Here is a 228,336-nt window from a genome sequence, read left to right as displayed (position 1 = left end):
CACCCCCCGGATCAGCATCCCCGGGAGCCACTCCCCCGGTTCCCCGTCCGCCGTCAGGTCCGGGCAGCGCCGCAGGAGCGTGCTCAGCGCCACCTCGCCCTCCAGACGGGCGAGCGGGGCACCCAGGCAGAAGTGCATCCCGTGTCCGAAGGAGAGATGTGCCCGGGCGTCGTGCCGTCGTATGTCGAAGCGGTCCGGATCGGGGAAGCGCTCCGGGTCGCGGTCCGCGCCGGCCATGGTGATCAGCACGATGGCACCGCGCGGCACCCGTACGCCGCCGATCTCGGTCTCCTCCAGGGCGATGCGCGGCGTGGTGGTCTCCACCGGCCCGTCGTAGCGCAGCGTCTCCTCCACCACCCCCGTCGCCAGCCCCGCCGGGTCGGCCCGTACGGCCGCCAGCTGCTCGGGGTGGGCGAAGAGCGCGCGGACCGCGTTGCCGATCGTGTTGACCGTCGTCTCGTGCCCGGCGACGAGCAGCAGGAAGGCCAGCGAGACCAGCTCGTCCTCGGTGAGCCGGTCGCCGCCCTCGTCGACCGTGTGGACGAGGGCGCTGAGCAGGTCCTCCCCGGGGTTCTCGCGCTTGGCGGCGATGAGCCCGGTGAGATACGGCATGACGTGCTCGTACGCGTCCTTCTCCGCCTCGGGGCTGGTGGGCGCGAGGGTCTCGTTGGACCAGGCGTGGAAGGCGGCGCGGTCCAGGTTGGGGACGCCGAGCAGTTCGGAGATGACGATCATGGGGAGCGGGGAGGCGAAGGCGTCGATGAGGTCGGCTCGGCGCGCGCCGTCCGCCGTCATGCGGTCCAGCAGCCCGTCGGTGATCTCCTGGACGCGGCCCCGCATCCCCTCGACCCGCCGGGCCGTGAACTCCCGGGCGACCAGCTTGCGCAGCCGGGTGTGGTGGGGCGGATCGCTCATCAGCATGTTGGCGTTGCCGAGCATGTTCAGGGCGTACGGCGGGCTCCAGCCGCTCTGCCGCCACTCGCGCTGCCAGTCCCGGCTGAGCTGCGGGGCGGTGAAGGCCTCGCGCGCCGCCTCGTACCCGACCACGAGCCACACCCGGCCCCTGTCGGGGGTGACTACCTGGTGCACCGGCCCGCGCTCACGCAGTTGCGCGTAGGCGACGTACGGGTCGGCGGTGAAGTCGGGGCTGAGTGAGGCGAGCACCTCGATCCCGCCACTGCCGGGCCGGTCGGTCAAGTCGGGTGTCGAGGGATCTGCGGCGGGATTTCTCGGCCTCGGTCACGACGGAATTCCCTTCCCTCAGGCCCGGGGTTGCCGGCCCCCGGCCGACCACTCCGAACACGACCGCTCACACAGATAGTTTCTCTAGCCACAGATGGAACACCAAACCCCCGGATCACACAAGGTGTTGAAGGTTCTCGTATCCGCGTCCGTGGCGTGAATCATGCGCCGTGCAATGAATAAGTCCCTGGCCAGCGCGGCCTAATGATCAGGACTTGACCGGACGACGGTATGCCCAGCGGCTCAAATTCGCCTGACGGATAATGCGTCGCCGACGCATGAAAAAGGTCGCCCGGTTTCCGGAACTCCCCTGAATTCCGGCCACGCCAATGAGCCCGGCGGGATATTCCCACCGGGCTCACGGTGTGCGAAAGGGGGTGCGGCCGCCCCTCGGGACGGGGAGGGTCAGCTGACCCCGGCGACCGAACGCGGGGTCACCACCTGGTCGACGATCCCGTACTCCAGGGCCTGGTCCGCCGTGAGCACGCGGTCGCGCTCGATGTCCTCGTGGACCTTGGCGGTGTCACGGCCGGTGTGGCGGGCGAGGAACCCCTCGACCAGCTCCCGCTGACGCTGCACCTCACGGCCGTGGATCACCAGGTCGGAGACCTGGCCCTGGCTGCCGGGGCTGTGCGGCTGGCTGAGGACGACCCGCGCCCCCGGCAGCGCCAGGCGCTTGCCCGGCGTGCCCGCGGCCAGGATCAGGGCGGCCACCGAGGCGGCCTGCCCCAGGCACACCGTCTGGATCTCGGGCTGCACGAACTGCATCGTGTCGTACACCGCGGTGAGCGACGTGAGGTCGCCGCCGGGCGAGTTGATGTACATGGAGATGTCCCGCTGCGGATCCTGGGACTCCAGGCACAGTAACTGGGCCATGATGTCGTTCGCCACGACGTCGTCGAGCTCGTGGCCGAGGAAGATGACACGCTCCTCGAAGAGTTTCGCGTAGGGGTCGTACTCCCTGGTGCCCTGCGCGGTGCGCTCGACGAAGCGCGGCGTCACGTAGCGGCTTTCAGGACGCAGACGGCCGGAACCGGACGGACCCGCCGCCGGGCTGGACATGGACGTGCTCACTGGACTTGGCCCTTCTTGGGGATGGCCGAACGTGCCGGGTCGGGAAGGCGGCTAGGCCATCGATCCGAGGGCGGGGTGGCTGTCGCCCGCCGCCAGGACGTCGTCGATCAGGCCGTACTCCTTGGCCTCCTGGGCGGTGAACCAGCGGTCGCGGTCGGAGTCACGCGTGATCGTCTCGGTCTCCTGGCCGGAGTGGTAGCCGATGAGTTCGGCCATCTCCTGCTTGGTGCGGATCAACTGGTCCATGTAGACCTTGATGTCGGAGGCCGAGCCCCCGAGGCCCGCCGAGGGCTGGTGCATCAGGATCTTGGTGTGCGGCAGCGCGAAGCGCTTGCCCCGCGTACCGGCGGTGAGGAGGAACTGCCCCATGGAGGCGCAGAATCCCATCGCGATGGTCACGACGTCGTTCTTGATGTACTGCATCGTGTCGTACACGGCCATGCCCGCGGTGACCGAGCCACCCGGCGAATGGATGTACAGGTAGATGTCGCGGGTCGGATCCGAGGCGGAAAGCATCAGCATCTGCGCGGTGATGCGGTTGGCGATTTCGTCGTCGACTTCCTTGCCCAGAAAGATGATCCGGTCGTCGAGAAGGCGGTTGTAGACCGCATCCGCGCTCATGGCGTCACCGTTGGCGCGGGCATAGGGCATCGTCTGCTGCGCCCCGAAAGGCAACTGCCCATTGCTCATGTATTCCACTCCTCTGTTGCTTGTTCGCGCGCGGCACCTTCGGCGGGGCTGGGACTCTGTGCGTCAAACCGGCGCCCACCAGGCGTAGCGGCAGGTGCGTGCGCCCCCACCTCATCCACTGTGAAGCTAACACGTAATTCATCCCGGACCGTTGGGCATAGGCGAGCGGTTCGCTGACAGCAGATAACACGCATCATGTCCCAAGTGGCTGGAAAACAAGGGGGTATGTCTCCCCTCTCCCGGGCAAAGAAGGTTCGGCCGCGAACCCGTCCACTCATTCAGGACACAGGGGAATAGTCGGCGCCTGGATCAAGCCAGAACGAAATACCGGCTCGACCGTGGACACCAGACACGCCACCCCTGACTCTGCGTCAACACCGCTCCGTACAATGCGTCCACCGTCCGGTCGACCCGCAGACGGCGATCCGCGCGGGAAGACCGCACGTCAGACGCGTACGAAGCCCTCCTCTGCCGGTGGTGGCAGCCGCCCGGCACGCCGTCCCGGCGATTACCGTCTGTTCCCATGACGACGGTTACGACCCGCACGGTCACATATCCGGCCGACGGCCTGACCATGGTCAGCCACCTCGCGCTCCCGGCTGGCAGCGGCCGTCGGCCCGCGGTCCTGGTCGGCCCCGAGGGGCCGGGACTGAACGACTTCCAGCGGCGCCGCGCCGACGCCCTGGCCGAACTCGGCTACGTGGCCCTGGCCTTCGACATCAACGGCGGACGCTGGTTCACCGACCCCGAGGAGATGCTGGCACGCGCCACCCCCCTCCTCCGCGCCCCGGAGCGGATGCGGGACATCGGCCACGCGGCCCTCGACGTCCTGCGCGCCGAACCGCGCACCGACCCGGACCGGATCGCCGCCATCGGGTACGGCACCGGGGGTGCGATCGCGCTCGAACTCGGCCGCGACGGCGTCGACTTCGGGGTGATCGGCACGATCAACGCCGTCACCACCGGTCGGCCGGGTGAGGCGGCACGCATCCGGTGCCCGGTGTGGGCCGGGGTCGGGTCGGAGGACCCGATCATGCCTCCGCCGCAGCGCGAGGCGTTCGCCACGGAGATACAGGACGCGGGTGTCGACTGGCGCCTCGTGGTCTACGGCGGCGCCGTGCACGCCTTCCACCACCCTCCCGTCGACCAGCCGGTGGTCCCCGGCGTCGCCTACCACCCGCGGCACGCGGAGCGCGCCTGGCGTGACGTCGTGGGTCTGCTCAGCGAGTGCCTGCCCTTGGCGGAATGACGCGCGAAGGGCGCGGCACCGCTGGCACTTGCCTCTGGCATGAACAGCGCATAGTAACCGCGAGTGATCACACAGGAGGGTTATCTGGCCACCCCCGGCGGGAGTGCCCGCAGGGCCCGCGCCCCGGGAGTCCGCATTCACGCAGACCAGTCGCCCCACCGGGGGGACACACCCCCGGCGCGAGGCCCGATGGGCGTCGGGCCGGGCAGCGGCGGCCGGTCTTCTCGCGTCGCTGAGCGTGATCGGAGGTAGTTGACCGGGTGACTTTCCTGGTCCAGGGGGTGTAAGAAGCTGGCTCTTAATTTTCCCCTCACCCCACACAGTTGGCTGAATCTGATGACTAGCATGACGATCGCCTCATGCATTACACACTTAACCTTCACATGACGGGGGATGATCAACAGATATGACGGCGGACGGCGAGCGCGGCGAAAGATCTCTGGACATCTACGTACTGGGGCATTTGGACGTTTTCTCCGCCGGACGCGCGGTCCCGCTCGGGGGCACGCGTGAGCGGACCGTTCTGGCGTTGCTGCTGCTCGAAGCGGGCCACGTGGTGCCCATGGGACGGCTGATCGACGCGGTCTGGGACGACGAACCGCCCGTCACCGCCCGGGGTCAGATCCAGTTCTGCGTCTCCGCGCTGCGCCGTCGCCTCCACGAGATCGGCGCCGAGGACCTGATAGAGACCCGCCGCCCCGGCTACCTGCTCCGCGTCACCGGACACCGCTTCGACGCGCACGACTTCGCGGCACGGGCCCGCGAGGCACGGGCGGCGCGCGTCGAGGGCGACCTGGTGCGCGCCATGGACCTGTTCCGCTCGGCGCTGTCGCTGTGGCGGGGCCCGGCACTGGCCGACGTCGACAGCCCCCTGGTCCGTCAGGCCGTGAGCCACCTCGACGAGCGGAGGCTGTCGGTGACCGGAGAGGGCCTCGACTGCGCCCTGGAGGCCGGTGAACACCACGAGGTGATCGGCCAGTTGCGCGGTCTGGTCGCCGACCACCCCCTGCACGAGCGCTTCTGGGCCCTGCTGATGAGTGCCCTGCACGCCTCGGGACGGAAGGCGGAGGCGTTGGACGCCTACCGCACCGCGTACAAGGTCTTCCGCGAGGAACTGGGGATCGCTCCCGGCAGTGAACTGCGCGGCCTGCACGCGGCGTTACTGTCGGGCGACGACCCCGTCGGCCCGAGCGGGCACCCGGCGCCCGGCGCCGACGCCCCCCGCACCGACGCCTCCCGCACCGACGCCCCCCACGAGGTGGCCGCCGCCCCCACCGCGCTTCCCCCCGCCGCGCCGAGCGCCGACAAGGTCGCGGGCGACCCGGCGGGCACGCCGTCCCCGGGGCAGTACGCCGCCCCCCTCCCCTGGACGGTCCCGCCCTCCGGTCCTGCGTCGCGGACCCCGAACCTCCTGCCCGCGGCCATCCCGGACTTCACCGGACGGGAGTCGGCCGTCGAGACCGTGGTGACACGGCTGACCGCGCGCCGGGGCGGCGCGTCGGCCGCCGGCCCCGGCGCGGCCGTCAGCTGGGACGCCGCCGTACCGGTCTGCGTGGTGTTCGGGCCGGGTGGCGCGGGCAAGTCGACGCTCGCCGTGTACGTCGCCCACCGTCTCGCGGCCCAGTTCCCGGACGGCTGCCTCTACGCGGAACTGCGCTCCGGTGACCGGGCGGTGAGTCCCTCCGTCGTCCTGGAGCGGTTCCTGCGAGCACTGGGTGTGGTTGGCATGAGCCTGCCCAAAACGCTGGAGGAGCGAGCCGAACTGTTCCGCAACATGCTCAGCGGCCGTCGCATCCTGACCGTGCTGGACGACGCCATGTCCGTGCAGCAGGTGTCCGCCCTCCTTCCCGGTACGGCCGACTGCGCGGTCCTGGTGACCAGTCGGCGCCGTCTGACCGGATTGCCGTCGACCGGGCAGCTGGAGCTGGACACGCTGACCGAGGAGGGAGCGGTCGAACTGCTCTCCCGGTTCATCGGTCCGGAGCGGGTCACCGACCCGGAGAGCGTGGCGGAGCTGGCCCGGCTGTGCGGCAGGCTGCCGCTGGCCCTGCGGATCTGCGCGGCCCGGCTGGCGGCCCGGCCGCACTGGACGGTCGCCGCCCTGGTGCACCGGCTGACGGACGAGTCCCACCGCCTGGACGAGCTGAGCCACGGCGAGATGACGGTACGGTCCAGTACGTCGCTCACCTACGACAGCCTGCCCGACGACGCCCGGCTGCTGTTCCGCCGACTCGCCCTGCTCGACGTACCGGACTTCCCCTTCTGGGTCGGTTCCCCGCTGCTGGACGTCGACGCGCTCCGCGCGCAGGAGGCGCTGGAGATCCTCGCGGAGGCGTACCTCATCAGGGCGACCCTGGGCCCCAGCGGCCAGGTGCGGTACAGCTTCCACGACATCACCCGGCCGTTCGCCCAGGAGCAGTTGGTCGAGGAGAACGCGCAGGAGCGGGGCGCCGCGCTCGAACGCTGGCTGGGCGCGCTGCTCTCCCTCGCCGGGGAGGCACACCGGCGCGAGTACGCGGGCGACTTCCTGAAGCAGCGCGGCGAGGCCAGTCGCTGGCCGCTGCCGGAGCGGCTGGTGGAGCGGCTGATGTCCGACCCGCTGGAGTGGTTCGAGCAGGAGCGCTCCACGATCGTCGCGGCGGTGCGGCACGCGGCCGTGGCGGGGCTGGTGGACCACAGCTGGGACCTGGCGCTCAGCTCGGTCACGCTCTTCGAGGCCCGCTGCTACTTCGACGACTGGCGTGAGACGCACGAGGTCGCTCTGGAGGCCGTCTGCCAGGCGGGGAACACCCGCGGCGAGGCCGCGATGCGGTACTCGCTGGGCTCGCTGCACATGTTCGAGCAGTCCGCGGAGCCCGGGCGGCGCCAACTGGACCGGGCCTGCGAGCTGTACCGGGAGCTGGGCGACGAGTCCGGGGTGGCGATGTCACTGCGCAACCTCGCGTACGTGGACCGGCTCACCGGCGACCTGCGCTCCGCCCAGGACCGGTGGGAGACGGCGCTGGCCGTCTTCAGGGAGTCCGGCGACCGCGTCGCCGAGGCCCACGTCCTGAACAGCCTGGCGCAGACGCGACTGGACGCGGGCGAGCCGGAGGCGGCGCTCGCGCTGCTGAGCCGGGCGGACGCCATCTGCGTCGCCGTCGGCAACCGGCGGGTCGCCGCGCAGGTCCGCAACCGGTTGGGCGGGCTGCACCTGGCCATGGGACGGCTGCCGGAGGCCGCCGAGGCGTACGCGTTCGTGCTGTCGAGCGCGCGGGCGGCACGGGACCGGGTCGGGGAGTGCTACGCGCTCCTGGGCCTGGCCTCGGTGGAGGTCAGCCGGGGCTGTACGGGCAAGGCGCGGGCGCAGCTGGTGGAGGCGCGGGAGCTGGCGACGGTGTCCGGCGCCCGGATGGCGGAGTCCAGGATCGCGCTGGCGTTGAGTTCGGCGTCGCTGCCGGACGACGTCCAGGCCGCACGCGCCTACGCGGAGCGGGCGCTGGCCGACTTCGAGGCGATCGGGGCGCCGCTGCGGCGGGCGGAGGCCCTGGTGGCGCGGGGCAGGGCGCGGTCGGCGGCCGGAGAGTCCGCTCCGGCCCGGGCGGACTGGCTGGCCGCGCGGGACATCCTGGTGGAGCTGGAGGTGGGCACCGGGGGTCTGCGGCTGTCGGACGAGATCGGCCTCCTGCTGGGCGACCGGCCGGGGCCGTCCCCGGCCCTGGGCAACGCCGTCGCCGGACCGACGGGGCACTGAGACACGGTCTTCCGGACCACCCCTCCCCCGGCACACCGCTGCCCCCGGGCACCTGGTGTGCCGGGGGCGGCCGCGGTCGGGGCGGTCAGTCCCAGATGGTGTTGTCGGTACGGACGGTGGTGTGGCCCGGCGCGCTGACCACCGCCTGATCGGCGCCCGTGGTCACGGCGGCGCCGCTGACGAGGGAGACGAGGAGGACCAGCGTGCCCAGCGTGACGCGGCGGAGGGAGGAATGAGCCGTCATGGTGTCGTCTCCTTGGGGCCGTTCCGGTGCCGCCGCCCCGGATGGGCCGGCCGCCTTGACGACACCGATCCTGGGGCACACCGCTTCCGGGTCCTCACCTCCTCGGTGTCGGTCCGCTGTCGTCGCGTTCCCACCCGGGACAGCGGACTGACAGCGGAACGATGGCGCCCCTCCCTAGTCTCCCGGCGGGGGGCCCGACCGAGTCTTCCGGCAGGTGTCCCGTCCGAGCGACGACGATCACCCCGTACCGAAAGTGGTGAGCGCATGACTGTGCACGTCCGCATCACGGACACGTCGTTCGGCGTCCCGGCAGCCGACGTCGACGTCCTGCTGAGCCGTCGTGTGGAGGACGGCTGGCAGGAGGTGCTCCGGGGGCGCACCGACCCGGAGGGGGTGCTGGTGATGCCGCCCCCGGCCGACACGCAGTCCGGTTCGGCGCTCTACCGGATCGAGTGCGATCTCGACACCTACTACGCGGTGCTCGGTGTGGTTCCCCTCATCGCGCGGCTCACCGTGGAGGTGCGGGTGGAGCCGGACGCGCGGCTGTCGCTGCCGCTGGCGTTCTCCGCCCACTCCGTCCTCGCCTACCGGGGCGGCTGAGCGCGCCCAGTCAGCGGGGCAGGGCGACCAGGTCCCGTACGACAGGGCCGGCGGGCGGGCACAGGTCCGGCGTGGCGGGGAAGAGGTCAGGGCCCAGCCGCTCGCCCGCCACGGCGCGTACGAGCGCGCCCGGCGTCGTGTCCGGGTCGACGAGCAGGCGCCGTACGCCGACCACGACGGTACGCAGCAGGCGGACCACCGCCTGGGGCGGGACCAGGTCCGGGTCCGCGCGCAGCGTCAGTTCCGTGTACCGGGCCCCGTCGCTGTTGACCCGGAGGTAGAACGGGTGGCCGGTGTGCCGCGGCGGCGGCGACCACTCCAGCACGGCGTCGGGCACCGGCGCGTCGCCCGTGAGCGGCGGAGCCCCACCAGGTCCCCCCGGAGTGGCGCCCGGCTCCCCCGGGGCGACGCCCGGCTCCGCCGGTGTGGCGGCCGGCTCCCCCTCTGCGGAGGCCGGGGAGGTGACGTAGTTGAACCAGCAGTCGTGCCGGAAGAGCGTGCCGCCGTCCGCCGCCGCCTCGGCGGCCAGCCGGGTGGCGCTGTCCACGTCGTAGGAGCCGTGCCGGTAGGCCAGCAGGGCCGCCAGGTGGGCGCGTTTGACGAAGGCGGACATCGGGGTGGCGCGGTCCACGGCCAGGGTCAGCGGCACCAGCTGGTTCAGGGTGCTGACCAGGGAGAGCCACGCGGGGTCGAAGCGGTTGGCGCACATCACGCTCAGGGTGACCCGGTCGTGGTCGAGGTGGTCCGCCAGGGCGAGCGCCGTCAGCGCGGTCAGCAGGCTCTGGGGGGAGACCTTGTGCGTGCGGGACGCCTCCGCGACCAGGGCGGCCAGGCGGTGGGAGGAGAGGGTCGCCTGCACCCGGCGTTCGTCGACGCCACCGGACCGCGCCGGTGGCAGGTTGGACGGGAGCCCGGTGTCCAGCACCTTCCGCCAGTAGCGGTCCGCGCCCCGACGGCGGGAGGCCCACTTCTCCCCGTGCTGGAGCAGGGCCAGCTCCCGGGGGACGGGGGCGGGGGCGAGTCGCGCGCCCCCGGCCAGGGCGCGCAGCTCGGTCTCCAGGGCCCGGACCGCCCAGACGTCGACGACCATGTGGGACATCGACACGGCCAGCCAGGCGGGCCGTCCGGCGACGCGGAGCAGCGTGGCGTGGCGGCCGAAGTCGCCGCGGACCGGGAACGGCGTCGCGTACAGGTCCCGCAGGGCCCGCAGGGCGTCGGTGCCGTCCAGGCGGGGCAGGTCGACCCGGGCGAGCGGGAAGGGCGCTTCCTCGTGGACCCGTTGGAAGGGCCGGCCGGACGCGTCGGTGTGGAAGGTGGTCCGCAGTGCCTCATGACGGCCCGTCAGGGCGTGGAGGGCGCCTTCGACGGCGTCCTCGGTGAGGCCGCTGACGTCCCACAGGGCGGGGACGTTGACCTCCATCAGCCGGTCGGGGGAGAAGGTCTCGATCGAACGCCAGGTGGACAACTGTCCGAAGGTGAGGGGCGCTTCGGCGGCCATGAATGCTCCATGAGGTAAGACGGACCGGCGGTCAGGGGCGTGGTGCGGCCGCGCGTCCGGCCCGGCGTGCCGGGCGCACGGGCCGCTCCGTACCGCGTCTCCACGGTGGTCAGGTGCAGACGACCTTGCTCACGCGTCTCACCTCCCTTCCTTCGACATTCCCGCCGGGAATCCCGTCGGGATTCCTGTCGGATTCCCGGTGCGGTCCCGGTCCCGGGAATTCCCAGAACCGTTCGCCTCCCATTGACGAAGGGCGGGCTCACCACGTCAACGCACGCGCGTTGGCAGCAAGTGACGGCCATTCCCTGCCATCGCCTCCGGCACCGACACGTCTTGACCCAGCAGGGACGACGCGTGTCTTCTGGCGCTATCGAAATGCGGATCCCGGCTGGTGGTGAGCACCGGTCCGGTGAATTCACGCATTCCCTGGCTCCGTTCTCCCGAACCGAATCGGCGAGCAGTTCGCAGCGCCCGCAAAAGGAAGGTGGGTCATGTCCGTTCCACCCGCATGGTCCTCGGCCGCACGGCCTGCGGTCGGCGAGCCGATCGCCGTCGTCGGCATGGCTTGCCGACTGCCCGGCGCGGACACCCCCGACGCGTACTGGTCGTTGTTGTCCGAGGGCAGGGAAGCCGTGGGCGACCCCGTGCCGGGCCGGACGGAGCGTCGCCGCAGGGCCGCCTTCCTCCCGCAGGTGGACCGCTTCGACGCGGCGTTCTTCGGTATCTCGCCGGCCGAGGCCGCCGCCATGGACCCGCAGCAACGTCTGGTGCTGGAGCTGGCCTGGGAAGCGCTGGAACAGGCCCGGATCGTGCCCGCCGCGCTGGAGGGCAGCCAGGCCGGGGTGTTCGTCGGCGCCATCACCGGGGACTACGCCCTGCTGCACGACCGTGCCGGGGGCGGCGGCCGACACGACGTCACGGGCACGCACCGCAGCCTGATCGCCAACCGCGTCTCGCACCTGCTCGGCCTGCGGGGCCCGAGCCTGACCGTCGACTCCGGTCAGTCCTCGTCGCTGGTCGCGGTCCAGCTGGCCTGCGAGGAACTCCGGCGCGGCACCGTGTCCACGGCCCTGGCGGGCGGCGTCAACCTCAACCTCCTGCCGGAGACCGACGACGCGCTGGACCGGTTCGGCGCGCTCTCCCCCGACGGCCGCTGCCACACCTTCGACGACCGGGCCAACGGCTACGTGCGCGGCGAGGGCGGCGGCGTCGTCGTCCTCAAGCCGCTGTCGGCGGCGCTCGCCGACGGGGACAGCGTGCACTGCCTGATCCTGGGCGGCGCGGTCAACAGCGGCACCGGGGAGCACCTGACGGTCCCGGACGCGGACGCACAGCGGCAGGTGGTCGAGCAGGCGTGCGCCGGGGCGGGCGTACGCCCGGCCGACGTGGCGTACGTGGAGCTGCACGGCACCGGGACGGCGGTCGGCGACCCGGTGGAGGCCGCGGCGCTCGGCGCGGTCTTCGGACCCGGGGGGACGGCCGCGGGCGAGGGTGCGCCCGAGCCCCTGCTGGTCGGCTCGGTGAAGACCAACATCGGCCACCTGGAGGGCGCGGCCGGTATCGCAGGGCTGCTCAAGGTGGCGCTGTCGCTGCGCCACGGTGTGCTGCCCGCCAGCCTCAACTTCCGCTCGCCCAACCCCCGCGTCCCGCTCGCCGAGCTGGGCCTGGAGGTCGTGACCGGCGCCCGCCCCTGGCCCGCCGGGCGCGTCGCCGGGGTCAGCGCGTTCGGGATGGGCGGCACCAACGCCCATCTCGTCGTGGCGCCCCCTCCCGCGCCGGCCGCCCCGGTGCCTGACGGGTCGGCGGCAGGTTCCGAGGCTCCCTCGGTGTGGACGCTGTCGGCCCGCTCCGCGGTCGCGCTGCGCGGCCAGGCCGGTCGGCTGGCCGAACACCTCGACGCCCACCCCGGGCTGCGCGCCGAGGACGTGGCGGTGTCCCTGCTGCGTACCCGGTCCCGGTTCGAACACCGGGCGGTGGTCACCGGCTCGGGCCCCGACCGACGCACGGAACTGGGCTCGGCCCTGCGGGAGCTGGCCGACGGCCTGCCCGGGGCGGCGGTGACCGAGGGGCGGGTGCTCGGTGGCCGCCGGGTGTTCGTCTTCCCCGGCCAGGGCGCGCAGTGGGCCGGGATGGGCCGGGACCTGATGGACGTACCGGGTCCCTTCGCGGACCGGCTGGCCGAGTGCGCCCGCGCGCTCGCCCCCTACATCGACTTCGACCTGCGCGATGTCCTGCGTCAGGCCCCCGGGGCGCCCGGCCTGGACACGGACGACGTCGTGCAGCCCGCCCTGTGGGCGGTGACCGTGTCCCTGGCCGAGCTGTGGCGCGCACGCGGCGTGGAGCCGGACGCGGTGCTCGGCCACTCGCAGGGGGAGATCGCCGCCGCCACCGTGATCGGCGCCCTCAGCCTGGACGACGCGGCGCGGATCGTCGCGGTCCGCAGTCGGCTGCTGCGCACCCTGGACGGAGGGGGGATGCTCTCGACCGCCCTGCCCGTGGCGGAGGTGCGGGCGCGTCTCGACGGCTCCCCGCGCTACGGCGGCCTGTGTGTGAGCGTCGTCAACAGTCCCTCGGCGACCGTGGTGTCCGGGCCGGTGGACGAGCTGGACGCGTTCGCCGCCGCGCTGGACGCGGACGGGGTGCGGGTGCGGATGCTGCCCGTCACCTACGCCTCGCACTCCCCCGCCGTCGAGGTGATCCGCGACGAGCTCCTCGCCGCGCTCGCCCCGGTCCGCCCACGCCAGGTGTCCGTGCCGTTCTACTCCTCGCTGACCGGCGGCGCGCTGGACACCGCCGGGCTGGACGCCGACCACTGGTACCGCGGTCTGCGCTCGCCGGTGCGGTTCGTGGACGCCACCCGGGCCGCGCTGGACGACGGGTGCGCGCTCTTCGTGGAGTGCAGCCCGCACCCCGTCCTGTGCGGCGCGGTCGAACGGACGGCGGAGAGCGAGGGCAGAGAGGCCGCCGCCGTCGGCACGCTGCGCCGGGACACGGGCGGCCCCGACCAGGTCCTGCGCGCCCTCGCCGAGGCCCACGTCCGGGGAGCGGACGTCGACTGGACGCCGGAGGCCGCCCCGGCGGGCTCGGCTGTGGTGGACCTGCCGACCTACGCGTTCCAGCGGGACCGGCACTGGCTGGACGAGGCGGCCGGAGCCGCGCGGCACCCGGCCCGGCGGGAGCCCGCCCCGGAGGCGGCCGCCCCGGCGCCGGTCACGGTCCCCGCGGGACGGTCGGCCGCCGCCGTACACGAACTCGTGGTGAAGGCCACCGCCGTCGTCCTGGGCCACCCGGACCCCTCCGCCATCGAGACCGGCCGCAGCTTCAAGGACCTGGGCCTGGACTCCCAGGGCACCGTCGACCTGCGCAACCGGCTCCTCGCCGCGACGGGGCTGCCGCTGCCCAGCACCCTGGTCTTCGAGTACCCCACGCCCGCCCGGCTGGCCGCCCGGCTGGCCGTGCTCGCCGGGGGGCAGGCGGACGACGCCGCCACTTCGGCCGGGGACGGCGCGGCGGGCGACGCCGAGCCGATCGCGATCGTGGGGATGAGCTGCCGCTATCCGGGCGGGGCGGACACCCCGGAGAAACTGTGGCGGCTGGTCGCCGACGGCGCTCGGGCCACCGGCCCGCTGCCGGACGACCGCGGGTGGGACCTGGACGCCCTCACCGGAGACCGTCCCGGCCTGTCCGGTTCGTGCGCCACCACGGCGGGCGGGTTCCTGCGCGAGGCACCGCTCTTCGACGCCGCCTTCTTCGGGATCGGCCCGCGCGAGGCGCAGGCCATGGACCCGCAGCAGCGGCTGCTCCTGGAGACCTCCTGGGAGGCCCTGGAGCGGGCCGGGATCGACCCGGCCGCCCTGGCGGGACAGCCGGTCGGGGTGTTCGCCGGTGCCATGGCCTCGGACTACGGGCCCCGGCTGCACCAGCCCGTCGGCGGAGCCGAGGGGCACCTGCTCACCGGCACCGCCTCCAGTGTGGTCTCCGGCCGGATCGCCTACAGTCTGGGCCTGCGTGGCCCCGCCCTCACCGTGGACACCGCCTGCTCCTCCTCGCTCGTCGCCGTGCACCTGGCGGTACGGGCGCTGCGGGCCGGGGAGTGCCCGATGGCGCTGGCCGGCGGTGTCACCGTGATGTCCACGCCGGGCCTGCTGGTCGAGTTCAGCAAGCAGGGCGGTCTCGCCCCCGACGGGCAGGCCAAGCCGTTCTCGGAGGCGGCGGACGGCACCTCCTTCGGGGAGGGCGCGGGTGTCCTGGTGCTGGAGCGGCTCGCCGACGCCCGCCGCAACGGACACCCCGTGCTCGCGGTGATCCGGGGCACCGCCGTCAACCAGGACGGTGCCAGCAACGGCCTGACCGCACCCGACGGACAGGCCCAGCGCCACGTGGTCCTCGGCGCGCTCGCCGACGCCGGGCTCACCACCGACGACGTGGACGCCGTCGAGGCGCACGGCACCGGCACCCGGCTGGGCGACCCGGTCGAGGCCAACGCCCTGATCGACACCTACGGACGACCGGCCGCCGACGGGGCGTCACGGCCCGTGTGGCTGGGCTCGGTCAAGGCCACCATCGGCCACACCCAGGCCGCGGCCGGTGTGGCGGGCGTCATCAAGATGGTGCAGGCCCTGCGGCACGAGCTGCTGCCCGCCGGGCCGGACACCGGGCCGCCGACGTCCCGCGCCGACTGGGCCGGGGGCCGGGTCCGCCTGCTCACCGCGGACCGGCCGTGGCCGCGGGGCGAGCACCCGCGGCGGGCCTCGGTCTCCTCGTTCGGCATCAGCGGTACGAACGCGCACCTGGTCGTGGAGGAGCCCCCGGCAGAAGCCGGGCCGGTCCCCGCCTCCCCGGACGAGCCCGCCGAACGGCCCCTGGCCTGGCCGGTGAGCGCGCAGAGCCAGGACTCACTGCGCGCGCAGGCCCGACGCCTCGCCGGGGCCACCGCCGCGCCGCGCCCGGCGGACACCGCACGCGCGCTGTCCGGCCGTACCGTGTTCGCGCACCGCGCGGTGGTGATCGGCACCGGCCGGGACGAGCCGCGCGAGGCGCTCGCCGCGCTGGCGTCGGGGGGCACCGCACCCGGTCTGGTCACCGGCACGGCCCGCCGAGCCGCCCGTACGGCGCTGCTGTTCACCGGGCAGGGCTCCCAACAACCCGGCATGGGGCGGGCTTTGTACCGGAGCCACCCCGCCTTCGCGACGGCGCTGGACGAGGTCTGCGCCGCGCTGGACCCGTATCTCGGGCGCCCGCTGCGTGACCTGATGTGGGCGGAGCCGGGCAGCGACGAGGCCGCGCTGCTCGACCGGACCGGATACGCCCAACCGGCGCTGTTCGCCCACGAGGCGGCGTGCTGGCGGCTGCTGCGGGAGCTGGGCGTCTCCGTGGACGCCGTCGCCGGGCACTCCGTCGGCGAGTTCGCCGCCGCGTACGCGGCCGGGGTGTGGGAACTGGACGACGTGGCCCGGCTGGTGACGGCCCGGGCCCGCCTGATGGACGGACTCCCCCGGGGCGGGGCCATGGTCGCCGTCGCCGCGACAGCCGACGAGGTCCGCGCGACCCTCGCGGGCCGGGAGGGCGAGGCGTCCGTCGCCGCGGTCAACGGGCCGCGGTCGGTGGTCGTCTCCGGCACCGTCGACGCCTGCGAGGCGGTCGCGGCGCACTGGGCCGGTCTGGGGCGGCGCACCACACGGCTGACGGTCAGCCACGCCTTCCACTCCCCGCTGACGGAACCGGTGCTCGACGCCTTCCGGGAGGTGGCGGAGAGCGTCTCCTACGCCGAGCCGCGCCTCGACCACGAGCGGGCGGCGGACAGCGACCTCCCGTGGACCGACCCCGGGTACTGGGTGGAGCAGATCCGCGCGACCGTGCTCTTCGCCCCGCTGGCCGAGCGCCTGGCGCGGGCGGGCACCGACGTCTTCCTTGAGGTCGGTCCCCAGTCACAGCTCGCCGTGCCGGTGCGCGAGTGCCTCGCGGAGCGCCGCGGGAGCGAGCCGGAGGGCCGGACGCCGGTCGTCGTGGCCACCGCCCGGCGCGGACGCGGCGAGGACACCGCGCTCCTGCACGGCCTGGCCGGGGCGTTCGTCGCCGGTACGGACGTCGACTGGGCGGCGGCCCTCCCCGCAGGTCCCCGCGCGGACCTGCCCACCTACGCGTTCGACCGCCGCCGCTTCTGGCTCACCGACACCGGCGGAACCGGCACCGGGCTGCCGTACCGCACCACCGCGGTGGCCGACGGGGGGCTGCTGCTCGACGCCCGGCTGTCGCGGCGCTCCACGGCCTGGCTGGCCGACCACGTGATCGACGGGGTGACGGTGGTGCCGGGGACGGCACTGCTGGAACTCGCCCTGCGGGCCGCCGCCGCGGCCGGGGCCACCGAGGTCGCGTCGCTGACGCTCACCGCACCCGTCGTCCTGCCCGCCGAGGGCGCGCTGGACGCGCAGGTCACGGTCGGCGCCGCGGATCCGCTGGGGCAGCGCCCGCTGACCCTGCACACCCGCCCGGCCGACGACCCGGACGCCGCCTGGACCGCGCACGCCTCCGGGCGCACCGCCGCCGCGGAACGCGCACCCGACGCGGACACCGGTTGGGCGGTGGCCTGGCCGCCGCCCGGCGCGAGCCCGCTCGACCTGTCGGACGGGTACGGCCGGTTGGCCGCCGCCGGATACGGGTACGGCCCGGCGTTCCGGAATCTGCGCGCCGTGTGGCGGGCGGGAGCCGATCTCCACGCGGAGGTCCGCCTGCCGGACGCGGTGGCCGGGGAGGACTCGCTGCTGCACCCGGCCCTGCTGGACGCCGCGCTGCATCCGCTCGTCCTCGAAGCGCCGGCGTCCCGCCCCGTGCCGTTCGCGTTCAGCGCCGTGACGGTGGTCCGCGCGGGGACGCGCGTGCTCCGGGTGCGGCTGTCGCCGGACGGGGACCGGGCACGGCTGGCGCTGTGCGACGGCCACGGCCGCCCGGTGGGCGGACTCACCGTCGCCCTGCGCCACGCGGGGGCCGGTTTCGGCGTGGACCCGGCGACGGCCGCCGCGGCGGGGAGCCGTACCGCCGTACCGGTGCGCGAGGACCTGTCCGGGCCGGTACCCGGGGCCATGCCCGCCCCGACGCCCGTCCAGGTACCCGAGACCCCGTCCGGACCGGTTCCCGGGCCCGTTCCCGCCCAAGCGGCGGGTCACAGCCCGGAGTCCGTGCTGGAGCTGGTCCGTGAGAAGGCCGCCGGTGTGCTCGGGCACGGGGCGCCGGAGGACGTGGGCGTCGACGAGCCCTTCACCGACCTGGGCTTCGACTCCCTGGGCGCCGTGGAGCTCCAGGACCAGCTGGAGCTGGCGACGGGCCTGGCCCTCGCCGCCACCCTCGTCTTCGACCACCCGACCGTCGCCGACGTCGCCGCCCACCTGGCGGAGCTGCTCGGATCCCCGGCGCCGGTGCGGGCCGACGACGGCCCCGCGGCCCCCGACCCGGTGCTCACCCGGCTGCGCGGGGCCCTGGACGAGGTGGCCGTCCTGCTGGCGCCCGACCTCGTGACCGGACCCGACGACGGGACCGGGGACGGTCGGCGCGACGACGCCGAGGCGATGCTGCGGGACACCCTGCGGCGGTTGCGCGCCGACCGGCCCGGCGGAGGCCTGGCGGACGGGCTCGGCCTGGACAGCGACGACGCCCTCTTCGAGTTCATCGACACCCAGCTGTAGCCCGCGGACCGCCGCACCGATCCCGACATGAGCGACCAGACGGAGGAATGACCATGGCAAGCGAGGAGCGGCTCCGCGCCTACCTGAGACGCGTCACCGCGGACCTGGCCGAGGCCCGGCAGCAGATCGGCGAGGCCGACGAGCGGGCCCACGAGCCGATCGCGATCGTCGGCCTCGGCTGCCGCTACCCGGGCGGCGTGGAGAGCCCCGACGACCTGTGGCGGGTGGTGGCCGACGGTACGGACGCCACGGGCGAGTTCCCGGAGAACCGGGGCTGGGACGCGGCGAAGGTGTACGACCCGGATCCGGCCAAGCCCGGCACGACGTACACCACGCGCGGCGGGTTCGTCTACGACGCGGGCGAGTTCGACGCCGCGTTCTTCCGCCTCGGCCCCCGGCAGGCGCTCGGCATCGATCCGCAGCACCGCCTCTTCCTGACCACGGCGTGGGAGGCCTTCGAGCGGGCCGGGATCGACCCGGCGACGCTGCGGGGAAGCGACACCGGCGTCTGGGCCGGGATGATGTACGAGTACTACTCGGCTCGGTTCGCCGGAGCGACGCCGCCCGAGGTCGACGGGACCCTGATGGTGTCCAGCACCCCGAGTATGCTGTCCGGCCGCGTCTCCTACACCTTCGGTCTGGAGGGGCCGTCGGTCACCGTCGACACGGCCTGCTCCTCCTCGCTGGTGGCGGTGCACCAGGCGGTGCGGTCGCTGCGGTCCGGGGAGTGCTCGCTGGCGCTGGCCGGCGGGGTCACCGTGCTGGCGACGCCGGACGCCTTCGTGGAGTTCTCCCGGCAGCGCGGCCTGTCGCCGTCGGGCCGGTGCAAGCCCTTCTCCTCGGACGCCGACGGCACCGCGTGGGGCGAGGGGGCGGGCGTCGTCCTCCTGGAGCGGCTGAGCGACGCGCGCCGCAACGGCCGCCGTGTCCTCGGGATCGTCCGGGGCAGCGCCGTCAACCAGGACGGGGCGAGCAACGGGCAGACCGCGCCGAGCGGTCCCGCCCAGGAGCGGGTCATCGCGCGGGCGCTGGCCGACGCCCGGCTCACCGCCGCCGACGTGGACGCGGTGGAGGCGCACGGCACCGGGACCCCGCTGGGCGACCCCATCGAGGCGAACGCGGTTCTCGCCGCGTACGGCCGGGAACGCCCGAAGGAGCTGCCGCCGCTGCGGCTCGGCTCGGTGAAGGGCAACCTCGGGCACACCCAGGCCGCGTCGGGCATCGCCGGAATGATCAAGATGATGATGGCGATGCGCCACGGCCGGCTGCCGCGCACCATCAACGTCGTCGAGCCCACCCACCAGGTCGACTGGTCCTCGGGGCAGGTCAGTCTGCTGACCGAGGAACAGCCCTGGCCGGGCCGCCCGGACGCACCGCGGCGCGCCGCCGTCTCCTCCTTCGGCATCAGCGGCACCAACGCCCACGTCGTCCTGGAGGAGCCGGAGGCGCGGACGGAGTCCGGCGGCGCGGAGCCGGGCGCGGGTGACACCCCGTACGCCTGGGTGCTGAGCGCGGCCACCGAGGCCTCGCTGCGCGGGCAGGCGGAACGGCTGCACCGCCACCTCACGGAACGTCCCGCGCCGGACGCGCTGGACGTGGCGTACTCGCTGACCGCCCGCCGCGCCTTCGACCGCCGCGCGGTGGTCGTCGGGCGGAACCGGGAGGAACTGCTGGGGTCGCTGGCCGCGTTCGCCTCGCGCCAGGACAGCGCGCCGGTCACGCACGGGGTGGTGCCCCAGGGCGGTACGCGCACCGCGTTCCTGTTCACCGGGCAGGGCGGCCAGCGCGCCGGGATGGGACGCGACCTGTACCGCGCGTTCCCGGCGTTCGCGGCGGCGTTCGACGAGGTGTGCGCGGCCGTGGACCCGTACCTGGAACGACCGCTGCGCGAGGTGATGTGGGCGGAGCCGGGCACCGCCGAGGCCGCCGAGCTGGACCGCACGTCCTACACGCAGCCGGCGCTGTTCGCCTACCAGGTGGCCGTCTTCCGGCTCCTGGGCTCGCTGGGCGTGGCCCCGGACCGGGTCGCCGGGCACTCGGTGGGCGAGATCGCCGCCGCCCATGTGGCGGGGGTGTGGGACCTGCCCGACGCGGCCCGCATGGTGACCTCTCGGGCCCGGCTGATGCAGCGGCTGCCGGACGGCGGCGCGATGTTCGCCGTCTCGGCGGGCCCGCGGGAGGTCGCGGAGAGCCTGGAGGACCTGCACGGTCTGGAGGGGCGGGTCGGGATCGCCGCCGTCAACAGCCCGCACGACGTGGTCGTCTCCGGTGACGAGGAGTCCTGCGCGGCGGTCGCCGCGCTCTGGGCGGAACGCGGTCGGCGCACCACGCGGCTGACCGTGAGTCACGCCTTCCACTCCCCGCTGATGCGGCCGGTGCTCGCGGAGTTCGCCGCCGAGCTGGCCGGCCTCACCTTCCGCTCGCCCGTCCTCGACCGGGAGACCAACCTGGGGCCGGACCGGGACTGGACCGACCCCGACTACTGGCTGGACCAGGTCTGCGGCACGGTCGGCTTCGCCGGGACGGTCGGAAGGCTCGACGCGGCCGGGACGGGCCTGTACCTGGAGATCGGGCCGCGCCCCGTGCTGTCGGGCATGGTCAGGGCCTCGCTGCCGGACTCCGGCGCGGTGGTCGGCGCCGTGTCCCGCCGCGGCCTCGGGGAGCCGGAGGCGCTGCTCACCGCGCTCGCCGAGGCGTGGGCGGGCGGGGCGCCGGTCGACTGGGCGGCACACGCGGTCGGCGGTCGCTCCGTGGAGCTGCCCACGTACGCCTTCGAGACCCAGCAGTACTGGCTGCGCGGTCCGGAACCCCACCGGGACGCCGAGGCGTTCGGACTCACCGGCCTGTCCCACCCGATGCTGTCGGCGGCGGTGGAGCTGGACGGCGGCGGACTGGTCGCGACGGGCCGCTTCACCGCCGACGACCTGCCCTGGATGGCCGACCACACGGTGGCGGGCACGCCGATCGTCCCGGCCACGGCGCTGCTGGACGCCGTCGCCGAGACGGCCGCCCAGGCCGGACGGGGCCGGATCGAGGAACTCACCTTCGAGGCGCCGCTGCCGCTGCCGCGAAGCGGCCCCCTGGACCTGCGGGTCGTGGTCGGCGCGGACGGCTCCGTGCAGGTGCTGGCCCGGTCCGGCGGTGACGCCCCCTGGACGCGGTACGCCTCCGGCAGCGCCGCCGAGGACACCGGGAGCGCCGACGTGTGCGCCTGGGCGGCGGTGTGGCCCCCCACGGACGCCTCGCCGGTCGACCTCGCGGGCGGATACGAGAAGCTGGCGGCCCTCGGCTACGAGTACGGCCCGTCGTTCCGGGGTGTCCGGTCGGCGTGGCGGCGCGGCGAGGACCTGCTGGTCGAGGTGGCCGTCCCGGAGGCGGCCGAGCAGACCGGGTTCGCGCTGCACCCGGTGCTCCTGGACTCGGCGTTCCACCCGTACGTGCTGGAGAGCGGCTCGGACCTGCTGCGGCTGCCCTTCGCCTTCCGGGGGCTGCGGCTGGCCACGGCCGGGGCCACGACACTGCGGGTGCGGATGACCGTCGGCGCGGACGGGGACCAGCTGTCGCTGACCGCCGCGGACGAGCGGGGCACGCTCGTGGTCGCCGCCGAGAGCCTGCTGGTCCGCGCGGTCGACCCGGCCGTCCTGGCCGCCGCCGTCGGCCAGGGGGACGGCGGCCACCACGGTCTCGACTGGGTCCCGCTCCCCTCGGCCCCCGCGGCCGGGGACCGGCGGTGGGCCCGGCTCGGCGCCCCGGCCGGTGACGGCCTCCCCGCCCACGCCGGCCTGGACGCGCTCGCCGCGGCGGGTGACGTCCCCGAGTTCGTGCTGTTCGACTGCGACGCGCTCGCCGCCCCGTCCGCCGGAGCCGAACTCCCCGGCGCGGTGCGGGAGATCACCGGCCGGGTGCTGGAGACGGTACGGGAGTGGGCGGCGGACGAACGGTTCGGCGACTCCCGGCTGGTGGTGGCCGCCGCCCCGGACCGGCTGGACACCGCGGCCGTGTGGGGACTCGTGCGCACCGCGCAGGCGGAGCACCCGGACCGTTTCCTGCTCACCGGCGTCACCGGCGACCGGGTGGACGCCGCCGCGCGGGCGCTGCTGGCCGGTGCCTCCGACGCGGAGGAGTCCCAGCTGCTGATCCGGGACGGGCGGGCACTGGTCCCCCGTATCGCCCGGCGCACCGCGGGACCCGCGGCGCGGGACGCCGGTCTCGCCGAGGGCACGGTCCTGGTCACCGGTGGGCTCGGCGGCCTGGGCGCCATCGTCGCCCGCCACCTGGTGGAGCGGCACGGGGTACGGCACCTGCTGCTGACCTCCCGGCGCGGCGCGGACACCCCGGGGGCGGACGAACTCCTCGCGTCCCTGACCGGACTGGGCGCCTCGGTCCGGGTGGAGGCGTGCGACGCGGCCGACCGTGCGGCCCTCGCCGCGCTGCTCGGCTCGATCCCGGCGGACCGGCCGCTGACGGGTGTCCTGCACGCCGCGGGCGTCCTCGACGACGGCCTGCTCACCGGGCAGACCACCGACCGTCTGGAGCGTGTGCTGCGGCCGAAGACCGAGGCGGCGTGGGCGCTGCACGAGCTGACGGCCGGTCTGGAGTCGCTGCGCGCCTTCGTCCTCTTCTCCTCCCTGGCGGGTGTCCTCGGCAACGCGGGCCAGAGCACCTACGGCGCGGCCAACACCTTCCTCGACGCCCTGGCCGCGCACCGCAGGGCGCTGGGCCTGCCCGCGGTGTCGGTGGCCTGGGGGCTGTGGTCGACGTCCGGTATGGGCACCCATCTGACCGCCGCCGACGAGGCCCGGCTGGCCCGGACGGGGATCGCGGCGCTCAGCGAGCCGCAGGGCCTGCGGTTGCTGGACACCGTGCTCACCGATCCCGGAGGGGACGCGCTCGTGGTCGCCTCCCGGTGGCACGAGACCGGGCTGCGGACCGCCGTGGCGAACGGCGCGAGGGTGCCGGTGATGCTGCGCGGCCTGGTCAGGGGGGTACGGCGGTCCGCCGCCGGGAGCCCCGGTCAGGGGCCGGTCGGCGGGGCGCTGGCGGCCCGGGTGCGGGAACTCACCGGGCAGGAGGCCGTGGAGGCGGTCGTGGCGGCGGTCCGCGGCCACGTGGCGGTGGTGCTGGGACACGGCTCGCCGGAGTCGCTGGACCGCACGGCGCCCTTCCTCGACCTGGGTCTGGACTCGCTGACCTCGGTGGAGCTGCGCAACCGGCTCAAGGCGGACGCCGCGCTCGACCTCGACCCGACGCTGGTCTTCGACCACCCGACGATCGACGCGCTCTCCGTCCACCTGGCCGGTCTGCTGGTCCCCGAGGCACCCGACCCGGTGGCGGAACTGGACCGCACCCTGCGCCGCATCACCGGGGAGTTCGAGGCCGCCCTGCCGGAGCTGCGGGAACGGATGGTCGACTCCCTGAGCGCGGCGCTCCGCCACCTGGGCGTCGACACCGGCGCCCCGCGCACGGCGTCCGCCGTCCCGGACGAGGCGACCGACGAGGAACTCTTCGCCTTCATCGACGCCCAGTCGTGACCCGGCGCGGGGGGGGGGGGGGGGGCCCCCCCCCGGCCCCCCCCCCCCCCCCCCCCCCCCCCCCCCCCCCCCGCCGCCCCCCCCCCCCCGCCCGGCCCCCGCACCAGGCCCCCCGGCAGCGCCCCGGGCCGATCCGGACCCCACCCGAGGCAGAAAGCAGGAAGCAGGAAGATGGCAGGCGAGGACAGACTCCGGGAGTACCTGAAGAAGGCCACGGCCGACCTGGCCGCGGCGCGGCGCCGCGAGGCGGCGGCCGACGAACCGCTCGCCGTGGTCGGCATGGCGTGCCGCTTCCCCGGCGCGGACTCCGTCGACGCGTACTGGGACCTGCTGGCGAACGGCCGTACCGGCGTCGTCGACGACGTGCCGGACGGACGCTTCGACCTGGCCGCGCTGCGGGAGACGGACGGCGTCTACACCACCCGGGGCGGCTACCTCGACGACATCGCGGGATGGGACGCCTCGTTCTTCGGCGCCTCCCCGCGTGAGGCCCTGCGGATGGACCCGCAGCAGCGGCTGCTCATGGAGCTGACGTGGGAGTCGCTGGAGGACGCCGGTCTGCCGCCCGCCGAGCTGGCGGGCAGCCGTACCGCGGTGCTGGTCGGCCTGTCCGACACGCTGCAGTACGGACGGATCCAGCAGGAGCGCGAGGGCCTGTCCCTGGTCCGGGACCCGTACGGCGGCCAGGGGGCGTCGCTGAGCGTGGCCGCCGGGCGGATCGCCTACCACTTCGACCTGCGCGGCCCCACCATGACGGTGGACACCGCGTGTTCGTCCTCGCTGGTCTCCGTCCACCTCGCCGGGGCCGCCCTGCGCCGCGGCGAGTGCACGGCGGCCGTGGTGGGCGGGGCCTTCCTGATGATCCACCGCGACATGTACGTCAACGCCTGCGCCACGGGCATGTTGTCGCGGGACGGCCTGTGCCGCACGTTCGACGCCCGGGCCGACGGCTACGCGCTCGGCGAGGGCGCCGGGGTGGTCGTCCTGATGCGGCTGTCCGACGCGCTGGCCCAGCGGCGCACGGTACACGCCGTGATCCGGGGCACCGCCGTCAACCAGGACGGCCGCAGCAACGGTCTCACCGCGCCCAGCCGGGCCGCCCAGGTGGACGTGATCCGCCGCGCCCTGGCCGGTGCCGGGGTCGGGCCGCGGGAGGTGTCGTACGTCGAGGCGCACGGCTCCGCGACGCGGCTCGGCGACGCCATCGAACTCGCGGCGCTCGGCGACGTGTTCGGCCCGCGCCCGGCCGACGACCCGCTGCTCGTCGGGGCGGTCAAGACCAACATCGGGCACACCCAGTCGGCGGCCGGCATGGCCGGGCTGATCAAGACCGTCCTGGTCCTGAAGCACGGAACGGTGCCGCCGAACCTGAACATGGAGCAGCCCTCCCCGACGGCCCTGGCCCAGGAGGGGCTGCGGACCGTTACCGCCGTCCAGCCGCTCCCGGCGACCGCCGCCGGGGCGCCCCGTGTCGCCGGGGTGAGTTCCTTCGGCTGGTGCGGCACCAACGCCCACGTCGTCCTCGCCGCCGCCCCCGACGCCGGGGACGCGGCCGACTCCCCCACGGCGGACGACTCCGACGCGGCCGGACTCCTGCTGGTCTCCGCCGCCGACGAGGACGCCCTGCGGGCCCGGCTCGGCGACCTGGCCCGCGTCGCGGCGCACACGCCGCTCGCCGACCTGGCGCACACGCTGCGCGCCGGGCGGGGCACCCTGGAGTACCGGCGCGCGGTGACCGCCGAGGACGCGGAGCGGGCCGCCCCGCTGCTGGAGCGGGCCGGGCGCGAACCCGTCGTCCGCGCCGCCGGGCAGGCACCGAGGATCGCGTTCCTGCTGCCCGGCGTGGGCGACCAGTACCGCGGCCTGGGCCAGGACCTGTACGGCCGCGAGCCCGTCTTCGCCGCCGCCGTCGACCGGTGCGCGGACATCGTCGCCGCGCGCTGCGGCGTCGATCTGCGGGCCGTCTTCCACGCCGCTCCGGAACCGCCCGCGACCGGCGGGGACCTGCTGCGCCCGGTGGCGGCGGACGGTTCGGACCACCGGGCGGTCACCTCCCATTTGCTGCTGTTCACGGTGGAGTTCGCCCTCGCCGAGCTGCTGGGCAGCTGGGGCGTCCGCCCCGACGTGCTGGTCGGCTACAGCCTCGGCGAGTACGTCGCGGCCTGCCTGGCGGGCGTGTTCACCCTGGAGGACGCCCTGTGGGTGGTCTCCCGGCGCGCCCTGCTGATCGAGGCCGCGCCGCCGGGGGGAATGCTCGCCGTCGCCGCCCCCGCCGACCGCGTCGAGGCCGAACTCGCCGGTGCGGAACTCACGGTGGAGGTCGCGGCCCTCAACGGCCCGTATATGACGGTGCTCAGCGGGTCTCCCGAGGACGTGACGGCCGCCGCCGCGCACCTCACCGCGGCGGGCCTGCCCGCCCGCCCGCTGCGCTCGGCCCACCCCTTCCACTCCTCCCTGCTGGCGGGCGCGCGCGACGAACTGGCGCGCGCGGTGGCCTCGGTGGAGCGTCGGCCGCCCGGTGTCACCGTCGTCTCCAACGTCACCGGCGCCCCGCTCACCGCCGAGCAGGCCGTCGACCCCGCCTACTGGGCGGAGCACCTGACCAGCCCGGTGCGCTTCTTCGACGGCCTGGGCACCTGCGCGGGGCTCGACCTCGGCGCCTACGTCGAACTGGGCCCGGGACAGACCCTCGGCGGACTGCTCCGCCAGCACGCCCGGGCCGCCGACGGCCCGCTGATCACCGGCACCCTGCCCGCCCGCTGGTCGACCTCCGGCCGACCCGACGAGCGCGTCCACCTGCTGGAGACCTGCGGTCGGCTGTGGGAGCGCGGAACGGATCTCGACCGGGGGGCGCTCGGGCGCGGCACGGGCTGTCTGGTGCCGCTGCCCCCGTACCCGTTCCAGCGCACGCGCTACTGGCCGCAGGGAGCGGCCGTACCGTCGCAGCCCGCCGCGGACCTCACGGGCCTCGCGCCCGCCGACCACTGCTACGCCCCGGTCTGGCAGCCGGACGTGACGGCGGCCCCCGCCCTCGCCTCGCCCGGGCCGCTGGACGGCCCCCTGCTGGTCCTCGCGGACCCGGACGGCGTCGGCGCCCGCCTGGCCGACCTGGCCGAAGCCACCGGCACCCGGGTGCTGGAAGTCGTACCCGGCACACAGTGGTCGCGGGCCGGACGCCGGCTGACGATCGACCCGGAGAACCCGGACCACCACCGGGAGGCGCTGGCCGCCGCGCGCGCCCTGGGCGCGGGCCGGGTGCACGTCGCCCACCTGTGGAGCCTGTGCGAGCCGGTGCGCACGCCGCCGTTCGCCACCGACGCCGAACTGGCCACGGCGATCCGGTACGGCTTCGACGCGCTGCTGCTGACCCTGCAGGCCCTGGGACCGGCGGCCGGTCAGGACGGGGCCGTCCTGGTCACCGCCACGGCCGGTGCCGCCGAGGTCATCGGCCGGGACTGCGCGGCCCCGGAGCGCGCCCTCGCGCACGGCCTGGCCCGGGTGGCCCGCGCCGAGTACCCGGGGCTCGCCTGGCAGGGCGTCGACCTCGACCCGGAGGCGCCCGCCGACGCGTCCGCCGCCGCCCTCCTCGCCGAGCTGGCCCGGTCGGCCGACGCCGGGGACCGGACCACCGCCGACCACGCGCTGACCGCCTGGCGGCGCGGACGGCGGCTGCGCCAGGAGTGGGCGGCCGTCGACCTGCCCGCGCCCCCGGCCGGACCGGCGTTCCGCGCCGACGGCACCTACCTGATCACCGGCGGCACCCGCGGGCTGGGGCTGTCGCTCGCCCGGCACCTGGTGCGGTCCGGGGTACGCCGCCTCGCCCTCGTGGGCCGCACCGACCTGCGGGCCGCCGCGGCGGCCGAGCCGGAGGGCCGGGCCGCGCACAGCCTGCGGGACGTCGCCGAACTGGAGGCGGCCGGAGCCGAGGTGCTGCTCCTCACCGCGGACGTGGGGGTGCCGGGCGAACTGCGGCGGGCGCTGGCCGCGTGCCGGGAACGCCTCGGCGCGCCGCACGGCGTCCTGCACGCGGCGGGGCTGCCCGCGCGGGGCATGACGTTCCGGATGACACCGGACGGCTCCCGGCCGGTCCTCGCGCCCAAGGTGCTGGCGATGGGCCCGCTCGCGGAGCTGGTGGGGCCCGCCGTGCCGGAGGCGGACCGGCCGGAGCTGCTGGTGCTGTACTCGTCGGCCATCACGGTGTTCGGCGGGATCGGCGAGGGCGACTACTGCGCCGCCAACAGCGTCCTCGACGCCTACGCGTCGGCGCTGTCGGCCGCCGCGCCCGCCACCCGGGTACTGACCGTGGCCTGGGGGCCGTGGCAGCACGACGACTGGCGGGCGGAGGGCCCCGGCAGCGCCCTGGCCGCCCGGGTCCGCGAGCACCGCGAGACCTACGGCTTCACCGACGAGGGCGGCTGCGCGCTGCTGGACCGGCTGGCCGGGGCGGCGCACGGGCCGGTGCTCGCCGTCCGGCACGCGCTCGCGGAGGGGATGCGCGCCTGGGACGAGGTCACCGCGCTGGACGAGGTGACCGGCGCGGCCGTCACACCGGACGGGACCCGCTTCCCCCGCCCCGCGCTGCGCGCCGACTACGTCCCGCCGCGCACCCCCCTGGAGCGCACCCTGGCCGAGATCTGGGGCGCGCACCTGGGGATCGACCAGGTCGGAGTCCACGACCCGTTCTTCGACCTGGGCGGCAACTCCCTGGTGGGACTGGCCGTGATGACCGCGACCGAGAAGGAGACGGAGCGCAGCGTCCCGCCCGCCCTGCTCTTCGCGCACCCCACCGTCGCCGAACTGGCGGCGGCCCTGGAAGGCGCCACGACGGCGACCGCGGTGACCGCGGCCCAGGACCTCGGGTCCGCGCGGGGCCGACGCAGGCGCCGGGCCCGCGACGCCCAGAACCCCCTGACGCGGAACCGATGAGAACGAGGACGGACGACATGACCGAGCATCCGACGGAGGCCGCTCCGACCGACATCGCCCTGGTGGGCCTGTCGGGGCGCTTCCCCAAGGCCGCCGACGCGGCCGAACTGTGGGCCAATGTCAGGGCCGGGCGCTCCGGCATCACCCGCTTCACCGACGAACAGCTCCGCGCCGCAGGGGTGCCGCAGCACCTGCTGGACGACCCCGACTACGTCAAGGCGGGGGCGGTGGTCGACGGCGTCGACCTGTTCGACGCGGCCTTCTTCGGGATCAACCCGAAGGAGGCGCAGATCCTCGACCCGCAGCACCGGCTGTTCCTGGAGCACAGCTGGCACGCGCTGGAGGACGCCGCCTGCGACCCGGCCCGTTTCGACGGCTCGATCGGGGTGTTCGCGGGCTGTGCCATCAGCAGCTACATGAACCACAACCTGGTCCCGGCCGGGGTCGCCCAGCAGGTCGGCGAACTGGCCATGGGCCTGGCCAACGACAAGGACTCGCTGCCCCTGCGGGTGGCCCACGCCCTCGGTCTGTCGGGGCCCGCCTACGGCATCCAGAGCTACTGCTCCACCTCGCTGGTCGCGGTCTGCGCCGCCGCCACCAGTCTCGCCTCGTTCGAGTGCGACCTCGCCCTGGCCGGGGGCGTCGCCATCAGCGTGCCGGGCGACACCGGGTACCTGTACCAGGCCGGCGGCATCAGCTCCCCCGACGGGGAGTGCCGTGCCTTCGACGCCTCCGGGCAGGGCAGCCTGCTGGGCAACGGCGTCGGCGTGGTCGCGCTGCGCCGTCTGGAGGACGCGCTGGCGGCCGGGGACCGCGTCTACGCGGTGCTCCGGGGCTGGGCGGTCAACAACGACGCCGGCCGCAAGGTCGGCTTCACCGCGCCCGGCGTCAGCGGACAGGCGGAGGTGGTCGCCGAGGCGCTGGCCGCCGCCGGTCTCGAACCCGGCGACATCGGCTACGTGGAGGCCCACGGCACGGGCACCTCCCTGGGCGACGCGGCCGAACTCGCGGCGCTTCAGCAGGTGTTCGCGGGCGAGGAACTGCTGCTCGGCTCGGTGAAGAGCAACGTGGGCCACCTCGACCGGGCCGCGGGCGTCACCGGGCTGATCAAGGCGGTGCTCGCGCTGCACCACGAGGAGATCCCGGCCACCCTCCACCACTCCACGCCCAACCCGCAGCTCCTCTCCGGTGACGCCCGGCTGACCGTCGTCACGGAGAACCGGCCCTGGCCACGCGCCGAGAGCCCCCGACGGGCGGGCGTCAGCGCCTTCGGCATCGGCGGCACCAACGCCCACGTGGTCATCGAGGAGGCGCCCCGGCGCCCCCTGCCCGACACCGCGCCGCCCTCCGTCCGGCCCGAGCTGCTGGTGTGGTCGGCACGGACCGCCACGGCCGCCGACGAGACGGGCCGCCGCCTGGCCGCCCTGCTGGAGGATGAGCCCGTCCGACTGGCCGACGTGGCCCGCACCCTGCACACCGGGCGCGCCGTCTTCTCCCACCGCCGGGCCCTGGTGGCCCGCTCGGCGGAGGACGCCGCACGGGCGATCCACGCGAGCGACTACCTCGTCGGGCGGCAGGGCCGCACGGACCGGCCGGTCACCCTGTACGTGCCCGACGGGCCGATCCACCTCCCTGACGCCGACCGACTGGCCTTGAACGAACCCGCGTTCCGTGCCGCCCTGGACGGCGCGGACGCCCCGCTCCCGGTCGCCCACGCGCTGACGGCGCTGCTGCGTTCCTGGGGTGTCACGCCCACCGCGTACGCCGGACGGGGTACGGGACGGCTGGTCGCCGACGCCCTGTCCAAGGCGCTTCCGGCCGCGGACGGCTCGGGCGATCCGACGGCCACCGGACCCGGTGACGGCCTCGCCGAGCTGCTCGCCGACGAGGAGCGCGTCCTGCTGGTGCTGGGGACGGCCGACCTGTCCGGTCTGACGGCCGCACAGCGGGACCGGGTCGTCGAGGCGCTGCCGGAGACGGCCACCGACTCCGCGTCGGCCCTGGCCGAGGCCGTGGTCCGGCTCTGGCTCGCCGGGGCGCCCGTCGACTGGGAGGTCCACGCCGAGGGCCGGGGCGCCGCGCGGACTGGTCTGCCGGGCTACCCCTTCGAGCGCCAGCGCTACTGGATCGACCCGCCCGCCGTTCCCGCCCAGAGCGAGGAGACGCCCCGACCGGCCGCCGACGCCTCCACGTCACGGGACTCCGGCCACGTCACGCTGCTGACCCCGCGCTGGACACCCGCCGAGGCCGCCACGGACGCCGATCCCGCCGCCCGGTACGTTCTCAGCCGCGACGAGGAGGGCGTCGCCGACGCCCTGGCGGGCCTGCTGCGCGCCGCGGGCGCGACCGACGTCGTCCTGGTCGACGGGGACACGGCGGCCGAGACCGCGACGGTACCGGGCGAGGGCCCGCTGACCGTCGTGCACCTGGCCCCGCGCACCGCCGGGGAGCCCGCCGAGGCGGTGCTCACGGCCTCCCGGTTCCTGTCCTCCTGGGCGGGTCGGCCCGGCACGGACCGGATGGTGCTCGTCACCCGCGGCGCACGCGCCGTGGCCGGAGGGGAGCGCACCGATCCCACCCAGGCCGCCCTCGCGGCGCTGTCGGCCGTGGCCGGGCAGGAGTACCCCGGCCTCGACAGCCGCAGCGTGGACCTCGACCCGGCGGCGGCGCCCGGCCAGGCCGCCGCGGAGCTGCTCGCCGAGCTGCGGACGGCGGCCCGGGACCCGCTGACGGCCTACCGGTCCGGCCGCCGCCACCTCCCCTCCTACGTCCCCGCGGACTCCCCCGGCGCCGCGGCCGGTACGCCGGTGCGGCCCGGCGGGCGCTACCTGGTCACCGGCGGTCTGGGTGACGTCGGCCTCCTCGTGGCCGGGCACCTGGTGCGGGGCGGCGCCGGCTCGGTCGTCCTGGCCAGCCGTTCCGGGCTCCCGGACGACCCGCAGCACCCGCGGCGACAGGCGGTCGGGGAACTGTCCGCGCTCGGCGCCGAGGTGCGCGCGGTGCGGCTGGACATCACCGACGAGGACGCCGTACGCGCCCTGTTCACCGAGGGCGGCGAGGTGTTCGACGGTGTGGTGCACGCCGCCGCCGACACCGCTCAGGACACCTTCCTCCCCCTCGACACCCTGAGCGAGGAGACCGTACGGCGGCAGTTCGCGGCCAAGGTGGACGGCGCGCGCACCCTGCGGACGGTGCTGCGGGAGCTGCCCGCCGACAGCGTGCCGCGCTGGTGCGTGGCGTTCTCCTCCACCTCGGCCCACCTCGGCGGCCTGGCCTTCGGCGGCTACGCCGCGGCCAACGCGGCCCTCACCGCCCACGCCGAGGGCGCGGCCGACGACGCCACCCGCTGGATCTCCGCCGCCTGGGACACCTGGGCCCCCACGCTGGCCCGTCTGGAGGGGCCGTTCGGCGCCGCCATGACCGCGCACGCCATGACCGCCGACCAGGCACTCGCCGCGTTCGACGGGCTGTTCACCCGGGCCGCCGGGTCCGTGCTGGTGGTCGCGGGCGGGCTGGACGACCGGCTGCCCCGGCCACCGGCGCCACGGCCCACCGGGCCGACCGCCACCTTCCCGCGCCCGGAGCTTCCCCAGCCGTACGTCTCGCCCGTCACCGCGACCCAGCGCGCCCTGGCCGCGCTGTGGACCGAGGTCCTCGCGATCGAGCCGGTCGGTGTCCGGGACAACTTCTTCGACCTGGGCGGGAACTCGCTGCTCGCCCTCCAGATGCTGGCCACGGTCAAGGAACGCCTCGGGGTGACGGTCCCGACGGTCGCGCTGTTCGAGTCGCCCACCGTGCGCGGCCTGGCCGGTCTCCTCGACGGCGACTCCGCCCCCGTCGCCGCCGCCCCGGTCCCCGCCGTCCCGGTCCCCGCCGCCCCGGTCCCCGCCGTCCCGGCTCCGGCGGTCACGCCCGCGCCGGTGGTGGCCCCGGAGGGCGACGCTCCCGCCGCCGAGCTGCCCGACCCGGCGGAACTCGACCGCCGGATCGCCGTCATCGGCATGGCGGGCCGCTTCCCCGGCGCGGGCGACGTGGCGGAGTTCTGGCGCAACCTGTGCGACGAGGTCGAGTCGGTCACCTTCTTCAGCCCGGAGGAGCTGGTCGAGGCGGGGGTGGACCCGGAGCTGGCCGACGACCCGGACTACGTGCCCGCCCGCCCGGTCCTGGACGACATCGCCGGGTTCGACGCGGGGTTCTTCGGGATGAGCCCCCGTATGGCCGCGCTCACCGACCCGCAGCAGCGCCTCTTCCTGGAGGTCTGCTGGGAGGGGCTGGAGCACGCCGGTTACGCCCACGAGGGCTACCGCGGCCGGGTCGGCGTGTTCGGCGGCTCGAACCTGAGCACCTATCTGCTGGGCATGTTGCCGCAGCTCGTCGCGGACGGCGACGTCAACCCGTACGAGCTGATCATGAGCAACGACAAGGACGCGCTGACCACGTCGGTGTCGTACCTGTTCGACCTCGACGGACCGAGCGTGGCCGTGCAGACGTTCTGCTCCACCTCGCTGGTGGCCGTGCACTCGGCGGTGCGCAGCCTGCGGGCGGGCGAGTGCGAGGCGGCCCTGGCGGGCGGGGTGTCCGTGGCCGTACCGGACCGCAAGGGACACCTGCGGCAGACCGGCGGGATGGACTCCCACGACGGCCACGTCCACTCCTTCGACGCGGAGGCCACCGGCACCCTGTTCGGCGACGGCGCGACCGTGGTCGTCCTGAAGCGGCTCTCCGACGCGCTGCGCGACGGGGACACCGTGCACGCCGTCATCCGGGGATCGGCCCTGAACAACGACGGTGCCCGGAAGGCGGGTTACACCGCGCCGAGCGTCGCCGGACAGGCCGCGGCGGTCCGCGCGGCCCTGGCGGACGCCCGGGTCGGCGCCGACGAGATCGGCTACGTCGAGGCCCACGGCACGGCCACCGAGCTGGGCGACCCGATCGAGGTCGCCGCGCTGACCCAGGCGTTCGGCCCGGACGCCCTGCCGGGCACGATCCCCATCGGCGCGGTGAAGACGAACATCGGCCACCTCAACCACGCCGCCGGTACCGCCGGGCTGATCAAGACGGCGCTGACGGTCCGCGAGGGCGTGGTCCCCGCGTCCCTCAACTACACCCGCCCGAACCCCCAGATCGACTTCGCGAACAGCCCGTTCTACGTCAACACCGAGACCACCGCCTGGTCCGGGCCCGAGGACCGGCCGCGCATCGCCGGGCTCAACTCGCTCGGCATGGGCGGCACCAACGTGCACGTGGTGGTGGAGGAGCCGCCCACGCGTCCGGTCCGGGACCCGGAGATCCGGCGCCATCACCCGCTGGTGCTCTCGGCCCGCTCCGTGGCGGCGGCGGACCAGGCGGCACGGGAACTCGGCACGCACCTGGCCGGGCACCCCGCACTGCGGCCGTCCGACGTGTCGTTCACCCTGCAGACCGGGCGCAGGGTCTTCGAGCACCGCCGCGCGGCCGTGGTCGGCGGGACCGCCCACGCGGCGTCGGTGTTCTCCGGCGGGGACGAGGACACCCAGGTGGCGTCCCGGGTGGAGACGGTCTCCGGCCGCCCCGTCGCGTTCCTCCTCGCCGGGGTCGGCGAGCAGTACCCCGGTCTGGTCGACGACCTCTACCGGCACGAACCGGTGTTCCGCGCCGAACTCGACCGCTGCCTGGACCTGTTGGCGAAGGAGCTGCCGGACACCGAGCTGCTCGGACTGCTCACCGGCGACCGCCCCGACGCGGGTCCCGGCCTCGCCGCCCTGCTGGGCCGGGCCGCCGGTCCGGCCGACGGACGGCAGGCGGAGCTGGAGCGGACCGAGGTGGCGCAGCCGCTGATGTTCGCCGTGCACCACGCGCTGGCCCGCACGTTCCTCGCCTGGGGTGTGCGGCCGTCGATGATGCTGGGCTACAGCCTGGGCGAGTACGTCGCGGCCTGCCTGGCCGGTGTGCTGTCCCTCCAGGACGCGGTCGCCCTGGTCGCGTACCGGGCGCGGCTGATCGGGGAGGCGGAGCGCGGCGCCATGGCGGCCGTACCGCTCGACGCGGAGCAGCTTCGGAGCCGTTACGGGACGGCGGAGCGGGGCCTGGACATCGCCGCGGTGAACGGTCCGTCCACCGTGGTGGTGGCCGGGCCCGACGAGGCGCTGAAGTCGCTGGTCGACGACCTGGCCCGGGACGGTGTCCCGGCCCGGCCGCTGAGCACCACGCACGCCTTCCACTCCCGGATGCTCGCGCCGCTCGCCGGACGGCTCACCGCCTGGGTCGCCGAGAACGTGACCCTCAACCCGCCCACGCTGCCCTACCTGTCCAACGTCACCGGCGACTTCGCCGACGCCGCCCTCGTCTGCGACCCGGGCTACTGGGCCGCGCACATGTGCGGCACGGTGCGGTTCGCGGACGCGGTGGAGCGGTTGCTGGCCGAGCCCGAGACGGCGTTGGTGGAGATCGGGCCGGGCCCGTCGCTGGGCGCGATGGTGCGCGGCGCCGACTGCCCGCCGCAGCGCTGGCCGCTGATCACGGCGACCCTGCCCGCGCAGAGCGACCCCCGCCCCGCCGACCTGGTGCTCACCGAGTGCGTCACCCGGCTCTGGCTGACGGGCGTCGACCTCGACTGGGCCGCCTACCACGGGGCGACCGGCTCCACGACCGCGGCGCTCCACCGGGGTGCCGCCCCGGGGCGGGTGCCGCTGCCGACGTATCCCTTCCAGCGCCAGCGCTACTGGATCGACCCCGCGCCGCTGCCCGGTGGCCGGGCCGCGACCGACGCTGCGGGGCCGGCCGCCCAGGCGGTCGAGGAGCCGACCTCCTTCGCCGACCTGGAGCGCGTGCCGCTGCTCCCGGAGGAGCGGTGGCTGTGGCAGCCGGTGTGGCGGCAGACGGCCGCCCCCGCGCCCGCCGCGGAACAGCCGGGTCACTGGCTGGTCTACACCGACGGCACGGTCGCCGACCGGATCCTGGCGGAGCTGCGCCGCGCCGCCGAGCGGGACGGGGCGACGGTCACCGCGGTCCGGCCCGGCACCGGCCACGCCGAACTGCCCGACGGCGACCGCACGGTCCGCCCCGGCAGCCACGAGGACGCCCTGGCGCTGCTCAAGGACCTGCGGGGGCACGGGCTGGGGCTGGAACGGGTGGTCCACCTGTGGACCCTTGAAGACAGCACAGACGGCACCGACGGCACCGACGAGAACGCCGGCGGGAACGCCGACGACGAGACGGTGCGGCGCGGTCTGCACACCGTGGTCGCGCTGGCCCGCGCGGCTGACGAACTCGGCCGCATCGACTGGGAGCTGGACCTGGTCACCGCCGGTGCCCACCAGGTGCTGGACGGCGCGGAGGCGCGGCCCGCCGCGGCCACCCTGGTGGGACCCTCCCTCGTGGTGCCGCTGGAGTACCCGGGGATCAGCACCCGTCTGGTCGACGCGCTGCCCGGCGTCGGCGCCGCGGCGGTCACCGCCGAGCTGCGCCGCCCCCGCGCCGACCTGACGGTGGCGCTGCGCGGGGCCCGGCGCTGGGTGCCGCGGTACGAGTGCCTGCCCCCGGCCGACGCCGAGGCGGCGGCCACCGACCTGCTGCGCGAGGAGGGCGTCTACCTGATCACCGGCGGTCTGGGCGGTATCGGCCTGGCCATGGCGGAGCGGCTGGCCCGTTCCTGCCGGGCGCGGCTGGTGCTGATGGGCCGCCGGGGGCTCCCGCCCCGGGAGCGGTGGGAGGCCATCGCGTCCGGCGCCGAGCGGGCCGAGGACGCGGTGCGCGAGCGGGTCCGCCAGGTGCTGGGGATCCTCGCGCTGGGCGCCCAGGTGGAGATCGTCACCGGCGACGCGGCGGACCCCGCCGACACGCGCCGGGCGGTGGACGCCGCCCGGGAGCGGTACGGCGCCCTGCACGGCGTGCTGCACGCCGCCGGGGTGGCGGGCACCGGCCTGATCCAGGGCAAGGAACCGGAGGACTCCGAACTGGTGCTCGCCCCGAAGGTCGGCGGCCTGCGGGCCCTGACCGAGGCGCTCGGCACGGACCGGCCCGGCGGGGTGGAGCTGGACTTCCTGGTCCTGTTCTCGTCCATCACCTCGGCCACCGGCGGCGGCCCGGGCCAGGTCGACTACTGCGCCGCCAACGCCTATCTGGACGCGGCGGCGGCCCGGCTCGCCCAGGACGGCCACCGCGTGGTCTCCGTCAGCTGGGGCGAATGGACGTGGAACGCCTGGGACTTCGGCCTGGCGGGCTACGACGACGAACTCCAGTCGTTCTTCCGCCAGCACCGCGCGACCTTCGGCATCGGCTTCGACGAGGGCTGGCGGTGCCTGCTGCGGGCCCTGGCCGCCGGTGAGCCGCGCGTGGTGGTGTCCACCCAGGACCTGCCGACCATCGTCCGCTACAGCACCGGCTTCACCGTCGAGGCGGTCCTCACCCCCGCGGTGGCCGGCACCACGCCCGGCACCCGCCACCCGAGGCCCGACCTCCTGACCCCCTACCGGCAGCCGGACGGAGCGGCCGAGGTGACCGTCGCCGGGGTCTGGTGCGAGCACCTGAAGCTGGAGTCCGTCGGCTCGCTGGACAACTTCTTCGAGCTGGGCGGCAGTTCGCTCCTCGGGATCGCCGTACTGGCCCAGCTCCGCCGCTCCTTCCCCGACGCCGAGCTGCCGCCCCGCGTGCTCTACGAGGCCCCCACCGTCGAGGCGCTGGCCCGGGTCGTCCAGGGCGCGGGCGCGCCGGTCAGCCCGGCGACCACCTGATCCCGCACAGAACCCCACACAGAAACGGAGAACAGCGGCATGACCGTCGTAGGAGTTGTCGGCGCCGGTGTCATGGGCACAGGCGTCGCCCAGAACCTCGCGCAGTACGGTTTCGAGACCGTCCTGGTGGACGTCTCGGAGGAGGTCCTCACCGAGGCCCGGGCGGTGATCACCCGCAACGCCCGCCTCAGCGGCCTGATGGGCGGCCCGCGTCTGGACCCCGACGAGATCCTCGGCCGGATCACCACGGCCGTCGGTCTGGACTCCCTCGCCAAGGCCGACTTCGTCATCGAGAACGTCACCGAGGACTGGGACACCAAGAAGGCCGTCCACCAGGAGCTCGACCAGGTGCTCCAGCCGACGGCGATCGTCATCGTGAACACCTCGGCGATCCCGATCACCCGGGTGGCCTCCCTCGGTTCCCACCCCGAACGGGTGGTCGGCGTCCACTTCATGAACCCGGTCCCGGCCAAGCCGGTGGTGGAGCTGATCCCCGGCTTCCACACCAGCACCGAGACCGTGGAGAGCACCCGGACCTTCCTGGCCGGTTTCGGCAAGCGCGCCGTCGACGTCAAGGACGCGTCCGGCTTCGTCTCCAACCGGGTGCTGATGCTCACCGTGAACGAGGCGGCGTACCTGGTGTACGAGGGCGTCGCCACCGCCGAGTCCGTCGACGAGGTCTTCCGCGGCTGCTTCGGCCATCCGATGGGCCCGCTGGAGACCGCCGACCTGATCGGCGTCGACACGATCCTCTACAGCGTCGAGGTGCTCTACGAGCACTACGCCGACAGCAAGTACCGCCCCTGCCCGCTGCTGAAGCAGATGACGGACGCCGGGCTGCACGGCCGGAAGACCGGCCGCGGCTTCTACACCTACGCAACCCAGGAGTAAACGATCATGACCACTGTCGCCGCCACCGCCGCCGACCGCATCAACGCCTTCATCCTCGGCCGCTTCCCGCAGGCCGAACTCAGCGCGGAGCAGGACATCTTCGCGCTCGGCTACATCAACTCGCTCTTCGCGATGGAGCTGGTGATGTTCATCGAGAAGACCTTCGGCGTCACCCTCCCCAACGACGAGCTGAAGATCGACAACTTCCGCACCGTGGACGCGATGTCCGCGCTCGTCGACCGGCTGACCCCGTCCGCCTGACCGGCGTCGCACCCGAGAGAACCGAGGAGGTTCAGCATGACGACCATGGTCGCGCCGCCGTCTGCGGACGGCACGCGGGCCGGTGGCCCGGCGGTCGACCGGGCATCGGTACGCGCGTTCACCGACCAGTTCATCGCCCCGTACGCCGACGGCTGGGAGCGCGAGGGGCGGGTGCCCGAGGAGTTCCTGGAGCGTCTCGGCCCGCTGGGCCTGTGGGCCCCGTTCCTGCCCCGGCACCTGGGCGGCCAGGGGCTGGACCTGGTGACCCTGGGCGAGGTGCACGAGGAGGTGGGCCGCGGTTGCTCCTCGGTCCGCTCCCTGCTCACCGTGCACACCATGCTGACGTGGGCCCTGCTGCGCTGGGGCTCGCCGGAGCAGGTGGCGCGGTGGGCGCCCGCCCTCGCCGACGGCACTGTGCGCGGCGCGTTCTGCCTGTCCGAGCCGGGCGCGGGCAGTGACACGGCCGGGATCACCACCACCGCCGTCCCGCACCGGGGCGGCTGGCTCCTCGACGGCCGCAAGAAGTGGACCACCGGCGGGCAGATCGCCGGGCTCTTCCTGGTGTTCGCCCACACGGGGACCTCGATCGTGGCACTCCTCGTCCCCCGGGACACCCCGGGGGTACGGGTCACCCCGCTCGCCGAGATCTTCGGCACCCGGGCCTCCCTGCTCGCCGAGATCCACTTCGACCACGTGGAGCTGGGGCCGGACGCGCTGCTCGGCCCCAGCTCCTTCGCCTCCGGCATGGTGCTCAGCGGCACCCTGGACCTGGGGCGGTACAGCGTGGCCTGCGGCTCCGTCGGCATCGTCCAGGCGTGTCTGGACGCCTGCGCCGACTACGCCGACCGCCGGACGGTGGGCGGCACCGCGCTGCGCGAACTCCCGCTGATCCGGGCCAAGCTCTCCGACATGGTGACCGACGCGCGGGCGGCCCGGCTGCTGTGCCGTCAGGCCGGGGAGACCAAGGACGCCGGGGATCCGTCGACCATCATGGCCACCTGGATCGCGAAGTACTTCGCGTCGACGGCGGCGGCCCGGCACGCCACCGAGGCGGTGCAGGTCCACGGCGCCAACGGCATGACCCCCGACTACCCGGTGGCCCGTCTCATGCGGGACGCCAAGGTCACCGAGATCATCGAGGGCAGCACCGAGATCCAGCGGCTGACCATCGCCGACGAGGCGTTCCGTGACCGGACGCCCGCGACAGGAGGAACGCTGTGACCACAGCGATACAGCAGCCCGCCGACCGGGCGGAGGACCCGTACCGCAAGCCGGTGCGCGGGCGGATCAAGTGCGTGGTGTGGGACCTCGACAACACCCTGTGGGACGGGGTGCTGCTGGAGGACGGCGACGTCACCCTGCGCCCGGGGGTGGTGGAACACCTGCGCCGCCTGGACGCGATGGGCGTCCTGCACTCCGTGGCCAGCAAGAACGACCACGACACCGCGATGGCCAAACTCCGCGAACTGGGCCTGGAGGAGATGTTCCTCTGCCCCCGGATCGGCTGGAGCGCGAAGTCCGAGTCGGTGAAGGAGATCGCCGCCCGGCTCAACCTCGGGGTCGACGCGTTCGCGTTCGTCGACGACCAGGAGTTCGAGCTGGCCGAGATGGAGTTCTCGCTCCCCGAGGTGACCCGGATCAACGCCGCGGACCTCGACACCGAGCTGCTCCGCGACGAGTTCCGGCCGCGGTTCGTGTCCGACGAGTCGGCGCACCGCCGCGAGATGTACCGCAGCCAGCTCGCCCGGGACGAGGTGGAGAGCGGGTTCACCGGCACCAGCGAGGAGTTCCTGGCCAGCCTGGGGATGGCCTTCACCATCGCTCCGGCGGCCCGGGAGGACCTCCAGCGGGCCGAGGAACTCACCATCCGCACCAACCAGCTCAACGCAACCGGCCGCACCTACTCCTACGACGAACTGGACGCGCTGCGCGAGTCCCCCGACCACCTGCTGCTGGTCGCCGAACTCACCGACCGCTTCGGCTCCTACGGCAAGATCGGCCTGGCCCTGGTGGAGAAGGGCGACCCCGACTGGCGGCTGCGGATGCTGCTGATGTCCTGCCGGGTGATGTCCCGGGGCGTCGGCTCGGTGCTGCTCGGCCATCTGATGCGGCTGGCCCGTACCGCCGGAGCCGGTCTGACCGCCGACTTCGTGGAGACCGGCCGCAACCGGATGATGCAGATCACCTACGCGTTCGCCGGGTTCCGTGAGGTGAGCCGCGAGGGGGACCGGGTGGTGCTGGCCGCCGACCTGGACCGGACGCAGGACGCTCCGGACTACGTACGGCTGGAGGTCAGGCCGTGAGCACGGTCGTCGGCCCCGCCGAGACGTCGCGCGCCGGGAGCCGGGCCGCCGCCTGGCTCCCCTTCTCCGAGCACCCGGGAAGCGACGGCCCGCTGCTGTACTGCCTGCCGCACGCGGGGGGTTCCGCCTCCGCGTTCCGGTCCTGGTTCGGCCGGATCGGTCCCGTGTCCGTCCGGCCGGTCCAGCTGCCCGGCCGCGAGACCCGGCTGCGCGAGGTCCCGTACGACGCCATGGACCTGCTGGTCCCCGACCTCGCCAACGCGGTCCTGGCCGACCTGGCGGCGGGTCGGCCGGACCGGCCGTACGCCGTGTACGGGCACAGTCTGGGCGCGACGATCGCGTTCGAGCTGGTCCGGGAGATCCGCCGTCGGCAGGGCCCGGCGCCGGTCCATCTCGTGGTGTCCGGGTGTACGGCCCCGGGGGGCGACCGGGCCGCCGAGGGCGCGGACGACCCGCGGATGACGGGGGCGAGCGACGACGAGGTGGTGGCGCTGCTGCGGCGCATCGGCGGGACCCCGGAGTGGATGCTCACGGACCCCTCCGTGCTGCGGCTGATCCTGCCGCCGTTCCGCGCGGACTTCACGGTCAAGGAGTCCTACCGCTACCGTGCCGAGCCCCCGCTGGAGGTGCCGGTCACCGCGCTGGCGGCGGACGGCGACCCCCGCGGCCTGCCCTCCGGCATGGCCGACTGGGAGCGGGAGACGACCGGCCCGTTCACGCTGCACACCCTGTCCGGCGGGCACTTCGCGGTCCTCGAACAGGCCGCGACCACGCAGCAGCGGATCGGGCGCGCGCTGCGGGGTGCGGCATGACCGCCCTGTACGCCGCCCCGACCGCGGCGGTCCACCCGGCCGAGGGGACACTGACCGGCTGGTTCCTGCGGGGGCTCGCGCTCGGCCCGGACGCCGAGGCCCTCAGGGTCGGGGCGGACCGGCTGACCTACGGGGAGCTGCACGAACGGGCGCTCGCCCTGGCCGGTGGCGTCGTGGCCGCCGTGCCGGGCGGGCGGCCCCGCCGGGTCGGGCTGCTGGCCGCCCGGTCCCTGACGGCGTACGCGGGCCATCTCGCCGCCGGTTACGCGGGGGCGGCCGTGGTGCCCCTCAACCCGGCCTTCCCCGCCGAACGCACCGCCCAGATGATCAGCGCGGCCGAGGTGGACGTGCTGGTCGTGGCGGCGGAGGGCGAGGCCGTGCTGCCCGAGCTCGCCGGGGTGCTGGACGGCACCCCGGTGGTGCGGTGGCCGTCCCCGCACGCGCCGCTCGCCGAGTGGCGCCCGGCGGACCCGGACGACGTGGCGTACATCCTGTTCACCTCGGGATCGACGGGCCGCCCCAAGGGCGTGCCGGTCCTGCACCGCAACGTGGACGCCTATCTGCGGTTCGTCCACGACCGCTACCGCTTCCGGCGGAGCGACGTCTTCTCCCAGACGTTCGATCTCACCTTCGACCTGTCGGTGTTCGACCTGTACGGCGCCTGGGGCGCGGGCGGCACGCTGGTGAGCGTGGCGCCGACGGCGTACGCGTCGCTGGAGCGGTTCGTCGCCGACCACGGCATCACCGTGTGGTTCTCCGCGCCCAGCCTGATCTCCCAACTGTGCCGCAGGCCACGGGGGCTGGCGGCGGACTCGATGCCCACCCTGCGCTGGAGCCTGTTCTGCGGGGAGCCGCTGCTGGCCCACGACGCCGTGTGCTGGCAGGGCGCCGCCCCCGCCTCCACGGTGGAGAACCTGTACGGCCCGACCGAGCTGACCCTCTCCTGCACCGTCCACCGCTGGGACCCGGTGCGCTCCCCCGGGCGCTGCGTCAACGGCATGGTGCCCATCGGGGCGCTCCATCCCGGGCTGCGGCACCTGGTGCACGAGGGTGAGCTGTGTGTGACCGGTGACCAGATGTTCCCCGGCTACCTGGACCCGGCGGACGACGTGGGCCGGTTCCTGGACTCCGACGGCACCCGCTGGTACCGCACCGGGGACCTGGTACGCGAACAGGACGACGGTGAGCTGGCCTGCCTGGGACGGCTCGACCAGCAGGTCAAGGTCCACGGCATCCGGGTCGAGCTGGCCGAGGTCGAGTGCGCCCTGCGGCGGGTCGACGGGATCCGCGACGCGGTCGTGGTGGCCGCGGACGGCGAACTCACCGGCTATCTGCTGGGTACGGCGCGTCCGCCGGGCGAACTGGCGCGGGCCCTGGGCGCGTTCCTGCCCCGCCCCCTGGTACCGCGCCGCTTCGAGTTCCTGGACGCGTACCCCCTGAACGCCAACCGCAAGGTCGACCGCAACGCGCTGACGGCGCGGGCGGCCCGGCACGCGTGAGGCCCGTTCCGCACCGGCCACCGGGCGGAACGGGCCACCGGCCCCGTGTCACAGCAGGCGGCTGCGGCCCCAGCCACGGGACAGCCGGTAGGCGGCGAGCACCCCGAAGACCAGGGCGATGGCCAGGCACACCAGCACGGGCCGGACCATCCCCGCGCCGTCCTCGGACAGCGCGGCGCGCAGCAGGGACATCGCCCAGTAGCCGGGCGAGAAGGGCGCGACGTGCTGGGCCCAGCCCGGCATCAGGTCGACCGGCACCAGCGCCCCGCCGAGCGCGCTGATGGAGATGGCCCCCAGGTCGGTGACCATCCCCAGGTCGCTGCGGCTGCGGGCCACGGTGGCCAGGAACGCCCCCATGGACAGCAGCGCGAGCCCCCACACGGAGATCGCCAACGCCACCCAGCCGATCACGGCGGCGGGCACGTCCAGACCCAGGACCAGCGCGCCGTAGACCATCAGCACGCCCTGCTGGACCAGCAGGACCACGAAGCCGGGCACCATCTTGCCGAGCAGCAGCTCGCCCCGCCCGGCCCGGGTGCTGCGGAGCCGGTCCCAGGTGCGCCACTCCCTCTCCACCATGATCGAGTTGCCCACGACGGCCAGGGCGAAGACCGAGAACATCACCAGCGGACCGGTGACCGCCTGCACGGTGCCGCTGTCCAGGGCCTCCATGTAGAGGGGCTTGAGGACGAGCATCAGCACCATGGGGATCGCCACGTAGCTGATCAGCTGGCCGGGGTCACGCAGCCGCAGGACGAGGTTGTGCCGCACGAGCAGCCCGGTGCGCAGCAGGGTGTCAGTCGTCATCGAGCACCGCCAGGGATCGGTAGAGGTCGTCGAGATCGGGCTTGTGGACGTCGACCGACGCGACCGGCCGACCGGCCCCCGCGAGCATCTCGACCAGGGCGCCCGTGGGGTCGGCCGTGGAGCGTCGGTCCTCGGTTCCGTCTTCGAAGGTGAGCCGTACCTCGCCCGGCAGCCCGGTGAGCAGGTCGGCGGCGGTACCGCGGGCGACCACCCGGCCGCGCTTGGCCACCGCCAGGGTGGCGCCCAGTTCGGTGAGTTCGGCGAGGTAGTGCGTGGTGTAGACGACGGCCGCACCGGCCTCGGCCCGGCGGCGGACGGTGTCGAGGAGGGCCTGCCGGGTCTCCGGGTCGGCGCCCGCGGTGGGCTCGTCGAGGAGCAGCAGGGCGGGGCGGTGGATCAGCGCGGTGCCCGCCTGGGCGCGGCGCTGCTGGCCGCCGGAGAGGAACCCCGCGGGGCGGTCGAGGAACTCGGTCAGCCGGAGGTCCGCGGCCACCTCGTCGACCGCCTCGTGCAGCGCGCCGCGGCGCAGTCCGGAGAGACCGCCGAACAGCTTCAGGTGCTCGCGGACGGTGAACGACGGGTAGAGCGCCAGGTGTTGGGGGGCCACGCCGACCATGTGACGGGCGGAGTGCGGATCGTGGCCGACGACGCGGACGGTGCCGCCGTCGGCACGGACCAGGCCGGAGACGATCTCCACGAAGGTGGTCTTGCCCGCCCCGTTGTGGCCGACCAGGCCGACGATCTCACCGGGCGCGACACTGAGGGTGAAACCCCCGAGGGCCTCGACGTCGCCGTACCGCTTGGTCAGTCCGGTGACTTCGAGCACCGGTTCGGGGAGCCGCTCCGCGGGCGGTCCCGCGCTCCCGGCGGCTTCCTCGGGTGGGGTGGGGGGTGAGGGGGCCGCTGGGATCTTCATGCGCGCTCCTGTGTGAATGGCCCGCGGTGGCACGGGAGATGGTGTGGGTGGGGCGGCGGCGGACGGGGACCGGACGGATTCCCCTAGTGTGACGGTCGGCCTCGCCGTCACACCGGCTCGACGGAACATGCGGGCGGTTCCCCTCTAGACCAGCAGTTCACGGGGGGCCGGGTGGCCGAGGAACGCGGTCGGACTGGCGGTCAGTCCGTACGCGCCCGCCTGGAACACCGCGATCAGGTCGCCCGGTTCGGCCCTCGGCAGCGACACCGCCTTGCCGAGCAGGTCCAGAGGGGTGCACAGGCAGCCCACGACGTCGACGGTCTCCTCTCCCTCCGGCCCGGCCGCGACCCGGCTGGCGAGGGCGATGGGGTAGTTGCGGCGCAGCGCCCGCCCCAGGTTCCCGGTGGCGGCGAGCTGGTGGTGCAGACCGCCGTCGACGACCAGGTAGACGGTGCCCCGGGACTCCTTGCGGTCGACCACCCGGGTCAGGTAGACCCCGGCCTCGCCGACGAGGTACCGGCCGAGTTCGATCACCGGCCGGGCCAGCGGCAGCCGGTCCCGGACCACGGTCTCCAGCAGGTCGGCCAGGTGCTCCCCGACGGGACCGAGGTCCAGCGGCCGGTCCCTGGCGCTGTACGGGATTCCGAACCCGCCCCCGAGATTGAGGTACCGCACGGGCCCGGGGGCGTGTCCGGCCAGGTCGGCCAGGAGGTCCACCGTGGCCCGCTGTGCCGCGCGGATGCTGTCGGCGTCGAGGTTCTGGGACCCGGCGAAGACATGGAACCCCTCGAACCCGACCCCGCTGCGCCCGATCTCCGCGAGCAGCGCGGGTGCCTGTTCGGCGTCCACCCCGAACTGCTGGGGCCCACCGCCCATCTTCATGCCCGAACCGCGCACCGCGAACGGCGGGTTGACCCTCAGGGCCGCCCTGGGGCGCACCCCGAGGTCCTCGCCCGCCCGGGCCAGCCGGGCCAGTTCGGTGGCGGACTCCAGCTCGACCAGGACCCCGGCGGCGACCGCCTGCCGTAGCTCCGCGGCGGTCTTGCCCGGCCCGGCGAAGGCGATGCGGCCCGGGGGCACGCCGGTGTCCAGCGCCGCCAGCATCTCCCCCGCCGACGCCACGTCCAGGCCGTCGACCAGGGTGCTCAGGCAGTGCAGCACGGCGGGCATCGGGTTGGCCTTCACCGCGTAGCTCAGCTCCACCGCGGCGGGCAGCGCGTCGCGCACCTCGGCGACCCGGGCGGCGATCAGGCTCCGGTCGTAGGCGAAGAACGGTGTGCCGCCGGCCCGTTCGGCGAGCAGCCCGGCGGGGACGCCCCCGACGGTCAGCTCGCCGTCCGTGACGCCGTGCAGGGCGGATCCGTACGCCGGGGCGAGGGCGGTCCGCCCGTCGACGGCGCTCATGATCCGGCCTCCGCGAGGCGCCGTAGCTCGACCCGGTCGAACTTGCCGTTCACCGACCGCGGGAGCACGTCCCGGACCATGATGCGGCGCGGGAGCATGTACGGCGGCAGTTCCCGGGCCATGGCCTGGCGGAGGCGGCCGGTGTCGCAGGGGGCGCGGACGACCAGCACCACGTGCTGGCCGAGCTGGTCGTCGGCCGCGCCGAACGCCACCGCCTCGGCGACCAGTCCGGTGGCGTAGGCGGCCTCCTCGATCTCGGTGGGGCTGATCCGGTAGCCGGACGACTTGATCATCTCGTCGGCGCGGGCCACGAAGTAGAGGAACCCCTCCTCGTCCCGCCGCACGGTGTCCCCCGACCAGACGGCGGCTTCCTGGCGCACCCCGGGCACCCCGCCGGGCGCCGGGCGGAAGCGGAGGGCCGTGGCCTCCGGGTTGTTCCAGTAGCCGAGGGCCACCAGCGCGCCCCGGTGGACCAGTTCGCCCGGCTCGTCCGGCAGGCAGGGAGTGCCGTCCGGCCGGAGCACGAGCACCTCGGCGTTGGGCACGGCCTTGCCGATGGAGTCGGGGCGCCGGTCGACCTCGTCGGGGTCGAGGTAGGTGGAGCGGAACGCCTCGGTGAGCCCGTACATCAGGTAGGGACGGGCGTGTGGGAAGTGGCCGCGCAGCCGCTGGAGGGTGGCCCGCGGCATCCGGCCGCCGGTGTTGGCGAAGTAGCGCAGGCGCCGGGTGGCGTCCCGCGGCCATTCGAGCGCCGCGAGCTGCATCCACAGGGGAGGGACGCAGGTCAGCCCGGTGACGCCGTGCCGGGCGCAGAGCCGCATCACCTCGCGGGGCAGCAGGTAGTTGGTGAGGACGAGGTGGGCGCCGCGGGCGAGGGCGGTGGTCAGCTGGCTGAAGCCCGCGTCGAAGCTCAGCGGCAGGACGCCGAGCAGGACGTCGTCCGCGGTGTGGGCGAGGTAGGTCGCCACGCTCTCCGCCCCGGCCAGCAGGTTGCGGTGGGTCAGGACGACGCCCTTGGGTCCGCCGGTGCTGCCGGAGGTGTAGAAGACCGCGGCGACGTCCGCGTCGATGACCGCGTCGGCGCCGGGGACCGCGAGTCCGTCCGACTCCCGCAGCCGGGTCCAGGGGGTGACCTGCCAGCGGTCGTCGACCGGCGGCACGGCGCTGGTCTCGCCGATCACCACGAGGTGCCGTACCGAGGTGTTCGGGGTGAGCGCGCCGCGCACGGTCTCCGCCCGTTCGGCGGTGGTGATCAGGGCGACCGGCGAGCAGTCCTCGGTCAGTCCGGCCAGCTGGCGGGCCTTGAACATCGGGTTCACCGGGACGAACACGCCGCCGGCCGCGGCGACGGCCAGTACGGCCACCACGGTCTCGACGCGCTTCTCGGCGTAGACCGCGACCCGGTCGCCCCGCCGCACCCCCAGCCGGAACAGGCCGTACGCCACCGCCGCGACCTGCTCGGCGAGTTCGCGGTAGGTGAGGGTGTGCTCCTTGAAGGTGAGCGCCGGGCGATCCGGGGCGCCGCGGCCGACCAGGTGGTCGAGGCGTACGAGCGTCGCCGCGCCGCGCCGTGCTCCCCCGTCCGGGGCGCGTGCGGACATGTCACCGACGGTCTCGGCTTCGGTCAGCCGCTCACTCATGGCCGACAGGCTCGGTCGGCACGAACTCGGCCACGGCCTGCCACAGGGAGCCCACGGTGGCGAAGGTCTCCTCGGTGAGCGCCTCGTCGGGCAGCTCCACTCCGAAGGTGTCCTCCAGCTCCGCGAGCAGCTGGACCACTCCCATGGAGTCGAGGCCCAGTGCCGCCAGATCGTCCGTGGGGGCGAGTTCACTCGCCTCGGCATAGGGCAGGTGGCGCAGCAGCGCGTCCTGGAACGTGTGCGGGATCTGCGGATCGGCCATCGTGCTCGGTCCCCAATCTCTTCTTCCGCCGGAGCAGTGTGTGGGTGTACGTGCGAACGCGACCACTCGACCACCGGTCGCTCTCATCCCGCCATCAGGTCGCTGCCACTCGCTTTCCACCCCGCTCCGACCAGCGCGTACGTCCCGTGGGGGACGTACGGCGCGGGCGCGGCGAGGGCGGAGGAACAGCGAAACGGCAAGGAATCGGTGTCCGGACGGGACCCGGAGACGGCCGACGACAGAGGGACGGCGCCAGGGTGATGGCGCGTATGCCGACGATGCGCAGCAAGCGTGGCATCCGGTTCCGGCCAGTCGACCGGACGGCACGGTTCGCACTCTTGACAGTGGGAGGTCTCTGCATGTTCACGGGGATCACGGTCAAAAGCCCCACCACAGACGGTCCGTCGGGCGCCGCGGCGGCGCCGGGGCCGGTACCGGAACCGACGGACCGCGACAGCGTGGTGGAGGTCTACCGGTACGCGACGCGCCACGGGTCCTTGTCTTCCGCGGCGTTGGACCGGGTGGCCGACGACCTGGGGCTGTCGGCCGGTGAGGTGTTCGCCGCGGCCACTCGCCTCGTCGAGCTGCGCATGTTGCGCACCGACGAGGGGGCGGACGGCACGCTGGTACCGCTCGACCCGCAGACGGCCGCGACGCTGCTGGTGTCGCCGATGGAGCGGGCGATCTTCCAGCAACGGGACCGGGCCGACCAGTTGCGCGCCCATATCGACGCCATCGCGGGCGGGTCGGGAACGGTTTCCGGCCCTCTCGGGGTGATCGACCGCGTGGAGGGCGATCCGGAGATCCGTGGGCTGCTCCGCCTCGCCGGGGCCGACTGCCGACAGACGGCGGTGGCGCTCTGGCCCACCGTCGACGACCTCTTCGAGGCGTGCTGCGCCGCCCTGGGCTCGGGGGTCGCGCTGCGGGTGCTCGTCCCGCACCGGGAACGCGCCGACTTCGCGTCCCGGGCCCGGGTGACGGCGCTGGTGGCCCGGGGGGCGGAGCTGCGCACCGTGCGCGCGGTCCCCCAGGCGGCGGTGGTCTTCGACCGGGAGGTGGGTGTCGTGGTCGCGCCGGGCGAGGGCGGGCTGCCGCGCAGCGCGCGACCGGTCCGGGACGGGACCACGGTGGGCTGCCTGGTGGAGATGTTCGACCTGCTCTGGGAGTCGGCCAGCCCGTTCGCACCGCAGGAGCAGGGCTACGCGGAGGACGTGGTGGACGACTTCCAGCGCTCCATCGCCCTGTTGATGTCGCAGGGGCTCACCGACGAGGCCGTGGCGCGCAAGCTCGGCATGTCCGTACGCACCTGCCGCCGCCACATCGCCGCCCTGATGCACAGCCTCGGTTCCGTCAGCCGTTTCCAGGCGGGCGTCCGCCTCGCGCGGTGCCTGGCGGTCGACGCGGCGGCCTGACCCGTACGTGCGGCGGCCTGACCAGTGCGTACGGCCGGACCAGTGCGTACGGCCGGACCACCGAACGCGGCCCGGCGCCGGGCTCCGGACCCGCTCGGGCCGGAGCCCGGCGGGCGTGGTGGCGCACGCCTCCCGGCACCGCGTCACGTCCGCCGGCCCCGGTCCCCGGTCCCGGTCCCGGTCCGGACCGCCGCCCCCGCCGCGGCGGGCACCGCCGCGTTCCGGTGCCCGACCGCCGTCCCCTCCGGGGCGTCGGCCACCCGGACCAGGTCGCGGGCGAGGCCCGCCAGCGAGCGGATGCCGGACAGCCCGTCCAGGCCGAGTCCCGCCCAGCCACGGCGGCGCAGTTCGGCCACGACGAGGGGTCCCCGCAGCAGCCGTCCACCGGCGACCGTGTAGGGCAGACCGAGGTCGACCTCCGGCAGCTCGTTCACCTCCCCGACGACGGCGGCCAGTACGGCTCCCGCCCCGGTCCCGGTGGCCGTTTCGGGGCCGACCGGGTCACCGGCGGGCGGGGCGGTCCGGGGAGCCGTCGGCGGGGCGTACCCGAACAGCGCGGCGGCGTCGCTCAACCGCAGGTCGGCCTCCGGGTCCCGGTGGGCCTCCAGCAGTCTGACGTAGCCGTGCAGGAAGGCCTCGACGGCGGAGTCGTCCATCACCTCGGCCAGCGCGCTGAGGCTGAGCCGTACCCCGTCGCCCAGTTCGAGCACGGTGAAGTAGGAGTCGGTGCCGGAGCGCGCCCAGTCGACGGGCTCGGCACCGCGCAGGAAGCGGTCACGACGGCCGCCGCCGCGCTGCTCGGGCCTGCTGAGGAAGTTCACCTCCGAGGTCACCCGCAGCGGGCGGCCCCGGTGGTGCCCCTCCCGGGCCACCAGCTCCGCCAGCTCGTCCCAGGGGGTGCGGGCGTGGTCCTGGGCACTGGTCAGCGCCTCGGCGACCCGTGTCGCCACCTCGCTGAACACGGGGTCGCCGGACAGGTCCACACCGACCAGGGCCGGGCTGAACATGCAGGTCATCACGTTCATCATGGGGCCCTCGCGGTGGCTGGCCAGCCACCGGTAGGCGACGCCCGGCTGTCCCGTGTACGCCGCGCAGGCGACCGCGTAGGCGGCCAGGTGCACGGCGGCCGGCCACAGCCGCAGCCGTGCCGCCAGCTGCCGCACGGTGCCCAGCAGGGCGGGCGCGGTGTAGGTCGCGGCGTGCGCCACGGGGGCCGCCGTGCCGGTCGGCGCCCGCCGACGGCTGCCGAACATGTCGGCGGGCAGCCGCCCGACCGCCTCCCGCCAGTACGCCGCCGTCCGCTCCCGTTCGGCGGGCGCGAGGGCCGCCTCGGCGGCCGCCAGGGCCACCGGCTGGTGGGCGACCGGCGGGAGCTGGGCGCGTTGCCCTCGGGAGAGCGCGCCGACCACCTCCGCGAACTCCCCGCGGAACAGGGCGAGCGACCAGTCGTCGCAGCTCATGTGGTGGAGCACCAGGACCACCCGGGCGGGCATACCGCCGCTGGTGACCACACAGACCCGGATGGGCCAGTCGCGGGCCGGATCGAACTCGGTGCCGGTCATCTCGGCGATCACCTCGGCCGGGCCGGGCGTGCCGTCGTCCTCCGACGTGACGGTCCGCAGCCGCAACGGCCGCGGCGGGTGCACCACCTGACGCGGCCACGGGCGCGCCTCGGCGTCGATCACGGTGCGCAGCCCTTCGTGCCTGCGTACCAGGAAGTCCACCGCGGTGCGCACCGCGTTCAGCGGAACCCCCGCGGGTACCGGGCTGTTGACCACCACGTGGGCGTCGTGCCGGGTGCCGGGCGGCACCTGCTGGTACCTGAGCCAGTGGTACCGCTGCCCCCAGCACAGCTGTCCGCTCCGCGCTCCTGACCTGCTCGCGCCGTTCATCCGCCTCCTCCTCCAGCGTTCTTCCCGTCCTCCGGCCGCCGGACTTCCGGTCGTAGCCGCTTTCGAACCTTTACAGAATCCTCGTCCGGAGCGGGGATGCGGAGAATTCCACGATGGCCAACAGAGGCGGCAACTTGCTGTCACCGAATGGCGTCCGAAGCCGGGTCGGAAAGTATTGACGGGGTTGACCGGCGTGCCGGATTCTCGTCCTCGCCGGGCGAATTCGTCGCCCGGCGGACGTCCGGATTTCCGGGCGTCTTCCTCATCGGAAGGTGTGATCAATATGGCGAAGGCTGCCACCAAGGCCGCGTCGAAGGCCGCCACCAAGGCCGCGAGCAAGGCCGCGAGCAAGGCCGCGTCCAAGGCCGCCACCAAGGCCGCGAGCAAGGCCGCCACCAAGGCCGCGTCCAAGGCCGCCACCAAGGCCGCGAGCAAGGCCGCCACCAAGGCCGCGTCGAAGGCCGCCACCAAGGCCGCCTGACCAACTCAGTACCGCCCGGCTCGCAGTTGACGCCGAATGCGGGCTCGCGGGCACCGACCGCCATGAGACGGCCGGGGCCCGCGGGCCGACTGCGCGTCGTGCCACGGTTTTTCGCGCCGCTCTCCAGGAAAGGACCGCCCGATGGATCGCGCCGAGATCATCGAACACCTCCGCCAGTCCCTCACCGTTATTCTCGGCCGCCCGCTCCCGGAATTCGGCGAGGAAACCAGGATTCTCGAGGACCTGGAAATGGACTCGATGCGTTTCGTCGAGCTGCTGATGAGCCTTGAGGACACGCTCGGCCTGGAAGCGGACCCGGAGACCCTCGACCCGGAGGTGTTCCAGTCCGCCGGTTCCTTCGCCGCCTACATCAAGGACCGGCTGGACCTCACCCGCGCCTGACGACTCCCGGTACAGGAACCCCGTAGCGAACACAGGACCGATATGAGCGAGACGATCACGGCGTGCGAGGCCGCGGCCTACGACGCCGGTCCGGCCCGAGGTCTGGCCCTCGCCCTGGCCACCGCCGATCCCGGCCCGCCGCCGGGCGGCGTCGGCGCGCTGCCTTCCCGCGACGTGCCCCCGGACGCCGAGGTGGTGCCGCACCGGCTGGCCGCCTTGGAGGGCGTCAGTTTCGTCCGCCTGTCCACGCCCGGACCGGCGGCTGCGGCCGCTCGCCCGTGGGCGCTGGCGGCACACCTGGCGGCCGTCCGGGCGGGAGTGGTCCGCAGGCTGGTCGACGACGCGGTCACCCACCTCGCCCGGCGCTCCGCGGGAGGCGAACTGCTCAGCCAGAAGCAGCTCGTGCGCGGGGTCGTGGCCGACACGCACACCGAACTGGAGGCCGTACTGCGGCTGGTGCGCGTGGCGGGACACCTCCCGGCAGCCGTGGTCGACGCCCACGACCGGCTCACCGCCCTGGACTGGGAGGCGGCCAAGCTGCTCGGCGCGGCCGGCTTCCTCGCCGACGGCCCGGCCCGCGCCGGGTACGTGGCCTGGCTGGTCGGGGAGAGCTGGCTCGACCGGAACCACGTCACCGCGAAGGAGTCGGCACCATGCTGAACCTGTCCGACACCCCGCTGCGGGAACTGCGCGACGTCTGCCGCGAGGCCGGACGCGAGCTGCGGCGTCACGCCCTCGCGGTGGACGCCGACCCCGGCGGCTGCACCACCTACCTGGACTCCGCGGTCCTGGCCCTGATGCGGGCGGCCACCACGCCGAAGGAGTTCCGCACACCGGACATGCCGGACGACCGCGGGTTCGCCGACGGCTGTCTGTCCCGGGTGGTGGCCGGGGTGGAGATCGCCCGCGGTGACGCGGGGGTCGTCGCCGCCAACACCGGGGCCTCACTGGCCGGGGCGGCGGTCGACACCCTCGGCGACGACACCCAGCGCGCCCTGTTCTACTCGGCGATCGCGGACGGCCGCTCGTGGACGTGTTTCGGCATGACGGAACCCGACCACGGCAGCGACGCCACCGCCATGGAGACCCGGCTCGACGCACTGCCCGACCCGGCCGACGGCTACCTGCTCACCGGCGCGAAACGCTATGTCGGGAACGCCTCCCGCGCCTCGGTCGCCGTGGTCTTCGGCCGGACCGGGCGCAGTCCCCTGTCCATCAGGGCGGCCCTGATCCCGCTGCCCGCGCCCGGGTTCACCGCCGAGCCGCTCGACATGATCGGCCTGCGCGGGGCCCGGATCTGCCGACTCGCCCTGGACGGTGTGCACGTGCCGCGCGAGATGCTGCTCGGCGCGCACCTGCCCGCCTCACGGCGCGGTCTGTGGGGCGTCGGCCGGACCTTCAACGCCATGCGGTTGCAGGTCGCCGCCCTCGCGCTGGGCACCGCGCTGGGGACCCGTGACTACGTGGTGGAACAGCGTCCCGGCTGGGACGGGCACCTGACGGTCTCCGCCCGTCTCGACGCGGCCCGCCACCTGCTCTACGACGCCGCCGCCGCGGTCGACCAGGACCCGGACACGCGTCGGCCGCCCTCCGCCGCCAAGCTGCACGTCACGGACCTGGCCGTGCGCACCGCCCACTGGGCCGCCCGCTCGCTGGGCCCCGCGGCGCTCCTGGAGCACCCGCTGCTGGAGAAGTGGTGCCGGGACGTCCGCGCCTTCGAGTTCATGGACGGCACCAGCAACATGCAGCGCCTGCACATCACCAGCGACATCACCTCCCGAAGGGCCACACCATGACCGTCACCGCCGAAGCGGCCGTGCGGCCGGACCCGCAGACACCGACGCCGGTCTGGTCCGCGCGACGGGTGACCGAGGCGGACCACGCCGCGGTCCTGGGCTTCTTCACCGAGCCGGGGTTCCGCTTCCGTACCCCGCGCTCCGAGATCCTCGCCGAGTGGCAGGTCCTCGCCCTCCTCGACGACGCCCGCCTGCTGCTCGCCGACGGCGTACCGGCCGGGCTCTACGCCGTCGAGAACTCGGGCGCCGACCACGCCTGTCACCTGGTGCTCCAGCTCCGTCTCAGCGCGCGGCTGCCGCTCACCGCGTGGGCCTCGGCGTACCACGAGGTGGTCCGCGGCCTCCGGCACCACCGTGAACTGGTGCGGCTGGCGGTGCAGGTGGTCGACGACGACGAACGCGGTCTGGCGGCGGCCCGGGCGGCCGGTTTCACCGAGGAGGGCGTCCTGCCCGGCATGACCGTCGACGACGGACACCGCCGGGGACAGGTCTTCCTCTCCCGTCTCTGGGAGCCCGTGTCATGACGACCGCGACCACCGCGCCACGGCTGCGCGGCTACCGTTCGGCCGACCTGCCCCTGCTCTCCGGCGGCTGGCTGCCCGGCGAACTCCTCGGACTCCCCGACCCCGGCCGCCCGCCCCTGGCCGACCCGTCGTCCGTACCGGCGCCGACGGCCGACCGGCCCGACGACGAGCTGTGCGTCGTGGACGGCGTGGGCTTCGTCCGGTTCACCGAGCTGGACTGGGTGCACCGCCGGGCCCGGATCGAGACCGGGCTGCTGGCCGGGGCGTCACACCTCGCCGTCCCGCTCCTCGAAACGGCCCTCACCCACGCCTTCTCCTGGCTCAACCTGCGGCGCGTGTACGGCTGGCACACCCCGTCCGGCCCCGACGGCGCCCCGGCGCTCCGGGCGGCGGGGCTGGCGCGCGAGGCGGAGGTGCCGCAGGCGCTCTGGCTCGACGGCCGCCCGGTGAGCCGACAGCTCTGGGGGGTCTCCCGCCACGGTGCCGCCCCGGAAGAGGCGCCCGACACGGCGGCGGACCCGGCCGGAGAGCCGCCCACGGACGCCGCGACGCTGGAGCAGCTGTCCCCCGAGGACGGGGCACGCCTGCTGGGCGAGGCCCCCACGGGCACCGCGCGCGGCTTCCTGGACCTGGACCCGGTCACCCAGAACACCGCCCTGCTGACCCGTGAGATCGCGCGCCGGGACCTGACGGTGCTGCGCCACGGCACGACGCTCCTCGGCTACGCCGTCAACCCGGTGCAGCCCCGGCAGGCGGCCGTGGCCACCACCTCGTCCGACCCGGCGGCGCTGCGGGCCCTGCTGTCCTTCCTGCACACCTACCGCCGGTGCACCTCCTTCACCGCCGGGACCCCGGCGGGTTCGCCGGTCCTGCCCGCGCTGGACGCCTGCGGCTTCGTCCGGGCGGGTGTGCTGCCCGGCCACCTCTTCCTCACCGGCCGCCACCACGACGTCCTCGTCCACCACCTCACCCGCACCGCGCTGGAGGGATGACCCCATGGCCCTCGTCACCGTCCGCCACTTCACCGAGGCGGACATCCCGCTGCGCACCGCGCTGCTCCGCGAGTCCCGGTTCCAGGCCAACCTCACCGACTTCGCGGTGAGCAGTTCCGACACCGCCCTGACGGAGCGTCAGCGTCGCGCCCTCACCGAACAGCAGGCGGACTGGCGGTTCTTCACGATGTGCGGCCGGGGCGGGGAGCCGATCGGCTTCGCCTGGATCACCTCGATCGACTGGCGGAGCCAGACCTGTGAGCTGTCCTTCGGCGTACTGCCCAGCCACCGGGGCCCGTTCGGCGCGGCCGCGGTGGCCGCCGCGCACACGTATGTGCGGGCGGAGCTGAACATGCGGGTGGTGATCAACCAGGTCCTCGAACACAACACCATGCTGGTGCCCGCCCGACAGCTGGCGGCGGAACGGCAGGTCCGCTGCTCCTACGACTCCTACACGGTCGGCGAGTGGCGTACCGCCTGCTACTGGACCGAGGACGAGGAGGGGGTGCGGGCGCGCGCCGAGGAGGCCGCGCGTCGGCGTCGGGAGATCGCCGACCGCATCCGAAGCCGGACCCCCGCCAAGTGACCGTGCCCGCCGGACACCCGGCCGACGGATCCGGATATCTGCGTCAGCCCAGCCTCGCCGGTGGCCTGGTGGTCTTCGTGTGCGAGGACGACCTGTGGTCGGTGCCCGCCGCCGGAGGCGTCGCCCGTCGGCTCACGGCAGGCGGCACCGGCCCGTGCGCGGGGCCGCGCCTGTCCCCCGACGGACGCCTGGTCGCGTTCACGGCCGCCCCCGAGGGCGCGCCGGAGGTGTGCCTGGTCTCCGTGGACGGCGGCCCGGTCCGACGGCTCACCAGCCAGGCCGACGACTGCGCGGTCCTCGGCTGGTGTCCGCGCACCGGAGACGTGGTCTACGCGGCGGTCACCGGACTGCCCACGGGCTTCGGCCGCCGACTGTTCGCGGTCGCCCCGGGCGGCGGACCGCCCCGGCTGCTGGAGGCCGGTCCGGTGGCGTCCGTCGCCTACGGCCCGCACGGCCGGACGGTGATCGGCCGCTCCCTCGCCGACCCGGCCCGCCGCAAGCGGTACCGGGGCGGCGCGGCGGGCGAGCTGTGGGTGGACGCCGACGGGTCGGGCTCCTTCCGCCGACTCGCCCTCCCCGCGGGCAATCCGGCGTTCCCGTGCTGGGTAGGCGACCGGATCCACTTCGTCTCGGACCACGAGGGGACCGGCAACGTCCACTCCTGCCTCCCGGACGGTTCGGACCTGACCCGGCACACCCACCACTCCGACTACTACGTCCGCGCGCTGACCGGCGACGGCGAACGGCTGGTCTACCAGCACGGCGCGCGGCTCCGCCTGCTCGACCCGGCCCGGCCGGACGGCGGCGACCGCCCGGTCCCGGTCACCGTCACCCCCTCCGGCGCCCAGCACCGGCGCCGGACCACGTCCGCCGCCGAGGGCCTCGACCACGCCCGGCTCTCCCCCGACGCCTCCCGTCTCGTCGTCGCCTCCCGGGGCAAGGTCTTCACCCTCGCCCCCTTCGAGGGCCCGGTCCGCCGCCACGGCGCCCCGGACGGGGTGCGCTACCGGCTGCCGCACTGGCTCGCCGACGGCGACCGGCTGGTCGCCGCCGCCAGCGACGACTCCCCCGGCGAGAGGCTGGCCCTGCTGCCCGCGCTCGGCGGCGCCGAACTCGCCTCCGTACCGCTGGACGACATCGGCTACGTCACCGAACTGGCCGCCGCGCCCGTCGGCAGCCAGGTCGCGTTCGCCACCAACCGGCAGGAACTGTGGAGCGTCGACACCGACGCGCCCCGCCCGGAGCCCCGGCTGCTGGACCGCAGTCCGTACGACCGGATCGAGGACCTGGCCTGGTCGCCCGACGGCCGCTGGCTCGCGTACACCTTCCCGGGCACCCGGCGCACCACCGCCGTCAAGGTCGCCGAGCCCGCGACCGGCCGCACCGCGCACCTCACCTCGCCGGTCCTGCGCGACTTCGCCCCCGCCTTCGACCCGCGCGGCCGCTACCTCTACTTCCTCGGCCAGCGCGACCTGCTGCCCGACTACGACCAGGTCCAGTTCGACGTGGGCTTCCCGCTCGGCACCCGTCCCTACGCCGTCCTCCTCACCGCCGGGACCCCTGCGCCCTTCACCGGCGCCCCGCTCCCGGAGGCCGACACCGGGCAGCCGGTGCGGGTGCGCGTCGACCTGGAGGGGGTGGACGGCCGTGTCGTCGCGCTGCCGTTGCCGCACGGCCGGTACGCGGAGGTGCGCGGCCTGCCCGAGTCCGTGCTGGTGCTCGGTGTGCCGCCGGGCGTCCCGGCCGTGGACGGGGCCGAGGACCGCGGTCGTGGCCGCGAGGGCACGGTGACCATGGTCGACCTCGCCACCGGGGAGGCCACGGAGGACTACCTCTCCCCGGTCGACGAGCTGTGCACGGATCCCGCGGGCGCGTTCCTGCTGTACCGGCACGACCACCGGGTCCGGCTGGTGCCGGCCGGGGTGCCCAGGGCCGACGTCGAGGACTACGACGACCTGGTCTCCCCGCCCGGCCGCGAGACGGGCTGGATCGACCTGGCCCGGGTGGCCGTCCCCTTCCGGCAGGCCGCCGAGTGGCGGCAGCTGTACCGGGAGGCATGGCGGCTGCAGAAGGAGGGCTTCTGGCACCCCAAGATGTCCGGCGTCGACTGGGACGCGGTCCACGACCACTACCTCCCGCTGCTCGCGAGGGTCGCCACCCGCTCCGAACTCTCGGACCTGCTCTGGGAGTTGCAGGGTGAACTCGCCACCTCGCACGCCTACGAGCGCGGCGGCGACCACGGACGGCCAGCCGGTCCCGACGGCGGCCACGGCCGCCTCGGCGTCGACTGGGCCCCGGAGCCCGGGCCGCACGGCGGCTGGCGGATCGCCCGTGTCGTCCGCGGCGAGGCGTGGAACCCGGAGGGCGCCTCCCCCTGCGGCCTGCCCGGTGTGGACGTCCGTGGCGGCGACGAGGTGGTCGCGGTCGACGGTCACCCGGTCGGCCCGCTCGGCCCCGGCGAGCTGCTGGCCGGACTGGCCGGTCGCGAGGTGGAACTGACGGTGCTGCGCCCCGGTGCGGGGACCCACCGGGTCACCGTCCGCGCCGCCCGCGACGAGGGACGCGCCCGGTACCTGGAGTGGGTGGAGTCCCAGCGCCGCTGGGTCGACGAGGCGTCCGGCGGCAGGCTGGCCTACGTGCACATACCCGACATGTTCCGGACCGGCTACGCCGACTTCGTCCGGCAGTTCCTCACGGGGCTCGACCACGACGGGCTGATCCTGGACGTACGGCACAACGGCGGCGGCAGCGCCTCCCCGATGGTCCTGGACCGGCTCGCCCGGCGCCGCGCCGGGGTCGAGCACAGCCGCTGGAGCGGCGAGGTGCCGTACCCGCTGGAGGCGCCCCGGGGCCCGATGGCGGCGCTGGTCAACGAGCAGACCGGCTCCGACGGCGAGATCTTCGCCCACATGTTCCGCGTCGGCGGCCTCGGGCCACTGATCGGCACCCGTACCTGGGGAGGCACCATCGCGACCTGGCCCCGGCACCGCCTCGTCGACGGCACCCTCACCACCCAGCCGGAGTTCTGCTACGACCTCACCGGCGTCGGCACGGGCCTGGAGAACCACGGAGTCGAGCCGGACATCGCCGTCGATCTGCCCCCCTCAGGACCGGACCCGTCCCACCCCGACCCCCAGCTCACCACGGCAGTGGCCCACCTGCTCGCTTCCCTGCCACCACCCACGCCCCGCCCCGTCCGGGAGCTCCCGTGACCTCCGGACTCTCCCTCGCCCTCGCCGCCCCCGCCCCGGGCGTCTGCGACGTCTGGCTCATCCCCATCCGCCCTCGTACGGCCTGGATACCCCTGCTGTCACCCCCGGAACGCGACCGTCTGACCCTGCTCGGTGCCACCACCCCCTCGGGCGCTTCACTGGTCACCTCACGCGCGGCACAGCGCCTCGTCCTGGCCCGCTACCTCGGCGTCCCGCCGGAGACCGTCGAGGCGACCCGTTCCTGCGGACGCTGCGGCCACCCTTCCCACGGTCGGCCCCACGTTCCCGGCGCTCCCGTCGACTACTCGGTCTCCCACTCCGAGCAGTGGCTCCTGATCGCCGTGGTCGGCTCCGGGCGGGTCGGCGCGGACCTGGACACCGTCGGTCCGCACCGCGATGTGGAGGGCCTCGCCCGGGGCGCGCTCACCTCCGCCGAGCACCACGCCCACGCCCGGCTCCCCGCCGAGGGCCGCCGTGCCGCCTTCCTCACCGCGTGGGCCCGCAAGGAGGCCGCGATCAAACTCACCGGCCACGGACTCGCCGCCCCTCCCCTCCTGGTGGACGTCAGGGGCCCCCGGGCCACCGCCCCCGGCGTCCCCGACTGGCCCGCCTCCGCCCCCTACCTGACCGACCTCCCGGCCCCACCGGGCCACGCCGCGGCCGTCGCCACCTCCGCGCCTCTGACGGACCTCCACCACCGTCCGGAGGCCGGGACCCTCTGAGCCGACGGCACACCACCGCTCTGCACGGAGACGCGCGAGGCGGTTGGAGCGGCGAGAGACAGCGGCAGGGAGGAGAGGCGCGGCTCAGCCGACGTCCCGGACTACCGGGAGGCACTGGTCGTGGCGGTCCGCCAGGCCGAGTCGGCCCTCGCTCGCGGCCCGGCGTCCAGTCGCCGTGTCGGCGCGGGCGGAGACCGTCGCGACGATCACCCCGGCGCGCGGGTCGGCGGCGCCGCCCGGGCGGGCCTGGACGATCGGACGAGTGCGGTCTGACAGGGCAGCCGCTCCTCGACGGAGGCATGGTGGTACTCACGGCGCGACCGATGAGTTTCCGGGTCCCGGGCGGTCGTAGTTCGAGACAGCCTAGAAAGGACACCACCATGTCGGAGCTCCTCGTCGATTTCATCACCTCCCTCGACGGCTGCGCCTCGGGACAGGGATGGCCCGGGTTCTGGGGTCTCGAGGGTCCCGAGTACCTCGCGTGGCTCGGTGAGCAGCCCGCGACCACCTATCTGATGGGAGCGAACACCTACCGCCTGATGTCGGGCTTCGCCTCGGGCGAGGTCCCCGAGGGCCAGGACGAGTTCCGGCCCGAGGAGGAGGCGTCCGTCGACGGCCTGACGCAGGCCCCCAAGGTGGTGTTCTCCTCCTCGCTCAAGGAGCCGCTGACGTGGGCCAACTGCACGCTCGTCCGCGACGACGCCGTGGAGGCGGTCCGCACCATGAAGTCGAGTGGCTCGGGGCCGCTCAGCACGATCGGCAGCCTCAGCCTGTGCCGGTCCCTGCTGCGCGCCGGACTCGTCGACCGCTTCCGGGTCGTGATGTTCCCGGTGATCACCGGGGCCACGGGCGACGAACGCATCTACGACGGCTATCCGGACGTCGCCCTTGAGATGACCGACCACCGCACCTTCGACGGCCGCATCCAGCTGGTCGAGTACACGCCGCGCGTGCTGGAGCACCCGCCGCTCGGCACCCCCGCCTGACGTCACCCGGCGCGAGCTGGCGGATCTCCGGGGCTCACCGCGGCCGTCAGTCGCGTCGCGAGTGCCGTGACCGCGGCGCGCAGTTCCTCGCCGCCCTCGACACGGAAGGCGAACGGCAACCCCGCCAGCCACTCCTGCGCGTACATGGCGGGGTTGCGGGTGCTGCCGATGAGGACGCATCCGTGCCCCGAGGGTTCGAGGCGCCCCATGGGCGGCCGGATCCAGGGGGCCACCTCGGCCGGGGGGAGGTCGAAGACCACGCGGGTGGGGAACCGCCAGCCGAGACCCAGGTTCTCCTCCAGCACCGCCACGGGATCGAGGTCCTCGGGCGGTGTGCAGCCGTGCGTGGTCCGCCGGACCGCGCGGATCCGGTCGACCCGGTAGGTGCGGATCGCGTCCGCGCGGTGGGAGTGGCACAGCAGGTACCAGCGTCCGTAGCGGACGACGAGGGCCCAGGGGTCCACCTCCGCCTCCCACGCGTCGCCCGTCTCACCGCGGTACGTGACCGACACCCGCTGCCGGGCCGCGACGGCGCCGACGAGTTCGCCGGTGACGGCCGGGTCCGGGCGGACCGCGTACGGGTCCGGCGCGGCCGAGGCGTACTCCCGCAGCATGGCCGCGTGGTGGCCGACGCCCTCCGGCAGGGCCTTGACGACCTTGCCCAGGGCGGTGCCGACCAGGTCGTCCGCGTCGGCCGCGGTCGGCTGGCCGCTGAGCACGGCCATCACCAGGCCGAGCGCCTCGGCCTGCGTGAAGTGCACGGGGGGCAGCCTGGTCCCGCGTCCCAGCCGGTAGCCGCCGTGCGGCCCGCGGGCCGACGCCACGGGGATGTCGGCCTCGCGGAGTATCCCGACGTACCGGCGCGCGGCGCGCTCGGTGACGCCCAGCCGGGCGGCGAGTTCACCGGCCGTCGTCCCGGGGCGGGCCTGGATGATCTCCAGGGCGCGCAGGGCCCGCGCGGTGGGGCTGAGGTCGTTCGGCACGGAAGCAGGCTAGTCGGCCCCGCTGGGCCGGTGGCCACGGACTCCGCCCCGAGGGCTTGGACGGTCACCGGATGAACCGGCAGTGGATCGTCCGGATCTCCTCCTACGGTGGCGTCCGTGCGGCGGAAGAAGGAGAACTGATCATGAACATCCTGCTCATCGGCGGTCTGTGGCTGAACGGGTCCGTGTGGGACCGGGTCGCGTCCGAACTGGAGGCGCTCGGCCACCACCCCGTGCCGGTCACCCTCCCGGGCCAGGGGGACGGCTCACCGTCCGCCACGCTCGACGACCAGGTGGCGGCGGTGCTCGCCGCGGTGGACGCGGCGCGCGGCGAGGTCGTGGTGGTGGGGCACTCCGCCGCCTGCACGCTGGCCTGGCTGGCCGCCGACCGGCGGCCGGAGCGGCTGGCCAGGGTCGTCCTCATCGGCGGCGTCCCGTCCCCCGACGGTGAGCGGTACGCCGACTTCTTCGAGGTGCGGGACGGCGTCATGCCCTTCCCGGGCTGGGGCCCGTTCGACGGACCGGACGCCGCCGACCTGGACGACGCGGCCAGGCGGGAGGTGGCGGCTGCCGCGATCCCGGTGCCCGTGGGTGTGGCCAGGGGTGTGGTGCGGCTGACGGACCCCCGACGGTTCGACGTCCCGGTCGTGCTCGTGTGCCCGGAGTTCACGCCCGCGCAGGCTCGGGAGTGGATCGCCGCCGGAGAGGTGCCGGAACTCGCCCGGGCCCAGCACGTCGACTTCGCCGACATCGACTCCGGACACTGGCCCATGGTCACCCAGCCCGCCGAACTGGCCCGGATCCTGGCCACGGCGGCCAGCGGAACCCCGTGACGCAGCCGGCGGCCGATCCCTGAGCGGGGTCGGTGGAGCGCACCCGAGGGGGCCCTGGCGCGGCGCTGGCCGGTCCCTCGGCGGCCAGCCGGGGCCGGGCGGTTCACCGCGTGGGGACGCCGTTCTCCGTGATGACGTCCGCGTACCACCGGGCGCTGGACTTCAGGGTGCGGCGCTGGGTCGCGAAGTCGACGTGGACGATGCCGAAGCGCTTGCTGTAGCCGTAGGCCCATTCGAAGTTGTCCAGCAGGGACCACAGGAAGTAGCCCCGCACGTCGACGCCGTCCTCGATGGCCCGGTGTACGGCGGCGAGGTGGGACCGCAGGTAGGCCACCCGCTCCGGGTCCTTGACCTCCCCGGAGGGGTCGGCGTAGTCGTCGTAGGCGGCGCCGTTCTCCGTGACGAGCAGCGGCGTACCGGGCAGGTCCCTCCTGAGCCGCACGAGCAGTTCGTGCAGGCCGTCCGCGTCCACCGGCCAGTCCATCGCCGTGCGCGGCCCCGGTACGGGGACGAAGCGCACGTGCTGTTCCGCGCCCGCCCACGGGGACGGCGACTCGGAGGTCCCGGCGGCGACCATGGCGGGCGAGTAGTAGTTGACGCCCAGGGAGTCGAGGGGGGCGGCGGCCGTCCGCAGATCGCCGTCGGCCACGAAGGACCAGTCGGTGACCGGGGCGGTGTCGCGGACCAGGTCGTCCGGGAGCCGCCCGTGGAAGACGGGGTCGAGGAAGATCCGGTTGCCGACCGCGTCGATCCGGCGGGCCGCGTCCACGTCCTCGGGCGCGTCGGTGTGGGCGCGCGCCACGTGGAGGTTGAGGGTCAGCGACACCTCCGCCGGGGCGGACAGCTCGGCACGCAGGGCCCGGGTGGCCAGGCCGTGCGCCAGGTTGAAGTGGTGGGCGGCGCGCAGGGAGGCGAGCGCGCTGATGCGGCCGGGGGCGTGGACGCCGTTGCCGTAGCCGAGGAAGGCCGCGCACCAGGGCTCGTTGAGGGTGGTCCAGGTCGCCACCCGGTCGCCGAGCGCCTCGGCCATCAGGGCGGCGTAGTCGGCGAAGCGGTACGCCGTCTCGCGGTGCGGCCAGCCGCCCGCGTCCTCCAGTTCCTGCGGCAGGTCCCAGTGGTAGAGGGTGGCCACCGGCCGGATCCCGGCCTGCCGCAGCTCGTCGGTGAGCCGCCGGTAGAAGTCCAGGCCCTTCTGGACGGCGGGGCCGCGGCCGGTGGGCTGGACGCGGGGCCAGGAGACGGAGAAGCGGTAGTCGGTGACGCCGAGGCGGCGCAGGAGCGCGACGTCCTCGTCGACGCGGTGGTAGTGGTCGGCGGCGATGTCGCCGGTGTCGCCGTTGCGGACCTTGCCGGGGGTCCGGCTGAAGGTGTCCCAGATCGACGGGGTGCGGCCGTCCTCGGTGGCGGCACCCTCGATCTGGTACGCGGCGGTGGCGGTGCCCCAGCGGAAGTCGGCCGGGAAGCGGAGCGTCGCGGTGGTGTGGGGGCGTGCGTCGAGCGCGGTCATGGGGGAGGGCTCCAAGGAGGTGACGGGTCTCGGGTGGTGGGGTATGGCGGCCAGGGCCCCGTGCGACGCGGAGGGCGCCGGGGCGGAGCGGGCCGCGGCCTCTCGGGTCAGCCCTTGACGGCGCCCTGCATGATGCCACCGACGATCTGACGGCCCAGCAGGCCGAAGACCAGGAGCACCGGCAGCGTGCCGAGCAGGGTGCCGGCCATGATCACGGACTGGTCGTGCACATAGCCGCCGCCGAGCTGGCGCAGGGCGACCTGGACCGTCGGCTCGGAGGAGGAGAGGGCGACGATGGGCCAGAAGAAGTCGTTCCAGGCGGCCATGAAGGTGAGCAGGCCGAGGACGGCCATGCCGGGCCGGGCGATCGGGACCACGATCGACCAGAAGATCCGGGCGGTGGAGGCGCCGTCGACGCGGGCGGCCTCGATCAGCTCGTCCGGGAGCGACTGCACCAGGTACTGGCGCATGAAGAAGACGCCGAAGGCCGAGACCAGACCGGGCAGGATCACCGCCTGGAGCTGGTTGACCCACTGCAGTTCGGCGATCAGCATGAACAGCGGGATGACGCCCAGCTGGGGCGGGATCATCATGGTGCCCACGGTGATGGTGAGCAGGGCGCCCCGCCCGCGGAAGCGGAGTTTGGCGAAGGCGAACCCGGCGAGCGTGCAGCACAGCACGGTGCCCAGGGTGATCGAGCCGGACACGATCAGGGAGTTGAGCAGCGCCTTGCCGATGTCGGCCTCTTCGAGCACGGCGTCGAAGTTGCGCAGCAGGTTCGGGCCCGGCAGCAGCGAGGGCGGCACCCGTGCCATGTCGGCGTTGGAGCGGCTGGCGGCCACGATCGTCCAGTAGAACGGGAACGCGGAGACCAGCACGGCGACGATCAGGATGGCGTAGGCGAGCTTCCCGCCGTGCAGGGTGCGGCCCGCGCGGGAGCGGCGCGGGCGCTCTGGCCCGGTCCCGCGCTCGGGGGGTGCGGTCGGCGGGCTGGCCAGGGCGGTCATCGGACGGCCTCCTTGCGGGAGCGGTGGCGCGCGACGAGGGCGTTGAGGCCGACGAGCACCACGATGAGCAGGAACATCACCCACGCCACGGCGGCGGCGCGGCCGAGGTGGAAGAAGCCCCAGCCCTGTTCGTACATGTAGAGGCCGAGCGTCTGGTACTGGTGTGAGATGCCGCCGGAGATCGACCCCTCGAACAGCAGGGGTTCGCCGAACAGCTGGGTGGCGCCGATGGTGGACACGACGACCGTGAAGACGATGGTGGGGCGCAGTCCGGGCAGGGTGACGTGGAAGAACTGGCGCCACCGGGAGGCGCCGTCCATCTCGGCGGCCTCGTACAGCTCGGCGGGGATGGACTGCATCCCGGCGAGGTAGATGAGCGCGTTGTAGCCGGTCCAGCGCCAGATGACGATGGAGGAGACGGCGACCTGGGAGGCGACGGTGCCGGTCTGCCAGTCGATCGGGTCGATGCCGACGAGTCCGAGGACGTAGTTGACCAGTCCGAAGTCGTGGCCGAACAGCTGGGCGAAGACGAGCGTGGCCGCGGCGACGGACGTCGCGTACGGCAGCAGCATCGCGGTGCGCAGGAACGTGCGGCCGCGCAGCTTGTAGTTCAGCAGGTGCGCGAGGCCGAGCGCCATCACCAGCTGGGGCACGGTGGAGAGCACCCCGATGGTGAACGTGTTGCGCAGCGCGAGCCAGAAGTAGTCGTCCTGGAGCAGCGCGGTGTAGTTGTCCACGCCACGCCACTGCATGTCGCCGGGGGTCTGGAGTTCCACGCGGTACAGCGACACGAAGGCCGTGTAGATGAGCGGGAAGAGGCCGAAGGCGGCGAACAGGGTGAAGAAGGGGGCGATGTAGGCGTAGGGCGAGAACCTGCGCCAGGCCCGCCGGGCGGCACTGGGCCGGGGCGGCGCCACCTGCTTCGACGGGCCCGGCGGGGCGGAGGCGGAGGCGGTGAGGGTCACGGGGCGGCCCTTCGGGTGGTCGGAGCGGGGGGTGGAGGGTGCGGGAGGGAGGGGGTTCGAGGGTGCGGGGGCGCCCGGGGCGCGGAGCGCTCCAGCGCGGCGGTGGCCGCGCCGCCGGACCGGACGTGCACCGTCCGGCCGCGGCAGGCTAGGCAGCCGGACGGCCGTCACGCGCGGCCAGCGCGTACGCGGCACACGCGGTCAGCGCGTAAGCGGGCGGCGGACCCGGCACCGGCATCCGGCGCCCGGCCGAGCGGCGGCTCCCCGGGGCGGCCGACGCCCGGCCCGCGGCGGCGGCTTCCCGAGGGGACCGGCGCCCGGCCCGGCGGCGCCTTCCCGGGTCGGCCAACGGCCCCGCCTCTCGGCGGCCGGAGTGCCTCCGACCGCCGTCGGACGGCGGGCCCGGGTCAGCCGATGATGTTCGCGACACCCTTCTTGGCGTTCTCCCACGCCTTCTCCGGCGCCAGCCCCTTGCGCTCGACCTCGCTCAGGGCGTTGGTGATCTGCTGGCTCACGTTCTGGTCGTGGATGCCGAGGACCTGGACGGGCGCGTTCTCGGCGGCGTCGCCGAAGATCTGCCCGATCGGCGCGTCGGAGAAGTAGGCGTCCTTCGCGTCGGCGATCTTCTCGATGGCGCCGGTGGCGGACGGGAAGCTGCCGTGCTTCTGGAAGAGCTTGGCCTGCTGCTCGGGCGCGGTCAGCCAGGAGATGAGCTTGTACGCCGCCTCCTTGTTCTTCGCGGCCCGCGGTACGGCGAGGTAGGAGCCGCCCCAGTTGCCCGCGCCGCCGGGCAGCGCGGCGACGTCCCACTTGCCCTTGCCCGCGTCACCGGCCTGGCCCTTGATGTAGCCGAGCATCCAGGCCGGGCAGGGCAGCGTGGCGAACGACCCGGCGGCGAACGCCTGGTTCCACTGCGGCGACCACTGGTCCAGCTCCGCGCTCAGCCCGTTCTGCGCCGCCTTCACGGAGGTGTTCCACGCCTCCTTCAGGGCGGGGTTGGTCTCCCAGATCAGCTCGCCGGAGGCGTCGTAGTAACGCTCCTTCTCCTGACCGATCATGACGGAGTAGAGGCTGCCGACGCTGTCGATCCAGGCGCTCTTCTCCGGGGCCTTCTTCTTGTACTGCTCGCCGAGTGCCAGGTAGCCGTCCCACGTGGACCACTTCTGGGCGAGTTCCGTGCGGTCGGTGGGCAGACCGGCCTTCTCGAAGAGGTCCGTGCGGTAGCACATGGCCTCGGGGCCCACGTCGGTGCCCAGGCCGAGGACCTCCCCGTTGGCCCCCGTGGCGGCGGCCCACTTGGCCTCGGCGAACTCGCCCTTGAGCTTGTCCGCGCCGTAGGCGCGCAGGTCCTCGAACTTGTCGGCCTGCTGCTGGGCGACGGAGGCGATCCGGCCCACCTCGATGCCCTGGACGTCCGCGAGGCCACCGCCACCGGCGAGGCGGGTCTGGAGGGACTTCCAGTAGTCGGCCTCGTCCTCGGTGTCGGTCTGCTTGATGGTGACACCCGGGTTGAGCTTCTCGTACTCGGCGTAGAGCCCGGCTTCCTTGTAACCGAAGGAGCCGAAGAGGTCGATGGTGAGGGTGACCTTCCCGTCGGCGTTGGAGGCGCCGTCCGACGATCCTCCGCAGGCGGCGAGGAGCGCCCCCGCGAGCGCGACCGCCCCCAGGCGGACGGTGGCCCTCTTGGCGGCTCGGGCGTTGGGCATGGGAAGCCTCCTTGGCTCCGGGGTGGAACGAGCGCGCCATGTTCGTGAGAGCGCTCTCAAAACGTGGGCTGAGAGTGCCCGTCCAGCACGAGCCCCGTCAAGACTTGAAAAGGCAACGAAGCGGCCACGCACCGGAATATCCCGTTTACACGGATAACGCCGCCAGCGTGCGTGATCTATTGACAGCCGGTTTCAGGAGTCTTACGTTTCGGCCATCTGAGAGCGCTCTCACAACGGGATCTTGAACTCGCCCCACCTACGGTTTCGTCGCGGTTCCACCACTCCCCCGGGCGTCGACCGCGCCCACCGGTGGCCCCGTGACACCCCGCCGACGGGATCCCGTCCCTCCCCCACGATGACATGAGGTGTCCCCCATGCCAGCTCCCCGACCGAGGCCGGCCGCCGCGCTGCTCCTGACGGCCGCCCTGGCCGCCGTCGGCCTCGGCCCAGCCGCCGCGCCCGCGGCAGCCGCCACCATCACCGAAGGTGCCGGGAGTTACTCCGACACCCGGCCCGCCGGTACCTCCGGCCCCACCAACAACACGGGCGCTCCGGTCACCCCCAAGCTCACCCAGGCCGCTCGGAACAAGCCGGTGCCCACCAACGACTGGTGGTCCTCCCTGGCCTTCCAGCGCTACGGCGACAACCCGTACTCCACCCCCATGTACGGCCACCCCCTCACCTACCAGGCCGTCTCCGGCGGCCTTGAGGTCGGCTACCCGACCAGCCCCGCCGTGGTCGGCGACGGCCGCCAGTACGAGTACGCCCACAAACGGGACCTCACCCTCGGCCTGGGCGGGCTCAACTCGCCGGACACCAAGGCCGACGCCTGGTCCGACTGGACGGTCACCCCGTACTGGTCCGACGGCACCCGCACCCTGCGCACCACCATCGGCCACGGCCTGCCCTTCGTCTACGCCCAGGGCACCGGCGGCAACGCCCAGGTCACCACCGCGGCCACGCCGACCGTCTTCTCCGACCAGGGCAACGTCCTCGGCATCACGGTCGGCGGACACCACTACGCCCTCTTCGCGCCGAGCGGCACCGACTGGAACGTCTCCGGCACCACGATCAGCGCCGGGCTCGGCGGCAAGGACTACTTCTCCCTCGCCGTCCTGCCCTCCACCGACGCGCTCGCGACCTTCCGCACGTACGCGTTCAGCTTCGTCACCGGCTCCCAGGTCGACTGGAGCACCTCCGGCGGCACGGTCAGCGCCACGTACCGGCTCACCACCGAGGCCAAGGAGGGCACCGAACGCGGCACCCTCCAGGCCCTCTACCGGCACCAGTGGCTCCACACCACGGACGCCCTCACCTCGTACACCTACGTCTCCCCGCGCGGCACCATGAAGGTCCGGCAGGGCACCTCCTTCACGACCCGCCAGCGGACGGCGCCGGTCCTGCCGGGGCTGCCGAGGACCAGCGCGGTCGACACGGCCCGGCTGCGCGCCTACCTGACCGAGGTCGCGGGCTCCGCCGACCCGTTCAGCGGGGCCACGGACACGTACTGGACCGGCAAGGCGCTGGGCAAGCTCGCGCAGCTGGTGCCGCTCGCCGACCAGATCGGTGAGACCGCGGTCCGCGACAAGCTCATCGGCCTGCTCAAGGGCCGGATGCAGGAGTGGTTCACCGCGGGCGGGGCGAGCGAGTTCTCGTACGACCGCGACTGGAAGACCCTCATCGGCTACCCCGCCTCCTACGGCAGCGACACCGAGCTCAACGACCACCACTTCCACTACGGCTACTACGTCTACGCGGCGGCGATCGTCGCCCAGTACGACGCCGCCTGGGCCGCCGACTCCGCGTGGGGCGGCATGGTCAGGACGCTGATCCGGGACACCGCCAACGCCAGCCGCACGGACGGCGCCTTCCCGTTCCTGCGCGGCTTCGACGTGTACGCCGGGCACAGCTGGGCCTCCGGCCACCAGGGCTTCGCGGCGGGCAACAACCAGGAGTCGTCCTCGGAGTCCACCAACCTGAGCGCGGCGCTGGTGCTGTGGGGCTCGGCCACCGGGGACACCGCCACGCGCGACCTCGGCAGCTATCTGCTCGCCACCGAGGGCGAGGCGATCGCCCAGTACTGGTTCGACGCCGACCGGCAGGTCTTCCCCGGCTCGTTCGGGCACGACACGGTCGGCATGGTGTGGGGCAGCGGCGCGGCGTACTCCACCTGGTGGACCGCCAACCCCGAGGAGATCCACGGCATCAACGTCCTGCCGGTGACCGCGGGCGGGTCCCTGCACCTGGCCGGGGACAAGGCGGCGATCCGGCGCAACCTCGCGGAGCTGGAGCGGGAGAACGGCGGGCCCGCCGTCGAATGGCGCGACATCCTCTGGGAGTTCGAGTCACTGGCCGACCCGGGTGCCGCGAAGTCGAAGTGGGACGCCGGAAACGCCGGGTACACCCCGGAGGCGGGCGAGTCCAAGGCGCACACCTACCAGTGGATCACCACCCTGGACGCCCTCGGCGCCCCCGACACCTCGGTGACCGGCGACCTGCCGACGTCCGCGGTGTTCACCAGGAACGGCACCCGCACCTACGCCGCCCACAACTACGGTTCCACGTCCCGTACGGTGACCTTCTCCGACGGCAAGGCGCTCACCGTCCCGGCGCGGTCGACCGCGACCGGCACCGGCACCGCGACCGACCCCGGCGACCCGGACCCGGACCCTGAGCCGTCCACCGGCAACACCTTCCAGCTCCGCTCCGGCGGCACCCTCACCACGGCGACCGGCGCCACCGCGGGCAGCGACACCATCCCCTCCGCCGGGGGCCGCAACCACGACGGCACCCCCAACAGGCCGCTCGTCTACGAGGTCAGGGGCGTCAACGGCACGCTCAGGTCGGGCGCGTCCACCACGTTCCGCCTCCCGGTGGACGCCGGTACCGCGGTCGGCCTCGGGCAGCAGGCCCGCGTCAGCTACGACCTCACCGGTGACGGCACCTTCGACCGGGTCGAGACGTACCACTACTTCGCCACCGACCCGGTCACGGGCTGGGAGGAGTACAACCAGAACCGCGGCCTGAAGTCCGCTTCCGGCACCCTCGGGAACCTGCGCGGGGGAACGGTACGGCTGGAGGTCTGGAGCGCGATCGGCAACGCCGACGCCCGGCTGCGCACCGGCACGGACACGTCGGTGGTGGTCATTCCCTTCGGCTAGGGCACGCGCACACCCCCGAGGCACGTGACCACCCCGCACACCGACGGCGGGCACCGGACCCCCACCCGGCGCCCGCCGTCTCCGTGTCCCCCGGACCCCGGAGGCCGTTCAGGCGGAGGCCCGGCGGATCAGCGTGGTCGGCGTGATGACGGACGCGGGGGCGTCGTCGTCCGGGGCGTCCAGCAGCCGCCTCAGCAGTCTGACCATGATCCGGCCCATGCCCTCGATGTCCTGGCGGACGGTGGTGAGCGGCGGGTCGGCGGCCACGGCCACGCGCGCCATGTCGTCGAAGCCGACCACCGCCACGTCCTGCGGCACCCGTACCCCCCGCTCGCGCAGGGTGCGCAGCGCGCCCAGGGCCATCGTGTCGTTCGCGGCGAAGACGGCGTCCGTCGCGGGGCACCGCTCCAGCAGTTCGGCCATCGCGCGGGCGCCGCTCGCCTCGGTGAAGTCGCCCTGGCACAGCAACCGCGGATCGGCGTCCACCAGGACGTCGCGGTACCCGTGGATCCGGTCCACCGCCGAGGTCTGGTCGCGCGGGCCCGCGATGTGCGCGACGTGCTCGCGCCCCAGGGAGACCAGGTGCCGTACGGCCTCCCGGGCGCCGCCGCGGTTGTCGCAGTCCACGAACGGGACGGCCAGGCCCTCCCCCGCCGCCGGACGGCCGCCGAGGACCACCGGCACCCCGGTCCGGGCGATCAGCGCCAGGAGCCGGTCGTCGTGCAGGGAGAAGGCGAGCGCGCCGTCGACGTGCCCGCCTTCCAGATAGCGTCCGATCCGCTCGTGGTCGCCGGGCCCCTCGGCCCACAGCAGGACGAGTTGCGCGTCGTGCGCGGTCAGCTCCCTGCTGATCCCCCGTATCTGCTGCTCGAAGAACGGGTCGGAGAACACCCGGAACTCCGGCTCGGCGATGATCACGGCCACCGCGCCGGTGCGCCGGGTGACCAGGGTGCGGGCCGCGTGGTTGGGCACGTAGCCCAGTTCCTCGACCGCCAGGCGCACCTTCTCGGCCAGCGCGGGACGTACGCCCGCGCCCCCGTTGACGACCCGGGAGGCCGTCGCGCGGGACACTCCGGCGCGCGCCGCGACGGCCTCCAGCGTGGGACGGGGCCGCACGGTCTGCTCTGGCAAGGCGGGCGCTCCTCTTGTACGTCTGCGATCACTCTTCGAGGGATCTGCCGGGACCTGTACGGTCCACAATAGACGCAGCCATGGAAGCATGAGAGCGCTCCCAAGAGGCGGTGGCGGGCAGCAGTCCCAGCACCAGCACCGCCGCCACCAGCAGGTGCATCAGGGCGAGCGCCGCGCGAGTACCGCCGTCCATGCCGTCCCCCGTGAAGGGCAGGAAGGACACGGCCAGTACGACACCGGCCAGCCCGGTCCAGACGACCCGGGCGCGCCGGGCCGCGAACCGCTCCAGGGCGGCCACCAGCCCCCACCCGGAGAACGACGCGAGCAGCGCGACGAACACCACGGGACCGGCGCCGATGTCGAGCGTCCGCTCACCGTCGGCGATTAGCAGCCGGTGCCCCAGCAGGGGGTCCGCGACCAGCCACACCAGGACGGGGGCCAGGACGGCCAGGGCCACCGCCCCGAGACGCCGGGTCCGCACCCTCACCCGGCGTCTCCCGTGAGCGCTCCGTGCAGGAAGACCTCGACCAGCTCGCGCGGGGTCAGGTCGGGTTCGTCCGCCGTGCGCGGCTGGGTGAAGAGCAGCCCGAAGAAGAGCGCCGCGATCTGCTCCGGCGGTCGGCGCAGGGCGGCCCGGTCGGGTTCCAGCAGTTCGGCGAGGGCCTCGCGGACCCGGGCCGTCGACTCGGCCCGGCCCGCCCCGCGCACGGTGCCGGGGTGCTTGCCGCCGCGATGTCCGAGGGAGCCGAGGACGGCGCCCATCCGGGACAGGTGCGCCTGGAGCGCCTCGGCCGCCTCCGCCAGCCGGTGGGGCAGCGGCTGGGAGGCGTCGATCGCGTCGAGTTCGCGGATGGCGTGGTCCGGGGAGAGCGCCTCGGCGACACACGCCTGCATCAGTTCGTCCTTGTCGGTGAAGACCCGGAAGATCGTGCCCTCGCCGATGCCCGCGGCACGGGCGATCTTCGCCGTCGTCACCGTGGCCCCGTACTCGGCGATCAGCGGGATCGCGGTCTGGATGATCATCTGGCGGCGCTGCTCCGGCGACATGGCGGGGGCGCGGCGGCGGGTGGTGGTCTGGTTCTCCTGGGATGCGGTCATGACGGCAAGCGTACGGAGTGAGTCCTCACTCCGTCAATGAGTGAGGACTCACTCCGTGAATCGCGTACGGGACTCAGCGGGGCTTCAGACCATGGAGCAGGTGGTGGACCAGCGTGTCCACGCCCGCCAGGGCCGCCTCCGGCGTCAACATGCCGCCCGCGGCGAAGGCGGCCACGCCGTGCAGGGCGGCGCCCGCGACGAGGTTCAGGTCCTCGGGGTCGCCCGCGACGACCTCCCCGCGCCGCTGCGCGTCCGCGATGACCCGGGCGAGGGAGCCCACGGTCCGTTCGACGGCGGCGACCATCTGCTCCGAGGCACCCGGTTCGTGCTTGCGGGCGTACATCAGCTCCAGCAGCTCCGCGTTGTCGACGGCGAAGCCGAGGTAGGCACGGGCGAGGGCGGCGAGCCGGGGTTCGAGGGGCAGCTCCGCGTCGTCGGCGGCCTCCAGGAGCCGGCCCAGCCGGTCATAGCCCGCCAGCGCCAGGGCGTTGAGCAGGGCCTGCTTGTCCTTGAAGTGCCGACCGGGCGCGGCGTGGCTGACGCCGACCTCACGGGCGAGTTCACGCAGCGACAGCGATCCGACCCCCTTCTCCCGCAGGGTCTGCTCGGCGGCGGCGAGCAGCGAGGCGCGCAGGTCTCCGTGGTGGTACGGGCGACTCTTGGACAGGTGGGGCATGGGGGTCATCGTAGCTCCGTGTAGACACTGCCAGCATAGTTGTCAGCGCCCTCATTGTTGTCATTGACAGCATTGTTGGCGGCGCCTACATTGAGGGTATGGCTGAGAACACGAAGAACACGCCGTGGAACACGGACCGCCTCCCCGACCTCACCGGGCGCACGGCCGTCGTCACCGGCGCCAACAGCGGGATCGGCCTCACGGCCGCTCAGGCGCTGGCGCGTGCCGGGGCGCACGTGGTCCTCGCCGTGCGGGACCTGGAGCGCGGTCGTGGAGCGGCGGCCACGGTGGGCGGCAGCACGGAGGTGCGGCGCCTGGACCTGGCGGACCTGTCCTCCGTACGGGAGTTCGCGGACAGCTGGGGGGACAGGGCGCTGGACCTGCTGGTCAACAACGCCGGCGTGATGATGCTGCCGCGGCGGCGGACGGCGGACGGCTTCGAGACGCAGTTCGGCACCAACCACCTGGGCCACTTCGCACTGACCAACCTGCTCCTGCCGCATGTCACCGACCGCGTGGTGACGGTCTCCTCCGGCGCCCACCGCTGGCCCGACGGACGGATCCGCTTCGAGGACCTGAACTGGGCGACCGACTACGACCCGCGGCGCGCGTACGCCCAGTCGAAGCTGGCGAACCTCCTGTTCACCCTGGAACTCCAGCGCCGTCTGACGGAGTCCGGCTCTCCCGTGCGCGCCCTCGCCGCCCACCCCGGCTACGCGGCGACCAACCTGCAGAGCCACACCGCGAACCCGGTGCTGCGGGTCTTCCTGAAGTTCGGCAACCGGTTCCTCGCCCAGGACGACCGGGCGGGCGCCCTGCCGACGCTGTACGCCGCGACCCAGGACCTGCCCGGCGCGAGCTTCGTCGGCCCGGACGGGCTGGGCGAGCTGCGGGGCGCGCCGACGCTGGTCGGACGGTCGGCGGCGGCGAGCGACGCGGACGCGGCCCGACGGCTGTGGACGCTGTCGGAGGAGCTGACGGGCGTGAGCTGGCCGACGGGGCAGCCGGTCGCCGGGCGTCAGTCCGTCCCGTAGGTTGTGCAGCGCGGCGCGCGAGCGCAGGAACTCCCCGGCCCGGGCGAGGAAGGCGTCGACGTCGTGGGTGAGGTGCCAGTCATCCGAGATCACGCCCCGTCATCGCGGACGGCCGGCGCGGTCAGTGGCGTGTGGGGCGGTAGACGAGTTCCTGGATGTCGCCGTCCAGGGTCCGGGTTTCGAGGAGGCGCAGGTCGAAGTCGGCCGCGCCCTGGAAGACCGGGTCCTGGCCGGTCTGGCCGGTGATGACGGGGAAGAGCGTCACCTGGACGCGGTCGACCAGACCGGCGGCCATCAGGGCGCGGTTCATGGCGAGGCTGCCGTGGGAGCGCAGCGGGACGTCGGACTCCTTCTTGAGCCGGGCGACGACGTCGACGGCGTCGCCGTGAGCGAGGGTGGCGTCCGGCCAGTCGAGGGGGCCCCGCAGCGTGGTCGACACCACCGTGGCGGGCAGGTTCCGCATCCGGGTGACCCAGGGGTCGCGCACGTCGGACTCGTCGGTGCTCGCGGCCACCATCTGCGCGAACATGCGGTAGGTGGTGGCCCCGAAGACCATCCGTTGCTCCGCGCTGTAGAGGGCGAGGCGGTGGTCGAGCAGTTCGGGGCCCTGTTTGCCCCAGTAGCCGGTCCAGTCGCCGGTGGCGGCGGCGTAGCCGTCGAGGCTGGAGAACACGTCGAAGGTGTAGGTGGCGGTCATGTCGCTCTCCCGGGGTGTGGCCGTCGATCTCTTCGGTGGGCTTCGGTGCCCCTCGTACCCATAGACCCGGGCCGCCGCCGGAACTCATCGATCCACCGCCGCCTGTCGGCCCCCTTGCCGACGCGTCAGCCATCCCCAGGGGCCCGGCGCGCCCGGGAAGCCCGCGCTGCCGCGGGTCCTGGTGCCCGCGTCGTCGGCCTCTCCCTCCCGGTTCGGTAGCCGACCGAGAACGCTGGTCAGCCCGTAGAACTCGTCGGGTACGCGTCGCTCCTCCCGGCGCACCCCGGGACGGGTCCCCACCCAGGCGGGGCGGACTCCCCGGGTGCGGACGACCGTCAGGGCTGGAGCGGTGCCAGGGCGGCGACGACGCGGTCCAGGACCTCGTCGAGGATCCGCGCCGACGTGGCGAAGTTCAGCCGCAGGCACGTACTACCCGACGCGCCGAACCAGTCCCCGCCCTCCAGGCGCACGGCCCCACGCTCCAGCACCGTCTCCACCGGCGCCTTCGGCAGCGCCAGCCGGCCCGCGTCGAGCCAGGCCAGGTAGGTGCCCTCCGGCATGTGGTGGCGTACGGCGGGCAGCCGGGCGGCGACGGTGTCGCGGACGCGGTGGCGGTTGCGGTCCAGGACGGCGAGCAGCGTGCGCTGCCAGTCGTCGCCGTGCCGCCAGGCCGCCTCGGTGCCGACGACGCCGAGCACGGGCACGGCGCCGTACAGCTCGGGCGGCTGGGCGTCCCGCAGGGCGAGCAGCCGGTCGGGGCCGTAGTGCGTGACCATGCAGCGCAGCCCGGCGACGTTGAACGCCTTGCTGGCGGAGGTGAGGGTCACCGTGCGCGCGGCGGCGTCGGGTGACAGGGAGGCGAAGGGGATGTGCCGGTGGGGCGCGTGGGTCAGCTCCGCGTGGATCTCGTCGCTGACGACCAGCAGGTCGTGCCGTCGCGCTATGGCCGCTATCTCCTGGAGTTCGTCGCGGGTGAGGACGTGGCCGGTGGGGTTGTGCGGGTTGACCAGGAGCAGCGCCTTGCAGCCGTGCCGGGCCACGCCGTCCGCGAGGGCGGCCAGGTCCATCCGCCAGCCCGCGTCGGTGTCGGTCGTCGGGACGGCCACCGTCTTGCGGTCCATCGTGTCGAGGGTCGCGAGGAAGGGCGGGTAGTTCGGGGTCTGTACGGCTACCGCGTCGCCGGGCGCGGTGGCGAGGTGCAGCACGATCTGCACGGACTGGATGAGGTCGCTCTGCTCCCGCACCCGGGAGGCGGCGGCGTCCCAGCCGTGGCGGTCGGCCATGCGCCGGGCGAACAGGGGCCGCAGCGGGGTCCCGTCGGGCCAGTCGGGATACCCGAGGTCGCCCTGGTCGACGTAGGCGCGCAGGGCGTCCCGGACGACGGCCGGGGCGGGGAAGTCCATGTCGGCCACCCACGCGGGCAGCACGTCCGGGCCGACCCGCGCCCACTTCACGCCGGGCCGTTGCCTGAGCCGGTCGGGGTCGAGGTCGTCGAAGCCGGGCACCTCGCGGCCGACGACCGCCGTCGACGGGCCGGGACGGTCTGCTGCGTTCATGAGGCGGGGGTCCCCTCCAGGAGCGGGTGGTCTGGTCCTCGGCTGCACATGGTGCCGTGGGCACGGTCGTCCTCCGCAAGGGGCCCGGCCGCCGTTTCGGACGCGCGTGCCGAGGGCACCCGTGCCAGGCTCTTGAGGTGAGCGAGGAGGTCGACGTGACGGAAGACACCGCGGTAGGGGCGGCCGGGTACGCCGACGCGCCGCCGCGCATGGGGTTCTTCACGGACACCTCCGTGTGCATCGGCTGCAAGGCGTGCGAGGTGGCGTGCAAGGAGTGGAACGCCATCCCGGCGGACGGCCTGGAGCTGACCGGCATGTCCTACGACAACACCGTCGGCCTCGGCGCGGACACCTGGCGGCACGTCGCCTTCGTGGAGCAGCAGGTCCCCGCCGACGTGGACGTCTTCACCGCCGCCCGGGACCTGGAGGCGGCCGGTCCGGGCGCCACCCGGACGCGCTGGCTGATGTCCTCGGACGTGTGCAAGCACTGCACGCACGCCGCCTGTCTCGACGTGTGCCCGACCGGCTCCCTGTTCCGCACGGAGTTCGGGACGGTCGTCGTCCAGGAGGACATCTGCAACGGCTGCGGCTACTGCGTCCCCGCCTGCCCGTACGGCGTCATCGACCAGCGGAAGGACGACGGCCGGGCGTGGAAGTGCACGCTGTGCTACGACCGGCTCGGCGTCGGCATGGAACCGGCGTGCGCGAAGGCCTGCCCGACGGAGTCCATCCAGTTCGGCCCGCTGGAGGAGCTGCGGGAACGCGCGGCGGACCGGGTCGAGGCGCTGCACGCGGCCGGGGTCGCCGACGCCCGCCTCTACGGGGCCGACCCGGACGACGGTGTCGGCGGGGACGGGGCGTTCTTCCTGCTGCTGGACGAGCCGGAGGTGTACGGGCTGCCGCCCGACCCGGTCGTCACCACCCGTGACCTGCCCGCCATGTGGAAGCACGCGGCGACCGCCGCCGCGTCGCTCGCCGCGCTGGCCGTCGTCAGCTTCGCCAGGAGGCCGCGTTGACCGCCACCGGACAGCGGCGCCGACGCCGCGGTGAGCAGCCGATGGTCCCCGAGGCGACGTTCGCCTCGTACTACGGCGCCCCGGTCCTCAACAGCCCGACATGGCAGCCCCTGGACATCGCGGGCTACCTGTTCACCGGCGGTCTCGCCGGGGCGTCCTCGCTGCTGGCCGCCGGGGCCGAGGCCACCGCCCGGCCCGCGCTGGCCCGCACCGCGAAGCTGGGCGCGGCGGGTGCCGTCTCCGCGTCGCTGGCGCTGCTGGTGCACGACCTGGGCCGCCCGGCCCGGTTCCTGAACATGCTGCGGGTCTGCAAGCCCACCTCGCCGATGAGCGTCGGCTCCTGGCTGCTGGCGGGCTACGCGCCGTTCACCCTGGCCGCCGCCGCGACCGACGTGGCGGGCCGCTTCCGGATCGTCGGCCGCGCCGCCACCGCGTGCGCCGCCGCCCTCGGCCCGGCGGTGGCGACGTACACCGCGGTCCTCGTCTCCGACACCGCGGTGCCGTCGTGGCACGAGGCCCACCGCGAGCTTCCGTTCGTGTTCGCCGGTTCCGGCGCCGCGGCGGCGGCCGGGCTGGCGCTGGCGGGCGCACCGGCCGCGCAGACCGGCCCCGCGCGCCGGATGGCCGTCCTGGGCGCCGTACTCGAAGCGGGCGCGTTCCGGCTGATGAAGCGGCGCATGGGGCTGACGGCGGAGCCGTACGAGCGGGGCCTGCTGCACGCGGCCGAGGCGCTCACCGTCGGGGGCGCCGTCCTCGCGGGGCTGCGGGGCGGCCGGGTCGTCGGCGCCGCCGCGGGCGCGGCGCTGCTCGCCGGGTCGGCCGCGCTGCGGTTCGGGGTGTTCCACGCCGGGGTGGCCTCCGCCGAGGACCCGAAGTACACCGTCGTACCGCAGCGGGAGCGGCTCGCCGCCCGCGCGCGGGAAGGGGCGTGAGGAGATGGGCGTCCGCACCTGGATCGACTCCTGGCCGGTGTACCGGCAGCTGACGGGCACGGACCCGCTGGGCCGTGGCGCCGCCGCGAAGAGCCGCGCCAGCGAACGGCTCACGCCGCGGGTCGCGTCGGCGGACCGGGTGGTGAAGTCCGTCTGCCCGTACTGCGCGGTGGGCTGCGGGCAGAACGTGTACGTCGAGGACGGCCGCGTCACCCAGATCGAGGGCGACCCGGACTCCCCCGTCTCGCGCGGGCGGCTGTGCCCGAAGGGCTCGGCGAGCCTCCAGCTGACCACCGGTGACGCCCGCAAGCACCATGTGCTGTACCGCGGGCCGCACGGCACCGAGTGGGAGCGGCTCGACCTGGCCACCGCGATGGACATGATCGCGGACCGGGTGATCGCGGCCCGCCGGGCGGGCTGGCAGTGGGAGGTGGACGCCGCCCGCACCCGGCGCACGCTGGGCATCGCGAGCCTGGGCGGGGCGACCCTCGACAACGAGGAGAACTACCTGATCAAGAAGTTGTTCACCGCCCTGGGCGCCGTACAGATCGAGAACCAGGCGCGTATTTGACACTCCGCCACCGTTCCCGGTCTGGGAACCTCGTTCGGCCGCGGCGGCGCGACCACCTTCCAGCAGGACCTCCAGAACAGCGACTGCATCGTCATCCAGGGCTCGAACATGGCCGAGTGCCACCCGGTCGGGTTCCAGTGGGTGATGGAGGCGAAGGCGCGCGGCGCGAAGGTGGTCCACGTCGACCCGCGGTTCACCCGCACCAGCGCGATGGCGGACCTGCACGTTCCGCTGCGCGCGGGCTCGGACATCGCCTTCCTCGGCGGGCTGATCAACCACGTCCTGACGAACGAGGCGTACTTCCGGGACTACGTGGTCGCCTACACCAACGGGCCGGTGATCCTGCGGGAGGACTTCCGGGACACCGAGGACCTCGACGGGGTCTTCTCCGGCCTGGACGGGGACGGCCGCAGCTACGACAACGGCAGCTGGCAGTACGCGGGCGCGCAGGTGCAGGCGGCGTCGGGCCAGCGTGAGCAGTTGTACGAGGAGCGCGCGGCCGGCGGCGACCCGGTGGGCGAGGCGGCGCGCGGCGAGGCGCACGGCTCGGGCGGCGCCGACATCGGCGGCGCGGAGCCCGAGCGCGACGAGACGCTCACTCACCCGCGCTGTGTCTTCCAGGTCCTCAGGCGGCACTACGCCCGCTACACGCCCGAGGTGGTGGAGCGGATCTGCGGTGTGCCGCGGGACGTGTTCCGGCAGGTCTGCGAGCTGGTGACGGAGAACTCCGGGCGGGAGCGGACGACGGCGTTCGCGTACGCCGTCGGCTGGACCCAGCACACGGTGGGCGTGCAGTACATCCGCGCCGCGTCCGTGCTGCAGAGCCTGCTGGGCAACATCGGCAGGCCCGGCGGCGGCATCCTGGCGCTGCGCGGGCACGCCTCCATCCAGGGTTCGACGGACATCCCGACGCTGTTCAACCTGCTGCCCGGCTACATCCCGATGCCGCACGCGCACGAACGGCAGGACCTGGAGACGTTCGTGCGGGCGGACTCGGCCCGCAAGGGCTACTGGGGCGACATGCGCGCCTACCTGGTCAGCCTGCTCAAGGCGTACTGGGGTGACGCGGCGACCGCCGAGAACGACTTCCGCTTCGACTACCTGCCGCGGCTGACCGGCTCGCACTCGACCTACGAGACGGTCATGGCCCAGCTGGACGGCGTCTGCAAGGGCTACTTCCTGATGGGCGAGAACCCGGCCGTCGGATCCGCCAACGCCAAGCTCCAGCGGCTCGGCATGGCCAATCTGGACTGGCTCGTCGTACGGGACTTCTCCCTGATCGAGTCGGCGACCTGGTGGCGGGACGGCCCGGAGATCGAGACGGGTGAGATGCGCACCGAGGACATCGGCACGGAGGTGTTCTTCCTCCCGGCCGCCGCGCACACCGAGAAGGACGGCACCTTCACCAACACCCAGCGGCTGCTGCAGTGGCACCACCAGGCCGTCGAACCGCCCGGCGAGGCCCGCAGCGACCTGTGGTTCACCTACCACCTGGGGCGGCTGATCCGGCAGAAGCTCGCCGCGTCCACCGACCCCGTGGACGCGCCCGTCCTCGACCTCACCTGGGACTACCCGGTCAAGGGCGCGCACGCCGAGCCCGACGCCGCCGCCGTCCTCGCCGAGATCAACGGCCGGGACGCGGACGGCGACCCGCTCAGCTCCTACGAGCAGCTCGCCGCGGACGGCTCCACCGCCTGCGGGTGCTGGATCTACTGCGGGGTGTACGCCGACGGCGTCAACCAGTCGGCCCGCCGCACCCCGGGCGGGGAACAGGACTGGGTGGCGGCGAAGTGGGGCTGGGCGTGGCCCGCGAACCGCCGGGTGCTCTACAACCGCGCCTCCGCCGACCCCGAGGGCCGCCCGTGGAGCGAACGCAAGGCGCTGGTGTGGTGGGACGCCGAGCGGGGCGAGTGGACCGGCCACGACGTGCCCGACTTCAAGAAGGACAAGGCACCCGACCACCAGCCGCCGCCGGACGCCACCGGCCCCGAGGCCCTCGGCGGCACCGACGCCTTCATCATGCAGGCCGACGGCAAGGCGTGGCTGTACGCCCCGTCCGGCCTCACCGACGGCCCGCTGCCCACCCACTACGAGCCGCAGGACTCCCCGTTCCCGAACCTGCTCTACGGCCAGCGGCGCAACCCCGTACGGCATCTGTCGCGCCCGCACCCCGACAACCGCTACCAGCCCGGCCCCGGCGAGCCCGGCTCCCGCGTCTACCCGTACGTCGCCACCACCTACCGGCTGACCGAGCACCACACGGCGGGCGGCATGTCACGGTGGCAGCCGTACCTGGCGGAGCTGCAACCGGAGTTCTTCTGCGAGGTGTCACCGCGGCTGGCGGCCGAACGGGGCCTGGAGCACACCGGCTGGGCGACGATCGTCAGCGCGCGCGGGGTGATCGAGGCACGGGTCCTGGTCACCGAGCGCATGGCGACGCTGACCGTGCACGGGCGTCCACTGCACCAGGTGGGACTGCCCTACCACTGGGGCCCGAACGGCCTGTCCACCGGCGACGCGGCCAACGAGCTGCTGCACCTGTCCCTCGACCCCAACACCCACATCCAGGAGGCCAAGGCGTTCGCCGTCGACATCCGGCCCGGCCGCCGTCCCCGGGGCGAGGCCGCGACCCGGCTGGTGCGCGCCTACCGGGAGCGGGCGGGTGTCGACGAGGACACCGGCAGGGAACGGTGAGCGTCCTCGGGTAGCCTGGCCGGGCGTGGAGGCGTGTGGGTGCCTGGTGGCCCTCCCGGTCTTCAAAACCGCGGTGTCCGAGGATCTCGGACAGGCGAGTTCGATTCTCGTCCGCCTCCGCCATTCCCCCTGTGCAGGCAGCGTCGGCGCTGGTCGTCGACCCGTTCCGTATGGCCGTGGGCGTCCAGGTGCTCAAGCAGCGGTACGGCCACCCGGCGGGTGGTGTCCAGGGCGCGGCGTGCCTCGCTCGTCGTGAACGGCTGAGGCAGTTCGCGCAGGACGGCGGCGGCCCGTTCGTCCGCGCCGGGCAGCAGCACGATCCCGTCGCCGACCCGCAGCAGCGCGCCGGCCGTGACGGCGGCGGCCAGCGCCTTGCGGTGCAGGCCCAGTTCGGCCAGCCGGTTCGCGTCGGGCGCGCGGAAGGGCGTCTCGGCCAGTTCGGCGCGCAGGGTCTCCACGGCCGGAGGCAGGGCGGGTCCGGTGGCCGTGTCGCCGTACAGCCGCCCGTGGTCCCTGCGCAGGAGGCGCCTGCCCGGGGTGGTGGCGAGCGCGTCGACGAGGGCGCGGTCGGGCAGGCCGAGCAGGTGCCGGGCGGCCTCGGTGGGCAGGCCGGGGTCGAGGGGGTGCCGGGCGGCGTGGTCCGCCACCGCCTCGGACAGGCGCTCGCGCAGGTCGGCCCAGTGCGCCGGGTCGGCCAGCCAGTCACCGGCGACGGGTGCGGCGGGCGCGGGGACGCCCATGGCACGCAGGTCGGCGCGGCGGACCAGGCGGCGGCGCCGGAGTTCGGCGGGGCCGTCCGGGTCGCCGGTCATGGCGGCCAGTTCGGCGGCGCGGGAGCGGGCGGCGCCGCGCCGGGCCAGCTTCGGCGGGCGGACGTCGAGCACGGTCACGGCGGCGGGGGCGCGCCGTCCGCCGGGCTCCCGCAGGACGGCGCGGTCGCCGACGCGCAGGGGCAGCTCCCGGGTGAGGGTGAGCCGGGCGGTGTCGGTGCCGAGCGGGCGGACGGTCACCGGCACGGCGGCGGTGCCGAGGTGCAGGGTGGCCTGGCGGGGCAGGTCGGCGGCGGGGACGCCGGTGACGCGGACGTCGGTCAGGGCGGTCGGCAGCCAGCGGTCCGGGGTGAGCAGGACCTGACCCCGGGTCAGCAGGCCGTCGGGGGCGCCGTGCGTGTTGACCGCGACGCGCGCCACCGCGCCGACGGCGTCCCGGTCCTCACCCAGACACTGCAACCCCCGCACCCGCACCCCCGTCGTGCCGTCCCCGGCGGTCAGCCGGTCGCCGACGCGCAGGGTGCCCGCGGCGAGGGTGCCGGTGACGACGGTGCCGTGGCCGCGCACGGTGAAGGCGCGGTCCAGCCAGAGCCGGACGTCGGCGCCGGTGTCCGGCTCGGGCAGCGCGCGGGCCAGCCGGGCGAGTTCGGCGCGCAGGTCGTCGAGGCCCGCGCCGGTCACCGCGCTGACGGCGACGGACGGTACGGCGCCCAGGGAGGTCGCCGCGAGCCGTTCGGCGGCGTCCGCGCGTACCGGCGCCGGGTCGGCGAGGTCGCTGCGGGTGACGGCGAGGACGGCGTGCCGGACGCCGAGGGCGTGCAGGATCTCCAGGTGCTCCTGGGACTGCCGCTGCCAGCCCTGGTCGGCGGCGACCACGAACAGCACGGCGGGCACGGGTCCGGCACCGGCGAGCATGGTGGCGACGAACCGTTCGTGGCCGGGCACGTCGACGAAGGCGAGGGTCTCGCCGTCGGCGGGCAGGGTGGTCCAGACGAAGCCCAGGTCGAGGGTGAGGCCGCGGCGCCGTTCCTCGGCGAGCCGGTCGGGTTCCCTGCCGGTGAGCGCCCGTACCAGCGCGGACTTGCCGTGGTCGACGTGACCGGCGGTGGCCAGGACCCGCATGACGGCTACCGCCTCGACGCCTGCCGGACGGCGGCGGCGAGGCGCTCGTCGTCCGGTTCGGGCACGGTCCGCAGGTCCAGCAGGCACCGCCCGGCCGCGAGCCGTCCCACCACGGGGTCGGGGCCGGTGCGCAGGGCGGCGGCGTACCGCTCGGGCAGCGACAGCGCGGCGCTGGGCAGGGCGACGCCGGGCGCTCCCCCGCCGCCCACGGTGGCCTCGCTGTCGACGGCGTGGGCGTCGACGCCGTCGGCGGTGAGCGCGCGGGCGAGCCGTTCGGCGCGCTGCCGCAGCCGGGCCGGGTCGGCGGTGAGGGCCTCGCCGGTGGGGGTGGCGGGGCCGGTGAGGGTGGCCTCCAGGGCGGCGAGGGTGAGCTTGTCGACGCGCAGGGCGCGGGCGAGCGGGTGCCGGGACAGGGCGCGGACGGTGTCCTCCGAACCGAGGAGCAGGCCGCACTGGGGGCCGCCGAGGAGTTTGTCGCCGCTGGCGGTGACCAGGGCGGCCCCGGCGCGCAGCTGGGTCTCGGCGTCGGGTTCGTCGGGCAGCAGGGGGTGCGGGGCGAGCAGTCCGGAGCCGATGTCGACGACGACGGGGACGCCCAGCGGGGCGAGTTCGGCGGTGTCGGCGGCGCGGGTGAAGCCGGTGACGCGGAAGTTGGAGGGGTGCACCTTCAGGATGAACGCCGTCCGGTCGTCGAGGGCGGCGGCGTAGTCGTCGGGTGTGGTGCGGTTGGTGGTGCCGACCTCGCGGAGCCGGGCGCCGGTGGCGACCAGCAGGTCCGGCAGCCGGAAGCCGTCGCCGATCTCCACCATCTCGCCCCGGCTGACGACGATCTCCCGTCCGGCGGCGAGCGCGGTGGCGGCGAGGGCGAGGGCGGCGGCGCCGTTGTTGACGACGTGGGCCGCGGCGGCGGACGGGACGCGGTCGCGCAGGGCGGCCAGCGCGGTACGGCCGCGCCGGGCCCGGACGCCGGTGCGCAGGTCGAGTTCGACGTCGGTGGGTCCGGCGGCCTCCCGCACCGCCCGCCGGGCCGCCGCCGACAGGGGGGCGCGGCCGAGGTTGGTGTGCAGCAGGACGCCGGTGGCGTTGACGACCGCGCGCAGTCCGCCCGGCGTGCGCGGCAGCAGGGCGAGGGCGGTGTCGGCGACCTCGCCGGGCGGGACGGTGCCGTGCCGGGCCTGGTCCTGGGCCTGCCGGACCGCCGTCTTCACGGCCGCCTCACCCAGCCGGGCCGCCGCCTCGCGCAGCCGGGGGTCGCGCAGGACGGCGTCGGTGCGGGGGACGGCGCGGCGCGGGTCGAGCCGCGGTGGGTCGGTCACCTGTGGGTCCACGTGCCCCTCCGGAGTGTGCGGTGCGCGGCCTTGCCGGTGTTCCAGTGCCCCGACGCCCCGCCAGGACACGCCGGACGGGGCCGATTGCGCGGCGTTGTCGCGGCAAAGGGTTCATTTGCCCACGCGTCGGGCACCCGCCAGCAGCGAAGGTGGTAGATCACCCGCGAAGGCCGGGCAGGGACGAGCGGAGTGTCGGCGGGGCGGACCGCCGCGGAGGGGTGGTGCTGCTGTGCTGTTCCTGCTGGCCGCCCATGCCGTGGTCGCGGCGGCGGTCCTGGGGGCGCGGCGGCGGCTGGGCGGGGCGGTGTGGGGGGTGGCGGCACTGGTGCCGCTGGCGGTGGTGGTCTGGGCGAGCGTGCGGTCGGCGGGGGTGCTGGACGGAGAGGTCCACACCGACTCCCTCGCGTGGGCGCCGTCGCTGGGGCTCACGATCGACCTGCGGCTGGACGCGCTGGCCCTGCTGATGCTGTGGATCGTCGCCGGCGTCGGGGCGCTGGTGCTGCTGTACTGCCGGTACTACGTGGAGCGGGACGGCGCCCAACTCGCGGCGCTGCTGCTGCTCTTCGCGGGGGTGATGGCGGGGCTGGTGCTGGCCGACGGCCTCTTCGTGCTCTACGTGTTCTGGGAACTGACCACGGTGGTGTCGTTCCTGCTGATCGCCGGGCGCGGGGAGTCGGCCGAGGAGCGGCGGGCGGCGCGGCAGGCGCTGCTGGTGACGACGGCCGGTGGCCTGGTGATGCTGCTCGGCTTCGTGCTGCTGGCGTCGGCGGCCGGGACGCAGCGGATCTCCGCGATCGTCGCCGACCCGCCGCGCGGCGACACGGTCACCGCCGCCGTCGTCCTCATCCTCGTCGGCGCGTTCGCGAAGTCCGCCCAGTTCCCGCTGCACGGCTGGCTCCCCGCGGCGATGGTGGCGCCGACGCCGGTGAGCGCCTATCTGCATGCGGCGGCGATGGTGAAGGCGGGCGTCTACCTGGTGGCCCGGCTCGCGCCCGCGCTGGCGGAGGTCGGTCCGTGGCGGCCGATGGTGCTCACGGTGGGCCTGGGCACCCTGGTCCTCGGCGCGTGGCGGGCGCTGCGCGCGCTGGACCTGAAGCTGCTGCTGGCCTACGGCACGATCAGTGAACTGGGCCTGATGACCGCGCTGCTCGGCGCGGGCACCCGTACCGCGGCGATCGCGGGGACGGTGCTGCTGATGGCGCACGCCGCGTTCAAGTCGGCGCTGTTCCTGTCGGTGGGGATCGTGGACCGCCGCACCGGCACCCGGGACGTGCGGGAGCTGTCGGGGCTGGGGCGGCGGATGCCGGTGCTGTGCGCGGTGGCGGCGCTCGCCGCGGCGTCGATGGCGGGGCTGCCGCCACTCGTCGGCTATCTGGCCCACGAGGCCGCCGTGGAGGCGCTGGGGCACGGACCCGGCCTCGCGGCGCACGGCTGGCTGACGGCGGCCCTGGTCGCGGGCTTCGCGCTGACGCTGGCGTACAGCGCGCGGTTCCTGCGGGGGGCGTTCGGCGGTCCGGTGACGGGCGCCGTCGAGCGGGCGCGGCGGCCGGAGCCGGGGTTCCTCGCGCCGGTGGCGGTGCTGTCGGCGGCGGGGCTGGTCCTCGGGGTGGGATACGCGGGCACGGCGGCCGTCGCGGAGGCGTACGCGGACGTGTTCCCGGCGGGGTCTGACGGACCGTACGCGTTGAAGCCGTGGCACGGGTTCACCGGGGTGCTGGGGCTGTCGGTGTTGGCGCTGCTGCTCGGCGCGCTGCTGCACGTGGTCCTGCGGCGGGTGCCGTACGGCGCCGGGCGGCGGCTGCGCCGGCTGCCGGACGCCCAGGTCCTGTTCGACCGTTGTCTCGCCGGCGTCGACCGGGTCGCGGTCGCCGTCACCGGGCGGGTCCAGGTCGGCTCGCTGCCGGTCTACCTGACGGTGCTGCTGACGACGGTGGTCGTGGTGCCCGGGGTGGCCCTCGCGGCGGCGGCGCCCACGCTGGGGTCGCCGTCGGCGTGGTGGTCGCCGGTGGAGCCGGTGCTGGGGGTGCTGGTGCTGGTGTCGGCCGGGGCGGTGGTGGCCGCCCGGCACCGGCTGACCGGCGTGCTGCTGGCGGGCGCCGTCGGCTACGGCGTGGCGGGGATCTTCCTGGTGCGCGGGGCGCCGGACCTGGCCCTCACCCAGTTGCTGGTGGAGACCATGACGCTGGTCGTGGTGGTGCTGGTGCTGCGGCGGATGCCGTCGCGGTTCAGCCCGGGCCCGACGGTGGCCCGGGCGCGGCTGCTGCGGGCGGCGGCGGCCTGCGCGGTCGGGGTGTTCGTCATCTGCTTCGCCCTCGCCACGTCCGCGGCCCGCCGGGCGCCGCCCGTCTCCGCGCAACAGGTGCGGCACGCCCGGGAGGCGGGCGCCGACAACGTGGTCAACGCGATCGTCGTCGACTTCCGCGCCCTGGACACCCTCGGGGAGATCTCGGTGCTGCTGGTGGCGGCGGTCGGCGTGGTCAGCCTGGTCCGGGTGCGTGGCCGGGGCCAGGCGCGGCGGGGCGGTGAGCGACGGCGTACGGCGTTCCCGACCGCGCACTGGGACGAGCCCGCGGGGACCTGGCTGCCGGGGGCGCGGGAACGGCCCGGCGGTGAGCGGTCGGTACTCCTCGAGGTGGTGACCCGGCTGCTGTTCCCGTCGATCCTGGTGCTCTCCCTGTTCCTGCTGTTCTCCGGGCACTACCGGCCCGGCGGCGGCTTCGCGGGCGGGCTGGTGGCGGGTCAGGCGTTCGTGCTGCGCTACCTGGTGGGCGGGCGCGCCGACCTGGGCGCGGCGGTGCGGGTGCACTCGGGCGTGGTCGCGGGCACGGGCCTGATGATCGCGTCCGTGGTCGGGCTGCTCCCGGCGCTGGCCGGGGGCGCGCCGCTGGAGAGCACGGTGGTGACACTCCATCCGCCGCCGCTGGGCACGGTGAAGTTCGCGACCAGTGTCTTCTTCGACGTCGGGGTCTACCTGGTCGTCGTCGGGGTCACGCTGAAGCTGCTGTCGGCGGCGGGCGTCTCGCTCGGCCGGGGGCGCGCGGAGCGGGAGGCCGCCTCGTGAACACCATCGACATCACCCTGTCCGTCGTGGTCGGCGCGCTGTTCGCGGTCGGGTTCTACCTGATGCTGCAACGCTCGCTGATGCGGATCGTGCTGGGGTTCATCGTGCTCGGCCACGGCACCAACCTGTTGCTGCTGGTCGCGGGCGGCACCCCGGGGCGGCCCCCGATCACGGACGGGAAGGCGGCGGCCCCGGAGCGGTACGCCGATCCGCTGCCGCAGGCGATGGCGCTGACGTCGATCGTGATCACGTTCGCGCTGACCGCGTTCCTGACGGCGCTGGCGTACCGGTCCTGGCGGCTGTGGGGCAACGACGAGGTGCGCGACGACGTGGAGGACCGCCGGATCGGCACCTTCGCGGAGCGCGCCAGGCGACACGACGACCGCGAGCGGACCCCACCGGAGGACGCGCGATGAGGGGGACGCTGCTGGCGCTGCCGGTGCTGCTGCCGCTGCTCGGCGCCGGGCTGTCGCTGCTCGGGCCGCGGCGGGCGGTCATCCGCGGCCTGAGCGGGGCGGTGCTCGCGGTGGTGCTGGCCGACGCGGCGGCGCTGCTGGTGCTGGCCGACCGGGACGGGCCGCAGGCCGTGCACATGGGTGGCTGGCCCGCGCCGCTCGGCATCACCCTGGTCGCGGACCGGCTGTCGGCGCTGCTGCTGACGGTGTCCGCGCTGGTGTCCCTCGCCGTGCTGGGCTTCGCGGTCGGGCAGGGCACGGCGGAGCGCCGGGAGCGCTCGGCGCGGGTGTTCCACCCGGCCTACCTGGTGCTCGTCGCGGGCGTGAGCCTGGCCTACCTCTCCGGTGACCTGTTCAACCTGTTCGTCGCGTTCGAGGCGATGCTGGCGGCGTCGTACGTGCTGATCACGCTGGACGCGGGGCGGAACCGCACCCGCGCGGGGATGACGTACACCATCGTCAGCCTGACCTCGTCGCTGCTGTTCATCACCCTGATCGCGCTGGTGTACGCGGCCACCGGCACGGTCACGCTGGCGCAGCTCGGGCCGCGGCTCGCGGAGCTGGACGGCGGGCTGCGGGGCGCGCTGGCGCTGCTGACGCTGACCGTCCTCGGCATCAAGGCGGCGCTGGTACCGCTGCACTTCTGGCTGCCCGACAGCTACCCGACCGCGCCCGCGCCGATCACCGCGGTGTTCGCCGCGCTGCTGACGAAGGTCGGCGTGTACGCGCTGCTGCGCACCGAGACGCTGATGTTCCCGCGGTCCGGGGTGTGGCCGCTGCTGGCCTGGGTGGCGGTCGCGACGATGCTGGTGGGCATCCTGGGCGCCCTCGCGCAGGACGACATCAACCGGCTGCTGTCCTTCACCCTCGTCAGCCACATCGGGTTCATGCTGTTCGGGCTCGCCCTGTTCGACGTGCGCGGGCTGACCGGGACCATCCTCTACGTCGTCCACCACATCGTCGCGCAGGCGGCGCTGTTCCTGGTCGCGGACCTGATGGTGCGGCGCAGCGACACGGCGGCGCTGTCGGTGATGGCGCGGCGGCCGACGCCGGGCGCCGCGGTCGCCGTCCTGTTCGCGCTCCCGGCGATGAGCCTGGCGGGGGTGCCGCCGTTCTCCGGGTTCGTGGCCAAGCTGGCGCTGTTGCAGGCCGGTGCCGGGCGTGCCGGGGCGGTGGCGTACCTGCTGCTCGGGGCGGCGGTGCTGACCAGCGCGCTGACCCTGTACGCGATGGTCCGGGTGTGGACGGCCGGGTTCATGAAGCCGCCGCGTCCGGCGCGGGGCGCGTCGGTGCGCACGCGCGGGGCGCGGCTGATGCTGGCGTCGGCGGCCGGGGTGACGGTGGCGGGGCTGGTCGTCACGGCCGGGGCGGGGCCGCTCGCGCGGCTCGGGGAGCGGGCCGCGCAGGACCTGCTGCGTCCGCAGGCGTACCGGTCGGTCGTCCTGGGTGAGGGGGAACGGTGAGCCGGGTCGTGCGGCAGCTGCCGATGGTGGGCTGGCTGTGGGTGCTGTGGGTGCTGCTGTGGGGGTCGCTCGGGCCGCTGGTGCTGGCCGGTGGCCTGGTCGTCGCGGTCGCGGTCGTGGTGGCGTTCCCGCTGCCGCCGGTGCGGGGCTGGGCGCCCCGGCCGCTGGGCGTCGTACGGCTGCTGGCGCGGCTCTTCGCCGACCTGGTCGGGTCGGGCGCGGTGGTGGCCTGGCAGGCGGTGCGGTACGGGCCGCGGACCACCGCGGCGATCGTGGAGGTGCCGCTGCGCGCCGACAGCGACCTGCTGGTCACGGCCGTCGCCGAGGTCACCACGATGGCCCCGGGGGCGCTGGTGATGGAGATCGACCGGGGGCGGCGGCGCCTGTACGTGCACGCGCTGCCCGTCCGCGACGCGCGCGACGTCGAGGAGCGGCGGCGGCAGGCCCGCTCGGTGGAGGACTCGGTGGCACGGGCGATGGGCCAGCCCCTCCCGGACCGCGCCCCGGACGACGCGGGAGGGAACCCGACATGAACCTGCTCTACGCCGTCACGCTCGGCCTGCTGTCGGCCGCCGCCCTGCTGACGCTGGTGCGGCTGGTGCGCGGCCCGAGCGCCCTGGACCGCGTCATGGCGCTGGACGTGATCGTGACGCTGGTCGTCGCGGGCACGGCGGTCGGGATGGTGCTGCGGGAGGACCCCACGCCCGTGCCCGCGCTGGTCGTGCTCACCCTGCTGGCGTTCATCGGGTCGGTGACGGCGGCCCACCTGGTGGAGAAGCGGCAGGGGATGCGATGACCGTCGTACGGGACGTGCTGACGGCGGTGCTGTTCCCGGCCGGGGCGCTGTTCTGCCTGCTGGGCGCGGTGGGGCTGCTGCGGTTTCCGGACACCGGCAGCCGGTTGCACGCCGCCGCGAAGGCGCAGACGCTCGGTCTGCTGCTGGTGCTGCTGGGCGCGGCGGCGCAACTGCCGTCCCGGCACGCGCCCGTGCTGGTCCTCGTCGCCGTCTTCCAGATGCTGACCGCGCCGGTGACCAGCCAGATCGTCGGCCGGGTCGCCTACCGGGTCGACGCGCTCGACCGGCGGCTGCTGGTCCGCGACGAACTCGCCGACCGGCTCGCGAAGGACGGCACGCCCCCGCCCGGGGCGGACGCCGCAGCGCCGGACCGCGACGCGGACCGCTGAGCGGCGGCGTCGCCGGGTGGCCGGGTGTTCCGGCCGCGTCGGCGCGTAGGACCCCCGGGGGCCGCCCCCGTCTGCTGCACTGCTTCCTGTGCACACGACAGCTGACGGACCCTCAGGGGGAACGGTGACGGGCAGAGGACTGCTGGCGTTACTCGCCGCTCTCGGCGCGCTGGCCGGGACGGCGCTGACAGGGGCCGCCCCGGCCGCCGCCGTGGACGACGGCACCCGGGTGGCGCCGGGCGTGGTCTACGAGGAGGTCGACGTCGACGCGCTCGGCGGGCCCACGCGCCTGCACGTGCTGCGCGTCGACGTGGCCGACCCCCGGGTCCGCCTCGACCTGCTGCACCCGGGCGCGGTGGCCGCGCGGGCCACGGTGTCCTCGATGGCCGACGCCTCCGGTGCCGTGGCGGGCGTCAACGGCGACTTCTTCAACATCACCGAGGTACAGCACCCGGGCGTGCCGGCGACGGGGGCCGGCTCGGGCCCGGCGGTCGCGTCCGGGCGGGCGATGAAGGCGGCGGTGCCCGACGCGCAGCGCTTCGGACCGGCACTGCCGCCCGGCACCAGCGCGCGGGACGTCATCGGGGTGGGCGTGGACCGGCGGGCGCGGCTCGACCGGCTGACGCTGGCCGGGAGCGTCCGCACGGCGGAGGGGGCGCTGCCGCTGGGCGGGTTCAACCAGTACGCGCTGCCGGAGGGATCGGTCGGCGTGTTCACGCCCCGTTGGGGCAGCGCCTCCCGGGTGCGCGCCACCTGCGGCACGGACACCGACCGCGCGGCGCCGTGCGGGACGGACACCCATGAGGTGACGGTCCGTCACGGCCGCGTCGTTTCCCACGCCGACGCCCCCGGGAGCGGCCCCGTCGAGCCGGGGACGACGGTGCTCGTCGGCCGGGAGGCGGGCGCGCGGGAGCTGCGGAAGCTGTCCGCGGGTGAGCCCGTGGAGGTCGTCCACCGGCTGGTGGCGGCCGGGAGCCGGGTGCCGTTCCGGTTCGCGGTGGGCGGCTACCCGGTGCTGACGGGCGGTCGGCCCGTACCCGGCCTGAGCAACGCCACCCCCGCGGTCCGCAGCGCCGCCGGAATCGCCGACGGCGGGCGGAGCCTGCTGCTCGTCGCCGTGGACGGGGCGCCGGAGTACCGCACCGGCCTGACGGTCGCCGAAGTGGCGGACGTCATGCGGGAGCTGGGGTCGGTGGACGCCTTCAGCCTGGACGGCGGCGGGTCGTCGGCGCTGGTCGCCCGGGCGCCGGGCGACACGGGTGTCACCGTGCTCAACCACCCGTCCGGTGGCGCCGAGCGCCCGGTGCCGAACGGCATCGGCGTCTACTCGACGCGCTGACCGGGGGCGGCGGCCTCACGGGCGCAGTCCGCTGACGATGTCGGCGGTCGCCGTGAGGCCGCTGCTGATGGTCGGGGCCATGCTGGTGCCCGCCAGGTAGAACCCGAGCAGCAGACAGACCAGGGCGTGCGAGATCTTCAGCCCACCGCTGCGGACGAAGATCACCGCCAGGATCAGGAGCAGCAGCACCACAGAGATGGAAACGGCCATCGTCACACTCCTCCGCCACGCCGCACGTCCGGTTCACGGCGTTCGGCCGCAAGTGTGGCGTAGCGGAGGGTTCGTCCGGGCGGCTGACCTGTCCTCCGATCGTGTGGTCTTGCCGGGGATCCCGCCGCGGGTCGCCTACGCGGCCCGGTGGGCGTCCAGGAACGCCTCCAGGCCCGCCAGGTCGTCGGTGTTGAGGTAGTCGACGTCGGCGGCGAGCAGCTCCGTCCACAGCGCGTCCCGGTCCGGGCCCGGCACGTCCGGCGTCGCCCAGAACCGCACCTGCTGGCCGCGGGCGTGCGCGGCGCCGGTGAGGGCGTGCAGCTTCTCCCGCTCGGCGGTGGGGAACGCGCCGACGCCCCGCCAGGTGAAGTGGTGGGTCCAGTTGTCGCTGACGAGGGAGATGAAGGACGCGGGCGCGGGACCGCCGAGGTCGGCCAGGCGGCCGTCGTAGAAGGCGCGGCGTTCGGTCTGCGCCTCCATGGGGACGCGGGCGGCGCGGTCGCCGGAGATGACGGCGGTGACCGGGCCGCGGCGCACCCGGCCGTGGGCGTAGCTGGTGAACAGGTGCTTGTAGCGCCGCAGTCGGCGGTCGAGTTCGAGGTAGGTGGCCGCGCCGTCGGTCTTGATGTCGACCAGCAGGTGGAGGGGCCGGTGGTGGCCGCGGTAGACCCAGCCGTGCCCGGCGCGGACCCGGGCGGCGAGCGGGTCGAGGTACAGGGACTCCAGGGTGCGGGCCGGGTCGAGGTCCTCGGGGTCGTGGGCGACGAGGAGTTGGCCGTCGACGAGGTAGATGTCGGCCTCGACGCTGCCGAAGCGGTGGTCGAGGGCGTCGAGGAGGGGCCGGGGGTGCTCGTAGTCGTTGTGGGCGTGGGCGCGCCACAGCGGGCGCGGGCCGCGCCCGCGCTCGTCCGCGAGCGCCTGCGTGGCGGGCAGCGCGAACGAGCCCGCGAGGGCGGCGCCGAGGGTGGTGAGGGCTCTGCGGCGGGTGGTGAGGGCCATGTCTGCCTCCCGGGAGGGCCGGATCGGGACGCAGAGAGTATGAGCCGGAACGGACCTCAGAAGAGCTCACCGTGACAGGAGTTGGCCGGACCGCCGCCACGAGTTCACTCCGGCCGCTCCGGACACACGGGAAGGCCCGCCCCGGAAGGGACGGGCCTTCGCGTGCCGGGAACCGGTCAGGGCGTCGGCAGCGCGACGAGTGCGCCCACGGACTGCCGGTGGGCGCCCGCGGTGCCGTACGCGATCGAGTCGGCCTTGGCCCGCTTCAGGTACAGGTGCACCGGGTGTTCCCACGTCATCCCGATGCCGCCGTGCAGTTGCAGCGCCTCCTCGGTGGCGTGCACGGCGACCGGCGCGGCGTACGCCTGGGCGACGGCCACCGCGAGGTCGGTGTCCTCGGCGGTGGTGAGGGCGTCGGCGGCGTTGCGGGCGGCGGCGCGGAGGTTGACGGTTTCCAGCCACAGCTGGGCGAGCCGGTGCTTGAGGGCCTGGAAGCCGCCGACCGGCCGGTTGAACTGCTTGCGCTCCTTCAGGTAGCGCACGGTCTCGGTCAGCGCCCAGTCGGCGACGCCGAGTTGCTCGGAGGCGAGCAGTCCGGCCCCGGCCCGCAGCGCGCGGCGCACGGCCGGCCGCGCCTCCCCCAGCCGTCGGCCGGGCGCGCCGTCCAGGGTCACCGTGGCCAGCGGCCGGGTCAGGTCGAGCGGCACCCGGGGGGTGACGGTCACGGCGTCGGCGGCCACCGCGTACAGCCCGCCGTCGTCCGCGGGCACCAGCAGCACATCGGCGACGGCGGCGTCCGCGACGCCGGTCAACTCCCCGTGCAGGGTGCCGTCGTCGAGTCGTACGGTGTCCCAGTCGCCGCCCGGACCGACGTGCAGGGCGACGGCGAGGGCGGCGACGCGGCGACCGGTGGCCAGCTCGGCGAGCAGGTCGTCGGCGGCGCAGTCGAGCAGGGCCTCGGTGGCGACGACGGCGCTGGTGAGGTAGGGCACGGGCGCGACGGCGCGGCCCAGTTCCTCCAGGACGACGGCGGCCTCGCGGTGGGTGGCGCCCTGGCCGCCCAGCGCCTCGGGGACCAGGAGACCGGCGAGGCCCATGCCCTCGGTGAGCGCCTTCCACGTCTCTCGGTCGTGGGGCTCGTCCGACTCGGCGCGGGCGAGGACGCCGGCGGCGTCGCAGTGGTCGGCGAGCAGGTCGCGGACGGCGGCGCGGAGGGCTTCCTCCTCCTCGCTGTAGAGCAGGTCGGGCTGTGCGCTCATCGGGCGAGGTCCTTCCAGGCGACGTCCTTGTCGGTGCGCGGCTCGGCGGGCAGCCCGAGGACGCGCTCGGCGACGATGTTCAGCAGGACCTCGCTGGTCCCGCCCTCGATGCTGTTGCCCTTGGCCCGCAGGTAGCGGTACCCGGCGTCGCGGCCGGTGAAGTCGACCTGCTGGGGGCGGCGCATGGTCCAGTCGTCGTACGCCAGGCCCTCGGCGCCGCGCAGTTCGACCTCCAGGCCGCTGATCTCCTGCGCGAGGCGGGCGAAGCCGAGCTTCGTCCCGGCGCCCTCGGGACCGGGATGGCCCGCGGCGAGCTGCTGGCGGAGGCGTTCACCGGTGAGCCGGGCCACCTCGGCGTCGACCCAGACCTTCAGCAGCCGCTGGTGCAGGTCGTGGGTGCGCAGTTCGGGGCGTTCGCGCCAGGTCGCGGCGACGGGGCCGATCATGCCGCCCTCGCGGGGCAGCCGCATCCCGCCGATGGCGACGCGTTCGTTGTTGAGCGTGGTCTGCGCGACCCGCCAGCCGTCGCCGACCTCGCCCAGGCGCCGGGAGTCGGGGATGCGGACGTCGGTGAGGAAGACCTCGTTGAACTCGGCCTCGCCGGTGATCTGCCGCAGCGGGCGGACCTCCACGCCGGGGTCGGTCATGTCGCACAGGAAGTAGGTGATGCCGCGGTGCTTGGGCACGTCCGGGTCGGTGCGGGCGATGAGGATGGCCCAGCGGGCGACATGGGCGCTGGACGTCCACACCTTCTGCCCGTTGACCACCCAGTCTCCCCCACTCTCCCTGACGGCGCGGGTGCCGAGCGCGGCGAGGTCGGATCCGGCGCCGGGCTCGCTGAACAGCTGGCACCAGACCTCCTCGCCGGTCCACAGCGGGCGCAGGTAGGTGCGCTTCTGCTCCTCGGTGCCGTAGTGCAGGATCGTCGGCGCGGCCATGCCGAGGCCGATGCCGATGCGCCGCGGGTCGTTGTCGGGGGCGCCCGCGGCCTCCAGTTCGGCGTCCACGACGGCCTGGAGGGTGCGCGGGGCGCCCAGTCCGCCGAGGCCCTCGGGGAAGTGCACCCAGGCGAGCCCGGCGTCGAAGCGGGCGCGCAGGAACTCCAGCCGGTCGGTGTCACCCGGTGGGTGCGCGGCGAGGAACTCCCGCGTGCGGCGGCGCAGTTCGGCGGCGTCGGTCATGCGGCCACCCCCGGCAGCACGGCGATCCGGCCGGTGGTCACGCCGTCCGCCACCCGCTGGACGGCGTCGGCGGCCCCGGCGAGCGGGACGCGCTCGCTGACCAGCGGCTTGACGGCGCCGCGGGCGGCCAGCTCGGTGAGCTGCTCGTGGCACTCCTCGACCAGCTTGGGGTTCTTGGTGTTGTACAGGCCCCAGTGCAGGCCGAGGATCGAGTAGTTCTTCACCAGGGCGTGGTTCAGACCGGGGCTGGGGATGGTGCCGCTGGCGAAGCCGATGACGACGATCCGGCCCTCGAAGGCGACGACCTTCGTGGACTGGGTGTAGGCGTCGCCGCCCACCGGGTCGTAGACGACGTCGGCGCCCCGGCCGCCGGTGGCCTCCTTCACGGCGGCGATGACGTCCTCGGTGTGCCGGTCGATCACCACGTCACAGCCCAGCCGACGGGCGACGGCGGCCTTCTCGGCGCCGCCCGCGACGCCGATGACGGTGGCCCCGGCGGCCTTGCCGAGCTGGACGGCGGCGCTGCCCACCCCGCCCGCGGCGGCGTGCACGAGCAGCGTCTCACCGGGGGCGATGCGGGCCCTGCGGTGCAGCGCGAACCAGCCGGTCTGGTAGCCGATGTGCAGGGCGGCGGCCTCCGCGTCGTCCAGCGCCTCGGGGGCGGGCCGCAGTCCGGCGGCGTCCGCGACGGCGTACTCGGCGAAGCCGCCGTGCGGCAGGAGGGGGGTGGCGAGGACCCGGCGCCCGTCCTCGGTCTCCCCGCAGATCTCCACGCCCGGGGTGAACGGCAGCGGCGGGCGGACCTGGTAGTGCCCGCGGCACATCAGCGCGTCCGGGAAGTTGACACTGGCGGCGCGCACCTTGAGCAGGACCTGGCCGTCCCCGGGGGCGGGCCGCGCCACGTCGGCGAGGCGCATCACCTCGCCCGGCTCGCCGTTCTCGTGCACTTGCCATGCCTGCATGAAGGGCCTCCACGGGGGACTGCTGCGTCTGTCCGGGGTCGGTCCGCATACTAAGCGGTCGCTTGCCGCCCTGGGAACAGCTGGCGTCAGTCGTCTTGCCCGTGCTCACCCCTGCGGGTGGGCCGGGCCCGTACGTGCATCCGCTCCCCCTGCGGCCCGAACAGGCTGATGAACTCCGCCGGGCCCTCCCCCGTCGACCCGAACCAGTGCGGCACCCGGGTGTCGAACTCGGCCGCCTCCCCCGCCGTCAGCACGATGTCGCGGTCGCCCAGCACCAGCCGCAGCCGCCCGGAGAGCACGTACAGCCACTCGTACCCCTCGTGGGTGCGCAGCTCCGGCACCCGCTCCATCTGCGGCTCGAGCACCTTGAACGCCTGGAGCCCGCCGGGCTGGCGGGTGAGCGGCCAGTGGGTGCGGCCGTAGCGGCAGATCGGTGCCGCCCGGACCCGGGGGTCGCGCACCGGCGGGGCGCCCACCAGGTCGTCCAGCGCCACGCCGTGCGCCCGCGCGATCGGCAGCAGCAGCTCCAGGCTGGGCTTGCGCAGCCCGGACTCCAGCCGGGAGAGCGTGCTCACCGAGATGCCGGTGGTCTCGGACAGCGCGGTCAGCGTCACCTCCCGCTCCTTGCGCAGTTGCCGCAGCCGGGGGCCCACGCCCGCCAGGACGTCGTCGGTACTCATGTTCTTATTGCAGGTTCGGCAAACAAGTTTGTCAATCCGAACCCGGTCGGGTGACGGTGGGCGTGGAGGTGGTCACCATGACCGAGAAGACCGAACCGTACGAGGTGGTAGTCGTCGGCGGCGGTGCCGCGGGCCTGTCCGCGGCGCTCGTCCTGGGCCGGGCCCGGCGCCGCACCCTGGTCGTCGACGCGGGCGAGCCGCGCAACGCGCCCGCCGCCCACATGCAGGGCTACCTGTCCCGGGACGGCATGTCCCCGGCCGAGTTCCTGGCCGTGGGCCGCGCGGAGATCGCGGAGTACGGCGTCGAGCTGGTCCGGGACGAGGCGGTCGGCGTGCGCGAGGGCGCGGACTTCGCCGTGACGCTGGCCGGCGGGCGGACCGTGCGGGCGCGGCGGCTGGTGGTCACCACCGGCCTCAAGGACGAGCTGCCCGACGTGCCCGGCGTCGCCGAGCGGTTCGGCCGGGACGTGCTGCACTGCCCGTACTGCCACGGCTGGGAGGTGCGCGACCGGCCGTTCGGTGTCCTCGCGGGTGCCGCGATGCCCGCCCACCAGGCGCTGATGGTGTCCCAGTGGTCCCAGGACGTGACACTGTTCCTGCACCGGGTCCCCGAGGCCGAGCTGTCGGACCAGGACCTGCGCCGGCTGGCCGCGGCCGGGGTGAAGGTCGTCCCCGGCGAGGTCGCGGGCCTGGCGGTGGCCGACGACCGGCTGACCGGCGTACGGCTCGCGGACGGCACCACGCACGCGCGGTCGGTGCTGTTCGTGGCGCCGCGCGCGGTGCCGCGGACCGGGCTGCTGGAGCAACTGGGCGCGGAGCTGACCGAGACGCCGTTCGGCGCGTACCCGGTGGTCGACGCGAGCGGGCGGACCACCGTGCCCGGGGTGTGGGCGGCGGGCAACGCGGCGGGCTTCGGGGAGCAGGTGGTGAACGCGGCGAGCGGCGGCTACCGGGCCGGGGCGACGATCAACGGCGAGCTGCTGATGTCCGACCTGGACGCGACCTTGGGGGCGTAGAGACGCCGCTCCAGGGCGCGGAACACGGCCTCGGGCGTGGAACACGGCCTCGGGCGTGGAACACCGCCTCGGGCGTGGAACACCGCCTCGGGCGTGGAACACCGCCTCGGGCGTGGAACACCGCCTGGAGCGTGGAACGGCGTGCCGGAGGCGTGGACCAGCGCCCGGGAGGCGTGGACCGGCGCCCCCGGAGGCACGGGCCCCGCCCCAGCGACACGGACCGCCGCCGCGGAGGTGTGGAAGCCGCCGCACCGGTGCACCCTGGCTCCATGCTGCTCACCCGGCTCGCCCACGTGTCCCGGGAGGTCGCCGCCACCTCCGCGCGGTCCCGGAAGACCGCCCTGCTCGCCGAGTTGTTCCGGGAGGCGGAGGCGGCCGACGTGCCGCTGGTCATCCCGTACCTGGCCGGACGGCTGCCGCAGGGACGGCTCGGCATCGGCTGGAAGGTGTTCGGCCGCGCCGTGCCCCCGGCCACCGAGCCCACCCTGACCGTGCGCGAGGTGGACGGGCGGCTCACCGCGATCGGCGCGGTCTCCGGTACCGGCTCCCAGGCGGAGCGGACCCGGCTGACCGGCGAGCTGATGGGCCTGGCCACCGAGGAGGAGCAGCGGTTCCTGGTCGGGCTGATCACCGGCGAGGTGCGGCAGGGCGCCCTGGACGCGGTGGCCGTGGAGGGCCTGGCGCAGGCGACCGGGGCGCCCCCGGCCGACGTACGCCGGGCGGTGATGCTGGCGGGCTCCCTCCAGACGGTGGCCGAGGCGCTGCTCGCGGACGGCCCGGCGGCGCTGGCGGCGTTCCGGCTCACGGTCGGCCGCCCGGTGCTGCCGATGCTGGCGCACAGCGCGTCCTCGGTCGCGGAGGCCGTCGGCAGGCTGGCCGGGTGCGCGGTCGAGGAGAAGCTCGACGGCATCCGCGTCCAGGTGCACCGCGACGGCGGCGCCGTACGGCTCTACACCCGCGCCCTGGACGACATCACCGACCGGCTGCCCGAGGTGACGTCGGCCGCGCTGGGGCTGGCGGGCGAGCGGTTCGTCCTGGACGGCGAGGTCATCGCGTTCGACGCGGACGGCCGCCCCCGCTCGTTCCAGGAGACCGCCGGGCGCGTCGGCTCCCGCCTGGACGTCGCCGGGGCCGCCCGCGCGGTGCCGGTCTCCCCCGTCTTCTTCGACGTCCTGTCCGTCGACGGCCGCGACCTGCTCGACCTGCCGCTGACCGAACGGCACGCGGAGCTGGCCCGGCTGGTCCCGGAGCCGATGCGGGTACGGCGGACGGTGGTGTCGGGCACGGCGGACCTGCCCGCCGCGGAGGAGTTCCTCGCCGGGACGCTCAGGCGCGGCCACGAGGGCGTCGTCGTCAAGTCCCTCGACGCCCCCTACAGCGCGGGCCGCCGCGGCGCGTCCTGGCTGAAGGTCAAGCCCGTGCACACCCTCGACCTGGTGGTCCTCGCCGCCGAGTGGGGCAGCGGGCGGCGCACCGGCAAGCTCTCCAACCTGCACCTGGGCGCCCGCGCGGCAGACGGCTCGCTGGTGATGCTGGGCAAGACGTTCAAGGGGATGACCGACGCCCTGCTCGCCTGGCAGACAGAACGCTTGCGGGAGCTGGCCGTCGACAGCGACGGCCACGTGGTGACCGTACGCCCCGAACTCGTCGTCGAGATCGCCTACGACGGTCTCCAGCGCTCCACCCGCTACCCGGCCGGGGTCACCCTGCGCTTCGCCCGCGTCGTGCGCTACCGCGAGGACAAGCGCCCCGAGGACGCCGACACCGTGGAGACGCTGCTCGCCGCGCACCCGGAGGTGGCGCGGTGAGGCGCAGCGCGGGCCTGCTGCTGTTCCGGCGCACCGGCGACGGCCTCGAAGTGCTGCTCGGGCACATGGGCGGACCGTTCTTCGCGCGCCGGGACGCCGGGGCCTGGACGGTCCCGAAGGGCGAGTACGAGCCGGACGAGCCCGCCTGGGACGCGGCCCGCCGTGAGTTCACCGAGGAGCTGGGCGTGCCGCCGCCCGAGGGGGCGACCGTACCGCTGGGCGAGGTGCGGCAGTCGGGCGGCAAGCTGGTCACGGTGTGGGCGGTGGAGGGCGACCTCGACCCGGCGACGGTCGTGCCGGGCACCTTCACCATGGAGTGGCCGCCGCGCTCCGGCCGCACCCAGGAGTTCCCCGAGCTGGACCGGGTGCGCTGGTTCCCGCTGGCCGAGGCGGCAGAGGTGATCGTCACGGCGCAGGGCGCGTTTCTCGACCGGCTGGCGGAGCACCCGGGCTGAGGCGTTGCGGGGCCCGGCGTCGCACGCGAAGGTCGAAACACAGTCGCCCCCAGGAGGTCCAGCCATGCCCATCGCGACGGTGAACCCGGCGAACGGCGAGACAGTCAAGACGTACCAGGCCATGGGCGAGGAGGAGATCGAACGCAGGCTCCAGCTCGCCGAGGCCACGTTCCGCACCTACCGGACGACCACCTTCGACGAGCGGGCCGCGCTGCTGCGCCACGCCGCCGACCTCCTCGACGAGGACCAGGACGACATCGGCCGGGTCATCACCACCGAGATGGGCAAGCCCGTCAAGCAGGCCCGCGCGGAGGCCGCGAAGTGCGCCAGGGCGATGCGCTGGTACGCCGACCACGCCGCCGGACTGCTCGCCGACGAGGAGCCCGCCGCGGCCGACGTGCGCGACTCCGGCGGTGTCCGGGCCGTGGTGCGCTACCGGCCGCTCGGGCCGGTGCTGGCGGTGATGCCGTGGAACTTCCCGCTGTGGCAGGTGGTCCGGTTCGCCGCGCCCGCGCTGATGGCGGGCAACGTCGGCCTGCTCAAGCACGCCTCCAACGTGCCGCAGACCGCCCTGTACCTGGAGGACCTCTTCCACCGGGCGGGCTTCACCGAGGGCACCTTCCAGACCCTGCTGATCGGCTCCGCCGAGGTCGACGCGATCCTGCGCGACGAGCGGGTGAAGGCCGCCACCCTCACCGGCAGCGAGCCCGCGGGCCGCGCGGTCGCCGCCACCGCCGGGGAGATGATCAAGAAGACGGTGCTGGAGCTGGGCGGCAGCGACCCGTTCGTGGTGATGCCGTCCGCCGACGTCGACCGGGCCGCGGAGGTCGCGGTGACCGCGCGCTGCCAGAACGCGGGGCAGTCGTGCATCGCCGCCAAGCGGTTCATCGTGCACACCGACGTCTACGACGCCTTCGCGGAACGCTTCACCGAGGGCATGGAGGCGCTGGTGCTGGGCGACCCGATGGACGAGGACACCCAGATCGGGCCGCTGTCCAGCGAGCGCGGCCGGACCGACCTGGAGGAGTTGGTGGACGACGCCGTACGCGGCGGCGCGCGCGTGCTGTGCGGCGGTCGGCGCCCGGACCGGCCCGGCTGGTACTACCCGCCGACCGTGCTGGCCGGGATCGACCGCGAGATGCGCATCCACCGCGAGGAGGCGTTCGGGCCGGTCGCCACCCTGTACCGCGCGGGCGACCTCGACGTGGCCGTGCTCATCGCCAACGACACCCCGTTCGGACTCAGCTCCAACGTCTGGACCCGGGACGGCGCCGAGGTCGACCGGTTCGTACGGGACCTGGAGGCCGGCAGCGTGTACGTGAACGGGATGACCGCCTCCCATCCGGCGTTCCCGTTCGGCGGGGTGAAGCGGTCGGGGTACGGGCGTGAGCTGTCCGGGCACGGAATCCGCGAGTTCTGCAACATCACCACCGTATGGCACGGGGCGTGAGCCTTCCGCGACTACGATCGACCGCGTGAACCGCGAAGTGACTCTCCCTCTGATCGTCGACGACCGCGGTACCTTGCAGGTGGCCGCGGCCGACGTCAGCAAACTGCTCCGCACCGTGGGCGGCCGGTGGCTGCACCTCGTCGAGGCCGGGGAGGACGGACTCGACGAGGACACGGTGGCCGCGCTGACGATCGAACTGGCGAAGCTGGCCGACCGGATCGACGTGGCGTGCATCGCCCACAGCAGCGGGTGAGCGCCGTGGGGGTCCCTGAGACGGAGTAGTCCCGCGCGAGATCGCCGCCGTCGCGGGTGATCGTGGGTGGAGCACCTTCAAGGTGAACCACCTTCGGCGAAAGCAGGCACGGTTCATGGCGACTTTGTGCAGACCCTCGGTGTCCGTTCCAGAGCACGTGATCACGATGGAGGAGACGCTCGACCTGGCGCGCTCCCGCCACGCCGACCACCCCCAGCTCCCGCTGGTCCTGCGGCTGATATCGAACACCGGGGTGCGTACCCGGCACATCGTGCAGCCCATCGAGGAGACCCTGAAGCACCCCGGTTTCGAGGACCGCAACAAGCTCTACGAGGCCGAGGCCAAGGCCCGCGTCCCGGCGGTCGTCCAGCGGGCGCTGGACGACGCGGAGCTGCTCACCCGCGATGTCGACCTGATCATCTACGTGTCGTGCACGGGCTTCATGATGCCGTCGCTCACGGCCTGGCTGATCAACGAGATGGACTTCGCCAGCGACACCCGGCAGCTCCCGATCGCCCAGCTCGGCTGCGCGGCCGGCGGCGCCGCGATCAACCGGGCGCACGACTTCTGCACGGCCTACCCGGAGGCCAACGCGCTCATCGTGGCCTGCGAGTTCTGCTCGCTGTGCTACCAGCCCACCGACGTCGGCGTCGGCTCGCTGCTGTCCAACGGGCTGTTCGGCGACGGGGTCGCCGCCGCCGTGGTGCGCGGGCGGGGCGGCACCGGGGTGCGGCTGGAGCGCAACGGCTCGTACCTGATCCCCAAGACCGAGGACTGGATCTCGTACGACGTGCGCGCCACCGGCTTCCACTTCCTGCTGGACAAGCGGGTGCCGGGGACCATGGAGCCGCTCGCGCCGGCGCTCCAGGAGCTCGCCGGGCACCACGGCTGGGACGCCTCCGACCTGGACTTCTACATCATCCACGCGGGCGGGCCCCGGATACTCGACGACCTCAGCAAGTTCCTCCAGGTCGACCCGCACGCCTTCCGCTTCAGCCGGGCCACCCTCACCGAGTACGGGAACATCGCCAGCGCCGTCGTCCTGGACGCGCTGCGGCGGCTGTTCGACGAGGGCGGCGCCGAGCGGCGGGCGCGCGGGCTGCTCGCCGGGTTCGGGCCCGGCATCACCGCCGAGATGTCCCTCGGGCGCTGGCAGACCACCGACGGGAACAGCTGACATGACCGAGACCGAAGAAACGATTCTCCGATTCGCGCCGCCGATCCGTCAGTGGCCCGCCCTCGACCTGTCCGGCACGGACTTCGACCCGGTCCTGCGGGAGCTGATGGACGAGGGCCCGCTCACCCGCATCCAGCTGCCCAACGGGGAGGGCTGGGCGTGGCTGGCCACCCGCTACGACGACGTCCGGATGGTGACCAACGACCCGCGCTTCAGCCGCGAGATGGTGATGGACCGGCAGGTCACCCGGCTCGCCCCGCACTTCATCCCCAGCCGGGGCGCGGTCGGCTTCCTCGACCCGCCCGACCACACCCGGCTGCGCCGCTCGGTGGCGTCCGCCTTCACCGCCCGGGGCGTGGAGCGCATCCGGGACCGGTCGCGCGCGCTGCTCGGCGAACTCGTCGACGAAATGCTCCAGGACGGCCCGCCCGCCGACCTCACCGCGGCCGTGCTGAGCCCGTTCCCCATCGCCGTGATCTGCGAGCTGATGGGCGTGCCCGCGGCCGACCGGCACGCCATGCACACCTGGACCCAGCTGATCCTGTCCTCCTCCAACGGCGCGCAGGTCAGCGAGCGGGCCAAGGAGGAGATGGGCGCCTACTTCGCCGACCTGATCGGCCTGCGGGAGGGCAGCACGGGCGAGGACGTCGCCTCCCTGCTCGGCGCCGCCGTGGGCCGCGAGGAGGTCACGCTCCAGGAGGCCGTGGGGCTCGCGGTGCTCCTGCAGATCGGCGGCGAGGCGGTCACCAACAACAGCGGGCAGATGTTCTACCTGCTGCTCACCCGCCCGGAACTCGCCGACCGGCTGCGCGCCGAGCCGGGGATCCGGCCCCGGGCCGTCGACGAACTGCTCCGCTACATCCCGCACCGCAACGCCGTCGGACTCTCCCGGATCGCCCGGGAGGACGTGGAGCTCCGCGGCCACCTGATCCGCGCGGGCGACGCCGTCTACGTCTCCTACCTGGCCGCCAACCGCGACCCGGACGTCTTCCCCGACCCGGAGGCCATCGACGTGGAACGCGCCCCCAACCCGCACGTCGCGTTCGGCTTCGGGCCGCACTACTGCCCCGGCGGGATGCTCGCCCGGCTGGAGTCCGAACTGCTGATCGAGGCGCTGCTGGACCGGGTCCCGACCCTGCGCCTGGCGGTGGACCCGGACGAGGTGCCCTTCAAGAAGGGCGCGCTGATCCGCGGGCCCGAGGCCCTGCCCGTGACCTGGTGAGTGCCCGATGACGGCGACGGAGGCGACGGAGGGGCTGCTCGTCCCGCCGGGTCACGGGCGGGTGGTCGAGACCCCCGCCCAGCACGTCACCTTCAAGGTGACCGGCTCGCACTCGCGGATGGCGTCCACCTTCGAGGTGCTCGTACCGCCCGGCTTCGACGTGGGCGCCCATGTGCACACCCGCAGCGAGGAGCTGTTCTACGTGCTGGAGGGCGAACTCGACGTGCTCGCCTTCGAGCCGCGGGTGCGCACCCCCGACAACTGGCAGCGCTGGGAGTCCCCGACCGGCAACCGCGTGGTGCGGGCCACGCCGGGCACGGTCATCGTCGTACCGCCGGGGTGCCCGCACGCGTTCGCGAACCCGACTCACACCCCGGCGAAGATGTTCTTCCAGTCCTCACCGCCACCGGACCACGAGCGCTACTTCGAGGAGCTGCTGGAGATCCTCTCCGCGGGCGGGCCGCCGGACCACGCGGCGATCGAGGAACTGCGCGCCAAGTACGACATCCAGCAGCTGACGCCGCTCAGGCACCGCTGACCGGCCCCCGCCCCCGGTCCCGGGCCTCGCCCCGGACGATCCGGCGCCCGTACTCGCCCAGCTCGCGGCGCTCCTCGCGGGTGAGGTGGTCGACGAGCTTGTCGACCTCGGCCCAGGCCGCCGAGCGCGCGGCCCGCGCGGCGCGCCAGTCCCGCCGGGCCACGGCCGCGTCCAGCTGGCCCATGACCGTGCGCAGCGGCACCCGCGCGGCCTGCTGCGACCTGGTGTACGGCGCGTCCCGCGGCACCGCCCGCCGCTGCTCCCACGTGGGCCCACCGGTGACCAGGTGTACCCGGGATCGTCCTCGGTTCATGGTGCGGAACGGTACCCGCCGCCGACGGACGGGAGCGCGCGGGAGCCGGTGCGCCCGTTTCACGCCCTTGTGGGCGACCTGTCCCCGCGGTGACCGTGGAGGGTGTGCGGTGCGCGCACGCCGACGGACGACAGGGGGCTCGATGGGGCGTGGCTGGGACGACGTGGCGGGGCGGCTGCTGCTGCGGCTGGCGGTGGTGCTGCACCGGGCCGTGGCGGGCCGGGCGGCGGTCGAGCGCATACAGGCCCGCCGCAACGCCGCGCTGCGCTCCGCGCACGAGCGGGGCATGCCGGTGCCGGAGCTGGCGGCGGCGCTGGGCCTGTCGGAGGGGTGGGTGCGCAAGGTGCTGAACGGGCGGCGGCCGTCCGTGGAGGAGGAGACGGTCTAGGGCGTGTGGCGAGAGTCCCGTCGTCCGCCCGGAGGGCGGGCCGAGCGGCGTCCGGTGCACCGTCGTACTGGTGGTACGTGGGCTTCCGCCCGGCGCGGCGAGTGGGGGTACCCCCTGCTCGAAGAGCTCGGGGGAGCGTGCCGGGCGTCGCTCGACAGGCGGGACGTTCGCCACACGCCCTGGCCTCCCCCTCCCGGGTACCCGGCGCTCAGCGGATCGGCATCCCCGACAGGGTGCGGGCGATGACCAGGCGCTGGATCTCGCTGGTGCCCTCGAAGATGGTGTAGATGGCGGCGTCCCGGTGCATCCGCTCCACCGGGTACTCCCGGGTGTAGCCGTTGCCGCCGAGGATCTGGATGGCCTGCGCGGTGACCTTCTTGGCGGTCTCGCTGGCGAACAGCTTCGACATCGAGCCCTCGGCCGCGGTGAACCGCTTGCCGTTGACGGCCATCCAGGAGGCCCGCCAGACCAGCAGCCGGGCCGCGTCGATCTGGGTGCGCATGTCGGCGAGCTGGAAGGCCACGCCCTGGTTGTCGATGACCGGGCGGCCGAACTGCTCACGGGTGCTGGCGTAGTCGAGCGCGACCTCGTAGGCGGCGCGGGCGGTGCCGACCGCCATGGCGCCGACGGCGGGGCGGGACGCCTCGAAGGTCGCCATCGCCGCGTTCTTCACGCGCTCGCCCTTCTGCTTCGCCCGCTCCCGGGCGCGGGCGAGCCGCTCGTCCAGCTTCTCCTTGCCGCCGAGCAGACAGGCGCCGGGCACGCGCACGTCGTCGAGGACGACCTCGGCGGTGTGCGAGGCGCGGATGCCGTGCTTCTTGAACTTCTGCCCCTGGGACAGCCCCGGCGTGTTCGGCGGGACGATGAAGGAGGCGTGGCCCTTGGAGCCGAGGTCGGGGTCGACGACCGCGACGACGACGTGCACGTTGGCGATGCCGCCGTTGGTCGCCCAGGTCTTGGTGCCGTTGAGCACCCACTCGTCCCTGGCCTCGTCGTAGACCGCCCGGGTCCGCATGGAGGCGACGTCGGAGCCCGCGTCCGGCTCGGAGGAGCAGAAGGCCGCCACCTTCACGTCGTTGGCGTCGCCGTACATCTGCGGGATCCAGGTGCCGACCTGCTCCTCGGTGCCGTTGGCGAGGACGCCGACGGCGGCGAGGCCGGTGCCGACGATGGACAGGGCGATGCCCGCGTCCCCCCAGAACAGCTCCTCCATCGCCATCGGGATGCCGAGGCCGGTGGGGTCGAAGTACTGCTGCGCGTAGAAGTCGAGGGAGTAGATGCCGACCTTCGCGGCCTCCTGGATGACCGGCCAGGGAGTCTCTTCACGCTCGTCCCATTCGGCGGCCGCGGGGCGGATGACATCGGCGGCGAAGCCGTGCAGCCAGCTCTGGACCTCCTTCTGTTCGTCGTTCAGCTCCATGGTGAACTCGGCCATGTCCCCTCCAGCGGCGCATGTGTGTTACTAGCGGTAACAGCAGTCTGTTACCCGTGGGTAGGAAAAGTCAACTCACGACTACCCCTCGGTAGCCCGTTCGATCACCGGGGTGGCGCGGGTGTTAGTTTGCGCAGGCGTCACCGAACCAGCACGGGTGGGGAGAACCAATGGACACCACACAGCGGGCCGAGCAGCAGCGGTCCGCGGACCGCCGCCGACGCGAACTGCTGGAGGCCGCCGACCGCGTCGTCCTGCGCGACGGTCCCCAGGCGTCCATGAACGCGATCGCCGCCGAGGCGGGCATCACCAAACCGATCCTCTACCGGCACTTCGGTGACAAGGGCGGACTCTACGCCGCCCTCGCCCAACGGCACACGGACGCCCTGCTCGCCTCCCTGCGGGCCGCGCTGGACGCCCCGGCGGAGCGCAGGGAGCGGGTGGAGTCCACCCTCGACACGTATCTCGCGGCCATCGAGTCCCGTCCCCAGGTGTACCGGTTCCTGATGCACCCGGCCGAGGGCGGCCAGCCGACGGACCAGGGGTTCGACGTCGGCAAGCACAGCGCCCCGCTGCTGCGGCGGATGGGCGAGGAACTGGCCCAGGTCATCGAGGAGCGGGTCGACCTCGGCCCGGACAGCCCGCGGCTGGCGCGGGTGTGGGGGCACGGGATCGTCGGCATGATGCACGCGGCCGGGGACTGGTGGCTGGGGGAACGGCCTTGTTCGCGGGCGGAGTTGGTACGGAGTCTGGCGGACCTGCTGTGGGGGCGGCTGGCCGCGGCGGGGGACCGGGTGGGGGGTCCGGGGTTCTGACGGTCGCCCCTCGGGCGCGGGTTGTCCGTGGCTGCCCGCGCGGTTCCCCGCGCCCCCAGGTGGGTCACCGCTCCCGGCGCCAGGGGGCCCGGGCCGCCTGCCGCAGCACCCGGCGCCTGCGCCACCCCGTGAGGTGGTCGACGTAGACCCGGCCGTCCAGGTGGTCGCACTCGTGCTGGAGGCACCGCGCGAAGAACCCCGTGCCGTGCACCGTGACCGGCTCCCCGGTGACCGTGCACCCCTCGACCACCGCGTGGTCGTGGCGTTCCGTGCCCGCCTCCAGGCCCGGCAGGGACAGGCAGCCCTCCGGGCCGCGCAGCCGGAGGCCGTCGGCCTCGACGAGGCGGGGGTTGACCACGTGGCCGAGGTGGCGGACGTCCTCGTCGTCGGGGCAGTCGTAGACGAAGACCCGCAGGCCCACGCCGACCTGGTTGGCCGCGAGGCCGACGCCCCGTGCCGCGTACATCGTGGCGAACAAGTCCTCCACGAGCCGGGCGAGTTCGGGTCCGAAGTCGGTGACCTCGGCGCAGGGTGCGGTCAGGGCCGGGTCGCCCAGCAGGGTCAGGGGGCGCACGCTCCCGCGGGAGCCCGGGATGGAGCTTGGTCGCATGGCGGCAAGGGTACGGTTCACGACGTCGCGTCCGCCGCGCTGCCGGATCGTGACGGTGCCGCAATTCGGGAGTGCGAATGGATCTCGATAGGCTGACCACCACCACGTTGCCGTCAGGCAGAGGCGCGGCGCGTACGCAAGGAGGATCGAGGACTGATGGCAGGCAACTCGGACCCGCTCTCGCCGCGGGCCAAGATCGCCGTAACCGCGGGCAAGGCGGTCGCGGCGGCATCCCGGGCCGCGGGGCGCGGCAGCGGTTCGGTGATCGGCGGCCGGGTGGCCCTCAAACTCGACCCCGACCTGCTCGCCCGGCTCGCCCAGAACCTGGACGTGGTCCTCGTCTCGGCGACCAACGGCAAGACCACGACCACCCGGCTGATCGCCGAGGCGCTGCGGGCCGCCGGCCCGGTGGTCTCCAACGCGCTCGGCGCCAACATGCCCGCCGGTATCACCTCGGCGCTCGCGGGCAGCTCGGACGCGCGGTACGGCGTGATCGAGGTCGACGAGAAGTACCTCGCCGGCGTCGCCCGGGACACCGACCCGAAGTGCATCGCCCTGCTGAACCTCTCCCGCGACCAGCTGGACCGCGCCGCCGAGACCCGGATGCTCGCGGAGAACTGGCGTGAGGGCCTGACCGGGTCCAAGGCCGTCATCGTCGCCAACTGCGACGACCCGCTAGTGGTGTGGGCCGCGTCGTCCTCGCCCAACGTGATCTGGGTCGCCGCGGGCCAGATGTGGAAGGACGACGCCTGGTCCTGCCCGTCCTGCGGCGGTGTGATGCAGCGCCCCGGCGACGACTGGTTCTGCGGCGAGTGCGGCTTTCGCCGTCCGACGCCGACCTGGGCGCTCTCCGGCGACCACGTCCTCGACCCGCACGGCTCCGCCTGGCCGATCCACCTCCAGCTGCCGGGACGCGCCAACAAGGCCAACGCCGCCTCCTCGGCCGCCGTCGCCGCCGTCTTCGGCGTACCGCCGCAGGTCGCGCTGGAGCGGATGTACCAGGTGCAGGCGGTCGCCGGGCGGTACGACGTCGTGCAGTTCATGCAGCGCGACCTCAGGCTGCTGCTGGCGAAGAACCCCGCGGGCTGGCTGGAGACGTTCTCCCTGATCGACCCGCCGCCCACCCCGGTGATCCTCTCGGTGAACGCGCGCGGCGCCGACGGCACCGACACGTCCTGGCTGTGGGACGTCGACTACACGCGGCTGACCGGCCACCCGATCTGCGTCGTCGGCGACCGGAAGCTGGACCTCGCGGTGCGCCTCGAAGTGGCGAACCAGCAGTTCCAGGTCTGCGAGAACCTCGACCAGGCGGTGCAGATGAGCCCCCCGGGCCGGATCGAGGTCATCGCCAACTACACCGCGTTCCAGGACCTGCGCCGCCGCGTCGGCAACTGACCCACGACTTCAGGGATTCTTCGTGAGCGACAACCAACTGCGGGTCGTCTGGATCTACCCCGACCTGCTCAGCACCTACGGCGACCAGGGCAACGTCCTCGTCGTGGAGCGCCGGGCCCGGCAGCGCGGCCTCGACGTGGCCCGGCTCGACGTCCGCAGCGACCAGCCGATCCCGACCTCCGGTGACATCTACCTCATCGGCGGCGGCGAGGACCGGCCGCAGCGGCTGGCGGCCGAGCGGCTGCGCCGCGACGGGGGGCTGTACCGGGCCGTGGAGAACGGCGCGATCGTCTTCTCCGTCTGCGCGGGCTACCAGATCCTCGGCCACGAGTTCGTCAACGACCTCGGCCAGCGCGAGCCCGGCCTCGGCCTGCTCGACGTGGTGTCGACGCGCGGCGAGGGCGCGCGGTGCGTCGGCGACGTGCTCGGCGACATCGACCCGCGGCTCGGCCTGCCGCCGCTGACCGGCTTCGAGAACCACCAGGGCGTCACCCACCTCGGCCCCACCGCCCGCCCCCTGGCGCAGGTCCGGTTCGGCAACGGCAACGGCACCGGCGACGGCACCGAGGGCGCGTTCAACGACACCGTCTTCGGCACCTACATGCACGGCCCCGTGCTGGCCCGCAACCCGCTGATCGCCGACCTGCTGCTGAAGCTGGCGCTGGACGTCAACGCGCTCCCGCCGACCGACGACCGCTGGTACGAGGCGCTGCGGGGCGAGCGCATCGCGGCGGCCCAGCAGCAGCCCGCGTAGAGCGGTCCGCGAGCCCGTCTGACGGGGCATCCGCACAGGTGAGCGCGGTCGTCCAGCAGGCGGACGCACGGTGCGTCCCCGCCCCCGGCTGGCGCTAGGGTGGCGGGGATCGAGCCGGACAGCGCGGTCCGGCCCCGGCCCACGTCACGAAGGTTTTCGGGCTATGCGCATTGGTGTCCTCACGTCCGGCGGCGACTGCCCCGGCCTGAACGCCGTCATCCGGTCCGTCGTGCACCGCGCCGTCGTCGACCACGGCGACGAGGTCATCGGCTTCCGGGACGGCTGGCGGGGCCTCCTGGAGTGCGACTACCTCAAGCTCGACCTCGACGCCGTGAGCGGCATCCTCACCCGCGGCGGCACCGTCCTCGGCTCCTCCCGGGTCCGGCCCGAGCAGCTGCTGAACGGCGTCGCACGGGCCCGGGGGCACGTCGAGGAACTCGGTCTCGACGCCGTCATCCCGATCGGCGGCGAGGGCACGCTCAAGGCGGCCCGGCTGCTGTCCGACGGCGGGCTGCCGATCGTCGGCGTGCCGAAGACCATCGACAACGACATCGCCGTCACCGACGTCACCTTCGGGTTCGACACCGCGGTGGGCGTCGCCACGGAGGCCCTGGACCGGCTCAAGACCACCGCCGAGTCCCACCAGCGGGTGCTCATCGTGGAGGTCATGGGCCGCCACACCGGCTGGATCGCCCTGCACTCCGGTCTCGCGGCCGGTGCGCACGCCGTGGTCGTGCCCGAGCGGCCCTTCGACGTCGAGGAGCTGACCGCGAAGGTCGCGGAGCGGTTCGCGGCGGGCAAGCGGTTCGCGATCGTCGTCGCCGCGGAGGGGGCCAAGCCGCGGCCCGGCACCATGGCCTTCGACGAGGGTCGCAAGGACGTCTACGGCCATGAGCGGTTCGCCGGGATCGCCCGGCAGCTGTCGGTCGAGCTGGAGCGGCGGCTCGGCAAGGAGGCGCGGCCGGTGATCCTCGGGCATGTGCAGCGGGGCGGGACGCCCACGGCGTACGACCGGGTGCTGGCCACGCGGTTCGGGTGGCACGCGGTGGAGGCGGCGCACCGCGGGGAGTTCGGGATGATGACGGCGCTGCGGGGGACGGAGATCGTGATGGTGCCGTTGGCCGACGCGGTGGAGACGTTGAAGACGGTGCCGTCGGCGCGGTACGCGGAAGCGGAGTGTGTGCTTTAGGTCTCGTCGCCGGGTGCGGGTGCGCGGGGGTTCCTCGCGCCGCTGAGGACGTTGCCCGGCCCCCAGTCGAAGGGCACCCCCGCCCCCGGTCACAGGAGTGGCCGGGGGCGGTTCTACTCTTGCTTCGGACAGACAGCGCAACCCCCCACGAATCAGGAGCCGGGCCGATGGACCACAGCGGGCATGGGATGGGCGTCGATCTCGCGCCGTTCACGCTGGGGCGGGGACTGCAGTGGTCGGCGGATCCGTTCTTCCTCGTCGCCTGTCTGCTGGGGCTGGCGCTGTACGGGTGGGGCGTCGTCCGGCTGGTCAGGCGCGGGGACACCTGGCAGGTCGGGCGGACCGTCGCGTTCGCGGCCGGGGTGCTGACCGTCGCCCTGATGATGTGCACCCGGCTCAACGACTACGGCATGGTCATGTTCAGCGTGCACATGGTGCAGCACATGGTCATCAGCATGTTGTCGCCGATCCTGATCCTGCTCGGCGCCCCGATCACCCTGGCGCTGCGCGCGCTGCCGCCCGCCGGGCGGGGCCGCAAGGGGCCGCGTGAGCTGCTGCTCGCCCTCCTGCACAGCCGCTACCTGCGGGTCGTCACGCACCCCGGGTTCACCATCCCGATGTTCATCGCCAGCCTGTACGCGCTGTACTTCACGCCGCTCTTCGACTTCCTGATGGAGTCGAAGCCGGGGCACACCGCGATGATGGTGCACTTCTTCGCCGTCGGCCTGGTGTTCTTCTGGCCGATCATGGGCGTCGACCCGGGTCCGCACCGGCCCGGCTACCTGATGCGGATGCTGGAGCTGTTCGCGGGGATGCCGTTCCACGCGTTCTTCGGGATCGCGCTGATGATGGCCTCGACGCCGATGGTGGACACGTACGCCGACCCGCCCGCCTCGCTCGGCATCGACGCGCTCTCCGACCAGAACGCCGCCGGCGGGATCGCCTGGGCGTTCAGCGAGATCCCGTCGGTGCTGGTGCTGATCGCCCTGATGTTCCAGTGGTACGCCTCCGACCAGCGGCAGGCCAGGCGCCAGGACCGGGCGGCGGACCGGGACGGCGACAAGGAGCTGGAGGCGTACAACGCCTATCTGGCCTCCCTGAACGCACGCGGGACCTGAGCGCGGGGCGGGAAAACCGCGCGCGTATTCGGTCGTCCGCTCGGTACGGGGGCGGAACCGGGGCACCATGGAGGAGGACGGCCCAATGAGGAGGGTGTTGCGATGCCCGGTTCCCCGGACAGTTCGACGAAGACCATGGGGGTGCTCACCGTGGGCGGCCTCGTCGCGGTGACCGCCTACACGGTGGCGCTCGGCAGCAACGGCTGGCTGTGGTTCGGCTGGGTGGTGCTGGGCCTGATCACGCTCGGGATGGTGGCCACCCGCAGCGCCTGAGCGCGGCCCGGTTCAGTGGACGCCCGGCTGGTACTTCGGCAGCCGGGCGGTCACCTTCATGCCCGCCCCGACGGCGGTCTCGATGACGAGGCCGTGGTCGTCGCCGTAGACCTGGCGGAGCCGGTCGTCGACGTTGGACAGTCCGATGCCGCCGGACGGGCTGTCCTCCCCGGCGAGGATGCGGCGCAGCAGCTCCGGGTCCATTCCGGCGCCGTCGTCCTCGATGACGACCAGCGCCTCGGCGCCCGCGTCCTGCGCGGTGATGCTGATGCGGCAGGTGCCCGTCTTGCCCTCCAGACCGTGTTTCACGGCGTTCTCGACGAGCGGCTGGAGACAGAGGAACGGCAGCGTGACGGGCAGCACCTCGGGCGCGATCTGGAGGGTGACGGAGAGCCGGTCGCCGAAGCGCGCCCGGACCAGCGCCAGGTAGTGGTCGATGGCGTGCAGCTCGTCGGCGAGGGTGGTGAAGTCGCCGTGCCTGCGGAACGAGTAGCGGGTGAAGTCGGCGAACTCGAGGAGCAGCTCACGGGCGCGCTCGGGGTCGGTGCGCACGAACGAGGCGATCACCGCGAGCGAGTTGAAGATGAAGTGCGGGGAGATCTGGGCGCGCAGGGCCCTGATCTCGGCCTCGATGAGACGGGTGCGGGAGCGGTCGAGGTCGGCGAGTTCCAGCTGTACGGAGACCCAGCGGGCGACCTCCCCCGCGGCCCGCACCAGCACGGCGGACTCCCGGGGCGCGCAGGCGACGAGGGCGCCGAGCACCCGGTCGTCGACGGTGAGCGGGGCGACCACCGCCCAGCGGACCGGGCAGTCGGGGGTGTGGCAGCCGAGCCGGAACGCCTCGCCCCGGCCGCTCTCCAGCGGGCCCGCGAGCTTCTCCATGATCTCGGCCCGGTGGTGGGCGCCCACCCCGTCCCAGACCAGCACCCGCCGCTCGTCGGCCAGGCACAGGGCGTCGGTGCCCAGCAGGGAGCGCAGGCGGCGGGCCGACTTGCGGGCCGTCTCCTCGGTGAGCCCGGCGCGCAGGGGGGGCGCGGCGAGGGATGCGGTGTGCAGGGTCTGGAAGGTGGCGTGCTCGACGGGCGTGCCGAGCCCGCCGTAGCTCTTGGGCCGGGGCGCGGTGCGTCGCCCCAGCCAGAAACCGGCGGCCAGCAGCGGCAGCAGGGCGACGCACAGCCCGGCGACGAACGCCATCGTCATGGCTTCACCTCCGCCCGCAGCTCCTCCGGCAGATGGAAGCGGGCGAGGATCGCCGCCGTTCCGGCCGGGACCCGGGCCGGGGTCGCCAGGGAGACCAGGATCATGGTGAGGAAGCCCAGCGGCACCGACCACAGGGCGGGCCAGGCGAGCAGGGTGTGCAGGGCGGACCTGCCGGGGAAGCCCGCCATGGTGACGGCGACGGCGAGGAACGCGGCGCCGCCGCCGACCAGCATCCCGGCGGCGGCGCCGGGCGGGGTGAGGCGGCGCCACCAGATGCCGAGCACCAGCAGCGGGCAGAACGAGGACGCCGACACCGCGAAGGCGAGGCCCACCGCGTCGGCCACCGGCAGCCCGCCGACCAGCACGCTCGCGGCGAGCGGCGCGGCCATGGCGAGGACCGTGCCGAGCCGGAAGTGCCGTACCCCGCGCGAGGGCAGCACGTCCTGGGCGAGCACCCCGGCGACGGCCATGGTCAGCCCCGACGCGGTGGACAGGAACGCGGCGAAGGCTCCCCCGGCGACCAGCGCGCCGAGCAGGTCGCCGCCGAGGCCGTCGATCACCCGCTCCGGCAGCAGCAGCACGGCGGCGTCCGCGTGCCCGGTGAGGACCAGGTCGGGGGCGTAGAGGCGGCCGAGGGCGCCGTACACGGGCGGCAGCAGGTAGAAGGCGCCGATCAGGACGAGCACCGAGACGGTGGTGCGGCGGGCGGCGACGCCGTGCGGACTGGTGTAGAAGCGCACCACGACGTGCGGCAGGCCCATGGTGCCGAGGAAGGTGGCGAGGATCAGCCCGTACGTCGCGTACAGCGGGCGTGCGTCGCGGCCCTCGGCGAGGGAGGTGGACATGCCGCCGTTGCTGCCGCGGTCGGCCTCGGGGACGGGGTCGCCGTGGTCGAAGGTGAGCCGGGTGCCCCGGTCGACGCGGTGGGTTCCGGCGGGCAGCCGCAGCATGGCGGACTCGTGCGGGCGGCCGTCGATGGTCCCGGTGACGATGACGGTCAGGGGGCGCTCCAGTTTCAGGTCGAGGGTCTGGTCGACGCGGACGACGCGCTGCTCCCGGAAGGTGGCCGGTTCGTCGAAGGCGTGCCGGGGCGCGCCGTCGGCCTGCCAGGCGAGGACCAGGAAGAGGGCGGGGACGAACAGGGCGGTGAGCTTGAGCCAGTACTGGAAGGCCTGCACGAAGGTGATGCTGCGCATCCCGCCCGCGGCGACCGTCGCGGTGACGACGACGGCGACGATGATGCCGCCGAGCGAGTCGGGGGCGCCGGTGAGCACCGTCAGGGTCAGTCCGGCGCCCTGGAGCTGGGGCAGCAGGTACAGCCAGCCGACGCCGATCACGAAGGCGCTGGCGAGCCGCCGTACGGACGGGGAGGCGAGTCGGGCCTCGGCGAAGTCGGGCAGCGTGTAGGCGCCGGAGCGGCGCAGCGGGGCGGCGATGAACAGCAGCAGGACCAGGTATCCGGCGGTGTAGCCGACCGGGTACCAGAGCATGTCGGGTCCCTGGACGAGGACCAGGCCCGCGATGCCGAGGAAGGACGCGGCGGAGAGGTACTCGCCGCTGATCGCGGCGGCGTTGAGGCGCGGGCCGACGGTGCGGGAGGCGACGTAGAAGTCGGAGGTGGTGCGGGAGATGCGCAGCCCGAAGGCGCCGACGAAGACGGTGGCGACGACGACGAGGGCGACGGCGGGGACGGCGTAGTTGTCGTTCACGGCGCTTCAGCGATCCTGGCCCTCGGGATGGTCGCGGCTCTCGTGGGTCTCCGCGCTCTCGGTGTTGTTCTCGGCGTTCTCGTCCTCCACTAGGCGGACGAAGTCCCGTTCGTTGCGTTCGGCGCGCCCTACGTACCAGCGGGCGAGCAGCACCATCGGCAGGTAGAGGCCGAAGCCGAGGACCAGCCACTTCAGGCGGCGGCCGTCCGGGGTGGAGACGAACAGCAGCGGGAGCGGGCCGACCAGCAGGACGAGGACCGCGCAGACGGCGAGCGCGGCGCGCAGCTGGGTGCGCATCAGGGAGCGGACGTAGGTGTGGCCGAGGGTGGTCTGCTCGTCGATCTCGGTGCGGGGCCGGTAGTAGGCGGGGGCGCTGCGGGTGCGGCGCGGTGGGCCGGTGACGACGACGCGCCGTTCGGTGGGCTCTGCGGGCATGTGGTGCGCCGTCCCCCTCAGTCCGTGGTCCGGCGCATCAGCAGGTCCCGCAGTTCGCGTGCGTGGCGGCGGCTGACCTGGAGTTCCTCGTCGCCGACGCGGACGCTGACGGTGCCCGCGTCCAGCCGTAGTTCGCCGATGTGGCGCAGGGCGACGAGATGGCGGCGGTGGATGCGGACGAAGCCGCGGGAGCGCCAGCGGTCCTCCAGGGTGGACAGCGGGATGCGGACGAGGTGGCTGCCCCGGTCGGTGTGCAGCCGCGCGTAGTCGCCCTGCGCCTCCACGTGCGTGATGTCGTCGACGGCGACGAACCGGGTCACGCCGCCCAGTTCGACGGGTATGTGGTCCGGGTCGGGTTCGTGCACGGGGATGGCCGGGGCGGTGCTGCCGCGCAGTTCGACGACGCGCCGTACGGCCTCGGCGAGCCGCTCCTTGCGGACGGGTTTGAGGAGGTAGTCGGCGGCCTTGAGGTCGAACGCCTGCACGGCGAAGTCCTCGTGGGCGGTGACGAAGACGACCAGCGGCGGCCGGGCGAAGCCGGTGAGCAGCCGGGCCAGGTCGAGGCCGTCGAGGCCGGGCATGTTGATGTCGAGGAAGACGACGTCGATCGCCTCCGGCCCGCGTGGCCCGGACTCCAGGGCGCGGTTGATGCGGCGCAGCGCCTCGGTCGCGTCGCCGGCGCCCTCCGCGCTGCCGATCCGGGGGTCGGCGTGCAGCAGGTACAGCAGTTCCTCGAGCGAGGGGCGTTCGTCGTCGACAGCCAGGGCGCGCAGCATGAAGGTGGAGTGTAGGAGGAATCCGTACGCCTGCACACGTGTCGGACGACGACCTTTGTGGCTGGATACAGTGCGCGCATGAACAGCAGGCCGACACCCTTCGACGAACTGGACCGGAAGATCCTGACCGCGCTGATGGCGAACGCCCGCACGAGCTTCGCGGAGATCGGCGCGACGGTCGGGCTGTCGTCGACCGCGGTCAAGCGCAGGGTGGACCGGCTGCGCGAGACCGGCGTGATCACCGGGTTCACGGCGACGGTGCGGCCGTCGGCGCTGGGCTGGCGCACGGAGGCGTACGTCGAGGTGTACTGCGAGGGCGCGGCGCCACCCCGCCGGCTGGCCGAAGTCGTGCGCAACCACCCGGAGATCACCGCGGCGATGACGGTGACCGGCGGCGCGGACGCGCTGCTGCACGTGCGGGCCCGGGACGTGGACCACTTCGAGGAGGTGCTGGAGCGGATCCGCACCGAGCCGTTCATCCGCAAGACGATCAGCGTGATGGTGCTGTCGCATCTGCTGCCGGACAGCCCGGAGGCGGGCGCGAACCAGGCGGCCCCCGAGCAGGACGCAGTGGACGTGCGCTGAGGTCGGCGAAGACGCAGCGTTCCTGCGCCAACGCGCATGATTCGTTCCTTGTCGGGCGTCGGCGCGGCTTCCTACCGTGGTGAGCATCCTTCTCACCCCGACACCGCAGGAAGCGGAGGAACCCCTCTGTGTCCGAGTGCCGTGTGCCGCGCCGACGTCGATTCCTCGTCTGCGAACCCAGACACTTCGCCGTGCAGTACGCGATCAACCCCTGGATGCACCCCGATGTCCGGGTCGACCTCGATCTCGCCCAGGAGCAGTGGCACGCCCTGGTGCGCACCTACCGTTCCCACGGTCACACCGTGGACACCATCGAGCCGGTCGCCGGGCTCCCCGACATGGTGTTCGCCGCCAACTCCGCGGTCGTCGTCGGCGGCCGGGTCTTCGGCTCCCTCTTCCACGCCCCCGAACGGCGCCCCGAGTCCCCGCCCTACGACACTTGGTTCAAGACGGCCGGGTTCGACGTCTACCGCCCGGAGAACGTCTGCGAGGGCGAGGGCGACCTGGTCCCCACCGGCCGCTACGTCCTGGCCGGGACCGGATTCCGTACGACGCCCGAGGCGCACCGCGAGGTGCAGGAGTTCTTCGGCGTCCCGGTGATCGGCCTGACGCTGGTCGACCCGTACTTCTACCACCTGGACACGGCGCTGTTCGTGCTGGACGAGGACACCGTCGCCTACTACCCCGACGCCTTCTCCCCGGGCAGCCGCGAGGTGCTCGCCCGCCTCTACCCGGACGCGGTGCTCGCCACCCGCGAGGACGCGATGGCCTTCGGGCTGAACTCCGTCTGCGACGGCCGCCACGTCTTCATCGCCCCGGAGGCGACCGCGCTCGCCGCCCAGCTCGAACAGCGCGGCTACGTCACCGTCCCCGTCGACCTGTCGGAGTTCCACAAGGCAGGCGGCGGCATCAAGTGCTGCACCCAGGAGATCCGCTCATGACCGCACCCGCGCGCACCCGCAGCTCCGCCGAACTGATGGAGGCCGAGGAGCCCGTCCTCGCGCACAACTACCATCCGCTGCCCGTGGTGGTGGCCGGCGCCGAGGGCGCCTGGGTCGAGGACGTCGAGGGCCGCCGCTACCTCGACATGCTCGCCGGTTACTCGGCCCTCAACTTCGGCCACCGCCACCCCGGCCTGGTCGCGGCGGCGCACCGCCAGCTGGACCGGCTCACCCTCACCTCCCGCGCCTTCCACAACGACCGGCTCGCGGTCTTCGCGGAGCGGCTGGCCGCGCTGACCGGGCAGGACATGGTGCTGCCGATGAACACCGGCGCCGAGGCGGTGGAGAGCGCGATCAAGGTGGCCCGCAAGTGGGCCTACGACGTGAAGGGCGTCCCGGACGGCCAGGCGACGATCGTGGTCGCCGCGGACAACTTCCACGGCCGTACGACGACCATCGTCAGCTTCTCCACCGACGAGACCGCCCGCACCGGCTTCGGCCCCTTCACCCCGGGCTTCAGGGTGGTGCCGTACAACGACCTGGCCGCGCTGGAGGCCGCCGTCGACGACACCACCGCGGCGGTGCTGATCGAGCCGGTCCAGGGCGAGGCCGGGGTGGTCATCCCCGACGAGGGCTACCTGACCGGCGTACGGGAGCTGACCCGCCGCGCGGGCTGCCTCTTCATCGCCGACGAGATCCAGTCGGGCCTCGGCCGCACGGGCCGTACCCTCGCCGTCGAGCACGAGGGCGTGGTCCCGGACGTGGTGCTGCTCGGCAAGGCGCTCGGCGGCGGCATCGTGCCGGTGTCGGCGGTGGTGGCGCGCCGGGAGGTGCTCGGCGTGCTGCGGCCCGGCGAGCACGGTTCGACGTTCGGCGGCAACCCGCTGGCCGCCGCGGTCGGCACGGCCGTCGTCGAGCTGCTGGAGACCGGCGAGTACCAGCGCCGGGCGGCCGAGCTGGGCGTGGTGCTGCGCGGCGGTCTCGCCTCGCTGGTCGGCAAGGGCGTCGTCGGCTTCCGGGCGCGCGGGCTGTGGGCGGGCGTCGACATCGACCCGGCGATCGGCACCGGGCGCGAGGTCAGCGAGCGGCTGATGCGGGAGGGCGTCCTGGTCAAGGACACCCACGGCTCCACGATCCGGCTGGCGCCGCCGCTGTGCGTCACGGGCGGTGAGCTGGAGTCGGCGCTCGGCACCCTGGAGAAGGTCCTGGCGGGCTGACGCGCAGCCCGCCAGGGCACGGGCGGTGTGAACCCGGCGGCTCCCCAGGAGTCCGCCGGGTTACGGGGAGCGCCGCCCACGCCTACACTGGCGCCACGAGATGCCGGTTGACCTGCCGTGACCCGGCGGGCCCAGCGGACCCGCGCAGTGAGGGGCGACCGCCTTGTTCTACTACCTGCTCAAGTACGTCCTGCTGGGACCGCCGCTGAGGCTGCTCTTCCGGCCCAGGATCGAGGGTCTTGAGCACGTCCCGTCGACGGGCCCGGCCATCGTCGCGGGCAACCACCTCTCCTTCTCGGACCACTTCCTGATGCCCGCGGTCCTCAAGCGCCGCATCACCTTCCTGGCGAAGGCCGAGTACTTCACCGGCCCCGGCATCAAGGGCCGTCTGACCGCCGCGTTCTTCCACGCCGTCGGGCAGATCCCGGTCGACCGGTCCGGCAAGGAGGCGGGTCAGGCCGCGATCCGCGAGGGCCTCGGCGTGCTGGCCAAGGACGAGTTGCTCGGCATCTACCCCGAGGGCACCCGCTCCCACGACGGACGCCTCTACAAGGGGAAGGTCGGCGTCGCGGTGATGGCCCTGAAGGCGCAGGTCCCGGTGGTCCCCTGTGCCATGATCGGCACCTTCGAGGCGCAGCCGCCCGGCAAGGTCGTCCCCCGGCCGCGCGCCGTCGTCATCCGCTTCGGCGAACCCCTCGACTTCTCCCGCTACGCCGGGATGGAGAACGAGAAGGCGGTCCTGCGGGCCGTCACCGACGAGATCATCTACGCCATCCTGCAGCTGTCCGGCCAGGAGTACGTCGACCGGTACGCGGCCGTCGTCAAGGCCGAGGAGGAGACCGCGGCGAAGGAGGGCGCGGCGGGCCGCCGCCGGCGGCGCCTGCCCATGAGCTGACGGCTCCGCTGTCAGCCGAGGGGCGCCGCACGGGCGGAGCGCCGCCACGCCAACTCCCCCAGCGCCTCGTCGAGCACCCGTCGCAGCCGCAGGGCGTCCGGGGCGACGGCGGTCACCAGCGCGGCGGGCCCGGCCAGCGGCAGCACGGCGGCGGTGTCACCCAACGGCCGGGCCACCACCGGCCGCTCCTCGAACTCCGGCCGTACGAGCACCAGTTGTCCCACGGCCCGATGGCCACCGAGCCCGGCGGGCCCGTCCCAGCCGCCCGGCGCGCCGGGCCCGCAGGCCAGCTCCTGGTCGAGCACGGTCCGCCCGGCGACACACACCGTGAGCCGACTGGTGAGCCGCCCCGGCTCCTCGCCCACCCTGCCGAGCACCTCCTCCTCCCGCAGCACCAGCCGGGCGCCCGCCGCGAGGTCGGCGCGGGTGGTGACGTACAGGTCGCTGCCCCGGGCGGAGATCAACTGCTCGGGCAGCCAGCGCAGTTCGCCGCCGTCGGCGACGGTGAGGCGGACGTCGTACCGGGCCTCCCCCTCGGCCTGTCCCGGGAGCGCGATGGTGGCGGCGGCCGAGCCGACCCGGAGCCGGGCGCCGGTGCCCACCTCGGCCTCCACGGCGAAGCGGTCCCCGCCGAGCGGCCCGCTCATCGCTCCGACGAGCACGACCCGCGCCTCGCCGCCGCTCCCCCGGGTCCGCCGGGGCGCCAGCGGCCCGTCGCCCTGGAGGACGGGCAGCGCGGTGCCGCCCCGGCCGTCGTCGCGCGCCCCGATCCGCGCGGTGGCGGCGACACCGCCCACGGTCACGCCGTCCACGCGGCGAGCCGCGCCCGCACCCAGGCGGCGACCTCGGCGACGCCGTCCCCGCTCCGCAGCGACTGGAAGACGACGGGCAGCCCGGCCCGCTGCGCCCCGGCGTCCGCCGCCATCCGCCCCAGGTCGGAGCCGACGTACGGGGCGAGGTCCGTCTTGTTGACGACGAGCAGGTCAGCGGTGGTGACGCCGGGGCCGCCCTTGCGCGGGATGTCGTCCCCGCCCGCCACGTCGATCACGAAGACCTGCGCGTCGACCAGCCCCCTGGAGAAGGTCGCGGTGAGGTTGTCCCCGCCGGACTCCACCAGGATCAGGTCCAGCGGCCCGACCTCGTCCTCCAGGTCCTCGACCGCCTCCAGGTTGGCGGAGATGTCGTCGCGGATCGCGGTGTGCGGACAGGCGCCCGTCTCCACGGCGGCGATCCGCTCGGGCGGCAACACGGCCTCCCGGAGCAGGAACTCGGCGTCCTCCCGGGTGTAGATGTCGTTCGTCACCACGGCAAGGGACAACTCGTCCCGCAACGCCCGGCAGAGCGCGGCCACGGTAGCGGTCTTCCCGGACCCCACAGGCCCACCGAGCCCGATCCGCAACGCCCGCCGGGACCCGTCCCCCCGCCGGGCGTCGGCGCTCACGGCCGCGGGTCCTGCGGAGGAATGGTCACGATGCATCAGACGGCTCCTCTGTCATTCAGGGCAGTTGTTCAGCCCGTCCGGCGTTGGAGGACGAGGCCGGCCAGGCCGAAAGGGGGGTTTGGGGGCAGAGCCCCCAGGGTCGGGAACGGGAAGGGGCGGCGGCGAGAACCCCTACGAGGCGAACAACCGCACCCCCCACCCCGCATGGAGCTCCGCCCCGATCTCCAGCAACGGCGCCGACACCGACGGCAGCACCTCCACCCCCTCCCCCGGCACCCGCCGTCCCGCCCCCACGGCCCGCTCCACCACCCGGTCCACCTCCGGCGCCACCCGAGCCAACACCCCCACCGCGTCGAACGGATCAAGGCTCAGCAACCGCACCACCGCCGTAGCCGCCCCACTCACACTCTCGTACGCCGCGCAGTACGCGGCGTCAGCGTCACCCAGACCCGCCGCCCGAGCCGTCACCCCCCACACCACGGGCTGATGCGTCCCCTTGGGAAACCGCGCCGCGACGGTGTCCAGCTCCGGGCACGGCCACGTCGCCCGGGCCGCCCGCAGCAGCTGCCGCCCCAGCTTCCGCGCGGTACCCCGCAGCGCGGGCGACGGCGTGCGCGCGTCGGCCGCGGCGTCCAGCGCGCCCGGGTCCACCCCGACCGCCGCCGCCGCGGCGAGCGAGGCCGCCACCAGCCCGGCGCTGTGCAGCCGCCCCCGGCAGAAGTCCTCCAGGCTCCCGGCGTCGGTGATCCGCCCCGCCCGCACGGCGGCCTCGGCCCCGCCGGAGTGCGCGTGCCCCCCGGCGGGAAAGCGGCCGTCGGCGAGGACGAGAAGCGCGGCCCGCGACATCAGAAGAGGAAGTAGCGCTGGGCCATGGGCAGTTCGACGGCGGGCACCGCCTCGACCAGCTCCCCGTCGATGTGCACGGCGAAGCTGTCGGGATCGACCCGCACCTCGGGCCGCGCGTCGTTCTCCCGCATGTCGGCCTTGGTCACCCCGCGCGTGGAGTCGATGCCGACGAACCGCTTCCCCAGCCCGAGCCGTTCCACCAGACCGTCCGCCAGCGCCAGCGGCGCCACGAAGTTGACCGAGTTCGCGGCGGGTGCCCGGCCGATGGCGCCGAACATGGGCCGCGGCAGGACCGGTTGCGGCGTCGGGATGGAGGCGTTGGCGTCGCCCATCCGCGCGTAGGCGATCTGCCCGCCCTTGATCACCAGATCCGGTTTCACGCCGAAGAACGCGGGCTCCCACAGCACGAGGTCCGCGAGTTTTCCGCTCTCCACGGAGCCGATCTCGCTCGCGAGCCCCTGCGCGACGGCCGGGTTGATCGTGTACTTGGCGACATAGCGCCGTACCCGGTGGTTGTCGGCGCGCCCGTCCCCCGGCAGCGCGCCGCGCCGCCGTTTCATCACGTGCGCGGTCTGCCAGGTCCGCATGACGACCTCGCCGACCCGGCCCATGGCCTGGGAGTCGGAGGAGATGATCGAGATGGCGCCGAGGTCGTGCAGGACGTCCTCGGCGCCGATGGTGGAGGGCCGGATCCGGGACTCGGCGAAGGCGAGGTCCTCGGGGACGGCGGCGTTGAGGTGGTGGCAGACCATCAGCATGTCGAGGTGTTCCTCGGCGGTGTTGACGGTGAAGGGCCGGGTCGGGTTGGTCGAACTGGGCAGCACGTGCGGCTCGGAGACCACGGTCATGATGTCGGGCGCGTGGCCGCCGCCCGCGCCCTCGGTGTGGTAGGCGTGGATGGAGCGCCCGTCGATCGCGGCGAGGGTGTCGCCGACGAACCCGGCCTCGTTGAGGGTGTCGGTGTGGATGGCGATCTGCACACCGGTCCGGTCGGCGACGGTGAGGGCGGCGTCGATGACGGCGGGGGTGGAGCCCCAGTCCTCGTGGAGTTTGAGGCCGAGGGCGCCGCCGCGGACCTGGGAGAGCATCGCCTCGTGGGAGACGGTGTTGCCCTTGCCGAGGAGGCCGATGTTGAGCGGGTACGCCTCCATCGCCTCCAGCATCCGGGCCAGGTGCCAGGGGCCGGGGGTGACGGTGGTGGCCTTGGAGCCCTCGGCGGGTCCGGTGCCGCCGCCGACGAGGGTGGTGATGCCGGAGGCGAGCGCCTCGTCGGCGATCTGCGGGCAGATGAAGTGGACGTGCGCGTCGATGGCGCCCGCGGTGAGGATGCGTCCGTTGCCCGCGACGACCTCGGTCTCGGGGCCGATGACGAGGTCCGGGTGGACGCCGTCCATGGTGTCGGGGTTGCCCGCCTTGCCGATGCCGGTGATCCGGCCGTCGCGGACGCCGACGTCGGCCTTGACGATGCCCCAGTGGTCGACGATGACGGCGCCGGTGATGACGGTGTCCGGGGTGCCCTCCGCGCGCGTGGCGCGCGACTGGCCCATGGACTCGCGGATGACCTTGCCGCCGCCGAACACGGCCTCGTCCCCGGCGCGTCCGGGTCCGCCGCCGCGGTCCTCCTCGATCTCGATCAGCAGGTCCGTGTCGGCGAGCCGGACGCGGTCCCCGGTGGTCGGGCCGAACAGGTCGGCGTAGGCGGCGCGGGAGATCTCAGGCATCGAGGGCACCTCCGGTCCGGCCGCGCAGTCCGGGCACGATCCGGGCGCCGGTGAGCGGGACGAGTTCGACCTCGACGGGGATGCCGGGCTCGAAGCGTACGGCCGTACCGGCGGCGACGTTCAGCCGCTTGCCGTGGGCGGCGCCGCGGTCGAACTCCAGGCCCGGGTTGGCCTCGGCGAAGTGGTAGTGGGAGCCGACCTGGACGGGCCGGTCGGCGGCGTTGAGGACGGTGAGCCGGGTGACCTCGCGGCCCTCGTTGTAGGCGATCGGCCCGTCGGCGAAGAGGATCTCTCCAGGGATCATCGGCTCTCTCCGGGAATCATCGCCGCCCCGTCAGACGATCGGCTCGTGGACGGTGACGAGCTTGGTGCCGTCCGGGAAGGTCGCCTCCACCTGCACGTCGTGGATCATCTCGGGGACGCCCTCCATGACGTCGTCCCGGGTGAGGACCTGCCGTCCGCTGGCCATGAGTTCGGCGACGGTACGGCCGTCGCGGGCGCCTTCCAGCACGTGGGAGGTGATGAGGGCGATCGCCTCGGGGTGGTTCAGCCGGAGCCCGCGCGCCCGGCGCTTCCCGGCCACGTCGGCGGCCACATGGATCAGCAGCCTCTCCTGCTCGTGCGGGGTCAGTCGCACGTCCCACCTCACCTTCTCGCCGGGGGCCGCGCGGGCCCGGTGACCGCGGCCAGCAGGCGGCGTCCCTGGTGGCGTGGAGGGGCAGGCTAGTGGGCACGCGTTTCGAGCACGTTAACCACGGCGGCGACGGCACGGGCGCGGGAACGCCTGGAGCAGCGGGAGGGCGCCTTCGAGATCCACCACTACGACGACGAGGCCGCCGCCCGCCAGGCCGTCGAGGACCGGACGGTGTACGGCGCGGTCGTCGTCGGCGGGAGCGGCCCGCAGTTGCTCACCGCGTCAGCGGCCAGCCCGGCCGTCGCCCAGCTGCTCCAGGCGGCGGTGGCGGAGCGGGCGTCCGCGGACGGCCCCCGGTCAGGACCGTCGACGTGGTGGCCGCCCCCGAGGAGGACCCGCGCGGCGCGGCGCTGACCGCCAGCGTGCTGCCGCTCTCCCTGGCCGGGATCGCCGCCGGGGCCGTGGTGGGCGTGACGGGGCTGCACGGGGGGCGCGCGGTGACCGCGCTGGTGGGTGCCGCGGCGCTGACGGGTCTGGCCGCGGCGGCGGTCGCGCACAGCTGGCTCGGGGTCTTCGCCGGTGGCTGGTGGGCCGAGGCGGCGGTGCTGGGGCTGGCGGTGCTGGCCGTGGGCGCCACCGTCGCGGGGCTCACCGCGCTGCTCCGCACCGCGGGGACCGGGGTCGGCGCGGGTCTGGTGATGCTGTTCGGCAACCCGTGGGCCGGGGCGTCCTCGGCGCCGGAGCTGCTGCCCGAGCCCGCCGGGTTCATCGGCCAGCTGCTGCCGCCCGGCGCGGCGGCGTCCCTGCTGCGCTCGGTGGCCTACTTCGACGGCGCGGCGGCGACCGGCCCCGCCCTCACCCTGACCTGGTGGGCCGCCCTCGGCCTGGGCGCGGTCGCGGTCGGCACGCTGACCGGGAAGCGGGCGGGAACCGCCCCGGAGCCCACCCGGAGCCCGGCGCTCGCGGGCTGAACGCCGGAGCGTGAGGGCCCGGTCCCGCCGACGACGGCGCGGGGCCGGGCCCTCACGTCCGCCCCGCCCTACGACGCTCCCGGCGCCCGGTGCTCGGCCGTGATGCCGAAGCGCTGGCGCTCGCGCGGCGTGACCGGCGCCTCGCGGACGCCGGAGACGGCGCTGACGACCCGCTCGTCCGCGGCCTCCGGCCGGCCCTCCAGGCGTTCGAGGTCGGCGGCGGAGACGAGCGCGACGAGGGGCTTGCCGTGCCGCGTCACGACGACGCGCTCACCGCCGTACACCACCCGGTTGATCAGGTCGGCGAGTTCAGCCCTGGCTTGCGTCACCGGAATCTCGTAGGCCATGACTCCCAGCTTACGGGCCACCCCTCCCCCGGAGAATGTACGTCCTGTACATTTTTCAGCGACAGCTCCGGAGTCGCCCTGCCGCGAGGAGGGGTCCGCCATGACCCGACCGTCCGCCCGCCCCGTCCTGCCCGGGTTCACCGAGCCCACCAGCCTCGGCGGCCGCACGCTGGACCCGTACGGGAAACTGCTGGAGGGCAGGATCGTCATCCTGGGCACGCCGCTCGACGACGCCGCCGCGGTCGACGTGATCGCGCAGTTCACGCACCTGGAACACGGCTCGCCCGACCAGGACATCGCGCTGTACGTCAACTCGCCCGGCGGCTCCCACAGCGCCATGACGGCCGTGTACGACACGATGCGCCACGTCAGCTGCGACGTGCGGACCTACTGCACGGGGCAGGCCGGTGCGCCGGCCGCGCTGCTGCTCGCCGCGGGCGCCCCGGGCAAGCGGTTCGCGCTGCCCGGCGCCCGCGTGGTGCTGCGGCAGCCCACGCTCACCGAACCGGTGCACGGCCGGACGTCCGACTTAGCCGTCCGGGCGGCGGAGTTGACCCGCGTCCGCGAACTGGCCGAGGAGATCCTCGTACGGCACACGGGGCGCGCGCCGGAGCAGGTGGCCCGGGACTTCGAGCGGGGGAAGGTGCTCGACGCGCGGGCGGCCGTGGAGTACGGCCTGGTGGACCGGGTCCTCGACGAGCGCCGGGGCACGGCGTCCGACCCCGGGGTGCGGTGAGCCGTCGATGCCGTCCCCCGAACTGCCGCCGCTGCCCGCCCTGACCCGGGCGGAGGGCGAGTTGATCGACCGTTACCTGGACGTGGTGGACCTGCTCGGCCGGATCAACCCGGCGCGCCCCGGTGACACCTACCGGGGTCTGCGCGCCGCCCAGGCGCTGGTGAGCCGGGCGGTCGAACTGCGTGACGCGCTGGCGCTGATGCACCAGCGGGGCGAGACCGAACTGCACGCGGCCACACTGGAGCGGGCGCTGCGCGTCCTGGACGGTGAGCGGCGCACGGCGCGCGTCACGCTGCCCGCGCGCTCTGCCAGTTGACCCGACGGCACCCGGTCGGAAAGTGAAACGATCTGAACGGTGGACCCCCCGTCGGAGTACGACCCAGACGTTTCGCGAGACCGCCAGGGTTGCGCGACACACGTGCTCCGAAGGGTGAACACGACGTTTCGCCGCTGGTCCGGGCCTCCTCTCCCACCTCCCCAACTGCTCGAAAGGGGGCCTGTCCACCCGAACGGACGAGCGGTGAGGAACGACACAAATGCCCGGTTCAGTTGGGATTTTCGGACATGCATGGGTGAAGATCCCTGTCTGACGACAAGACCCCGCCGCCGCGGCGGGGCGGTCCGGGCGGACGCCGAGTCCTGCCGCCGCACGGACGACCGGTCGACAGGGAAGTGGATCGGCAGGAGTGGAGGACCCGAGCACGACGGTCCGCCGGAGCAGACGTTCCGGGCGGCCCTTGGGGTGAAGCCGCGTTCGCGCGGCCGGGCAACTTCGCCAGCCCGAATCCGACAGGTCATCCTTCACAGGCGGCTGACGAAGGGTTGCGCATGACCACGCACAATCGCGTCCCGTCACTCATGGCCCGGGCCGGTACGGCCTCGGCCCTCACCCTCGCCGCGGTGGGCGGCTCCCTCGTGGTGCCGGGCCTCGCCCCGGACGCCGAGGCCGCCACGCCCGCCAGGAAGGCCCTCCAGGTCGCGGCCTCGAAGAAGGGCTCCCCCTACCGGTACGGCGCCACCGGTCCCCGCAGGTTCGACTGCTCGGGGCTCACCCTGTACTCGTACAAGAAGGCGGGCAAGAAGCTGCCGCGGACGGCCGCCCAGCAGTACAACAAGACGCGCCATGTGTCGGCCTCCCACCGCAAGGCCGGTGACCTGGTGTTCTTCCACTCCGGCTCCAGCATTTACCACGTCGGCATCTACGCCGGCAAGGGCAGGATCTGGCACTCCCCGAAGACCGGGGACGTGGTGCGGCTCCAGAAGATCTGGACGAGGAGCGTCTGGTACGGCCGGGTCTCCTGACCCGGGTGGCGCGGTGGCGGTGCCCTGACGCACCGCCACCGCGTCGTCCCGCCCTGCCGGGCCTCAGGGCTCCCGGCGCCGTACGGCGGTGAGGGGTGCCGCCGGTACGGCTTCCGGCCACGGCAGCTCGATCAGGACGGTCTTGCCGCCCTCGCCGGTGGGCCGGACTCTCAGTCGGCCGCCGCACTCCGTGGTCAGCCAGCGGATGATCACCATGCCGCGGCCGTTGTCCTGCTGCACGGCGGCCGGCAGCCGTCTGGGGAACCGCGGGTGACTGTCGGTGACCCCGATGCTCAGCTGTTCGTCACGGCACAGCCGCAGGTCCACCGTGAAGGTGGGTGACTGACCGAAGGTGTGCTGTACGGCGTTGGTGGTGAGTTCGGAGACGATGAGCCGGACCGTCTCGGCCAGCTCCGACGCCGACGGCAGACCCCACTCCCCCAGCGTGCCGAGTGCGAAGGCCCGGGCCGCGGAGACCGAGGCGGGTTCGCTCGGCAGCGTGACGGATGCTTCCAGATGGTCTGCCATGGCGATGTCGTCCCTTTCCCATGGGACCGCGGTCCGACACTCAACGGATGGTTCGAGTACGGTCCCGGACTGGTGCTTCGTCGCCAGACTGCCACTAGCGCGCTGTTTCCGGTGGCGATCCACCAAGATCTGCATATATCTGTCGCTCGAAACGGTGAACTCTGCGACGGCAGACCGTATTTGGTCGAACTGTCTGGAGTCTCGGTGGGGAGCGGCCGAGTGGCCGGGAAATGAAGGGTTGTCCATGCCGAACGGTCCCGCGGTGCGCCGCCGGAAACTGGGTGCCGAACTGCGCGCGCTCCGCGCCCGCCTGGGCATAACCAGCGGTGACGCTGCCAGACTGGTGGGTTGGCACCAGTCGAAGGTGAGCCGGATCGAGACCGGCGCCAGCGGGGTGAAACCGGCCGACGTCCGGTTACTGCTGGACGCCTACGGCGTGACCGAGCCCGAACTGCGGGAACTGCTGCTGATGCTGGCCGGTCCCGACACGGGCGGTGGACGGCACCACTGGTGGCACGCCTACCGCGGGGTACTGCCGCCCACCTACCGGGACTTCATCAGCCTGGAGTCACAGGCGACCTCGGTGCGCACCCTGGAGAACTCCGTGGTGCCGGGCCTGCTGCAGACCCGGGAGTACGCCCGCGCGGTGACCCGGGCGGCGGCGGGCGGGCGCCCGCAGGACGAGCTGGACGCGCTGGTGGAGGTGCGGCTGGCCCGGCAGGAGGTGCTGCGGGCGCGGCGCCCGCTGGAGCTGAGCGCGGTCCTGGACGAGGCGGTGCTGCGGCGCGAAGTGGGCGGCCCCGGGGTGATGGCCCGGCAGTTGGTGCGGCTGAGGGAGGCGGCGCGGCTGCCCCAGGTGCGGCTCCAGGTGCTGCCGTTCGCCGCTGGGGCGCATGTCGGGGTCACCGGGCCTTTCGTTATCTTCTCATTTTCGAGCACTTCTGATCTGGACGTGGTTGTTCTCGACCACTTGACGAGTAGCCTCTACCTCGACCGGAAAGAAGACCTGGAGACATACACCGAGGCATTCCATGCCCTTCAGTTCCACGCCCTTTCACCCGAGGACTCGTTGGACTACATCGCCGGAATAGGCGACGGCACATAAGGAGGCACCATGACCGCACTGCCTCAGAACGTTTCCACGACAAGCGAACCGCCAGGCACGCGGTGGCTGCGCAGCAGCTACAGCACCGGGGCGAACAACTGCGTCGAGACGGCCCGGCCGGTCAGCGGACCGGGCGCCGGACTGCTCGCCGTACGCGACTCCAAGACCCCGGACGGACCCGCGCTGCTCTTCTCCCCCGAGAGCTGGGCGGGGTTCACGGCAGCCTTCCACTGACCGACCGCGCGCGACGCACGGCCGTGCCACGCCGACTCACGGTCGCGTTTCGCCGATGACCCGTACAGCGCGTTCCAGCTGTTCCCCGGAGAGGTCCGCGCGGGCGGTCAGCCGCAGCCGCGAGATCCCGTCGGGTACGGACGGGGGCCGGAAACACCCCACCGCCACCCCGGCGGCACGGCACTCGGCCGCCCACCGCACGGCGCCCTCCGGGGACGGCGCCCGCACCGAGACGACCGCGGCGTCCGGACGCACCGCCGTCAGGCCCGCGGCCGTCAGCCGGTCGTACAGCTCCCCCGCCACCGCGCGGGCCCGCGCGGCCCGCTCCGGCTCGCGGCGCAGCAGCCGCAGCGAGGCCAGTGCGGCGCCCGCAGCGGCGGGCGCGAGACCGGTGTCGAAGATGAACGTGCGGGCCGCGTTGACCAGATGGCCGATCACCCGCGCGGGACCGAGGACGGCACCGCCCTGACCGCCCAGCGACTTGGACAGCGTGACCGTGACGACGACGTCGTCCGCGCCCGCGAGTCCCGCCGCGTACGGCGTGCCCCGGCCGCCGTGGCCCAGCACCCCGAGCCCGTGCGCGTCGTCCACGACCAGCCCCGCCCCGCGCTCCCGGCAGACCGCGGCCAGCTCCGCCAGCGGCGCGGCGTCCCCGTCGACCGAGAAGACGGCGTCCGAGACGGCGACGGCGGGCCCGTCGTGCGTACCCAGCGCCTTGCGCACGGCGTCCGGGTCGGCGTGCGCCACCACCTGGGTGGTGCCGCGGGCCAGTCGGCAGCCGTCGATGAGCGAGGCGTGGTTGCCCGCGTCGGAGACGATCAGCGAGCCGTGCGGGGCGAGCGCGGTGACCGCGGCGAGGTTGGCCGCGTAGCCGGAGGAGAAGACCAGCGCCGCCTCGACACCGCAGAAGTCGGCCAGCTCGCGTTCGAGTTCGCCGTGCAGCTCGGTGGTGCCGGTGACCAGGCGGGAGCCCGTCGAGCCCCCGCCCCAGGTCCGCGCGGCCCGCGCCGCGCCCTCGGTGACCTCCGGGTGCCGGGCCAGGCCCAGGTAGTCGTTGCTCGCCAGGTCAAGCAGCGTCGAGTCGGCGGGGCGAGGCCGCAGCACCCGCACGAGCCCGGCCCGGCGACGTGCCTCGGCCTGCTCGTCGATCCACCCGAACGCCCCCATCGGCCCTCCGCTGATTTTGTAGGCAGTCGACAGACCCTATCCACAGACCGCGCAGCTCAGAATGTGGCCATACCCACACGACGAAGTGCCGGTCTTGTACGAAGCCTCCTTGGCCCGGAGGGGCACCTTACGACAGGATCGGCTCCCATGGACCTGCTGAACACGCTGGTGGACAAGGGGCTTCGGCGCGAGCCGCCGAGCCGCGAGGAGGCGCTCGCCGTCCTCGCCACCTCCGACGACGACCTGCTCGATGTGGTGGCCGCGGCCGGGAAGGTGCGCCGCCACTGGTTCGGGCGACGGGTGAAGCTCAACTACCTCGTCAACTTGAAGTCCGGACTGTGTCCGGAGGACTGCTCCTACTGCTCCCAGCGGCTGGGCTCCGAGGCCGGGATCCTCAAGTACACCTGGCTCAAGCCGGAACAGGCGACCGAGGCGGCGGCGGCCGGTCTCGCCGGGGGCGCCAAGCGGGTCTGCCTGGTGGCCAGCGGGCGCGGTCCGACCGACCGGGACGTGGACCGGGTCTCCGAGACCATCAGGGCCATCAAGGGCGAGCACGAGGACGTCGAGGTGTGCGCCTGCCTCGGGCTGCTCTCCGACGGGCAGGCCGAACGGCTGCGGCAGGCGGGCGCGGACGCCTACAACCACAACCTCAACACCTCCGAGGCGACGTACGGCGACATCACCACCACCCACACCTACGCCGACCGGGTCGACACCGTGCAGAAGGCGCACGCGGCCGGGCTGTCCGCCTGCTCCGGGCTGATCGCGGGCATGGGCGAGGGCGACGAGGACCTCGTCGACGTGGTCTTCGCGCTGCGCGAGCTGGATCCCGACTCGGTTCCGGTCAACTTCCTGATCCCGGTCGAGGGCACCCCGCTGGCCGGGGAGTGGCACCTCACCCCGCAGCGCTGCCTGCGGATTCTGGCCATGGTCAGGTTCGTCTGCCCGGACGTCGAGGTACGCATCGCGGGCGGCCGTGAGGTCCACCTGCGCACGATGCAGCCGCTCGCCCTGCACCTGGCCAACTCGATCTTCCTCGGCGACTACCTGACCACCGAGGGCCAGGCGGGCAAGGCGGACCTGGAGATGATCGCGGACGCCGGGTTCGAGGTGGAGGGCGCGGACGAGGTGACGCTGCCGGAGCACCGGGCGGCGGGCGGCGCGTGCGGTTCCCACGAGGGGGGCGGGGTGTGCGGTTCCACGCCGCACGTGAACGAGGCCCGTACCGACCTCGTCGCCGTACGCCGCCGTGGCGCCGGAACGGACCTCGCGCCGAATGCCTGACCTGAGCGTGCCCGACCTGCTCGACCTGGACCGGGCGCACGTGTGGCATCCGTACGGGCCGATGCCGGGCCGTACGGACCCGCTGGTCGTGGAGTCCGCGAGCGGGGTGCGGCTGCGGCTCGCGGACGGCTCGGGCGAGCTGGTCGACGGGATGTCCTCGTGGTGGTCGGCCATCCACGGCTACAACCACCCGGTGCTCAACGAGGCCGCCCACGACCAGCTGGGCCGGATGAGCCACGTGATGTTCGGCGGGCTCACCCACGAGCCCGCGGTACGGCTCGCGAAGCTCCTGGTCGACCTGTCGCCCGAGGGCCTCGAACACGTCTTCCTCGCCGACTCCGGCTCGGTGTCGGTCGAGGTCGCGGTGAAGATGTGCCTCCAGTACTGGCGCTCGCTCGGCCGCCCCGCCAAGCGGCGCCTGCTGACCTGGCGCGGCGGCTACCACGGCGACACCTGGCAGCCGATGTCGGTGTGCGACCCCGAGGGCGGGATGCACCAGCTGTGGAGCGGGGTCCTCCCGCGCCAGGTGTTCGCCGACGCGCCTCCGGCCCGGTACGAGGAGGCGTACGCCGAGGAGTTGCGGACGCTGATCGGGCGGCACGCCGACGAGCTGGCCGCGGTGATCGTGGAGCCGGTGGTGCAGGGCGCGGGCGGGATGCGGTTCCACTCCCCCGCCTATCTGCGGGTGCTGCGCGAGGCGTGCGACGCGCACGACGTGCTGCTGGTCTTCGACGAGATCGCCACCGGCTTCGGCCGCACCGGCGCGCTGTTCGCCGCGGAGCACGCCGCCGTGACGCCGGACGTGATGTGCGTCGGCAAGGCGCTGACCGGCGGCTATCTGACGATGGCGGCGACGCTGTGCACGCCGCGGGTGGCCGACGGGATCTCCCGGGGCGAGGTGCCGGTGCTGGCGCACGGACCGACGTTCATGGCCAACCCGCTCGCCGCGGCCGTCGCCTGTGCCTCGATCGGGCTGCTCGTCGGCCAGGACTGGCGCGCGGAGGTCAAGCGGATCGAGACCGGGCTGCGGGAGGGCCTCGCCCCGGCGGCGGAGCTGCCGGGGGTGCGGGACGTCCGCGTCCTCGGCGCGATCGGCGTCGTCCAGCTGGACCGCCCGGTCGACATGGCGGCGGCGACCCGGGCCGCGGTGCGCGAGGGCGTGTGGCTGCGGCCGTTCCGCGACCTGGTCTACACGATGCCGCCGTACGTCACCGGGGACGCCGACGTGGCACGGATCGGGCGCGCGGTGTGCGCCGCGGCACGGGAGGGATGAGACATGCCGGTCCTGATCATCACGGGTACGGGCACCGAGATCGGCAAGACGGTCACGACCGCCGCCGTCGCCGCCGCCGCGCTGGCCGCCGGTCGCTCGGTGGCCGTCCTGAAGGCCGCGCAGACGGGCGTACGGCCCGACGAGCGCGGGGACGCGGCGGAGGTGGCGCGGCTCGCGGGCACCGTGACGGCCGCCGAACTCGCCCGGTACCCGGAGCCGTTGGCCCCGGCGACGGCGGCCCGGCGGGCCGGGATGCGGCCGGTGGCGCCGGGCGACGTGGCCGAGGCGGCCGCCAAGCTGGCCACCGACCACGACCTGGTGCTGGTGGAGGGGGCGGGCGGACTGCTCGTCCGGTTCGACGCGGCGGGCGGCACGCTGGCCGACGCGGCGGCGCTGCTGGGGGCGCCGGTCCTGGTGGTCGCCCCGGCCGGGCTCGGCACCCTCAACGGCACCGAGCTGACGGCCCGTGAACTGGAGCGGCGCGGCCTCGGGTTGACCGGCGTGGTGATCGGCAGCTGGCCCGCGCTGCCCGACCTCGCCAGCCGGTGCAACCTCGCCGACCTGCCGGAGGTGGCGGGGGCGCCGCTGCTGGGCGCCCTGCCCGCCGGGGCCGCGGCGCTGCCCCCGGCCGACTTCCGGACCACCGCCCCGGCCTGGCTGGCGCCACGCCTGGACGGCACCTGGGACGCGGAGGCGTTCCGGGCACGGGAGGCGCCGCCGACGGCGGAGGGTGTCCGGGAGCCGCTCGGCGGACAGCCGCGGTAGGTCCGGGCCGCCGACCAACGGCCCCGGGCGCCGACGGCGGGGGTGCGTGGCGGCGCCGAGGGGGAGAATCGCCGTAGGGCCCGGCCGTCGCGGAACGGGGCCCGGGACCATGCTCGTCGGCGAGGAGGTCGCCATGCCACTGCGGACCGTCGGTGCCCGGAAGGCGGCGCGGGATGCCGTGCACCATCCGCTGTTCGCCCGCCGCTACGCGCGGGTCAGCCTCCGTGCCGAGAGCCGGATGGGCATGGCCGGGGTGCGGGACCGGCTGCTCGCGGGGCTCTCCGGGCGGGTCCTGGAGATCGGCGCGGGCAACGGGCTGAACTTCGCGCACTACCCGGCCGCCGTCTCCGAGGTCGTCGCCATCGAGCCGGAGCGGCTGCTGCGGCACCTGGCCGTGGAGGCCGCCCTGCGGGCCGGGGTGCCGGTCGACGTGGTGCCGGGGGCGGCGGAGGCGCTGCCGGTGAAGAGCGAGGCGTTCGACGCGGTGGTGCTGTCGCTGGTGCTGTGCAGCGTCCGGGACGTGCCGCGCGCCCTGGGGGAGGCGCGGCGGGTGCTGCGGCCGGGCGGGCAGGTGCGGTTCTTCGAGCACGGGCGGGGCGGCGGCCGGATGATGGACCTCGCCCAGCGGGCCCTGGACCGCACGGTGTGGCCACCGCTGAACGGCGGCTGCCACCTGCACCGCGACCCGGTCGCCGCGCTGCGCGACGCCGGGTTCGAACCGGGGCCGTACCGACGGCTGTCGATGCCGGAGAAGGGGCCGCGGCTGCCGTCGTCGTTCTGTGTGCTGGGGACGGCGTGGCGGCCGGTCGCGGGGAACCCGTAGGCGTTCCGGCCCGCGTCGAAGGGTGCTCCGTACACCCGCCTCCGAGGTACCGGGGGTGGGGGAAGACGCCCCCCGCCCGCGAGGGATACCGTGTGGGCCGCGTATCACTACCCTCGGCCGCGACGGGGGATCCGGGGATCTGGGACGTCCGCGTGTCGGGAACGACCTAGGAGGCAGCCTTGTCCACTCCTGTAGCGGGGCACGTCCCCGGTCAGGCTCCGGCCGACGGCAACGCGGCCCGCGCCCGCGGTCTGACCAAGGCGTACGGCTCCGGCGAGACGACCGTGCTGGCCCTGGACTCGGTGGACGTCGACATCGCACGCGGTCGGTTCACCGCCGTCATGGGCCCGTCGGGTTCCGGGAAGTCCACGCTGATGCACTGTCTGGCGGGCCTCGACACGGTGTCCGCCGGGCAGGTCTGGCTCGGTGACACCGAGATCACCGGGCTGAAGGAGCGCGAGCTGACCCGGCTGCGCCGGGACCGGATCGGGTTCATGTTCCAGTCGTTCAACCTGATACCGACGCTGAACGCGCTGGAGAACATCACCCTGCCCATGGATATCGCCGGGCAGAAGCCCGACCCGAAGTGGCTGGACCAGGTCATCGACACCCTCGGGCTGCGGGACCGCCTCAAGCACCGGCCCGCCCAGCTCTCCGGCGGCCAGCAGCAGCGGGTGGCGTGCGCCCGCGCGCTGGCCTCCCGGCCCGAGCTGATCTTCGCCGACGAGCCGACCGGCAACCTCGACTCGCGGGCCGGTCTCGAGGTGCTCAGCTTCCTCCGAGAGGCCGTCGACGACCTCGGGCAGACCGTCGTCATGGTCACCCACGACCCGGGCGCCGCCGCCCACTCCGACCTGGTGCTGTTCCTCGCGGACGGCCGGATCGTGGACGAGATGGAGCACCCGACGGCGGAGGCGGTGCTGGAGCGGATGAAGCAGTTCGACGTGATCCGCGGTCAGGCGGAGGGCGGCCCCCTCACCTCCGGCCCCGATTCCGGCCCCGTTCCCGGTTCCGGTACCGGCGGCGGTACCGATTCCGGTGCCGGTGCCGGTGCCGGTACCGCCGAGGAGGTCTGACGCCGTGCTGAAGGCGACCTTCCGGAGCTTCCTGGCGCACAAGGGGCGGCTGCTGCTGTCCGCGCTGGCCGTGATCCTGTCCGTGGCGTTCGTCGCGGGCAGCCTGATCTTCTCGGACACCGTCAGCCGTACCTTCGACCGGCTGTTCGCCTCGACCGCCGCCGACGTCACCGTCAGCCCGAAGCAGGACCTCGACGAGGCCATCCCCTCCGGCGTCACCCCCACCCTCCCCGCCTCGGTCGCCGACCGGATCGCCGCGGTCGACGGCGTGGCGGACGCGCGGCCCGAGGTGGACGTCGCGGGCATCACCGTGGCCGACGCGGACAACGAGTCCGTCGGCCCGACCACCGGCGCCCCCACCCTGGGCCTGGACTGGAACCCGACCGAGCGCAGCCCCGTGGAGCTGAGCTCCGGCCGCGCCCCGAGCGGCGACGGTCAGGTGCTGCTGGACTCGGAGACCGCGGACCGCAGGCACATCGACATCGGCGACCCGCTGACCGTGATCGCGCGGCCCGGCTCCTTCAAGGTCGAGGTCGTCGGCATCGTCACCTTCAAGACCACCAACCCCGGCGCCGCGCTGGTCTTCTTCGACCAGCCGACCGCCCGGACCAGGCTGCTGGGCGACCCGGAGGCGGCCACCTCGATCTCCGTCGACGCCGCCGAGGGCGTCAGCGACCCGCAGCTCAAGCAGCGGGTGGCCGAGGCGCTCGGCGGCGACCGCTACGACCTGCGCACCGCCGACGAGCAGGCCGAGTCCGACGCCGAGCAACTGGGCGGATTCCTCGACGTCATCAAGTACGTGATGCTGGGCTTCGCCGGGATCGCCGTGCTCGTGGGCGTGTTCCTGATCGTCAACACCTTCTCCATGCTGATCGCCCAGCGCACCCGTGAGCTGGGCCTGCTGCGGGCGCTCGGCGCCGACCGGCGGCAGGTGCGCCGCTCCGTGCTCACCGAGGCGCTGCTGCTCGGCCTGTTCGGCTCCACCCTGGGCCTGGCCACCGGCATCGGCCTCGCCGCCGGGCTGATGGAGCTGATGGGCCTGCTCGGCATGAACATCGACGCCACCGAGATGGTCATCGGCTGGGGCACCCCGGTCGCGGCCTACGCGGTCGGGGTGGGCGTCACCTTCGTCGCCGCCTACCTCCCGGCCCGGCGCGCGGCGGGCGTCTCGCCGATGGCGGCGCTGTCGGACGCCGAGATCGCCGGGGTGGGCCGCCCGCTGCGGGTGCGCGCCATGGTGGGCGCGGTGATCGGCGCGGCGGGCGCGGCGGCGCTCGCGGGGTGCGCGGCGTCCTCGGACACGAGTGCGGCGGCGTCGCTGCTGGGCCTCGGGGTGGTCCTCACCCTGATCGCCACGGTGATCGCCGGGCCGCTGCTGGTGCGGCCGGTGATCCGGGTGCTCGGCGGGGCGTTCCCGGCGCTGTTCGGCTCCGTCGGCCGGATGAGCCAGCGCAACGCCCTGCGCAATCCGCGCCGTACCGGGGCGACGGCCGCCGCGCTGATGGTGGGTCTCTCGCTGGTCGGCGGGATGTCGGTGGCGAGCGCGTCCATGACGAAGTCGTTCGACCAGCAGATCGACAGGACGCTGGGCGCCGACTTCGTGGTGCAGAACGCCAACTTCGTGCCCTTCCCGGCGGAGATCACCGACGCGGTGCGGTCCACCGAGGGCGTCGGCCTGGTCGTCCGCGCCCAGTTCACCCCGGTCGGGGTGCGGCTGCCGGACGGCGACCGGGTGGAGACGACGGCGGCGGCGTACGACCCCCGGCTGGACGACGTCGCGAACATCCCGTACGCCGAGGGCGACACCGCGGCGGCGCTCGCCGACGGGCGGATGGCGATGGACCGGGACTTCGCCCGCGACCACGGCGTCCGCGTCGGGACGGCGCTGCCGGTGGAGTTCCAGGGCGGCCGGACGGCCGAGCTGACCGTGGGCGCGCTGACCGACCAGGAGACCTCGGACGGCTTCGGCACCCAGGGCGGGATGTACTTCGGCCTGGCCACGCTGGAGCGGTACGGGCCGGGCGGGCAGGAGGCGGCGGTGTACGTCAACGCCGCCGACGGGACCGCCGACGACGACCTGCGGGCCGCGCTGGAGGAGACGCTCGACCCCTATCCGCAGGTGCAGGTGCGCGACCTGGCCGACTACAAGCAGCTGGTGCGCGACCAGATCGCGGTCCTGCTGTACCTGGTGTACGCGCTGCTGGGCCTGGCGATCGTCATCGCGGTGCTCGGCGTGGTCAACACCCTCGCCCTGTCGGTGGTGGAGCGCACCCGGGAGATCGGGCTGCTGCGGGCGATCGGGCTGGCCCGGCGGCAGCTGCGCCGGATGATCCGCCTGGAGTCGGTGGTGATCGCCGTGTTCGGCGCGCTCCTCGGGCTGGCGCTCGGGCTGGTGTGGGGGGTGTGCGTGCAGCAGGTGCTGGCCCTCCAGGGCATGACGGCGCTGGCGATCCCCTGGGGCACGGTCGTCGCGGTGGTGGTCGGCTCGGCGGTCGTGGGCATCGTCGCGGCGCTGCTGCCCGCGCTGCGGGCGTCGCGGATGAACGTGCTGGCGGCGATCGCGCACGAGTGAGGTACCCCGCCCCCGGTGTCCGGATGCTGGAATCCCGCGTCCGGACGCCGGGCGCATGATGGGATCCCGGCATGACTGAGCTGCGCATACGGGCCGCCGGGCCCGCGGACCTGGACTCCGTACTGGCCTTCTGGAAGGTGGCCGCCGAGGGGACGAGCATCAGCGACGACCGGGACGGCGTGGAGCGGCTGGTGGCCCGCGACCCGGAGTCGCTGCTGCTGGCCGAGCGCGCGGGTGAGCTGGTCGGCACGGTGATCGCCGGCTTCGACGGGTGGCGGTGCCACCTGTACCGGCTCGCGGTCCACCCGGACCAGCGGCGGCAGGGCGTCGGCACGGCGCTGCTCGCCGCCGCCGGGGAGCGCTTCGTACGGCTTGGGGGCCGTCGCGCGGACGCCATGGTGCTGACCCGCAACGCGACCGGCCAGCGCGCGTGGGAGGCGGCCGGGTACGCGCCCGAGGAGCACTGGCGGCGCTGGGTGAAGCACCTGACCGAGAACTGACCTCTTTTGCCGGTCCTTTACTATTGGGGGAACACTCGTCTCTCCATGAAAGGTGTGAGCGTCCGCCGATGGGCGAGCCTCCCAGTAGTAGACACCGTGCGTTCCTCCCCGCCCTGCCGGATCCTGGGACGGGGGTGACCCGATGACCGAAGTGCTCCTGCTGTTCGTGGCGATCCTGCTCTCCCTCGCGTGCGGCGCCTTCGTCGCCGCCGAGTTCTCCCTGACCACGGTCGAGCGCGGCGCCCTCGAACAGGCCGCGCAGCGCGGCGAGCGGGGCGCCGCGGGCGCCCTGAAGGCCGTACGGAACCTGACCTTCCAGCTGTCCGGCGCGCAGCTCGGCATCACCGTCACCAACCTGGTGGTCGGTATGCTCGCCGAACCGTCGATCGCCCAGCTGATCTCCGGACCGCTGCGCGGCCTCGGCGTCTCGGAGTCCGCCGCGTCCTCCCTCGCGCTGGTGCTGGGCACCGCGCTGTCGACGGTCTTCCTGATGGTCGTCGGCGAGCTGGTGCCCAAGAACTGGGCGATCTCCGAGCCGCTCGGGATGGCCAAGCGGGTCGGCAACGCGCAGCGGTTCTTCAGCGCCGCGTTCCGGCCGTTCATCGCCCACCTGAACAACACCGCCAACCACATGGTGCGCCGGTTCGGCATCGAGCCCGCCGAGGAGCTGGCGTCCGCGCGCGGACCCCAGGAGCTGGCGGCGCTGGCCCGGCACTCCGCCCGCGAGGGCGCCCTGGAGGCGGACACCGCCGAGCTGTTCGTGCGCACCCTGAACCTGGCCGACCTCACCGCGGAGAACGTGATGACCCCGCGCGTGCAGGTCATCGCCCTGGACGCGCAGGCGACCTGCGAGGACGTGGCGAACGCGACCCGGGCGACGGGCCTGTCCCGGTTCCCGGTCTACCGCGGCGGCCTCGACACCGTCGTGGGCACGGCCCACATCAAGGACATCCTGGCGGTGCCCGCGGAGCAGCGGCCCCGGGTGCCGGTGGCCGAGCTGATGCGCGAGCCGCTGCTCGTCCCCGAGTCGCTGACCGTGGACCGGCTCCTGGACCGGCTGTCCGGCAAGCGCACCATGGCCGTCGTCATCGACGAGTACGGCGGTACGGCGGGCGTGGCCACCCTGGAGGACATCGTCGAGGAGGTCGTCGGCGAGGTCCGCGACGAGCACGACCCGCACGAGACGCCCGACCTGGCCGCGGCCGGGACGGACGACGACGGCCACGCCGTGTACTCCGCGGACGGCGCCGCCCGGATGGACCAGCTCGCCCGCGTCGGCCTGCGCCCGCCCGAGGGGCCGTACGAGACCCTCGCCGGTCTGGTGGCCAGCCAGCTGGGCCGCATCCCCGCGGTCGGTGACAGCCTCGCCGTCGACGGCTGGCGCCTCGACGTGGTCGACGCCTCCGGGCGCCGGGCCGCGCGGGTGCTGCTGCACGCCCCGCTCGACGACGACGCCGTGCGCGCCGACGACGCCAAGGACATCGAGGACGAGGAGGGCGGGCGGTGACCGCCGTACAGCTGCTGATCGGTTTCGCGACGCTGGTCGTCAACGCCTTCTTCGTGGGCGCCGAGTTCGCGCTGATCTCGGTGCGCCGCAGCCAGATCGAGCCGTACGCCGACCAGGGCGACCGGCGCGCCAAGAGCGTGCTGTGGGGTCTGAAGCACGTGTCGGCGCTGATGGCGGCGGCGCAGCTCGGCATCACGCTGTGCACGCTGGTCCTCGGCGTGGTCGCCGAACCGGCGATCGCGCACCTGCTGGAGCCGGTGTTCCACGCGGTGGGCGTGCCGAGCGGCGCGGGGCACGCGGTGTCCTTCGTGATCGCGCTGACCCTGGCGACGTATCTGCACATGCTGCTCGGTGAGATGGTGCCGAAGAACATCGCGCTCGCGGAGCCGGTGCGCAGCGCGCTGCTGCTCGGCCCGCCGCTGGTGGCGCTGTCGCGCGGCCTGCGACCGGTGATCTTCACCATCAACGCCTTCGCCAACGGTCTGCTGAAGCTGATGCGGATCGAGACCAAGGACGAGGTCACGGCGACCTTCTCGGACGCCGAGCTGGCCCGGCTGGTCAAGGACTCCGGTGAGGCGGGGCTGATCGACGAGCGGGCGCGGGAGCGGCTGCACGACGCGCTTGAGCTGGGCCGCCGTCCGGTGCGCGACGTCGTCATGCCGCTGGAGAGCGTGGTGTACGCGCGCGTGGGCGTCACCCCGGAGGAGCTGGAGCGGCTGTCCGCCGAGTCCGGGTTCTCCCGCTTCCCGGTGGTGGACGAGGAGCGTCGGATCATCGGCTACCTGCATGTGAAGGACGCGCTGGACGCCTCCCCGCGCGACCTGCCGTTCCGGCTGCGGGACATGCGGTCCATCGCGCGGGTCCGGGAGGCCACGCCGCTGGACGACGTGCTCACCGCGATGCGCGGCAGCCGCACCCACCTGGCCGCCGTGCTCGGCTCCGACGGCCGTCTCGCGGGGCTGGTGACCATGGAGGACGTCCTGCGGGAGCTGTTCGGGCAGCGGGCCTGACATCCGGGGGGAGGGGGCGACCGACCGCTGGGTATGGCGTCGGGATAGCATCGCCGACGCCATGCAGACGAACCCCCCTCCCCCGTACGCCAGTCTGGTCGCGGTCGGCGACTCCTTCACCGAGGGCATGTCGGACCTGCTGCCCGACGGCACCTACCGCGGCTGGGCCGACCTGCTGGCCGCCCGGATGGCGGCCAGCAGCCCCGGCTTCCGGTACGCCAACCTGGCGGTGCGCGGCAAGCTCATCGGGCAGATCGTCGACGAGCAGGTGGACGTGGCCGCCTCGATGGGCGCCGACGTCATCACGCTGGTCGGCGGTCTCAACGACACCCTGCGCCCCAAGTGCGACATGGACCGGGTGCGCGGCCTGCTGACGGAGGCCGTGGAACGCCTCGCCCCCGCCTGCAAGCAGCTGGTGCTGATGCGCAGCCCCGGCCGCCAGGGCCCCGTCCTGGAGCGGTTCCGCCCGCGCATGGAGGAACTCTTCGCCTGCGTCGACGACCTCGCCGCCCGGCACGGCGCCCTCGTCGTCGACCTGTACGGCGCCCCCTCCCTCGCCGACCCGCGCATGTGGGACGTGGACCGGCTGCACCTGACCGCCGAGGGCCACCGCAGGGTGGCGGAGGCGGTCTGGCAGGGGCTCGGTCACGAGGCGGCGGACCCCGACTGGCGCGTCCCCATGCCGCCCACCCTGCCGCCGGGGTGGGTGACCCGGCGCGTCACGGACCTCCGGTTCGCCCGCCAGCACCTGCTCCCGTGGATCGGCCGCCGCCTGACCGGCCGCTCCTCCGGGGACGGCCTGCCGCCCAAGCGCCCGGACCTGCTGCCGTACGACGGGTCGGCGTAGCCCGCCCGCACGGCCCTTGGAGCTTCCTCCGAACCACCCCGTGGCGCTGGCCTGCACGAATCGCCAGTAGAATCCGTACACGTGACTCCTGCGCCCGCCAAGCCCCGTATCCCCAACGTCCTCGCCGGACGGTACGCCTCCGTCGAACTGGCCACCCTCTGGTCGCCCGAACAGAAGGTGAGGCTGGAGCGGCAGCTCTGGCTCGCCGTGCTGCGGGCCCAGAAGGACCTCGGGATCGAGGTGCCGGACGCGGCGATCGCCGACTACGAGCGCGTGCTCGACCGGGTCGACCTGGCCTCCATCGCCGAGCGTGAGAAGGTCACGCGGCACGACGTGAAGGCGCGGATCGAGGAGTTCAACGACCTCGCCGGGCACGAGCAGGTCCACAAGGGCATGACCTCCCGCGACCTCACAGAGAACGTCGAACAGCTCCAGGTCCGGCTCTCCCTGGAGCTGGTGCGCGACCGCACGGTGGCGGTCCTCGCCCGGCTCGGCAAGCTCGCCGGGGAGTACGGCGAACTGGTCATGGCGGGGCGCTCGCACAACGTCGCCGCGCAGGCCACCACCCTGGGCAAGCGGTTCGCGACCGCCGCCGACGAGCTGCTGGTGGCGTACACCCGGGTCGAGGAGCTGCTCGGGCGCTACCCGCTGCGCGGTATCAAGGGCCCGGTCGGCACCGCCCAGGACATGCTGGACCTGCTCGGCGGGGACGCCGCGAAGCTGGCCGACCTGGAGGGGCGGATCGCCGCCCACCTGGGCTTCTCGCAGGCGTTCACCTCGGTCGGGCAGGTGTACCCGCGGTCGCTGGACTACGAGGTCGTCACCGCGCTGGTGCAGCTGGCGGCGGCGCCGTCCTCGCTGGCCAAGACGGTCCGGCTGATGGCGGGCCACGAGCTGGTGACCGAGGGCTTCAAGCCCGGGCAGGTCGGCTCCTCCGCGATGCCGCACAAGATGAACACCCGTTCCTGCGAGCGCGTCAACGGCCTGATGGTCGTCCTGCGCGGCTACGCCTCGATGACCGGCGAGCTGGCGGGCGACCAGTGGAACGAGGGCGACGTGTCCTGCTCGGTGGTGCGCCGGGTCGCGCTCCCCGACGCGTTCTTCGCGCTGGACGGGCTGCTGGAGACGTTCCTGACGGTGCTGGACGAGTTCGGGGCGTTCCCGGCCGTCGTGGCGCGTGAGCTGGACCGCTACCTGCCGTTCCTGGCGACGACGAAGGTCCTCATGGGCGCGGTCCGCGCCGGGGTCGGCCGGGAGATCGCGCACGAGGCGATCAAGGAGAACGCGGTCGCCTGCGCGCTGGCGATGCGGGAGCAGGGCGCCGAGCGCAACGAGCTCCTCGACCGGCTCGCCGCCGACGAGCGCCTGCCGCTGGACCGCGCCCAGCTCGACGCGCTGATGGCCGACAAGCTGTCCTTCACCGGCGCCGCCGCCGACCAGGTGGCCACCGTGGTCGCCCGGATCGAGGAGATCGCGAAGCAGCACCCCGAGGCCGCGGGCTACACGCCCGGCGCCATCCTCTGACCGGCGCCCCCGCCATGGCCCGGTTCACCCCGGCGGAGCTGGAGGCCGCCCGCGACCGTCGCGTCCCGGACGTCGTCGCGGACGGCCTGCGGGTGCTGTTCTGCGGGATCAACCCCGGCCTGATGAGCGCGGCGACGGGCCACCACTTCGCCCACCCCGGCAACCGCTTCTGGCCGGTACTGCACCTGTCCGGCTTCACGCCCCGCCTGCTGGGACCGTCGGAGCAGGAGGAACTGCTGTCCTACGGCCTCGGCATCACCAACGTCGTGGCCCGCGCCACCGCCCGCGCCGACGAACTGACCGCCGAGGAGTACCGCGAGGGCGGGCGCCTGCTCGCCCTGAGGGCGGCACGACTGCGGCCGAGCTGGCTGGCGGCGGTGGGCGTCACCGCGTACCGCGCCGCTTTCGACGACCGCGAAGCCCGGGTGGGGCCGCAGGAGCGGGTCATCGGTGGTACGCGGGTGTGGGTGCTGCCCAACCCGAGCGGGCTCAATGCGCTGTGGACTATACCCAAACTGACGGATGCGTTTCGTGCGTTTCGGCTGGTCACAGGGCTACCCGACGCGTCGTGTGCGGGTGGCTCCGAGGACTAGTTTAGCCGTCTAGCGCCCCCAGGGACGGCTCCGGCTACCCCTGCTCGGCCCGTGCTGCCAGCGCCGGAATCGCCGCGATCTTCTCGGCGGTGAGGTCGTTCCAGACAAGCCCCGACGGCCGACGCCGGTTAGGGCAGGGGATCACCTCGTCAGGCGTGACGATGTAGTCCACGGAAAAATCATGCTCGGTTTCGGGGATGTCGTCCTCGACCACCTGGAGCGCGTGAACCGGTGCGACGATCACCGTGCGGTCCGTGACGAGGCCCGCCTCGATCAAGAGCGCCACCTCAAGGTCGGAGTACCCGGCACCCTTCCCGATGCGTGCTCCGGATCGGTTCACGGCGACACTGCCGCACACCACCACGTCGATAGGTTCCATCGACTCTGGCGCAAGCCGGCGGGCGACTTGAGCCGCACCCTTCTTCTCGGCAGCTTCCTCGGGTGGAAGCCCGAGGTTCTTGGGGTCGAGCAGGTAGAACGGTTCGAGTGACGCCATACGCGGCACGGCCATGTAGACGCGCTTGCCGTCCTTGAGCGCCTGGACACGTACCGGAAGCTGCGCCCAGTCGGGGTTGGCCTTCACGGTGGTCGCTCGCAGCCAAAAGTCCTGACCGGCCAGTTGTACGGCAGTGTCGTCGGCACCGTAGAAGCCGGGGATTTTCCCGTACGAGTCGGCGGGTGCGCCGCCCCCGTCGATCAGGCGACGCCACACCTTCTCGCGCAGTGCCTGCTTGGCCTGGTCGATGTCGTTCACCCTGCACCCCGCCCGTACGTTTAGATCCCTGCCATCAACGCGAGCAACCGGTCGTTGATCTCCTGCGCCCACGGTTCCTGCCGCCACTGCCGAAGCTCCCGACCAGCAGCAAACGCCAGGTTAAGCCCGCCACCACCACGAGTCAGCTCCACGGCATCAATCGTCCGGTGCATGGCGCTGGCTGCTTCGTCGAGCTTCCGTTGCCGGATGAGCGCCAAGGTCAGGTTGCCCAGCGCGATGGCTTGAGATTTCTTCTTGGCAGCGAGCGCCCGTGTAGTCATACGGAGGATGGGTTCGGCGCGTTCGGGAAGGTCGAGGAACAGATAGCAGGAGCCTGCCAGCCGGTTGTACTCGTTCACCGTGTAGTACGGGGCGGCCACGTCATCGGGGTGGATGCGGTCGAACTGATCCTCCGCCTTTCGCAGTGCTGCTTCGCACTCGGAGGTCGCGCCGGTCATCGCGTGTCCTTCGGCGACGTGAAGAAGGGACAGTCCAGTCAGCGACGGGCTGACCAGCGTGGCAACGTCGGCTGCCTGCTGCGCCAGGACAGCTCCGCGCTGCGGATTTTTTTCGCCGTACAGCGCGACGTAGGCCATGCGGAGTGTCGCGTACGCCTCGATGGAGGGATCACGGACATGCCTTGCAGCGTCGACAGCCTCCCCGAAGTAGCTCAGGGGTGCGTGGTGGTCGCGTCGCTGGCTGACGTCCCAGACCAACTGCCCCATGAACGTTGCTGAGTCGGCTTCGACTTCGTACAGCGCCCGACGTACACGCGGGTTGGCGGCATTCTCGCGGAGGAACTTCACCTGGCCGTGCAGTTGTCCGGCACGACCTAGCAGGCTGGTGGATGCCTCTTGGTCGTACGACTCATCCAATTGCCGCAGCCGTTCGTGGAGGTAGGCAACGACCATCAGGTCGGCGGAGGCTGGATTCTCCAGGGCATACGTCATCCGGTCGCTGGGCCGGTCATCGGTGACCACGATGTCATCGAGCAGTGCTTGCAGTTCCTCGGCCGTCACCTTCAGCGCGCGTGCCAGTTTTGGCCGCAACCAGGCTTGAGGTTCGGTCTCGGCATTCTCCCAGCGACCTACCGTGGAGCGCTCGACGCTAAGGTGTTCGGCCAGTCCCTCTTGCGTGAAGCCTGCCGACTTCCGCCGCCTGGCGAGACGTATGCGCTTCGCTGCCACCAGGACATCCCTCCGGTGTGGGGCGAGCTAACACCGTAGCGGTTCGTGGGACATCCGTGCAGGCCAGGGCAGAAAACGCCGCACGGATGCGGCATGTGTGCCGCACGTTTGCTGTGGTGTCTTTGCAGGTCAGACCGCTTGTCTGGCGGGCAGGTTGGCGAGTGGCGCGGACGGTGACGTCACTCGCCAGCCGTTCCAGTCCCCCAGGAGGAGCGGATGCCACCTGCCATGTATGGCTTCATGCGGTTAACGCCAAGCGACGATGGCCAAGATGAAAACGAGGCAATCCGGCAGGAGCTTGCGGCTCATGCCAGCCGCGAAGGCTTCACGTTGGAGCGGCTGTTCATCGAGCGGCTCGGTTCGGAAGAAGAGTCGGCCTTCTTCACCCTCGTAGACGCCCTCAAGGCCACTGACGTCAAGCACGTCATCGTGCCGTCGCTGTGGCACTTCGCGCGGCTACCTGGACTGCAAGCGGCCATGCGCGAACACATCGAGAAGGAACTCGGTGCGCGGCTGTGGATCGTGCAGGGGGTGAAGACCCGGTGACTACACCCGCCCCGCTGTGCATTGGGTATCTACGGCTTCGCATGTCCGACGACGACCAGGTAGAACGGCAGCACATTGTGGACATGGCGGCCTTCGCTGAACGTAAAGGGCTCGTCCTGTCGATGGTGTTCGTTGAGAAGCGCTGGCTACGGACGCTCGCCCTCAACGCGCTGACCGCCTACTGCAAAGGTCACGGCATCCGCCACGTAGTCGTGCCGACCAGTGAGCACCTGAACCAACTGCCGATGCTGTTGGTGCTTTTCAAACAAGAACTTGAGCAGGAGATCGGCGGTCACGTCTGGATCGTCGCGTCCGCCGAGGGCGAGTCATCGGGTGCGCCGAGCGTCGCGGAGAACGGCGGCGACCGATGAACGCGACCGCTTCCACTGTGAAGACACTGCATGTTGCCCGGCTGCACCTTGTTACCGCCGCTTCCGCCGTGGCGGTTGCGCGCGAGTTCGTCCACCTGATGCTTCAGCACTGGAAGCTGGACAGCTACGCCGCCGACACCGCCCTCGTGATGTCCGAGCTGGTCAGTAACGCCGTCAAGGCGACCGGCTTCTACGACCGGCAGCCGAGGCCATGGGAAGTCACCGCCGAGCACGTCATGGCTTTGCAGCTTCGAGCTATTGGCGATGAACTGTACGTCGAGGTCTGGGACCGCAGCCCGCGTGAACCGGCCAAACAACACGTCACCGCGGATGCCGAAGGTGGGCGCGGACTTCACCTGGTCGAAGCGCTGGCCCAGAAGTGGGGCATCTACCATCCGCCGGCCGGGGGCAAGATCGTGTGGGCGCTCATCACGACGACCAAACTGCCAAGCCCCGAGCTGGATGGTCAGACGCTGCAACTGCGCGTGCCGGATGAGCTGAATCCGCAGCCCGGTCCCGTGAAGGAACAGGCGTCCATCGCCCTGATGCAGCGCGTCCTTGATGGCCTGCGCAACCTCCTCTGATCCGACCCGCTGACAGGGCAGGACGCCATGACGGAGAAGCCGATCGCGGGGTGCTCTTCGGTGGGTGGAGGAGTGCGGTAGGCGGTTGCGGGACACTTCACGGATGGCGCCCGGGCGGCGCGGTGATTGAGTTCTGCCACGATGATTCGCCAACGACGTTGCGACCGTCGCCGCCGCGCTGATAAGAATCGCAACGTAAGACGTTGATTATCTCGAACCCGAAGAAGGCAGACCAACGATGGCACAGCAGATCATTACCCAACTGGTCGATGACCTCGACGGGTCCGAGGCGTCTGAGACGATCGTGTTCGGCCTCGATGGCAGGACATACGAGATCGACTTGAGCGAGAAGAACGCCGCCAAGCTGCGCAAGGTGCTGGAGCCGTACGTCGACAAGGGGCGGAAGACGAGCCAGACGCGCGGTGGCAAGCGTGCGGGTGCCGGGCGGGCTACTGGTGACAGCGACACCGCACAGATTCGCGCGTGGGCCAAGGAGAACGGCTACGAGGTGAACGACCGTGGCCGCGTTCCTGCGGACATCAAGGAAGCGTACGCGAAGGCCAAGGTCGCCTAACGTTTATCTGCTTGATCCAAGGCCCCCGCTCGACGGGGGCCTTGGATTTTTCTCTGTACATCCAAATTGAAGTGCGACTGGCCACTCAAGAATGTTCGATAACCCTAGGCAGCCGCCCGAATGACCGCGACGATGACGACGATGGCAACCAGCCACAGGGCGGCGGTGATGAACCCTGAACCGAGATCACCTCGTTCTGTATGTTCGCAGTTCTCATCAGCCCTAGGCCCGTACCAGTCCCAGACGTACCAAACGAGGCTCTCTGCTGGCAGCTGCAACTTGCGAACCAGTGCTTCATTCCGCAACTCGGAGACAGACGCGGCTGATCTCGCTGAGCATCGCCAGTTGTACTGATCGGTGCTACTCAGCCCCTCCCACCAGCTTTGCGCTTCCTGCTCCTTCCTCTGGGATTCCGCCGCATGTCTCTGACGAGCACGCTCTGCCGCCAAACGGTGCCGTTCTGCACGGCGACCATCTTCTGATTCGAGCCAATTTTGAAGGCGGTCATCGACCGGCCGGGGCGTAACAGGAAAGTCACCGTTACGATATCTGGCCAACTGCTGCTCATCCATCATGCGCTGACGCAGATGAATCTCACCGAGATGATTGTGCTGTTGCTCAGGAGTCATCCACCCCATCTCCCCTGCCGCAAGAACATTCTGTTCCCCATACCGGGGGTCGTCAGGGTTGTAGAAGCTGTGCGGTGTGCTCATAGTGCGACCTCGTGAGCTGTTCTACGTCGGGACGTTCAGTGAGCCACCGGGGAGCGCATGATCGCAACCGGTTTCGCCGCATATGGTGCCGTCAGGCAGCAAGCCCCAAGTCGTCTTGCGCACGCGCCCCTACCGCCTCGCTTACGACCCTTGGACTGACCGCTGCCACGTCCTGCCACACCCGCTCAAAGTGCGCACGCTCCTCGTTGACGTAGGGCTTCGAGAAGACGCCAGACAAAAAGTACTCGCCAAGCGTCTTACCGAACCACTCCTGTTCCAGCAGGCCCTCGTACGCCAAGCAGGCAGAGGCGGGGTAACCGTAGAGGACCCCGGCTTCAAGCACAGTCAGCTCGTTGCGGCGGTTCAATACGTAGTCGAGCGTCGGCTTGTTGGCCGCGACCTGGAGCCATTCGTGCCGCACGCCGTCGGGGTCGGTGTAGTGGTTGGGAGCGAACGGGAGGTTGAGTGCTTCAAGGAGCTGTGTGGCCGCCGCCTTGTCACCTCGGTCTATGGCAACGTCGGTGATCTGCTTGTGCCCGAGCAGCAGCGCCAGCAGATTAACTTTCTCGACCGTCAGCAAGTGGAGGTCATTTTCAATAAGAGCAACCCTCTTCTTGGTCAGTCGTACGACGCGCTTCAACGCGTCGGACTGCACAGTGAATTGAGGGTTGACGGGTAACATGTATTTAAAATAGCATAACGCCCCAAAATATCCGCACGACCAAGGAGATGTCATGCGTCTGCGAGTGCGTCAGATTCTGTCGAGTGTTCTCAGCGCACAGAACTGTCGCTGCGGGTGTCCGGGATGCAAGAACGGAAATCACTGCGGCATGTCCGCCAACCAGTGCAGTGTAGGTCGGCGCTAACCACGAACTCGCCGCGGTCGTTTTGGATCGCGTCGACGTAGCGCAAGCCGGCCATGGCCTATTGGTCGAACAGTTCCAGCGCACACCCCAAAAATGAAGAACACCCCGCGACCGACCAGCGGACGCGGGGAGGCGTTCTTCGCTGGGTGGTGCGGGGTGGAGTGTCGGAGGGAGTCTGGCGTTACCAGCCGTCCAGCTTGGTGCTGATCTCTCGCAGGACCGCCGTCTGCTCCTGGGTGGCCTCGATGAGGCTGACCAGGAGAGCCCTGATGGACGGCTCCTCGACCGAGGATTCCGTGACTTCAGGTGTGCGTCGCTTGATTTCCTTTCCCTGCGCGAGTGCGTCGAGGATCTCGACCATCTCGTCCAGGGCGAGGTCTTCAAGGTGAAACACGCGAGCTTCGGTGAGCCCGTGCTGCTCAGCGAAGTTCTTGCGCCGAGTCTTGATGTCGCCCGCGAGTCCTTCACCGCCGTACGCGTTGAGGAGCGCCTGAACGTAGAGGTGGCTCGCGTCCATGGCGTTCAGGGAAGCACGCAGCAACTCGTAGGCTTCAAGCGCGGTTGTTACGCCGAAGTACCGGAGAAATCTCAGTGTGCCACCGCCCGCACTCTCAGGCGTGAGCCCGGCCCCCTTTTTCAGGAAGCGGAGTTGACGCAAGAAGACTTCGCGGTGATCGTGCACCATTGCAGCGAGGCCGAGCACTTTTTCCGACATTGTGTGCCTCTTGGTTCGATTCGGATAGGGCACGCCACTGGCTGAAATCAACCGAACGGGGTGCCACATCCGAAGACAGAGGCAAGATGCAAATCGTCGAAACTCGCGACAATTCACGCCTATTTAAACATGAATTGATATTTTAGTCAATGTTAACCGACCTTATCGGAGAACTTCACCAGGATGGTGAACTGCACCCATCCGGGCGACTGCCGCAAGATTCCGTCTTGCCTTTCCTCACCGATCAGTGCGCCGTCAGGCTTGGTGATTCCACCCAGCACTCCCTCGTCTTCCGGTGTGAATATATTGTCGTCACCATCCGATATTGGGAGCCCCTTGTCCCCATGCTTTTCTTGAGTGGGCTTGGTGATGAGGTATGTCGAATCTTCTATATATAGGATTTCCATCGGCTTCTCGGCCACGAAGTTGCACGCAGCCCATACTGCTGGTGCGTTATCCGCACTGAGTCGCCCCCACAAGCCAGGGTTGTAAGCAGGTTGTTTACGTACGCCGATTTTAAAGCGTGCGTTATGGATTTGCGCAGCCGAGTTCCCTTTATCAAGGCCCGGTGACACGGCATTCGAGAACCATGCCTGGCAGTCATACAAATGACCATCCTCGGCTGCGATGCGATTGCTCCAGCGCCGCTTATCTACGGCTTCCTTTTCGTCGTGACACAGCAAGAATTCACGTTCATCGCCAAAGGTGAACTGGTCTGTGAGCGAGTTGAAGACGGCATATGGTGCCGGGCTCTTGACCGAGTACATCTTTCGATCAGGTCCCCACCCGTAAGAATTGTCGAGATCTGTCTCGGGGATTTTCACTGGCGTCTCACTGGACGACGCCTTAGGCGTCTCCTTGTTTGTCTCACCATCCCAAGCGGCTGGGGCAATGATGGCAGCAGCACCAAGGCAGGCAACTGCTAGCACCACCAGATGACGGTGCCGGATTACTACCTTCAGTGTTCTGGTAGGTACGGCGGATTCTTCGGCAGTAGGCGTCTGGCTATCGTCTCCTTCATCAAGGTGCTGCTGCGCGGCATCCAAGAATGGATCGCCGCTCTCAGCTTCAGATTTGCCAGTTGCAGCCCGAGCCAAGATGAGCTGGGCCAGCTCTGCAAAACCGTCCTTCTCGTACTTGATGTGTGTTCCTCGACTGACGCCGAGAAAGCGCTCATTCTTGGGAAGGTTAACGCCGTACGCCCACTCTCGGCGCTCTTCGAGGTCGCCATGCCACTCCATGTTGACGTTGAGTGCGTTGCGGACAGCGCGGGATACTCGTCTGTCACCCAGGGCGTTGATTGCCTGATCCAAGGCTGCCAGCCCAGCGACTGGATCGCCCGGCGTGCTGAGCAGATCGAGGAGCCACGGCCTGGCATTCAACTTGGCAGGCGTGACACCTTCCCCTCGCCGCATCTCCTCGAAGGCCGCGATCAACTTCGTCTCGTCGCTCACTAGGTCCCCACCCGCCTGCACGCAACCAGTACGTACAGAATCCCATGCAGCCACGTACAGATCACGTACAGCCTTGAACTTGCACGTCAACTGCATGTACCGCCGCCCCCTGGCCGGCTGACGGTTGGTCTGCGCGACCAACCAGCGCGCACCGACAGCGAAGGACAGGAAGGCCCAACATGAGCGATCTCATCAGGTACGAGGGCGGCAGCAGCAGGGCCGCAGCTCGTCGTTCGTCCCGCGCGATGCGTGAGTTGCAGCAGCGCGGCGAACTCGACCTGGCCCAGCTTATCAACAGCGGCAGGCAGGCAGAGGCCCGCGCGATGGTTCGTCGTCGCCTGGCGGAAGACGGCCTGGCGGACGTTGCCGACGTCGGCAATCTTGCCCGCGAGCTGGCGAACGGTGACCAGTTCATCGCGAGCCTGCTGATCCCGATCGTTCAGGAATTCGCCCGCACCACTGCGCGTGACATCCGCGAGTTCGGGCGGGGCTTCTAAATGACGACTTGGGACAAGTGTGTCGTCGGCTTCGTTCTCCTCTTCTGGCTCGTCTGGGGGCTTCTCTACATCGAGGCAGCTTGGGGTGTGCGGAAGTACGAGCGCCGGTTGTCGCCGCTGGAACAGCACCTCGTCATGCAGGTTCGGAAGCGCCGGACGATGCGCCAGATGCGCCGAGTCGTCCGGGACCACGAGAAAGGTTGGCACTGACATGATCCAGGCCATAACCGAAGGGCAGAGTTCGGCACTTGGTGGCTTCTACCTCCTGGTGCTGCTCGGCCTCTTCATCGGGGTGTGCGTGTTGGTCAACCGGTTCTTCGGTGACCGCATTCGCTACAACCAGCGCCGTCGTCAGGTGGAGCGTCAGCTCAACGACTACGAGGTCAACTCCTCGATCGTGGACGACATCCTGCGCGACAGGCGAAGCCGGTGATCCTCGCGGCCAGCGAAGGCGGCCAGGCGAGCGGCGCGACCGCCTTCATCCTGATCGTGCTCGCCATCTGGGCATTGTCCCGGCTGAGTGGCACAACAGCACATCGAGCCAAGCGGGCGAAGCGTAAGCGCGAGATCGACGCCATCGTGCGCAGTCGTCCCGAAGACACCGACATCTTCCGCGAAGTGCTGGACGAGGTCGACTACGACAAGCGCCACTGATCCGCCCCTTCTACCCGCAGCCGACCGCGCTCGGTGGGTCGACTGCTTCATACCGAGTCCAAGAGGAGGTGATGAACATGGGAAGCAAGCTCTGTCCGGACTGCGAGGGCTCTGGCCTTGTCGCCCCGCCCGGTGTCGAGGAACCGATCGACTGTGACACCTGTGGTACTGACGGCTGGATCGTCGTAGAGGACGACGAAGACGAGTAGGCACTCAAGCCATCCCGAGCGGCGGCTCAGGCCGCTCGGGATGGTGCGTCGTCCAACGCGGCGAAGAACTCAGCCTCCAGAAACTTCGTGAAGGCGTCGAACTCGCGGCGCTGGCGCTTCACCAGCTCTCGTCGCTCATCCTTGGACACCACCGTCACCAGGTCGGCGTCCTGGGTAGTGAGTCGATACCCGATCACCCCGAAGCCCTGGCAGATGAGCCGCTGCTTGTAGGGAACGGCGCTGCCGTCGTAGAAGCGCCCCAGCAAGGGCACCAGCCGGCCGAGCTCCGCGGCGTTGTGTCGGATCGTCTGGTTCTTCCGACGTCGACGAGCGGCTTGGTCGGGTGCCTGCTCGATGTACTGCCGGTCCTCGGCATTGGTGGCAGAGCGGAAGCCGACGTACGGAGCGAGCAAGCGGTCGGCATGGCCGCCGCATGAACCCGTCGTCGTAAATCCCAGCACTCGCAGGATGGTCACCGCCTCCACGATCTGACGGTCGACAGGCTTGCCGAGTCCATCCCGAAGCTGACGAACCTGCCGTCTCTCGCGCTCCCAGATGTCCTTTAAATCCCTCTTCATTCCTAGGTTCCATTTTACGCCTAGATGATCTTCTTTTCGATCCCCGCCGGCCACAAGGCGTGATCGGCCGCATCTACCAGAGAGGTGACCCCGTGGCAAAGGCTCGGAACTTCCTGTTACTGCTTCTGCTGGCTGCGTTCACGGTTCGCGTGCTGTGGCTGGCAGTTGAGCCGCTGCTGCCATTCGTCGTCAGCGGCCTGGCGGTGCTGCTGGTGCTGGGCTTCATCTACCACCGGATGACGAGGTGGTGACCGTGGACCCCTGCGTCTACCGCTTGAACTTTCCCTCAGACCTCGATGCCGACCAAGTGGCCACGTGGCTAATGGCTGTGTCCGGGACGCTCACCACTGGTACCCGGCGCCTGTTGGGAGTGTCGTCCCTCGTGTTCGAGGTGGAGGCGGATGAGCGCGGGATCTCCTACCGCCTGGTGGTGCCGGAAGATACGGCCGACTTCCTGACGGGTCAGCTGCGGACGTTGGTGCCGGGTTCTACCGCCACGCCGGCGGGCGCGGATGATGCGCCCAACCAATGGACCGCCGCGGTCGAGCTAGGGCAGACGAACCCACGACGCAGCCTCGGCATTGTGAACGCTGGAGCTATCTCGGCAAGCCTGCTCGCTACGTTGCAGGGGCTCGGCCGGGGTGAAGCGCTACTGCTTCAGTGGGTGGTGTCACCGGCACTTCGGCAGCGTCCACCACAGATAGCGGGCGAGCTGGTAGTGCCGGGCCGACGCTTCGCCTCCACTCCCGACCGCGACCGCATCAACGACGTGCGCGCGAAGCTCTCGGAACCGAACTTTCTCGGCGTTCTGCGCGTGGCAGTGAATGCTCCAACCAAGCAGCGCAGCGACCAGCTCATGTCGCGAGTACGAGCCAGCCTCGCCAGTGTGGGAAGTAGCAGTAACCGACTCAAGCAACGGCTGACGACGAGTGGTCGCGTCGTTTCACGGGTTGAGCAGCGGACGGTGCCGACACTCTTTCCTATGCAGCTCGCTGGCTCCGAGTTGGTGGCCCTGCTTGCGTGGCCGATCGGCTCGCCCCATGTTGCTGGGCTTCCACAAGGACGGACACGACAGCTTGCACCGACCGGTGCCGTGTCGCGGACGGGGCGGGTAATCGCGCGGAGCAACTTCCCGGGCAATGAACGACCGGTTGCCCTCGGGGTGATCGAGTCGGCTCAGCATTTGCAAGTTGTGGGACCGACCGGGAGCGGGAAAACCGTACTACTCAGTAACTTGATCGCCAAGGATATGAACGCCGGTCGTGGCGTGGTGCTCATCGAGAGCAAGGGTGATCTGTTCAAGGAAGCGCTGGCTCGTGTGCCGGAACATCGCCTTCATGACGTCGTCCTTCTGGACGTGAGCGACACCGATTACCCGGTGGGTTTCAACATCTTGCAGGGGTCGCCCTTCGTGGTGGCTGCCGACATCCAAAGGCTCTTCGACCACTTGTATCCCCAGGACGCCCGAGGGGTGCGCGTACGGCAGGGCTTCTACCACCTGATCCTCACCCTCATGATGTCTGCTGGGTTCACCGAGCCGATGACGTTCGCGGACATTGGGCCGCTCGCCGTCCCGAAGGCTCATGAGGCCGACTTCGCCCGGCGCCTGGTGGAAGGTGTCGGGCATATCGAGGAGCTGGCGACGTGGTGGGCAGGAATAGATGAACGCAGCAGGGCGGCGCACTTCCAGCCGGTCATGGATCGGATCTGGCAACTGACCTCGCGGCGGTCGCTGCGGAACATCATCGGGCAGTCCCGCAGCACCGTGAACCTGGATGACATCCTGCGCTCGGGGAAGATCCTGCTCGTCAACCTCTCACGGGCCACCGAGGGTAAGGACACAGCCGGGCTGCTCGGGTCGCTGCTACTCAACTCGGTGTGGAGTGCCGTACAGGCCGGAGCGACGAGTCCGGACCGGCCCACCATGCTGTACCTCGATGAGTTCCAGGACTTCATCAACTTGCCGTTCGCTCCCGCCGACATGTTCGCCCAGGCGCGCAGTCGCGGCCTCGCTATGACGGTGGCGCATCAGTTCCTCGGGCAGCTCAGCCGGGAGCTGCAAGGGGCGACACAGAACAACGCGCGCTCGACGGTGGTCTTCCAGACCTCCGCAGATGAAGCCCGAGACTTCGCTCGGCAGTTCGGCCGCAGCGTGACAGACGACGACTTCGTGAACCTCCGTCGCTTTGAAGTCATCATGCGGCTGGCGACGAGCGAGGGAGTCAGTACGCCAGTCACCGGGGTCACGCTGCCACCCGTTGAGCCGACCGGCCTTGCGGACGAGGTACGGCAGCTTTCTCGACAGAACTACGGGCGGCCGGTCGCGGAGGTGGAGGCGGAGATCAGGCAGCACCGCGGCGGGCCGCCGGCCCCGGCCGCTTCTACCAGGCGACGGCGGTTCGGTGGACCTCGCTAACTCCCTGGTACGGGGACGCAGTCAGGTCATATCCTAGTCCGTTCTGTTGAGATCAACTTGAGCTTGGAGAACCTACGTTGCTGGATACGGCGAAGATGGTGGAGCAGCTCGACCTCCTGATCGGCGAGTATCAGGACATGCTTCGCACGGGGACGGAGGGAGTACTGTCATCAGACCGGGCCAAGTTCCTTGCCAGTCGGCTTGAGTCGGCAATCGATCGTTTGGCCGTCCCTGGCAGCAGCTACGTGCGTCAACTTGACATCCATCGCGACGACAAGCGGACGACAAATAGGATTCGAGCAATCTATAGCATCGCGCTCGGACTTTGTGAGGATCTCAAAGCCGGTTGGACCGAGTCTGTTGTTGAGATGGTCCACGCTGACACTCACAGCGATTACTTGGAGATGTCGGAGACCTTGCTCCGATCCGGGTTCAAGGATGCCGCAGCGGTCATTGCAGGGACGGCCCTTGAGGTCCACGTGCGTGGGCTGTGCGGGAAGAACGGCGTCGACACAGAGCTAGCTGACGGAACGCCGAAGAAGGCTACTGTCATGAACGCTGATCTCAAGAAAGCTGGTGTCTACGCGACGCTTCAGGAGAAGCAGGTGACGGCGTGGATGGATCTGCGAAACCAAGCCGCTCACGGCAACTACGAGAAGTACGATGCCAATGAAGTTCGAGCGTTGGTAAGCGGCGTGCGGGACTTCATGCTCAAGTACCCCGCGTAGCGAAGAACGAAGGGGCCCCAAATGACCAACGTCGACAAGGTTGTCGATCAGCTCAACTTCCTGATCAAAGCGTCGGAAAACTATACACGGAATCAAACTCGACATCTTCTTGAAGATGCAGAGGACGCGGTGGTGCTTAGCAACCGGTTGGAGGCCGCGATTGAGCGTGCGTCGCGGCCGACCTCCGCGTACATGAAACAGCTAGATACTGCACGCCGCAAGGTTCAGCCTCACCGGCTTCGAGAAGTACGTATCGTCGCTATTGGTCTTCGGGATGACCTGGTTGCCGGATGGGTTGAATCGGTCGTCGAGCTGGTGCACGCCGATACCTATCGCGACTACCTGGAGATGGCGGAGGCGCTGCTTGCCAAGGGATACAAGGACGCCGCGGCCGTCATCACGGGAACGTCCCTCGAAGTCCACGTGCGCGCTCTGTGCGTGAAAAACAACGTGACGACGGCAGTGGCAGGCAGGCCAAAGAAGGCCGACACCATGAACGCCGACCTCAAAAAGGCGGGTGTGTACGACGGGTTGCAGCAGAAGGAAGTCACCGCCTGGATGGACCTGCGGAACAAGGCGGCGCATGGCAACTACGCCGACTACGACCGAGATCAGGTGCGTCGTCTCATCGATGGCGTAGAAGCCTTCATGAGGAAGTACCCGGCGTAGGCGAGCCCGGTAGGCCAGGGGTAGGCCGACCGTAGGTCTACCCCTGTACCTGTAGCCAGCCTGACCAGGTAGAACGCCGGGACCTATCCGGACGGAGGACGGACGTTGGAACTGACCCAACGCGACTATGACGTACTCAAGCTCACCCAGACCTTTTCCCAGCTTGCTTCGACACACCTTACGGAGCTGCTGTTCGCAGATAGGTCGCATTCGGTTCCTGACAAAGTGCTTGGGCGGTTGGTGCGGCTCGGCTACCTATCTCGGGTCGGGCGTCGGGCGACTGGCAGTAAAGGCGGGGCTGGGGCGTTCGTGTACCAGCTTGGCCGTGCCGGGCGGTTACTTCTGGACGTCGAAGGCCGCCTCTCTCCCAACGTGAACAACCACGCCCTCATGATGGCTGACACATACCTGGAACTGCGACGTGCAGAAAGCGCGGGCGTCCTCGCAGTTAAGGCGTGGGAGGTGGAACGACGAGTGCCGCCAAGCGTCCGCGCTGATCTATACGTGGCACTCGAATTCCCACAGCAGAGACGACAGAGCGCGTACTTCCTTGAGGTCGACCTGAGCACCGAACAACCAGCCCGCATCCGGGAGAAGGTTGCCGGATACTGGCAGGCCGTCGAGGCCAATACGGACGACTACTTCCCGTACGTGGTGTTCGTCGTCAGGCACGAGGTGCGTAAGCGCGAGCTGGCGCGCATCTTCCGGCAGCTACCCGAGGAACGCCAAGATATGCTGCGGGTGCATCTTTTCTGCGAGCTTATTCCCGAACTCATACGCCTCTAATATCGATAAGAATTATTGACAAAATGATCAAGAAATGTTTAAATTAGGTAGGGTGAATTGCCTTCACCTTCACACCGTTCGCCTGCAATGGGTTGAGTCCGCCGCACCGCGGTTTAGGTGTTCCTTGTTGAAGGAGAACGTTGTGAACAATCGTCGTGCTGCTCGTATGAGTGTGGGGCTCGCATGTTTCGGCATCGGCGTCGGCCAGCTCCTCTTGGCAGTGATCGCCAACTACGTGGGGGTGGAGATCTCACCCTGGTACTACGCAGCGGCGCCCCTCGCTACAAGCCTCATCGCCTTCATGGCGGCTGCTGTCGCCACTCGCGACTAGGGAGGCACTGACCACTTCACCAAAGCTGACCCCGCAGCGATGCGGGGTCCACTACTATGTGCCCCTCTTGACTGCTCAGGCACTCGAACGGGGGCTTTTCTCGTGTCAAGCAATGCCGGTAATGGCTGGAAGTATCCAGGGTGGAAGTGGGTCCCAGTAGGGATTGCCGTTACGTTACTCCTTGGCATCGTGGGCTTCATGCAGAATATGCAATCTGATGACGGCTCACCGAGCAGCGATAAGGCAAAACCACCTGCTTTATCTACGCCAAGCCCAGAGACGACCCCTCCTCCTACGAAGCCCTATTCAACCCCGTCTCCCAGCGAACCATCCAGTAGCCAAGCGGAGCCCTCACAGGAGGAGCCTTCTTCGCCTGATGAGTCAGCTAATCCTGAGACCCCCGGCTCCCGGGTGGAGTATCTGAGTGATATGCGACCTATTGATCGAAAGGTCTACGACGGGACAGCGAAAATCGCAGGCAGTTCGTATCCCTCGTCTATTTGGAAAGATATCGGACCGAGTAGCACATTTAGTAGTGTCTATGTCGTGTACGCCCTTGACGGGGAGTGGGCTACCTTTATTGCCGATGTTGGCCCCGACAGTGACTCTCGCTCTGATGCCGTCATGGACTTCGAGGTATACCTTGATGACAAAAAGGTTGATGAAACCTGGAGGGCAACCGTCACAAAGTCTGAGCACATCGAGTTGAGCGTTATAGGAGTCGTACAACTCCGTCTCGTTGCTAAGCATGTCAGTGGCTCGACGAGTGGAGCCTTTACAGGGCAAGCTGCCTGGGGGGCAGCCAGAGTAGAGAGGGAATAGGAAGGCTTCACGCGTCCGCTGAAACAGTAGCGCCGACCGCAGATCCGATGCGCCTTTGAAGCGTTGTCGATAGCACGGCAGTAACAGAGGTGGAAAACATTGATCAACAGAGGTCAAAGGAGGATAATAGAAGCAGAGATAAACGAGGATTCAGCTATGGCTCGAAGAACGAGGAAACCACTACTGCCACAACTAATCTGGGGTCCCCCGGCGCGGACGCGCCGACAAGCCAGCACGGTCGCCGTGCGGCGCGTGTATGCCCAACCACCCGAGAGCCGTCGCTTGCTTGAAGACTTTCTCGTTGCAGCAGTGATCAGTGTTGGCCTGGTGGCCATCTTGGTATGATCCGGCAATGCAGACGCGGCAAGCAATCCAGAGCCTGAAGCAACTGAAGGACGAGGCCCAGCAAGAGGGGCTGCGTCTCCAGGCGGATGACAGGTTCTCTTCGTGGAAGGGACGACTGCAATCCGTCCTTACGCGGTCCCTTGGCGTAGACCATCACTTGACACAGGCGTTCATCAAGAACGACTACAGCTTGATGGCCTTTACTGATTCAACACCTGATAGTGCGTGGGATCAGGCGTTCCTTAGTGGAGTAAGTCGCGCTCTGGGCATCATCGATGCCGCAGTCTTCGAACTGGAACAGGCGGGTACGAGTGACGACGCGGCAGACGAAACCGCCTTTGACCCTGACCTGTGGGCGCATGTCCAGACCCATGTGCAGAACGAGAACTGGCAGGCTGTCGCGAGTCAAACGGCAATCTTCGTCGAGGACCGCGTTCGTCAGTGGTGCGGTGACCCGAAGGACCGGGATGGACGCACGCTCGTTGGTAAGGGATTGTTCGCTAAGATCCTTGCGAACGATGGTCAGTTCCGACTTGGGAAGGAAGCTGGGGAGTGGGAGGGCTGGCGCGGGATCGGGATGGGCTTCACTCAGGCACTCGGGAACGTTGACCGCCACAACATCCAGAAGCGCGCGGACGCCAAGCGCTATGCGTTCGGTGTGCTCGGCGTCGGCAGCCTGATCCTTACGCAACTGCGGCACCAGCACGGCGAGGACTTGGTGCTGGACGAGTAGTCCCTTCATGACGATGTGCGCCTCGTGGGTCAAGTCCGGCGGTCTGGCACTTGATCTGCCAGACCAAACTTCGGCGCCGGCCTCAGATTGAAGGGCCTGGTTGACGGGCGCCCGCGGTGCCCTGGTGGTTGAGCCCGCTCAAGCGCCACCATGTGCATAGGTAGCCTCCGACGATCCAGCCTCCCCGTCGGCTGCGGGTGGGGATGGTTGCGGGAACTCGCGCACCACAGTCGGGCGGGTGGCTGTGGCCTCCTACATCCCGTGGCCGGCTGCGGTTGGTCGACGTGTTCTACACGTCCCCTTGGAGCACGAGCTCATCGCGCCGGACAACGCGCGGCCTTGCCTTGCCTCGCTTGCTCGCTGAAGGGCGCGGCTTGGCCTGCACCACCACCATGTACACCGTCACCCCTTCAGCGTGAAGCCTGGGAGGCCACGGCTTGGCCTCTTCATCTGTGGGCAGCTGTAGGCCTTGATCGGCCAGGTTGAAGATAACGAGGTAGGCGACGTTTTTTCCGTAGTCGTGGGCGTAGCTAACTGCCTGCTGGAATCCTTTGGCAACGTACGGGACCCCGTAGCTCTTATCAGGGTCGTAGAGCTTCACTTCGCAGACAAGAGGGTCATCGCCTTCAAGGCCACTTACAACATCTGCTTCTCCAGAGGCTGACTTTGGTTGGGAGAAGGGGTAGTCAATGCCTTGATCGAACAAGAAGCGGCGAAGGTAGCGGTCATAGAGTGCCTCGCCGCGCTTGGTGTCCGGCTCGTACTTCTCGTGCAGCTCTGCCTGATCGAATGCTTCAAGTCGTCGAGTGAAGCGTTCGAGCATGTACAGAACTTCGCTCGCTGAACCGATTTGCCCTTGCAGGTACTCAACGAACGGTTCAATGACCTTCTCAGTCAAATCACGCAAGATTGCGTTGAAGTTCGTTTCGTACGAGAACGCGTCCGATTGTGTCATAGGGTCTTCGCCCTCGGCCCACCGATTGATGAGCCGCCACGCAACCTTGACGCGTCCAGATTCTGTGTCAGGCCAAGAGTATTCATGGAAGGAGAACTTGGAGTTGATCCAATCGTCAGCATCCACCTCCGGGAGATCACCCGCAATCCGATCTGCGATGGCTTTAAGTGCGGGAGATCGTTGGATAAAGTCTCGCAGGTACGCAACCTCGTGACGAAATGAACTGGCGTCCGCCTTAAAAATGCGACGGTATTTTTCTTGCAGTTTAACCTGGAGGTCGCGTTCGTAGCGCATCAGAAGAGTCCTTTCAAAGCTTTAGTGAGTTGATCCATCGCCAGGTCTACTTCTTCGAGCGCTCCGAACAGCGAGCCGTCGGCATCTACCAAATGGATACGAACTCGGCAGCATGGACAGTAGTGGTATGCCTGCACCCGTGCATCTAGTAGCTGGATCTCTACCTCGTAACCGCAGTCAGGACAGGGGAAGGAAACCAGGCTTTGAAGAATTTCGGCAGACAGCTTCACAGCTTCATTATAGCAGCCCACTTACACTGTGTATTGACTCGTAACAATGCGTCACTGTAGTATCTGTACATGCGACCTAGTGATTTCTTCATTCAGATACCTGATGATAACTGGACCATGCGCGACGAGTTCGACTCGAAACTCGCGACGCAACTTCGTCAGGGAACGCTGGGGGATCACACGGACTTGGAGGCTGGATACGCTCTCGCCAAGTTGGTTAAAGCGGAACTCACCACCTACGGCACCAGTCAAGTCGATGCCAAGCTCAATGACGAAGAGAGTGCCCTTGCGATCCGCACCCTAAAAGCAGTGCTGCGTAGGCTTGGCGTTCCCTTTGATCCGCCGTTCAATGACTTCGAGGGATGGCACGGGTACTGGAGTGCTCAAGGCATGACTCACGGTGGCTCGTGGGCAATGCGTCGCGGCTACATCAACGAGCTATTCACTCCCGTACTTGCCAGGCTAGAAGAGCTAGAAGATACAGCGTCCGACTCCATGGGCTTTCGTGGTGTGGATGGCGAGATGAAGAACATCATCTTCGCGTCTTCAAGCTATAAACCTGAGATCATTTTTCGTGATGCCATCAGCAACACAATCGAGGTGGTGTCGAACGCAGACACTTGCCTCGTCTACAACCGCCCCCTCACCACAGCCGGTCTGACGTGGGGTGAGCTGGTGGCCTGGTGGCAACAAGAGCAGTGCCTTGACTTGACGTCTGATCGTGAAGTGGGTCAAGACCTGTACCGGAGGTTGTGGGCTTCACTCGGCAGTCCACCAGAGCAACTGCTGTTCCGTACGTACTGTGAGCGGTACGAGGGCGAGGATGGCGGCAAGGTGCCGGTCCTCTTGCCACAGGTCTACCTGCACTACGACCCGCTGACTCGTAAGCAGCGTCGAGCGCTCAACAAGCCGGACCGTCTCAACCGTGAACGCATGGACTTCCTACTCATGCTGCCAGGTGGGGTGCGCATCGTCTTGGAAGTGGATGGTGTCCAGCACTACTCGGTAGGTCCTGACGACGGTAGAAGCCCATCACCCCAGCTCTACAGCGAGATGATGGCCGAGGACCGAGCCCTGCGGCTGCGAGGCTACGAGGTCTTCAGATTCGGAGGCCACGAGCTCATGGACGACGGAGCGCCAGGCATGTTGCGGGAGTTCTTCACGGCACTCGACGAGCGGTTCAGCTCGACGCAGTCTGCCCGCCCGCGGTAGCCGTTGATGGGAACGTTCTTGGACCGCTGGCCGGCGTCACGTAGGACGACGGCCTCTACGGACGCCTGCGGGTTGATGATCACGCGTCCGCCGTGCAGCCCGCCAACCCCTCGTAGATGGGGTTTTCACACTTGGTCGCCCATCTCCATCCATACTGCTTCGGTGGACACCTTCCGTCATGCAGAGACCGACACGAGTCCAGAACGGCCTCAAGCAACCCCTTGGGAGACGTACCGCGCTTCATTGGTACCGCAGTGGCAGAGCCTCTTGGCTTCCTCTCCCGGCGAGCGGGAGATGCAAGAGTTCCTGGAACTTCATCCTTGCTTCCTCCCCGGAGCAACGGACAACATCGGACCTGGGGGTCACCATGGACCGTCATTCTTCGCTGTAATTCGTCAGCCCCCACTGAAAGGTCTTGGCCCAACGCGTGTCCCAGACTTCATGTGGGTCCGATTGGACACCGGAGCAATCCGGCCGATCTGTATCGAGATCGAGAGTCCTCAGAAGGTCTGGTTCAACAAGGGGACAAGGACTCCGACAGCCGAGCTAACTCAGGCGGTCGACCAACTAACCGAGTGGAAGGTTTGGTTTTCTTCGCCCGAGAATCAGCTCATTTTTGCGAAGACGTATGCCCCTGATTACGCTTACCGCCCCATAGAGGCTCAGTTCGTTCTCGTCTACGGGCGCGACTCAGAGTTCCGTGCAGCCACTTCAATTCACGACAACCCCGCCTATATGCGGCAGAAGCGCGACCACATGCCTCGGGATCGTGAGTACTACTTCACTTACGACCAGCTGACTGCGCAACGAGAGGCTGGCGACTACGCCACCCTTACGCGTGAGGTCGATAAGTGGCGTCTCGACTCGTTGCCACCCACCTTCACGACCGGCTCGAACATGATGGATCTGGCTGAGATCATCGCTGACCCTTCTACGGTACTTTCTCGTACAGACCTCATGAGCGAGGATCGAAGGGCCTACGTTGTCAGGCGCTGGCAATACTGGCGACAGGTAGCTCTTGCGAAGCACGAACACTTCATAGCTGTGGGTCGAGAGTAGAACCTCAGCCCGCGCAGGACGATCGCGTTCAGTCGTCGGTAGGGTTCGACTGTTCTTCGGACACGCGGGTGATCCTGAATATGGCGACGGTCCCCAGGAAGGGTGTTGGTCCGCCAGTAAGAGGATAGTCGTCCGCAGTCGCGGCGAAGAGGGCGAACTTCCTCTCTGCAAGCTCCTCCAGGATGGCGGTGATGCTTCGCTGCGCGTCCCGTACCAAGGAGCGAGAGAACTCGATGTCTGACGAGATGTCGCTCCAGTCCTGGAAGCTTTGGATCGCGCTGTCAATGAGGTCCTGCTCGTCGTCGGTGCAGTCGTCTGGCTCTTCGTGTGGCAACCATCCGAGACAGCCTGAGAGGATTTGCCATAGGTCACGCCCCGTCTTCATGTGGTCGAGAACCACGACTTCAAACTCTGGCTCGTCCACCGTGATGACGTCGATGATCCTGTCGACCTGCACCTTCTTCAGCTTGCTGATCTCATCGGCCAGTGTCTTCAGTCCCCAGACCTCGATGGTGACGCCGGGGTATAACGGGCGAAGCTCGTTGTCGATGAGCTGGTCGACCTCGCCTGGCAAGGTGTCGTTCGTGAGGAAGCGCCACACCCGCACGTCACGGTGCTCCTGGAGGCAGCCCTCCAGGTCACCGCGGATCTTCGCCTTAGTCTTGTCGATCCGCTCGCCACGCGTAGCGTGCGCCGCGAAGAACACGCGAGCCTTCGGGCAGTAGCCATCGTTCTTGGTGTCGCCCTTCGGCCCGGCCGCCCGCACAGGTTGGTAGTCGCCGGGGTACAGCTCCAGGCCGAGCCGATCCATGCAGTCCTGGAAGGCGTTGCCTTCAAGCCGTAGGAGCTGGCCCTCCACGAGCTTCCGCAGTGAGTTCTGATCCACGGAGGCCATTACCGCACAGCTCGTGCGTTCTGCGCAGCTAGGTCGCACGGGTCAAGTGGCCGTGGCCGGCGGTGGGTTGGCGGGCTCGATCTACGCAGCAAGCTCGACATCCTCACCCCCGGTGTTTTTGACGGCAGCGCTGACGGCAACGACACCGAGCACCCACCGGCGACGACGGTCCTTCAAGGAGCCGTCCACTTCCGTTACGCGTTCACGCACGTCCGCTGGCGTCACTGTGTTTCGAGTTTTCATCCTGGCAATCGGGGTTCGATTCCCCGTGAGGTCACCAAAGAAATCATCGAGCCAACCGGCAACAGGCACCCCCGTTGCCGGTTTGTTTTTGTCTTCGAACGAGGAGTTGAACTGGGCGACCAGAGATGCTGTGGTAGGTGTTTGACGGCTAACTTGACGGCAACCGTCACGGTCTTCTTGAGGAGAGCTGCCTTCAACATCCCTTGTTGGAAAGATGGCTTTTGATGCTAGATCAAGCGCTTCCTGTCGCGATTCCATACGAGTGTGTTGGTAAATCTTCTGAGTGACCGCCACGCTGCTATGGCCGAGGATTAGCTGTATGTCTTTGTCTGGCACGCCGAGGTCTTTTAGGAGAGTGGCGATACCATGCCGAAGATCGTGCAGTCTAATCCGTCTGAGGCCGAACTTATCGCAGATATTCAGGAAGGCCCGTGTGTAGTTTTGAGGCTCAACCAGGTTACCTGTCGAGGAAGTGAAGAACAGATCGTGGTCTGTCTGGAGGCTTCGTTGTGTGCGATGTTCCTGTAATGCGTCAGCTACGACCTCAAGCAAGGGCAGGGATCGTTGGCCTGCTTTCGTTTTAACTGAGCCAATCTGGACCTTCCCTCCAGCCCTAAACACCTGCTGTCGCACGTAGATTCGCTTCTTAACGAGGTCCACGTCTTGTTTACGAAGTCCCAGAACCTCGCCGCGTCGCGCGCCGTAGGTGGCTGAGATGAGGAAGGCCGGGAACCATTTGTGACTCTGGGCAACTTCAAGAAAGCGTCTTGTCTCGTGCGGCGACCACGGCCAAACTTCCTCGTCTGAGCCGTAGGTCTCCTTGACGCTCACCAATTGGGCAACGTTCCGCGCTATTAACTCCTCGCGCATGGCCTGCGTGAGGGCAGAGCTGACTATCTCGCGCAGTGTCTGCACCTTGCGAACAGAGTGTCCTGCTGCTAGATGTTGGTTCAGGTACTGCTGCAACATCGGCACCGTCAGCTTGTTGAGAAAAACATGCCCCAGGCCGGGTTTGAGGTAGAGCCGAACGTTTCCTTCGTACAGGTCGTACGTCGTAGGTTTCCTGCTCGGCTTGATGACGTTCTCTAGCCAATAGTCCAGGTACTTGCCAAGAAGCCAATTTTTATCTGCTGTCGGTATACCTTGGTCCATCTTCGCTTTAGCTTCTGTCAGCTTCCTACTGACCTCGGCGCGGGTAGTGCCGTAGACGCGCTTTCGCTTTCGTTCACCGCTAGACGTGAGCACATAGACGGCCGCCTCCCAACGGCCGTCCTTACGTTGGTAGATTGTGCCCTCGCCGTTTGCTCTACGCCGAGCCATCAGGCGAGTGACTCCTGCCAGCCCTTCAAGACAAACGCCTCGATAGAGCGCAGCGGTATCAATGTACGGCGACCAACCTTGATCACTTCTATCTGCTTCTTGTGGATCAAGTCGTAGAGCTTCGACTTGCTGATCCGCAGTTGCGTGTACGCTTCGCGGACGGTCAGCAGTACGTTCTTTTCACCTCCTGGGGGTGTTCGTTTGATTACTTCATCCATAGGAATGTTCCTCCCCTCTATAACTAGTTAAGCCTAAAACGTGCGATTTGTTAATGTAGCTGGTGGACTTCGACATTGTGGTTTCGTCATCATGCGGCGACTCCTTGGTCAGTGCCACGTAGCAGCTGCGGACCGTCATCGAGGAGGCCGACATCAAAGAGCGCCTGGGCGTCGAGGGCGAGCTTGCCAATCACGCCCGCGATGCGTTCCCGTCGATGCTCGGTTTCTACGAGCCAGACGACCTTCGGGAAGACGCCGTGCCACTGCTGCTCGACACCACTGCGCCAGTAGTCGACGTACCGCTGTGACTTCTTCTGGATCGTCGGCAGCGTCTCGGTGGACAGGTCGACCTCGACGAAGCTGCTGTGCTCGATGGCCGCTCGACCTATCGCCACGAAGGCGTCCGGCTTGACCTGAACCAACTCGCCGCCGCTTCCAGTGAAGTGACGCCAGGAGGCCGGCTCGGCGTCGTACGCCAGTAGATCGCCCCGACCAAGCCGGTGCTGCTCGACCAGTTGGACGTACAACTCAGTCACGGCGAGCATGTGGTCTTGAAAGTACGGTTTCGCCTCCCACACCTGACGTCGCCTGGTGCTGGCTCCAGAGCCGTCCGCAGCGAGAACGGCGTATCCAAGTTCGCTCAGGCCGTAGATGTAGCCCGAGGAACCAGCACGTACGCCGCCGATCCTTCGAGAGAACCGAGTTACCACGCCGATCCTTGTCAGCTTGGTCATAAGGAGCTGGGCGCGACGCGTTCGCACCCGGGGAAGGCCATCAACTACGGCAAGCCGTTGGAGCTGCCGCAGACTCGCCAGACGGATGCGCTGGAGAACCTGTAGAACGGCAAGTTCGCGGGAACTGAGCTCACGACGAACCTGCTCCGCCCGCGCGGCAGGAATCAGACGAGGTCTCACCATATGGGGATCTCCATATGAGAGATATTCGCTAGGCACTTCGACCTCGTAACAGAGAGAACCCGTCGTCGGCAACCAACACGATGCGAAGGGCGGAGCGAACCACGAAGCGAAGCTGTCATGACTGCCTCCGTGGCATCTGCCCGATGGGTCCTGCTGGCGTGGTGTCGTCACCATGCCAACGTCGCTCTAGGGCAGCGTCGAGCGCCTGGCCGTCGACACCGAAGCGTTCGCGGCTGCTGCGCTTCAGGTCGGCGGGATCACTGAGCTGCTTCATGTCCGGCTGACGGGTACGGATGCGGAACGGTTCGCTGGGCTGCTTGTTCACGAGGACTTCGGCGTACGCCTCGTAGGCACCAAGGTTCAGCAGATCCGATCCATCCAGGCCGCCGCCGCCGAGGACGGCCGCTAGTGCGGCAGCGTCGTCAGTGCTGGGACGAAACGCCACGCGGTTCCGGGCGTTGGCAGTGATACCGGCCCGCATCTTGGGCGGGAGCTGCGCCATGTGCTGGTGTGCGACGGTGAGACCGATCCCAAGCCCGCGCGCCTGGGCGAACATGTCGCCGAGGTCTACCGGCAGCCGCAGAAATTTTTGCACCTCGTCAACAACCACCATCGCCGGCTGGCGATAGGTCGAGGGCATCAAGGCGCGTTCCTGCATGGCTTGCCAGAGCTGCATCAGCAGCAGGGCACCGATCACCTGGGACGTCTCCGCGCCGGTGACACCGGGGTTCAGGTTCACTAGCACGATCCGCGGACGTTGGAACAGCTCGTCCAGGCGGAACGACGGCGACGCTTGACCGAGCAGTCTTCGGATGGGCGTCCGACTCAAGAACGCCCGGGTCTTGTTCAGCACCGGGCTGATGACCTGCTGGCGTTCTGCTTCCGACAGCCCGTCGTACCAGGAGAAGAACGGGGCGAGCACAAGTGGGTCGTTGACCTGAGTGAGCACCCGACGCCGGAAGGCGGCATTGGTCAGGAGGACAGGCAGATCAGCGAGGGTGCTTTGGTCGCTGCGAGCAAGCGCCACCAGGGCGTGCAGCAGCACGTCAGTGCTTCGCGGTCCCAGGCTCGTGCCGAAGAGTTCGCGGAATACGTGTAGGAGATGGTCGGCGCGCTGCTCGGCATCCTCGGTGCTTCCAGCCAGTGGGTTGAAGCCGACGACCTTCTCAGCGGTCCCGGGCTCGATGACGACGACGTCTTCACGACGCTCCGTGGGTACGCCGGCCAGGATCGCTTCCACGAGGTCGCCGCGTGGTTCGAGGACAAACACACTTCTCCCGGCCATGACGTCGGCATGGACGAGCTGGTCCAGCAGCGTCGACTTGCCGCTTCCTGTCGGCCCGACGACGTGCAGATGATGCAGTGCGCTTTCCGTCGGCAGCGTCACCAGTTGGTCGCGCTGACCTGGATACAGGCCGGCGCCGAGCACTCGCTCGTCGGGATGGTCATGTGCTTCTACGGATCGCAGCAGCGACCGCGGTGCCGGATGTTCTTTGCCGCGCGAGGCGCCTGGTACGTCGGCGCCTTCTACCGGCCACCCCAGGACAGCGGCGAGTTCGGCAGCGTTGAGAGTGCCTGACCACCGGGAACCGGTCGCGTGGTCGAGCTGCTGCACGTTGCGCCTGGATGGACGACTCACGCTTAGTTCTGCGTAGGGGCTGCTGACAAGCTGGAGTGCTTCGCCTACCGTCCGCACGATGGCTTCAGCCCGACCAGCTACCGGCGAGCGCGCACCGATCCGCCCCCGGACATGAAAAAGCGGCTCGGATGCTTTGTGCTTCCAGAGCCGCTTGTCTTCTGTTGTTTCCTTGGCGACCGCCACCAGGCCGAGCGCCTTCGTCACACTGAACGCTTCTGGTCGTCGGTGTCGTGACTGGGCGGGGCCGACGACCCATTGCACCGCGAACGCTTCGCCCTTGGTGAGCGTGTTCACGACCTCGGCCACCCCCGCCGTGATGCTGCCGGTCATCTCAGGCCGCAGCGGCTGGGTAGGTGGCTGCACATGAACCGTCGCTGCTACCTGTGGCGTCGGTCGTGGCGGGTGGTCGACAGATGCGACCGCGAGGCCGGGCAGTTGTGCTTGCAGTTGTCCAGGTAGCTCGCTGCTGAACCGTGGGTCGACGCCGAACCAGTAGCGGACACTGCCGGGAAGCGCGCGGAGTTCAAAGGCGACGGCCGGCGTGTCCTTGAACCAGCCGACCAAGGGCCGGTACGCCAGCGGTTGCAGCGCCTTGACTACCTCGACGGGCTTCAGGTCGTGCGGGAAATGCAGCTCGAACCAGACGAGCCCGCTTTGGTCGGGTGGACCTCGGCGCTTGATGGTGGGGGTTTGTGCCATAGGCATCCCTCCTTTCTCTAGTTACACGAAGACTCGACGACTACGACGAAGGCAGTTTTAAAACAAGGCCAGTGCGGTCTTGTGGTGGATACCTTCTTCTCGTCATCTGCGAGCAACCTGGGTGGTTGCTCTTACGACTTAGTATGCCAAGGAGGGGTGGGGTTTTCCTGAGAACCAGCGGACGAGAAGGTGTGTGGTTGACTGAAAAAACACCGCCCGAGGGCGGCGTGTCTTCTTATGGCGCCTATGACTTCCTTGGCTTAACCGAAAGACCGGCCAGTCCAGCGATAGCAAGTGCCCCCCAAAGTATGAGGGAAAAAGGATTAAGCAGCCATATCGTGATCATCAGACGGTTTACGCTCATGCAGCTAGTCTGCACGCCCATTAGGCCCGTACATGTGTTGTCGCCAGCGCCTCCGAACCAATAAATGGTGGCCAGCGCAACCACGACAGCGAAGATCCACGCAATGACTTGCACGTACCTTCGGGCTACTTCGCGTTTGGCTACCTTCCAGGCAAGCGCTAAGCCGAGAGTGGCGAGCAGGATTGCGACAAGTGGCTCAATGAAGGTGAAGCTGAGCGCACCGGATGTCGAGCTGACAAACATAGCTATGCCGAACAAGGTCAGAATAACTGATGGAACCAGCATCCATTTCGAGTTCTGTGATTCGTTACTGGAGTTACGGCGCAAGGTAGCCGTTGATGAAGTTTTCTTATTTACGGTCGATGCCGCATTGCTCGTAGTTTTGGGTGAATTAGTTCTAGCCATTTATCTCCATCATAACAATTAGCGAATGCATAAACAATATCTAATTGAAGAAGCCCCCAGTCCCGTGCTGCGTGGATGGCAGCTCAGGGACTGAGGGCGTGGCTCTTCAGTTCTTACCGATTATCCGGCGTTGATCGCGGCACCTGCGACCGTGGCGTATCCCTCGTACCCCGCCTTGTTGGGGTGGAAGACATACGCCGTGTTGTTGCCCGCCTGGTCGACGTTCTGGAACCAGGACGAACTTGCAGTGCCGCACACCTCGTGCCCGATGAACGGCGAGTCCGGCCCGTCGAGCGGGACGTACTTGAGACGCTGGTTGTAGTCGGCGTTCATGGCGCGAACGACGTCCACCTGGTCCTTGATCTTGCCGTTCAGCTTGGTCACGATGTCGCGGGCACCCTGTACGTCGGCCCACTTGTTGGTCGTGTTGCCGTTGTCGTACATGTAGAAGCACCGGCTGTCGAAGGCGTCCGATGCCGTCTTGTTGGCGATCACGTGCGGGTAGCCCAGCACGTAGACCTTGGCGTTCGGCGTGTACTTGAGGACCCTCTCGTACGTCGCCTTCAGCTTCCCCGGCAGGGTGTTGTTGATCTCGTTGAGCGACGCGTTGTACGCGCTGCTCCCGATGGCGCAACTGGCAGTCACGCACGCCATGCCGAGGTCACCGAACTTGATGTCGTTTCCGCCGATCGTCATGGTGACGAGCTGCGTGGTGGTGTCCGGCCACAGGTCGAGCTGTGTACCTTCGTTCCACTGCGCCGCGTCCGTGACGTTGTCCGTCACGGCACCAGAGCACGCCCGGAATCCGTTGCTTCCCAGCGACGGAATCTTGGCGCTTGAACCGGAGATCAGACGCGCGTAGGCGTAGTCACTCCGGTGGCAGGTGTTCAGGTTCGGGATTGCGGTGCCAGCCTCGAAGGGCTCCACACCTTCCCCGGACGAGAACGAGTCGCCCAGTGCGATGTAGGACGCGGCTGGACGCTGCGTCCTTTCGAGCACCGCCCCACGCGGGTAGTCCAGGCCGAGGCCCGTCACCTTGATGGGGTAGAGCTTGGTTTCCATGTAGGTTGCGCACGTGCCGTTGCAGGAGGCGAGGAAGTAGAGCGTGTCGGGACCGATGGTCGGTTCGACGTACCCCTGACCCCCGATGGTGTACCCGTTGACGCCGCCGCTCGCCTTGTCGAGATTGCCGCGCATGATCTGGTCATACACGACGTTCCCGTTTCCATCGAAAACGCCGATGGATATGGCGGACATGGTGCGGTTGTAGGTGTCGTTGGTCGGCAACGTCATCGGGCGCACGACTGCGATCTTGCCAGTCGTGTCCACGGCGACATAGGCCCCGTTGTACGGGTTGCCGCTCGCGTCCTGGTTGGGAAGGTCCTTCTCCCAGAGTTTCTGGCCGAAGGTGTTGAGCTTGATGAGCGACGTGATCCTTTCGGATGTCGGCGCTCCAGCAACGACCCTCTTGCGGTTCACCCTAAGGAGAGCCCCACCGTCCGGCGTCGAGTAGGCGTCGACGAGCCACGGGTTGTACCCGAAGAGCGATTCCGGTGCCGTCCAGTCGACCTTGTTCAGGTTCAGGTTGTAGGCCACGAGCTTGAAGCTGGCCGTGTCACCTGATCCTGTCGTGATGTCGTAGAACGCACGACCGTTGGCGCTGACCCCCTCCCTCCTGTCGACGTACGTTCCACTGGGCGTGTTGCTCAGCGGCTTTCCGCCGTAGGAGTAGAGGTAGGCTCGCCCCTCGTTGATGTAGCCGACGCCGTCCTTGGTGGTGAACAGCTCGGCACTACACAGGCCGTAGCCGGTGACCGGGATGTCCAGCACCTTCTTCGGCTGCGTTGTGGGCGGTGCCACGTCGGGTGTGAGCCCGATCAGGCGGTTGCCGTTCATGTTGCTGAAGGCGTAGATGTTGCCATCAGCGCCAACAACCGGCGAACCGGCCTGCGAGGTGCAGCCCGTCTCGTACTTCCACTTCACGGCGTTGCCGTTGTAGGCCACCACATTGGTGTTGAACACCCAACTGCCGTTGGCGTTCTTGCCGTACGGCTTCCCGTAGAGGTCGCCGTTCTTGTCAACGACCGGGAAGTAGATGCAGTTCGTGACGCCGTCGACCGACTGGCTGGCGTCCAGGTCGCGAACGACCTGCCCCGAAGAGTTGTACGTCTTCAGGTTCTTGAACGTGCCGTTGTCGTCGGTGCACGCGGTCGTCACCCCCGAAGGGCTGGTGACCGTGTCCCAGGTGTACCGGCTGGTCTTGACCGCCGGCCACTGGAGTGTCGGAATGGACTCAGCCGCCACCGCCGTCCCCGAAGAGACGAACGTGACGAACGACGCCAGCAAACCCGCGAGAGCGAGCATCACCGGCATACGTGTGCGCTTTTTGCGCATGATGGCTTACACCACCTTCCTGATTACTAGGTTGTGAATGAACGAGGAACGAAAAAGGGCGGCTCACGCCTGACGGCGGAGCCACCCTCTGAAACATTCCTTTTTGACTGAAGAGCCGTACTATTTATGACATATCTTGATCATTTAGCAAACCGTAGAATTTACAACACTTCTCAAGGGGTAGGGCAGAAAATAAATAAGCCCCGCTCCAGCGACCACCAAGGATCGCTGGAACGGGGTGCCCACACCGGTCGTCACTCGGCACGGATGACCCGAGCATCCCTCACGGTGGCGTACGTTTCCTCGTGGATGATCGCGTAGTTGTACGCCTCCAACCAGTCGGTGAAGGTGATTGCTTTACGCGACCACGGGCTGTCAGGACGGTGCAGGAACTCAACGCCGTACGTCTCGGTTTCCAGGAGCAGTTCAATCAACTGCGGCGGAACCGACTTAGTACGGCCGCGTCCATCCGCGCTACCTACGAGAATTGCATCCCCACTGACATACGCCTGGCCGCGGAGTCCCTTGGAGTGTTGCCACAGCAGGACAGTGGCGCGCATGTTGAACGGGAGCGACCAAAGCATCGCTTCGTCGTTCGCAAGGAACGAAGCCGGCGGGCTGTCGAGGTTGTACGCCTCGAACGATCCGCCCACGATGCCTTGGATGACTTCCACGTTCTCCGCGTCGACCTCAACCCGCTTGATGGGCTGCTCTTCGTCGCAGGGGAACAAGATGCCGGTAATCACGGAACCACTAGCTTTCTCGACCGTGGGACTGGGTCTGGGGTGACGGTCGGACACCCCAGAGGTAGATCCCAAGGTGAAAGGCCCCGCCCCGATGACCCCGAAGGGCCACCAGGACGGGGTTTCCGCATTGCCGGGGAGCGCTCGGCAGATGCGGAGCTGGTGGGTTAGCTGCCGTTTCCGTTGCCGACCTTGGTTCCGGGAACACGGCCACGGGTGCCGCGTGCGTCCTTCAGAACCTGGGGCATGTTGTCGGCGGCCTTGTTGAACTCCTCCAGGGGAACGTACGCGTCGCGCTTCTTGCCGTCGGGCGTCGTGATTTCGAGGATCACCAGATCTTCGCTGATGTCCTTGAACGCGCCCAGTTCGGAGACGAGGACGTCCAGTGCCTTCGGCGAGTCGATGTCCGGGTGCTGCCGGACGACGACTGCGGCGAACTGCTTGTCGTTCCCCTGCTTACCGCTGAGGTCTGAGACCTTCTGGCTGACGATTGCCATCTTTCTGCTCCACTCGGTGGTAGGTGCTTGGTCGGGGGAGTGATTTCCTCCGGCCGTACTTCTATTACGCCAAACTGAGCTGGAAGCGAGGTGGGGAAGTTGGACTGTCGGAGTTTGCGGGTGATTGATATATAATTAAATGCAGAGAAACATTCATGACACCCAAGAAACTGAGTACGCCAGCACTACACGAGCAGCGGCAAGCCAGCAAGGTTGAGCCTATTCAAGCTTGTGTGGGCACAAGAAAATCCAGCCCTGCCGTTATGACAACGCAGGACTGGACAGCGGAGCAGCTTGCTCGCGCTCCGAAGCTAACGAAGAGCCGTTTAGCAAAGGTGCGTCAACTTGTAATCGGCTGACGCCACACAACCGTCACGCGATTCTCGTTGTATGTCGTCTGGCGACCCTTCTCGCGCACGCCTTCGGCTGGTGCGATGACGATTGCCTCAAAGAGTTCTTCAAGTATCGCTTGCTTCCGGTCAAGTGCAAGCGTGGGCCACTCTTCGGCGGCCGAGGTGACTTGCTTCGCTTTCCGCGTGTGCTGCGCTACCTGAGAGCGCAGCTTTTTCTGTTCGTCCTCAAGCTCCTTGATTGACGGAAACACAATGGAACCTGACATCTCACCAGCTCGGTACGCCGCCATGAGTTCAGCGATTTTCGCAGTCACCTCGCCAAGGCGTGCTGTATCAGGAGCGCTTTCGGACTCAGGTGTTTCGATCGGCTGGTCTAGGTACGAAAGCACCAGATTAGTGATCTGCTGATCCAGTCGCGGGCCTGAGATGCCGAGTCCCGCGCACCCGCCCGCATCTTTGGACTGACAGTTGTACGTGAAGTACCGGTCGCCCTTGGGAGCACGTACCAGCTTTGAACCACAGCGACCACACCGTAGGACGCGACTCAGAAGCGCCCGGGTAGGTCGACGGCGGTCAGGCTTTGACTTGAGAAGTTCACACAGCGCTTCCCAGGTCGGGACGTCTATCAGGCCGCCGTCGTGTCGCTTGATGTACCGACCGTCTTCATCGAGAAGTACTTCTTTCTTGTACACAGCCAGGCCAGCGATGCCGGGCGCGATCAAGATACGGCGAACGGTTTCGCCAGTGACTCGACCGCCCCGGGCAGTCGTAATGCCCTTGCTGCGCCACTCCTCCGCAATGGCTGTGGGCCGGATGCCAGCGAACACATTCGCGATGGCCTTATGCGTGATGGTGGCCCTGTCCTCGTTGATCGAACCGTCTTTGTTGCGGTAGAACGCCGGGTAGTTGCTGAAGACCTTCCCCTTCAGCGCCTCATCCCGGTAGAAGTTGGTCACGCGCTTTACAGTCTTCGCGCTGGAGTGGTTGGCGATGTTCACCAACATGCGAGCGACCATCTGGCCGTCTTCGTCCGTCAGGTCGATGCTCATCGAGGGGAGCCAGAGAACTGGCTTTACACGACCCTCTTTGAAGTACGCGTGGCAGTACGCCTTGATTACACGTTCAAGGTCGGAGGGCTGACGGAAGATGCGGTCGAGATCCCAACCGGCAATGCCATCATTCCTACCGGCGGTGAAGTCTTGAAGCCAGGGTTCAAATCCTTCGTCACGGATGACCTCTGGCTTGTATGCGGACTTGTCGTTGTCGATGTACTCGCGTGTTGCTGTACCACCGCGCGTTTCGATGAGTGGCAGTACAGTGCGAAGCTGCCGGTCAAGACCGGGAGCACGCTCCTCATCCGTATCCGAGATACGGGCGTACGGGCCAACGATTATGGAGTTTATGTCCGCTTTCATCTACTATGCCCTAATTATACTATGTTGGGCATAGTCTCCAAAGCTTTGAGCGGGCTGAACGCGCACTGGACGGCGGCGACGATGGCCGAGGAGTTCGGACGGCTGCGGGAGGCCGCCGAGGCGTAGCCCGCCGGGCTCACGGCGGGTCCGTGTCCGTGACCACGGTCAGCAGGCGGGGCGCCTCCGTGTCGCCCCGGTCCGTGACGCCGAGGGCGATCCAGCGGCCCGTGCCGGTGTCCTGCCAGAGGGACACCTCGTCCACCAGGACGCTGACGGTCGCCCACGGCTCGGGTATCTCCTCGCCCCGCTCGCCGCGCACCCGCAGGGTCACCGTCCCCCAGGGCGGCGCGGCCCCCCAGCGGGCGTCCAGCCGCTGGGCTATGCCCTCGCGGTACGCCTCGACGTCGTCCGCCGTGTGCTCCCCCATGTCCGCCGCACCGGCCGCCAGTTCCGCCAGCCAGTACCCGGGCCCTCCCCTGCCCACGTCCGACCAGCCGTGCTCCGCCGGGAAGGGGCGGGAGCACAGCCGGTCGATCGCCTCCAGGCACCGTGCGATGTTCATGCGGTCCAGTAAACCCGCCGCCACTGACAATTGGCGGGGCGTCAGGGTCGGGGCAGGTCAGGCGTCCCGGCGCCACACGCTCCACGCGCCCGCCGCGGTCACCGCCGCCGTCCACAGGGCGGTCACGGCGAGTCCGGTCCACGGGCCGAGGGTGCCGTCCCAGGTCTCGTGCAGGACCACCTGACCCGCGCGGTCCGGCAGGAAGTCGGCCGCCGTGCCCGCCGAGTCCCCGATGACGAAGGACACGATCAGCACCAGCGGGACCAGGATGCCCAGTGCCGCGATCCCGCTGCGCAGCCAGGCGGTGAGCCCCGCCGCGAGCAGCGCCATCAGCGTCAGGTAGATGCCGCAGCCGACGACACCGCGCAGTTGCTCGCCGAGGGTGAGCCCGGCCGCCGCGTCACCGAGTCCGGCCCGCGCGGCCAGCAGCGCTGCGCCCGCCGTGAGCAGGCCGGTGAGCAGCGCCGGTAGGGCGACCGCGGTCAGCTTGGCCGCGAACCACCGGCCGCGCCGTGGGACCGCCGCGAGCGACAGCCGCAGTCCGCCGGAGTGGAACTCGGAGGAGACGGCCGTGGTCCCGAAGGCCATCACCGCGATCTGGCCGGGCAGCACTCCCGAGACCGCCGTGAACAGCGGGTCGAAGTCCGGGTCAGATGTCCCGGAGGTCCCGGCGAGGGCGGAGAACGCCGTGGAGACGGCGAGCAGCGCGAACAGGGCGCCGTACAGCGACCGCAGGGTGCGGATCTTCAGCAGTTCGGCGTGTAGTACGGGGGTGAGGGGCACGGTCAGGTCTCCTGGCGGTGGGGCTGGGCGGTGAACTCCGTCTCGGCCGCGGTCAGGTCGAGGTAGGCCCGCTCCAACGTGGCCTCCTCGGTGGTGAGTTCCAGCAGCGGCACGCCCGCGTGGGCGGCGAGACGGCCGATGTCCGCCACGCGCGCGGGGGACACGGTCCAGGCGCCGTCGTCGCCCGGCACGGCCTGGTGACCGTGGCGGGCGAGGGCCTGCCGCAGGCCGTCGGGGTCCGACGTGCGCACCCGGACCCCGGGCCGCACGCGCGCGTCGATGAACTCCCGCAGGGGCGTGTCCGCGAGGAGGCGGCCCCGGCCCAGGACGACCAGGTGGTCGGCGAAGGAGGCCGTCTCGTTCATCAGATGGCTGGAGACCAGCACCGTACGGCCCTCGGCGGCGAGGCGGCGCAGGAGATGGCGGATCCAGACGATGCCCTCCGGGTCCAGCCCGTTGGAGGGCTCGTCGAACATGACGACGGGCGGGTCGCCGAGGAGGGCGGCGGCGACGCCGAGGCGCTGGCGCATTCCCAGGGAGTAGGTCTTCACCCGGCGCCGGGCCGCGGCGGCGAGACCCGTCTCGGCCAGCACCTCGTCGACGCGGGCTACCGGATCCTCCAGGAGGCGCTGACGAACGTGCTGCGGCACGCGGGTGCCGTACCGGTCCGGGTGCGGATCGGCGTCTCGGACGGCGGGCTCGCGCTGGAGGTGCGCAACCCCCTGGCCGCCGCGGTACCCGGTCCGGGCCGGGGCAGCGGGCTGCGCGGGATACGCGAGCGCGCGGCGCTGCTCGGCGGCCGGGCGTGGACCGGGCCGCACGAGGGTGACTGGCGGGTGCGTGTGGAGCTGCCGCTGGGCTGATCTACGCTGGCCGGATGGCCGTCACCGTACTCCTCGTCGACGACGAACCGCTGGTCCGCGCGGGTCTGCGGGCCATCCTGGAGGCGGAGCCGGACCTCACGGTGGTCGGCGAGGCGGCCGACGGGGCCGCGGTGATCCCGCTGGTGCGGCGGCTGCGGCCGGACGTGGTCGCCATGGACGTACGGATGCCGCTCCTGGACGGCATCGAGGCCACCCGCGCGGTGCTGCGGACGGTCGAGGCGCCGCCGAGGATCCTGGTCGTGACGACGTTCGAGAAGGACGAGTACGTCTACGAGGCGCTGCGGGCCGGTGCCGACGGGTTCCTGCTCAAGCGGGCCCGGCCGACGGAGATCGTGCACGCCGTGCGGCTGGTCGCCGAGGGCGAGTCGCTGCTCTTCCCGGCGTCGGTGCGGCAGCTGGCCGCCGAGTACGGCGACGGCGGCGGGAACCACGCGGCGCGGGCGGCGTTGGAGCGGGCCCGGCTGACCGAGCGGGAGGCGGAGGTGCTGCGGCTGATGACGCGGGGCCTGTCGAACACGGAGATCGCCGCGCGGCTGGTGGTGGGCACGGAGACGGTCAAGACCCACGTCAGCTCGGTGCTGGCGAAGCTGGGGGCGCGTGACCGCACCCAGGCGGTGATCGCCGCGTACGAGTCGGGCTTCGTCTCCCCCGGCTGACGGCGGCCCGTGACGGCTCCCGTCGGGCGGCGGTGCGTTCGGGGGCGGGGGGCACTCGCCGGGGCCCGGCGGGCCGAGTACGATCCGGCCAACACGCGCACGAGCTGGGAGGACGGTACGTTGGGGCGGCTGACCGGCGGGGATCCCTCGCTGCTGCGAAGGATCAACTCCGCGGTGGTGCTGCACGCGCTGCGTGCCACGGACTGCGCGACGCTGACGGAGATCACCCGCGTGACGGGGCTGTCCCGGCCGACCGTCGAGGGCGTCGTGGAAGGGCTGATCGAGGCGGGGCTGGTCGTCGAGACGGCGGCCGAGGACGGCGCGGCGCGGCGGCAGGGCAGGCCCGCGCGGCGGTTCAGGTTCCGGGCGGAGGCAGGTCATCTGCTGGGGCTGGAGATCGGCCCGCACCGGGTCGCCGCGCTCCTCTCGGATCTGGACGGCCGGATCATGGGGGCGCAGGCCAAGGACGTCGACGAGACGGCACCGGCCGACGAGCGGCTGGAGCGGCTGCGCACGGCGGTCGCGGAGCTGCTGCGCCGGGCCGGGGTGGCGCGCGGGTCGCTGCGCGCGGTGGGCGCCGCCACGCCGGGGATCGTCGAGGCGGACGGCACCGTACGGCTGGGCACCGCGCTGCCGGGGTGGACGGGGCTGCGTCTCGGTGAGCGGCTGAGCCGGTCCTTCAAGTGCCCGGTGCTGGTGGAGAACGACGCGAACGCCGCCGCCGTCGCGGAGCACTGGAAGGGGTCCGCGCGGGACTGCGACGACATGGTCTTCGTCCTGGCCGGGCTGAGCCCCGGCGCCGGGTCGCTGATCGGCGGGCGGCTGCACCGGGGGTTCGGCGGGGCGGCCGGGGAGATCGGCGCGCTGCACCTGCTGGGCCGCGAGGCGACCCCGGAGACGCTGCTGTCCACCACGGACGAGCCCCTGCACCCGCTGGACGAGCAGCAGGTGGCGCGGGTCTTCGCGCGGGCCCGGGAGGGCGACCTGCGGGCCCGCGCGGCCGTCGACCGGTTCATCCAGCGGCTGGTGCACGACGTGGCGGCGCTGGTCCTCGCCCTGGATCCGGAGCTGGTCGTCGTCGGCGGCTGGGCGGCCGGTCTGGACGGTGTGCTGGAGCCGCTGCGGCAGGAACTCGCCCGCTACTGCCTGCGCCCGCCCAAGGTCACCCTGTCGCTGCTCGGCGAGGCGGCCGTCGCCACCGGCGCCCTGCGCCTGGCCCTGGACCACGTGGAGGAGCAGCTCTTCGCGGTGGAGGGCACGGTGACGGCACGCCGGTGACCGGCCCCGGCTCCGGCCCGGGTGCGCTCAGGACGCCCGCCGCTGAAGGCAGCGGGACGTCTCAGGAAGCCCGCCGCTCCGGACCGTCCTCGATCTGCACGCACCCGGTGTCCCCGAAGGTGAGTCGGCAGGTGTCCGCGCGGTAGGTGGCGACGGACAGCGCGGCGGTGCGGCCCCCGGCGAGGTAGCGGGTGGTGACCACGAGGACGGGCGCGCCGGGGAGCCGGTCGAGTTCCTTGGCGTCGTCGGCGCGGGCCGAGCCCAGCTCCACGGCGCTGTCGTGGCCCTCCGGCCGCAGGCGCTGCAACTCGCGCAGCACCGCACGCGCGCGTGCCGGTCCGGAGGGGGCGTCGATCGCGGACAGGGCGGGCACGGACGCCTGGGGGACGTACAGCAGTTCGGCGGCGACGGCCTGGCCGTGGGTCGTACGGGTGCTGCGGACGGTGTGGACGGCCTCCTCGCCGGTCTCCAGCGCGGCGGCGACGGCCGCGGGCGGCACGGCGAGGGCGCAGTCGGCGGGCTGCCAGTCGTCGCCCGGCATCCCCGGCCAGGCGCGCTGCCCGGGTCCGACGGCGACGCCCATGCGCGGCGGGGCGACGGTCGTGCCGACACCGCGGCGGCGCTGGAGCCTGCCTTCCAGTTCGAGCTGTTCCAGGGCCTGGCGGAGCGTGGCACGGGCGACGCCGAAGCGGGCGGCGAGGTCGCGCTCGTTGGGCAGGATCTCGCCCACGGTGAACTCGGAGTCCAATGCCTCACTGAGCACGGTCTTGAGATGCCAGTACTTCGGTTCCGGCACCGATTCCAGCTGCGTGGTCCCCACCCTTACCTCCGCAATCGCCGTGACCCGGCGGCGTTTAGCGCCCTTGTTTATTAAAGGTTGTTGTACTTATCTGCGACCATAGGGCGGCCCTCACCCTTGGTCAAGACCAATCATCAGGGCGTGGCGGGGACTTCGCGGGCGGCACGGGGGGTACGCCGCCGAGCGTTCATACAACGTTGGCACAGGGACACGTCCGGGACCTGGGGCTACCCGCCGGTAGCAATCGCTGACAGTCTGTCTACGCCACTTCAGCCCATCCCTGCCGAGGAGCCCCATGTCCGCCACCGTCACCTTCAAGGTGCCCACGCCACACGGACCGCAGAGCGTCACCCTCGCGTACGCGCGCACCGGCCGCGGCGCACCCCTGCTCCTGATGCACGGCATAGGCCACCACCGGCAGGCGTGGGACCCGGTGATACCCGTCCTGGCGGCCGAGCGGGAGGTGGTCGCCGTCGACCTGCCGGGCTTCGGGGCGTCCGCGCCGCTGCCGCGGACGATGGCGCACGACCTGCCCACCATGAGCGGGGTCCTCGCGGCGCTCTGCGAGGCGCTGGGGCTGGAACGCCCCCACGTGGCGGGCAACTCGCTGGGCGGTCTGCTGGCCCTGGAACTCGGCCGTGCCGGGCTGGCCCGGTCGGTGACCGCGCTGTCCCCGGCCGGGTTCTGGTCGCAGGCCGAGCGGCGGTACGCGTTCGGGCTGCTGCTGTCGATGCGGCAGGTCGCCCGGCGGACGCCGCCGCCGCTGGTCGAGCGGCTCTCCCGGTCGGCGGTCGGCCGGACGCTGCTGACCAGCACCATCTACGCCCGTCCGGCCCGCCGTTCGCCCGCGGCCGTGGTCGCCGAGACCCGCGCGCTGGCCCGCGCGGAGCGTTTCGCCGAGACCCTGCGGTCCGGACGGGAGGTCCGGTTCACCGACGACGTCACCGGCATCCCGGTCACCGTGGCGTGGGGCAGCCGGGATCGGCTGCTGGTGCCCCGGCAGGGCGTCCGGGCCAAGTACGTCATCCCGCGCGCCCGGCTGGTACGGCTGCCCGGCTGCGGCCACGTGCCCATGAACGACGACCCGGCGCTGGTCGCGCGCGTCCTGCTGGACGGCAGCCGCTGACGCACCCCGGCGGCGGCCCAGCCGCGGGCCCGGCACCGCCTCAGTCGGCCAGGGCCTTGAGGACCTCCTTCAGCACGGTCTGGTTGTACGGCATACTCACGTGCGGCGTGTGGTCCTCGGGGTCGATGTCCTGGAGGACGATGTTGTTGATGTGGTGCCCCTCGGTCAGGGTGAGCGCGCACGACTCGTACGGAGTGACCACGTCGTCGTACCGGGTGGCGATGACGGTGTAGCGGACGCCCTCCACCGTCTCGCCGAGGTCGGCGAGTTCCCGCTGGAAGTCGTGGTCGTGCTGGAGCTGCGGCCAGGCCGGGATGACCTGTCCGACCGCGCCCTGCTCCAGCACCTCCTTCGCCAGCGGGATCTGGCGCGCGAGGTTCATCAGACCCTGGGCGGTGACGCCGTGGTGGCTGGGCGAGATGCCGACGTAGTTGTGCACCTTGGACGCGCCGCCGAGGGCGCCGACGAACCAGCGCGGCATCATCCCGCCCTGCGAGAAGCCGACCAGGTCGACCTTCTCGGCGCCGGTGCGGGAGAGCACCTCGTCGACGAAGTCGGAGAGCTGCCGGGCCGACTGCTTGATGTCGCCGAGCCCGAAGATGACCGGGTTGAGGTGCTTGCCGTAGTCGAGGCGGAAGACCCGGTAGCCGTTGTCCCGCAGCAGCGGGGTGGCGGAGGTCCAGGTGTAGCCGCGGTTGCCGAAGGTGCCGTGCACCAGGACCACCGGGCGCGGGTGCTCCTCGGTCAGCGGCTTGTCCCAGTCGTCCGGGCCGCCGTCCACGTCGACGACGGCGATGGTCTGGGCGGCACCGGCCTGGGCGAGGGCGTGCAGCCGGTGGGGGGCTTCGGTGACGTCGGTGAGGATGTTGCCGGAGTTGGGGCCGGGGACGTCGGGGAGTCCGGGGACCTTGGGGGCGTCCGGGAGCTTCGAGGGCTGGGGGAGGGTCATGGCGCTCTCCTCTCTGAGACTCGGCCGCGCCGCGCGGACACAGCCGCGGATCCGGGTCGCTTTCCCTGTGTTACGGCCTCACCGGGCCCTCCCCGACACCACGATCCGCACCGCCCCTCCCCCGGTCGCGGTCCCGCGGGACTCATGAGCCGGAGTACGGCGTCGTGTACCAGCGCGGTACGGCACAGGCCGACAGGCGCCGCAGCAGCCGTACGTACCATCCCCACCGCACCGGTCTCGCCACCGCGCCGGTGAGTGCCAGCTCGGCGCGGTCCAGGCACTGCGCGAAGGCCGCGTTGTGCATCGGGCGGAAGAACAGCAGCCAGCCCAGCCAGCGCACCCCTCTCGGCCGCAGCACCATGGTGTTGCGCAGCACCGCGCGGTCGGCCCCGACGTCCTCGACGGCGAACTCGTGGAAGCCGTAGAACCCGCCGCGGCCGGTGAACCGGAAGCGCACCCACCGGCCGGGCACGTGGTGCGTCACCGTGTAGCGCACCGGACCGTGTCCGCCGGTGGCGCCCACGGCCAGCGGACCGTCGAAGCGGACCGGCGGCCATTCGGTCGGCCAGAGCCGGTCCTCTCCGCTCCCCAGGGTGTCGAGCAGGGCGCCGACCCGTTCCGGGGGCACGGGCAGGGCGCGTTCATGGACGTTCAGTACAGCGATCACGCAGAGGTGGCTGCCCGGCGGGGACGTCGCCGGAACTCCCTCGAAAGGGGAGGGCGAGCGCACTCCGGCGCGACCGGCGCCCCCCGTGCCGCCGCCCGCCGCGGGTTCACGTCCGCACGCCCTCGGGGAGCGGGGCTGATCTCCCGTACCGCGCACGGTGGTTCGGCGCCCGGCACCGTGCCGGAGTGGCCGATAAGCGTCGGTCCAGGTCGCGTGAACTTCCCCCCACACACGCCAGCTTGACGTCCGGGCAGCACAACGGCGCCCGCCTGCACGGGCGAAGACCGGCCAAGGTGGCGGCGGCCAGTGACCAGGAGAGGGGGAACGGATTCCGGAGCGTAAAGAGAGATGAGACGGACACAACCAGCAAAGCGCGTACACAAGGGAGTGGGCATGGCCACTGTGCCGCCGGAGGTGCTGCCGGACGCCTGGCAGCCGCTGCTCGCGCAGCCGCCACTGGCCAGGCTGCTGGGTCAGCCGATCGTGGACGAGGCCCTGTTGACGATGCACCGGCTGCTGCCCCCGCGCGTCGCCGTGCACTCACTGCGTACGTTCCTGCTGGCCGACGCCTGCGCGCGGGCCCGGGGCACCGGCTGCGACCGGACCGGGCTGCTGGTCGCCGCCGCGTTCCACGACACCGGGCTCACCCGGGGCGCGCCACGCGTGCGTGGCGGGTTCCCGACCCGGTCCGCCGCGCTGCTCGACCGGTTCCTCGTCGGGCACGGCGTGGCCGAGCGGCGGCGCGGGGCGCTGACCCGGGCCGTGCGCGAGCACATGCGGCCGTTCCCCGCGCGGGACGCCGGTCCCGAGGCGCGGCTGCTGCACTTCGCCGCCTGGCTGGACGTCGTGGGGCGCGGGGGCGGCGAGGTGCCGGGTGAGCGGCGGCGGTTGGCCGCGCTGGCGCCGACCCCGTTGTTCGCCGTCTCGTTCTCCGCCCGGGTGGCCGTCAGCGGGCTGCGCGGCGCCCTGCCGGACCGACTGCCGCCCGGTGCGGGCCGCCGTGGGCGCCCGGCCCGCTGAACCCCGGTTCAGCACCTCGCATCTCCCGTAGCGAAAGGACCGCAGACATGCACCAAGAGGACCCGCGTGTGTTCGATGTCGCCATCGTCGGAGGAGGCATCGGCGGGACCATGCTCGGGGCGATCCTCGCCCGCCACGGCGTCCGGGTGCTGCTTCTGGAGGGAAGCGGCCATCCCCGGTTCGCCATCGGCGAGTCCACCGTCCCCGAGACCACCTTCGGACTGCGGGTCCTGGCCCGCCGCTACGACGTCCCGGAGCTCGAACACCTGGCGACCCACGGGGCGGTGCGCCGCCATGTGTCGTCGAACTGCGGGATCAAGCGGAACTTCAGTTTCATCTACCACCGGGAGGGCGAGTCGACCCGGCCCACGGAGTGCACCCAGTACCCCACGTGGGGACCGCCGCTGGGCCCGGACTCGCACTACCTGCGCCAGGACGTCGACGCGTACATGTTCCACGTCGCGGTCTCCTACGGGGTGACCGCGCACACCCACACCCTGGTCGACGACGTCAAGTTCGACGACGACGGCGTCACCCTCGTCACCCGGGAGAAGGGCACCTTCCAGGCGTCGTACCTGGTCGACGCGGGGGGAATGCGGGCCGTGCTGCCCGAGCGGCTCGGGCTCAGGCAGGAGCCGCCGTACCGCACCCGGTCGCGCACCATCTTCACCCACATGGTGAACGTGCGCCCCTTCGACACCGTCGCGCCGCCGCGCCAACAGCACAAGATGCCCAGCCCGTTCAGCCAGGGCACGCTGCACCACCTGTTCCCGGGCGGCTGGTTCTGGGTCATCCCCTTCGACAACCACGCCGACAGCACCAGCGAGCTGTGCAGCGTCGGCGTCAACCTCGACCTCGACCGCTATCCGCGCCAGGAGGGGGTCTCCGCCGAGGACGAGTTCTGGCAGCACGTCCGCCGGTTCCCCAGCGTGGCACGGCAGTTCGAGCAGGCGCGCTCGGTACGGCCGTACGTCGCCACCGACCGCACCCAGTTCTCCTCCCGGTCGGTGGTCGGCGACCGGTGGTGCCTGCTGCCGCACGCCAGCGACTTCATCGACCCGCTCTTCTCCAGCGGGCTCGCGGTCACGGTGATGTCCCTCAACGCCCTCAGCCACCGGCTGATCGACGCCGTGCGCAGGGACGACTTCGGCACCGCCCGCTTCGAGTACCTGGAGCACTGGATCAAGCGCATGTTCCGGTTCTACGACGACCTGGTGTCGTGCAGCTATCTCGCCTTCGGCGACTTCGAGTTGTGGAACGCCTGGGTCCGGGTGTGGACGCTCACCACGCTGTACGGCACCAACTCCCAGAACCAGGCGGCCGTGACGTACGAGAAGTCCCGGGACCCTGCCAGTTTCGACGCCCTGGAGACACCGCCGTACCGAGGGCTCCAGGGCGTGGACAACCCGTGGGTGGAGCGGATGTTCAACCGCTCGCGGGACGCCATGCTGGCCTACAGCAAGGGCGAGCTGACCAAGGACCAGGCCGTCGCGCGGATCTTCGAGGCGCTGCGGGACAGCGAGCTGTCCCCCGCGGTGTGGGGCACGCTCGACCCCGAGAACCGCTGCCCGGCGAAGTCGTTCACCCTCTGGCCGCTGACGAAACTCCTGCTGTGGGGCAGGTTCCGCTCGCCGGGGCACGTGCGCGGCGCCTATCTCAGCGGCGGCGCCCGGATGGTGGGCAAGGAGGCGGTCCAGGTCTACGCGGGCGAGCTGCGCGACGGCGCCTCGCAGGCCCGCAGGACGCTGCGGGACATGTGGCTCGACTGGAACCACGACTGGACTCGGCAGGCGCCCGCGCGCCGGTCGTCACCGCCCGCCGCACCGATCGCACCGGTCGTACCCGGCGCGTCGGGCAGCCCGGAAGCCACCGGAGAAGGGATTCGTATGCCGAAATGATCGCGCGTTTCTGACGGCCGCAGAAAAATAGCGACAACGGAGTTACGGCAGTGCGGAGGCGATGGATGAAAAATCAATACTGTCGCCGCGGGGCAGAAGTCCACAGTTTGCCGCCCCACCCCCTCGGGTAGGAAAACAATACGGCCACGAATTCAAATTCGGCCGCCATTCCACCTGCCCAATCGAGAGACAATGGGCTGCAATCCCCATGGCGCAAAACTTAACCTGCCCACCGCCCACCGCATGTTCCTGGGAAGAGATCTCCCAGCACCAGGACCGTCTGATGCGGCTGGTTCGCCGGAGACTCCCAAGCCAACAGGACGCCGAGGACTGCGTCCAGGAAACCATGGCACGCGCGGCCGCCCACGCCGACTTGGACCGAAGCCGGCTGGGCCCCTTTCTGACCTCCGTGGCCATCCGCCTCTGCATCGACTTCTACCGGGACATGGAGCGCCGTCGGCGCCTGGTACAGCGTGCGGCGCTGCTGGACGATCCCGGGACGACGGAGGAGGACGTCTGCGACGAGGACTTCGGCAGATGGCTGCTCGGCCAGGTGCGGCAACTGCGCGGACGCGAACAGGAAGTCATACTCGCTCGCGCCGCCGGGATTTCCACCGCGGAGTTCGCCCGAATGCACAACATTTCGATCAAGGCTGCCGAAGCCGCTTTCACCAGGGGTCGCGCTCGCCTGAAAACGGCCTGCATGAAGGCCATGGGAGACCGCGTCGGCTGAATAACGCGGAATCCGCCGAACCACCCGCCAAACCACCCGTCAAACCAAGCACGCAGAAAACCGAAAGGAATTACCCGTATGGGCAAGAACCTGCAGGACATCCTGAAGGACTTCGTCGGCGGTGTGACCGACAACTGGAAGGACCTGATCGACGACCTCATCAACCGGAACGACACCGACAATTCCAGCTCCGCGAGCAATTCCCTGGGTGCCCTGACCGGGCTGCCCGGGAACGCGCTGGGCCTGCTGTCCGGGGCCCTCAACCCGGGCGCCGCCGGTCAGCTCATGGGCGGGGGCGGCAACCCGCTGGCCGCCCTCAACATGCTCACCGGTGGCGCGGCGGCGGCCAACCCGCTCGCCGCCCTCCAGATGCTCGGCGGTGGCGGCAACCCGATGGCCATGCTCTCGGCGCTCCAGGGCTTCGGTCAGCTCGCCGGTGGCACGGGCCAGTTGGCGGGCGGCCTCGGGCAGGCCGCCGGGGGTGTGGGCAACGTCCTCAACACGGCGGCCGGACTGCCGGGGCAGCTGGCACACCTCCCGCAGCAGGCCGCGCAGATGGCCGGCGGGTTCGGCGGCCTCCCGCAGCAGGCCGCCCAGATGGCCGGCGGGTTCGGCGGCCTCCCGCAGCAGGCCGCCCAGCAGGCAGGCCAGTTGGCCGGTGGGCTGCCCGGCGTCGGCCAGCTGTTCGGCGGCCAGCAGGGACAGGCGGGACAGCAGCAGGGCGGAGGGGCGGAGGGGAAGCCGCAGTCCACCTGACGGGCCGCGCCGCCCACGGGCAACGCCCCGTCCCACCCTCGCCGGCCCCGCCGAGCCCGTCGGCCCACGGCCGTGCCACTCCGCACCGACCTGGAGGATCACACACGATGGCATCCGTCGTCGGCGACCGGTTGCGCCTGGTGGTCAAAGTCCTGGGGACCCTCGTCGCCGACGAGGTGGGTCAGGCCGCCCGGCTCCGCAGGAGACGGGACGGGGCGTCCCCGGCGGAGGCCGAGGACGCCCCCGCCGGGGACACCCAGCGGCGCGCCGCGGCGGTCCGGCACGCCCTGGAGAGCCTCGGCCCGTTCTACGTGAAGCTCGGGCAGATCCTGTCGACCCGCCCCGACATGGTGCCCGAGTCGATCCGGGACGAACTCCAGAACCTGCACGACCAGGTCGACATCCAGCCCTTCTCGGTCTTCGAACCCGTCCTCGCCGGTGACCTCGGCCCGGACTGGAAGCTGCGGTTCGACGACATCGAGACCGTGAAGCCGCTCGGCGCGGCCTCCCTCGCACAGGTCTACCGGGTCACCCTGCCCGGCGGGCGGCCCGCCGTGGTCAAGATCCAGCGGCCCGGCATCCGCGAGGGCGTGCTCGCCGACATGGCCCTGATGCGCCGGGCCTCCCGGATCGTGGCCAAGGTCGCGCCCCGGTTCAACGAGGTCATCGACATCGAGGCCATGCTCGGCGCCGTCTTCGACGCCATGGAGCCGGAACTGAACTTCACCGGCGAGGCCCGCAACATGGACGAGGCCCGGGAGCACGTACGGTCCTTCCGCACCCTCGAGGTGCCCAAGGTGCTGCACGCCAGTCAGCGGGTGCTGGTGCAGTCGCTGGCGCCCGGCAAGTCCGTACGCCACATCGACCGGAAGCACTTCACCGACGACGAACGCGTCGACATCGGCCGCGACCTGCTGCGCTTCATGTACCACGGCTACTTCGTGCACCGCTTCTTCCACGCCGACCCGCACGCGGGGAACGTCTTCGCGCAGCCCGGCGGCCCGGCGACGCTGATCGACTGGGGCATGGTCGGCCGCCTGGACCGGCGTACCAGCCTCCAGCTGCTGCCGCTGTTCATGACGCTCGCGCAGAACGACGGCGCGGGCCTGGCGCACCACTGGGCGGGCATGGGGCGGATCACGCCGTGGTCGAACATGCCCGCGTTCGCCGCGGACATGGCGGCGTTCGTGCCGAAGGTGTCGCACCTGTCCCTGGAGGAGATGAACTTCGGTCTCTCCCTGACGACGGTGCTCGGGAAGGCGACCAAGCGCGGCATCGGCTCGCCGCCCGCGGTGTCCCTGCTCGGCAAGTCGTTCGCCAACCTCGACGGTTCGGTGCGCCACCTGGCGCCGGAGATCACGCTGCCGGAGGTGTTCCAGGGCGAGGTGCCGAGGATCCTGTGGGCGCTCGGCCGGGAGTTCCTCGGCAAGAACCAGTTCGCCCGCAACTCCATGGAACTGCTGGTCACCGCCGTCAACAGTCCCGAGCAGCTGCGCGGCACCCTCGCCGACATCGCCAACCGCCAGTTCGCCGTCAACGTGCACGAGCCGCGGACCCCGGCCGCGATGGGCGGTCACCGTCCCACCCGGCCGTCCGGCGGGCTGCTGGCCCTGGGCGCCCTCGCCCTGATGGTGAACCGCCGCCGCAACCGCTGACCCGCCCGCTCCACCCCACGCTCACCAGGAGACACCCGTGCCCGACACCACCGAATCCCCGTCACCGCCGTCCCCGCCGCTGGACGGGGTGCACCGGGCGGCGCTGTGGACCGCCGCCGCGCACGCCGTGGAGTACGGCCACGAGGCGCCGTACGTCCGTGACCCGTGGGCCGCCGACTTCCTGCACGCCGCTCGCTTCCAGGACGGGCCGCCCGGCGAGGGGCCGCTCCAGCGGCTGCTGCCGGACTGGATGGTCGTCCGCACCCGGTTCTTCGACGACCACCTGACGGACGCCGCCCGCGCGGGCAGCCGGCAGGTGGTGCTGATCGGCGCCGGTCTGGACACCCGCGCCTTCCGGCTGGACTGGCCGACCGGCACGCATGTCTTCGAGGTCGAGCACCCGGCCGTCCTGGCGTTCAAGGAGCGGGTCCTCGACCTGAGTGAGCCCTCCTGCGGGCGCCGTACCCTCGTGGAGGCCGAGCCCGCGGTCGGTTGGCGCGCGGAGCTGCTCGCCGCGGGCTTCGACCCGCGGCGGCCGACGGCGTGGCTCTGCGAGGCGCCGCTGTACTTCCTGCCGCCCCGGGCGGTGGCGGACATCGTCGGCACGATGACGGAGCTGTCCGCCCCCGGCAGCACGTTCGGCGCCGAGTGCGTCAGCACGCGGTCCGGGTCGTCGTCGTTCGTGGCGCCGTTCCTCGAAGCCCTGGCGTCGACCGGGATCTCCTGGCGGTGGCAGCTGGAGGACCCGGAGCGCTGGTGGGCGGAGCACGGCTGGGACGCGCGGGTCGCGGACCTCTCCACGCTGCCGTACGTGGTGGAGCGGTTCTCCCGCCAGCTGCCGCTGCTGCACGAGGTCGCCACCCGGTGCGTGTTCCTGACCACCGGCACGCTGCGCGGCACCGGATGACGGCCGAGAGCCCCGGACGGCCGCCGTCCGGGGCTCTCGGCCGCGCGCGCTACGCCGTCTGCTCCAGCTCCAGCAGCGCCGCCAGCCACAGGTCCGGCAGCTCCCGCGCGCCGCCCACCGACGCGTCGTGGACGACGGACAGGCAGGCGGTGTCGTGCTGGCTGGTCAGCGTCACCACCCAGGGGACGCTGCCGGCCAGGTCCGCGAAGACCGCGGCGCGTCGGGCCGCGGCGCCCTGGTGCACCAGCGCCTGCCCGAAGTTGACGCTGCTGGCGGGACCGGCGACCACCGCCCCGTTGACCATCCGGGTGCCGAGCCGGGCGCCGACCGCGCGGGGCGCGCTGGCCAGCAGCAGCCGGGTCGCGTCGCGCTGCCGGCTGGTGCGCAGCCGGTCGGTGGCCGCCATCACGCGCGTGAGCGCCCGGCCCGGCTTCGGCTCGTCGCAGGGCAGCAGCAGCCGGGCCACGATCATCCGGTTGCCGGGAGCGTGCTCCTCGCCCGCGGTGCGCACCGACATCGGGATGACCACCGGCAGCGGCGGGTGGGCGGTGCCGGTCTCCTTCATGTGCCAGGTGTGCACGGCGTGCGCCAGCGCGGCCAGGTAGACGTCGTTGACGGTGCCGCCGCGCGGGCGGCCGATGGCCCGCAGCCGGGCCAGCGAGGTCTCGGCGTGGCAGACGACGCCGTTGCGCATCTCCGTCCCGTCGAAGGCGGGCATGGGCCGTCCGCCGCGCAGCGAGGCCACCACGTCCCCGACGGCGTTGACCAGGCCCCGGGCGGTCGGCCGGGCCAGCCGGGCCGGGGGCGGGCCACCCGCCTCGGGGTGGTCGTCGAGCAGCGCGCGCACCGCGTGGGCGGCGCCGACGCCGTCCTGGAGGGCGTGGTCGGTGCGGTAGCACAGGGCGTAGCCGTCGTCGCCGCGCAGCAGCCACACGTCCCACGACGGGCGGCCCCCTCCGGCCATGGGGTGGGTCAGCATCATCCGGCCCGGCGCGGAGCCGTCGTCGTCGGCGGGCAGCCGGGCCTCGTGGACGTGCTGTTCGACGGCGAACCGGTCGGCGCGCCGGAACACCGTGCGGTCCCGGACGATGCCGTAGCGCAGGGACGGCACGGTGGGCGCGCGGTCGGCCACGCGCGCGCGTACGGCGTCCAGGGTCGGCGCCCGTCCGGAGAACCAGAACACGAAGACGACCGGCAGCGGTCCGCCGCGCGTGGCCAGGTGGTAGGCGACGTCCACGGTCGTCATCGGCACGGACGGCGGCAGACCGCCGCCGGTGCCGGAACGGGCTCGGGTCATGGAACCTCCTCGTCGGGTGGGGCGAACGGGCCGGGCCGTCAGCAGGTACGCCGGGTGTGGCGGCAGAGCGTGTCCAGCGTGGCCCGCAGCAGGGGGCGGCCGAGGCCCTGGACGGGCATCCGGGGGGCGGCCGAACGGTGCCAGGGCAGGGGGTCGCCGGGTTCCGGCTCACCGAGCAGGGCGGCGGCGACGTGCGCGCCGTGCGCCACGGACAGCGCGAGGCCGTGCCCGCAGCAGCCGCCGATGTACCAGACGTCCGGCAGGCCGCGGACCGGCCCGACGACGGGGAGGCCGTCGCCGGTCATCCCGATCCGGCCGGACCACCGGTGCAGGACGCGGGCGTCGCGCAGGTCGGGGTGGAGGGCGCGCAACCAGTGCCCCAGCCAGTCCCAGGCCCGCTCACGGGCGGCCCGGAGCCGGTCGGTGCCGAGTCCGACCGGGACGGTGACGGTGCCGCCGCCCGCGACCAGTCCGCCGTCCGGGAGGGTCCGGAAGTACGGCGCCGTGGGGACGGCGTCGACGACGGCGTACCCGTCGCGCCCGCCGAGGGCCTCGTACGCGGTGCGGCGGACCGGCGCGGTGGCGATGGCGTACACCTCCAGGGGGAGGACCGTGCCGACCGGCAGGTCGAGCGGCTGGGCCGCGGAGTTGACGGCGACGACGGTCTGCCCGGCGTAGAGGCGGCCGTGCGGGAAGACCAGTTCGGAGCCGACCAGGTCCCCGGCGCGTACGGCGCGCAGCGGGCTCTCGCCGTAGAAGCGCACGCCCTTGGCGGCGCAGGCGCGGGCGAGCGCGCAGGTGAGCGCGGCGGGGTCCAGGGTGGCGGCCGTGCGGTGGAGCAGGCCCGCGCTGTACGGCACGCCGACCCGGGCCCGGATGCCCAGCGGGGACAGCACGGGCACGTCGAGGTCGAGGCCGCGGTACGCGCGGGCCTGCCGGGCGAGTGCCGTCAGTCCCGCGCGGGAGCGCGTCGCCATCAGCTGGGCGCCGGGGCGCAGTCCGCAGCGCGCGTCGAGGCGGGCGCACAGGTCGAGGACGTCCTCCACGGCCCGCACGCTGGCCTGGTGCATCCGGCGTGCGGTGCGCGGGCCGAAGCGCTGGACGGCGCGGTCGATCGACGGTCCCGCGCGGGGGCCGAGCAGGCCGGTGCCGCGTCCGCTGGCCCCGGCGGCCGGGCGGCTCGCGTCGACCACGGCGACGTCCAGGCCGGGGGCCCGTTCCGCCAGGTGGTAGGCGCAGGCCAGCCCGGCCAGTCCGGCGCCGACCACGGCCACGTCGGCGGTGACCACGCCGTGCAGCGGGGGCTGCGGGGGCAGTTCCGCGGGGTCCCAGTGGGGGGTTCCGGCCGGGCCTGCGCTCATCCGGGGCCGTCCGGGGCGAGTGCGGTCAGGGAGCGGAACCCGCGGTCGTGCCAGAGCAGCGGACGCCCGCCGCCCACGTGGACGGCCGCCACCCGCCCGACGACGAGGTGGTGGTCGCCGTACCGGCGGACGTCCTCCACCAGGCACACCGACCAGGCGAGCGCGCCGGCGAGCACGGGGACGCCGAGGACGTGCCGGGTGTCCGTGTCGGCGAACCGGTCGGCGGCGGGGGTGGTGGGGCTGGCGAACCGGAGGGCGAGGTCGTGCTGTTCCTCGCGCAGCAGGTGGACGGCGAACGTCCGGCGGGCGGTGACGGCGGCGAGGGTGCGGGAGCCGTCGCGCAGACAGGCCACGAGCAGCGGCGGCCGGGCCGACAGCGAGGTGACCGCGGAGACGGTCATCCCGAGGGGGCCCTCGGGACCGCGCGCCGTCACGACGCTCACCCCGGCGGCCAGTTTGGCGTACAGGCCCAGGCAGCGGGCGGCGCCGGGGCCGGGTTCCTCGCGCAGCGGGTCGCCGGAGGCGCGTCCGACGGCGAGGAGGTCAGCTGCGGGCCGCGGCGGCGCACTCATCGGTCACCTCCGCGCCGACGAGTCCTTCCACGATCCGGGAGATGATCGTCCGCAGGGTGGACTCGGCCACCGGGTCGAGGATGTCGGCCAGGGTGGGGATGCCCAGGTCGAAGGAGGAGCTGAAGACGATGAGGGTGCCGCGCTCGTGCGGGGTGCACCGCCAGCTCCCCTCGAAGATCAGGAAGTCCCCGCTGAGCTGCTCGAAGGTGAGGGTGAGGGTCTCCGGTTCGAAGGTGTCGCGTTCCCGCCAGCGCATCAGGCCGCCGCGGAACTCCACCGTCCAGTCGGAGACCGCCGAACCGTCGGGCAGGGTGTCGACGCGTACCTCGTGGACGGTGTCGGTGAGTTCGGGGTAGCGGCGGAAGTCGCTGATGCTCTGGTAGACGGCGGCCGGTTCCTGGCCGTCGGCGATCGCGTGCAGGACCACATGGCGCATGACGCTCGGGTTCCCTTCCAGTCGGTACGTGTCTGTCCGCGGGCGGTCGGCCGGGTCAGGCGGCCATGCGGGCGGCGGTGGCGCGCAGGGCCTCGGCGAGGGTGCTGAGGAACAGCCCGAGCGCGGCGTCGTCGGCCACGGCGGGCGGGGTCAGCCGGAGCACGTGGGTGGAGTTCAGCGAGTGGTTGACCAGCACGTCGCGGGCGATCAGTTCGAGGAGCAGCTCACCGACGGCCCGTTCGGCGCTGAACTCGATGCCGATCAGCAGCCCCCGGCCGCGCACGTCCCGCACCAGGCCGCCGTCGTAGGGGGCGCAGACCTCGCGCACGCCCGCGAGGATGCGGCTGCCGAGCGCCGCCGCCCGCGCGACCGTGTTCTCCCGCTCCATCGTCCGTACGGTGGCCAGCGCGGCGGCGCAGGCGATGGGCGAGGCGCCGAAGGTGGAGGTGTGCAGGTAGGGGTCCTGGCCGAAGGGGCGGTACGCGTCCGCGGTGGCGGCCATCGCGGCGATCGGTACGACGCCGCCGCTCAGGCCCTTGCCGATGAGCAGCACGTCGGGGCGGACGTCCTCGGCGTCGACGCCCCACCAGGTGCCGAGCCGCCCCATGCCGGTCTGGATCTCGTCGACGACGAGCAGGGCGCCGAACTCCCGGCACAGGGCGGCCATCTCGCGCAGGTAGCCGGGTTCCGGGATGCGGACGCCGCCCTCGCCCTGGACGGGTTCGAGGATGACGCAGGCCCGGTCGCGGCGGCTGGCGAGCGCCTGCCTCAGGTCGGTGGCGTCGCCGAACTCGACCTGGGTGACGTCGGGCAGCAGCGGCAGGAACGGCGTCTGGTAGGTGGCGTTGGCGGTGGCGCTCAGCGCGCCCAGCGTCTTGCCGTGGAAGCCCTTGCGGGTGGTGATCACGGCGTTGCGGCCGTGGGCGCGGGCCAGTTTCAGGGCGGCCTCGGTCGCCTCGGCGCCGGAGTTGACGAAGTGGACGTGGTCCAGGCCCGGCGGGGTGTGCGCGGCGAGCGCCTGGGCGGCGTGCGCCGCGACCGGCTCCAGGAAGACCCGGCTGGCCAGCGGGTGGGCGTCGATCTGCCGGTGCACCGCCTCCACGACGGCCGGGTGGCGGTGGCCGAGGAGGAAGACGCCGTAGCCGCCGAAGTTCAGGAAGCGGCGGCCGTCGTCGGTGTGGATCCAGCAGCCCTCGGAGCGGACCTCGGCCATGCCGCCCATGACCCGGCCCATGACCGCGCGGCCGGAGCCGATGTGCCGCTGGTACAGCTCGACGACGCCCGGCTCGCCGGGGACGGCCGTGCCCGGGGTGCTCGCGTCGGGGGCGGTGCGGGGCGCAGGTGGGGAGAACGTCATGACGCCACCTCCGTGGGCATCGTCGGGACCTGGCCGGTGCGGTGCTTGCGCAGGAGTCCTGGCCTGCCCTCCGCCCAGCACTCCAGATTGCGAACGAGCGCGGCCCGGATGTCGGCATGGGTCAGACGGATGCCGCAGTGCGAATCGCCGAAGGATTCACCCAGTGAGGTGTCGAACGGCAGCTCGGTCTGGAAGCAGAGCAGCAGTTCGGCGTAGTGCTGGAAGCGTTGGCGCATCGTGCCGGGCAGCGCGGTGCCCTCCAGCATCGGCAGCAGCAGCCGGTGCACCGCCTCGACGGGGATCAGCCGGGGCCGGGGCGGCAGCGGCAGTCCGTTGCGGACGGCGAACTCGCCGCAGACGTCGGCGATCTCCCGCAGCTCGATGGACTCCTTGCCCGCCGTGAGCCAGTACTCGCCGCTGCCCACCCCGCCGCGGATGAGGTCGGAGATCGCGCGGGTGACGTAGTCCTGCGGGACCATGTCGACCTTGGCGTCCGGGGCGCCGGGCAGCACCGGCACCTGGCCGAGCACCATGGATCCGATGGTCCGGGTCAGCCCCTGCTCGCCCGCGATGTACCCGGTGACGGAGTCGCCCATCACGACGGACGGGCGCACGATGGCGCCGGGCAGGTCCGAGTCCCGCGTCAGCCGCTCGGCGGTGGCCTTGGAGGCGAGGTAGGCGGCGGCGCCCGGGAAGCGGCGGTGGTCCTCCTCGGTGGGCGTGTTCACCACGAAGGCGGTGCTGACCAGGTACAGCGGCGCGTCGGCCCGCGCGGCCAGGTCGATCATGTTCTCGGTGCCGACGGTGTTGGTCCGCACGATGTCCTCGGGCGGGACCTTCCAGTTGGTGGCCGCCGCGGAGTGCAGGACGATGTCCACCTCCAGGGCCAGTTCGTGCCAGGCCAGCGGGGACAGGCCGAGGCGGGGCGCCACCAGGTCGCCCGGCAGCTCCCGCACGCGCGGGTCGCCCAGCGGGCGGTTGCGGCGCAGGCAGAGCAGGTCGTAGTCCTCCCACAGCTCGTCGATCAGGGCCCGGCCGAGCACGCCGGAGCCGCCGGTGAGCAGCAGGGTGGGACGGTCACCCGCGCGCGGGCGGGGCACGCGGGACTCGGTGGGACACGGAAGATGTCGCGGCATACGGTGCTCCCTCGCAGGGGGGTGGCGGCTGGTGTGAGGCGGTGTGCCGGGTGCCGTCAGGCGATCGCGAGCGGCTGGTCGGCGAGGTACTCGGAGAACGGGCCGGTCATCCGGGCCCGGGACGGCGGGTGCAGGGCGAGCCCGTTGGAGCTGGCCGCGAGGTGGCCGACCTCGTCGGAGGTCATGAAGTTCAGGCCGCCGAGGAGTTCGACGGCGCGCGGGACGATCCGGGCGAGGGCGTCCTGGACGCCGTAGCGGACGTACAGCGCCTGGGCGAGCGCGGACTCGCCGAGGTCCCCGGCGTCCACCCGGCGGGCGACGCCCTCGGCGGTGGCCATCGCCGCCTCGGTCTCCACGAACAGCCGCACGCGCTCGTGCTCCGGGATGCGGTCGTTGAGCAGCACCCGCTCCACCAGGGCGCTGGCGGCGCCGAGGTAGCTTCCGGTCATCAGCACCTGGAACCAGACCAGCCCGGCCGTCTGGAGTTCGTCGAGGCGCTGGCCCGCGGGGGCGGCGGTGCGCAGCAGCAGTTCGGACGGTACGAGGACGTCGGTCAGCGTGACCTGCTCGCTCTCGGCGCCCGCGAGGAACGTGCTGGACCAGAAGCCGCTGACGGTCAGGCCCTCGCTCTCGGCGGGCACCAGCGCCACCGCGAGTTCCTCGCCCTGGCCGTCCTCGCGGGGCACCAGGACGCTGGCGGTGAGCACGTCCATGGACTTCGCGAGGCTGCACGGCCGCTTGACGCCGTTGATCCGTACGCCGTCCCCGGTGACCTCGGCGGTCATCGTCGGCTCCAGGATGCCGGAGCCGCTGCGGCCCTCCGCGAAACCGGAGGCGATGATGCGGTTGGAGGCGGCGACCCCCTCGATCAGCATCCACTCCATGCCGTCGCCGAGGGCACCGAGCCCGACCAGGGTGGCCATGGAGAAGTGGTGCATGGTGGTGCCCACGGCGAGCGACGGCGAGCGTGCGCCGATGGCCCGCTGCACCCGTAGCGCGTCCAGCGCGGTGGCCCCGCGGCCCTGGTGCGACTCGGGGACCAGCAGCCCGGGGCCGCCGCTGTCGCGGAACAGCTTGATGCCGGGGCTGCCCGGCCGCTCCAGCTCCATCAGCGGGATCTCGCGCAGCGCCGCGTCGAGGTCGGGCAGCAGCTTGGCCAGGGTGGTGCGTTCACGCTCGAGGAATCTCATGGACGTCCAGTCCTCCGGGGTCGGGTCGTCGTCGGTACACCGGTGGTCACCGGGGTCATACGGCGTTGGTGGCGCGCAGCAGCTGCCATACGGCGCCGAGGCGGGGCTTGCCCAGGAAGGCGAGGTATTCGGGGAGGACCGCGTGCGGGGCCCACTTCTCCTTGTACTCGAGCTGCGAGGCGGCGGGGTAGATCGCCGTGCCGTGCTCCGCCAGCAGCCGCGTGAACCGGGTGAACATCCGGCTCGCGCCCGGCAGTTCGTGCTCCTGGTCCAGCCCGGTGAACGGGGTGAACCCGAAGTGCAGCCAGCCGGCGCCCTCGCCGGTGAACTGTTCGACGACGGTGGCGTTGAGGGCCTCCATCACACCGGGCGGCGCGTCCGGCACCCTGCGGCTGAGGTCGTGCAGCCAGCCCGGTCGACTGCCGTAGACCGGCGAGTAGTTGATGTATCCGACGGCCTGCCCGTCGATCCGGCCGACGAACAGCCTGCGGTGCTCCTGGAGCGGGCCGGTGCGCTGCCCGACGAGGAACCGCAGCTCCTTGACGTGACGGCCCTTGTCGCGCAGCCAGCGGTCGTCCAGCGCGTCGAGGTCCGCCGGGTCGTCACCGGGGCGCAGCTCGGCGACCTGGAGACCGGCCCGCCGGGCCCGGGAGATCTTGTTGCGCAGCCGGACGAACGTCGATCCGCGCAGGGTGAACCGGGCCAGGTCGACGGCGTACGACGCCCCGATCTGGTTGACCGTGAACCCGTGCCGCGCGTACAGCTCGGCGTCCTCGCGCTGGAGTTGTACGGCGACCAGGCGCCGCCCGGCGTGCTCGGCGAAGGACGTCAGCAGCTCCGCGCGGTGTTCGGGCGCGGTGAACGGGCCGCCGAATTGCAGTACGTACCGTCCTGACCGGCGATAGGCGCAGGCGCCGTCGAAGCGGTCGTCGCGGAAATACTCGTTCCCGCTGTTCAGGGCGAGAAAGGAACTGGGGTTGTCACTGTGTGCGGCGAGCGTGTCAAGCACCGACTGCATTCGTGCCCTCCATCGGGATACGCGCCGTTTCTTTTCCGTACCTCTGCTCGAAGTCCCGGTACGCCGGGTCGGTTTCCGGCTCGAAGGAGACGCCGAACGGTTTCAGGGAGTTCCCGAAGAGCGCCCTGTCGCCCATGAGGTGGATCGGGAGCGCGAGGAGGGCCCATTCCGGGCGGACGAACAGCGCCCACGCCCCGGCCAGCACACCGGCGGTGACCAGGCTGTGCATGGTGTTGTAGGCCACGTAGTAGCCGCGGGAGATACGTTTGTCCGGACTGCGCCGGTAAGCGATGGCGCCGGGAACGTAGCCGATGACGTCGATCACCGCGAAGAGCAGGACGAAGACCCACCAGCGGATTTCCGGGAAGTGCTGGACGGCGAGCACGAGTGAGACGGTGAGAGCGGCCAGCCATTCGAGCCGGGAAAGCGCGAAGGTGGTCTTCGTCTCGAAGCGGTTCTTGGCATCCACGGGCGCTCCAGAATTGCGCGGACGGTACCGGGGCCCGACATCAGCCTGCCCCCTCGCTGCGGTCTTTCACTCTGTTTACGCGGCAGGTGGTGGAACCCCTCGTGAAACACGGGCGCGGCGCGGGGGCCGCTTGGCCTAGGGTCCTGGGATATGACGCTGTCACCGTCCGGGGCCGCCGGTTCGTCCTCCGGAGCCGCCGCACCGCCGTTGGTCGGAGCCGCCGCCCGGGAGTTGCTCCTCGGCGCCGCTTCGGCGCCCGCACGCGCGCGTGGGCGGTCCCTTCAGGCGGCGTTGCGGGAGGCGGTGCGCTCGGGGCAGTTCGCGCCGGGGACCCGGCTGCCGTCCAGCCGGGACCTCGCGGCCGACCTCGGGGTGTCGCGCGGGCTGGTGACCGAGGCGTACGAGCAGTTGACGGCGGAGGGCTACCTGCGCGCCGGGCGGGGCGCCGGGACGTGGGTGGGCGACGCGGTACGGGCGGCCCGGCCCCGCGCGCGTGACCTCGCGCCCCACTCCCCCGGCGTCCGGGTCGGCTTCGTGCCCGGCACCCCCGACCTGTCGCTGTTCCCGCGCGCCGCCTGGGCCGCCGCGCAGCGCGCCGTGCTGGCCGAGCTGCCGCACCAGGACCTCGGCTACCCCGACGTCCGCGGTCTGCCCCGGCTGCGGACCGCGCTGGCCGGACTGCTCGCCCGGCGCCGGGGCGTGGTCGCCGACCCGGAGCTGCTGGTGGTCGTCTCCGGGGTCACCCAGGCGACGACGCTGCTCGGGCACGTGCTCCACGCGCGCGGGATCGACGCCGTCGGCGTGGAGGACCCCGGCAGCCCGCACCTGGACGCCCTCTACCCGACGACGGGCGTCACCGTCGTCCCGCTGCCGACCGACGACGAGGGCCTCGCGCTCGGCCCGCTGCGGTCGTCCGGGGTCCGGGCGGTGCTGACGACGCCGTCCCACCACTTCCCCACCGGGATCGCCTACTCCGCGCGGCGCCGCGCGGAACTCCTCGACTGGACGCGGTCCGTCGACGGGCTCGTCCTGGAGGATGACTACGACGGCGACTTCCGCTACGACCGGGCCCCGGTGGGCGCCCTCCAGGGCCTCGACCCGGCCCGCGTGGCGTACACGGGGTCGGTCAGCAAGTCCCTGGCCCCCGGGCTGCGCCTGGGCTGGCTTCTCGTACCGGAGGCGCTGGCCGAGGAGGTGGCGCGGCGCAAACGGACCATGGACCTCGGCCATCCGACCCTCGACCAGGCGGTGTTCGCCCGCTTCCTGGAGCACGGCGACTACGACCGCCAGCTGCGCCGCTGCCGCCAGGCGTACCGGGAGCGCCGCGACACCCTGGTCACCGCCCTGGCGGAGCACCTCCCCGGCACGGAGGTCACCGGCATCGCGGCGGGCCTGCACGTCATCGCCGCGCTGCCGGACCGGTACGGCCCGGAGGAGCGGTTCCTCGCGCGCGTGACGGCGGCGGGGGTGGCGGTGCGGACGCTCGGCCTACCGGCACCAGGGGAACCGACCGGACGCGCACCAGGGCGAGCCGGCGGTGCGGCTGGTGCTGGGCTACGCCCATCTGCCGCCGTCGCGGATCCGGGAGGGCGTTCGGCTGATGGCGGAGGCGGTGCGCGCCCGGGGGACGTCGTCCTGAGCGCCGGGACGCGCGGAGGGTTCCCGGTCAGTTGTTCACCTGCGGTTTCCGTGAGCGCCGCGGGGTGCCCGTAGTTGTTGCAGGGCACACCGGCCGGTTCCCGCCCTGGACGTCCTGGAGGTCCACCCATGTCCCACCGCCCGTCGCCGGGCCGCCGGAGCGGGCGGCGTTCACCGACTTCGAGCCGTTCTGGGAGTTCGTGTCGGGCCCGCTCAACGCCGGCGCGTTCCCCGCCAACGCGCTCGACGGCACCTTCGGTCCGGAGCGGGTGTTCGTGAAGGCGCCGACGGCGGCGAACGTCTCCCCGGCCGGTGGCTACCAGTTCTTCGGCGAGGTCGCCATCGACGGCGACAGCGCGGAGCTGACGGTCCGGCTGCGTGAGCAGGACGGCACGGTGCTGTTCACCAAGGTGCTCCAGCCGGGCCGGGTCGGCCAGTAGCCCCAACTTCCGCCTCGGCAAGGCGTTTTCGCAGGTCAGCCGGATTGTCAGTGGTCGCCCGTACGGTTCTCCCATGACGCGATCCATGCAGGCCGTGACCTACCGGCGACCCTCCGTGCTGGAGTCCGCAGCAGGCGGACGGCGCCTCGGGCTGGAGACCTCCCGAGGCGCGACGACGTCCGGCGTGCGCGACCATCCGCAGTTCTTCGCGGGGTTCCTGACGTCGCCTCAGATAGCGTCGGCGGGGTTGCTGGCGGTGGCGGACGTGGCCGCGGCCCGCTACTACCAGCGGCAGTTGCGGGCCTCCCTCGACCCGGTGGTGACGGGCAACGGCGACCGGCTGCGCTTCGAGTCCTTCTCCGGCTGCGGCGGGGTGTACGCCCGGCTCGACGTGCTGTCGGCGGGCCTCGACGGCGGCGAGGTCGGCCACGGCACGACCAACGTGGACGTCAACAACCCGCTGCGGGAGGCGCTGTCGAGGATCGGCACCGACGATCCGCTGCACCTGCGGGTCGGCCCGGAGGAGCTGGCCGTGACCACGCTGGACGGGCCGGTCGTGGAGAAGAAGGTCCCGCTGCCCGACCGGTGGCTGCGCGGCTTCGCCGAGGCCCAGGTGATCGCGGCCGACTTCGAGCTGCGGGCCGAGCTGCCCGCGGCGGAGGCGGTGCGCTTCCTGCGCGCCCTGCCGCGCGGCGGCACCCGGGGCGCGTCGAGCGGCGCCCGCTGGGTGGTGCCCGCCGGGGCCACGCTGCGGCCGACGACCCGGGCGGTGCCGGGCGCGGTGTGCCTGCCGGGTCCGGAGCGGCTGATCGCCCTCCAGCGGGTGCTGCGCCATGCGACGGCCCTCAGGGTGTACGGCCCGGCCGCTCCCGCCGTCGCCGCCGTGGCCAGTGCCTGGGAGGTCGTCCTGCCGGGGATGCGGCTCACCCTGACCCTGTCGCCGGACGCCTCGCGCGGGTTCTCCGGCGAGGGCGGCGTGCTGGACGCCCTCGCCGCCGACGAGGCGGGTGAGGACGCGGAGCTGGTCTCGGTGCTGCTGGCGTGGGAGCCGCGCGTCGACGTCGCCGACCTGGCCGCCGCATCCGGGCTGCCGATGGCCCGGGTGCGGGCGGCGCTGGTCCGCCTCGGCACCTCGGGCCGCGTCGGCTACGACCCGGCGGAGGCGGCCTACTTCCACCGCGAGCTGCCGTACGACGCCGGGCGCGTGGAGCGGCACAACCCGCGGCTGCGCTCGGCCCGCGCGCTGGTGGCGGCGGGCGCGGTCGCCGTGGACGGCAGCCTGGCGACGGTGACGGCCGAGGACGGCCATGTGCACCACGTGCGCGACGAGCGCGGGACGCTCAGGTGCAGTTGCGTGTGGTGGGCGAAGTACCGGGGCGGGCGCGGCCCCTGCAAGCACGCGCTGGCCGTGCGGATGGTGCGACGCGGCGCCGCGGCGGAGCCGGTGACGACGACGGCCGACGGGGGTGTGCGATGAGTTCGCTGCTGGAGCTGGTGCGGGCGGGCCGGACGGCGGAGGCCGTGGGGCTGCTGGACGGCCTGACGGACGCCGAACGGCGGTCCTGCGTCACCGGGTTGCGGGAGCTGCGCAAGGAGCTGCGGAAAGAGCCCTGGAACTCCCAGGCGCGGCGCGCCTATCCGGCCCTGCACGTGGCGGGGGCGGCCTGTCAGACCGGTGCCGCCGGGGTGGCGAGCTGGCTCGCGGCGGCCGACATGCGCTGGTCGGGCGCGTCGCCCGCGCTGCTGCTGTACGTGCTGGGCGACCGGGAGAGCGACTGGCTGGCCGATGTGGCGCACCGGCTCGCGGAGCGCCCGGCGACGGCCTGGGTGCCGTACGAGCTGATGGCCGGGCTGGTGCGGCTCGCCGGGTGCGCGGCGCCGACGACGGACGCCTATGTGCGGGGCTGGGTGGACCACGTGCACGGCTCCTGGCAGCTCGGGGGCACCCTGACGGACCGGCTGGCGCAGGACCGGCACCTGGTGCCCCTGGTGGCCGCGCTGTTCGAGACGGACGACATCGGCGGCAGGCTGGCCTGGCCCAACGACGACGGTCCCGACAGCTGGACCGGCGCCCTCGCCGGGCTCACCGCGCGGGGCGCGCTGGACCGCCGGGCCACGGTGGACGCGTGTGTGGCCCGTCTGCTGCGCGGCGGCACCTCCGCCGACCTGCGGCTGTTCCTGCGGCTGCTGAAGGCCCTGGCGCTCAGCCGGGAGGAGGCGCGCGAGCGGATCGCCGACTGGCTGGCCCTGGCCTCGGACGCGCCGTCCCCGGTGGCCGCGCACGCCCAGTCGGTGCTGGCGTCGCTGGCGCTCGACGGCGGGCTGGACACCCGTCGGCTGGCGGAGATGTCGGGCGCGGTGCTGTTCCGCAGCGAGAAGAAGCTGGCGCGGGCGCAGTTGGTGCTGCTGGGGAAGGTTCTCGCGCGGGACGCGACCGCGGCCGTGGAGCTGCTGCCCGCGGCGGCCGAGGCGTTCGGGCACCAGGACTCCGACATCCAGGAGCGGGCGCTGAAGCTGGTGGAGCGGTACCTGAAGAAGGCCGGTGCACCGGAGCTGCGCGACCGGTTGGCGGCGGACGCCGAGCGGTTGATCCCCGCGCTGCGCGCCCGCGCGGTGGGGACGCTGGGTGCCGCCCCGGCCGCCCCGGCCGCCCCGGGGGACGCGGGGTACGCCGAGGTGCTCCCGCCGGTACAGGTGCCGGTGCGGCTCGCCCCCTCCCCGGAGACGGCGGCGGAGGTCGCGGAGGAGACCGGCGCCGCCCTGCTGGCCCACGACGACGTGACCGGCTTCGAACGCGCGCTGGACGGACTGGTCCGGCACGCGTACCACGACCGGAACGGCCTGCTGGAGGCGCTGGAGCCGGTCGTCGCACGGCAGTGGTGGCGGGGCGAGGAGGCGGCCGTCCGCTCCCACGCGGAGGCGTACCTCACCACCGCCCACCGCGGCTTCTTCAACGTCGCGCAGGGCCTGGGCTTGGTGCTCGCCGCGCTGTTCGGAGGCGTCCGCACCGACACGCTGCACCGCGCGGTCACCCACGGCACGAGCCCTCGCGCCTGTCTGCACTGCGCCCTCTCGCGCGCCTTCGACGCCCGCCTGTGGGAGGTGGCGCACCGGCTGGCCACCGAGCCGCTGCCGCTGCTGCTGTCGACGCCGAGCTGGAGCAACGGGCTCCTGGAACCGGAGGAGCTGGTGGACCGCCTGGAGGCCTACCGGCGGCTGGGCGCTCGGGTGGCGCCGTCCGACTTCGCCCAGGCCCTGCTGCGGGTGCGCCGTGCGGACCGTGCGGCGGCGGTCGCCGCCGCCGAGCGGGCCGCCGCCCTCGGCACGGCGGAGGGCGACCGGCTGGCCCACTGGCTGGCCGCGCCGGAGCCCGCGGCGCCCACGCACGGGCGCCGCGTCGCGGACGGCCGGTTGCTGGTCGAGTACGGAGAGGTGCCCGAACTCCTCGCGTTCGAGGCGGACTTCCCGGCGGTGTTCCGGCCCCTGGCCCGGCCGGTGTCCGTCCGCGTCGACCACCGGTACTGCCCGCACTGGGAGACGCCGATACGGGCGCACTGGCTGGCCCTGCTGCCCGAGCGGCGCGAGCTGGTGGCGGTGCGGCTGGTGCGGGACTTCTCCGCGCTGGCCGTGGACGACGCCCGGGGCGCCGCCTCGGTCCTACCGACGCTCGCCGAGTCAGGTGGCGCCGCGGGGGACGCCGTCCACCTGGGCCTGGCCTACGCCCTGGGCGCGCGGCATCCGGAGGACCGGCTCGCGGCCGTGGACGCGCTGCTGGTGCTGGCGGCGCGCGGGCAGCTCGACACGGCGGGGCTGGGGGCCGACCTCGGGGACCTGGTGCGGCGTGGCGCGGTGAAGCCGCTGCGGCTGGCCGAGTCGGCGCGGACGGCGGCGGACACCGGCGCGCACGCCACGCTGTGGGGCGTGCTCCAGCACACCCTGCCGGTGCTGCTGGCCGACCTGGCGCCCGGTGGCGGGGCCGCCGCGGCGCGGGGTCTGGGTGAGCTGCTGGCCGTGGCCGCCGAGTGCGCCGAGCGGTCCGGGGCGCGCGGCGAGATACCCCACCTGGCGCAGGCGGCGGCCCGGCGGGGCTCGTCCCGGCTGGTGGCGCAGGCCCGGCGGCTGCGGGAGGCCCTCGCCGAGGAGGCGGCGGCGTGACAGGACGGTCGCCCACGGCACTGCCGTAACACCACCGCAAGAAAACCTATAAAAGGTGCAGATACCCACTTTACCGATCAGTCACAGGGCGTTCGCGATCACGCAACACCCTTCCTCCACAGTGGTTGCATGACTCCGAACATGTCCGAAGTGACGCGCACGAAGAACGGGCGTCCCGTGCACCACTGGCGACGGGACGTCGTCGAACTCGCCGCCCTGTTCACGGCGGTCGCGGTGGCGGACGCCGTGGCCAACCTGATCGGTCACGGCCCCGACGGCCCGGCCCTGCTGACGATCTCGGCGGTCGTGCTGCTGGCGACCGCCGCCTTCCACACCTGGTGGGCACGGCGCCACGGCCACGCACCCCCGACGAGCGATACCGGTGCCCGGCCGCGCTCCCCCGAGGAGCAGGCCGGGCCGCCCGTGGGCACGGCGCCAGAGGAGAGCACGCTGTGGCGGATGCGGACGACGGTGAAGGACCAGCCGGGCTCACTGGCCGCGCTGTGCACGGCGCTGGCCGACCACCGCGTGGACATCCTGAGCCTCCAGACGCATCCGCTGGGGGACGGCACCGTCGACGAGTTGCTGCTGCGCGCGCCCGGCGAGCTGGCGCCCGCCGAGATCAGCCGGGCGGTGGCGCTGGCCGGGGGCACCGGCACCTGGATCGAGCGGGCCGACGCCCACGACCTGGTGGACGCGCCGACCCGGATCCTGGGCCTGGCGACCCGCACCGCGCTGGACGCGGCGGAACTGCCACTGGCGCTCCGCCAGTTGCTGGGCCGCTGCACCATCCGCTCGCTGCCCGCGACGCCCGACGGCGGCCACCGCGCGGCGGACGGCGTGCCGCTGGAGGGCGTGCTGGAGGAGACGGTGATGCGGCTGCGCGCACCGGGGGGCGGGGTGATCGCCGTGGAGCGACCGTACCTGCCGTTCACCCCGACCGAGTTCGCGCGGGCGCGGGCCCTGGTCGAGCTGGACGCCCGGCTGGGTCCGCGGGTCCCGCGCGGCCAGGACGTGCTGACCCTGCCCGAGGGCGACGCGATCACCGTGCGCCGGGCCGACGAGCGTGATCTCGACGCCGCCCGGGAGATGCACGAGCGGTGCTCGAAGGAGACGCTCCAGCTGCGCTACCACGGGCCGGTCAGGGACGCCGACCGCTATCTGAACCACCTGCTCAGCCCGCGGTTCGGGCGCACCCTGGCGGTGGTGACCGGCTCCGGGCGGATCGTCGGGCTCGGCCATCTGCTGTGGGACGGCGACGAGACGGAGGTCGCGCTGCTCGTCGAGGACGAGTGGCAGCGCCGGGGCGTCGGCGCGGAACTGCTGGGCCGGTTGGTGGCGATGGCGGTCGAAGCGGGCTGCGAAAGCGTGTACGCGGTCACGCGGGCGGCGAACACCGGCATGGTCGCCACGATGCGCGGTCTCGGCCTCCCGCTGGACTACCAGATCGAGGAGGGCACGCTGGTGATCACGGCCCGGCTCGACGCGACGCCGGTGCGGTCGCGGCTGCCGTACGACCGGCACGCCGAGTGGAGTTAGGCGCTCCGCTGGGCGTGCCGGGCACGGGTACGCCGTCGTCCGGCTACCGCGCCGTCGTGGCTGGTCGCGTGGCTCCCCGCGCCCCTTGGGGGCGATGGCCCACCGCGGCCGTCCCCAGTGCCTCTTCGGGGCGCCGACCCGCTCCCAGGGCCTGGTCCAGGTCGGTCCACAGGTCCTCGACGTCCTCCAGGCCCACCGACATCCGCAGGAGGCGGTCGCTCACCCCGGCGTCACGGCGGTCGTCGGCGTCGACGATGCGGTGGCTGATGGACGCCGGGTGCTGGATCAGGGTGTCGACGCTGCCGAGGCTGACGGCGGGGGTGATGAGCCGGACGCCGCCGATGACGTCGTGCGGGTCGCCGTACGTCTCGAAGGCGACCATGGCGCCGCCGATGCGCGGGTAGTGGACGGCGGCCACGCGCGGGTCGGCGGCGAGGCGGCGGGCGAGTTCGGCGGCGTTGTCGGAGGCGGCCCGCACCCGCACCGGCAGTGTCGAGAGACCGCGCAGCAGCAGGTATCCGGCGAGCGGGTGGAGCACGCCCCCGGTGGCGAACCGCACCTGCCGCAGCCGTCCGGCGAACTCCTCGTCGCAGGCCACCACGCCCGCCATCACGTCGCCGTGCCCGCCGAGGTACTTGGTGGCGCTGTGCAGCACCAGCCGCGCCCCCTGCTCGACCGGCCGCTGCAGCACGGGTGTGGCGAAGGTGTTGTCCACCAGCAGCGGCACCGACCCGCAGGAGTGCGCCAGCGCCCGCAGGTCGGTCTCGGCGAGGGTGGGGTTGGCCGGGGACTCGACCATCACCAGGCCGGTGTCCGGGCGCAGCGCGTCCGCGACCCCGGCCGGGTCCGTCCAGGTGACCTCGGATCCCAGCAGCCCCGCGGTCAGCAGGTGGTCGCTGCACCCGTACAGCGGCCGTACGGCGACCACGTGCCGGAGTCCGAGCGAGGCCCGGACCAGCAGCACCGCGCTCAGGGCGGCCATCCCGCTGGCGAACGCGACGGCGGCCTCGGTGCCCTCCAGCCGGGCCAGCGCGGTCTCGAAGCGGGCGACGGTGGGGTTGCCCAGCCGGGCGTAGACGGGGGGACCGTCCGGTTCGGCGCCGGTGGCGGCGAAGGCGTCGATCCGGGCGGCCTCGCCCCGGCTGTCGTACGACGGGTAGGTGGTCGACAGGTCGATCGGCGCGGCGTGCAGGCCCTGCCGGGCGAGGTCGTCGCGGCCCGCGTGCACGGCTTCGGTCGCCAGGGCCCGCGGGGTCCGGGGCGCGACCGGGGTGTCCATGGAGGTGTCCATGGACGGCAGAGTGAACGACGACCGGGCCACCGGGTCCGACCGCCGTGTTACGTTCGGTCGATGGCTGACTCCGTCGAACTGGATCCGGTGGACCTCGAACTGTTGCGCCTGTTGCAGAACGACGCCCGGACGACGTACCGGGACCTCGCGGCGCAGGTGGGGGTCGCCCCGTCCACCTGTCTGGACCGGGTGACGCGGCTGCGGCGGGCGGGGGTGATTCTCGGCCATCAGCTGCGGCTCGACCCGGCGAAGCTGGGCCGCGGCCTCCAGGCGTTGCTGTCGGTGCAGGTCAGACCGCACCGGCGGGAGCTGGTGGGGCCGTTCGTGGAGCGCATCAGGGCACTGCCGGAGTCCCGGACCGTCTTCCACCTCACCGGTCCCGACGACTATCTCGTCCATGTCGCGGTCGCGGACATGGCCGACTTGCAGCGGCTGGTCCTGGACGAGTTCACCTCCCGCAAGGAGGTCGCCCGCGTCGAGACCCGGCTGATCTTCCAGCAGTGGGACTGCGGACCGCTGCTGCCGCCTACGCCCTCGGCGCAATCGGGCTGACGCGCGGCGGATCACCGTACGAGGATGGACCGCATGTCAGAGACGAGCCTGCCAGAGACCAGCCAGCCGGAGACGAACAGCCCGCTGCCCCGCGCGGTCGCCGACGCCTACGTCGACGCCTTCATCGCGCTCGACCCGATCACCGGCACCTATCTGGGGGTGCGGGAGTCGTCGAACCGGCTGCCCGACCTCTCCCCCGCCGGTCAGGAGGCGACCGCCGAACTGGCCCGGACGACGCTCGCCAAGCTCGACGAGGCGGAGCGCCAGCCCGGCGCGGACAGTGACATCGAGCGCCGGTGCGCACGCCTGCTGCGCGAGCGGCTGACCGCCGAACTCGCCGTGCACGAGGCGGACGAGGGCCTGCGCGCGGTCGGCAACCTGGGGATGCCGCCGCACTCGGTGCGCGAGGTGTTCACCGTGACCCCGGCCGACACGGACGACGACTGGGCGGCGATCGCCGAGCGGCTGCGCGCGGTCCCGGGCGCCCTGTCGGGCTACCGGGCGTCCCTGGCGCTCGGTCTGGACCGCAAGCTGTTCGGGGCGCCGCGGCCGACCGCCACGTTCATCGAGCAGCTCACGGAGTGGTCCGGCACGGACGGCACCGGACGCGGCTGGTTCGAGGAGTTCGCGTCGGCCGGTCCTGAGGCGCTGCGCGCCGAGTTGGACGAGGCCGCCCGCGCGGCGACCGCCTCCGTGGTGGAACTGCGCGACTGGATGCGGGACGTGTACGCGCCGACCATCGAGGGCGCCCCGAACACGGTGGGCCGGGAGCGCTACGCCCGCCTGGCGCGCTACTTCAACGGCACCGACCTGGACCTGGACGAGGCGTACGCGTACGGCTGGGCCGAGTTCCACCGGCTGCTCGGCGAGATGCGGCGGGAGGCCGAGAAGATCCTGCCGGGTGCCGCCACGCCGTGGGTGGCGCTGGCGCACCTCGACGAGCACGGGCGGCGCATCGAGGGCGTCGACGAGGTCCGGGAGTGGCTCCAGGGCCTGATGGACGAGGCGATCGAGGCGCTGGACGGCACGCACTTCGAACTGGTCGAGCCGGTCCGGAAGGTGGAGTCGCGCATCGCCCCGCCGGGCGGCGCCGCGGCCCCGTACTACACCGCGCCGTCGGAGGACTTCTCGCGCCCCGGCCGCACCTGGCTGCCGACGATGGGCCTCACCAGCTTCCCCGTCTACGACCTGGTGTCGACCTGGTACCACGAGGGGGTGCCGGGCCACCACCTCCAGCTCGCGCAGTGGACGTACGTCGCCGGGAAGCTGTCCCGCTACCAGGCCACGCTCGGCCAGGTCAGCGCCAACTGCGAGGGCTGGGCGCTGTACGCGGAGCGGCTGATGGACGAACTCGGCTTCCTCACCGACCCGGAGCGGCGGCTCGGCTACCTGGACGCGCAGATGATGCGGGCCACGCGGGTCATCGTCGACATCGGTATGCACCTGGAGCTGGAGATCCCGGCGGACTCCCCGTTCCACCCGGGGGAGCGCTGGACGCCGGAGCTGGCGCAGGAGTTCTTCGGGTCGCACAGCAGCCGTCCGGCGGACTTCGTGGAGAGCGAGCTGACCCGCTACCTGACGATCCCGGGCCAGGCGATCGGCTACAAGCTGGGCGAGCGGGCCTGGCTGCTGGGCCGGGACCGGGCCCGCGAGCGGCACGGCGACTCCTTCGACCTGAAGGCGTGGCACATGGCGGCCCTCTCACAGGGTTCGCTGGGCCTGGACGACCTGGTGGACGAGCTGTCCCGGCTGTGACCGGTGGGGCGGCGGGGCCCGACAGCCCCGCCGCCCCCCTCAGCAGCCGCAGTCCCCGCTTCCCCTTCAGCAGCCGCAGTCCCCGCCCGCCCCGGGCGCCGTCAGCGGGTCGGGCGGGCGGCGCTCGCGCCCCTGCCAGGTCTCGAACTCGAACCCCTCACGCACCCAGTACTCGAACCCGCCGAGCATCTCCTTGACCTGGTAGCCGAGTCCGGCGAGGGCGAGGGCGGCGCGCGTGGCGCCGTTGCAGCCGGGACCCCAGCAGTACGTCACCACCGGCACGGCCCGGTCGAGGAGCTGTCCGGCCTGCTCGGGGACGAGCGCGGTGGGCAGGTGCACGGCGCCGGGCACGTGGCCCTGGTCCCACGCCTCGGTGGACCGGGAGTCCAGGACGACGAAGCCGGGGTCGCCGTCCGTCGCGAGGGCGGCGGCCACGTCAAAGACGTCGGCGTGGAAGGCGAGGCTGGCGCGGAAGTGGGCGGCGGCCTCGGCGGGAGCGGCGGGCGCGACGCGCAGGACGGGGTTCACGGTGCTGGTGGTCATGGCGAAAATCTACGGCCGGTGACCGTGCAGCTGAACCGGCGTTCCCCGGCGTTCAGCTTGATCGACCGGGGATCCCCCTGCTATTCCTCGGGGATGACCACGTATTCCCCGGACGCCACCGACTGGCGCATCCTCGACGTCCTCCAGCGTGAGGGACGGGCGTCGTTCGCCGAGCTGGCCCGCGCCGTCTCCATGTCCGCGAGCGCGGTCACCGAGCGGGTGCGGCGCCTGGAGGAGGCCGGGGTGATCCGGGGCTACGCCGCCGTGGTCGACCCGGAGCGGCTCGGGCTGCCGATCCTGGCGTTCGTCCGGCTGCGCTACCCGACCGGCAACTACAAGCCCTTCCACGACCTGGTCGCCGCGACGCCGGAGATCCTGGAGGCACACCACGTCACCGGCGACGACTGCTTCGTGATCAAGGTCGCGGCGCGCTCCATGTCCCACCTGGAGGAGGTGTCGGGGCGGATCGGCGCGCTCGGCTCGGTGACGACGAGCGTCGTCTACTCCTCCCCGCTCCCCCGGCGCCCGCTGGGCCGCTGACGCCTATCCGGCGCCCCGCTGCCGCAGCGTCGACCCCGACCTGCCCTTGACGACCTCCAGTTGGGCGTGGACGCGGCGCCGCAGATCGGCGACGTGGCTGACGATGCCGACGCTGCGGTCCCGTTCCCGCAGCGCGTCGAGGACGTCGAGGACCTCGTCGAGGGTCTGGTCGTCGAGGCTGCCGAAGCCCTCGTCGATGAAGAGGGTGTCCAGGCGCACCCCGCCCGCCTCGTCGGTGACGACGTCCGCGAGGCCCAGCGCGAGCGCCAGCGACGCGAAGAACGTCTCCCCGCCGGACAGCGTCGCGGTGTCCCGCTCCCGGCCGGTCCAGGCGTCCACGACATGCAGCCCGAGACCGCTGCGGCCCCGGCCGGTGCGGTCGTCGGAGTGGACGAGGGTGTAGCGGCCGGACGACATGCGGGTCAGCCGTACGGTCGCGGCGGCGGCGACCTGCTCCAGGCGGGCGGCCAGGACGTACGACTCCAGGCGCATCCGGCGTTCGTTGTCGGCGGAGGTGCCCGCGGCCAGGGCGGCCAGCCGGGCCACCCGGTCGTACTCCCCACGCAGCGGCGCGAGCCGCCGTACGGCGGTGGCCGCGCGCGCGGAGAGCCGGTCGAGTTCGGCGCCGCGGCGGGCGGCGGCGTCCCGCGTGGAGGCGGCCTCGCGGACCCGGCGCGCGGCCGTGGCGGCGGCGTCCTCGGCGGCGGTGAGGTCGGCGGCGGGCCGCGCGGCGGCGGCCACGGTGTCGGCCTCGGCGAGCACCGCGCGGACGGCGGCCTGCTCGGTCTGCCAGTCGTCGAGCCGTCGTTGCAGCTCACGGTGGACGGCGTCGTCGAGCAGGGCGTCGGCGGCGGCGCGGGGCGTGTCGAAGCCCGCCCGGTAGGCGGCGTCGGCGAGGCGGGCGTCGGCGTCCTTGAGGCGCTGGGCGGTGTCCTCGGCGGTGCGCGCGGCGTCGGCGGCGTCGGTGAGCAGGGCCGCCCGCCGCTCCAGGTGCGCGGCCCGCGCGGCCACACTGCCGGAGCCGCCCGTGACCCGCGCCAGCTCCTCCTCCAGGACGGCCTTCTGGCGGTCGAGGGCGTCCCGGTGGGCGGCCCGGGAGGCCGTGCGCAGGGCGGCCTGCTGCCGTGCGGCGGTCCGCCGCGCGTGCTCGTCCTCGGCGGCCCGCAGTTCCTCGCGCAGGGCGTGCAGCGCGGAGCCGTCCCGGCGGGCCCGCGTGTAGGCGTGCTCCAGTTCGTCGGCCTCGGCGGCGAGCCGGTCCGTGGGCGCGTCGCCCGCCTCGGCGGTGGCGGCGGCCAGGGCCTCGCGTACGGTGCCCAGCCGCTGTTCGTCCTCGGCGTGCCGTTCCTCGGCGCGCTGGTAGGCGGCCAGCGCCTGTTCCTCGGCGGCGCGGTCGACGTGCCCGGCGACCTTCCGCGCGGGCGCCGGGTGCGCGGTGGCGCCGCAGACGGCGCAGGGTTCGCCGTCCTTGAGGTGGGCGGCCAGTTCGGCGGCGATGCCGGTGAGCCGCTGTTCCTTCAGGTCGAGCCAGTGCGCGCGGGCGGCGAGGGCGGCTTCGCCGGAGGCGAGGGCCCGCCGCTGGGCGGCGCCGGTGTCCCCGGCGAGCTGGTCGCGCAGCCGGGCGGCGGTGAGGCGCTGCCGCGCGGGGTCGCGGCGTACGGCGAGCTGTTCGGCGAGGGCGGCGGCGTCCTGGGCGGCGTCGATCCGCTCCTGGAGGGCGGCGCGGGCGGTCTCCCAGCCGGCGAGCCAGGTCTCCGTCTCCGCGAGCACGTCCTCGTCGGCGCGTTCCTGGCGGTCCAGGTCGGCGCGCTCACCGGTGAGTTCGGCGAGCCGCTGCTCGGCGCGCCGGGCGGACTCCAGGCCGCCCAGTTCCTCGGCGGCCCGGCGCGCGGCGGCGGCGAGCCCGGCCGCCCCGGCGTCCACGAGCGTGTCGGGCAGCTGGGCACGCGCGCGTGCCTCCGCGGTGGCCGCCCGCCGGTGCTCGGCGTCGGCGGCCTCCCGCAGCTCCAGGGCGGGAGCGACGGCCTCGGCCTTGCGGGAGCGTTCCAGCCGCGCCAGCGCCTCCCGCTGCTCCCCGGACCGCTCGTCCAGCCGCCGTGCCCGCTCCCGCGCCTCGGCGAACCGCCGTTGCAGCCGGACCAGTTCGCGTACGTCGGCCAGGGCGCGGTCGGCGGCGTGCTGGGCGGACTCGGCGGCGGTGAGGCCGCACTCGGCGACGGTGAGCTGCTCGCGGGCGGCGCTGCGGGCGACGGCGGCGGCGCTCAGCACGGCTTCCGCGAGGCCGGGGTCGCCGGGCTGCAGTTCGGGCGGCGCCATGGCGTCGCCCGCCGCCTGCTGCATCCGGTGGGCGTCGGCCAGCAGCGCCGCGTCGCCCGCGCGGACGCCGGCCTCGGTGGCGCGTCGGCGCTCCGCGAGCCGCTTCTCCACCTCGGCGAACCGGTGGGTGTCGAAGAGTTTGCCGAGGAGCCTGCCGCGTTTCTCGGCGTCGGCGCGGAGGAAGGCCGCGAAGTCGCCCTGCGGCAACAGCACGACCTGGCAGAACTGCTCCCGGCTCATCCCGAGCAGCTGGGTGACCTCCTCGCCGATCTCCTGGTGGGACCGGCTGAGGTCCTTCCAGGCCCCGGCCACGGCGTCGTACTCGCGCAGCCGGCTCTGCGCCTTGTCCAGGGTGGTGCCGGTGCCGCGCTTCTTGGGCCGCTCCCAGGGCGGCTGCCGGGTGATCTCCAGTCGGCGGCCCGCGACGGTCAGGTCCAGCGTCACGGACGTGCGCGTGCCGGGCGCGGCGTGGTCGCTGCGCAGGGTGATGCCCTGGCCGCTCTGGCGGGCGCCGGGGACGGCGCCGTAGAGGGCGTAGCACACCGCGTCGAGGACGGACGTCTTGCCGGCGCCGGTCGGGCCGTGCAGCAGGAACAGCCCGGCCGCCGACAGGGCGTCGAAGTCGACGCCCTGGGTGCCGCCGAACGGTCCGAAGGCGGTGAGGTCGAGCCGGTGCAGCCTCATCCGGCCACCTCCCGCGCGGTGCGTTCGGCGCGCACGGCGTCGAGCGCGTCCCGCAGCACGGCCCGCTCGCGCGCGTCGGGTCCCGCGCCGCGCACATGGGCGACGAAGTCCTCGGCGATCTGCTGGTCGTCGCGGCCCGCCAGCCGTCTGGCGTAGGAGACGTCGGGGTCGTCGGGGGCGCGTTCGGGGTCGAAGACGAGGCTGAGGGTGTGCGGGAACCGTTCGCTGAGCCGGGCCATGGGCTCGGCCGGGCGGACCGCGTCGGTGAGCGTCGCCTCGACCCACGCCTCCTGGTGCGCGGCGAGCGCGGGATCGGCGAGGAGTTCCTCCAGGGTGCCGCGGATCCGGGCCAGCGGCCGGGGCACCGGGCAGTCCACGCGCTCGGCGGCGACCGACCCGTCCGCCCCGAGGTCGACGAGCCACATGCTCTTGCGGTGGTCCGCCTCGGAGAAGGAGTACGGCAGCGGGGAGCCGGAGTAGCGCACGCGCTCGGTGATGGTCTGGCAGCCGTGCAGGTGGCCCAGCGCGGTGTAGTCGACGCCGTCGAAGACCCCGGCGGGTACGGCGGCCACCCCGCCGACGGTGATGTCCCGCTCGCTGTCGCTGGCCTCGCCGCCGGTGACGAAGGCGTGCGCGAGGACGACGGCGCGGGTGCCACGCGCGCGTGTGGCGAGGTCGGCGCGGACCCGGTCCATGGCGGCGCTCAGCACCGCCTCGTGCCCGGCCTTCTCGACGCCGAACGCGTCCCTGACGAGGGCGGGTTCGAGGTAGGGCAGCCCGTAGAAGGCCACGTCGCCGTGCGCGTCCCGGAGGACGACGGGCGTGCCGCACGCCGACGGCTCGGTCCGCAGGTGGATCCCGGCCCGGTCGATGAGCCCGGCGCCGACGCCGAGGCGGCGGGCGGAGTCGTGGTTGCCGGAGATCATCACCGTGGGCACCCCGGCGTCGGCGAGCCGGTGCAGCGCGTCGTCGAACAGCTCGACCGCGGCCAGCGGCGGCACCGCGCGGTCGTACACGTCCCCGGCCACGACCACGGCGTCCACGTCCCGCTCCCGCACGGTCGTGACGAGGTGCCCGATGAACCCGGCCTGCGCGCCGAGCATGTTCACCCGGTGGAACGCCCGGCCGAGATGCCAGTCGGAGGTGTGCAGAATTCTCAAGACACCGCTCCGACCTGCATGTTTCCCCTTACCTAGCCCCTGTAGTCAGCACCGAACCAGCACGGTCCCTGTGGTCAGCACCGACCACGCTAGCGCCCGTCAGCACCTGGTCCACCACGGACCTCAGTCTGCCACCCGCGTCAGCAGGACTTGGGCGAGTTCCGGGGTCGGGCGGTTGGTCGGACCGTGACCGGTTGGGGTGCATAGCAAAGCAGGCACGGGCTTCGGGATCATTGGGGTGTCGAAGCTCAACGATCATGAGGTGGCCCGTGCCTGCCGCTGCATCTTCTCTCATCCCGCCGGTGCTGGTGAAACTGGATCCGCTGGATGCCAGTCAAGTCGCTGACATGCGGCCCTTTCTGGAGCGGGTGCCCGACCCACGGGCGAGGCGGGACCGCTGGTACCCGCTGACCGCGATCCTCCTCGTCTGCGCCTGCGCGGCCGTCTCCGGAATGAGGAGTGTGGATGAGATCGCCGAGTGGGCGGCACGGGCCTCGGACACCGTGCTAACGGCCGTCGGAGTCCGCCAGCATCCGCTCAGGTGGCGCCGTGCCCCCTCGCGGACCACGATCGGTCGCGCGCTCGCGGTCGTCGACGGTGACGCCTTGGACCAAGCGGTCGGCGCCTACCTGACCGCCCGGAACACCACGGGAACAGTCTCGGGGAAACGACAGGCGATCAGGTGTGGGTCCTGCGTGCGGGACTCCATCGGGGACAGGAGCCCAGGCCGTGTGGTCCCTCCGGCAGTCGGCGGGCGGCTTCCTGGAGGGTGACCAGGAACGTACACCCGCCCTCGCCCCGGTACCGGGCGATCAGACCCGCATCGCGGAGGACGAGCGCTGTGCGCGGCTCGGCGGAGCGGGCGTGGATGTTGTCGGTGACCCGCTGCCACACGACACGGACGAACGTGGCGAGGCCCGGCTTCACCCGGCCCGGCGCGGAGGCCGCGTCGGCGCGCAGGACCGTCCGCCAGTCCTGGCCCTCCTCCTCGACGAGCCGCCTGAACTCCCACAGGAACAGCGCCGTAAGGTCGACGGGCGCCGCTGGGAAGGGGGCGGCGATCGTAGGGCACGCACTTCTTGGGCAGCCTCCGAAGCGGTCGTCACGCGGCCGAAGTCGGTGACGGTACCGACCAGTTCAGTGCACACTGCCTGCAACCAATCGGCCTCGGCGCGCCGCTTGCTCTCGGCCCTGGTGATGGCGGGAGACCGGCGGCTACTCGATCCCCAGGTGGACGGCTATCCGCGCCGACACGGTTCGGCGCCTGCCGCCGGAGGCGCAGTGTCGGTGGACACCGCCTGGTCGCCGCTGCACGCAGACGCCGAGTTGTCGGGATGACGGCCATGCTGGAGGTAGATGCCGCCGGCCTCGGTGACCTCTACACGCGCATCCCGCCACGGCGCCTGACGTCCAGAAGTCCACGGTCGCCTATGGCATAAGCCGACCGCCCGTCACGTGGCTCCCAAGCCGCGGGACCTTCACCGGCCGCCAGCCGTTCCGCACCGCGCCCGCACTCCCTGCGTCGAGCCGAAGGAGTGGCTGCGGGCATTGGATCTCCCTGGACTTTTCTGGGACTTCCGGCTGCATCAACGGATACGAGCACGAAACAGCTGAAAGGCCATTTCTGCAGGTCAGCGACTCACGACCGCCCCTTGCAGCAGGCCATCGCGTCCGCTGGTCCCTTCCGGGACATCTCAGACCGGGTTCGTGGGAGACGGAGGCCGCCGCACTCCCCTGCTCGGCCTGCGATGCGGGGGTGGAGCAGGGGTGCGGCGGCGTGCTGGGATGCCGGAACGTCGGTCCGGGAAACCGCGTGTGCGGGCCGCCGGACCTCAGCGCTTCGCAACCCCTCAGTCGTGCCACTGCGCCTTGAGTCGCACCCCGCCCGTACCCGCCGGTCCCTCCGTGGACTTCGTGGCCGGTTCCGGAGCCGTGTCCAGGGTCGTGTGGGCTTCGTTAAGAAGGGCTGTAAGGTCGCGCAGCAGGCCCAGTTGAAGGGATTGCCAGGCGGCCGTGTCGGTTTCCAGAGGGGCGTAGCTGCCGGTGTGACGCTGAATGATGCCGCCCGCTATGCGGTTGTGTTCGGCGTGTTTGTCCTGGGCGCGGTCGTGGTGGTAGAAGTTCCGCAGTTCGTGCAACTGGGACATACGGTCGTTCCAGAAGGCGGTCGCCAGTTGTGGCAGGTCCAGCACCTTCTCGGGGTCGCGCGGGCGGCCCGCCCTGTCGAAGGGACGGCGCAGTTCCTCGTGCAGGCGCTCGTTGAACACCTGGTACGCCACGGACAGCCAGGCGATGAAGTCCGCCCGGTCGGTGCACGGCTGCCGCAACCGGCTCAAATCGGACGGCGGTGACGCCCGCAGCAGCGCGTAACCGAGCCGGGCGATGGACGCCTCGCACACCCTGCTGTACGCAAGCAGCACCTCGTCGACCGCCACCTCGTACATCCGGCGCTGCCGCGGATCGGCTGGGGACTGCCGGGGCGGCTGGGCGGCCAGTTCCTCGGGTGTGACCTGGAGGGCGGGCAGCCGCAGGCGCGCGGGGCGGCCCACCGCGCGCACAACGCCACTGCCGAGTTCAGCGAAGTACTCCTCCAAGACGTCGAGGCCGCCGATGCGGTGTCGGTCGCCACCCGCCACCGCGACAAGTTCGCCGAGCATCCGGTGGTTGGGCACCATGCTCTCGTGGGCCTGCGGCGTCCAGTCCGGGTGGTGCCGACGCGCCTGCCACCAGCGGTCGAAGAGCGGCTCGTCGCTGATCCCGACCGCGTGCAGCCGGATGCCGAGACCGGCGTGCAAGTCCTCCATCAGCGATACGGGGTCCTGGGTTCCGGAGACGGACTCCCCGCTGCGCTCATCGGGCAGGGGCGCGAAGTGCGCGCCGTCGCTCACCAGCACGACCAGTCGCTCGTTGCCCGGCGTGCCGTACCGGTGCAACAGCTCGCCCGACTTGTGCAGGGCCTTGCCAATGTCCGTGCCGCCACCTCTGAAACAGTTCAACAACGACACAGCCTCGCGCAATTGCTGTACGGAGCGGGCGTCTGCCACCTCCTCCATGCCCCACCGGCGCGGGAACATCGGCTCGTGCTCGTGGTCGAAACTCACCAGGGCGAAACGGGTACCCAGGCCCTCGTACCGGGTACGCGTGTCGATCATGGCGCCCAGAGCGTCCTTCAGGGCCTCCATCCGGGTCATCGTCGACGGCTGGCGCAGCCTGCTCAGCACCCGGCCCGCATCACGCTGCACCGAGGGGATGTCGTCGATGCTCATCGATCCGGAGCAGTCGGCGAGGACGACGATGTCGACGCCACCGCGCTCCCCGGGCGCGAACAGCGTCAGCTGTGTCTCGGGGCCGACCCGCAGCAGGCCACGCATCGTCTGCCCGCCGTGATCCAGGGCCTGCCGCACCCGGAACAGCGTCCCGGAAGCGTCGATCCACACGTCCGGCGACGTCTCGAAGCCGTGGGTGAGGACGTGCCCGCTCAGCAGCGGGGCCCGCAGCAGCAGGGCCGTGGCTTCTTCCATGGACGCACCTGACGGCAGTTCCAGCTCCAGCACAGCGGGCGTCGCAGCGTCGGCCACCGTCAGCTCCCAATGCTCGTCGGGGGAGAGACGGTGCTCCTGCAGCAGTGACGCTGGCGCGACCACCACATCGGCCGGCACCGCGGGGGTGGGCAACAGCCGCACGGCCACCAAGCGGGCGGGCCTGCCGTCCGTACCGGGCACCTGCAGTACGCCCGCCGAGTCCGCGGCCAGCCGGGACGCGGCGACGGCCAGCCGGTTGTCGCCGACCAGGCCGACTCCGCCGACCGTGACCAAGCGGGTGTCGGCCGCCGAGTGTTTGAAGCCAGTCATCCGCGCCGCTCCACTTGGATACTCACGCCCACCTGTTGTTCCAACTGCTGTATGTTGGCACGGCGTTTGCCCTTGAACAGGCCAACCAGGTGCTCGGGCACCTTCACGAACAGGATTCCGCTGCCGGGCCGGAAGTCGGAGAACTCCACCGCGTCTGCCAGTTGCCAGCGGCCCGCGCGCCGCAGCGCGTCGATCATCCGGTTGAAGTACGCGTGCCCCTCCACGTGCTGCTGCCGGAACCGTTCGATGTCCTCCCGCCGCGACGTTCGGTGCCGCGCGAGGAGGTCCAGGGCCGACGACACCGTCACGTCCCTCGACGGCAGGCCGCGCAGCCGCCGTTCCAGCGAGGTGAACAGTCGGTCAATGTCCTCCATGTCCAGCACAGCTCCCCGGGTGTTGATGAGAATGTGCCGTATGATGCTGATCCGCGGCAGTTGCACCCTGCGGTTGCTCGCCGACTTCCAGCGCTTGCCGTTCGCCCGGGCCACCGTGCCTGCCAGCACGATGTCGATCAGGTCCTCCGCGGATGTCGACCCCAGCCCGCGGTGGTGCCGGGAGCACAGGGCGACACCGCGGCTGAAGCGGCCGTACACCTGCCAGCGCCGCACATGATCCGCGCACACTCGACGACCGCACGGCTTCATCGCGGCCAGAGTGCGGTGCTCGCAGCAGATGTACCCGGTGTCGGAGCACTGCTGCACCTCGCACTCCGGGAAGCGCTCGGCATAGCAGTCCGCGCAGTACGCCACCGACGCGTCCCCAGGGTGGCGGCACAGATGGGTCTCGCACCACGCCGTGCGGGACCGGCAGCGCACCCCGCTGCACCAGGCAACGGCCGCCGTTCCGCACCGGCACACCGGCGCGTGCCGGACGCAGGAGGCGCGCAGGCTGCCGTCCAGAAACACGGCGTGCGCCTCGCAGACGCGGCCAACGCGGCGTCCCTCGTCGCAGCCGGGGCAGCGGTACGGCGCGTACGTCGTGGAGCCGGACGTCCGGCACGTGGCGCAGGTGTTGCGCACCACGGCCGACTCCAGCACACCGTGGATCGCGAACGGTGTCCCAGGCCCGAGCGGCAGGCGGGCGGCCGCGGGAGCGAGGAACCACACTCCCACCTCTCCCTCTTCGCCCAGATCGAACCGCACCCGCGGCCCGGCCAGCGGGTCGACGGTCACCAGCTCGGGCTCCAGCCGCTTCCACAGCGCCACGCACTCCTGGAGGGACCGGGGCGGAGTATGGAACCCGCGAAGGTCGAGGGTGACGGGTACGACCGGGTAGGCGGCGGGCCGGTTCATCGCTCGTCCTCCTCGCGCGGCGCAACGAGCAACATCTCGACCGTGCCGCGGCGTTCGTTCTCACGGCCGGTGTACGTGGTGTCCGTCAACAGAATGTGCCGTACCCCGTCGGGTGCACGTCCGAGTGAGCGCAGCGCCTTGCGTACCCGGGTGTGTTCCTGCTCGGACACGTCCCAGTGCAGCAGCGCCCACCCCTTCTCGCGCGCGGCGCGCAGGGCCCGGTCGGCGCTGCTGTCGTCCCAGGACGACAGCGGTTCCGTCGCCCGCACCCGCTGCCCGCCGCGCGGGCGCAGCACTCGGCGCAGGGTCCGCGCGTCGTCCCGGCCACGAGAGCGCAGAGGCCGGGCCAGGTCCAGAACGCCACCGCCCCGGCAGTAGGCGCGCAGGGCGTCCAGCACCTGCGCAGCGGGCAGATCCGGCTCGGCGACCCGGTCCAAGAGCTGCTCGCTGGAGAGCAGCGCCGCGCCGGTGGTGGCCTTCGCCCTCGTCCGCGGGCCGGCCGGGTCCGTTCGGCCGGAGCTGGGCGCCGGGGTTGTCAAGCGTTCCGCAAGCCACACCCGCGCAGCCGCCCAACGACCGGCGGCGGTGTGCCGGTTCATGGTGCTCACCTGGTCTGTGGTCAACCAGTCCGGCATGGTCAGACCCTGGCCCAGCCGCTCGGGAACGAGCGCATTCGCGTCGTGGGTCCACCACCGCGTCAGCAGGTCGTTCTCGTTGCGGACGAACGCGGTCGTCCCCGCCGACTCGGCGAATTCCACGCCGAGGAACAGCGGGGCAAGTTCGTCGACTGTGGCTTCCAGCTGTTGGAAGAACGGCATGAGCCCCTGCAGCAGTTCCCGTACGGCCTGCGCCGCGGGTCGGGTCTTCACGGGCGCCGCGGTCGGACCAGCGCCCCGCCGCCCCTCGTCCCCACCGAGTTCCGCCGCGAACCCGTGGGCGATCGCTCGGGCCCGGTCTCGTTCGACCACCGGCTGCGGCACCACGCGCACCCGGCGCCCGGTGCGCTCCAGTTCCCGCGACGACATCGACAGCGCCTGCACGAGGAGCGCGTGCGCCAGGGCTCCGGCCACGGTGACTTGCGCGTCGAACAGCCTCACCGTCACGTCATCCCTCGCTCCCACTTCCGCCTCGCCGAGCGGGTTGACGTCCATCGCCTCCAGTCGTGCGAGCCGATCCTCTTGCCGCAACCGGGCGCGCATCCGGTCCAGATGCGCCGGCGAGCAGGAGTCGAGGTAGCGGGCAGCGACCTGACCGAAGGAGCGCGACAGACGTGCCGAACCTCCCGGCGCCACCCCGCCCGGGCCGTACAGCTGCCGCCCGGTCAGCACGATCAGTGGGGCGGTGTGCTCCCGCACCGTGTTGGTGAAGAGCTCCCTCTGCAAGGGGCCCAGTACCTCCACCGAGTGCAGATCGGCACAGAGCCCGGCGACCGGGTCGGGCTGCTGGAGCCAGCCGACCGGCAGCAGCAGGCCGCCCAGCTCGCGCACCTCCACGGCCACCGCGGCCACCGATGCGGCCAGCACACCGGCGACATGGGCTCTCGCCACCGCATCGTGCAGCGAAACCCGGCCCGTATCGATCCACAAGGCAGCCCTGGCGCGGACACCGGTGCGCAGCACGCACGTTCCGCCGTCGGGCAGAGGCGGCATCAGTGGGGGGTTGGCCCGCACCGCCGCGATCAGCTCAGCGGGCCCTCGGCCCGGCCGCGGATCGGGGACGTACACGCCGTACCCCTTGGCGATCCGCTGGCGCAGCGGACCCGAACGGTTCACAGCGACCAGGGCCACGTCTCAGTCCTCCGCCCTTTCCCGGACCGCGTCGAACATCAGGCTCCGCAGCGGCGGAAGCAGCATGAACAGCAGCGCTGTGAGTACGACGGCCATCGCCGTGGACATGAGCAGGGTCCCCGCGCCGGGACTGCCCCAGAGGGCTCCTGCCGCGTAGCACACACCAAACGGCAGTCCCACAGCTGACAGCAGGCTTAGCGCCACCGAGATCCGCCGGGAGCGGGCCGCCTCCACATAGCCCGCCGTCTCCGCCAGGCCGGACGAGGCGTCCGACAGCAACCGGTCCAGGTGGTGCTGCTCCTGGAAGCGTTCCAGTAGCTCGTTCGCCTTGCCGCGGGAGGTGATGTGCGAGGTCCACAGGGCGCGGCGCAACTCGATCCGCTGCCTCTCCAGTGCCAGCAGACGGCTCGCATCTGACTCTCGGGCGCTCAGCGCGGACACCGCGTTGGCCAGGGAGTTCGCCCCAAGGTGCTGCATCCGGCCCAATAGGAACACGTCGAGGTAGAGGCTGTGCACGTGGCGGGCGGCCGTGGCGTGGAAGGTGTGTTCGTCCCCGGTGTCCGGGGAGGTGCCGAGAAAGGCGGCTCCGTCGCGCAGCACCAACGCCTGCCAGTCGGCGGAGAAGCGCACCCGCCCGGCGAAGAGCGACGTGTCGTCCGGGTCCGGCGCGAAACGCTGCAGACTGCTGCGGGAGGCCAGCAGCCACAACCACTGGTCAGCCACCGGCCACCCCGCGTACGCAGCGGGCAGCACGGGGGGCGGCTGCTGCGGGAAGGTCACGTGGGTGAGGGTCCACGCCCTCGACGCTCCAGGCGCGATGCGCACACCATCCGGCAGGAGCCGGTCCAAGCGTGCCGGGTTGTCGGGGAGTCGCGCGTACTCCGCCAGCTCCGCCATGGGGTCGTCACCCAGTCGTACATGTAGCACGGCGAGCGCCGCCGCTCTGTCGTCTATGGCAACCGCAGGCGGGACACGTAACAACTCCATCCCCTCGACACCTGGTTCGTCCGCGTCGGCCAGGTGGCTCAGGTGCCAGCGCGCCGGGCGGTTCGCGGTGCCGAACAGGGATGCACCCACGCGGGGTTCAAAGTACGTCAGTCGACGCTCGCGGTCGGCGTACGTCCCGTCACTCAACACGGCGGGCAGGGGTCCTTCGGTCCACTGACCCGGCGGCGGATCAGAAAACATGGTTACGTCGAACACGACACACGCCGAACGTCGCCGTAAACCCGTAGCCCTACCCGTCATCCGCCCCGTACCTCCCGATGACCAACGAGTCTCAAAAGGTAACAGCACGGGCGTCGGCACACGATCGACTCGTACGACTTCGTGGACCGGCGACAGCGGCTACGCGCACTGCGGGGCCCAGAAGCCGCCGTAGGTCCAATCGCCGCTACGCCAACGGCTCCACAGACTGGCAGGCCACCCCGCAGTCCGCCTGAAGCAAGATCACCGGACTCTACGAAACTCGGGGCAGCTCGGGAGTGTCCAGTAGACGGCTGATCCAGTTTCTGTAGTGGTCAGTTGGCGGCCGGGGTGAGCCGGCCTTCGAAGGCGATCTGGAAGGCGTTCAGG

192 protein-coding genes, 1 tRNA gene, 10 pseudogenes and 1 riboswitch (1 of these 204 only partly in view) are annotated in these 228,336 nt (G+C 72.0%); of the genes and pseudogenes, 113 read left to right on the top strand and 90 right to left on the bottom strand.

Annotation, left to right across the window (positions count from 1 at the left end; genetic code table 11):
• From ABZ659_RS09775 to ABZ659_RS09765, 3 genes are all read right to left on the bottom strand, one after another.
• A protein-coding gene (locus ABZ659_RS09775) for a cytochrome P450 (protein WP_360215655.1) crosses the window boundary here: on the bottom strand, window positions 1-1,197 show its 5' portion. Its footprint begins 24 nt before the window's first position; the window shows 1,197 of its 1,221 coding nt (coding positions 1-1,197); it begins with the start codon at window positions 1,195-1,197; its stop codon lies beyond the left edge, outside the window.
• Window positions 1,198-1,647: 450 nt separating this feature from the next.
• Window positions 1,648-2,304, bottom strand: a complete 657-nt coding sequence (locus ABZ659_RS09770; RefSeq protein ID WP_360215736.1) for an ATP-dependent Clp protease proteolytic subunit — start codon at window positions 2,302-2,304, stop codon at window positions 1,648-1,650.
• Between the two features lie 63 nt (window positions 2,305-2,367).
• Window positions 2,368-2,967, bottom strand: a complete 600-nt coding sequence (locus tag ABZ659_RS09765; RefSeq protein ID WP_360215733.1) for an ATP-dependent Clp protease proteolytic subunit — start codon at window positions 2,965-2,967, stop codon at window positions 2,368-2,370.
• A 562-nt stretch (window positions 2,968-3,529) separates the two neighbouring features.
• Here ABZ659_RS09765 and ABZ659_RS09760 point away from each other — a divergent pair.
• Together ABZ659_RS09760 and ABZ659_RS09755 are read left to right on the top strand one after the other, a co-directional pair.
• The gene (locus ABZ659_RS09760; protein WP_360215652.1) at window positions 3,530-4,255 is read left to right on the top strand and encodes a dienelactone hydrolase family protein; all 726 of its coding nucleotides are present in this window, start codon (window positions 3,530-3,532) and stop codon (window positions 4,253-4,255) included.
• A 406-nt stretch (window positions 4,256-4,661) separates the two neighbouring features.
• Window positions 4,662-7,988: a BTAD domain-containing putative transcriptional regulator gene (locus tag ABZ659_RS09755; protein ID WP_360215649.1), complete on the top strand. Its 3,327-nt coding sequence runs from the start codon at window positions 4,662-4,664 to the stop codon at window positions 7,986-7,988.
• An 85-nt stretch (window positions 7,989-8,073) separates the two neighbouring features.
• Here ABZ659_RS09755 and ABZ659_RS09750 read toward each other — a convergent pair whose 3' ends face one another.
• Complete coding sequence (locus ABZ659_RS09750; RefSeq protein ID WP_360215646.1) at window positions 8,074-8,232, bottom strand: hypothetical protein; 159 nt, start codon at window positions 8,230-8,232, stop codon at window positions 8,074-8,076.
• A 264-nt stretch (window positions 8,233-8,496) separates the two neighbouring features.
• On the opposite strand from ABZ659_RS09750, the gene ABZ659_RS09745 reads away from it, so the two are divergent.
• Window positions 8,497-8,832, top strand: coding sequence for a hydroxyisourate hydrolase (locus ABZ659_RS09745; RefSeq protein ID WP_360215643.1), 336 nt, complete (start codon window positions 8,497-8,499; stop codon window positions 8,830-8,832).
• Window positions 8,833-8,842: 10 nt separating this feature from the next.
• Here the strand turns inward: ABZ659_RS09745 and ABZ659_RS09740 are convergent, their stop codons facing one another.
• A complete protein-coding gene (locus ABZ659_RS09740) occupies window positions 8,843-10,330 on the bottom strand; it encodes a condensation domain-containing protein (RefSeq protein WP_360215640.1) in 1,488 nt (495 codons plus the stop codon).
• Window positions 10,331-10,821: 491 nt separating this feature from the next.
• Here ABZ659_RS09740 and ABZ659_RS09735 point away from each other — a divergent pair, with 491 nt between their 5' ends.
• The 10 genes from ABZ659_RS09735 to ABZ659_RS09690 all read left to right on the top strand — a co-directional run bounded on the left by ABZ659_RS09735 (window position 10,822) and on the right by ABZ659_RS09690 (window position 42,943).
• Entirely contained in the window at window positions 10,822-18,009 is a 7,188-nt protein-coding gene (locus tag ABZ659_RS09735; protein WP_360215637.1) for a beta-ketoacyl synthase N-terminal-like domain-containing protein, read from the top strand.
• A gap of 53 nt (window positions 18,010-18,062) precedes the next feature.
• Window positions 18,063-23,540: an SDR family NAD(P)-dependent oxidoreductase gene (locus tag ABZ659_RS09730; RefSeq protein WP_360215634.1), complete on the top strand. Its 5,478-nt coding sequence runs from the start codon at window positions 18,063-18,065 to the stop codon at window positions 23,538-23,540.
• Window positions 23,541-23,711: 171 nt separating this feature from the next.
• The gene (locus ABZ659_RS09725) at window positions 23,712-28,466 is read left to right on the top strand and encodes an SDR family NAD(P)-dependent oxidoreductase (RefSeq protein WP_360215631.1); all 4,755 of its coding nucleotides are present in this window, start codon (window positions 23,712-23,714) and stop codon (window positions 28,464-28,466) included.
• A 17-nt stretch (window positions 28,467-28,483) separates the two neighbouring features.
• On the top strand, window positions 28,484-37,177 hold the full coding sequence (locus ABZ659_RS09720) for an SDR family oxidoreductase (protein WP_360215628.1): 8,694 nt from the start codon (window positions 28,484-28,486) through the stop codon (window positions 37,175-37,177).
• Between the two features lie 39 nt (window positions 37,178-37,216).
• Window positions 37,217-38,068, top strand: coding sequence for a 3-hydroxyacyl-CoA dehydrogenase NAD-binding domain-containing protein (locus ABZ659_RS09715; RefSeq protein WP_360215625.1), 852 nt, complete (start codon window positions 37,217-37,219; stop codon window positions 38,066-38,068).
• A 6-nt stretch (window positions 38,069-38,074) separates the two neighbouring features.
• Window positions 38,075-38,329 (top strand): phosphopantetheine-binding protein, encoded by a 255-nt coding sequence (locus ABZ659_RS09710; RefSeq protein WP_360215622.1) that lies wholly within the window; start codon window positions 38,075-38,077, stop codon window positions 38,327-38,329.
• Window positions 38,330-38,365: 36 nt separating this feature from the next.
• Entirely contained in the window at window positions 38,366-39,550 is a 1,185-nt protein-coding gene (locus tag ABZ659_RS09705) for an acyl-CoA dehydrogenase family protein (RefSeq protein WP_360215619.1), read from the top strand.
• Window positions 39,547-40,632, top strand: coding sequence for an HAD-IIIC family phosphatase (locus ABZ659_RS09700; protein ID WP_360215616.1), 1,086 nt, complete (start codon window positions 39,547-39,549; stop codon window positions 40,630-40,632). The genes ABZ659_RS09705 and ABZ659_RS09700 overlap by 4 nt, the downstream gene beginning before the upstream one ends.
• Entirely contained in the window at window positions 40,629-41,444 is an 816-nt protein-coding gene (locus tag ABZ659_RS09695) for a thioesterase domain-containing protein (RefSeq protein ID WP_360215613.1), read from the top strand. Before ABZ659_RS09700 ends, ABZ659_RS09695 begins: the two co-directional genes overlap by 4 nt.
• Window positions 41,441-42,943: an AMP-binding protein gene (locus tag ABZ659_RS09690; protein ID WP_360215609.1), complete on the top strand. Its 1,503-nt coding sequence runs from the start codon at window positions 41,441-41,443 to the stop codon at window positions 42,941-42,943. Before ABZ659_RS09695 ends, ABZ659_RS09690 begins: the two co-directional genes overlap by 4 nt.
• A gap of 48 nt (window positions 42,944-42,991) precedes the next feature.
• Here ABZ659_RS09690 and ABZ659_RS09685 read toward each other — a convergent pair whose 3' ends face one another.
• The 5 genes from ABZ659_RS09685 to ABZ659_RS09665 all read right to left on the bottom strand — a co-directional run bounded on the left by ABZ659_RS09685 (window position 42,992) and on the right by ABZ659_RS09665 (window position 47,972).
• Complete coding sequence (locus ABZ659_RS09685; protein ID WP_360215606.1) at window positions 42,992-43,750, bottom strand: ABC transporter permease; 759 nt, start codon at window positions 43,748-43,750, stop codon at window positions 42,992-42,994.
• Complete coding sequence (locus ABZ659_RS09680) at window positions 43,740-44,666, bottom strand: ABC transporter ATP-binding protein (RefSeq protein ID WP_360215603.1); 927 nt, start codon at window positions 44,664-44,666, stop codon at window positions 43,740-43,742. The genes ABZ659_RS09685 and ABZ659_RS09680 overlap by 11 nt, the downstream gene beginning before the upstream one ends.
• A 144-nt stretch (window positions 44,667-44,810) precedes the next feature.
• A complete protein-coding gene (locus ABZ659_RS09675; RefSeq protein WP_360215600.1) occupies window positions 44,811-46,070 on the bottom strand; it encodes a pyridoxal-dependent decarboxylase, exosortase A system-associated in 1,260 nt (419 codons plus the stop codon).
• Window positions 46,067-47,710: an acyl-CoA ligase (AMP-forming), exosortase A system-associated gene (locus ABZ659_RS09670; RefSeq protein ID WP_360215597.1), complete on the bottom strand. Its 1,644-nt coding sequence runs from the start codon at window positions 47,708-47,710 to the stop codon at window positions 46,067-46,069. The genes ABZ659_RS09675 and ABZ659_RS09670 overlap by 4 nt, the downstream gene beginning before the upstream one ends.
• Window positions 47,703-47,972: a phosphopantetheine-binding protein gene (locus tag ABZ659_RS09665; protein ID WP_360215594.1), complete on the bottom strand. Its 270-nt coding sequence runs from the start codon at window positions 47,970-47,972 to the stop codon at window positions 47,703-47,705. The genes ABZ659_RS09670 and ABZ659_RS09665 overlap by 8 nt, the downstream gene beginning before the upstream one ends.
• Window positions 47,973-48,331: 359 nt before the next feature.
• Here ABZ659_RS09665 and ABZ659_RS09660 point away from each other — a divergent pair, with 359 nt between their 5' ends.
• On the top strand, window positions 48,332-49,384 hold the full coding sequence (locus tag ABZ659_RS09660; RefSeq protein WP_360215591.1) for a hypothetical protein: 1,053 nt from the start codon (window positions 48,332-48,334) through the stop codon (window positions 49,382-49,384).
• A gap of 143 nt (window positions 49,385-49,527) precedes the next feature.
• Here ABZ659_RS09660 and ABZ659_RS09655 read toward each other — a convergent pair whose 3' ends face one another.
• Window positions 49,528-51,276: a condensation domain-containing protein gene (locus tag ABZ659_RS09655; RefSeq protein ID WP_360215588.1), complete on the bottom strand. Its 1,749-nt coding sequence runs from the start codon at window positions 51,274-51,276 to the stop codon at window positions 49,528-49,530.
• A 283-nt stretch (window positions 51,277-51,559) separates the two neighbouring features.
• On the opposite strand from ABZ659_RS09655, the gene ABZ659_RS09650 reads away from it, so the two are divergent.
• The 10 genes from ABZ659_RS09650 to ABZ659_RS09605 all read left to right on the top strand — a co-directional run bounded on the left by ABZ659_RS09650 (window position 51,560) and on the right by ABZ659_RS09605 (window position 60,977).
• On the top strand, window positions 51,560-51,757 hold the full coding sequence (locus ABZ659_RS09650) for a hypothetical protein (protein WP_360215585.1): 198 nt from the start codon (window positions 51,560-51,562) through the stop codon (window positions 51,755-51,757).
• Window positions 51,758-51,898: 141 nt separating this feature from the next.
• Window positions 51,899-52,159, top strand: a complete 261-nt coding sequence (locus tag ABZ659_RS09645; protein WP_360215582.1) for a phosphopantetheine-binding protein — start codon at window positions 51,899-51,901, stop codon at window positions 52,157-52,159.
• Between the two features lie 42 nt (window positions 52,160-52,201).
• Complete coding sequence (locus tag ABZ659_RS09640) at window positions 52,202-52,819, top strand: acyl-CoA dehydrogenase family protein (RefSeq protein WP_360215579.1); 618 nt, start codon at window positions 52,202-52,204, stop codon at window positions 52,817-52,819.
• On the top strand, window positions 52,813-53,955 hold the full coding sequence (locus ABZ659_RS09635; RefSeq protein WP_360215576.1) for an acyl-CoA dehydrogenase family protein: 1,143 nt from the start codon (window positions 52,813-52,815) through the stop codon (window positions 53,953-53,955). Before ABZ659_RS09640 ends, ABZ659_RS09635 begins: the two co-directional genes overlap by 7 nt.
• On the top strand, window positions 53,952-54,479 hold the full coding sequence (locus ABZ659_RS09630) for a hypothetical protein (protein ID WP_360215573.1): 528 nt from the start codon (window positions 53,952-53,954) through the stop codon (window positions 54,477-54,479). Before ABZ659_RS09635 ends, ABZ659_RS09630 begins: the two co-directional genes overlap by 4 nt.
• A complete protein-coding gene (locus tag ABZ659_RS09625) occupies window positions 54,476-55,471 on the top strand; it encodes a hypothetical protein (RefSeq protein WP_360215570.1) in 996 nt (331 codons plus the stop codon). The genes ABZ659_RS09630 and ABZ659_RS09625 overlap by 4 nt, the downstream gene beginning before the upstream one ends.
• 4 nt (window positions 55,472-55,475) lie before the next feature.
• Window positions 55,476-56,057 (top strand): GNAT family N-acetyltransferase, encoded by a 582-nt coding sequence (locus tag ABZ659_RS09620; protein ID WP_360215567.1) that lies wholly within the window; start codon window positions 55,476-55,478, stop codon window positions 56,055-56,057.
• Window positions 56,054-59,269, top strand: a complete 3,216-nt coding sequence (locus tag ABZ659_RS09615) for a S41 family peptidase (RefSeq protein WP_360215564.1) — start codon at window positions 56,054-56,056, stop codon at window positions 59,267-59,269. Before ABZ659_RS09620 ends, ABZ659_RS09615 begins: the two co-directional genes overlap by 4 nt.
• Window positions 59,266-59,991 (top strand): 4'-phosphopantetheinyl transferase superfamily protein, encoded by a 726-nt coding sequence (locus tag ABZ659_RS09610; protein WP_360215561.1) that lies wholly within the window; start codon window positions 59,266-59,268, stop codon window positions 59,989-59,991. The genes ABZ659_RS09615 and ABZ659_RS09610 overlap by 4 nt, the downstream gene beginning before the upstream one ends.
• Window positions 59,992-60,371: 380 nt before the next feature.
• Window positions 60,372-60,977, top strand: a complete 606-nt coding sequence (locus ABZ659_RS09605) for a dihydrofolate reductase family protein (protein ID WP_360215558.1) — start codon at window positions 60,372-60,374, stop codon at window positions 60,975-60,977.
• A 2-nt stretch (window positions 60,978-60,979) separates the two neighbouring features.
• Here ABZ659_RS09605 and ABZ659_RS09600 read toward each other — a convergent pair whose 3' ends face one another.
• Complete coding sequence (locus tag ABZ659_RS09600; protein ID WP_360215555.1) at window positions 60,980-61,960, bottom strand: WYL domain-containing protein; 981 nt, start codon at window positions 61,958-61,960, stop codon at window positions 60,980-60,982.
• A 143-nt stretch (window positions 61,961-62,103) separates the two neighbouring features.
• Here ABZ659_RS09600 and ABZ659_RS09595 point away from each other — a divergent pair, with 143 nt between their 5' ends.
• Window positions 62,104-62,793 carry an alpha/beta hydrolase gene (locus tag ABZ659_RS09595; protein ID WP_360215730.1) on the top strand — a complete coding sequence of 230 codons (690 nt, stop codon included), beginning with the start codon at window positions 62,104-62,106 and terminating at the stop codon, window positions 62,791-62,793.
• A 103-nt stretch (window positions 62,794-62,896) separates the two neighbouring features.
• Here ABZ659_RS09595 and ABZ659_RS09590 read toward each other — a convergent pair whose 3' ends face one another.
• The 4 genes from ABZ659_RS09590 to ABZ659_RS09575 form a co-directional block, all read right to left on the bottom strand.
• Entirely contained in the window at window positions 62,897-64,300 is a 1,404-nt protein-coding gene (locus tag ABZ659_RS09590; protein ID WP_360215552.1) for a GH1 family beta-glucosidase, read from the bottom strand.
• Window positions 64,301-64,407: 107 nt separating this feature from the next.
• The gene (locus ABZ659_RS09585; RefSeq protein WP_360215549.1) at window positions 64,408-65,307 is read right to left on the bottom strand and encodes a carbohydrate ABC transporter permease; all 900 of its coding nucleotides are present in this window, start codon (window positions 65,305-65,307) and stop codon (window positions 64,408-64,410) included.
• The gene (locus ABZ659_RS09580; RefSeq protein WP_360215727.1) at window positions 65,304-66,224 is read right to left on the bottom strand and encodes a sugar ABC transporter permease; all 921 of its coding nucleotides are present in this window, start codon (window positions 66,222-66,224) and stop codon (window positions 65,304-65,306) included. Before ABZ659_RS09580 ends, ABZ659_RS09585 begins: the two co-directional genes overlap by 4 nt.
• 455 nt (window positions 66,225-66,679) lie before the next feature.
• Window positions 66,680-67,978 (bottom strand): extracellular solute-binding protein, encoded by a 1,299-nt coding sequence (locus tag ABZ659_RS09575; RefSeq protein WP_360215546.1) that lies wholly within the window; start codon window positions 67,976-67,978, stop codon window positions 66,680-66,682.
• A 374-nt stretch (window positions 67,979-68,352) separates the two neighbouring features.
• Between ABZ659_RS09575 and ABZ659_RS09570 the strand changes: the two genes are divergently transcribed.
• A complete protein-coding gene (locus tag ABZ659_RS09570) occupies window positions 68,353-71,139 on the top strand; it encodes a glycosyl hydrolase (RefSeq protein ID WP_360215543.1) in 2,787 nt (928 codons plus the stop codon).
• 108 nt (window positions 71,140-71,247) lie between these two features.
• On the opposite strand, the gene ABZ659_RS09565 is transcribed toward ABZ659_RS09570, so the two are convergent.
• From ABZ659_RS09565 to ABZ659_RS09550, 4 genes are all read right to left on the bottom strand, one after another.
• Window positions 71,248-72,270: a LacI family DNA-binding transcriptional regulator gene (locus ABZ659_RS09565; RefSeq protein ID WP_360215540.1), complete on the bottom strand. Its 1,023-nt coding sequence runs from the start codon at window positions 72,268-72,270 to the stop codon at window positions 71,248-71,250.
• Window positions 72,271-72,298: 28 nt separating this feature from the next.
• Window positions 72,299-72,757 (bottom strand): DUF6069 family protein, encoded by a 459-nt coding sequence (locus ABZ659_RS09560; protein ID WP_360215537.1) that lies wholly within the window; start codon window positions 72,755-72,757, stop codon window positions 72,299-72,301.
• Window positions 72,754-73,368, bottom strand: coding sequence for a TetR/AcrR family transcriptional regulator (locus tag ABZ659_RS09555; protein ID WP_360215534.1), 615 nt, complete (start codon window positions 73,366-73,368; stop codon window positions 72,754-72,756). Before ABZ659_RS09555 ends, ABZ659_RS09560 begins: the two co-directional genes overlap by 4 nt.
• A 73-nt stretch (window positions 73,369-73,441) precedes the next feature.
• On the bottom strand, window positions 73,442-74,044 hold the full coding sequence (locus ABZ659_RS09550; protein WP_360215531.1) for a TetR/AcrR family transcriptional regulator: 603 nt from the start codon (window positions 74,042-74,044) through the stop codon (window positions 73,442-73,444).
• Window positions 74,045-74,142: 98 nt separating this feature from the next.
• Between ABZ659_RS09550 and ABZ659_RS09545 the strand changes: the two genes are divergently transcribed.
• Window positions 74,143-75,078: an oxidoreductase gene (locus tag ABZ659_RS09545; RefSeq protein ID WP_360215528.1), complete on the top strand. Its 936-nt coding sequence runs from the start codon at window positions 74,143-74,145 to the stop codon at window positions 75,076-75,078.
• On the opposite strand, the pseudogene ABZ659_RS09540 reads toward ABZ659_RS09545, so the two are convergent.
• The 3 genes and pseudogenes from ABZ659_RS09540 to ABZ659_RS09530 all read right to left on the bottom strand — a co-directional run.
• Window positions 75,079-75,171, bottom strand: a pseudogene (locus tag ABZ659_RS09540) (GNAT family N-acetyltransferase); the annotation flags it as partial. It lies immediately after the preceding gene.
• Between the two features lie 28 nt (window positions 75,172-75,199).
• The gene (locus ABZ659_RS09535; RefSeq protein WP_360215525.1) at window positions 75,200-75,775 is read right to left on the bottom strand and encodes a dihydrofolate reductase family protein; all 576 of its coding nucleotides are present in this window, start codon (window positions 75,773-75,775) and stop codon (window positions 75,200-75,202) included.
• A 335-nt stretch (window positions 75,776-76,110) separates the two neighbouring features.
• The gene (locus ABZ659_RS09530; RefSeq protein WP_360215522.1) at window positions 76,111-77,331 is read right to left on the bottom strand and encodes an aminotransferase class I/II-fold pyridoxal phosphate-dependent enzyme; all 1,221 of its coding nucleotides are present in this window, start codon (window positions 77,329-77,331) and stop codon (window positions 76,111-76,113) included.
• A gap of 209 nt (window positions 77,332-77,540) precedes the next feature.
• On the opposite strand from ABZ659_RS09530, the gene ABZ659_RS09525 reads away from it, so the two are divergent.
• The 4 genes from ABZ659_RS09525 to ABZ659_RS09510 all read left to right on the top strand — a co-directional run bounded on the left by ABZ659_RS09525 (window position 77,541) and on the right by ABZ659_RS09510 (window position 82,667).
• Entirely contained in the window at window positions 77,541-78,347 is an 807-nt protein-coding gene (locus ABZ659_RS09525; RefSeq protein ID WP_360215724.1) for a 4Fe-4S dicluster domain-containing protein, read from the top strand.
• 41 nt (window positions 78,348-78,388) lie between these two features.
• Window positions 78,389-79,279: an NrfD/PsrC family molybdoenzyme membrane anchor subunit gene (nrfD, locus tag ABZ659_RS09520; RefSeq protein ID WP_360215721.1), complete on the top strand. Its 891-nt coding sequence runs from the start codon at window positions 78,389-78,391 to the stop codon at window positions 79,277-79,279.
• Window positions 79,280-79,283: 4 nt separating this feature from the next.
• Window positions 79,284-82,544 carry a formate dehydrogenase gene (gene fdh / locus ABZ659_RS09515; protein WP_360215519.1) on the top strand — a complete coding sequence of 1,087 codons (3,261 nt, stop codon included), beginning with the start codon at window positions 79,284-79,286 and terminating at the stop codon, window positions 82,542-82,544.
• 27 nt (window positions 82,545-82,571) lie between these two features.
• Window positions 82,572-82,667 (top strand) — tRNA-Sec (locus tag ABZ659_RS09510).
• 32 nt (window positions 82,668-82,699) lie between these two features.
• Here ABZ659_RS09510 and ABZ659_RS09505 read toward each other — a convergent pair.
• Window positions 82,700-83,284: pseudogene (locus tag ABZ659_RS09505) on the bottom strand (SelB C-terminal domain-containing protein); the annotation flags it as partial.
• Here ABZ659_RS09505 and ABZ659_RS09500 point away from each other — a divergent pair.
• Window positions 83,283-83,678, top strand: coding sequence for a hypothetical protein (locus tag ABZ659_RS09500; protein WP_360215516.1), 396 nt, complete (start codon window positions 83,283-83,285; stop codon window positions 83,676-83,678). The pseudogene ABZ659_RS09505 and the gene ABZ659_RS09500 overlap by 2 nt on opposite strands.
• A 284-nt stretch (window positions 83,679-83,962) precedes the next feature.
• Here the strand turns inward: ABZ659_RS09500 and ABZ659_RS09495 are convergent.
• Window positions 83,963-84,436 (bottom strand): annotated as a pseudogene (locus ABZ659_RS09495) (GTP-binding protein); the annotation flags it as partial.
• 5 nt (window positions 84,437-84,441) lie between these two features.
• Window positions 84,442-85,752, bottom strand: coding sequence for an L-seryl-tRNA(Sec) selenium transferase (gene selA, locus ABZ659_RS09490; RefSeq protein WP_360215513.1), 1,311 nt, complete (start codon window positions 85,750-85,752; stop codon window positions 84,442-84,444).
• Between the two features lie 241 nt (window positions 85,753-85,993).
• Here selA and ABZ659_RS09485 point away from each other — a divergent pair, with 241 nt between their 5' ends.
• The 7 genes from ABZ659_RS09485 to ABZ659_RS09455 all read left to right on the top strand — a co-directional run bounded on the left by ABZ659_RS09485 (window position 85,994) and on the right by ABZ659_RS09455 (window position 93,267).
• Window positions 85,994-88,825 (top strand): Na+/H+ antiporter subunit A, encoded by a 2,832-nt coding sequence (locus ABZ659_RS09485; RefSeq protein ID WP_360215509.1) that lies wholly within the window; start codon window positions 85,994-85,996, stop codon window positions 88,823-88,825.
• Window positions 88,822-89,241, top strand: coding sequence for a Na(+)/H(+) antiporter subunit C (locus ABZ659_RS09480; RefSeq protein ID WP_360215506.1), 420 nt, complete (start codon window positions 88,822-88,824; stop codon window positions 89,239-89,241). Before ABZ659_RS09485 ends, ABZ659_RS09480 begins: the two co-directional genes overlap by 4 nt.
• Window positions 89,238-90,743 (top strand): Na+/H+ antiporter subunit D, encoded by a 1,506-nt coding sequence (locus tag ABZ659_RS09475; protein ID WP_360215503.1) that lies wholly within the window; start codon window positions 89,238-89,240, stop codon window positions 90,741-90,743. Before ABZ659_RS09480 ends, ABZ659_RS09475 begins: the two co-directional genes overlap by 4 nt.
• On the top strand, window positions 90,740-91,276 hold the full coding sequence (locus tag ABZ659_RS09470; protein WP_360215500.1) for a Na+/H+ antiporter subunit E: 537 nt from the start codon (window positions 90,740-90,742) through the stop codon (window positions 91,274-91,276). Before ABZ659_RS09475 ends, ABZ659_RS09470 begins: the two co-directional genes overlap by 4 nt.
• Window positions 91,273-91,539, top strand: coding sequence for a monovalent cation/H+ antiporter complex subunit F (locus ABZ659_RS09465; RefSeq protein WP_360215497.1), 267 nt, complete (start codon window positions 91,273-91,275; stop codon window positions 91,537-91,539). The genes ABZ659_RS09470 and ABZ659_RS09465 overlap by 4 nt, the downstream gene beginning before the upstream one ends.
• Window positions 91,536-91,928, top strand: a complete 393-nt coding sequence (gene mnhG / locus ABZ659_RS09460) for a monovalent cation/H(+) antiporter subunit G (protein WP_360215494.1) — start codon at window positions 91,536-91,538, stop codon at window positions 91,926-91,928. Before ABZ659_RS09465 ends, mnhG begins: the two co-directional genes overlap by 4 nt.
• 124 nt (window positions 91,929-92,052) lie before the next feature.
• Window positions 92,053-93,267, top strand: coding sequence for a phosphodiester glycosidase family protein (locus ABZ659_RS09455; RefSeq protein ID WP_360215491.1), 1,215 nt, complete (start codon window positions 92,053-92,055; stop codon window positions 93,265-93,267).
• A 15-nt stretch (window positions 93,268-93,282) separates the two neighbouring features.
• Here ABZ659_RS09455 and ABZ659_RS09450 read toward each other — a convergent pair whose 3' ends face one another.
• The 6 genes from ABZ659_RS09450 to ABZ659_RS09425 form a co-directional block, all read right to left on the bottom strand.
• Window positions 93,283-93,477, bottom strand: coding sequence for a hypothetical protein (locus ABZ659_RS09450; protein ID WP_360215488.1), 195 nt, complete (start codon window positions 93,475-93,477; stop codon window positions 93,283-93,285).
• Window positions 93,478-93,612: 135 nt separating this feature from the next.
• Window positions 93,613-94,476, bottom strand: a complete 864-nt coding sequence (locus tag ABZ659_RS09445; protein ID WP_360215485.1) for a phosphatidylinositol-specific phospholipase C/glycerophosphodiester phosphodiesterase family protein — start codon at window positions 94,474-94,476, stop codon at window positions 93,613-93,615.
• Between the two features lie 176 nt (window positions 94,477-94,652).
• Window positions 94,653-95,735, bottom strand: coding sequence for an acyl-CoA dehydrogenase family protein (locus tag ABZ659_RS09440; RefSeq protein WP_360215482.1), 1,083 nt, complete (start codon window positions 95,733-95,735; stop codon window positions 94,653-94,655).
• Window positions 95,732-96,916 (bottom strand): acyl-CoA dehydrogenase family protein, encoded by a 1,185-nt coding sequence (locus ABZ659_RS09435; protein WP_360215479.1) that lies wholly within the window; start codon window positions 96,914-96,916, stop codon window positions 95,732-95,734. The genes ABZ659_RS09440 and ABZ659_RS09435 overlap by 4 nt, the downstream gene beginning before the upstream one ends.
• Complete coding sequence (locus tag ABZ659_RS09430; RefSeq protein ID WP_360215476.1) at window positions 96,913-97,878, bottom strand: NADPH:quinone oxidoreductase family protein; 966 nt, start codon at window positions 97,876-97,878, stop codon at window positions 96,913-96,915. Before ABZ659_RS09430 ends, ABZ659_RS09435 begins: the two co-directional genes overlap by 4 nt.
• A gap of 86 nt (window positions 97,879-97,964) precedes the next feature.
• Window positions 97,965-98,558, bottom strand: a complete 594-nt coding sequence (locus ABZ659_RS09425; RefSeq protein WP_360215473.1) for an XRE family transcriptional regulator — start codon at window positions 98,556-98,558, stop codon at window positions 97,965-97,967.
• Between the two features lie 77 nt (window positions 98,559-98,635).
• Here ABZ659_RS09425 and ABZ659_RS09420 point away from each other — a divergent pair, with 77 nt between their 5' ends.
• From ABZ659_RS09420 to ABZ659_RS09385, 8 genes are all read left to right on the top strand, one after another.
• Window positions 98,636-99,574, top strand: a complete 939-nt coding sequence (locus ABZ659_RS09420; RefSeq protein ID WP_360215470.1) for an NAD(P)/FAD-dependent oxidoreductase — start codon at window positions 98,636-98,638, stop codon at window positions 99,572-99,574.
• 269 nt (window positions 99,575-99,843) lie between these two features.
• Window positions 99,844-101,382: an ATP-dependent DNA ligase gene (locus tag ABZ659_RS09415; protein WP_360215467.1), complete on the top strand. Its 1,539-nt coding sequence runs from the start codon at window positions 99,844-99,846 to the stop codon at window positions 101,380-101,382.
• Complete coding sequence (locus ABZ659_RS09410) at window positions 101,379-101,837, top strand: NUDIX domain-containing protein (protein WP_360215464.1); 459 nt, start codon at window positions 101,379-101,381, stop codon at window positions 101,835-101,837. The genes ABZ659_RS09415 and ABZ659_RS09410 overlap by 4 nt, the downstream gene beginning before the upstream one ends.
• A 64-nt stretch (window positions 101,838-101,901) precedes the next feature.
• Entirely contained in the window at window positions 101,902-103,287 is a 1,386-nt protein-coding gene (locus tag ABZ659_RS09405; RefSeq protein ID WP_360215461.1) for an NADP-dependent succinic semialdehyde dehydrogenase, read from the top strand.
• Between the two features lie 25 nt (window positions 103,288-103,312).
• Complete coding sequence (locus tag ABZ659_RS09400) at window positions 103,313-103,540, top strand: DUF6213 family protein (RefSeq protein ID WP_210919845.1); 228 nt, start codon at window positions 103,313-103,315, stop codon at window positions 103,538-103,540.
• Window positions 103,541-103,622: 82 nt separating this feature from the next.
• Window positions 103,623-104,717: a type III polyketide synthase gene (locus tag ABZ659_RS09395; protein WP_360215458.1), complete on the top strand. Its 1,095-nt coding sequence runs from the start codon at window positions 103,623-103,625 to the stop codon at window positions 104,715-104,717.
• Between the two features lies 1 nt (window position 104,718).
• Entirely contained in the window at window positions 104,719-105,939 is a 1,221-nt protein-coding gene (locus ABZ659_RS09390; RefSeq protein ID WP_360215455.1) for a cytochrome P450, read from the top strand.
• A 7-nt stretch (window positions 105,940-105,946) separates the two neighbouring features.
• The gene (locus ABZ659_RS09385; protein WP_360215451.1) at window positions 105,947-106,477 is read left to right on the top strand and encodes a cupin domain-containing protein; all 531 of its coding nucleotides are present in this window, start codon (window positions 105,947-105,949) and stop codon (window positions 106,475-106,477) included.
• Here the strand turns inward: ABZ659_RS09385 and ABZ659_RS09380 are convergent.
• Window positions 106,464-106,790, bottom strand: coding sequence for a hypothetical protein (locus ABZ659_RS09380; protein ID WP_360215448.1), 327 nt, complete (start codon window positions 106,788-106,790; stop codon window positions 106,464-106,466). The genes ABZ659_RS09385 and ABZ659_RS09380 overlap by 14 nt on opposite strands.
• A gap of 142 nt (window positions 106,791-106,932) precedes the next feature.
• Here ABZ659_RS09380 and ABZ659_RS09375 point away from each other — a divergent pair, with 142 nt between their 5' ends.
• A complete protein-coding gene (locus tag ABZ659_RS09375) occupies window positions 106,933-107,178 on the top strand; it encodes a hypothetical protein (protein ID WP_360215445.1) in 246 nt (81 codons plus the stop codon).
• Window positions 107,179-107,386: 208 nt separating this feature from the next.
• On the opposite strand, the gene ABZ659_RS09370 is transcribed toward ABZ659_RS09375, so the two are convergent.
• Window positions 107,387-108,613 carry an acyl-CoA dehydrogenase family protein gene (locus ABZ659_RS09370; protein WP_360215442.1) on the bottom strand — a complete coding sequence of 409 codons (1,227 nt, stop codon included), beginning with the start codon at window positions 108,611-108,613 and terminating at the stop codon, window positions 107,387-107,389.
• A 167-nt stretch (window positions 108,614-108,780) separates the two neighbouring features.
• Between ABZ659_RS09370 and ABZ659_RS09365 the strand changes: the two genes are divergently transcribed.
• The gene (locus tag ABZ659_RS09365) at window positions 108,781-109,425 is read left to right on the top strand and encodes a TetR family transcriptional regulator (RefSeq protein WP_360215439.1); all 645 of its coding nucleotides are present in this window, start codon (window positions 108,781-108,783) and stop codon (window positions 109,423-109,425) included.
• Window positions 109,426-109,489: 64 nt separating this feature from the next.
• On the opposite strand, the gene def is transcribed toward ABZ659_RS09365, so the two are convergent.
• Window positions 109,490-110,035, bottom strand: a complete 546-nt coding sequence (gene def / locus ABZ659_RS09360) for a peptide deformylase (protein WP_360215436.1) — start codon at window positions 110,033-110,035, stop codon at window positions 109,490-109,492.
• A gap of 156 nt (window positions 110,036-110,191) precedes the next feature.
• Here def and ABZ659_RS09355 point away from each other — a divergent pair, with 156 nt between their 5' ends.
• From ABZ659_RS09355 to ABZ659_RS09335, 5 genes are all read left to right on the top strand, one after another.
• Complete coding sequence (locus ABZ659_RS09355; RefSeq protein ID WP_360215433.1) at window positions 110,192-111,430, top strand: MurT ligase domain-containing protein; 1,239 nt, start codon at window positions 110,192-110,194, stop codon at window positions 111,428-111,430.
• Between the two features lie 22 nt (window positions 111,431-111,452).
• Window positions 111,453-112,184: a glutamine amidotransferase gene (locus tag ABZ659_RS09350; RefSeq protein ID WP_360215430.1), complete on the top strand. Its 732-nt coding sequence runs from the start codon at window positions 111,453-111,455 to the stop codon at window positions 112,182-112,184.
• 163 nt (window positions 112,185-112,347) lie between these two features.
• Window positions 112,348-113,373 carry a 6-phosphofructokinase gene (locus ABZ659_RS09345; RefSeq protein WP_360215428.1) on the top strand — a complete coding sequence of 342 codons (1,026 nt, stop codon included), beginning with the start codon at window positions 112,348-112,350 and terminating at the stop codon, window positions 113,371-113,373.
• Between the two features lie 167 nt (window positions 113,374-113,540).
• A complete protein-coding gene (locus tag ABZ659_RS09340) occupies window positions 113,541-114,491 on the top strand; it encodes a cytochrome c oxidase assembly protein (protein ID WP_360215425.1) in 951 nt (316 codons plus the stop codon).
• A gap of 102 nt (window positions 114,492-114,593) precedes the next feature.
• Window positions 114,594-114,764, top strand: a complete 171-nt coding sequence (locus ABZ659_RS09335; protein WP_360215422.1) for a hypothetical protein — start codon at window positions 114,594-114,596, stop codon at window positions 114,762-114,764.
• A 12-nt stretch (window positions 114,765-114,776) separates the two neighbouring features.
• On the opposite strand, the gene ABZ659_RS09330 is transcribed toward ABZ659_RS09335, so the two are convergent.
• The 4 genes and pseudogenes from ABZ659_RS09330 to ABZ659_RS09315 form a co-directional block, all read right to left on the bottom strand.
• Window positions 114,777-115,964, bottom strand: a complete 1,188-nt coding sequence (locus tag ABZ659_RS09330; RefSeq protein WP_360215419.1) for a histidine kinase — start codon at window positions 115,962-115,964, stop codon at window positions 114,777-114,779.
• Entirely contained in the window at window positions 115,961-117,673 is a 1,713-nt protein-coding gene (locus ABZ659_RS09325; RefSeq protein ID WP_360215416.1) for a cation acetate symporter, read from the bottom strand. The genes ABZ659_RS09330 and ABZ659_RS09325 overlap by 4 nt, the downstream gene beginning before the upstream one ends.
• 81 nt (window positions 117,674-117,754) lie before the next feature.
• Window positions 117,755-118,108: pseudogene (locus tag ABZ659_RS09320) on the bottom strand (hypothetical protein); the annotation flags it as partial.
• A 17-nt stretch (window positions 118,109-118,125) separates the two neighbouring features.
• Window positions 118,126-118,884: a response regulator transcription factor gene (locus ABZ659_RS09315; protein WP_360215413.1), complete on the bottom strand. Its 759-nt coding sequence runs from the start codon at window positions 118,882-118,884 to the stop codon at window positions 118,126-118,128.
• A 78-nt stretch (window positions 118,885-118,962) separates the two neighbouring features.
• Here ABZ659_RS09315 and ABZ659_RS09310 point away from each other — a divergent pair, with 78 nt between their 5' ends.
• From ABZ659_RS09310 to ABZ659_RS09295, 4 genes are all read left to right on the top strand, one after another.
• The gene (locus ABZ659_RS09310) at window positions 118,963-119,469 is read left to right on the top strand and encodes an Lrp/AsnC family transcriptional regulator (RefSeq protein ID WP_360215410.1); all 507 of its coding nucleotides are present in this window, start codon (window positions 118,963-118,965) and stop codon (window positions 119,467-119,469) included.
• Between the two features lie 128 nt (window positions 119,470-119,597).
• A complete protein-coding gene (gene ddaH / locus ABZ659_RS09305; RefSeq protein ID WP_360215406.1) occupies window positions 119,598-120,410 on the top strand; it encodes a dimethylargininase in 813 nt (270 codons plus the stop codon).
• On the top strand, window positions 120,407-121,627 hold the full coding sequence (rocD, locus tag ABZ659_RS09300) for an ornithine--oxo-acid transaminase (RefSeq protein WP_360215403.1): 1,221 nt from the start codon (window positions 120,407-120,409) through the stop codon (window positions 121,625-121,627). The genes ddaH and rocD overlap by 4 nt, the downstream gene beginning before the upstream one ends.
• Window positions 121,628-121,790: 163 nt before the next feature.
• A complete protein-coding gene (locus tag ABZ659_RS09295; protein ID WP_360215400.1) occupies window positions 121,791-122,522 on the top strand; it encodes a lysophospholipid acyltransferase family protein in 732 nt (243 codons plus the stop codon).
• A gap of 11 nt (window positions 122,523-122,533) precedes the next feature.
• On the opposite strand, the gene ABZ659_RS09290 is transcribed toward ABZ659_RS09295, so the two are convergent.
• From ABZ659_RS09290 to ABZ659_RS09265, 6 genes are all read right to left on the bottom strand, one after another.
• The gene (locus tag ABZ659_RS09290) at window positions 122,534-123,334 is read right to left on the bottom strand and encodes an urease accessory protein UreD (RefSeq protein ID WP_360215397.1); all 801 of its coding nucleotides are present in this window, start codon (window positions 123,332-123,334) and stop codon (window positions 122,534-122,536) included.
• A complete protein-coding gene (gene ureG / locus ABZ659_RS09285) occupies window positions 123,322-123,999 on the bottom strand; it encodes an urease accessory protein UreG (protein WP_360215394.1) in 678 nt (225 codons plus the stop codon). The genes ABZ659_RS09290 and ureG overlap by 13 nt, the downstream gene beginning before the upstream one ends.
• A gap of 135 nt (window positions 124,000-124,134) precedes the next feature.
• Entirely contained in the window at window positions 124,135-124,809 is a 675-nt protein-coding gene (locus ABZ659_RS09280) for an urease accessory UreF family protein (RefSeq protein ID WP_360215391.1), read from the bottom strand.
• Window positions 124,809-126,530: an urease subunit alpha gene (locus ABZ659_RS09275; protein WP_360215388.1), complete on the bottom strand. Its 1,722-nt coding sequence runs from the start codon at window positions 126,528-126,530 to the stop codon at window positions 124,809-124,811. The genes ABZ659_RS09280 and ABZ659_RS09275 overlap by 1 nt, the downstream gene beginning before the upstream one ends.
• Window positions 126,523-126,834, bottom strand: coding sequence for an urease subunit beta (locus ABZ659_RS09270; protein ID WP_360215385.1), 312 nt, complete (start codon window positions 126,832-126,834; stop codon window positions 126,523-126,525). The genes ABZ659_RS09275 and ABZ659_RS09270 overlap by 8 nt, the downstream gene beginning before the upstream one ends.
• A gap of 30 nt (window positions 126,835-126,864) precedes the next feature.
• On the bottom strand, window positions 126,865-127,167 hold the full coding sequence (locus tag ABZ659_RS09265) for an urease subunit gamma (protein WP_360215382.1): 303 nt from the start codon (window positions 127,165-127,167) through the stop codon (window positions 126,865-126,867).
• A gap of 120 nt (window positions 127,168-127,287) precedes the next feature.
• Between ABZ659_RS09265 and ABZ659_RS09260 the strand changes: the two are divergent.
• Window positions 127,288-128,135, top strand: a pseudogene (locus ABZ659_RS09260) (ABC transporter permease); the annotation flags it as partial.
• 68 nt (window positions 128,136-128,203) lie between these two features.
• On the opposite strand, the gene ABZ659_RS09255 reads toward ABZ659_RS09260, so the two are convergent.
• The gene (locus ABZ659_RS09255) at window positions 128,204-128,482 is read right to left on the bottom strand and encodes a type II toxin-antitoxin system Phd/YefM family antitoxin (RefSeq protein WP_360215379.1); all 279 of its coding nucleotides are present in this window, start codon (window positions 128,480-128,482) and stop codon (window positions 128,204-128,206) included.
• Window positions 128,483-128,582: 100 nt separating this feature from the next.
• Between ABZ659_RS09255 and ABZ659_RS09250 the strand changes: the two genes are divergently transcribed.
• The 3 genes from ABZ659_RS09250 (at window position 128,583) to ABZ659_RS09240 (ending at window position 130,520) form a co-directional block, all read left to right on the top strand.
• Window positions 128,583-129,218 carry an ATP-dependent Clp protease proteolytic subunit gene (locus ABZ659_RS09250; protein ID WP_360215376.1) on the top strand — a complete coding sequence of 212 codons (636 nt, stop codon included), beginning with the start codon at window positions 128,583-128,585 and terminating at the stop codon, window positions 129,216-129,218.
• Between the two features lie 7 nt (window positions 129,219-129,225).
• Entirely contained in the window at window positions 129,226-129,534 is a 309-nt protein-coding gene (locus ABZ659_RS09245; protein ID WP_360215373.1) for a hypothetical protein, read from the top strand.
• A gap of 304 nt (window positions 129,535-129,838) precedes the next feature.
• A riboswitch (cyclic di-AMP (ydaO/yuaA leader) is annotated at window positions 129,839-130,043 on the top strand.
• A 3-nt stretch (window positions 130,044-130,046) separates the two neighbouring features.
• A complete protein-coding gene (locus ABZ659_RS09240; RefSeq protein WP_360215370.1) occupies window positions 130,047-130,520 on the top strand; it encodes a C40 family peptidase in 474 nt (157 codons plus the stop codon).
• A 63-nt stretch (window positions 130,521-130,583) separates the two neighbouring features.
• Here ABZ659_RS09240 and ABZ659_RS09235 read toward each other — a convergent pair whose 3' ends face one another.
• Window positions 130,584-131,048 (bottom strand): ATP-binding protein, encoded by a 465-nt coding sequence (locus ABZ659_RS09235; RefSeq protein ID WP_360215367.1) that lies wholly within the window; start codon window positions 131,046-131,048, stop codon window positions 130,584-130,586.
• Window positions 131,049-131,292: 244 nt separating this feature from the next.
• On the opposite strand from ABZ659_RS09235, the gene ABZ659_RS09230 reads away from it, so the two are divergent.
• Window positions 131,293-132,153, top strand: coding sequence for a helix-turn-helix transcriptional regulator (locus ABZ659_RS09230; protein ID WP_360215364.1), 861 nt, complete (start codon window positions 131,293-131,295; stop codon window positions 132,151-132,153).
• Between the two features lie 9 nt (window positions 132,154-132,162).
• A complete protein-coding gene (locus ABZ659_RS09225; RefSeq protein ID WP_360215361.1) occupies window positions 132,163-132,387 on the top strand; it encodes a DUF397 domain-containing protein in 225 nt (74 codons plus the stop codon).
• A 36-nt stretch (window positions 132,388-132,423) separates the two neighbouring features.
• Here ABZ659_RS09225 and ABZ659_RS09220 read toward each other — a convergent pair whose 3' ends face one another.
• Window positions 132,424-133,554 (bottom strand): 8-amino-7-oxononanoate synthase, encoded by a 1,131-nt coding sequence (locus ABZ659_RS09220; RefSeq protein WP_360215358.1) that lies wholly within the window; start codon window positions 133,552-133,554, stop codon window positions 132,424-132,426.
• Between the two features lie 147 nt (window positions 133,555-133,701).
• Here ABZ659_RS09220 and bioB point away from each other — a divergent pair, with 147 nt between their 5' ends.
• From bioB to mug, 12 genes are all read left to right on the top strand, one after another.
• Window positions 133,702-134,838 (top strand): biotin synthase BioB, encoded by a 1,137-nt coding sequence (bioB, locus tag ABZ659_RS09215; protein ID WP_360215355.1) that lies wholly within the window; start codon window positions 133,702-133,704, stop codon window positions 134,836-134,838.
• Window positions 134,831-136,111, top strand: coding sequence for an adenosylmethionine--8-amino-7-oxononanoate transaminase (locus ABZ659_RS09210; protein ID WP_360215352.1), 1,281 nt, complete (start codon window positions 134,831-134,833; stop codon window positions 136,109-136,111). Before bioB ends, ABZ659_RS09210 begins: the two co-directional genes overlap by 8 nt.
• Before the next feature lie 3 nt (window positions 136,112-136,114).
• Window positions 136,115-136,876, top strand: a complete 762-nt coding sequence (gene bioD / locus ABZ659_RS09205) for a dethiobiotin synthase (RefSeq protein WP_360215349.1) — start codon at window positions 136,115-136,117, stop codon at window positions 136,874-136,876.
• A gap of 133 nt (window positions 136,877-137,009) precedes the next feature.
• Window positions 137,010-137,699, top strand: a complete 690-nt coding sequence (locus ABZ659_RS09200; protein ID WP_360215346.1) for a class I SAM-dependent methyltransferase — start codon at window positions 137,010-137,012, stop codon at window positions 137,697-137,699.
• Window positions 137,700-137,878: 179 nt separating this feature from the next.
• Window positions 137,879-138,775: an ABC transporter ATP-binding protein gene (locus ABZ659_RS09195; protein WP_360215343.1), complete on the top strand. Its 897-nt coding sequence runs from the start codon at window positions 137,879-137,881 to the stop codon at window positions 138,773-138,775.
• 4 nt (window positions 138,776-138,779) lie between these two features.
• A complete protein-coding gene (locus ABZ659_RS09190; RefSeq protein ID WP_360215340.1) occupies window positions 138,780-141,347 on the top strand; it encodes an ABC transporter permease in 2,568 nt (855 codons plus the stop codon).
• 71 nt (window positions 141,348-141,418) lie between these two features.
• Window positions 141,419-141,847 carry a GNAT family N-acetyltransferase gene (locus ABZ659_RS09185; protein ID WP_360215337.1) on the top strand — a complete coding sequence of 143 codons (429 nt, stop codon included), beginning with the start codon at window positions 141,419-141,421 and terminating at the stop codon, window positions 141,845-141,847.
• A gap of 142 nt (window positions 141,848-141,989) precedes the next feature.
• Complete coding sequence (locus tag ABZ659_RS09180; RefSeq protein WP_360215334.1) at window positions 141,990-143,354, top strand: hemolysin family protein; 1,365 nt, start codon at window positions 141,990-141,992, stop codon at window positions 143,352-143,354.
• Window positions 143,351-144,364: a hemolysin family protein gene (locus ABZ659_RS09175; protein ID WP_360215331.1), complete on the top strand. Its 1,014-nt coding sequence runs from the start codon at window positions 143,351-143,353 to the stop codon at window positions 144,362-144,364. Before ABZ659_RS09180 ends, ABZ659_RS09175 begins: the two co-directional genes overlap by 4 nt.
• Before the next feature lie 61 nt (window positions 144,365-144,425).
• The gene (locus ABZ659_RS09170; protein WP_360215328.1) at window positions 144,426-145,211 is read left to right on the top strand and encodes an SGNH/GDSL hydrolase family protein; all 786 of its coding nucleotides are present in this window, start codon (window positions 144,426-144,428) and stop codon (window positions 145,209-145,211) included.
• Window positions 145,212-145,292: 81 nt separating this feature from the next.
• Window positions 145,293-146,735, top strand: coding sequence for an adenylosuccinate lyase (purB, locus tag ABZ659_RS09165; protein ID WP_360215325.1), 1,443 nt, complete (start codon window positions 145,293-145,295; stop codon window positions 146,733-146,735).
• 14 nt (window positions 146,736-146,749) lie between these two features.
• Window positions 146,750-147,328, top strand: a complete 579-nt coding sequence (gene mug / locus ABZ659_RS09160) for a G/U mismatch-specific DNA glycosylase (protein ID WP_360215322.1) — start codon at window positions 146,750-146,752, stop codon at window positions 147,326-147,328.
• A gap of 34 nt (window positions 147,329-147,362) precedes the next feature.
• Here mug and ABZ659_RS09155 read toward each other — a convergent pair whose 3' ends face one another.
• A complete protein-coding gene (locus tag ABZ659_RS09155; protein ID WP_360215319.1) occupies window positions 147,363-148,082 on the bottom strand; it encodes a 5-formyltetrahydrofolate cyclo-ligase in 720 nt (239 codons plus the stop codon).
• Between the two features lie 20 nt (window positions 148,083-148,102).
• Entirely contained in the window at window positions 148,103-149,269 is a 1,167-nt protein-coding gene (locus ABZ659_RS09150; protein WP_360215316.1) for a helix-turn-helix transcriptional regulator, read from the bottom strand.
• 216 nt (window positions 149,270-149,485) lie between these two features.
• Here ABZ659_RS09150 and ABZ659_RS09145 point away from each other — a divergent pair, with 216 nt between their 5' ends.
• The 4 genes from ABZ659_RS09145 to ABZ659_RS09130 all read left to right on the top strand — a co-directional run bounded on the left by ABZ659_RS09145 (window position 149,486) and on the right by ABZ659_RS09130 (window position 151,344).
• A complete protein-coding gene (locus tag ABZ659_RS09145) occupies window positions 149,486-149,815 on the top strand; it encodes a recombinase family protein (protein ID WP_360215313.1) in 330 nt (109 codons plus the stop codon).
• Window positions 149,816-149,856: 41 nt separating this feature from the next.
• On the top strand, window positions 149,857-150,186 hold the full coding sequence (locus tag ABZ659_RS09140) for a hypothetical protein (protein ID WP_360215310.1): 330 nt from the start codon (window positions 149,857-149,859) through the stop codon (window positions 150,184-150,186).
• On the top strand, window positions 150,183-150,770 hold the full coding sequence (locus ABZ659_RS09135) for an ATP-binding protein (protein WP_360215307.1): 588 nt from the start codon (window positions 150,183-150,185) through the stop codon (window positions 150,768-150,770). Before ABZ659_RS09140 ends, ABZ659_RS09135 begins: the two co-directional genes overlap by 4 nt.
• Before the next feature lie 238 nt (window positions 150,771-151,008).
• A complete protein-coding gene (locus ABZ659_RS09130; protein ID WP_360215304.1) occupies window positions 151,009-151,344 on the top strand; it encodes an Lsr2 family protein in 336 nt (111 codons plus the stop codon).
• A gap of 104 nt (window positions 151,345-151,448) precedes the next feature.
• On the opposite strand, the gene ABZ659_RS09125 is transcribed toward ABZ659_RS09130, so the two are convergent.
• The 4 genes from ABZ659_RS09125 to ABZ659_RS09110 all read right to left on the bottom strand — a co-directional run bounded on the left by ABZ659_RS09125 (window position 151,449) and on the right by ABZ659_RS09110 (window position 155,092).
• Entirely contained in the window at window positions 151,449-152,057 is a 609-nt protein-coding gene (locus ABZ659_RS09125) for a hypothetical protein (protein ID WP_360215301.1), read from the bottom strand.
• Window positions 152,058-152,148: 91 nt separating this feature from the next.
• Window positions 152,149-152,712 (bottom strand): hypothetical protein, encoded by a 564-nt coding sequence (locus ABZ659_RS09120; protein ID WP_360215298.1) that lies wholly within the window; start codon window positions 152,710-152,712, stop codon window positions 152,149-152,151.
• Window positions 152,713-153,104: 392 nt separating this feature from the next.
• Window positions 153,105-153,638, bottom strand: a complete 534-nt coding sequence (locus tag ABZ659_RS09115; protein ID WP_360215295.1) for a hypothetical protein — start codon at window positions 153,636-153,638, stop codon at window positions 153,105-153,107.
• 152 nt (window positions 153,639-153,790) lie between these two features.
• Window positions 153,791-155,092, bottom strand: a complete 1,302-nt coding sequence (locus ABZ659_RS09110; protein WP_360215292.1) for a hypothetical protein — start codon at window positions 155,090-155,092, stop codon at window positions 153,791-153,793.
• A 179-nt stretch (window positions 155,093-155,271) separates the two neighbouring features.
• Between ABZ659_RS09110 and ABZ659_RS09105 the strand changes: the two genes are divergently transcribed.
• The 4 genes from ABZ659_RS09105 (at window position 155,272) to ABZ659_RS09090 (ending at window position 156,452) form a co-directional block, all read left to right on the top strand.
• A complete protein-coding gene (locus ABZ659_RS09105) occupies window positions 155,272-155,589 on the top strand; it encodes a hypothetical protein (RefSeq protein WP_360215289.1) in 318 nt (105 codons plus the stop codon).
• A gap of 211 nt (window positions 155,590-155,800) precedes the next feature.
• Window positions 155,801-156,022 carry a hypothetical protein gene (locus ABZ659_RS09100; protein ID WP_360215286.1) on the top strand — a complete coding sequence of 74 codons (222 nt, stop codon included), beginning with the start codon at window positions 155,801-155,803 and terminating at the stop codon, window positions 156,020-156,022.
• Entirely contained in the window at window positions 156,019-156,243 is a 225-nt protein-coding gene (locus tag ABZ659_RS09095; RefSeq protein WP_360215283.1) for a hypothetical protein, read from the top strand. Before ABZ659_RS09100 ends, ABZ659_RS09095 begins: the two co-directional genes overlap by 4 nt.
• A 77-nt stretch (window positions 156,244-156,320) precedes the next feature.
• The gene (locus ABZ659_RS09090) at window positions 156,321-156,452 is read left to right on the top strand and encodes a hypothetical protein (protein WP_360215280.1); all 132 of its coding nucleotides are present in this window, start codon (window positions 156,321-156,323) and stop codon (window positions 156,450-156,452) included.
• Window positions 156,453-156,478: 26 nt separating this feature from the next.
• Here the strand turns inward: ABZ659_RS09090 and ABZ659_RS09085 are convergent, their stop codons facing one another.
• Window positions 156,479-157,030, bottom strand: a complete 552-nt coding sequence (locus tag ABZ659_RS09085) for a hypothetical protein (protein WP_360215277.1) — start codon at window positions 157,028-157,030, stop codon at window positions 156,479-156,481.
• A gap of 92 nt (window positions 157,031-157,122) precedes the next feature.
• On the opposite strand from ABZ659_RS09085, the gene ABZ659_RS09080 reads away from it, so the two are divergent.
• The 7 genes from ABZ659_RS09080 (at window position 157,123) to ABZ659_RS09050 (ending at window position 163,860) form a co-directional block, all read left to right on the top strand.
• A complete protein-coding gene (locus ABZ659_RS09080; RefSeq protein ID WP_360215274.1) occupies window positions 157,123-157,281 on the top strand; it encodes a hypothetical protein in 159 nt (52 codons plus the stop codon).
• A 131-nt stretch (window positions 157,282-157,412) separates the two neighbouring features.
• Complete coding sequence (locus ABZ659_RS09075) at window positions 157,413-159,446, top strand: hypothetical protein (protein ID WP_360215271.1); 2,034 nt, start codon at window positions 157,413-157,415, stop codon at window positions 159,444-159,446.
• 95 nt (window positions 159,447-159,541) lie between these two features.
• A complete protein-coding gene (locus tag ABZ659_RS09070; protein ID WP_360215268.1) occupies window positions 159,542-160,174 on the top strand; it encodes a hypothetical protein in 633 nt (210 codons plus the stop codon).
• Between the two features lie 21 nt (window positions 160,175-160,195).
• Window positions 160,196-160,843, top strand: a complete 648-nt coding sequence (locus ABZ659_RS09065; RefSeq protein ID WP_360215265.1) for a hypothetical protein — start codon at window positions 160,196-160,198, stop codon at window positions 160,841-160,843.
• Window positions 160,844-160,948: 105 nt separating this feature from the next.
• Entirely contained in the window at window positions 160,949-161,629 is a 681-nt protein-coding gene (locus tag ABZ659_RS09060) for a replication-relaxation family protein (protein WP_360215262.1), read from the top strand.
• 877 nt (window positions 161,630-162,506) lie between these two features.
• Window positions 162,507-162,782, top strand: a complete 276-nt coding sequence (locus tag ABZ659_RS09055; RefSeq protein ID WP_360215259.1) for an NPCBM/NEW2 domain-containing protein — start codon at window positions 162,507-162,509, stop codon at window positions 162,780-162,782.
• Between the two features lie 352 nt (window positions 162,783-163,134).
• A complete protein-coding gene (locus ABZ659_RS09050) occupies window positions 163,135-163,860 on the top strand; it encodes a TIGR02391 family protein (protein WP_360215256.1) in 726 nt (241 codons plus the stop codon).
• Window positions 163,861-164,149: 289 nt separating this feature from the next.
• Here the strand turns inward: ABZ659_RS09050 and ABZ659_RS09045 are convergent, their stop codons facing one another.
• Complete coding sequence (locus ABZ659_RS09045; RefSeq protein WP_360215253.1) at window positions 164,150-165,109, bottom strand: hypothetical protein; 960 nt, start codon at window positions 165,107-165,109, stop codon at window positions 164,150-164,152.
• Window positions 165,109-165,339: a hypothetical protein gene (locus ABZ659_RS09040; RefSeq protein WP_360215250.1), complete on the bottom strand. Its 231-nt coding sequence runs from the start codon at window positions 165,337-165,339 to the stop codon at window positions 165,109-165,111. The genes ABZ659_RS09045 and ABZ659_RS09040 overlap by 1 nt, the downstream gene beginning before the upstream one ends.
• Before the next feature lie 117 nt (window positions 165,340-165,456).
• On the opposite strand from ABZ659_RS09040, the gene ABZ659_RS09035 reads away from it, so the two are divergent.
• Both ABZ659_RS09035 and ABZ659_RS09030 read left to right on the top strand, forming a co-directional pair.
• A complete protein-coding gene (locus ABZ659_RS09035) occupies window positions 165,457-166,551 on the top strand; it encodes a hypothetical protein (protein WP_360215247.1) in 1,095 nt (364 codons plus the stop codon).
• 6 nt (window positions 166,552-166,557) lie between these two features.
• Window positions 166,558-167,610 (top strand): Shedu anti-phage system protein SduA domain-containing protein, encoded by a 1,053-nt coding sequence (locus ABZ659_RS09030; protein ID WP_360215244.1) that lies wholly within the window; start codon window positions 166,558-166,560, stop codon window positions 167,608-167,610.
• A 28-nt stretch (window positions 167,611-167,638) separates the two neighbouring features.
• Here the strand turns inward: ABZ659_RS09030 and ABZ659_RS09025 are convergent, their stop codons facing one another.
• The 10 genes from ABZ659_RS09025 to ABZ659_RS08980 all read right to left on the bottom strand — a co-directional run bounded on the left by ABZ659_RS09025 (window position 167,639) and on the right by ABZ659_RS08980 (window position 179,712).
• Entirely contained in the window at window positions 167,639-168,496 is an 858-nt protein-coding gene (locus tag ABZ659_RS09025) for a hypothetical protein (protein ID WP_360215241.1), read from the bottom strand.
• Window positions 168,497-168,586: 90 nt separating this feature from the next.
• On the bottom strand, window positions 168,587-170,068 hold the full coding sequence (locus ABZ659_RS09020) for a site-specific integrase (RefSeq protein WP_360215238.1): 1,482 nt from the start codon (window positions 170,066-170,068) through the stop codon (window positions 168,587-168,589).
• Entirely contained in the window at window positions 170,068-170,286 is a 219-nt protein-coding gene (locus ABZ659_RS09015) for a helix-turn-helix domain-containing protein (protein WP_360215235.1), read from the bottom strand. Before ABZ659_RS09015 ends, ABZ659_RS09020 begins: the two co-directional genes overlap by 1 nt.
• Window positions 170,287-170,375: 89 nt before the next feature.
• Window positions 170,376-171,203 carry a replication-relaxation family protein gene (locus tag ABZ659_RS09010; RefSeq protein ID WP_360215232.1) on the bottom strand — a complete coding sequence of 276 codons (828 nt, stop codon included), beginning with the start codon at window positions 171,201-171,203 and terminating at the stop codon, window positions 170,376-170,378.
• A gap of 115 nt (window positions 171,204-171,318) precedes the next feature.
• Window positions 171,319-173,541: a type IV secretion system DNA-binding domain-containing protein gene (locus ABZ659_RS09005; protein WP_360215229.1), complete on the bottom strand. Its 2,223-nt coding sequence runs from the start codon at window positions 173,539-173,541 to the stop codon at window positions 171,319-171,321.
• A gap of 244 nt (window positions 173,542-173,785) precedes the next feature.
• Window positions 173,786-174,310 carry a hypothetical protein gene (locus ABZ659_RS09000; RefSeq protein ID WP_360215226.1) on the bottom strand — a complete coding sequence of 175 codons (525 nt, stop codon included), beginning with the start codon at window positions 174,308-174,310 and terminating at the stop codon, window positions 173,786-173,788.
• Between the two features lie 120 nt (window positions 174,311-174,430).
• Complete coding sequence (locus tag ABZ659_RS08995; RefSeq protein ID WP_360215223.1) at window positions 174,431-176,704, bottom strand: SGNH/GDSL hydrolase family protein; 2,274 nt, start codon at window positions 176,702-176,704, stop codon at window positions 174,431-174,433.
• A 254-nt stretch (window positions 176,705-176,958) separates the two neighbouring features.
• Window positions 176,959-177,450: a DUF3846 domain-containing protein gene (locus ABZ659_RS08990; RefSeq protein WP_360215220.1), complete on the bottom strand. Its 492-nt coding sequence runs from the start codon at window positions 177,448-177,450 to the stop codon at window positions 176,959-176,961.
• A 164-nt stretch (window positions 177,451-177,614) separates the two neighbouring features.
• Window positions 177,615-177,944: a hypothetical protein gene (locus ABZ659_RS08985; RefSeq protein ID WP_360215217.1), complete on the bottom strand. Its 330-nt coding sequence runs from the start codon at window positions 177,942-177,944 to the stop codon at window positions 177,615-177,617.
• 340 nt (window positions 177,945-178,284) lie between these two features.
• The gene (locus ABZ659_RS08980) at window positions 178,285-179,712 is read right to left on the bottom strand and encodes a recombinase family protein (RefSeq protein WP_360215214.1); all 1,428 of its coding nucleotides are present in this window, start codon (window positions 179,710-179,712) and stop codon (window positions 178,285-178,287) included.
• 48 nt (window positions 179,713-179,760) lie between these two features.
• Here ABZ659_RS08980 and ABZ659_RS08975 point away from each other — a divergent pair.
• Window positions 179,761-179,838, top strand: a pseudogene (locus tag ABZ659_RS08975) (mismatch-specific DNA-glycosylase); the annotation flags it as partial.
• 10 nt (window positions 179,839-179,848) lie between these two features.
• Here ABZ659_RS08975 and ABZ659_RS08970 read toward each other — a convergent pair.
• From ABZ659_RS08970 to ABZ659_RS08960, 3 genes and pseudogenes are all read right to left on the bottom strand, one after another.
• Entirely contained in the window at window positions 179,849-180,274 is a 426-nt protein-coding gene (locus tag ABZ659_RS08970; protein ID WP_360215211.1) for a hypothetical protein, read from the bottom strand.
• A gap of 57 nt (window positions 180,275-180,331) precedes the next feature.
• Window positions 180,332-181,057 (bottom strand): ABC transporter permease, encoded by a 726-nt coding sequence (locus tag ABZ659_RS08965; protein ID WP_360215208.1) that lies wholly within the window; start codon window positions 181,055-181,057, stop codon window positions 180,332-180,334.
• A gap of 2 nt (window positions 181,058-181,059) precedes the next feature.
• A pseudogene (locus ABZ659_RS08960) lies at window positions 181,060-181,662 on the bottom strand (AAA family ATPase); the annotation flags it as partial.
• Between ABZ659_RS08960 and ABZ659_RS08955 the strand changes: the two are divergent.
• From ABZ659_RS08955 to ABZ659_RS08945, 3 genes and pseudogenes are all read left to right on the top strand, one after another.
• Window positions 181,663-181,920, top strand: a pseudogene (locus tag ABZ659_RS08955) (ATP-binding protein); the annotation flags it as partial. It lies immediately after the preceding pseudogene.
• A 14-nt stretch (window positions 181,921-181,934) separates the two neighbouring features.
• Window positions 181,935-182,597 carry a response regulator transcription factor gene (locus ABZ659_RS08950; protein WP_360215205.1) on the top strand — a complete coding sequence of 221 codons (663 nt, stop codon included), beginning with the start codon at window positions 181,935-181,937 and terminating at the stop codon, window positions 182,595-182,597.
• A gap of 120 nt (window positions 182,598-182,717) precedes the next feature.
• Window positions 182,718-183,875, top strand: coding sequence for an ROK family transcriptional regulator (locus ABZ659_RS08945; protein ID WP_360215202.1), 1,158 nt, complete (start codon window positions 182,718-182,720; stop codon window positions 183,873-183,875).
• A gap of 61 nt (window positions 183,876-183,936) precedes the next feature.
• Here the strand turns inward: ABZ659_RS08945 and ABZ659_RS08940 are convergent, their stop codons facing one another.
• The gene (locus ABZ659_RS08940) at window positions 183,937-184,695 is read right to left on the bottom strand and encodes a GntR family transcriptional regulator (protein ID WP_360215199.1); all 759 of its coding nucleotides are present in this window, start codon (window positions 184,693-184,695) and stop codon (window positions 183,937-183,939) included.
• Between the two features lie 274 nt (window positions 184,696-184,969).
• On the opposite strand from ABZ659_RS08940, the gene ABZ659_RS08935 reads away from it, so the two are divergent.
• Window positions 184,970-185,800: an alpha/beta fold hydrolase gene (locus tag ABZ659_RS08935; RefSeq protein WP_360215196.1), complete on the top strand. Its 831-nt coding sequence runs from the start codon at window positions 184,970-184,972 to the stop codon at window positions 185,798-185,800.
• A 40-nt stretch (window positions 185,801-185,840) separates the two neighbouring features.
• Here the strand turns inward: ABZ659_RS08935 and ABZ659_RS08930 are convergent, their stop codons facing one another.
• Together ABZ659_RS08930 and ABZ659_RS08925 are read right to left on the bottom strand one after the other, a co-directional pair.
• Window positions 185,841-186,749 (bottom strand): alpha/beta fold hydrolase, encoded by a 909-nt coding sequence (locus ABZ659_RS08930; protein WP_360215193.1) that lies wholly within the window; start codon window positions 186,747-186,749, stop codon window positions 185,841-185,843.
• 142 nt (window positions 186,750-186,891) lie between these two features.
• The gene (locus ABZ659_RS08925) at window positions 186,892-187,413 is read right to left on the bottom strand and encodes an SRPBCC family protein (protein ID WP_360215718.1); all 522 of its coding nucleotides are present in this window, start codon (window positions 187,411-187,413) and stop codon (window positions 186,892-186,894) included.
• Between the two features lie 396 nt (window positions 187,414-187,809).
• On the opposite strand from ABZ659_RS08925, the gene ABZ659_RS08920 reads away from it, so the two are divergent.
• The 6 genes from ABZ659_RS08920 to ABZ659_RS08895 all read left to right on the top strand — a co-directional run bounded on the left by ABZ659_RS08920 (window position 187,810) and on the right by ABZ659_RS08895 (window position 194,385).
• A complete protein-coding gene (locus ABZ659_RS08920) occupies window positions 187,810-188,436 on the top strand; it encodes an HD domain-containing protein (protein ID WP_360215190.1) in 627 nt (208 codons plus the stop codon).
• 68 nt (window positions 188,437-188,504) lie between these two features.
• The gene (locus ABZ659_RS08915) at window positions 188,505-190,334 is read left to right on the top strand and encodes a tryptophan 7-halogenase (protein WP_360215187.1); all 1,830 of its coding nucleotides are present in this window, start codon (window positions 188,505-188,507) and stop codon (window positions 190,332-190,334) included.
• A 283-nt stretch (window positions 190,335-190,617) separates the two neighbouring features.
• Window positions 190,618-191,067, top strand: a complete 450-nt coding sequence (locus ABZ659_RS08910; protein ID WP_360215184.1) for a sigma-70 family RNA polymerase sigma factor — start codon at window positions 190,618-190,620, stop codon at window positions 191,065-191,067.
• A 78-nt stretch (window positions 191,068-191,145) separates the two neighbouring features.
• A complete protein-coding gene (locus ABZ659_RS08905; protein WP_360215181.1) occupies window positions 191,146-191,823 on the top strand; it encodes a hypothetical protein in 678 nt (225 codons plus the stop codon).
• A 107-nt stretch (window positions 191,824-191,930) separates the two neighbouring features.
• Window positions 191,931-193,478, top strand: a complete 1,548-nt coding sequence (locus ABZ659_RS08900) for an AarF/UbiB family protein (protein ID WP_360215178.1) — start codon at window positions 191,931-191,933, stop codon at window positions 193,476-193,478.
• A gap of 37 nt (window positions 193,479-193,515) precedes the next feature.
• Window positions 193,516-194,385 (top strand): SAM-dependent methyltransferase, encoded by an 870-nt coding sequence (locus ABZ659_RS08895; protein WP_360215175.1) that lies wholly within the window; start codon window positions 193,516-193,518, stop codon window positions 194,383-194,385.
• Window positions 194,386-194,434: 49 nt separating this feature from the next.
• Here ABZ659_RS08895 and ABZ659_RS08890 read toward each other — a convergent pair whose 3' ends face one another.
• From ABZ659_RS08890 to ABZ659_RS08850, 9 genes are read right to left on the bottom strand one after another with little or no spacing between them, the layout of a single operon-like run.
• Window positions 194,435-195,682 carry a wax ester/triacylglycerol synthase domain-containing protein gene (locus tag ABZ659_RS08890; RefSeq protein WP_360215172.1) on the bottom strand — a complete coding sequence of 416 codons (1,248 nt, stop codon included), beginning with the start codon at window positions 195,680-195,682 and terminating at the stop codon, window positions 194,435-194,437.
• A 38-nt stretch (window positions 195,683-195,720) separates the two neighbouring features.
• A complete protein-coding gene (locus ABZ659_RS08885; RefSeq protein WP_360215169.1) occupies window positions 195,721-197,043 on the bottom strand; it encodes an FAD-binding oxidoreductase in 1,323 nt (440 codons plus the stop codon).
• Complete coding sequence (locus ABZ659_RS08880; RefSeq protein ID WP_360215166.1) at window positions 197,040-197,615, bottom strand: flavin reductase family protein; 576 nt, start codon at window positions 197,613-197,615, stop codon at window positions 197,040-197,042. Before ABZ659_RS08880 ends, ABZ659_RS08885 begins: the two co-directional genes overlap by 4 nt.
• Window positions 197,587-198,051 carry an SRPBCC family protein gene (locus ABZ659_RS08875; protein WP_360215163.1) on the bottom strand — a complete coding sequence of 155 codons (465 nt, stop codon included), beginning with the start codon at window positions 198,049-198,051 and terminating at the stop codon, window positions 197,587-197,589. The genes ABZ659_RS08880 and ABZ659_RS08875 overlap by 29 nt, the downstream gene beginning before the upstream one ends.
• A 55-nt stretch (window positions 198,052-198,106) precedes the next feature.
• Entirely contained in the window at window positions 198,107-199,408 is a 1,302-nt protein-coding gene (locus ABZ659_RS08870) for an aminotransferase class III-fold pyridoxal phosphate-dependent enzyme (protein WP_360215160.1), read from the bottom strand.
• Window positions 199,405-200,544 (bottom strand): SDR family oxidoreductase, encoded by a 1,140-nt coding sequence (locus ABZ659_RS08865; RefSeq protein ID WP_360215157.1) that lies wholly within the window; start codon window positions 200,542-200,544, stop codon window positions 199,405-199,407. The genes ABZ659_RS08870 and ABZ659_RS08865 overlap by 4 nt, the downstream gene beginning before the upstream one ends.
• Window positions 200,545-200,600: 56 nt before the next feature.
• Window positions 200,601-201,734 carry an acyl-CoA dehydrogenase family protein gene (locus ABZ659_RS08860; RefSeq protein ID WP_360215154.1) on the bottom strand — a complete coding sequence of 378 codons (1,134 nt, stop codon included), beginning with the start codon at window positions 201,732-201,734 and terminating at the stop codon, window positions 200,601-200,603.
• A gap of 55 nt (window positions 201,735-201,789) precedes the next feature.
• Complete coding sequence (locus ABZ659_RS08855; RefSeq protein ID WP_360215151.1) at window positions 201,790-202,752, bottom strand: DUF2156 domain-containing protein; 963 nt, start codon at window positions 202,750-202,752, stop codon at window positions 201,790-201,792.
• Window positions 202,736-203,221 (bottom strand): hypothetical protein, encoded by a 486-nt coding sequence (locus tag ABZ659_RS08850; RefSeq protein WP_360215148.1) that lies wholly within the window; start codon window positions 203,219-203,221, stop codon window positions 202,736-202,738. The genes ABZ659_RS08855 and ABZ659_RS08850 overlap by 17 nt, the downstream gene beginning before the upstream one ends.
• 150 nt (window positions 203,222-203,371) lie before the next feature.
• Here ABZ659_RS08850 and ABZ659_RS08845 point away from each other — a divergent pair.
• The 5 genes and pseudogenes from ABZ659_RS08845 (at window position 203,372) to ABZ659_RS08825 (ending at window position 210,993) form a co-directional block, all read left to right on the top strand.
• Window positions 203,372-204,860: pseudogene (locus ABZ659_RS08845) on the top strand (PLP-dependent aminotransferase family protein).
• Window positions 204,861-205,020: 160 nt separating this feature from the next.
• Window positions 205,021-205,299: pseudogene (locus ABZ659_RS08840) on the top strand (alkaline phosphatase); the annotation flags it as partial.
• A 73-nt stretch (window positions 205,300-205,372) separates the two neighbouring features.
• Window positions 205,373-206,776, top strand: coding sequence for an SWIM zinc finger family protein (locus tag ABZ659_RS08835; protein WP_360215145.1), 1,404 nt, complete (start codon window positions 205,373-205,375; stop codon window positions 206,774-206,776).
• Window positions 206,773-209,454: a DUF6493 family protein gene (locus ABZ659_RS08830; protein ID WP_360215142.1), complete on the top strand. Its 2,682-nt coding sequence runs from the start codon at window positions 206,773-206,775 to the stop codon at window positions 209,452-209,454. The genes ABZ659_RS08835 and ABZ659_RS08830 overlap by 4 nt, the downstream gene beginning before the upstream one ends.
• A gap of 141 nt (window positions 209,455-209,595) precedes the next feature.
• Complete coding sequence (locus ABZ659_RS08825; RefSeq protein WP_360215139.1) at window positions 209,596-210,993, top strand: GNAT family N-acetyltransferase; 1,398 nt, start codon at window positions 209,596-209,598, stop codon at window positions 210,991-210,993.
• Window positions 210,994-211,036: 43 nt separating this feature from the next.
• Here ABZ659_RS08825 and ABZ659_RS08820 read toward each other — a convergent pair whose 3' ends face one another.
• On the bottom strand, window positions 211,037-212,284 hold the full coding sequence (locus ABZ659_RS08820; RefSeq protein ID WP_360215136.1) for a PLP-dependent transferase: 1,248 nt from the start codon (window positions 212,282-212,284) through the stop codon (window positions 211,037-211,039).
• A 60-nt stretch (window positions 212,285-212,344) separates the two neighbouring features.
• Here ABZ659_RS08820 and ABZ659_RS08815 point away from each other — a divergent pair, with 60 nt between their 5' ends.
• Complete coding sequence (locus tag ABZ659_RS08815; protein ID WP_210919923.1) at window positions 212,345-212,836, top strand: Lrp/AsnC family transcriptional regulator; 492 nt, start codon at window positions 212,345-212,347, stop codon at window positions 212,834-212,836.
• Between the two features lie 33 nt (window positions 212,837-212,869).
• Window positions 212,870-214,591, top strand: a complete 1,722-nt coding sequence (locus ABZ659_RS08810) for a DUF885 domain-containing protein (protein ID WP_360215133.1) — start codon at window positions 212,870-212,872, stop codon at window positions 214,589-214,591.
• Window positions 214,592-214,657: 66 nt separating this feature from the next.
• On the opposite strand, the gene ABZ659_RS08805 is transcribed toward ABZ659_RS08810, so the two are convergent.
• Complete coding sequence (locus ABZ659_RS08805; protein ID WP_360215130.1) at window positions 214,658-215,134, bottom strand: rhodanese-like domain-containing protein; 477 nt, start codon at window positions 215,132-215,134, stop codon at window positions 214,658-214,660.
• Between the two features lie 93 nt (window positions 215,135-215,227).
• Between ABZ659_RS08805 and ABZ659_RS08800 the strand changes: the two genes are divergently transcribed.
• Window positions 215,228-215,674 carry an Lrp/AsnC family transcriptional regulator gene (locus ABZ659_RS08800; RefSeq protein ID WP_360215127.1) on the top strand — a complete coding sequence of 149 codons (447 nt, stop codon included), beginning with the start codon at window positions 215,228-215,230 and terminating at the stop codon, window positions 215,672-215,674.
• A gap of 3 nt (window positions 215,675-215,677) precedes the next feature.
• On the opposite strand, the gene ABZ659_RS08795 is transcribed toward ABZ659_RS08800, so the two are convergent.
• Together ABZ659_RS08795 and ABZ659_RS08790 are read right to left on the bottom strand one after the other, a co-directional pair.
• Window positions 215,678-218,671 carry an SMC family ATPase gene (locus ABZ659_RS08795; RefSeq protein WP_360215124.1) on the bottom strand — a complete coding sequence of 998 codons (2,994 nt, stop codon included), beginning with the start codon at window positions 218,669-218,671 and terminating at the stop codon, window positions 215,678-215,680.
• A complete protein-coding gene (locus ABZ659_RS08790) occupies window positions 218,668-219,831 on the bottom strand; it encodes an exonuclease SbcCD subunit D (protein ID WP_360215121.1) in 1,164 nt (387 codons plus the stop codon). The genes ABZ659_RS08795 and ABZ659_RS08790 overlap by 4 nt, the downstream gene beginning before the upstream one ends.
• 257 nt (window positions 219,832-220,088) lie before the next feature.
• Here ABZ659_RS08790 and ABZ659_RS08785 point away from each other — a divergent pair, with 257 nt between their 5' ends.
• The gene (locus ABZ659_RS08785; protein WP_360215119.1) at window positions 220,089-220,604 is read left to right on the top strand and encodes a transposase family protein; all 516 of its coding nucleotides are present in this window, start codon (window positions 220,089-220,091) and stop codon (window positions 220,602-220,604) included.
• Between the two features lie 1,077 nt (window positions 220,605-221,681).
• On the opposite strand, the gene ABZ659_RS08780 is transcribed toward ABZ659_RS08785, so the two are convergent.
• The 4 genes from ABZ659_RS08780 to ABZ659_RS08765 all read right to left on the bottom strand — a co-directional run bounded on the left by ABZ659_RS08780 (window position 221,682) and on the right by ABZ659_RS08765 (window position 227,964).
• Window positions 221,682-223,682 (bottom strand): vWA domain-containing protein, encoded by a 2,001-nt coding sequence (locus tag ABZ659_RS08780; RefSeq protein ID WP_360215116.1) that lies wholly within the window; start codon window positions 223,680-223,682, stop codon window positions 221,682-221,684.
• Window positions 223,679-224,974, bottom strand: coding sequence for a KH domain-containing protein (locus ABZ659_RS08775; RefSeq protein WP_360215113.1), 1,296 nt, complete (start codon window positions 224,972-224,974; stop codon window positions 223,679-223,681). The genes ABZ659_RS08780 and ABZ659_RS08775 overlap by 4 nt, the downstream gene beginning before the upstream one ends.
• Window positions 224,971-226,593, bottom strand: coding sequence for a hypothetical protein (locus ABZ659_RS08770; RefSeq protein ID WP_360215110.1), 1,623 nt, complete (start codon window positions 226,591-226,593; stop codon window positions 224,971-224,973). The genes ABZ659_RS08775 and ABZ659_RS08770 overlap by 4 nt, the downstream gene beginning before the upstream one ends.
• 171 nt (window positions 226,594-226,764) lie before the next feature.
• Window positions 226,765-227,964 (bottom strand): hypothetical protein, encoded by a 1,200-nt coding sequence (locus ABZ659_RS08765; protein ID WP_360215107.1) that lies wholly within the window; start codon window positions 227,962-227,964, stop codon window positions 226,765-226,767.
• Between the last annotated feature and the right edge of the window lie 372 nt (window positions 227,965-228,336).

It is taken from the genome of Streptomyces sp. NPDC006997 (assembly GCF_040635175.1).
Classification (GTDB): Bacteria; Actinomycetota; Actinomycetes; order Streptomycetales; family Streptomycetaceae; genus Streptomyces.
Note: the sequence above shows the minus strand (reverse complement) of the source record. Positions and strands in the feature narration are given on the sequence as shown.

Bases quoted from the DNA above. Each gene is read 5' to 3' on its own strand.
- ABZ659_RS09345 (WP_360215428.1), top strand. From the start codon at position 112,348: ATGCGCATTGGTGTCCTCACGTCCGGCGGCGACTGCCCCGGCCTGAAC.
- ABZ659_RS09645 (WP_360215582.1), top strand. From the start codon at position 51,899: ATGGATCGCGCCGAGATCATCGAACACCTCCGCCAGTCCCTCACCGTT.
- ABZ659_RS09640 (WP_360215579.1), top strand. From the start codon at position 52,202: ATGAGCGAGACGATCACGGCGTGCGAGGCCGCGGCCTACGACGCCGGT.
- ABZ659_RS09655 (WP_360215588.1), bottom strand. From the start codon at position 51,276: ATGAACGGCGCGAGCAGGTCAGGAGCGCGGAGCGGACAGCTGTGCTGG.
- ABZ659_RS09070 (WP_360215268.1), top strand. From the start codon at position 159,542: ATGGTGGAGCAGCTCGACCTCCTGATCGGCGAGTATCAGGACATGCTT.
- ABZ659_RS09765 (WP_360215733.1), bottom strand. From the start codon at position 2,967: ATGCCCTATGCCCGCGCCAACGGTGACGCCATGAGCGCGGATGCGGTC.
- ABZ659_RS09240 (WP_360215370.1), top strand. From the start codon at position 130,047: ATGACCACGCACAATCGCGTCCCGTCACTCATGGCCCGGGCCGGTACG.
- ABZ659_RS09555 (WP_360215534.1), bottom strand. From the start codon at position 73,368: ATGACCGCATCCCAGGAGAACCAGACCACCACCCGCCGCCGCGCCCCC.
- ABZ659_RS08935 (WP_360215196.1), top strand. From the start codon at position 184,970: ATGTCCGCCACCGTCACCTTCAAGGTGCCCACGCCACACGGACCGCAG.
- ABZ659_RS09065 (WP_360215265.1), top strand. From the start codon at position 160,196: ATGACCAACGTCGACAAGGTTGTCGATCAGCTCAACTTCCTGATCAAA.
- ABZ659_RS09170 (WP_360215328.1), top strand. From the start codon at position 144,426: ATGCAGACGAACCCCCCTCCCCCGTACGCCAGTCTGGTCGCGGTCGGC.
- ABZ659_RS08875 (WP_360215163.1), bottom strand. From the start codon at position 198,051: ATGCGCCATGTGGTCCTGCACGCGATCGCCGACGGCCAGGAACCGGCC.
- ABZ659_RS09745 (WP_360215643.1), top strand. From the start codon at position 8,497: ATGACTGTGCACGTCCGCATCACGGACACGTCGTTCGGCGTCCCGGCA.
- ABZ659_RS08900 (WP_360215178.1), top strand. From the start codon at position 191,931: ATGGCATCCGTCGTCGGCGACCGGTTGCGCCTGGTGGTCAAAGTCCTG.
- ABZ659_RS09105 (WP_360215289.1), top strand. From the start codon at position 155,272: ATGAGCGATCTCATCAGGTACGAGGGCGGCAGCAGCAGGGCCGCAGCT.
- ABZ659_RS09535 (WP_360215525.1), bottom strand. From the start codon at position 75,775: ATGACCGCCACCTACACCTTCGACGTGTTCTCCAGCCTCGACGGCTAC.
- ABZ659_RS09680 (WP_360215603.1), bottom strand. From the start codon at position 44,666: ATGAAGATCCCAGCGGCCCCCTCACCCCCCACCCCACCCGAGGAAGCC.
- ABZ659_RS09185 (WP_360215337.1), top strand. From the start codon at position 141,419: ATGACTGAGCTGCGCATACGGGCCGCCGGGCCCGCGGACCTGGACTCC.
- ABZ659_RS09315 (WP_360215413.1), bottom strand. From the start codon at position 118,884: ATGCTGCGCGCCCTGGCTGTCGACGACGAACGCCCCTCGCTCGAGGAA.
- ABZ659_RS09420 (WP_360215470.1), top strand. From the start codon at position 98,636: ATGACCGAGAAGACCGAACCGTACGAGGTGGTAGTCGTCGGCGGCGGT.
- ABZ659_RS09200 (WP_360215346.1), top strand. From the start codon at position 137,010: ATGCCACTGCGGACCGTCGGTGCCCGGAAGGCGGCGCGGGATGCCGTG.
- ABZ659_RS09710 (WP_360215622.1), top strand. From the start codon at position 38,075: ATGACCACTGTCGCCGCCACCGCCGCCGACCGCATCAACGCCTTCATC.
- ABZ659_RS09380 (WP_360215448.1), bottom strand. From the start codon at position 106,790: ATGAACCGAGGACGATCCCGGGTACACCTGGTCACCGGTGGGCCCACG.
- ABZ659_RS09705 (WP_360215619.1), top strand. From the start codon at position 38,366: ATGACGACCATGGTCGCGCCGCCGTCTGCGGACGGCACGCGGGCCGGT.
- ABZ659_RS09740 (WP_360215640.1), bottom strand. From the start codon at position 10,330: ATGGCCGCCGAAGCGCCCCTCACCTTCGGACAGTTGTCCACCTGGCGT.
- ABZ659_RS09500 (WP_360215516.1), top strand. From the start codon at position 83,283: ATGGCACGCAGGTCGGCGCGGCGGACCAGGCGGCGGCGCCGGAGTTCG.
- ABZ659_RS09715 (WP_360215625.1), top strand. From the start codon at position 37,217: ATGACCGTCGTAGGAGTTGTCGGCGCCGGTGTCATGGGCACAGGCGTC.
- ABZ659_RS08815 (WP_210919923.1), top strand. From the start codon at position 212,345: ATGGCTGACTCCGTCGAACTGGATCCGGTGGACCTCGAACTGTTGCGC.
- ABZ659_RS09100 (WP_360215286.1), top strand. From the start codon at position 155,801: ATGATCCAGGCCATAACCGAAGGGCAGAGTTCGGCACTTGGTGGCTTC.
- ABZ659_RS09530 (WP_360215522.1), bottom strand. From the start codon at position 77,331: ATGAACGCAGCAGACCGTCCCGGCCCGTCGACGGCGGTCGTCGGCCGC.
- ABZ659_RS08995 (WP_360215223.1), bottom strand. From the start codon at position 176,704: ATGCGCAAAAAGCGCACACGTATGCCGGTGATGCTCGCTCTCGCGGGT.
- ABZ659_RS09045 (WP_360215253.1), bottom strand. From the start codon at position 165,109: ATGCGCTACGAACGCGACCTCCAGGTTAAACTGCAAGAAAAATACCGT.
- ABZ659_RS09595 (WP_360215730.1), top strand. From the start codon at position 62,104: ATGAACATCCTGCTCATCGGCGGTCTGTGGCTGAACGGGTCCGTGTGG.
- ABZ659_RS09730 (WP_360215634.1), top strand. From the start codon at position 18,063: ATGGCAAGCGAGGAGCGGCTCCGCGCCTACCTGAGACGCGTCACCGCG.
- ABZ659_RS09590 (WP_360215552.1), bottom strand. From the start codon at position 64,300: ATGACCGCGCTCGACGCACGCCCCCACACCACCGCGACGCTCCGCTTC.
- ABZ659_RS09250 (WP_360215376.1), top strand. From the start codon at position 128,583: ATGACCCGACCGTCCGCCCGCCCCGTCCTGCCCGGGTTCACCGAGCCC.
- ABZ659_RS08805 (WP_360215130.1), bottom strand. From the start codon at position 215,134: ATGACCACCAGCACCGTGAACCCCGTCCTGCGCGTCGCGCCCGCCGCT.
- ABZ659_RS09330 (WP_360215419.1), bottom strand. From the start codon at position 115,964: ATGACGATGGCGTTCGTCGCCGGGCTGTGCGTCGCCCTGCTGCCGCTG.
- ABZ659_RS09445 (WP_360215485.1), bottom strand. From the start codon at position 94,476: ATGGCCCTCACCACCCGCCGCAGAGCCCTCACCACCCTCGGCGCCGCC.
- ABZ659_RS09115 (WP_360215295.1), bottom strand. From the start codon at position 153,638: ATGTCGGAAAAAGTGCTCGGCCTCGCTGCAATGGTGCACGATCACCGC.
- ABZ659_RS09130 (WP_360215304.1), top strand. From the start codon at position 151,009: ATGGCACAGCAGATCATTACCCAACTGGTCGATGACCTCGACGGGTCC.
- ABZ659_RS09425 (WP_360215473.1), bottom strand. From the start codon at position 98,558: ATGAGTACCGACGACGTCCTGGCGGGCGTGGGCCCCCGGCTGCGGCAA.
- ABZ659_RS09335 (WP_360215422.1), top strand. From the start codon at position 114,594: ATGCCCGGTTCCCCGGACAGTTCGACGAAGACCATGGGGGTGCTCACC.
- ABZ659_RS09050 (WP_360215256.1), top strand. From the start codon at position 163,135: ATGCAGACGCGGCAAGCAATCCAGAGCCTGAAGCAACTGAAGGACGAG.
- ABZ659_RS09750 (WP_360215646.1), bottom strand. From the start codon at position 8,232: ATGACGGCTCATTCCTCCCTCCGCCGCGTCACGCTGGGCACGCTGGTC.
- ABZ659_RS08780 (WP_360215116.1), bottom strand. From the start codon at position 223,682: ATGACTGGCTTCAAACACTCGGCGGCCGACACCCGCTTGGTCACGGTC.
- ABZ659_RS09375 (WP_360215445.1), top strand. From the start codon at position 106,933: ATGGGGCGTGGCTGGGACGACGTGGCGGGGCGGCTGCTGCTGCGGCTG.
- ABZ659_RS08830 (WP_360215142.1), top strand. From the start codon at position 206,773: ATGAGTTCGCTGCTGGAGCTGGTGCGGGCGGGCCGGACGGCGGAGGCC.
- ABZ659_RS08880 (WP_360215166.1), bottom strand. From the start codon at position 197,615: ATGAGTGCGCCGCCGCGGCCCGCAGCTGACCTCCTCGCCGTCGGACGC.
- ABZ659_RS09415 (WP_360215467.1), top strand. From the start codon at position 99,844: ATGCTGCTCACCCGGCTCGCCCACGTGTCCCGGGAGGTCGCCGCCACC.
- ABZ659_RS08870 (WP_360215160.1), bottom strand. From the start codon at position 199,408: ATGACGTTCTCCCCACCTGCGCCCCGCACCGCCCCCGACGCGAGCACC.
- ABZ659_RS08800 (WP_360215127.1), top strand. From the start codon at position 215,228: ATGACCACGTATTCCCCGGACGCCACCGACTGGCGCATCCTCGACGTC.
- ABZ659_RS09770 (WP_360215736.1), bottom strand. From the start codon at position 2,304: ATGTCCAGCCCGGCGGCGGGTCCGTCCGGTTCCGGCCGTCTGCGTCCT.
- ABZ659_RS09135 (WP_360215307.1), top strand. From the start codon at position 150,183: ATGAACGCGACCGCTTCCACTGTGAAGACACTGCATGTTGCCCGGCTG.
- ureG (WP_360215394.1), bottom strand. From the start codon at position 123,999: ATGCATCGTGACCATTCCTCCGCAGGACCCGCGGCCGTGAGCGCCGAC.
- ABZ659_RS09625 (WP_360215570.1), top strand. From the start codon at position 54,476: ATGACGACCGCGACCACCGCGCCACGGCTGCGCGGCTACCGTTCGGCC.
- ABZ659_RS09650 (WP_360215585.1), top strand. From the start codon at position 51,560: ATGGCGAAGGCTGCCACCAAGGCCGCGTCGAAGGCCGCCACCAAGGCC.
- ABZ659_RS09760 (WP_360215652.1), top strand. From the start codon at position 3,530: ATGACGACGGTTACGACCCGCACGGTCACATATCCGGCCGACGGCCTG.
- ABZ659_RS09475 (WP_360215503.1), top strand. From the start codon at position 89,238: ATGAGGGGGACGCTGCTGGCGCTGCCGGTGCTGCTGCCGCTGCTCGGC.
- ABZ659_RS09405 (WP_360215461.1), top strand. From the start codon at position 101,902: ATGCCCATCGCGACGGTGAACCCGGCGAACGGCGAGACAGTCAAGACG.
- ABZ659_RS09090 (WP_360215280.1), top strand. From the start codon at position 156,321: ATGGGAAGCAAGCTCTGTCCGGACTGCGAGGGCTCTGGCCTTGTCGCC.
- ABZ659_RS09605 (WP_360215558.1), top strand. From the start codon at position 60,372: ATGTCGGAGCTCCTCGTCGATTTCATCACCTCCCTCGACGGCTGCGCC.
- ABZ659_RS08835 (WP_360215145.1), top strand. From the start codon at position 205,373: ATGACGCGATCCATGCAGGCCGTGACCTACCGGCGACCCTCCGTGCTG.
- ABZ659_RS09725 (WP_360215631.1), top strand. From the start codon at position 23,712: ATGGCAGGCGAGGACAGACTCCGGGAGTACCTGAAGAAGGCCACGGCC.
- ABZ659_RS09220 (WP_360215358.1), bottom strand. From the start codon at position 133,554: ATGGGGGCGTTCGGGTGGATCGACGAGCAGGCCGAGGCACGTCGCCGG.
- ABZ659_RS09010 (WP_360215232.1), bottom strand. From the start codon at position 171,203: ATGGTGAGACCTCGTCTGATTCCTGCCGCGCGGGCGGAGCAGGTTCGT.
- ABZ659_RS09340 (WP_360215425.1), top strand. From the start codon at position 113,541: ATGGACCACAGCGGGCATGGGATGGGCGTCGATCTCGCGCCGTTCACG.
- def (WP_360215436.1), bottom strand. From the start codon at position 110,035: ATGCGACCAAGCTCCATCCCGGGCTCCCGCGGGAGCGTGCGCCCCCTG.
- ABZ659_RS09355 (WP_360215433.1), top strand. From the start codon at position 110,192: ATGGCAGGCAACTCGGACCCGCTCTCGCCGCGGGCCAAGATCGCCGTA.
- ABZ659_RS08795 (WP_360215124.1), bottom strand. From the start codon at position 218,671: ATGAGGCTGCACCGGCTCGACCTCACCGCCTTCGGACCGTTCGGCGGC.
- ABZ659_RS09665 (WP_360215594.1), bottom strand. From the start codon at position 47,972: ATGGCCGATCCGCAGATCCCGCACACGTTCCAGGACGCGCTGCTGCGC.
- ABZ659_RS08970 (WP_360215211.1), bottom strand. From the start codon at position 180,274: ATGAACATCGCACGGTGCCTGGAGGCGATCGACCGGCTGTGCTCCCGC.
- ABZ659_RS09630 (WP_360215573.1), top strand. From the start codon at position 53,952: ATGACCGTCACCGCCGAAGCGGCCGTGCGGCCGGACCCGCAGACACCG.
- ABZ659_RS09310 (WP_360215410.1), top strand. From the start codon at position 118,963: ATGAACAGCAGGCCGACACCCTTCGACGAACTGGACCGGAAGATCCTG.
- ABZ659_RS08980 (WP_360215214.1), bottom strand. From the start codon at position 179,712: ATGAAAGCGGACATAAACTCCATAATCGTTGGCCCGTACGCCCGTATC.
- ABZ659_RS09545 (WP_360215528.1), top strand. From the start codon at position 74,143: ATGGCTGAGAACACGAAGAACACGCCGTGGAACACGGACCGCCTCCCC.
- rocD (WP_360215403.1), top strand. From the start codon at position 120,407: ATGACCGCACCCGCGCGCACCCGCAGCTCCGCCGAACTGATGGAGGCC.
- nrfD (WP_360215721.1), top strand. From the start codon at position 78,389: ATGGTCCCCGAGGCGACGTTCGCCTCGTACTACGGCGCCCCGGTCCTC.
- ABZ659_RS09465 (WP_360215497.1), top strand. From the start codon at position 91,273: ATGAACCTGCTCTACGCCGTCACGCTCGGCCTGCTGTCGGCCGCCGCC.
- ABZ659_RS09225 (WP_360215361.1), top strand. From the start codon at position 132,163: ATGACCGCACTGCCTCAGAACGTTTCCACGACAAGCGAACCGCCAGGC.
- ABZ659_RS08890 (WP_360215172.1), bottom strand. From the start codon at position 195,682: ATGACCCGAGCCCGTTCCGGCACCGGCGGCGGTCTGCCGCCGTCCGTG.
- ABZ659_RS08930 (WP_360215193.1), bottom strand. From the start codon at position 186,749: ATGACCCTCCCCCAGCCCTCGAAGCTCCCGGACGCCCCCAAGGTCCCC.
- ABZ659_RS08885 (WP_360215169.1), bottom strand. From the start codon at position 197,043: ATGAGCGCAGGCCCGGCCGGAACCCCCCACTGGGACCCCGCGGAACTG.
- mnhG (WP_360215494.1), top strand. From the start codon at position 91,536: ATGACCGTCGTACGGGACGTGCTGACGGCGGTGCTGTTCCCGGCCGGG.
- ABZ659_RS09755 (WP_360215649.1), top strand. From the start codon at position 4,662: ATGACGGCGGACGGCGAGCGCGGCGAAAGATCTCTGGACATCTACGTA.
- ABZ659_RS09015 (WP_360215235.1), bottom strand. From the start codon at position 170,286: ATGGATGAAGTAATCAAACGAACACCCCCAGGAGGTGAAAAGAACGTA.
- ABZ659_RS09035 (WP_360215247.1), top strand. From the start codon at position 165,457: ATGCGCGACGAGTTCGACTCGAAACTCGCGACGCAACTTCGTCAGGGA.
- ABZ659_RS09235 (WP_360215367.1), bottom strand. From the start codon at position 131,048: ATGGCAGACCATCTGGAAGCATCCGTCACGCTGCCGAGCGAACCCGCC.
- ABZ659_RS08855 (WP_360215151.1), bottom strand. From the start codon at position 202,752: ATGCAGTCGGTGCTTGACACGCTCGCCGCACACAGTGACAACCCCAGT.
- ABZ659_RS09370 (WP_360215442.1), bottom strand. From the start codon at position 108,613: ATGGCCGAGTTCACCATGGAGCTGAACGACGAACAGAAGGAGGTCCAG.
- ABZ659_RS09230 (WP_360215364.1), top strand. From the start codon at position 131,293: ATGCCGAACGGTCCCGCGGTGCGCCGCCGGAAACTGGGTGCCGAACTG.
- ABZ659_RS09005 (WP_360215229.1), bottom strand. From the start codon at position 173,541: ATGGCACAAACCCCCACCATCAAGCGCCGAGGTCCACCCGACCAAAGC.
- ABZ659_RS09275 (WP_360215388.1), bottom strand. From the start codon at position 126,530: ATGCCTGAGATCTCCCGCGCCGCCTACGCCGACCTGTTCGGCCCGACC.
- ABZ659_RS08775 (WP_360215113.1), bottom strand. From the start codon at position 224,974: ATGAACCGGCCCGCCGCCTACCCGGTCGTACCCGTCACCCTCGACCTT.
- ABZ659_RS09430 (WP_360215476.1), bottom strand. From the start codon at position 97,878: ATGCAGGCATGGCAAGTGCACGAGAACGGCGAGCCGGGCGAGGTGATG.
- mug (WP_360215322.1), top strand. From the start codon at position 146,750: ATGGCCCGGTTCACCCCGGCGGAGCTGGAGGCCGCCCGCGACCGTCGC.
- ABZ659_RS09125 (WP_360215301.1), bottom strand. From the start codon at position 152,057: ATGAGCACACCGCACAGCTTCTACAACCCTGACGACCCCCGGTATGGG.
- ABZ659_RS09620 (WP_360215567.1), top strand. From the start codon at position 55,476: ATGGCCCTCGTCACCGTCCGCCACTTCACCGAGGCGGACATCCCGCTG.
- ABZ659_RS09735 (WP_360215637.1), top strand. From the start codon at position 10,822: ATGTCCGTTCCACCCGCATGGTCCTCGGCCGCACGGCCTGCGGTCGGC.
- ABZ659_RS09145 (WP_360215313.1), top strand. From the start codon at position 149,486: ATGCCACCTGCCATGTATGGCTTCATGCGGTTAACGCCAAGCGACGAT.
- ABZ659_RS09720 (WP_360215628.1), top strand. From the start codon at position 28,484: ATGACCGAGCATCCGACGGAGGCCGCTCCGACCGACATCGCCCTGGTG.
- ABZ659_RS09675 (WP_360215600.1), bottom strand. From the start codon at position 46,070: ATGAGCGCCGTCGACGGGCGGACCGCCCTCGCCCCGGCGTACGGATCC.
- ABZ659_RS09575 (WP_360215546.1), bottom strand. From the start codon at position 67,978: ATGCCCAACGCCCGAGCCGCCAAGAGGGCCACCGTCCGCCTGGGGGCG.
- ABZ659_RS09435 (WP_360215479.1), bottom strand. From the start codon at position 96,916: ATGACCGACGCCGCCGAACTGCGCCGCCGCACGCGGGAGTTCCTCGCC.
- ABZ659_RS09000 (WP_360215226.1), bottom strand. From the start codon at position 174,310: ATGGCTAGAACTAATTCACCCAAAACTACGAGCAATGCGGCATCGACC.
- ABZ659_RS09685 (WP_360215606.1), bottom strand. From the start codon at position 43,750: ATGACGACTGACACCCTGCTGCGCACCGGGCTGCTCGTGCGGCACAAC.
- ABZ659_RS09440 (WP_360215482.1), bottom strand. From the start codon at position 95,735: ATGAGCGCACAGCCCGACCTGCTCTACAGCGAGGAGGAGGAAGCCCTC.
- ABZ659_RS09280 (WP_360215391.1), bottom strand. From the start codon at position 124,809: ATGTCGCGGGCCGCGCTTCTCGTCCTCGCCGACGGCCGCTTTCCCGCC.
- ABZ659_RS09085 (WP_360215277.1), bottom strand. From the start codon at position 157,030: ATGAAGAGGGATTTAAAGGACATCTGGGAGCGCGAGAGACGGCAGGTT.
- ABZ659_RS09550 (WP_360215531.1), bottom strand. From the start codon at position 74,044: ATGCCCCACCTGTCCAAGAGTCGCCCGTACCACCACGGAGACCTGCGC.
- ABZ659_RS09030 (WP_360215244.1), top strand. From the start codon at position 166,558: ATGGGAACGTTCTTGGACCGCTGGCCGGCGTCACGTAGGACGACGGCC.
- ABZ659_RS08950 (WP_360215205.1), top strand. From the start codon at position 181,935: ATGGCCGTCACCGTACTCCTCGTCGACGACGAACCGCTGGTCCGCGCG.
- ABZ659_RS08910 (WP_360215184.1), top strand. From the start codon at position 190,618: ATGCGGCTGGTTCGCCGGAGACTCCCAAGCCAACAGGACGCCGAGGAC.
- ABZ659_RS09670 (WP_360215597.1), bottom strand. From the start codon at position 47,710: ATGAGTGAGCGGCTGACCGAAGCCGAGACCGTCGGTGACATGTCCGCA.
- ABZ659_RS09270 (WP_360215385.1), bottom strand. From the start codon at position 126,834: ATGATCCCTGGAGAGATCCTCTTCGCCGACGGGCCGATCGCCTACAAC.
- ABZ659_RS09635 (WP_360215576.1), top strand. From the start codon at position 52,813: ATGCTGAACCTGTCCGACACCCCGCTGCGGGAACTGCGCGACGTCTGC.
- ABZ659_RS09390 (WP_360215455.1), top strand. From the start codon at position 104,719: ATGACCGAGACCGAAGAAACGATTCTCCGATTCGCGCCGCCGATCCGT.
- ABZ659_RS08860 (WP_360215154.1), bottom strand. From the start codon at position 201,734: ATGAGATTCCTCGAGCGTGAACGCACCACCCTGGCCAAGCTGCTGCCC.
- ABZ659_RS09585 (WP_360215549.1), bottom strand. From the start codon at position 65,307: ATGACCGCCCTGGCCAGCCCGCCGACCGCACCCCCCGAGCGCGGGACC.
- ABZ659_RS08905 (WP_360215181.1), top strand. From the start codon at position 191,146: ATGGGCAAGAACCTGCAGGACATCCTGAAGGACTTCGTCGGCGGTGTG.
- ABZ659_RS08865 (WP_360215157.1), bottom strand. From the start codon at position 200,544: ATGCCGCGACATCTTCCGTGTCCCACCGAGTCCCGCGTGCCCCGCCCG.
- ABZ659_RS08810 (WP_360215133.1), top strand. From the start codon at position 212,870: ATGTCAGAGACGAGCCTGCCAGAGACCAGCCAGCCGGAGACGAACAGC.
- bioD (WP_360215349.1), top strand. From the start codon at position 136,115: ATGCCGGTCCTGATCATCACGGGTACGGGCACCGAGATCGGCAAGACG.
- ABZ659_RS08985 (WP_360215217.1), bottom strand. From the start codon at position 177,944: ATGGCAATCGTCAGCCAGAAGGTCTCAGACCTCAGCGGTAAGCAGGGG.
- bioB (WP_360215355.1), top strand. From the start codon at position 133,702: ATGGACCTGCTGAACACGCTGGTGGACAAGGGGCTTCGGCGCGAGCCG.
- ABZ659_RS09450 (WP_360215488.1), bottom strand. From the start codon at position 93,477: ATGGCCGTTTCCATCTCTGTGGTGCTGCTGCTCCTGATCCTGGCGGTG.
- ABZ659_RS09385 (WP_360215451.1), top strand. From the start codon at position 105,947: ATGACGGCGACGGAGGCGACGGAGGGGCTGCTCGTCCCGCCGGGTCAC.
- ABZ659_RS09255 (WP_360215379.1), bottom strand. From the start codon at position 128,482: ATGGCCTACGAGATTCCGGTGACGCAAGCCAGGGCTGAACTCGCCGAC.
- ABZ659_RS08920 (WP_360215190.1), top strand. From the start codon at position 187,810: ATGGCCACTGTGCCGCCGGAGGTGCTGCCGGACGCCTGGCAGCCGCTG.
- ABZ659_RS09180 (WP_360215334.1), top strand. From the start codon at position 141,990: ATGACCGAAGTGCTCCTGCTGTTCGTGGCGATCCTGCTCTCCCTCGCG.
- ABZ659_RS09365 (WP_360215439.1), top strand. From the start codon at position 108,781: ATGGACACCACACAGCGGGCCGAGCAGCAGCGGTCCGCGGACCGCCGC.
- ABZ659_RS09245 (WP_360215373.1), top strand. From the start codon at position 129,226: ATGCCGTCCCCCGAACTGCCGCCGCTGCCCGCCCTGACCCGGGCGGAG.
- ABZ659_RS09210 (WP_360215352.1), top strand. From the start codon at position 134,831: ATGCCTGACCTGAGCGTGCCCGACCTGCTCGACCTGGACCGGGCGCAC.
- ABZ659_RS09570 (WP_360215543.1), top strand. From the start codon at position 68,353: ATGCCAGCTCCCCGACCGAGGCCGGCCGCCGCGCTGCTCCTGACGGCC.
- ABZ659_RS08785 (WP_360215119.1), top strand. From the start codon at position 220,089: ATGAGGTGGCCCGTGCCTGCCGCTGCATCTTCTCTCATCCCGCCGGTG.
- ABZ659_RS08820 (WP_360215136.1), bottom strand. From the start codon at position 212,284: ATGGACACCTCCATGGACACCCCGGTCGCGCCCCGGACCCCGCGGGCC.
- ABZ659_RS08825 (WP_360215139.1), top strand. From the start codon at position 209,596: ATGTCCGAAGTGACGCGCACGAAGAACGGGCGTCCCGTGCACCACTGG.
- ABZ659_RS09140 (WP_360215310.1), top strand. From the start codon at position 149,857: ATGTCCGACGACGACCAGGTAGAACGGCAGCACATTGTGGACATGGCG.
- ABZ659_RS09660 (WP_360215591.1), top strand. From the start codon at position 48,332: ATGTTCACGGGGATCACGGTCAAAAGCCCCACCACAGACGGTCCGTCG.
- ABZ659_RS09525 (WP_360215724.1), top strand. From the start codon at position 77,541: ATGGGGTTCTTCACGGACACCTCCGTGTGCATCGGCTGCAAGGCGTGC.
- ABZ659_RS09690 (WP_360215609.1), top strand. From the start codon at position 41,441: ATGACCGCCCTGTACGCCGCCCCGACCGCGGCGGTCCACCCGGCCGAG.
- ABZ659_RS09020 (WP_360215238.1), bottom strand. From the start codon at position 170,068: ATGGCTCGGCGTAGAGCAAACGGCGAGGGCACAATCTACCAACGTAAG.